Origin of the sequence: Paenibacillus sp. FSL P4-0081, assembly GCF_000758565.1 — a bacterium.
Taxonomy (GTDB): domain Bacteria; phylum Bacillota; class Bacilli; order Paenibacillales; family Paenibacillaceae; genus Paenibacillus_AQ; species Paenibacillus_AQ phytohabitans.
Map to the genome: position 1 here is coordinate 2,306,859 of NZ_CP009280.1, position 230,686 is coordinate 2,537,544.

At 51.4% G+C, this 230,686-nt stretch carries 179 protein-coding genes, 2 pseudogenes and 2 riboswitches (2 of these 183 only partly in view); of the genes and pseudogenes, 134 read left to right on the plus strand and 47 right to left on the minus strand.

Annotated elements, in window-relative coordinates; translation table 11 throughout:
• The 5 genes from P40081_RS36280 to P40081_RS09790 form a co-directional block, all read left to right on the plus strand.
• Window positions 1-1,106: the 3' end of a response regulator gene (locus tag P40081_RS36280; RefSeq protein ID WP_081969896.1), read on the plus strand. The gene continues 2,116 nt to the left of window position 1, outside the view; 1,106 of the gene's 3,222 nt are visible here — the last part of the coding sequence; its start codon lies beyond the left edge, outside the window; its stop codon occupies window positions 1,104-1,106.
• Window positions 1,103-1,831 (plus strand): response regulator transcription factor, encoded by a 729-nt coding sequence (locus tag P40081_RS09775; protein ID WP_042135104.1) that lies wholly within the window; start codon window positions 1,103-1,105, stop codon window positions 1,829-1,831. Before P40081_RS36280 ends, P40081_RS09775 begins: the two co-directional genes overlap by 4 nt.
• An 85-nt stretch (window positions 1,832-1,916) precedes the next feature.
• On the plus strand, window positions 1,917-3,629 hold the full coding sequence (locus P40081_RS09780; protein ID WP_052421745.1) for a methyl-accepting chemotaxis protein: 1,713 nt from the start codon (window positions 1,917-1,919) through the stop codon (window positions 3,627-3,629).
• Window positions 3,630-3,639: 10 nt separating this feature from the next.
• Window positions 3,640-4,566, plus strand: coding sequence for a putative bifunctional diguanylate cyclase/phosphodiesterase (locus tag P40081_RS09785; protein WP_052421746.1), 927 nt, complete (start codon window positions 3,640-3,642; stop codon window positions 4,564-4,566).
• Window positions 4,567-4,696: 130 nt separating this feature from the next.
• Window positions 4,697-5,638: a 5'-3' exonuclease gene (locus P40081_RS09790; protein ID WP_042135106.1), complete on the plus strand. Its 942-nt coding sequence runs from the start codon at window positions 4,697-4,699 to the stop codon at window positions 5,636-5,638.
• A 124-nt stretch (window positions 5,639-5,762) separates the two neighbouring features.
• Here the strand turns inward: P40081_RS09790 and P40081_RS09795 are convergent, their stop codons facing one another.
• A complete protein-coding gene (locus tag P40081_RS09795) occupies window positions 5,763-6,173 on the minus strand; it encodes a peptide deformylase (protein WP_042135108.1) in 411 nt (136 codons plus the stop codon).
• 243 nt (window positions 6,174-6,416) lie between these two features.
• Here P40081_RS09795 and P40081_RS09800 point away from each other — a divergent pair, with 243 nt between their 5' ends.
• Together P40081_RS09800 and P40081_RS09805 are read left to right on the plus strand one after the other, a co-directional pair.
• Complete coding sequence (locus P40081_RS09800; protein ID WP_042135110.1) at window positions 6,417-7,913, plus strand: alpha-N-arabinofuranosidase; 1,497 nt, start codon at window positions 6,417-6,419, stop codon at window positions 7,911-7,913.
• A 16-nt stretch (window positions 7,914-7,929) separates the two neighbouring features.
• Window positions 7,930-8,205 carry a DUF6171 family protein gene (locus P40081_RS09805; RefSeq protein ID WP_042135112.1) on the plus strand — a complete coding sequence of 92 codons (276 nt, stop codon included), beginning with the start codon at window positions 7,930-7,932 and terminating at the stop codon, window positions 8,203-8,205.
• 105 nt (window positions 8,206-8,310) lie between these two features.
• On the opposite strand, the gene P40081_RS09810 is transcribed toward P40081_RS09805, so the two are convergent.
• On the minus strand, window positions 8,311-9,252 hold the full coding sequence (locus tag P40081_RS09810) for an ArsR/SmtB family transcription factor (protein ID WP_042135114.1): 942 nt from the start codon (window positions 9,250-9,252) through the stop codon (window positions 8,311-8,313).
• A gap of 162 nt (window positions 9,253-9,414) precedes the next feature.
• Window positions 9,415-9,610, plus strand: a riboswitch (cobalamin riboswitch).
• Window positions 9,611-9,884: 274 nt separating this feature from the next.
• Here P40081_RS09810 and P40081_RS09815 point away from each other — a divergent pair.
• The 14 genes and pseudogenes from P40081_RS09815 to P40081_RS09875 all read left to right on the plus strand — a co-directional run bounded on the left by P40081_RS09815 (window position 9,885) and on the right by P40081_RS09875 (window position 25,089).
• Window positions 9,885-10,649, plus strand: coding sequence for an energy-coupling factor ABC transporter permease (locus P40081_RS09815; protein ID WP_042135116.1), 765 nt, complete (start codon window positions 9,885-9,887; stop codon window positions 10,647-10,649).
• On the plus strand, window positions 10,649-10,945 hold the full coding sequence (locus P40081_RS09820; RefSeq protein ID WP_042135118.1) for an energy-coupling factor ABC transporter substrate-binding protein: 297 nt from the start codon (window positions 10,649-10,651) through the stop codon (window positions 10,943-10,945). The genes P40081_RS09815 and P40081_RS09820 overlap by 1 nt, the downstream gene beginning before the upstream one ends.
• Window positions 10,942-11,730, plus strand: a complete 789-nt coding sequence (cbiQ, locus tag P40081_RS09825; RefSeq protein WP_052421747.1) for a cobalt ECF transporter T component CbiQ — start codon at window positions 10,942-10,944, stop codon at window positions 11,728-11,730. The genes P40081_RS09820 and cbiQ overlap by 4 nt, the downstream gene beginning before the upstream one ends.
• Before the next feature lie 260 nt (window positions 11,731-11,990).
• Entirely contained in the window at window positions 11,991-12,836 is an 846-nt protein-coding gene (locus tag P40081_RS09830) for an energy-coupling factor ABC transporter ATP-binding protein (protein WP_144025968.1), read from the plus strand.
• A gap of 29 nt (window positions 12,837-12,865) precedes the next feature.
• Window positions 12,866-14,545, plus strand: a pseudogene (cobJ, locus tag P40081_RS40015) (precorrin-3B C(17)-methyltransferase); the annotation flags it as partial.
• Window positions 14,546-14,608: 63 nt separating this feature from the next.
• Window positions 14,609-15,802 (plus strand): sirohydrochlorin chelatase, encoded by a 1,194-nt coding sequence (locus tag P40081_RS40020; protein WP_081970444.1) that lies wholly within the window; start codon window positions 14,609-14,611, stop codon window positions 15,800-15,802.
• Window positions 15,799-16,590: a precorrin-6A reductase gene (gene cobK / locus P40081_RS09840; protein WP_042135121.1), complete on the plus strand. Its 792-nt coding sequence runs from the start codon at window positions 15,799-15,801 to the stop codon at window positions 16,588-16,590. The genes P40081_RS40020 and cobK overlap by 4 nt, the downstream gene beginning before the upstream one ends.
• 2 nt (window positions 16,591-16,592) lie before the next feature.
• Entirely contained in the window at window positions 16,593-17,258 is a 666-nt protein-coding gene (locus tag P40081_RS09845) for a precorrin-8X methylmutase (protein ID WP_042135123.1), read from the plus strand.
• Between the two features lie 934 nt (window positions 17,259-18,192).
• Entirely contained in the window at window positions 18,193-19,317 is a 1,125-nt protein-coding gene (locus P40081_RS09850) for a cobalt-precorrin-5B (C(1))-methyltransferase (protein WP_042140912.1), read from the plus strand.
• Window positions 19,310-20,533 (plus strand): bifunctional cobalt-precorrin-7 (C(5))-methyltransferase/cobalt-precorrin-6B (C(15))-methyltransferase, encoded by a 1,224-nt coding sequence (locus P40081_RS09855; RefSeq protein WP_042135125.1) that lies wholly within the window; start codon window positions 19,310-19,312, stop codon window positions 20,531-20,533. The genes P40081_RS09850 and P40081_RS09855 overlap by 8 nt, the downstream gene beginning before the upstream one ends.
• A gap of 239 nt (window positions 20,534-20,772) precedes the next feature.
• The gene (gene cobI, locus P40081_RS09860; protein WP_042140913.1) at window positions 20,773-21,522 is read left to right on the plus strand and encodes a precorrin-2 C(20)-methyltransferase; all 750 of its coding nucleotides are present in this window, start codon (window positions 20,773-20,775) and stop codon (window positions 21,520-21,522) included.
• 5 nt (window positions 21,523-21,527) lie between these two features.
• The gene (cobM, locus tag P40081_RS09865) at window positions 21,528-22,322 is read left to right on the plus strand and encodes a precorrin-4 C(11)-methyltransferase (RefSeq protein WP_042140914.1); all 795 of its coding nucleotides are present in this window, start codon (window positions 21,528-21,530) and stop codon (window positions 22,320-22,322) included.
• Entirely contained in the window at window positions 22,288-23,424 is a 1,137-nt protein-coding gene (locus P40081_RS09870; RefSeq protein ID WP_042135127.1) for a cobalt-precorrin 5A hydrolase, read from the plus strand. Before cobM ends, P40081_RS09870 begins: the two co-directional genes overlap by 35 nt.
• Window positions 23,425-23,460: 36 nt before the next feature.
• Window positions 23,461-25,089: a cobyrinic acid a,c-diamide synthase CobB gene (locus P40081_RS09875; protein WP_052422178.1), complete on the plus strand. Its 1,629-nt coding sequence runs from the start codon at window positions 23,461-23,463 to the stop codon at window positions 25,087-25,089.
• A 495-nt stretch (window positions 25,090-25,584) separates the two neighbouring features.
• On the opposite strand, the gene P40081_RS09880 is transcribed toward P40081_RS09875, so the two are convergent.
• On the minus strand, window positions 25,585-26,778 hold the full coding sequence (locus P40081_RS09880; protein WP_042133759.1) for an IS256 family transposase: 1,194 nt from the start codon (window positions 26,776-26,778) through the stop codon (window positions 25,585-25,587).
• A 569-nt stretch (window positions 26,779-27,347) separates the two neighbouring features.
• Here P40081_RS09880 and P40081_RS09885 point away from each other — a divergent pair.
• The 3 genes from P40081_RS09885 (at window position 27,348) to P40081_RS09895 (ending at window position 30,609) form a co-directional block, all read left to right on the plus strand.
• Entirely contained in the window at window positions 27,348-28,229 is an 882-nt protein-coding gene (locus P40081_RS09885) for an ROK family protein (protein WP_042135130.1), read from the plus strand.
• Window positions 28,230-28,485: 256 nt separating this feature from the next.
• Window positions 28,486-29,502 carry an HRDC domain-containing protein gene (locus P40081_RS09890; protein ID WP_042135132.1) on the plus strand — a complete coding sequence of 339 codons (1,017 nt, stop codon included), beginning with the start codon at window positions 28,486-28,488 and terminating at the stop codon, window positions 29,500-29,502.
• A gap of 165 nt (window positions 29,503-29,667) precedes the next feature.
• Window positions 29,668-30,609 (plus strand): 1-phosphofructokinase family hexose kinase, encoded by a 942-nt coding sequence (locus P40081_RS09895; protein WP_042135134.1) that lies wholly within the window; start codon window positions 29,668-29,670, stop codon window positions 30,607-30,609.
• Window positions 30,610-30,699: 90 nt separating this feature from the next.
• Here the strand turns inward: P40081_RS09895 and corA are convergent, their stop codons facing one another.
• On the minus strand, window positions 30,700-31,635 hold the full coding sequence (gene corA / locus P40081_RS09900) for a magnesium/cobalt transporter CorA (protein ID WP_042135136.1): 936 nt from the start codon (window positions 31,633-31,635) through the stop codon (window positions 30,700-30,702).
• A gap of 424 nt (window positions 31,636-32,059) precedes the next feature.
• A riboswitch (SAM riboswitch) is annotated at window positions 32,060-32,191 on the plus strand.
• Window positions 32,192-32,310: 119 nt separating this feature from the next.
• Here corA and metA point away from each other — a divergent pair.
• From metA to P40081_RS09920, 4 genes are all read left to right on the plus strand, one after another.
• Window positions 32,311-33,228 (plus strand): homoserine O-acetyltransferase MetA, encoded by a 918-nt coding sequence (metA, locus tag P40081_RS09905; RefSeq protein WP_042135138.1) that lies wholly within the window; start codon window positions 32,311-32,313, stop codon window positions 33,226-33,228.
• A gap of 61 nt (window positions 33,229-33,289) precedes the next feature.
• Window positions 33,290-34,456 (plus strand): aminotransferase class I/II-fold pyridoxal phosphate-dependent enzyme, encoded by a 1,167-nt coding sequence (locus P40081_RS09910; protein ID WP_042135140.1) that lies wholly within the window; start codon window positions 33,290-33,292, stop codon window positions 34,454-34,456.
• A gap of 194 nt (window positions 34,457-34,650) precedes the next feature.
• A complete protein-coding gene (gene mqnC / locus P40081_RS09915; protein ID WP_042135145.1) occupies window positions 34,651-35,787 on the plus strand; it encodes a cyclic dehypoxanthinyl futalosine synthase in 1,137 nt (378 codons plus the stop codon).
• A 228-nt stretch (window positions 35,788-36,015) separates the two neighbouring features.
• Complete coding sequence (locus P40081_RS09920; RefSeq protein ID WP_042135146.1) at window positions 36,016-36,615, plus strand: hypothetical protein; 600 nt, start codon at window positions 36,016-36,018, stop codon at window positions 36,613-36,615.
• 356 nt (window positions 36,616-36,971) lie between these two features.
• Here P40081_RS09920 and P40081_RS09925 read toward each other — a convergent pair whose 3' ends face one another.
• Window positions 36,972-37,298, minus strand: coding sequence for a hypothetical protein (locus P40081_RS09925; protein ID WP_081969898.1), 327 nt, complete (start codon window positions 37,296-37,298; stop codon window positions 36,972-36,974).
• A 161-nt stretch (window positions 37,299-37,459) separates the two neighbouring features.
• On the opposite strand from P40081_RS09925, the gene P40081_RS09930 reads away from it, so the two are divergent.
• Window positions 37,460-41,881 (plus strand): bifunctional 2',3'-cyclic-nucleotide 2'-phosphodiesterase/3'-nucleotidase, encoded by a 4,422-nt coding sequence (locus P40081_RS09930; protein WP_042135148.1) that lies wholly within the window; start codon window positions 37,460-37,462, stop codon window positions 41,879-41,881.
• Between the two features lie 111 nt (window positions 41,882-41,992).
• Here the strand turns inward: P40081_RS09930 and P40081_RS09935 are convergent, their stop codons facing one another.
• Window positions 41,993-42,175: a hypothetical protein gene (locus P40081_RS09935; protein WP_039303325.1), complete on the minus strand. Its 183-nt coding sequence runs from the start codon at window positions 42,173-42,175 to the stop codon at window positions 41,993-41,995.
• Between the two features lie 184 nt (window positions 42,176-42,359).
• Here P40081_RS09935 and P40081_RS09940 point away from each other — a divergent pair, with 184 nt between their 5' ends.
• The 19 genes from P40081_RS09940 (at window position 42,360) to P40081_RS10030 (ending at window position 65,446) form a co-directional block, all read left to right on the plus strand.
• Entirely contained in the window at window positions 42,360-43,202 is an 843-nt protein-coding gene (locus P40081_RS09940) for an SPFH domain-containing protein (protein ID WP_042135152.1), read from the plus strand.
• A gap of 12 nt (window positions 43,203-43,214) precedes the next feature.
• The gene (locus P40081_RS37385; protein WP_039303331.1) at window positions 43,215-43,388 is read left to right on the plus strand and encodes a type II toxin-antitoxin system antitoxin; all 174 of its coding nucleotides are present in this window, start codon (window positions 43,215-43,217) and stop codon (window positions 43,386-43,388) included.
• Window positions 43,389-43,828: 440 nt separating this feature from the next.
• Entirely contained in the window at window positions 43,829-45,766 is a 1,938-nt protein-coding gene (thrS, locus tag P40081_RS09955; protein WP_042135157.1) for a threonine--tRNA ligase, read from the plus strand.
• 338 nt (window positions 45,767-46,104) lie between these two features.
• Entirely contained in the window at window positions 46,105-46,668 is a 564-nt protein-coding gene (locus P40081_RS39755; protein ID WP_418793975.1) for a 3D domain-containing protein, read from the plus strand.
• Window positions 46,669-46,835: 167 nt separating this feature from the next.
• Window positions 46,836-46,979 (plus strand): hypothetical protein, encoded by a 144-nt coding sequence (locus P40081_RS38345; RefSeq protein WP_156118574.1) that lies wholly within the window; start codon window positions 46,836-46,838, stop codon window positions 46,977-46,979.
• Window positions 46,980-47,222: 243 nt separating this feature from the next.
• Window positions 47,223-48,308 carry a cell wall-active antibiotics response protein LiaF gene (gene liaF / locus P40081_RS09965; RefSeq protein WP_042135161.1) on the plus strand — a complete coding sequence of 362 codons (1,086 nt, stop codon included), beginning with the start codon at window positions 47,223-47,225 and terminating at the stop codon, window positions 48,306-48,308.
• Window positions 48,309-49,379 (plus strand): HAMP domain-containing sensor histidine kinase, encoded by a 1,071-nt coding sequence (locus tag P40081_RS09970; protein WP_039303347.1) that lies wholly within the window; start codon window positions 48,309-48,311, stop codon window positions 49,377-49,379.
• The gene (locus P40081_RS09975; RefSeq protein ID WP_039303350.1) at window positions 49,376-50,029 is read left to right on the plus strand and encodes a response regulator; all 654 of its coding nucleotides are present in this window, start codon (window positions 49,376-49,378) and stop codon (window positions 50,027-50,029) included. The genes P40081_RS09970 and P40081_RS09975 overlap by 4 nt, the downstream gene beginning before the upstream one ends.
• A gap of 469 nt (window positions 50,030-50,498) precedes the next feature.
• Window positions 50,499-52,190, plus strand: a complete 1,692-nt coding sequence (locus tag P40081_RS09980; RefSeq protein WP_042135163.1) for a S1C family serine protease — start codon at window positions 50,499-50,501, stop codon at window positions 52,188-52,190.
• A gap of 122 nt (window positions 52,191-52,312) precedes the next feature.
• Entirely contained in the window at window positions 52,313-52,999 is a 687-nt protein-coding gene (locus tag P40081_RS09985) for a response regulator transcription factor (protein WP_042135165.1), read from the plus strand.
• A 1-nt stretch (window position 53,000) separates the two neighbouring features.
• Window positions 53,001-54,446, plus strand: coding sequence for a sensor histidine kinase (locus P40081_RS09990; RefSeq protein WP_042135166.1), 1,446 nt, complete (start codon window positions 53,001-53,003; stop codon window positions 54,444-54,446).
• A 56-nt stretch (window positions 54,447-54,502) separates the two neighbouring features.
• Window positions 54,503-55,459, plus strand: a complete 957-nt coding sequence (locus P40081_RS09995; protein WP_042135168.1) for a 4-hydroxy-3-methylbut-2-enyl diphosphate reductase — start codon at window positions 54,503-54,505, stop codon at window positions 55,457-55,459.
• 247 nt (window positions 55,460-55,706) lie between these two features.
• A complete protein-coding gene (aroF, locus tag P40081_RS10000; protein WP_039303367.1) occupies window positions 55,707-56,753 on the plus strand; it encodes a 3-deoxy-7-phosphoheptulonate synthase in 1,047 nt (348 codons plus the stop codon).
• 283 nt (window positions 56,754-57,036) lie between these two features.
• Window positions 57,037-58,461 carry a type I glutamate--ammonia ligase gene (gene glnA / locus P40081_RS10005; RefSeq protein ID WP_042135170.1) on the plus strand — a complete coding sequence of 475 codons (1,425 nt, stop codon included), beginning with the start codon at window positions 57,037-57,039 and terminating at the stop codon, window positions 58,459-58,461.
• Between the two features lie 863 nt (window positions 58,462-59,324).
• Window positions 59,325-62,069, plus strand: a complete 2,745-nt coding sequence (locus tag P40081_RS10010) for a GH36-type glycosyl hydrolase domain-containing protein (RefSeq protein ID WP_042135172.1) — start codon at window positions 59,325-59,327, stop codon at window positions 62,067-62,069.
• 241 nt (window positions 62,070-62,310) lie between these two features.
• Complete coding sequence (locus P40081_RS10015) at window positions 62,311-63,195, plus strand: hypothetical protein (protein WP_042135173.1); 885 nt, start codon at window positions 62,311-62,313, stop codon at window positions 63,193-63,195.
• A gap of 106 nt (window positions 63,196-63,301) precedes the next feature.
• Entirely contained in the window at window positions 63,302-64,393 is a 1,092-nt protein-coding gene (serC, locus tag P40081_RS10020) for a 3-phosphoserine/phosphohydroxythreonine transaminase (protein ID WP_042140917.1), read from the plus strand.
• Between the two features lie 159 nt (window positions 64,394-64,552).
• Window positions 64,553-65,017: a tRNA (uridine(34)/cytosine(34)/5-carboxymethylaminomethyluridine(34)-2'-O)-methyltransferase TrmL gene (trmL, locus tag P40081_RS10025; protein WP_039303379.1), complete on the plus strand. Its 465-nt coding sequence runs from the start codon at window positions 64,553-64,555 to the stop codon at window positions 65,015-65,017.
• 174 nt (window positions 65,018-65,191) lie between these two features.
• Window positions 65,192-65,446 carry an AbrB/MazE/SpoVT family DNA-binding domain-containing protein gene (locus P40081_RS10030; RefSeq protein WP_039303382.1) on the plus strand — a complete coding sequence of 85 codons (255 nt, stop codon included), beginning with the start codon at window positions 65,192-65,194 and terminating at the stop codon, window positions 65,444-65,446.
• A gap of 358 nt (window positions 65,447-65,804) precedes the next feature.
• Here P40081_RS10030 and P40081_RS10035 read toward each other — a convergent pair whose 3' ends face one another.
• A complete protein-coding gene (locus P40081_RS10035) occupies window positions 65,805-66,872 on the minus strand; it encodes a phosphodiester glycosidase family protein (protein WP_042135176.1) in 1,068 nt (355 codons plus the stop codon).
• Complete coding sequence (locus P40081_RS10040) at window positions 66,869-67,276, minus strand: hypothetical protein (protein ID WP_039303387.1); 408 nt, start codon at window positions 67,274-67,276, stop codon at window positions 66,869-66,871. The genes P40081_RS10035 and P40081_RS10040 overlap by 4 nt, the downstream gene beginning before the upstream one ends.
• A gap of 277 nt (window positions 67,277-67,553) precedes the next feature.
• Here P40081_RS10040 and P40081_RS10045 point away from each other — a divergent pair, with 277 nt between their 5' ends.
• The 5 genes from P40081_RS10045 (at window position 67,554) to P40081_RS10060 (ending at window position 71,391) form a co-directional block, all read left to right on the plus strand.
• Complete coding sequence (locus tag P40081_RS10045; RefSeq protein WP_042135178.1) at window positions 67,554-68,210, plus strand: response regulator transcription factor; 657 nt, start codon at window positions 67,554-67,556, stop codon at window positions 68,208-68,210.
• Window positions 68,211-68,277: 67 nt separating this feature from the next.
• Window positions 68,278-69,495, plus strand: a complete 1,218-nt coding sequence (locus P40081_RS10050; RefSeq protein ID WP_042135181.1) for an aminotransferase-like domain-containing protein — start codon at window positions 68,278-68,280, stop codon at window positions 69,493-69,495.
• A 259-nt stretch (window positions 69,496-69,754) separates the two neighbouring features.
• The gene (locus P40081_RS10055; RefSeq protein WP_042135182.1) at window positions 69,755-70,291 is read left to right on the plus strand and encodes a hypothetical protein; all 537 of its coding nucleotides are present in this window, start codon (window positions 69,755-69,757) and stop codon (window positions 70,289-70,291) included.
• Window positions 70,292-70,327: 36 nt separating this feature from the next.
• A complete protein-coding gene (locus P40081_RS38350; RefSeq protein WP_156118576.1) occupies window positions 70,328-70,474 on the plus strand; it encodes a P-loop NTPase family protein in 147 nt (48 codons plus the stop codon).
• 83 nt (window positions 70,475-70,557) lie between these two features.
• A complete protein-coding gene (locus P40081_RS10060) occupies window positions 70,558-71,391 on the plus strand; it encodes a glucose PTS transporter subunit IIA (protein ID WP_231575318.1) in 834 nt (277 codons plus the stop codon).
• Between the two features lie 745 nt (window positions 71,392-72,136).
• On the opposite strand, the gene P40081_RS10070 is transcribed toward P40081_RS10060, so the two are convergent.
• Window positions 72,137-72,928: a DUF2161 family putative PD-(D/E)XK-type phosphodiesterase gene (locus P40081_RS10070; RefSeq protein WP_042135187.1), complete on the minus strand. Its 792-nt coding sequence runs from the start codon at window positions 72,926-72,928 to the stop codon at window positions 72,137-72,139.
• 170 nt (window positions 72,929-73,098) lie between these two features.
• On the opposite strand from P40081_RS10070, the gene P40081_RS10075 reads away from it, so the two are divergent.
• Window positions 73,099-74,994 carry a PrkA family serine protein kinase gene (locus P40081_RS10075; protein WP_039304496.1) on the plus strand — a complete coding sequence of 632 codons (1,896 nt, stop codon included), beginning with the start codon at window positions 73,099-73,101 and terminating at the stop codon, window positions 74,992-74,994.
• A 153-nt stretch (window positions 74,995-75,147) separates the two neighbouring features.
• Here P40081_RS10075 and P40081_RS36285 read toward each other — a convergent pair whose 3' ends face one another.
• On the minus strand, window positions 75,148-75,876 hold the full coding sequence (locus tag P40081_RS36285; RefSeq protein WP_052421748.1) for a hypothetical protein: 729 nt from the start codon (window positions 75,874-75,876) through the stop codon (window positions 75,148-75,150).
• A 159-nt stretch (window positions 75,877-76,035) separates the two neighbouring features.
• Here P40081_RS36285 and P40081_RS10085 point away from each other — a divergent pair, with 159 nt between their 5' ends.
• From P40081_RS10085 to P40081_RS10100, 4 genes are all read left to right on the plus strand, one after another.
• Window positions 76,036-76,623, plus strand: coding sequence for a TetR/AcrR family transcriptional regulator (locus tag P40081_RS10085; RefSeq protein ID WP_042140920.1), 588 nt, complete (start codon window positions 76,036-76,038; stop codon window positions 76,621-76,623).
• A 530-nt stretch (window positions 76,624-77,153) separates the two neighbouring features.
• Complete coding sequence (gene ltrA, locus P40081_RS10090; protein WP_081969899.1) at window positions 77,154-78,545, plus strand: group II intron reverse transcriptase/maturase; 1,392 nt, start codon at window positions 77,154-77,156, stop codon at window positions 78,543-78,545.
• A gap of 103 nt (window positions 78,546-78,648) precedes the next feature.
• On the plus strand, window positions 78,649-79,101 hold the full coding sequence (locus P40081_RS10095) for a flavodoxin domain-containing protein (protein WP_042135190.1): 453 nt from the start codon (window positions 78,649-78,651) through the stop codon (window positions 79,099-79,101).
• Between the two features lie 79 nt (window positions 79,102-79,180).
• The gene (locus P40081_RS10100; RefSeq protein ID WP_231575319.1) at window positions 79,181-80,083 is read left to right on the plus strand and encodes an AraC family transcriptional regulator; all 903 of its coding nucleotides are present in this window, start codon (window positions 79,181-79,183) and stop codon (window positions 80,081-80,083) included.
• A gap of 799 nt (window positions 80,084-80,882) precedes the next feature.
• On the opposite strand, the gene P40081_RS10105 is transcribed toward P40081_RS10100, so the two are convergent.
• From P40081_RS10105 to P40081_RS10115, 3 genes are all read right to left on the minus strand, one after another.
• Window positions 80,883-82,277, minus strand: a complete 1,395-nt coding sequence (locus P40081_RS10105) for a SpoVR family protein (protein ID WP_042135191.1) — start codon at window positions 82,275-82,277, stop codon at window positions 80,883-80,885.
• Between the two features lie 155 nt (window positions 82,278-82,432).
• Complete coding sequence (locus P40081_RS38960) at window positions 82,433-82,852, minus strand: hypothetical protein (RefSeq protein WP_197074346.1); 420 nt, start codon at window positions 82,850-82,852, stop codon at window positions 82,433-82,435.
• A gap of 353 nt (window positions 82,853-83,205) precedes the next feature.
• A complete protein-coding gene (locus P40081_RS10115; protein WP_042135193.1) occupies window positions 83,206-84,123 on the minus strand; it encodes an ArsR/SmtB family transcription factor in 918 nt (305 codons plus the stop codon).
• A gap of 318 nt (window positions 84,124-84,441) precedes the next feature.
• Between P40081_RS10115 and P40081_RS10120 the strand changes: the two genes are divergently transcribed.
• The 5 genes from P40081_RS10120 to P40081_RS10140 all read left to right on the plus strand — a co-directional run bounded on the left by P40081_RS10120 (window position 84,442) and on the right by P40081_RS10140 (window position 90,625).
• Window positions 84,442-85,758 (plus strand): ABC transporter substrate-binding protein, encoded by a 1,317-nt coding sequence (locus P40081_RS10120; protein ID WP_042135195.1) that lies wholly within the window; start codon window positions 84,442-84,444, stop codon window positions 85,756-85,758.
• 95 nt (window positions 85,759-85,853) lie between these two features.
• Window positions 85,854-86,732 (plus strand): carbohydrate ABC transporter permease, encoded by an 879-nt coding sequence (locus P40081_RS10125; protein WP_042135197.1) that lies wholly within the window; start codon window positions 85,854-85,856, stop codon window positions 86,730-86,732.
• Between the two features lies 1 nt (window position 86,733).
• Window positions 86,734-87,615 (plus strand): carbohydrate ABC transporter permease, encoded by an 882-nt coding sequence (locus P40081_RS10130; RefSeq protein WP_052421749.1) that lies wholly within the window; start codon window positions 86,734-86,736, stop codon window positions 87,613-87,615.
• A 58-nt stretch (window positions 87,616-87,673) separates the two neighbouring features.
• Window positions 87,674-89,473, plus strand: a complete 1,800-nt coding sequence (locus tag P40081_RS10135) for a glycoside hydrolase family 2 protein (RefSeq protein ID WP_042135199.1) — start codon at window positions 87,674-87,676, stop codon at window positions 89,471-89,473.
• Window positions 89,474-89,509: 36 nt separating this feature from the next.
• The gene (locus P40081_RS10140; protein ID WP_042135201.1) at window positions 89,510-90,625 is read left to right on the plus strand and encodes a glycoside hydrolase family 88/105 protein; all 1,116 of its coding nucleotides are present in this window, start codon (window positions 89,510-89,512) and stop codon (window positions 90,623-90,625) included.
• 101 nt (window positions 90,626-90,726) lie between these two features.
• Here P40081_RS10140 and P40081_RS10145 read toward each other — a convergent pair whose 3' ends face one another.
• Window positions 90,727-92,976, minus strand: a complete 2,250-nt coding sequence (locus tag P40081_RS10145) for an FAD-dependent oxidoreductase (protein ID WP_042135203.1) — start codon at window positions 92,974-92,976, stop codon at window positions 90,727-90,729.
• 139 nt (window positions 92,977-93,115) lie between these two features.
• Here P40081_RS10145 and P40081_RS38355 point away from each other — a divergent pair, with 139 nt between their 5' ends.
• The gene (locus P40081_RS38355; protein WP_052421750.1) at window positions 93,116-93,328 is read left to right on the plus strand and encodes a hypothetical protein; all 213 of its coding nucleotides are present in this window, start codon (window positions 93,116-93,118) and stop codon (window positions 93,326-93,328) included.
• A complete protein-coding gene (locus P40081_RS10150; protein ID WP_081969902.1) occupies window positions 93,274-93,915 on the plus strand; it encodes a helix-turn-helix domain-containing protein in 642 nt (213 codons plus the stop codon). Before P40081_RS38355 ends, P40081_RS10150 begins: the two co-directional genes overlap by 55 nt.
• Window positions 93,916-94,040: 125 nt before the next feature.
• Here the strand turns inward: P40081_RS10150 and P40081_RS10155 are convergent, their stop codons facing one another.
• From P40081_RS10155 to P40081_RS10165, 3 genes are all read right to left on the minus strand, one after another.
• The gene (locus P40081_RS10155) at window positions 94,041-95,585 is read right to left on the minus strand and encodes an ABC transporter substrate-binding protein (protein WP_042135204.1); all 1,545 of its coding nucleotides are present in this window, start codon (window positions 95,583-95,585) and stop codon (window positions 94,041-94,043) included.
• Between the two features lie 141 nt (window positions 95,586-95,726).
• Window positions 95,727-96,611 (minus strand): carbohydrate ABC transporter permease, encoded by an 885-nt coding sequence (locus P40081_RS10160; protein ID WP_039304534.1) that lies wholly within the window; start codon window positions 96,609-96,611, stop codon window positions 95,727-95,729.
• A gap of 12 nt (window positions 96,612-96,623) precedes the next feature.
• A complete protein-coding gene (locus tag P40081_RS10165; RefSeq protein WP_052421752.1) occupies window positions 96,624-97,604 on the minus strand; it encodes an ABC transporter permease in 981 nt (326 codons plus the stop codon).
• 1,079 nt (window positions 97,605-98,683) lie between these two features.
• Between P40081_RS10165 and P40081_RS10170 the strand changes: the two genes are divergently transcribed.
• Together P40081_RS10170 and P40081_RS36295 are read left to right on the plus strand one after the other, a co-directional pair.
• On the plus strand, window positions 98,684-98,944 hold the full coding sequence (locus P40081_RS10170) for a hypothetical protein (RefSeq protein WP_042135206.1): 261 nt from the start codon (window positions 98,684-98,686) through the stop codon (window positions 98,942-98,944).
• Window positions 98,945-99,450: 506 nt separating this feature from the next.
• Window positions 99,451-99,891: a hypothetical protein gene (locus P40081_RS36295; RefSeq protein WP_052421753.1), complete on the plus strand. Its 441-nt coding sequence runs from the start codon at window positions 99,451-99,453 to the stop codon at window positions 99,889-99,891.
• Window positions 99,892-100,006: 115 nt separating this feature from the next.
• Here P40081_RS36295 and P40081_RS10180 read toward each other — a convergent pair whose 3' ends face one another.
• Window positions 100,007-102,241 carry an AraC family transcriptional regulator gene (locus P40081_RS10180; RefSeq protein WP_042135208.1) on the minus strand — a complete coding sequence of 745 codons (2,235 nt, stop codon included), beginning with the start codon at window positions 102,239-102,241 and terminating at the stop codon, window positions 100,007-100,009.
• Window positions 102,242-102,441: 200 nt separating this feature from the next.
• Here P40081_RS10180 and P40081_RS10185 point away from each other — a divergent pair, with 200 nt between their 5' ends.
• Window positions 102,442-104,007, plus strand: a complete 1,566-nt coding sequence (locus P40081_RS10185) for a glycoside hydrolase family 43 protein (RefSeq protein ID WP_042135210.1) — start codon at window positions 102,442-102,444, stop codon at window positions 104,005-104,007.
• A gap of 18 nt (window positions 104,008-104,025) precedes the next feature.
• Window positions 104,026-105,483, plus strand: a complete 1,458-nt coding sequence (locus P40081_RS10190; protein ID WP_042135213.1) for a glycoside hydrolase family 28 protein — start codon at window positions 104,026-104,028, stop codon at window positions 105,481-105,483.
• Between the two features lie 32 nt (window positions 105,484-105,515).
• On the opposite strand, the gene P40081_RS10195 is transcribed toward P40081_RS10190, so the two are convergent.
• Entirely contained in the window at window positions 105,516-106,382 is an 867-nt protein-coding gene (locus tag P40081_RS10195) for a helix-turn-helix transcriptional regulator (protein ID WP_042135215.1), read from the minus strand.
• A 73-nt stretch (window positions 106,383-106,455) separates the two neighbouring features.
• Between P40081_RS10195 and P40081_RS10200 the strand changes: the two genes are divergently transcribed.
• The 5 genes from P40081_RS10200 (at window position 106,456) to P40081_RS39760 (ending at window position 113,700) form a co-directional block, all read left to right on the plus strand.
• Window positions 106,456-107,346, plus strand: coding sequence for a pectinesterase family protein (locus P40081_RS10200; protein WP_042135216.1), 891 nt, complete (start codon window positions 106,456-106,458; stop codon window positions 107,344-107,346).
• A gap of 18 nt (window positions 107,347-107,364) precedes the next feature.
• Window positions 107,365-108,393 (plus strand): dienelactone hydrolase family protein, encoded by a 1,029-nt coding sequence (locus tag P40081_RS10205; RefSeq protein WP_042135218.1) that lies wholly within the window; start codon window positions 107,365-107,367, stop codon window positions 108,391-108,393.
• 40 nt (window positions 108,394-108,433) lie between these two features.
• Window positions 108,434-109,564 carry a glycoside hydrolase family 88/105 protein gene (locus P40081_RS10210; RefSeq protein ID WP_231575320.1) on the plus strand — a complete coding sequence of 377 codons (1,131 nt, stop codon included), beginning with the start codon at window positions 108,434-108,436 and terminating at the stop codon, window positions 109,562-109,564.
• A gap of 140 nt (window positions 109,565-109,704) precedes the next feature.
• Window positions 109,705-110,316 (plus strand): uridine kinase family protein, encoded by a 612-nt coding sequence (locus P40081_RS10215; RefSeq protein ID WP_042135222.1) that lies wholly within the window; start codon window positions 109,705-109,707, stop codon window positions 110,314-110,316.
• A 237-nt stretch (window positions 110,317-110,553) separates the two neighbouring features.
• Window positions 110,554-113,700, plus strand: coding sequence for an S-layer homology domain-containing protein (locus tag P40081_RS39760; RefSeq protein ID WP_052421754.1), 3,147 nt, complete (start codon window positions 110,554-110,556; stop codon window positions 113,698-113,700).
• A gap of 84 nt (window positions 113,701-113,784) precedes the next feature.
• On the opposite strand, the gene P40081_RS10230 is transcribed toward P40081_RS39760, so the two are convergent.
• Window positions 113,785-114,795: a bifunctional glycosyltransferase family 2/GtrA family protein gene (locus P40081_RS10230; RefSeq protein ID WP_042135223.1), complete on the minus strand. Its 1,011-nt coding sequence runs from the start codon at window positions 114,793-114,795 to the stop codon at window positions 113,785-113,787.
• A gap of 6 nt (window positions 114,796-114,801) precedes the next feature.
• On the minus strand, window positions 114,802-115,800 hold the full coding sequence (locus tag P40081_RS10235) for a phosphodiester glycosidase family protein (protein WP_081969903.1): 999 nt from the start codon (window positions 115,798-115,800) through the stop codon (window positions 114,802-114,804).
• 429 nt (window positions 115,801-116,229) lie between these two features.
• Here P40081_RS10235 and P40081_RS36305 point away from each other — a divergent pair, with 429 nt between their 5' ends.
• The 6 genes from P40081_RS36305 (at window position 116,230) to P40081_RS10265 (ending at window position 122,479) form a co-directional block, all read left to right on the plus strand.
• Window positions 116,230-117,129, plus strand: a complete 900-nt coding sequence (locus tag P40081_RS36305) for a DUF4362 domain-containing protein (protein ID WP_052421755.1) — start codon at window positions 116,230-116,232, stop codon at window positions 117,127-117,129.
• A gap of 21 nt (window positions 117,130-117,150) precedes the next feature.
• Entirely contained in the window at window positions 117,151-117,894 is a 744-nt protein-coding gene (locus tag P40081_RS10245; RefSeq protein WP_042140931.1) for a response regulator transcription factor, read from the plus strand.
• Window positions 117,891-118,826: a sensor histidine kinase gene (locus P40081_RS10250; protein WP_042135226.1), complete on the plus strand. Its 936-nt coding sequence runs from the start codon at window positions 117,891-117,893 to the stop codon at window positions 118,824-118,826. The genes P40081_RS10245 and P40081_RS10250 overlap by 4 nt, the downstream gene beginning before the upstream one ends.
• 142 nt (window positions 118,827-118,968) lie before the next feature.
• Window positions 118,969-119,886, plus strand: a complete 918-nt coding sequence (locus P40081_RS10255) for an ABC transporter ATP-binding protein (protein ID WP_042135228.1) — start codon at window positions 118,969-118,971, stop codon at window positions 119,884-119,886.
• Entirely contained in the window at window positions 119,879-120,571 is a 693-nt protein-coding gene (locus tag P40081_RS10260; RefSeq protein ID WP_042135230.1) for an ABC transporter permease, read from the plus strand. The genes P40081_RS10255 and P40081_RS10260 overlap by 8 nt, the downstream gene beginning before the upstream one ends.
• Before the next feature lie 228 nt (window positions 120,572-120,799).
• Window positions 120,800-122,479 carry an ATP-binding protein gene (locus P40081_RS10265; protein ID WP_052421756.1) on the plus strand — a complete coding sequence of 560 codons (1,680 nt, stop codon included), beginning with the start codon at window positions 120,800-120,802 and terminating at the stop codon, window positions 122,477-122,479.
• A 58-nt stretch (window positions 122,480-122,537) separates the two neighbouring features.
• On the opposite strand, the gene P40081_RS10270 is transcribed toward P40081_RS10265, so the two are convergent.
• From P40081_RS10270 to P40081_RS10300, 7 genes are all read right to left on the minus strand, one after another.
• Entirely contained in the window at window positions 122,538-123,338 is an 801-nt protein-coding gene (locus tag P40081_RS10270) for a class I SAM-dependent methyltransferase (protein ID WP_042135231.1), read from the minus strand.
• A 137-nt stretch (window positions 123,339-123,475) separates the two neighbouring features.
• Window positions 123,476-124,321 (minus strand): DegV family protein, encoded by an 846-nt coding sequence (locus P40081_RS10275; RefSeq protein WP_042135233.1) that lies wholly within the window; start codon window positions 124,319-124,321, stop codon window positions 123,476-123,478.
• 228 nt (window positions 124,322-124,549) lie between these two features.
• Window positions 124,550-125,410, minus strand: a complete 861-nt coding sequence (locus P40081_RS10280) for an AraC family transcriptional regulator (protein ID WP_179093424.1) — start codon at window positions 125,408-125,410, stop codon at window positions 124,550-124,552.
• 150 nt (window positions 125,411-125,560) lie between these two features.
• Window positions 125,561-127,246, minus strand: coding sequence for a glycoside hydrolase family 13 protein (locus tag P40081_RS10285; RefSeq protein WP_042135236.1), 1,686 nt, complete (start codon window positions 127,244-127,246; stop codon window positions 125,561-125,563).
• A 326-nt stretch (window positions 127,247-127,572) separates the two neighbouring features.
• A complete protein-coding gene (locus P40081_RS10290) occupies window positions 127,573-129,891 on the minus strand; it encodes a glycoside hydrolase family 65 protein (RefSeq protein WP_042135238.1) in 2,319 nt (772 codons plus the stop codon).
• 315 nt (window positions 129,892-130,206) lie between these two features.
• The gene (pgmB, locus tag P40081_RS10295) at window positions 130,207-130,869 is read right to left on the minus strand and encodes a beta-phosphoglucomutase (RefSeq protein ID WP_042135240.1); all 663 of its coding nucleotides are present in this window, start codon (window positions 130,867-130,869) and stop codon (window positions 130,207-130,209) included.
• A gap of 914 nt (window positions 130,870-131,783) precedes the next feature.
• Complete coding sequence (locus P40081_RS10300) at window positions 131,784-132,821, minus strand: LacI family DNA-binding transcriptional regulator (RefSeq protein ID WP_039307469.1); 1,038 nt, start codon at window positions 132,819-132,821, stop codon at window positions 131,784-131,786.
• 761 nt (window positions 132,822-133,582) lie between these two features.
• Here P40081_RS10300 and P40081_RS10305 point away from each other — a divergent pair.
• The gene (locus tag P40081_RS10305; RefSeq protein WP_042140933.1) at window positions 133,583-141,283 is read left to right on the plus strand and encodes a pullulanase; all 7,701 of its coding nucleotides are present in this window, start codon (window positions 133,583-133,585) and stop codon (window positions 141,281-141,283) included.
• A 125-nt stretch (window positions 141,284-141,408) separates the two neighbouring features.
• On the opposite strand, the gene P40081_RS10310 is transcribed toward P40081_RS10305, so the two are convergent.
• Window positions 141,409-143,157, minus strand: a complete 1,749-nt coding sequence (locus P40081_RS10310; RefSeq protein WP_042135243.1) for an alpha-glycosidase — start codon at window positions 143,155-143,157, stop codon at window positions 141,409-141,411.
• Window positions 143,158-143,894: 737 nt separating this feature from the next.
• Here P40081_RS10310 and P40081_RS10315 point away from each other — a divergent pair.
• The 7 genes from P40081_RS10315 (at window position 143,895) to P40081_RS10345 (ending at window position 153,518) form a co-directional block, all read left to right on the plus strand.
• Window positions 143,895-145,229, plus strand: a complete 1,335-nt coding sequence (locus tag P40081_RS10315; RefSeq protein WP_042135245.1) for a sugar ABC transporter substrate-binding protein — start codon at window positions 143,895-143,897, stop codon at window positions 145,227-145,229.
• 142 nt (window positions 145,230-145,371) lie between these two features.
• Window positions 145,372-146,685 (plus strand): carbohydrate ABC transporter permease, encoded by a 1,314-nt coding sequence (locus P40081_RS10320; protein WP_042135247.1) that lies wholly within the window; start codon window positions 145,372-145,374, stop codon window positions 146,683-146,685.
• The gene (locus tag P40081_RS10325) at window positions 146,682-147,530 is read left to right on the plus strand and encodes a sugar ABC transporter permease (RefSeq protein ID WP_042135249.1); all 849 of its coding nucleotides are present in this window, start codon (window positions 146,682-146,684) and stop codon (window positions 147,528-147,530) included. The genes P40081_RS10320 and P40081_RS10325 overlap by 4 nt, the downstream gene beginning before the upstream one ends.
• 122 nt (window positions 147,531-147,652) lie before the next feature.
• On the plus strand, window positions 147,653-149,707 hold the full coding sequence (locus P40081_RS10330; RefSeq protein ID WP_042135250.1) for a methyl-accepting chemotaxis protein: 2,055 nt from the start codon (window positions 147,653-147,655) through the stop codon (window positions 149,705-149,707).
• A gap of 87 nt (window positions 149,708-149,794) precedes the next feature.
• Window positions 149,795-150,457, plus strand: a complete 663-nt coding sequence (locus tag P40081_RS10335) for a Type 1 glutamine amidotransferase-like domain-containing protein (protein ID WP_042135252.1) — start codon at window positions 149,795-149,797, stop codon at window positions 150,455-150,457.
• Window positions 150,458-150,981: 524 nt separating this feature from the next.
• Window positions 150,982-151,878: an AraC family transcriptional regulator gene (locus P40081_RS10340; protein ID WP_042140934.1), complete on the plus strand. Its 897-nt coding sequence runs from the start codon at window positions 150,982-150,984 to the stop codon at window positions 151,876-151,878.
• Window positions 151,879-152,012: 134 nt separating this feature from the next.
• Entirely contained in the window at window positions 152,013-153,518 is a 1,506-nt protein-coding gene (locus P40081_RS10345; protein WP_042135253.1) for an alpha-glucosidase/alpha-galactosidase, read from the plus strand.
• Window positions 153,519-154,089: 571 nt separating this feature from the next.
• On the opposite strand, the gene P40081_RS10350 is transcribed toward P40081_RS10345, so the two are convergent.
• From P40081_RS10350 to P40081_RS10375, 6 genes are all read right to left on the minus strand, one after another.
• A complete protein-coding gene (locus P40081_RS10350; protein WP_042135255.1) occupies window positions 154,090-154,671 on the minus strand; it encodes a DUF2812 domain-containing protein in 582 nt (193 codons plus the stop codon).
• Window positions 154,668-154,997, minus strand: a complete 330-nt coding sequence (locus P40081_RS10355; RefSeq protein ID WP_039307488.1) for a PadR family transcriptional regulator — start codon at window positions 154,995-154,997, stop codon at window positions 154,668-154,670. Before P40081_RS10355 ends, P40081_RS10350 begins: the two co-directional genes overlap by 4 nt.
• A gap of 318 nt (window positions 154,998-155,315) precedes the next feature.
• Entirely contained in the window at window positions 155,316-156,476 is a 1,161-nt protein-coding gene (gene yhbH, locus P40081_RS10360) for a sporulation protein YhbH (RefSeq protein ID WP_042135257.1), read from the minus strand.
• A gap of 110 nt (window positions 156,477-156,586) precedes the next feature.
• Entirely contained in the window at window positions 156,587-158,272 is a 1,686-nt protein-coding gene (locus P40081_RS10365) for a COG1361 family protein (protein ID WP_081969906.1), read from the minus strand.
• Entirely contained in the window at window positions 158,269-164,988 is a 6,720-nt protein-coding gene (locus tag P40081_RS10370; RefSeq protein ID WP_081969907.1) for a DUF7507 domain-containing protein, read from the minus strand. The genes P40081_RS10365 and P40081_RS10370 overlap by 4 nt, the downstream gene beginning before the upstream one ends.
• Window positions 164,989-165,138: 150 nt before the next feature.
• Window positions 165,139-165,702 (minus strand): class I SAM-dependent methyltransferase, encoded by a 564-nt coding sequence (locus tag P40081_RS10375; protein WP_231575321.1) that lies wholly within the window; start codon window positions 165,700-165,702, stop codon window positions 165,139-165,141.
• 259 nt (window positions 165,703-165,961) lie between these two features.
• On the opposite strand from P40081_RS10375, the gene P40081_RS10380 reads away from it, so the two are divergent.
• On the plus strand, window positions 165,962-166,873 hold the full coding sequence (locus P40081_RS10380) for a DUF8580 domain-containing lipoprotein (protein ID WP_042135264.1): 912 nt from the start codon (window positions 165,962-165,964) through the stop codon (window positions 166,871-166,873).
• Window positions 166,874-167,133: 260 nt separating this feature from the next.
• A complete protein-coding gene (locus P40081_RS10385) occupies window positions 167,134-169,791 on the plus strand; it encodes a copper amine oxidase N-terminal domain-containing protein (protein ID WP_052421757.1) in 2,658 nt (885 codons plus the stop codon).
• A gap of 102 nt (window positions 169,792-169,893) precedes the next feature.
• Here P40081_RS10385 and P40081_RS10390 read toward each other — a convergent pair whose 3' ends face one another.
• A complete protein-coding gene (locus P40081_RS10390) occupies window positions 169,894-170,355 on the minus strand; it encodes a hypothetical protein (protein ID WP_052421758.1) in 462 nt (153 codons plus the stop codon).
• Between the two features lie 164 nt (window positions 170,356-170,519).
• Here P40081_RS10390 and P40081_RS10395 point away from each other — a divergent pair, with 164 nt between their 5' ends.
• Complete coding sequence (locus P40081_RS10395) at window positions 170,520-170,897, plus strand: DUF423 domain-containing protein (protein WP_039307497.1); 378 nt, start codon at window positions 170,520-170,522, stop codon at window positions 170,895-170,897.
• 51 nt (window positions 170,898-170,948) lie between these two features.
• On the opposite strand, the gene P40081_RS10400 is transcribed toward P40081_RS10395, so the two are convergent.
• Window positions 170,949-171,473, minus strand: a complete 525-nt coding sequence (locus tag P40081_RS10400) for a hypothetical protein (RefSeq protein ID WP_042135266.1) — start codon at window positions 171,471-171,473, stop codon at window positions 170,949-170,951.
• Window positions 171,474-171,688: 215 nt separating this feature from the next.
• Between P40081_RS10400 and P40081_RS10405 the strand changes: the two genes are divergently transcribed.
• Both P40081_RS10405 and P40081_RS10410 read left to right on the plus strand, forming a co-directional pair.
• Window positions 171,689-171,991 (plus strand): YunC family protein, encoded by a 303-nt coding sequence (locus P40081_RS10405; RefSeq protein WP_039307501.1) that lies wholly within the window; start codon window positions 171,689-171,691, stop codon window positions 171,989-171,991.
• A 296-nt stretch (window positions 171,992-172,287) separates the two neighbouring features.
• Complete coding sequence (locus P40081_RS10410) at window positions 172,288-172,749, plus strand: Dps family protein (RefSeq protein WP_039307503.1); 462 nt, start codon at window positions 172,288-172,290, stop codon at window positions 172,747-172,749.
• A gap of 519 nt (window positions 172,750-173,268) precedes the next feature.
• Here P40081_RS10410 and P40081_RS10415 read toward each other — a convergent pair.
• Window positions 173,269-173,772, minus strand: a complete 504-nt coding sequence (locus P40081_RS10415) for a MarR family transcriptional regulator (protein WP_042135268.1) — start codon at window positions 173,770-173,772, stop codon at window positions 173,269-173,271.
• Window positions 173,773-173,982: 210 nt separating this feature from the next.
• Between P40081_RS10415 and P40081_RS10420 the strand changes: the two genes are divergently transcribed.
• From P40081_RS10420 to P40081_RS10460, 9 genes are all read left to right on the plus strand, one after another.
• Window positions 173,983-175,023: a nitroreductase family protein gene (locus tag P40081_RS10420; RefSeq protein ID WP_042135270.1), complete on the plus strand. Its 1,041-nt coding sequence runs from the start codon at window positions 173,983-173,985 to the stop codon at window positions 175,021-175,023.
• 228 nt (window positions 175,024-175,251) lie between these two features.
• Window positions 175,252-176,034 (plus strand): Fe-S cluster assembly ATPase SufC, encoded by a 783-nt coding sequence (sufC, locus tag P40081_RS10425; RefSeq protein ID WP_042135273.1) that lies wholly within the window; start codon window positions 175,252-175,254, stop codon window positions 176,032-176,034.
• A gap of 25 nt (window positions 176,035-176,059) precedes the next feature.
• On the plus strand, window positions 176,060-177,361 hold the full coding sequence (sufD, locus tag P40081_RS10430; RefSeq protein ID WP_042135275.1) for a Fe-S cluster assembly protein SufD: 1,302 nt from the start codon (window positions 176,060-176,062) through the stop codon (window positions 177,359-177,361).
• A complete protein-coding gene (locus tag P40081_RS10435) occupies window positions 177,358-178,584 on the plus strand; it encodes a cysteine desulfurase (protein ID WP_042135277.1) in 1,227 nt (408 codons plus the stop codon). Before sufD ends, P40081_RS10435 begins: the two co-directional genes overlap by 4 nt.
• Complete coding sequence (gene sufU / locus P40081_RS10440; protein WP_042135279.1) at window positions 178,571-179,008, plus strand: Fe-S cluster assembly sulfur transfer protein SufU; 438 nt, start codon at window positions 178,571-178,573, stop codon at window positions 179,006-179,008. Before P40081_RS10435 ends, sufU begins: the two co-directional genes overlap by 14 nt.
• Before the next feature lie 19 nt (window positions 179,009-179,027).
• A complete protein-coding gene (sufB, locus tag P40081_RS10445; protein ID WP_042135281.1) occupies window positions 179,028-180,425 on the plus strand; it encodes a Fe-S cluster assembly protein SufB in 1,398 nt (465 codons plus the stop codon).
• 185 nt (window positions 180,426-180,610) lie between these two features.
• On the plus strand, window positions 180,611-181,159 hold the full coding sequence (locus tag P40081_RS10450; protein WP_042135283.1) for a dihydrofolate reductase family protein: 549 nt from the start codon (window positions 180,611-180,613) through the stop codon (window positions 181,157-181,159).
• A gap of 762 nt (window positions 181,160-181,921) precedes the next feature.
• Window positions 181,922-183,691, plus strand: a complete 1,770-nt coding sequence (locus P40081_RS10455; protein ID WP_039300219.1) for an ABC transporter ATP-binding protein — start codon at window positions 181,922-181,924, stop codon at window positions 183,689-183,691.
• On the plus strand, window positions 183,688-185,556 hold the full coding sequence (locus P40081_RS10460; protein ID WP_081969908.1) for an ABC transporter ATP-binding protein: 1,869 nt from the start codon (window positions 183,688-183,690) through the stop codon (window positions 185,554-185,556). The genes P40081_RS10455 and P40081_RS10460 overlap by 4 nt, the downstream gene beginning before the upstream one ends.
• A 73-nt stretch (window positions 185,557-185,629) precedes the next feature.
• On the opposite strand, the gene P40081_RS10465 is transcribed toward P40081_RS10460, so the two are convergent.
• Window positions 185,630-185,878: a DUF7667 family protein gene (locus P40081_RS10465; RefSeq protein WP_039300213.1), complete on the minus strand. Its 249-nt coding sequence runs from the start codon at window positions 185,876-185,878 to the stop codon at window positions 185,630-185,632.
• Window positions 185,879-186,114: 236 nt separating this feature from the next.
• Between P40081_RS10465 and licT the strand changes: the two genes are divergently transcribed.
• From licT to P40081_RS10480, 3 genes are all read left to right on the plus strand, one after another.
• Entirely contained in the window at window positions 186,115-186,963 is an 849-nt protein-coding gene (licT, locus tag P40081_RS10470) for a BglG family transcription antiterminator LicT (protein ID WP_042135285.1), read from the plus strand.
• Window positions 186,964-187,188: 225 nt separating this feature from the next.
• On the plus strand, window positions 187,189-189,051 hold the full coding sequence (locus P40081_RS10475; protein ID WP_042135287.1) for a beta-glucoside-specific PTS transporter subunit IIABC: 1,863 nt from the start codon (window positions 187,189-187,191) through the stop codon (window positions 189,049-189,051).
• A gap of 51 nt (window positions 189,052-189,102) precedes the next feature.
• Window positions 189,103-190,560 carry a glycoside hydrolase family 1 protein gene (locus P40081_RS10480; RefSeq protein WP_039300205.1) on the plus strand — a complete coding sequence of 486 codons (1,458 nt, stop codon included), beginning with the start codon at window positions 189,103-189,105 and terminating at the stop codon, window positions 190,558-190,560.
• Window positions 190,561-190,643: 83 nt separating this feature from the next.
• Here the strand turns inward: P40081_RS10480 and P40081_RS10485 are convergent, their stop codons facing one another.
• Window positions 190,644-191,684 (minus strand): HD-GYP domain-containing protein, encoded by a 1,041-nt coding sequence (locus tag P40081_RS10485; RefSeq protein WP_042135288.1) that lies wholly within the window; start codon window positions 191,682-191,684, stop codon window positions 190,644-190,646.
• A gap of 66 nt (window positions 191,685-191,750) precedes the next feature.
• Window positions 191,751-192,476 carry a molybdenum cofactor biosynthesis protein gene (locus P40081_RS10490; protein ID WP_042135290.1) on the minus strand — a complete coding sequence of 242 codons (726 nt, stop codon included), beginning with the start codon at window positions 192,474-192,476 and terminating at the stop codon, window positions 191,751-191,753.
• Window positions 192,477-192,628: 152 nt separating this feature from the next.
• Here P40081_RS10490 and P40081_RS10495 point away from each other — a divergent pair, with 152 nt between their 5' ends.
• The 12 genes and pseudogenes from P40081_RS10495 (at window position 192,629) to P40081_RS10550 (ending at window position 204,229) form a co-directional block, all read left to right on the plus strand.
• Window positions 192,629-194,068, plus strand: a complete 1,440-nt coding sequence (locus P40081_RS10495) for a bifunctional metallophosphatase/5'-nucleotidase (RefSeq protein WP_042135292.1) — start codon at window positions 192,629-192,631, stop codon at window positions 194,066-194,068.
• A 74-nt stretch (window positions 194,069-194,142) separates the two neighbouring features.
• Entirely contained in the window at window positions 194,143-194,970 is an 828-nt protein-coding gene (locus P40081_RS10500; RefSeq protein WP_042135294.1) for an undecaprenyl-diphosphate phosphatase, read from the plus strand.
• Between the two features lie 151 nt (window positions 194,971-195,121).
• On the plus strand, window positions 195,122-196,225 hold the full coding sequence (locus P40081_RS10505; RefSeq protein WP_042135295.1) for an HD-GYP domain-containing protein: 1,104 nt from the start codon (window positions 195,122-195,124) through the stop codon (window positions 196,223-196,225).
• Window positions 196,226-196,434: 209 nt separating this feature from the next.
• Entirely contained in the window at window positions 196,435-197,577 is a 1,143-nt protein-coding gene (gene yfkAB, locus P40081_RS10510) for a radical SAM/CxCxxxxC motif protein YfkAB (RefSeq protein WP_042135297.1), read from the plus strand.
• 18 nt (window positions 197,578-197,595) lie between these two features.
• Window positions 197,596-198,954 (plus strand): hemolysin family protein, encoded by a 1,359-nt coding sequence (locus P40081_RS10515; protein ID WP_042135299.1) that lies wholly within the window; start codon window positions 197,596-197,598, stop codon window positions 198,952-198,954.
• Between the two features lie 69 nt (window positions 198,955-199,023).
• A pseudogene (locus P40081_RS10520) lies at window positions 199,024-199,284 on the plus strand (DUF1989 domain-containing protein); the annotation flags it as partial.
• A 451-nt stretch (window positions 199,285-199,735) separates the two neighbouring features.
• A complete protein-coding gene (locus P40081_RS10525; RefSeq protein WP_042135303.1) occupies window positions 199,736-200,020 on the plus strand; it encodes an ArsR/SmtB family transcription factor in 285 nt (94 codons plus the stop codon).
• Between the two features lie 99 nt (window positions 200,021-200,119).
• Window positions 200,120-201,538, plus strand: a complete 1,419-nt coding sequence (locus P40081_RS10530; protein WP_042135304.1) for a hypothetical protein — start codon at window positions 200,120-200,122, stop codon at window positions 201,536-201,538.
• Window positions 201,539-201,930: 392 nt separating this feature from the next.
• A complete protein-coding gene (locus P40081_RS10535; RefSeq protein WP_042135306.1) occupies window positions 201,931-202,146 on the plus strand; it encodes a spore coat associated protein CotJA in 216 nt (71 codons plus the stop codon).
• Window positions 202,147-202,149: 3 nt separating this feature from the next.
• Window positions 202,150-202,416, plus strand: a complete 267-nt coding sequence (locus P40081_RS10540) for a spore coat protein CotJB (protein ID WP_042135308.1) — start codon at window positions 202,150-202,152, stop codon at window positions 202,414-202,416.
• A 47-nt stretch (window positions 202,417-202,463) separates the two neighbouring features.
• Entirely contained in the window at window positions 202,464-203,033 is a 570-nt protein-coding gene (locus P40081_RS10545) for a manganese catalase family protein (RefSeq protein WP_039306375.1), read from the plus strand.
• 377 nt (window positions 203,034-203,410) lie between these two features.
• Window positions 203,411-204,229 carry a serine/threonine protein kinase gene (locus P40081_RS10550; RefSeq protein WP_042135311.1) on the plus strand — a complete coding sequence of 273 codons (819 nt, stop codon included), beginning with the start codon at window positions 203,411-203,413 and terminating at the stop codon, window positions 204,227-204,229.
• A gap of 78 nt (window positions 204,230-204,307) precedes the next feature.
• On the opposite strand, the gene P40081_RS10555 is transcribed toward P40081_RS10550, so the two are convergent.
• The 3 genes from P40081_RS10555 to P40081_RS10565 form a co-directional block, all read right to left on the minus strand.
• Window positions 204,308-204,520 (minus strand): hypothetical protein, encoded by a 213-nt coding sequence (locus tag P40081_RS10555; protein ID WP_042135313.1) that lies wholly within the window; start codon window positions 204,518-204,520, stop codon window positions 204,308-204,310.
• A 163-nt stretch (window positions 204,521-204,683) separates the two neighbouring features.
• Complete coding sequence (locus tag P40081_RS10560) at window positions 204,684-205,445, minus strand: SDR family oxidoreductase (protein ID WP_042135315.1); 762 nt, start codon at window positions 205,443-205,445, stop codon at window positions 204,684-204,686.
• A gap of 17 nt (window positions 205,446-205,462) precedes the next feature.
• Window positions 205,463-205,828 (minus strand): MerR family transcriptional regulator, encoded by a 366-nt coding sequence (locus tag P40081_RS10565; RefSeq protein WP_042135317.1) that lies wholly within the window; start codon window positions 205,826-205,828, stop codon window positions 205,463-205,465.
• A 186-nt stretch (window positions 205,829-206,014) separates the two neighbouring features.
• Between P40081_RS10565 and P40081_RS10570 the strand changes: the two genes are divergently transcribed.
• The gene (locus P40081_RS10570) at window positions 206,015-206,620 is read left to right on the plus strand and encodes a DUF1349 domain-containing protein (protein WP_042135319.1); all 606 of its coding nucleotides are present in this window, start codon (window positions 206,015-206,017) and stop codon (window positions 206,618-206,620) included.
• Window positions 206,621-206,657: 37 nt separating this feature from the next.
• Here the strand turns inward: P40081_RS10570 and P40081_RS10575 are convergent, their stop codons facing one another.
• Entirely contained in the window at window positions 206,658-207,206 is a 549-nt protein-coding gene (locus P40081_RS10575) for a hypothetical protein (RefSeq protein WP_042135321.1), read from the minus strand.
• Between the two features lie 118 nt (window positions 207,207-207,324).
• On the opposite strand from P40081_RS10575, the gene P40081_RS10580 reads away from it, so the two are divergent.
• The 4 genes from P40081_RS10580 to P40081_RS10595 all read left to right on the plus strand — a co-directional run bounded on the left by P40081_RS10580 (window position 207,325) and on the right by P40081_RS10595 (window position 211,539).
• On the plus strand, window positions 207,325-207,924 hold the full coding sequence (locus tag P40081_RS10580) for a TetR/AcrR family transcriptional regulator (protein ID WP_042140940.1): 600 nt from the start codon (window positions 207,325-207,327) through the stop codon (window positions 207,922-207,924).
• A gap of 168 nt (window positions 207,925-208,092) precedes the next feature.
• The gene (locus P40081_RS10585; protein ID WP_042135323.1) at window positions 208,093-208,368 is read left to right on the plus strand and encodes an HPr family phosphocarrier protein; all 276 of its coding nucleotides are present in this window, start codon (window positions 208,093-208,095) and stop codon (window positions 208,366-208,368) included.
• Window positions 208,361-210,073: a phosphoenolpyruvate--protein phosphotransferase gene (gene ptsP, locus P40081_RS10590; protein WP_042135325.1), complete on the plus strand. Its 1,713-nt coding sequence runs from the start codon at window positions 208,361-208,363 to the stop codon at window positions 210,071-210,073. The genes P40081_RS10585 and ptsP overlap by 8 nt, the downstream gene beginning before the upstream one ends.
• A gap of 338 nt (window positions 210,074-210,411) precedes the next feature.
• Window positions 210,412-211,539, plus strand: a complete 1,128-nt coding sequence (locus tag P40081_RS10595) for a response regulator (RefSeq protein WP_042135327.1) — start codon at window positions 210,412-210,414, stop codon at window positions 211,537-211,539.
• 13 nt (window positions 211,540-211,552) lie between these two features.
• On the opposite strand, the gene P40081_RS10600 is transcribed toward P40081_RS10595, so the two are convergent.
• Window positions 211,553-211,897, minus strand: a complete 345-nt coding sequence (locus P40081_RS10600; protein WP_042135329.1) for a winged helix-turn-helix transcriptional regulator — start codon at window positions 211,895-211,897, stop codon at window positions 211,553-211,555.
• A gap of 168 nt (window positions 211,898-212,065) precedes the next feature.
• On the opposite strand from P40081_RS10600, the gene P40081_RS10605 reads away from it, so the two are divergent.
• The 12 genes from P40081_RS10605 (at window position 212,066) to P40081_RS10660 (ending at window position 228,723) form a co-directional block, all read left to right on the plus strand.
• Complete coding sequence (locus P40081_RS10605) at window positions 212,066-213,004, plus strand: aldo/keto reductase family protein (RefSeq protein WP_042140941.1); 939 nt, start codon at window positions 212,066-212,068, stop codon at window positions 213,002-213,004.
• 29 nt (window positions 213,005-213,033) lie between these two features.
• Window positions 213,034-214,056 (plus strand): SDR family oxidoreductase, encoded by a 1,023-nt coding sequence (locus P40081_RS10610; RefSeq protein ID WP_042135331.1) that lies wholly within the window; start codon window positions 213,034-213,036, stop codon window positions 214,054-214,056.
• 177 nt (window positions 214,057-214,233) lie between these two features.
• Window positions 214,234-214,893, plus strand: coding sequence for a class I SAM-dependent methyltransferase (locus P40081_RS10615; protein ID WP_042135333.1), 660 nt, complete (start codon window positions 214,234-214,236; stop codon window positions 214,891-214,893).
• 100 nt (window positions 214,894-214,993) lie between these two features.
• Window positions 214,994-215,461: a YfbM family protein gene (locus tag P40081_RS10620; protein ID WP_042135335.1), complete on the plus strand. Its 468-nt coding sequence runs from the start codon at window positions 214,994-214,996 to the stop codon at window positions 215,459-215,461.
• 58 nt (window positions 215,462-215,519) lie between these two features.
• Complete coding sequence (locus P40081_RS10625; RefSeq protein WP_042140942.1) at window positions 215,520-216,524, plus strand: CapA family protein; 1,005 nt, start codon at window positions 215,520-215,522, stop codon at window positions 216,522-216,524.
• A 183-nt stretch (window positions 216,525-216,707) separates the two neighbouring features.
• The gene (galA, locus tag P40081_RS10630) at window positions 216,708-219,086 is read left to right on the plus strand and encodes a beta-galactosidase GalA (RefSeq protein WP_042135336.1); all 2,379 of its coding nucleotides are present in this window, start codon (window positions 216,708-216,710) and stop codon (window positions 219,084-219,086) included.
• A gap of 99 nt (window positions 219,087-219,185) precedes the next feature.
• The gene (locus P40081_RS10635; RefSeq protein WP_042135338.1) at window positions 219,186-220,907 is read left to right on the plus strand and encodes a sensor histidine kinase; all 1,722 of its coding nucleotides are present in this window, start codon (window positions 219,186-219,188) and stop codon (window positions 220,905-220,907) included.
• Window positions 220,908-220,970: 63 nt separating this feature from the next.
• Entirely contained in the window at window positions 220,971-222,530 is a 1,560-nt protein-coding gene (locus P40081_RS10640; protein ID WP_042135340.1) for a response regulator, read from the plus strand.
• A 187-nt stretch (window positions 222,531-222,717) separates the two neighbouring features.
• Window positions 222,718-223,644, plus strand: a complete 927-nt coding sequence (locus tag P40081_RS10645) for an ABC transporter permease (RefSeq protein ID WP_042135342.1) — start codon at window positions 222,718-222,720, stop codon at window positions 223,642-223,644.
• Between the two features lie 85 nt (window positions 223,645-223,729).
• Complete coding sequence (locus tag P40081_RS10650) at window positions 223,730-224,593, plus strand: carbohydrate ABC transporter permease (protein ID WP_371916259.1); 864 nt, start codon at window positions 223,730-223,732, stop codon at window positions 224,591-224,593.
• Window positions 224,594-224,660: 67 nt separating this feature from the next.
• On the plus strand, window positions 224,661-226,241 hold the full coding sequence (locus P40081_RS10655; protein WP_042140943.1) for an ABC transporter substrate-binding protein: 1,581 nt from the start codon (window positions 224,661-224,663) through the stop codon (window positions 226,239-226,241).
• A gap of 118 nt (window positions 226,242-226,359) precedes the next feature.
• Window positions 226,360-228,723 carry a beta-galactosidase gene (locus tag P40081_RS10660; protein WP_042135344.1) on the plus strand — a complete coding sequence of 788 codons (2,364 nt, stop codon included), beginning with the start codon at window positions 226,360-226,362 and terminating at the stop codon, window positions 228,721-228,723.
• Window positions 228,724-230,373: 1,650 nt separating this feature from the next.
• On the opposite strand, the gene P40081_RS10675 is transcribed toward P40081_RS10660, so the two are convergent.
• Window positions 230,374-230,686: the final stretch of a carbohydrate ABC transporter permease gene (locus P40081_RS10675; protein WP_042135350.1), read on the minus strand. Its footprint extends 524 nt past the window's final position; only the last 313 of its 837 coding nucleotides appear in the window; the start codon falls outside the window, past its right edge; the stop codon is at window positions 230,374-230,376.

Genomic DNA, 230,686 nt, shown 5'->3' on the forward strand with positions numbered 1-230,686 from the left:
GGTTATGCTCTATGCTGGAATCAATGAACTTTGATGTTGCGGCATGTGAACAATCGGATCTTGTTTATTCTCATCTGCCTGTTGAAGTGATTGTGGTTGATTTAAGTATGAATGAGCGGGAAGGGTTGAACGACTGGCTGCAGCTTCAGAAAATACATCATACACATCCCGTTCGCTATGTTGCAATTTCAACGGCAGAGGTACGTGATGGGATTTCGAAATTGCCTGCGAGTCTGCAGCCGGATGCTCTAATTCTAATGCCCGTTAGCCGTAACGGCCTGTACCAGGCCATGTACACCTTGTTCAAGAATGAACCGGATTCACCGCATGAGATTAAGGGTAGCGGGAAGCTTTCCTTACCCGGGATTCAGCGGAAAATTCTGTTAGCAGAAGATAACGAAATTAATCAGCTTGTTGTCACAGAGCTTCTGACTTCATACGGCTTTGAGGTAACCGCAGCAAATGATGGTAAGGAGGCTCTGGCTTTACTGGAACATGGGGGATGGGACTTGCTTTTACTGGACATTCATATGCCTGAACTTAGTGGAATTGAGGTGACGAAGAAGATACGGCAGAACCGCGAGTATGACCACCTGCCCGTCATAGCCCTGACCGCAAATACTGTAAAGGAAGAGCATGAAATGTATTACCGCATTGGGATGAACGGTGTATTGACCAAGCCGCTTCAGGTCGATGCACTAATTGCGTTACTGAACAGACGTGTCAAAGGAATAGATTATCAATTGCTTTTGCAAAGAGTTAGCGGAAAAGAATATATTGTACGTTATATGTTCACTGTGTTTATTCGTGACTATAAGCTTTTTGTTGAACAACTGCGGGATGCCCTGAACAATGACGATTTAACTGGATATCATCGGATGCTTCATACCTTTAAGGGTGTGGCAGGGAATCTGTGTGCCGACCGGCTGCTGACAGCTGCAATGAGGCTTGAATTAGAACTAGAGCAGGATGCTGATCTCCAGAATGGATTGGACAATTTGGAGGATGAGCTTCTGGGGATCATCTCTTCTATACAGCACTATTTAGATAATGCATATCCTGGTGACAGCAAGGATGTACTTGATCATGAGAGGGTTTTATTATGAAAGTAATACTTATTGAGGATGACATGATTATCGGTGACATGATAAAGATGTATCTTGCAGAAGAAGGCAATATTGTTTACAGAGTAGATACAGGAACCGGAGGACTTGCTCTTATTGAGGAAAAGCAACCCGATCTTGTGATCATTGATTTAGTGCTGCCTGACTTAAACGGCATTGAGGTTTGCAGAGAGATTCGTAAAGAATCTGTGGTGCCCATCGTAATTATTTCTATGAATACCGAAGTCATGAGCCGTGTCGAAGCCTTAAACGCCGGGGCGGATGATTATTTATGCAAGCCCTTCAGCATGAAGGAGCTGTTAGCCAGAATGAATGCCATTTTACGGAGAGCGTATCAGAGATCAAATTATAAAGAGGCTGATGGAAGTCATTCAATTTCCAGACCGGAAGATAAAAGCATTGTTATTGAACATGAATACCGGTCTATTAAAGTTCAAGGGAAAATAGTAGAGACAACCTTTACCGAATTTGAAATTATGAAACTCCTTTATAACCATCCGGAGCGGGTGTTCTCGCGGGAGGAACTGATCATTTATCTGCGTGGAATCCATACATTAGTGAATGAACGCTCAATTGATGTGCATGTTATGAAGCTCAGAAATAAAATTGAACTAGATCCAAAAAATCCGAAATATATTAAAACAGTTTGGGGAATAGGCTATAAATTTTCGCTGAATAAATTCAATGAATATGAAGAAAAGACATAGATTCCTAATACTTTTACAAGAAATGTTTTAATACCTCTGCTCTATCATGAAAGGGAGATGTAAGTGATAGGAAGGGGATAGAACTGTGCGTAATCTAAAAGTAGCAACAAAACTGTTTCTGTTGATCGGAGTCTTTATTGTAGCCATGGTTGCACAATCTGCTCTTGGATATGTATCGTTGACAAAAATTGTTGATAATTCTAACGCGATGTATTTCGATCAGATGGTGCCGGAAGCAGATTTTCTAAATTACCGTACCGGCAACCGGGCGATGGAAAGCATTCTGTTCCAATCCATGCAGACTAGTACAAATCAAGAGGCGAACGAATTAAAAATAAAATTCGATAGCCTAGTGAATGCGAATTCAAATATTCTGGATAGAATGCTTGTGAATGGGATCACCGAAGAGGAGAAAAAGCTTGTAAAAGATATTAAAACTGAATTTATTGTATACATCCGTTCCATGCAGGAAGCCTTTGCTTTGGGGGCTGTTAATCGCAATGTGGAAGCCTATGAATATTACAAAAATAATGTTGTACCCACAATGAATGTAATGCTAACTTTAGGTGACACATTGGAAAACAAACTTAAGGATAGTGCCGCTGCCATTAACACTTTGGTCCGCGAACAAGGGGAGCAAAGCATTCTGTTATCAAACATCCTGTCCATCGCTTTTTGTCTGCTCTGCACTGTTGTCGGAATTATCATCATAAGGATGATTGTAAAACCGGTGCAGGCTGTACAGAAGCTTATGAAAGAAGCGGAGAACAGAGATTTCACCGGAGAAGCAAGTTATCGTTCCAGAGATGAACTCGGGCAACTGACGCATTCTCTCAATACTATGCTCGAGGTATTAAGAAACCTGTTCGGGCAGATTACAGAGACTTCGCAGCAGGTTGCGGCGTTCTCTGTGCAGCTTACGGCAAATGCAGAACAGACCAGCACAGCCAGTGAAAATATTGCGGCAAACGTTCAAGAAGTAGCGGGAGGTGCAGATCAACAGGTTCATGCGGTTGAAGTAACGGCCAGAACAATGGAACATATGAAGGACAGTATTCAGCTTATTGAACGGAATGCTCAGAACATGTCTGAAACAGCCTCACAGACTTCAGATCTATCATTGGAGGGAAATGAAGCGGTCCATACAGCTGTGAGTCAAATGAGTTCAATCTATACGGCGATTGAAGAGCTGAACAGCATTATTCATGGTTTAGAACAGCAGTCAGAAGAGATAGGTCAGATTGTAGACACTATATCAGGGATTTCAGCACAAACCAATTTGCTCGCGCTGAACGCAACAATCGAAGCGGCCAGGGCTGGAGAACATGGCCGGGGATTTGCGGTTGTCGCGAATGAGGTCCGCAAGCTGGCTGAGCAATCAGCAGGATCGGCCCAAAAAATATCTGTCCTGATCAGTACGATTCAGTCGGAAACAGGCAAAGCTGTCCGATCCATGGAACGCACGTCTAAAGAGGTTGAGAGCGGGATCGAGATTGTGAATTCGGCAGGGCAAGCATTTGCACAGATTGAAGAGTCTGTGGATAACGTCGCCGCCCAGATCAGGGAAGTCACAAATGAAGTTCAGGATCTGGCAGCAGGAACAGAAATAGTGTTTCGTTCGGTGGAAGAGATCAATACTTCTGCCAAAACTTCTGCCTCCGGCACGCAGAATATTGCAGCAGCAACAGAAGAACAGCTAGCATCAATGGAAGAAATATCAGCATCCTCAGCTTCCTTAGCCCAAATGGCCGAGGATTTGTACGACAATTTAAACGGTTTCAAGATTTATAGGAATTAAGGTAAAGAATATGCTGATAATAATTCTGAAATTCATTGTATCCGCCGGTATTTGTATTTATCTTTTTTTACGAGTAACTGCTTACAGGAAGTCATCTCGGAAACTTATCAGCAATGTCCCAAAAGCAGAGGAGCCTCTTTATCGGCAGCAGCTTGAGAAAGATTTACACCATGCGCTCGAAAATGAAGAATTTTTTCTCGTATATCAACCACAGGTCGATGTTCCCAGACAGAAAATTGTGGGCGCTGAAGCATTGCTCCGTTGGGAGCATCCCACATTCGGAATGATCTCCCCCGAGATTTTCATTCCTATCCTTGAAGAGACGGGGCTCATCTGTCCGATTGGTGAATGGGTGCTCCTCTCTGCCTGCAGACAGTTGAACAAATGGGAGGAGCATTTAACGTCAGCAATTCGTATTTCAGTAAACCTGTCCGTCAGGCAACTGATGATGGATGATATTCCAAGTATCCTCTCTGGAATTATACGTGAAACCAACGTAGATCCTCGCAGGCTGGAACTTGAAATTACAGAAAGCGGATTTCTGACACATACGGAGAGCATGATAGCAACTGTAGAAAGTATCAAAGCAACCGGTGTGAATATCGCGATAGATGATTTTGGAAGCGGACAATCTTCTTTAAGTTATTTTAAGTATTTTCCAATAGATACACTCAAAGTTGACCGGATCTTCATTCGTGAAATGATAAGCAGCAATTGTGATCAGGCGATTGTATCATCTTTAATCTTCCTGGCACACAATCTGGGTATGAAGGTCATAGCTGAAGGGGTGGAACGAATGGAAGAACTAGAGCTTCTGTCTGATTATAAATGCGATGAGATTCAAGGATTTCTGTACAGTAAGCCCTTAGCGGTGAGAGACTTTGAAGATTTACTGGCGTCCGAAGGGATTTTTAACTATGATTTGGTGCTACAGTAGTTAATTCCGGCCGGGCCTCCCAATGATTGGAGCTGTGGGAATCTGGATGCACTCTTATAAGATTACTAGTTTTCTGATAGAATACTCCTAGAGGCGCAATGCAAATTGTATGCACAAGGAGAGGTTACACATGAGCACAGTAACAGAAACTAAGGGCCGGGTAATGATCGTGGATGGAATGGCTCTGCTGTTCCGGGCTTTTTATGCTACCTCTTATGGAGGATATATCCGCAAGACCAGCGCCGGGCTTCCGACGAATGCGGTGTATGGATTTTTGCAGTATTTTTTCGACGCGGTGAGTACGTTTGAGCCTTCACATGTGGTCTGCTGCTGGGATATGGGCAAGGGTACGTTCCGTACGGAGAAGTATGACGGCTACAAATCGAACCGCATTGATGCGCCGCTGGAGCTGATTCCGCAGTTTGACCTCGTGAAAGAGGTAGTGGCCGAGCTGGGCGTGCCGAATATCGGTCTGGTTGGTTATGAGGCAGATGACTGCATTGGTACATTGGCTTCGTGCTACAGCGGGGAGTCAGAGGTCTATATTCTCACAGGTGACCACGATATGCTGCAGCTGGTGAATGACAGCGTCAAGGTCGTGATTATGAAAAAAGGCCGCTCCAACTATAAAGTGTATGATCCGGCGGAGCTCCTTGCTGAACGTGGCCTCACCCCTGCACAGGTGATTGACCTGAAGGGCTTCATGGGAGACACCAGCGACAATTATCCCGGCGTTAAGGGCATCGGTGAGAAAACAGCCACCAAGCTGCTGACCGAATACGGCACCGTGGAAGGTGTCATTGAGAACCTGCATCTGCTGCCCAAAGGCGTGCGGGCCAAAATCGAGGCTGACCTCGATATGCTGCATCTCTCGCGGGAGCTGGCGGAAATCCGCTGCGATGTGCCGGTGGTCTGCGAACTGGCGGACTGTCTGTGGGCACTGCAGCGGGATACTGCGGCACGCAAGTTCAATGAGCTGGAGTTCGGCAGCCTGATGCATCTGATCGGCGGGATCGCCGAGGTCCGGGATGACCGGGGAATCGTACAGATTGAACTCGGAGATTTGGGCTGAGAAGAGCTTAGTTATAGGCTTAGGCAGGCCAGAGCCTCCTGAATAAGCAGAAGACCCCTCGCGAAAGTCTCGCGATAGGGGTCTTTTTGTGTTATCCCTGACAACTGAATACCATATGCCGGGCTCAGATTACAATTCCGTCGCAGTGATCGATCTCATGCTGAATGATCTGCGCCGCAAATCCGGTGAAGGTCTGCTTCTGCGGTTTGAAATTACGGTCGAGGAACTCTACCTCAATGGAATCATAGCGCATAGTTCTGCGTACGCCATCATGTGAGAGACAGCCCTCCTCAGCCTCATAAGGACTGTTACGCCCCGTGATGACCGGATTAATCATGGGGACATTCACTGGTCCGATACTGAACGCGATGATGCGCTTATTGACACCGATCATATCAGCCGCCATGCCGACACACCGGTCTGCATTCGCGCGCAATGTATCCAGAAGGTCATCTAACACCGGCAGATCCTCTTTAGTTGCCGGAGTGGACCGCTGGCTCAAAATCATCATATCTTTGCAAATAGGTCGGATCATTATACTCTCCATGTGTTTTATTTTGGTGCCACTGTCATAATATCATCTTTTGTATCGACAGTGAAATGAATCTGGCTTCATCCTCGTATGCAGGCTCGAATTTCCTTTTCTGCAGTCTATAAATACATAAATGTTGTACGTTTTATTTAAAGATTGACGAACCGGCGGAAGCCTGACTATAATATTAATATAAGTGTTAAATGATTAACAAATATATTAACTTAAAGAGGAGCGTTAACCGAAATGGCAGAACGCATTGTATTGAACACTGACATCCGCAAAGGCACAATTAACCGCAACATCTATGGACATTTCGCTGAGCATCTGGGACGCTGTATCTATGAAGGCATCTGGGTAGGGGAAGATTCGCCGATTCCGAACACGAAGGGTATCCGCAACGATGTGGTGGAAGCGCTTAAGGAAATGAAGATTCCCGTATTGCGCTGGCCGGGCGGCTGCTTCGCCGATGAATATCACTGGAAGGACGGCATTGGCCCAAGTGAAGAACGCAAGCGCATGATCAATACCCATTGGGGCGGTGCGGTTGAGAACAATCATTTTGGTACACATGAATTCATGCGGCTCTGCGCCATGCTGGAATGTGAGCCGTACATCAACGGCAATGTAGGGAGCGGAACGGTACAGGAGATGTCCGAGTGGGTTGAGTATCTGACCTTTAACGGTGTATCGCCGATGGCTGAGCTGCGCCAGAAGAATGGACAGGAAGAGGCCTGGAGTGTAGCTTACTTCGGCGTGGGCAATGAGAACTGGGGCTGCGGCGGCAATATGCGTCCTGAGTATTATGCTGACCTGTACCGCCAATATCAGACTTATGTGCGCAACTATGGGGATAACAAGATTCACCGGATCGCCTGCGGTGCGAACTCGGATGACTATAACTGGACCGAAGTACTGATGCGCGAAGCCACCCGCTTCATGGATTCGCTTACCCTGCATTACTACACCCTGCCGACTTCGGATTGGGCTAATAAAGGTGCGGCTACCGGCTATGGAACGGATGAATATTTCAACACATTGAAGAAGGCGCTGTTCATGGATGAGCTGGTTACCCGCCACAGTGTCATTATGGACAAATACGATCCGGACAAAAGAGTGGGCCTGATCGTTGATGAATGGGGCACCTGGTATGATGTGGAACCCGGTACGAACCCTGGATTCCTCTACCAGCAGAACACGATCCGTGATGCGCTGGTTGCCGGTCTGACCCTGAATATCTTCCACAAGCACAGCGACCGTGTACGGATGGCGAACATTGCCCAGACTGTAAACGTGCTGCAGGCTGTAATTCTGACCGAAGGCGAGAAAATGCTTCTGACTCCAACCTACCATGTATTCAATATGTATAAAGTACATCAGGATGCGGAGCTGCTGGATCTGACGATCGACAGCCCGGTTTACAGCTATGAGGGCGTGGAGATTCCTGAAGTATCTGCTTCAGCTTCCGTAACAGCAGAGGGCGTCATTCACGTCAGCCTGTGCAACCTGAATCACGCTGCACCGGCAGTATTGCCGCTGGAGCTGCGCGGACTGGCTGGACAGTCAGCAGCCGTAAGCGGCACTACACTTGCAGGGTCTTCCATCGAAGCCCACAATACCTTCGGGCAGCCGGAAGCGGTAGTACCGCAGCCGTTCACCGCCTTCCAGCTTGAAGGCGACACGCTTACGGTTGAACTGCCGCCAATGTCGGTGACAGTACTGGCAATTACTCCGGGAGCTTAACGGGAGGGAGCGCAGCATGACTACAACCTCAGCATGCAAGGGATGCCGGGAAGAGTACAAGGTGACGGAAGCGCAGATTGCCCGGATTCTCGCCTCCTCCATGTTCAATCCGGAGAATACAGCCCCGGACGAAGTATACGCCGAGCGGGTTGCCCTATGCGGAGCTTGTCCCAAGCTGCAGGATGGCGTAACCTGCATTGCCTGCGGCTGTATTATACCGGTTGTAGCCCGGCTGAAGGCACGCGGCTGTCCGCTGCCGGGCGGCGGCCTGTGGCAGCCGGTGACTGGTTAAACTGCAAAGCTGTCCTGCAATACACCCGTAACCACAACAGCGGCAGCGGGGGACCTGAGCTTAAGGTCTCCCGCTGCCGCTGTTTGCTGCACCATCCTGTTTGGGTCATTCCGCCAGACTGGCACTTGCCGAAGCATCAACTGCATCTGTATAAAAGAGCTCAAACACAAGATCCTCGTTATAGTTGCCGAACCCCTTGCCGAATAAGGTAAGGCCGCCGATATGCTCCGCATCCTCTTCCACAGAGACCTTGAACGTCCACTGCTTATCACGGATACCGACCTGCTCCAGTGTAACCTCTGACAGCTTCTGACCGTCCATGAACGTGCCCGCCGGAGTAATCCTCAGCTGCTTAAGCAGTCCATATTGGTTGGTGAGCGCAGGCCACCAGGCAGGAGTGTATTTGCCCGGGCTGTCCCCGTAGTCGCCGGGGCTGGTCCAGAAACCGAGCCGCTGTCCGTTCAGTGTGAAGGTGATGTCGGAAGGCCAGTTATTATTGATGGACGGGGCTTCGGAGGCAATCTCCATCGTGATGACCAGCTCCTCAGGCTTCTGGCTGGACAGCAGGAAGTTCGGGATTTTATATTCCACGAATCCTTTGCCGAACCACAGGATGCCTGCATTCACCCGCTCCTGATCCCAGAAATACCGCGGATCGTCAAAGTTGCCGATTACCCGCTCGGTTGTAGATAATCCGCAGGTCGGTTCAATCTGGAAATCAGAGTAGTGGCCCACGGGTATTTCCTTACGGTAGCCTCTGCGCTGTGTTCTGGCTTGTCCAGGGAAAATAATCTCAGCACTCTCGGCGGCCAGTGTACAAATCTTCTGTAGTCCGCTGCGCCCGGGAGCCATGTGGCTGCGGATCAGTCCGGCAGCTTCCAGCTTGCGCACATGCATCGTCATAATGGCACTGCTGAGCTTCAGCGCCCCGGCCAGTTCCTTGACGTTCATAGGCTGTTCGGACAGGAGCCGCAGCATCTGCAGGCGCACAGCACTGGATAACGCTTCGTACACGGGTAAAGATTGGTCGGTTAGATCAAGTTTCATGCGCTGCCTCCACGTTCAGGTTATATAGTTAATAATTATATTACTCAAATGACATTCTTACAAGCAAATGAACGCTGCCTTACAAGCAAATGAATACTGCGCCTCGCAGCCGCTCCAATTTTATCACAGACATGCAGAGCCTGTTCCGCTATGATGTAGGATGGATTAGCGATGTAACAAGGTGCTCTTGCCGGATCAGGCAAGGGATAACAGGGAATCGGGTGCAAGTCCCGAGCGGTCCCGCCACTGTAAGGAAGAGCTGAACTTCATGATGTCACTCGGGGAGAACCCCGGGGAAGACGAAGGATATAGCGCCCGTATTCCAAGCCAGGAGACCTACCTTGATTACGCACACCACGACTCTACGCGGATAGGAGCGGTGTACGGATAGGTTAATGAGATGAAGCGATGTGCCTGCAGGACCGGAGGGAATCTTGAAGATCAAGATCAGAGCCGGTTCAATGTTATGCAGACACAGCGTTGAGCGGCCCATGCGGAGCGACCGGGTGCAGAACCCCTTGTTGGCGCACGGCAGTGCTCTCTATCGAATCATACCTGCGTACATACACTCCCACCCTGAAGGGCGGGAGTTTTTTGGGTTTGCTATATTAAAGAAACTTGGAGGCTGACAAATGAAGAAACGCGGATTTTGGAGTTTTGCGGCGCTGATTGCCGGATTTACAGTGTACTTTATGCTGAATGAACCGGGAACGGCCCAGGCTATGCACATTATGGAAGGGTTTCTGCCGGTAGGCTGGGCCGTGTTCTGGTGGGTGGCGTTCTTACCGTTCTTCATACTCGGGATTATCAGGCTTAGATCGATGACCAGGGAGAATCCGGAGCTGAAGCTGCTGCTCGGTCTGGCAGGGGCGTTCACCTTCGTCTTATCGGCGCTCAAAATGCCTTCCGTTACCGGAAGCAGCTCGCATCCTACAGGTACCGGACTTGGCGCAGTTATGCTGGGACCGTTGCCGATGGGCGTGATCGGCTCGATCGTGCTGTTGTTTCAGGCGCTGCTTCTGGCGCACGGGGGGATCACTACGCTGGGGGCGAATGCGTTCTCGATGGCGGTCGCGGGGCCTTTTGCCGGATATGCAGTCTATAAGCTGATGATGAAGCTGCCGGACCGCGAGAAGCTGGCCTTATTCTGTGCAGCGGCGGTTGCCGATCTGATGACTTATGTAGTGACTTCCTTCCAGCTTGCGGTGGCTTTTCCGGCTGCGGATGGCGGAGTCCTGGCGTCTTTTCTCAAATTCGGGGGGATCTTTGCCGTGACGCAGATTCCGCTGGCCATCAGCGAAGGGCTGCTGACCGTATTATTGTGGAACTGGCTGAAATCGTACAGTCCGAATGAAATGTCGCTCCTGAAACGTAAGGTCAAAGGGGGAAATGCATAATGAGCAATAAATGGAAAAATGGATTGATGCTGCTGGCTGTTGTCCTGCTGTGTGTCTTGCCGCTGCTGTTCGTGAGTGGTGATTTCGGCGGGGCCGATGATGCTGCCGAGGGTGTGATCACAGAGATTAACCCCGAATATGAACCCTGGTTCAAGCCGCTGACCGAGCTTCCGGGTGAGACGGAGAGTATGCTGTTCGCATTGCAGGCGGCGATTGGCGCCGGGGTGATCGGATATTCACTGGGGCTGCTGAAAGGGAAACAAGGCCAGGCGAAGCAGAACAGCATCAGCAAGTGATCAGACGAATTGATGTCCTTTCTTATAATAATGCCTTGAGGCAGCTGTCTCCCATGTGGAAAAGCTCGTTCGCGGCACTGATGTTCCTGCTCTCCTATACCGTGCATCCGGTGCTGCAGCTTGTGATTACGCTGTGGATGATGTCCTGGTGCATCCTGCATGCCAAAATTCCCTATCGCGCCTACGGGCTGTTGTTTGGCACGGCGCTGCTGTTCTATTGCCTTAGTGTACCGGCGCTGCTCGTGGAATTCGGCCACCCGGCTGCCGGGGAAGCTGGCATATTCCGGATTTCGGGGCCGCCTCTTCCGGTATATATCACGGCAGCAGGGCTGGAGCGGGCCGGTGAACTGCTGGCCAGAGTCTCGGCCTGCATGAGCTGCTTCTTCTTCCTAATGTTCACCACCCCGTTCAGCGAGCTTCTGCAGGTGCTGCGCAGGCTGCGTATGCCGCAGATTGTGCTGGAGCTGATGCTGATCATGTACCGCTTCCTGTTCCTGCTGAATGATGCGGCGCACGGGCTGATGCTGGCCCGGAGGCTGCGCGGCGGCCGCAGAGGGTATAAGGCCAGGCTGCGGGAGACTGCGGCCATGACCGCGGCCCTCTTCGGCAATACGATGCACCGTTATTACGGATTGTCGCAGGGGCTGCTGACCCGCGGGTTCACGGGGGAGATCATTCTGCCGCCGTATACCGCGCGGCCTGTGCCGCGGCGTTATGCGGTCCGGGCGTATGCCGGGATCGCTGTGCTGGCGCTGGCGCAGCTTTGGCTGTGGCTGCGGGGTTGAATTTAAGATTTTAGTGCAGGAAATCTGCTGGCTTTGTTGAAATCATGCCCAAAGTACAACAATTTCCCCGGAATATCGGATGTATTCCAAGATTGTTGTACAAAAGGCAGCATTTCACTTCATTTAGTTGGCTCTGAGGGAAGATTGTTGTATTCCATACAACAATCCCCCAGAAGGCCGGAGTATCCAGGATTCAAAGCTGTAAAACGTACAACATTTATCCGATACCGCTTTGCCAAATCACATTAGAGGAGTACGTCATGGACATGGAATATAGTCTGGCTTTTGACGGGGTGGTGTTTCATTACCCGGATACGAAGGAAGCCGCGCTGCGTGAACTAACCATCTCCATTCCCAAAGGCCGCAAAACGGCGGTGCTCGGCCACAATGGTTCGGGCAAATCGACCCTGTTCCTGCATGCTGTCGGCATTCTGCGTCCACAGAAGGGTACGGTTCAGCAGGGAGGCAGGACATTGTCCTATGCCAAAAAAGAGCTGGCCGCGCTGCGGCGCAGTGTGGGTCTTGTTTTTCAGGACCCGGAGCAGCAGCTCATATTGAGCACACCTCTGGAGGATGTGTCCTTCGGGCTGCGGGGAACGGGGATGGACGAAGCCGCAATAGCTGAGCGCTGCCGCAGTGTCATGGAACTGCTGAACCTGACGGAGCTGAGTGACAAACCGGTTCACCAGCTTAGCCTGGGGCAGAAAAAACGCACCGCACTCGCCGGAGTAATGGCGATGGAGCCGGAGCTGATCCTGCTGGATGAGCCGACCTCGTATCTGGACCCGTTATCCGAGACACAGATGCTCCAGGGTCTTGATCTTATACATGAAAAAGGCACAACCGTAGTTATGGCTACGCATGATATGAACTTGGCGTACCGCTGGGCGGACTGGATTATCGTACTGGATCAGGGGAGGTGCCGGGCTGAGGGGACGCCGGAGGAGATTTTTGCCGGGGCGGAAGAATTGCAGGCCATCGGCCTCGGTCTGCCGCTGCTGGCCGACTTGTGGTACAGCCTGCCTGCACGGCACACCGCCGGCCAGCCAGCCCCCCGCACGGCGGGAGATTTCAAAGCTGTACTAAACAGGCTGCTGAATAGTTAATACAGGTATTCATGAACGGGGGAAGAAGGATGAAGAAACAAGGCAAGCTGCTGATTATCGGCTTCGGTCCCGGAGCGCTGGAGCATATTACCGGCCGGGCGCTGTCTGCTCTCGAAGAGAGTGAGGCTGTAATCGGCTATAACACTTATGTGGATCTGATCAAACCGCTGCTGCGGCATCAGGAGATTGTCGGCACCGGCATGACCGAAGAGGTCAGCCGGGCGCAGGAGGCCGTCCGCCGAGCCGAGGACGGCCAGACCATTGCCGTAATATCCAGCGGCGATGCCGGTGTATACGGCATGGCGGGTCTCGTCTACGAGGTGCTGATTGAACGGGGCTGGAACCGGGCTGACGGAGTAGAGGTCGAGGTGATCCCCGGAATATCGGCGATCCAGTCCTGTTCTTCCCTGCTGGGAGCGCCGATCATGCATGATTCCTGCACAATCAGCCTCAGCGATCATCTTACCCCGTGGGAGAGCATTGCCGCGCGTGTAGAAGCGGCGGGCGCTGCGGATTTCGTGATCGCCTTCTATAACCCTCGCAGCGGCAAGCGGACGCGCCAGATTGAAGAAGCACGCAATATCCTGCTGCGTTACCGTGATCCTTCCACGCCGGTCGGCATTGTCAAAAGCGCCTACCGTGACCGTCAGCAGACGATCGTCACTACGCTGCAGGAGATGCTGGAGCATGAGATCGGCATGCTCTCTACGGTTGTCGTCGGCAACTCCGCGACGGTGGTCTACGAGGGTCTAATGGTTACGCCGCGCGGATACGAGCGCAAGTACAATCTAGGTGCACAGACGCAGGCGCTGAAGCCGCATGAGCGGCTGCGCACTGCGGCCGAACCTTGGTCGCTGGCTGCGGCGGAGAGTGTGGCGGCTGAGGCGGGACGGTCTGAAGGGACAGCGGTGGAGAGTGTGGCTGCTGAGGCGGAGCGGATAGATGGAGCAGTGGCACCGGGTGCAGCTGCCGGTGAAACCGGACAGGTAGAGCGATTGGTGTCAGAGAGAATGGCTCCAACTGACGGGGGACGGACGGAGGAGGCTGCGGTGCTAAGCCTGGCAGCGTCTGCGCGCGTGGAGCGTCCACGTATTCCTGCAGTTCAGCTGGCGGAACACGCTGATGAAACCTTCGAGCTGGAGGTTTCTCCTGTCATCGGCAGCCGCAGATTCAGCGGTATCCAGATGAAACTGCTGGCGGAGCTGGCAGGCGATGAGGGGCAGCTGATCTATACGAAGGACGGACATTTTCTGCTGCGGAGCCATCCGGGTCACCGTGCTGAGGTGGCGGCGAAGCTTACAGAGGCAGGACTGAGCGTTAGTATACCCGGTGATTATGTGAAAGTAAAAACCTGCGGGTTCTGTGAATTGCGGAGAAGCGGCGCTTTAAGCGCGGCGGTCTGCCTGCATACCCTGCTGCACGGGCTCGCTGTACCCAAAGAGCTGCATATCAGCGTGGCGGGCTGCGGAATGGCCTGCAGCTCGGCTGTTCTGGATGACATCGGGCTGGTCCTTTCGCGGGGCAGCTATGAGCTCTATCTGGGCGGCAAGAAGTCGGGCCGGGGAGCGCATGCCGGCACTCTGGTCCGGGAAGGTATGGATGAAGATGAAGCCGTGGCTGCTGTAGCAGCGGCAGTAGAGCATTATACTGCGCAAGGCCGGGAGAAGGAGCGGTTTCATGCTTTTTATGAACGGATGGGCAGTATTGAAGAACAGGTGAACAGCACTGCAGGAAGTATAGATAATAATGACAGCATAGAGGGAGTACGCATGATGAGAACCGTATTACTGGTTGGACACGGCAGCCGGATTCAAGCGGGAAATGATGAGCTGCTGCAATTCACCAGCCAGCTAGCCGCCCGCAAGCCGGAGCTTAAGTTTGAGACCTGCTTCATAGAGCTAGCCTCACCTTCAATCGCGGGCGGAATTGCCAAATGCGTGGAGGGCGGTGCGACGCAAATTTATATTGTGCCGATTATATTGTTCGCGGCGGGCCATTCCAAGCTGGATATTCCTATGGCGATCGATGAAGCCAAGCTGAAATATCCGGGGGTGGAGTTTGTATACGGGCGTCCGCTGGGTGTTCAGGAGCGGGCTGTCGATATTGTGCTGGACCGGATACGGGAAGCTGAACCGCTTTCTGCTTCTGTGAAAGACAGTAATGAAGCCGGAGCTGCAGACTTGAGTTTGCAGGAAGCCCAAGCCTGTACAACATCTGCAGCAGAGGATAAGGATACCATCGTGCTGCTTATGGGGCGCGGGGGCAGTGATCCGGATGCCAACAGTGATTTCTATAAGCTGGGCCGGCTGCTATGGGAAAGAACGTCTTACCAAAGCGTTGAAAGCTGCTTCATCGCCATCACGAAGCCGTCGCTTCCGGATGGGCTTGAACGCTGCCTGGCACTGGGTGCGCGTAAGATTATAGTTGTGCCGTATCTGCTGTTCACCGGAGTGCTGATGAAGCAGTTCGCAGAAATGGTTTCTCATTTCGCCGCAGAGCATCCGGAAATTGAAGTGCAGCTCGGCCGCCAGCTCGGCACGCACCCGCTGCTTGTGGATATGCTTACAGAGCGCATTGAGGAGACGATGGAGGGACAGTCTTTCAGCAATTGCGATAACTGCAAGTACCGTGATGAAGCGGCATTGCACCACCACCATCATCATCACCATGGTGAGGAGGGGCATGGACATGGGGATCATGGGCACGGGCATCACGGGCATGAACATCATGGGCATGAGCACGGGGAACATGATCATGGACACCACGATCATCAGGAACACGATCACGGGGATCACGCACATGGAGGACATGGGCATGAGCATCACGGACACGGGCATCACGGTCATGGGCATCATAGGCATGGGCATCACGATCGCGCGGATCATGACCATGGGCATCAAGACCGGCATGATGTAACCGGAACAGCGGCTCCGGCAGACAACCGGGATCTGCGCCAGCCGCGATGATCTTCATGCTGTGCGGCACCAGCGATGCCCGGGAGCTGGCCCTGAACCTGTCGCGACAAGGCCTGCCGCTGCAGGCCTCTGTCGTAACGCCCAGTGCGGCTGAACGGCTGGAAGCCGCAGCAATCCGCTCCCGGGTCGGCAGGCTGGATAAGCCGGCCATGATCTCGCTGCTGCAGGAGGGCGGCTATCGTGCAGTAGTGGACGGCAGCCATCCTTTTGCGCTGGAGGCACACGCCAATGCTATGGGCGCGGCTGCAGCGCTGGGCCTGCCCTATTTTCGCTACGAGCGGCAAAGTCTTATCTATGACAGCCACCCCCGGCTGATCGTTGTGCATTCCTATGAAGAGGCTGCGCGCAAGGCCAGGGAACTCAAGGGTTCCGTTATGCTGACGACCGGCGGCAAGACACTTGAGGTGTTTGCGGAAGCGCTGCTGGGAGATCCGGATATCCGGCTGACGGTCAGACTGCTGCCCTGCCTGGAGAATATGGAGAAATGCCTGTCCCTTGGCATTGAGCAGCGGAATATTATTGCGCTTCAGGGCCCTTTTAGCAGAGAGATGAACGAGGCACTTTACCGGCAATATGGCACACAGGTGATGATTACCAAAGAGAGCGGGGCGGAAGGCTCGGTGGATGAGAAGCTGCATGCCGCGCTGGATATGGGGCTTTACGTCATTTTAATTATGCGGCCGGAGCTGAGCTTTGGAGAGAGCGGGAAGGTGTTTGACTCTTTTGACGAGATTACGGAGGCCGTGAGAACTGCGCTGCAAATGAACAAGGAGGGGTAACTGTGGATTTTGGTACGGATTTCAAGCCGGTGACAGTACAGCCGCAGGAAATAGAAGGTCTGAGTTTTCAGATGATTACTGAAGAGATTGGTGAACATTCCTTTAGCAGGCTGGAGTACAAAATAGTACAGCGGATCATTCATGCTTCTGCCGATTTTGAGCTGGGGCGCAGTCTTGTTTTTCACCCGCGGGCGATTGAGGCGGGGATCAGCGCCATTCTGCAGGGCAAGCCGATTATTGCCGATGTGCGGATGGTGGAGGCGGGCATTGCCAAGGAGCGGATTCAGCGGTACGGCGGGGAAGTCAGGGTTCATATTTCTGATCCGGATGTGATGGAAGAAGCGAAGGCGCTCGGGACTACACGGGCCATTATGGCTACGCGCAAAGCTTGTGCACAGGCTCCGGGAGGGATCTATGTGATCGGCAACGCGCCGACTGCCCTGCTGGAACTGATTCGTCTGGTAAAAGAAGGCACAGCGCAGCCGGGTCTTGTCATCGGCATGCCGGTCGGATTCGTCTCGGCAGCGGAATCCAAGGATGAGCTGCGCAAGCTCGACATTCCTTACATCACGAATATCGGCCGCAAAGGCGGAAGCACAATCGTCGTTGCAGCGGTCAACGCACTGAGTCTGCTGGCGGTCCGCCGGGCTGCGGGCGAATTAAATTAGGTCTGCGTCAGGTATAAGCGGGATCTGCGTTAGCGCTGGGCCAAAACTCTATAAGGTTGGGTCTGAGCGGGTTTTGAACAGGATATGAACAAGTTCTAATCCATATGTCTAGGCTTATGAGGTATGCTTAACTGCACTTTGTACAACTAAAACGTCTGATTTACAACCAATTATCCGTTTAGCTGTATTTCGTACAATTAAACTACTGTTTTTTGCTTGTTCTCACCCATTTGGGCAGATTTAGTTGTACAGAGTACAGTTATAAGATGCTAGCCTACCTTTTCGCTGATTTTAATTGCACATTATACAACTATTATGGAATTTTCACTTGGAACTGAATACATCAATGACTGCATTGTTGATTGAACTCGCTTATTTAATTGTTGGCGTGTCTAAATATATCTACGATGCTCCAAATAGGTTGCATATCATCACAAAGAGGGATTGCCATGAGCGAGGAAACAGCAGACAACCGGGCAGATCAGAATAGGAGGAAACGGAGGTGAAGCATGATAATGAGTCCGCGGCAGAGTACACTGCAAAGCGGGCGTCTGAGAAGAATGCGGAGTACGCAGCGAATCGCGAGCCTGAGCATGATGCGGAGTACGCAGCGAATCGCGGGCATGAGCATGATGCAGAGTCCGCAGCGAATCGCGGGCATGAGCATGATGCAAAGTATGCAGAAAAACGAGAATCGGAAAATATTGAAGAATACTGCCGTACCCTTGCAGGAGCTGAACCGCAACCCCAGCTGCAATCGCAACCTCAGCTGCAATCGCAACTGCAACTGCAACTGCAACTGCAACCGCAATTGCAACCGCAACCTCAGCAGCGACCGCAAGCACAGCCAACATCTCCTGCCCTATCCCGGCTGGCAGGGACGGACACAGCTGCGGAGTCCGGCGGTGACTCAGGAGGTGCGGAACCAGGCGGTCTGTCATCGTCACCTTCCGCTGCTCCTGCCTCCTCAACTCCTGCTGCCCCTCTGCGCAGGGGCTACACCACAGGTGCTTGTGCCGCCGCCGCAGCCAAGGGTGCGGCACTGCTGCTGATTACAGGCGACAGGCTTCCCGCTGTGGATATTGATCTCCCGGCGGGCTTCCGGCATTCCTTTGAACTTACAGGCTGGCAGTGCGAAGGAGCGGACTCGGCAATCTGTGCCACGGTCAAGGATGCCGGAGATGATCCGGATGCGACGCATCAGGCCTGGATTGAAGCAGCGGTGAGCTGGCTGGATCACCCCGGTGTGGAGATCGACGGCGGCCGTGGCGTCGGCCGGGTGACGAAGCCTGGGCTGCCGGTGCCCGTCGGAGCAGCGGCGATTAATCCGGTGCCGCGGCGGATGATACTGGAGGCGGTGTCCGGTGTGCTGGAGGAGCATGGCGCGGCGCGGGGGATGCGGGTGGTCATCAGCGTGCCGGAAGGCGAAGCGATTGCCCTAAGAACGCTGAACCCGCGGCTCGGCATCATCGGCGGCATTTCTATCCTCGGCACGCGGGGCGTGGTTACCCCGTTCTCCACCGAAGCCTACAAGGCGAGTGTGGTCCAGGCGATTTCGGTTGCGGCCGCGACGGGGAACGGGCAGATTATTCTGACCACCGGCGGCAGCAGTGAGAAATATGCGATGGCGATGTTTGCCGGGCTTCCGGAGGAAGCTTTTATCCAAATGGGGGAGTATGTAGGCTTCTCTTTGGAGCATGCCAAGGCCTATGGGATCAAGAAAGTTACCTTTGTGGGCATGGCCGGTAAATTCTCCAAGGTCGCTCAAGGTGCCATGCTGATCCACTCGAAGAACGCACCTGTTGACTTCGGATTTCTGGCAGCCGTGGCGGCGGAGGCCGGGGCAGATGACAAGCAGGTGCAGGAGATTGCCGCCGCCAATACTGCCTCGCAGGTGGTGGATATGATGACCGAGGCGGGGAATTCCGCTTTTTTTGAGAGCCTGTGCCGGCATGCCTGTGAACAAAGTCTGAAAGCTATGAACGGGGGCATGGCTGTGGAAATGGTATTAATGACGATGAAGGGCCGAGTGCTAGGAAGGGCGGAAATCTGTGGGTAACCTGATCTATGTTATCGGTATCGGTGAGGATGGCGCCGGCGGCCTGACACCGGATAGCTTAAGCAAAGTGAATAACAGTGAGGTGCTGCTCGGCGGAGAACGGCAATTGAATTTTTTTGGCGGATATACCGGTGAGAAAATCATTCTGCAAGGCGGGCTGAAGCCCTTTACAGATAAGCTGGAGGGATTGTGGAGGGAGCGGCGGACCGTGGTTCTGGCCTCGGGGGACCCGCTCTTTTTTGGCATCGCGGGGTATCTTGTCCGCAAGTTCGGGCCGGAGCATGTTGAGGTTATTCCGCACTATAGCAGTGTGCAACTCGCGTTTGCCCGGCTGGGGGACAGCTGGCAGGATGCCGAGCTGATCAGTCTGCACGGGCGCCCCATCCAGGGACTGGCCCAGCGCATAGACGGCAAGCACAAGGTGGCTCTGCTAACGGACGAGAGTAATACGCCTGCGGTGATTGCCGCTTATTTGCGTGAGTTCGGGATGATGGAATATGAAGCGTTTGTGTGCGAACGGCTGGGGGGAGCGGAAGAAATCTGCCGCTTCTGGACGCTGGATGAGATGGAGACCAGTGAATTTGCGGCGCTGAATGTAGTTATCCTGCGCAGAAAGCCGGGAACCGGCTCAACTTTGCGGCGCGGCTTCGCTTATCCGGATGAGCAGTTCCAGCAGCGGAAGCCGGAGAAAGGCCTCATCACGAAACGTGAGGTCCGGGCTCTCGTCCTGTCGGAGCTCAATCTGTCCGAGGATGCGGTGGTATGGGATATCGGCTCCGGCTCCGGTGCGGTTGCGGCGGAATGTGCGCGGATTGCCCGGCTCGGCAAGGTCTATGCCCTGGAAAAGGGAGCGGAAAATCTGCCGAACATGGAAGCGAACCGCCGGAGGTTCCGCGCCGATTTCCAGATCATACATCAAAAAGCGCCGCAGGGCCTGGAGAGTCTGCCGGATCCGGATGGAGTGTTCATCGGCGGCAGCGGCGGGGAGCTGGCGGATATTATCGCGCTCTGCGCCGCGAGACTCCGGCCGGAAGGGCGGATTGTCGTTGGAGCGATCACCATTGAGACGCTATATGGAAGCATGGAGGCGTTGAAGCAGGCAGGCCTGGATTGCGGGGTAACTATGCTTCAGGCATCACGCGGTAAGCCGATTCTCGGCATGACCCGGTTCGAGGGTATGAATCCCGTGTATGTGGTTAGTGGACGGAAGAGCTGAGGCTGATCAGAACAGAACAGATTAGATCAGATTAGATTAGATTAGATATTCAGATATAAGGAAGCAAGAAGCGAGCAGAAATAAAGGAGGAATACGCGATGAAGACCCATGTAACGGAGGCGAGTCAGCAGGCAGTACAGGCTGTGGACGGGCAGGAAGCACCTGAGGGAGAAGGAATTGCCGCTGAAACGCAGCTGGCAGAAGCGGCGATGCAGGCCGCAAGTGCGCTCTATGATGCTATGGATGAGGAAGAGCTGAAGCTGGAGGAAAGGCTGACTCCCCGGGCGATCGGGACGTTGTACGGTGTCGGTGTCGGCCCCGGTGATCCGGAGCTGATTACACTCAAGGCCTGCCGGCTGCTGCGGGAATGTCCGGTGATTGCCTACCCGGCAACCAAAAAAGGCGGCAAATCCTACGCCCACGAAATCATCGAGATGCATGTGAAGCCGGATGAGAAAATCATGCTCGGACTGATCTTCCCGATGACGAAAGATCCGGTGCTGCTGGCAGGCGGCTGGAACCGCACTGTGGAGCTGTGCTGGAGTGAGCTGAAGCAGGGCCGGGATGTGGCTTTTGTGACGGAGGGTGACCCTAATCTGTTCAGCACCTTTATTCACCTGGCCCGGTTAATGCAGGAGCTGCATCCCGGTGTACCGATCGTCTCCATACCGGGGATTTCCTCGGTGCTGGGTGCGGCTGCTGCCCTGGAGCAGCCCTTGGCGGACGGAGATCAGCGGGTGGGAATCATCCCGGCGACAGATGACCGTGAGGCACTGAAGGAAGCGCTGCTGCATCACGAGACGGTGGTATTCCTCAAGGTGGCCAAGGTGCTGGATCTGGTGCTGGATGTGCTGGATGAGCTGGGACTGTCCGGCAAAGCATCCGTCGTTACCAAGGTAACCTCGCCTTATGAAACGGTATGGCGCGATGCGCGGGATCTGCGGGGCAAGGAGCTGGAGTACTTAAGTCTGATGGTGGTGAGCAAATGACAGATATCGTGCTCGAACCTAAAGTATACATTGTGGGTGCCGGACCCGGCGATCCTGAGCTGATTACGGTAAAAGGCAGCCGGATTCTGCGCTCAGCGGACCTGGTGCTCTATGCCGATTCTCTGGTCAGTGAGGAGCTGATCCACAGTGCGAAGCCCGGTGCAGAGGTACTGCGAAGCTCGGGGCTGGATCTGGAGCAGCAGGTGGAGCTGATGGCGGCAGCAGTACAGTCTGGTAAAAGCGTAGCCCGCGTCCACACGGGCGACCCGTCCATGTACGGCGCGATTCTGGAGCAGATGTCACTGCTGAAGCTATGCGGCGTCCGCTATGAAATCGTGCCGGGTGTAAGCTCGGTCTTTGCATCCGCTGCGGCGCTTGGTGCAGAGCTGACCGTGCCTGATCTGACACAGACGGTAATTCTGACCCGTGCGGAAGGACGCACACCGGTGCCGGAGCGCGAGCAGCTGCGCAAGCTGGCTGAGCATCACTGTACAGTGGCGCTGTTTCTTAGTGCCTCCCTGGCCGGGCATGTGACCGGGGAATTCCTGGCTGCCGGCTGGAGCCCGGATACACCGGTAGCTGTAGTGAAGCGGGCGACTTGGCCGGATCAGCAGATTCTGCGGACAACGGTGCAGAATCTGGAAGCAGATCTGCGTGGAGCGGGCATCACCATGCATGCCATGATCCTGGCCGGCTGGGCGCTGGACCCCGGGCTGACAGACCGCGATCAGCACCGCTCCAAGCTCTATGACAAGGCATTTACCCATGGCTGCCGGGAAGGAATTGGCTCTGGTGAGTAAGCGGCGGTATGCAGCGGTCGCGATCACGCGAAACGGCATCGGGCTGGCGCTGAAGCTGGGAGCGATGCTCGGGGAGACGGAGGTCTTTTGTTATGCCAAGTATAGCGGCGGGCTGGAGATGCGGGCTGGGGAGATATCGCTTTTTGAGGGGCCGGTAAAAGATTTACTCCCCCGGATCTTCCGGGATTATGAGGGGGTTATTCTGTTCTTCTCACTGGGCGCCGCGGTCCGGCTGATTGCTCCGCTGCTGCAGGACAAAAGAACCGATCCTGCCGTCATCGTCATTGATGAGCGCGGGGAGCATGTCATCAGCATGCTGTCCGGCCACCTCGGGGGGGCCAACAGACTGACGCTGCAGATCGCCGGGCTGCTCGGCAGTCATCCGGTAATTACAACGGCTTCCGATGTGCAGGGCACCTTCGCTGTGGATCTGCTTGGCCGGGAATACGGCTGGCGCGCAGACAGCTTTACCGGTATGAAAAGTGTCAGTGCTGCGCTCGTCAACGGGGACTCGGTAGCCTTTGTCCAGGAGAGCGGAGAGCCGGACTGGCTGCCGCCGGGGGCAGTGCTGCCGGAGCATGTACGCGTATTTGCCAGCAGGGATGAGCTGCGAAGCAGCGGCTTCCGCTTCTGTGCAGCGATCCTGGTGAGTGACCGGCTGCCGGATGAAGATGAGCCGGAGGAGGCCGTGCTTGCTGAATGCGCTGTAGTCTATCGTCCGCGCAGTCTGGTGCTCGGTTTGGGCTGTAACCGCGGAACCTCTGCGGAGGAGCTTGAAGCTGTAGTGCTGCATTCGCTGGCAGAGCTCAGGCTATCGCTCTACAGTGTGCGGAATGTGGCGACAGCCGGAATAAAGGGAGATGAGGCTGGACTGCTGGCTCTGTGTGCCAAATACGGCTGGGAGCTGGCGTTGTACTCACCGGACCAGCTGAACACCGTCACTCTGGACAATCCTTCGGAGGTAGTGTTCAGAGCAACCGGAGCGTACGGGGTCTGTGAGCCTGCCGCACTGCTGTCTTCAGGTGCGCAGGCGCTGCTGCAGCACAAACATAAAAGCGGAAATGTGACAATCGCCGTGGCGCGGGTTGTCTATGCCGGTTAGAGCGGGGGAGAAGCGGTGAGAGAGACATGGAATGAAATGAAGGACCGGGAGCCGTTCTTGCAGACACGCCCGCGCTTTGTAGTAGCAGGCACGGGCAGCGGCTCCGGCAAAACAACGGTCACGCTGGGACTGATGCGGGCGTTTGCCCGGCGCGGCCTGAAGGTACAGGGCTTCAAATGCGGGCCTGACTATATCGATCCTGCGTATCATACTGCAGTCACTGGCCGTTCTTCCCGCAACCTGGACTCCTGGATGACTTCAAGCAGCTATCTGCAGGAATATTTCCTGCGCGTATCGGAGGATGTGGATCTGTCAGTCATCGAAGGTGTGATGGGGCTGTATGACGGCAAAGAGGACACAGCACTCACCGGATCAACGGCAGAAATCGCCATCCTGACGGACAGTCCGGTGCTGCTTGTAGTCGATGTCCGCAGCATGGGACGCAGTGCTGCGGCCATTGTGCTCGGCTTTCAGCAGCTGGAGCCGGAGCTGCGGATTGCTGCGGTTATAGTGAACCGCTGCGGCAGTGAGGGCCATTACCGGATGGTCCGGGCAGCGATTGAAGCGGCCTGCGGCATTCCGGTCATCGGCTGGCTGCCGCGCGACGGTGGTCTCGATATCCCGGAGCGGCATCTGGGTCTGCTTCCCGCTGTGGAGCGCGGAGAGCTGGAGCCTTTGTTCGAGCATGCCGCCGACCTGCTGGCGGAAGGCACCGATCTGGAGCGGCTGCTGGAGCTTGCCGCTGCTGCGCCTGCATTGCAGTATCCGCCGGAACCGGTTGCGGCGCTGCAGGCGCAAGGGCCCTCGCAGGGCTGCCCGGGTATACTGGAGCCGGGAATGCCGGGGTTTACGGCGACTGAGACTCCGGGTTTGGGCAGCACGCCGGCAATGGAGCCTGCATCACAGGAGCGGCCTGTGTCAGCAGGGCCAACCTTGTCTTCACCGGCAGCACGGATAATGCCGGCGGATACGAACAGGCCGGCACACCGTCCTGTCCAGCCGGTTATAGCCATAGCCCGGGATGCGGCGTTCAATTTCTATTACGCCGACAATCTGGAGCTGCTCGAGCGCGCAGGTGCGCGGCTGGTTATGTTCAGCCCGATGAGCGGAGAGGGAATCCCGCCGGAAGCCGATGGAATCTATATCGGCGGCGGGTTTCCGGAAGAATTCGCTGCTGTGATTGCAGCGAATTCGCTCTTCCTGGACGGCGTAAGAGCTGCAGCTGCAGACGGAATGCCGCTGTATGCGGAATGCGGCGGCTACATGGTGCTGGCCCGCAGCCTGACCGACCGCTCCGGCGCTGTGCATGAGATGGCCGGGATCATTCCGGCGCACACCGTAATGCAGGAACGCCGCGCCGCGCTCGGGTACCGTGAGGTGACAGCCCTTCACGATTGCCTGCTGCTGAAGCAGGGCGGGCGACTGCGCGGCCATGAATTCCATTATTCCGGCATGAGCTACATTCCCGGGGAAGCCAGAATTTATGCCTATGAGAGCAAAGGCAGAGGGGGGAGTCAGCCGGAAGGGTATATCAGCGGCAACATTATGGCTGCTTATGCGCATATTCATTTGGCTTCCCATTTCCCGGCCGCCGGGCGGCTGGTGGAAGCCTGCCGCACTTATCGGGAACAGAAGAAGCAAGCGGAGCAGCGGCTCAAACTTTAGCCCCATCTCTTCTACTCTAATAGATATAGATGGCTGGGGATTACCTCTTTTCTTTCTCGGATGTTGGTTTTTCAAGCTATATCTTTGGGGATTTTGGGAAGTTCTTCTTTTTATATGCTAAAAAACCAGTATAAGCAAGGCATACATTCCACCCGGTTGGCTTTACGATGGCGCAATGTACTTAGTTTTTTCGCATACATTCCCCCCGTTTGGCTTACGATGGCACAATGTACTCGGTTTTTCGCATACATTTTACCCGTTTGGCTTTACGATGGCGCAATGTACTCGGTTTTTCACATACATTCCCCCCGTTTGGCTTACGATGGCACAATGTACTCGGTTTTTCGCATACATTTCCCCCGTTTGGCTTGACGATGAGGTAGCGTCAAGAAGTTTGTGTAAGAGAGTAGAAGTACCTCCCCGGGTTACGGGTTGGGGGTGCAGGTGTTTCTGGGGGTCGGGGGAACCCCGACCCCCAGAAACTGGATTCATCCGCTATTCTTCTTCGGGTGTGGGCAAGGAAGGGTAGCGTGCTTCAAATAACTCGTTTAGCTTCTTTTTGACGGGTTCCATCCCAAAGCCAGGAACGACCCGCTGCCCATGACGTTCATTGTAGTCAAGCATTTCGAGATACACGATTTTCTCTGCTGCATCCATATTCGTCAAACTGTTCATCGGTTTAAGGCGTTTGCGGATTTCCTTGTTCATTCGCTCAATCGGATTCGACGTATAGATCGCTTTGCGAATGGGCTCCGGGTACTTGTAGAACGTCAGGAGTGTGCACAACTGCTCCTCCCAGGACTTCATTTCTTTCGAATACAGCTTGTTCCACTTGGCTTTGACCGTATCAAAGTTAGCCCGGGCCACGACCTCATCCGGTGCGGTATACACGGTCTTCAGGTCTTCAAGGACATCGGTTTTGTGCTCGATCCGGATTTTGGGGAACGTGGCCCGCACCTTGTGCACCACACAGTGCTGCACATCCGCCTGCGGGTACGTCTCTTTAAAGGCCGCATCCAGCCCGGGAAGCCCGTCAAACACACCGAGCAACACCTCCTGCGCTCCACGGTCGTACAGGTCTTTCAGCACCTCGCGCCAGCCGTTCGAACTCTCTTGACCGCCGACGTAGAACCCGAGGATTTGACGTTGTCCCTCTTCGTCAATCCCCATCGCAAAATAAACCACCTCGCCACGGACCGTACCCCGTTTGAGCTTCACGTACAGCCCATCCAGGTAGATCACGCTGTAGCGCTTGCTCAGCGGCCGTTTCTGCCACTGGTGGATGTCGTCCAGGACGGTAGCCGTAATGTTGCTAACGGTCGTTGGAGAGTAATGGCTTCCAAACATACTTTCAATAAACCGGGCCACATCCCGCGTCCCCATGCCGCTTTTATACATCTGGATGACCGCTTCCTCCAGCCACCCGTCCCGCCGCTGGTACGGCTCAAACATCTGAGTTTGAAACAATCCTTGGCGGTCGCGGGGGACCTCCAGGTCCTCTAGATTGCCGTATTTCGTGTGCAGGTTTCGGGTGTAGTATCCGTTACGGCTATTGCGTGTACCTGCTTCCTCGCTCGCCATGAACGCCTGCATTTCTGCACGCATGATGGACTCCAAGTGGTCTTTCACAAAATCGTTAACAAGTTTTTCAAATAGATTATTCAGTGAGCTTTCGGGTAAAATAGTCATTGGTAGGGTTCCTCCTTGGTGGTTTCGCAATCCTGAGGATACCCTACTTTTTTGTTGCCTGACTAGGCTCCAAATACTGGTACACAACTTATTTTACGCCATCGACGATGACGCAATGTACTCGGTTTTTCGCATACATTCCATCCGTTTGGCTTTACGATGGCGCAATGTACTCGGTTTTTCGCATACATTTCTCCCGTTTGGCTTGACGATGACGCAATGTATTCGGTTTTTCGCATACATTCGGCTCCTCTGTCTATTGTTTCCCTTCAATCCACTAATCGGGGGGATGGATCAGAATAAATTCTGGCCACAGCCGTCTTTGATTGGTTATGCAGTGACCACAAAGGGCTCAAATTGTATAATCTTTTTTAACGGCATACAGTGTGTCAACCGCTTGTCATACATCTGTAAGCCTCGTATAATAGGATCAAGAGAGCGCTTTATTACCCTGCTGGCAGGTTACCGGCTTATTTTTTATCAGGGGATAGATTGGATTATATGCTGCTGAATTTCAAAGTCTGGAAGCAATCACTTAATGATGGTAATGGAGAAGGGAGCACGCTGCAGTGAAATTGTTGGGAGCGATTGAAGCAGGAGGAACAAAGTTTGTATGCGGAATCGGGAATGAGGACGGGACGATTATCGACCGGGTGAGCTTTCCGACCACAACCCCTCAAGAAACGATGGGGCTGGTATTAGATTACTTCTCCGCTAAAGAGGTGGAGTCCATTGGCATCGGTTCATTCGGACCGATTGACCCGGTGATCGGCAGCCCTACTTACGGATATATTACAACCACACCGAAACCCCACTGGGGTGGATATAATCTCGTTGGAGCCGTGACGGAGCAGCTTGATGTTCCGGTAGGTTTCGATACAGATGTGAACGGAGCCGCCCTGGGCGAGTACACTTGGGGAGCAGCCCAAGGGCTGGATAGCTGCCTCTATATCACAGTAGGCACCGGCATCGGCGCCGGTGCAGTGGTCGGCGGGAAGCTGATCCATGGGCTGTCCCACCCTGAGATGGGACATATTCTGGTCCGCCGCCATCCGGAAGATCACTATGAAGGCTTCTGCCCTTATCATGGCGATTGCCTGGAAGGCCTGGCGGCAGGTCCGGCTATCGGCAAGCGCTGGGGCAAGCCTGCGGGCGAGCTGCCATCGGATCATCCGGCCTGGGCGATGGAGGCCCACTATCTGGCCCACGCCCTGATGAACTATGTGCTGATCCTATCGCCGCAGAGAATCGTGATGGGCGGCGGCGTGATGAAGCAGAGCCAGCTCTTCCCGCTGGTCCATACCAAGCTGCAGGAATTGCTTGGCGGATATGTGCAGCATCCGGCGCTGAATGAAGCCATCGGCAGCTATATTGTCCCTCCTCAGCTCGGGGATAATGCTGGACTCTCCGGTGCGCTTGGCCTTGCGAAGCTGGCGCTTGACGGACAGTAGAATATCCTATAAAAAGGCATTGACTGTTTCGCAATATGTGGTATCCTAGGTTTTAACAGTATAGCATTTAAGAGGAAGCACCTCTTTCACGGATTTTCGTGGGAGAGGTGCTTTTTTTTGTGCAAAGATAAGAATTTATAGGCTCCGTGCAATAAATGTTCCTTATCTTTCCCGCTGAAACGGTATCGGCGGGGGCAGGTAATCCGGTCCGCACAAAGCTCATGCATACTGTAAGACGATGAAGGTAGGGATTCATATGCAGATCGTATTTATGAACCGTTTGTCCAGAATGTCAGGTGTGGATCAGGAGGTATTTGCCCAATTGTGGATTGGAGAGGAGGAGGGGGTGTGGCGCCTGGGCTGGCGCGACTTCTCAGGAGAACAGGAAATGGGTGACAGCTTATGGTATGAAGGCGGTTCATGGAATGAAATGCTGTGTGTGTACCGGCATGAGCTTGCAATGAAGATGGGAGACGGTTACCGCCCCCTGATTGATGGTGTATTTCATGAAGATGAGCATCTTAACAGCCGAGGTCAGGAGCAGCTTAAGCTGCAGTATTACAGTGAGCAGTACGCCAATGAAACCGTATATGAGGAGCTGTGCTCCTGGCGCAGGGGGAAGGCTTCCAGCGAACGCAAGGCACCTTACATCCTGGCCAGCAACCGTCTGCTGCGGATGATCAGTGCATTTCTGCCCCATACGGCGGAAGAGCTGCTGCAGATTCCCGGCGTAGGTGAAGGTAAAGCCTCGCAATATGGCGCCGACTGGCTCAGTATTACCTCCGGTGTGCAGCGTGAGCATCAATATCCGCTGGGCTGGGTAAGTGATTCGATCGACGAAGAGAGCTTTGTTTCCTGGCTGTACAAACAGAAGGAACTGAAATACAAGAAGCAGCTGGAGCGGCTGAGACTGCGGCGTGTACTGCTTCAGGGGATTGAAGAAGGGCAGGGAATGGAGCAGCTTAAGGGGCTCAGCGGGGTCTCCCGCCGTGAAGTTCTTGAAGCTGTGGAGGAACTGGAGAAGGACGGTTATTCCGTCGAGAAGCTCATTGCTCTTGAACTCAGTGAAGTTACTTCCCAGGAACAGAACAATATATGGACAGCCTATGAGCTGATCGGTGATACCTTCCTGAAGCCCGTCCTCTATAAGGCCTATGGCGAGGATTTCTCCCCCGCAGAAGGCCTCGATATGTACTATGAGCGTCTGCGGCTGATCCGTATCCGCTTCCGCCGGGAGCAGCCGGCCGGTCTGGGGCTGGCGACGAACCTGTAGGAAGCAGCCTTCTTCCCGGAGCTTACCCTGAAGCGCGCTTCCCCCCTTCCCGTGAGGAAGTGCGCTTTAGGGTTTTATCTGCGGCCGGCAGTGCCTGCAAATTATTAGGAGAAAGGGGCGATTAGCGGTACTATACTTGTATGCAGTTAAAAAGGAGTGGGACATATGATAGTAACGTTGACGGTTAATCCTAGCGTTGATGCCAGTACGGGTATAAGTAAGGTTGTTCCCGATCATAAGCTGCGCTGCCGTGAAGCCTCGTATAAACCGGGAGGCGGCGGTGTGAATGTATCGCGGGCGATCCATAGATTGGGAGGGGATTCGCTGGCACTGTATGCCTCAGGCGGACTTCATGGTCAACTGCTGCACCATATGCTGGAACAGGAGGGCGTAAGGCATCAGGAGATTCCGATCAGCGGGCAGACCCGGGAGAATCTGATTGTCGTGGAGGAATCCACCGGGCAGCAGTTCCGGTTCGACATGCCGGGCCCGCGGTTCATCGAAGGCGACTGGAAGGAGTGTCTTGAGCAATTAACGGCGCTGCCGGATAAACCTGCTTATCTTGTAGCCAGCGGCAGTCTGCCCCCGGGCTGTCCCGCTGATTTCTATGCGCGTGTCATTGAAGCTGCGAAGCCCTGGAAGGCCAGGGTTATTATCGATACTTCCGGCGAAGCGCTGCAGCTTGCGGCTGATGCCGGTGTATATCTGCTGAAGCCGAACGCGCGTGAGCTGGAAGAATTGGTAGGGCATGCAATAACCGGTGATGAGGAAGTGAAGGCAGCCGCACTGCAGCTGATTGAAGAAGGCCGGACGGAAGTAGTGGTAGTCTCACTGGGCGGGGACGGGGCGCTGCTGATTACCAAAGACGGCTGCGAGCATCTGCTGGCACCTGAAGTTCCTGTACTCAGTGTAGTAGGCGCTGGCGACAGTCTGGTTGCGGGACTCGTGTACAGTCTGGAACGGGGCTGGCCGCTGCGCAGAGCCGTTCAGTTCGGCATCGCCTCCGGAGCTGCAGCTGTCATGAATCCGGAGCGTCAGCTCTGCAAGCGCGAGGATACGGAGCGGTTGTTTGCCGGCATGGATACCGGCGCAGCCGGACACATGTAGTTTTGTGGCCGCCATATACCAAAAAGACGAAGGCTTCCCTATACCAAGAGGTATCCGGTGCCTTCGTCCTGCGTATTCGTCCGTTTAGTTTCATAGCCAATCCTTCTTGCGGAAGATCACCAGCATTCCGCAGCCGAGCGTCACCATGACGGCGATGACTCCATAATAGCCGTACTGGGAATGGGTCTCGGGAATATTGTCAAAGTTCATACCGTAGATACCGGTAATAACGGTCAGCGGCATGAATATCGTAGTAATTGCCGTAAATACTCTCATGATTTCATTGGCGCGGTTAGCAATACTGGACTGATAAGCTTCACGTAAGTTGCCCATGAGATCGCGGTACGTTTCAAAGGTTTCAGAGATCTTGACCGCATTTTCATAAATATCGCTGAAATACTTCTGCAGCTGATCGTCGATCAGGCGGAGGTCTTTTTTGTTGAGCGTGTTGATAACTTCCTTCTGCGGGCCGAGCATCTTCTTCAGCCAGAGAATCTCACTGCGCAGACCGATGATCTCGCTGAGATGTGATTTCTTGGTGTGCATGAGGATATCCTCTTCCAGCTTCTCGATCCGCGCTTCAATCCGGTCACCGACCGAGAAGAAGTTGTCAACCACAAGGTCGATTAACAGGTACAGGAAACGGTCCGGTTCACTGACCTCCTGCTCCCACAGGACGGGCTTCAGGACGCGCAGCTCATGGATCTTCTGCTTCGTAACGGTAATGATGAAGTGTCTGCCCAGGAATACGTTGAGCGCGCGGAGGAAGATTTCCTCGTCATCAAACCGGATGCTGTTGACTACGATGAAATAATGGCTCTCATAGATCTCCAGCTTCGGGCGCTGATCCTCTTCACTGAGACAGTCCTCGACAGCCAGATCATGCAGATTGTACAAAGGCTGAAGCTCAACAAGATCCTGGGCATCTGCATCAATCCAGTAGAAACCCTCAGCGGGTGCGGTAAGTGTATCCTCAATATTGTCAATAGTCGTAAAAACCCCTGCGTTCACCAGCCGGATTTTCATCTGATTCACTCCTTCTGTCCCTGGTCTTCTCCAGGGATATGCTAATTAAAGCACAGAGAAAAAATCAGCTTGGCCGGTGGTACAATCATGGATGAAGGCCAAAAGACGGTCCGAGAGCATGAAGAAGAACTGCCCCCGCCGCCGGCAAGCTGATGTTAATCCTGTGTGGTTGTTCTTTCTGCACGCTTATTCGCGAGCCCGGGTCGCCTTCCATTCTTCTCTCACCTCTTCTTTTCGCCGTTTATGGTTGAAACACTTGTCTAGTATAACGCCGGGGTATGGCTCTTTCAAGAGAAATTCTTTTCATTCTCCAGGCCCCTTAAGCATTGTATGGACTTGACGAAAAGGAGGTTCATGATTTAAAGTGAATTTTAAGAAAAGTATCCGCGGATGCTTTGGAATAACCCCAACTGAATACAGCTAAATCTTATCAAGAGCAGGTGGAGGGACTAGCCCGATGAAACCCGGCAACCGGCGTGTGAACGCACGGTGCTAATTCTTGCGGAAGCTTTGCAGGACGTTATTCGTCCGGCGGAAGTTCTCTGGCAGATGAGAGAGGCGCATATGACTGCAGATATATGACCTTTCTCGCCCGAGAAAGGTCTTTTTTCGTTGTTTTACATCAGATTTAACCGCCAAGCGGAACCTAATTTCAGTTAAGGAGTGGAAACAGCAATGCCTATTAAAATTCCCGACAGTCTTCCGGCCAAAGAAGTATTATCCGGTGAGAATATTTTTGTAATGGATGAAAGCCATGCCTTTCATCAGGATATCCGTCCTTTGCGGATCGCCATCCTGAATCTGATGCCGACCAAAGAAACCACGGAAACGCAGCTGCTGCGCCTTATCGGGAACTCACCGCTTCAGGTGGACGTTGTTCTGCTGCATCCCAGCTCCCATACCTCGAAGAATACTTCGGCAGAGCACTTAAAGAGCTTTTACAAAACCTTTGATGAAATCAGTGACCGCCGCTTTGACGGCTTGATCATCACCGGGGCTCCGGTGGAACAAATGGAGTTCGAGGATGTCAACTACTGGGAAGAGCTGAAAGTGATTTTTGAATGGAGCAAGCAGAACGTAACCTCGACCATGCATATCTGTTGGGCCGCGCAGGCAGGACTGTACCACCACTTCGGCGTGCGTAAGGTGAGTCTGCCGGATAAATGCTTTGGAGTGTTTCCGCATACGCTGAGCCATAATAATGTGAAACTGCTGCGGGGCTTCGACGAAGTATTCCATGTGCCGCATTCCCGTCACACCGACGTCTCCCGTGAAGATATAGAGAATAATCCGGATCTGCAGATTCTGGCGGAATCAGAGGAAGCCGGTGTGTACCTGGTTTCTGCGCATGACGGCAAGCAGATTTTTGTAACCGGACATTCAGAATATGATCCGTTCTCCCTGAAATGGGAGTATGACCGCGATATCGCCAAGGGCATGGATATTGAGATTCCGAAGCACTATTATCCAAAAGATGATCCCACCCGTACACCGCCGGCCGTCTGGCGCGCCCATGCTAACTTATTATTCGCTAATTGGCTCAATTACTATGTATACCAGGAGACACCCTACGATATCGGAGCGTTTATTTAAAAAAATTATTTATATATAGAAGCAATGGTTACACGCACAAAACTTTTAGGAGGCAATGGAAATGGACGAGAAACTGAAAATTGAGAGCAGACTGGCACAGATTGGTTCGATGGAGGACCCCGCGACAGGGGCGATTAATTATCCGGTGTACAACGCGACGGCATTCCGTCACCCGAGACTCGGACAGAGCACGGGCTTTGATTACATCCGCACCAAAAATCCTACCCGCTCTGTGCTCGAAGATGCGGCAGCGGTACTGGAGTCTGGAGATGCCGGCTTCGCCTGCGCCTCGGGTATGGCTGCACTGACTACTGTGTTTGCTTTGTTTGGACAAGGTGATCATCTCGTTGTCTCGCTCGACCTGTACGGCGGAACGTACCGTCTGCTGGAACGGATTCTGTCCAAATACGGCATCAGCGCCTCCTATGTGGATACGAATGATCTGGATGCTCTGGAAGCTGCGCGCCAGCCGGGCACCAAGGGTGTATTCATTGAGACACCAACCAATCCGCTGATGATGATTACGGATATCGAAGCGGTATGTACATGGGCCCGCCGCCACGGGCTGCTCACGATTGTCGACAATACGCTGCTGACCCCGTTCTTCCAGCGCCCTATTGAGCTTGGAGCAGATATCATCGTTCACAGCGCGACCAAATATCTGGGCGGACATAACGATGTCCTTGCCGGACTTATTGTGACCAAAGGCGCTGAATTGTCTGCAGAAATGGCGATTCTGCATAATTCACTGGGCGCTGTCCTTGCACCAAACGACAGCTACCAGCTGATGAAGGGGATGAAAACACTTGCCTTGCGCATGGAGAGGCATGAGAGTAATGCGCTGGCTATCGCCCGTTATCTGCTGGAGCATCCGGCCATAGCCGAAGTCTTCCATCCGGGTCTGCCGGATCATCCGGGATACGAAATCCAGAAGCGCCAGTCCTCCGGCAACACCGGGATTTTCTCCTTCAAGGTGAAGGATGCCAGATACGTGGAGCCGCTGCTCCGCCATATCCGCCTGATTGCATTCGCTGAGAGTCTTGGCGGTGTGGAATCGCTCATGACCTATCCGGCGGTACAGACTCACGCCGATATTCCGGCGGAAATCCGGGATGCGGTTGGCGTAGATGACCGGCTGCTGCGTTTCTCGGTCGGCATCGAGCATGTGGACGATCTGATCGCTGATCTTACGCAGGCACTGGAGGCCGCGCGCACCGAGCTGGAATAGGCATCTTGGAACCTTAGCAGCCAGATAGAATCACTGTATACATTGAACAGCAGCGCCAACGGGTGCTGCTGTTTTATTTGGCGAAAGATTTTTCAAGCTCATCCGATTGTGATACGATGGGGGAACGAGTTTGTTTATTTTTTAAATTAAATTCATCTACTATACTTCATAGGATTAAGAGGAGGCTGCGAACGTTGAGTGCAATTGATCTTATTCTGGATAAGACACTTAAAGGTGAACGTCTTCAATTAGAAGACACAATCACGCTGTTCGAAAGCAATGAAATTGAGAAAATGGGCGCGGCTGCGGATATTATTATGAAGCGCTGGCACCCGGACCCGCTGGCTACATTTGTAATCGGCCGTAATATTAACTACACCAATGTATGTGATGTCTATTGCCGCTTCTGCGCCTTCTACCGCAGACCGGGTTCGGAGGAAGGTTATGTGCTTCCCGATGAAACTATCTATCAGAAGATTGCCGAGACGATCAGCGTGAACGGGACTGAAATTCTGATGCAGGGCGGAACGAACCCGAATCTGCCGTTCAGCTATTACACGGACATCCTGCGCGGAATTAAGCAGCGGTTCCCGGAGATCACCATGCATTCCTTCTCACCGGCAGAGATCATGAAGATGGTCGAGGTCTCCGGACTGCCGCTGGAGCAGGTCATGCGTGAGATTCATGCCGCAGGCCTGGATTCCCTGCCCGGCGGGGGAGCGGAGATTCTCGATGACCGCACGCGCCGCAAGATCAGCCGGCTCAAAGGCTCCTGGCGGGAGTGGATGGATGTCATGCAGACCGCGCACCGGATCGGCATGAACACGACAGCCACGATGGTGATCGGTCTGGGTGAGAGTATGGAAGAGCGGGCGCTGCATCTGCTGCGTGTCCGTGAAGCCCAGGACGAGTGCATAGCGAACAAATATGACTCCGAAGGATTCCTGGCCTTCATCTCCTGGACCTTCCAGCCGGATAATACGAACCTCAAGCTGGACCGGCAGACACCGGAAGAATACCTCAAGACCGTGGCAATCAGCCGTCTGGTGTTGGATAATATCAAGAACTTCCAGTCCTCCTGGGTCACGATGGGCCCTGAGGTCGGTAAGCTTTCCCTGCAATACGGCTGTAATGACTTCGGCAGTACGATGATCGAGGAGAACGTAGTTTCCTCGGCGGGCGCAACCTACAAGGTCAACATCGAGTCCATTACCCAGCTGATCCGCGAAGCAGGCAAGATTCCGGCGCAGCGCAACACGCGTTATGACATCCTGCGGACGTTCGAGGACGCCAATGCTAAGATTGACAATGACTTCATCATGCAAAACTAGAGGGTAGAACAACACCTGATGTGTTGTTACCCTACTAAGGTGAGAAAACGGGTAAAAACTACACTTTATGTAGTTTTTACCCGTTTATTTTTATTATTTTAACTACAACATTTGTTCAATTGAATATGCGTTCTTTGTCGTCTGGAAAAGGTTCGATTATCCATACAATCAATTATATGTTAATATTTGAATGTGAAATCACTTAAATAAGCTCATGGGAGGCTGAAGATGAAACGGATATCATTTGAACGCCCAACAGATCACTATGATGAAGGAATTACCGATATCGATAAAGAAATTTGTTCTTTGATAAAGCGAAGGAAGGAAATCTCTGGTAATAATCCAGGTTATCCTCCGTTTGAGTATATTTCTAAATGGTCAGAGACTTATGGACTCTATGAGGATTTCTTAAAGTCGTTATTTGGAAGTATGATGAATGAAAAACAATATAAACCATTAATTGAACCAGCGGGATTTAGACAACACATTGCAATCCTGAAGTCAGTCGTGATAGGGGAGCGGTTCTATACTCTAACTTCTATACGGCAATACACAAATGCAAGTGTACTAACACTTAGTATAGATTGGGACAATGAGCCGGAGATTGAATCCAAATCTCATCAACATAGCCACTATGAGCTATACATTAGCGAACAATATGACTCCCGGATGATTAGTGGGGGGAGCAGATCTGATCATGCTGCCTATAAATACGTTGTCTCCCCGCCATTACCTGACGATGCTTCAGGATTGCAATTGAGGTTCACACAATACATCAACCCTTTCAAGAAGAGCGAGACAGGCGACGAGATAGTATTTGAGATTTAGTAAAAGCGAAAGATAGCCCTTCAGCACATTTTAGATGTGTAAGAGGGCTGTTTATCAATGTCTTTTTTCCATCTATTCCACCGGCACCGCTAGCATCAGCTACGGGCGAGCCAATTGTATTCGAATTTTCGCATACATTCTGCTCATTTAGCTACGTGGAAGCCAATTGTATTCGGTTTTTCGCATACATTCTGCTCATTGAGCTACGTGAGAGCCCATTGTATTCGGTTTTACGCATACATCAGGCTCATTTAGCTACGTGGAAGCCAATTGTATTCGAAATTTCGCATACATTATGCTCATTGAGCCACGTGCGAGCCTTCGCTCAGCTTTTCCGGTAGTGGCACCAGCCCCCATCAACTCACCCAGACCTTAAATATAGTTTGACCTTCCCGGTTCTCTTCATCAGCATAGATATCATTAAAAGAAGCGTGGCCCAGAGTCTTCAGGCGTGTCAGGTTATAGACCAGCGCAAACGCCAGCTTAGGATCACCAGTCCAATAGCCGTCAAACTGGTCTCCGCCAATTTTATTATAGGCATCACTCATAACCCATTCTTCCGCTTCCCGTAAAGTATCAAAGGTGAGCATTTCCTCAAACCAGCGGATATCTTTCCGGTTAGTGCTCCGGTTCTCGTCTTTGATCCAGAATAATTCTTCATGTGTGTTCTTTCCCTCGTCCATAGTCAACCCTCTCCTTATAAAAATATGAATGCAACATATCCTTTTTTACATTTTACACAATTCACAATTCTAGTTAACCCAGTTTGATAGATAGGAATAAGTTGATATGTTACGCTTTGACGGTCAATTTAAAGAGATTAACTGGGAGGGTATAAGATTCTATGGTACAAAAACGTTGGAATAAGCCTATTGCTTCAATATTGGCTACCGCTGTGATTACAGCGCAGGTGCTGGGCGGAGTCGTTGCCGGTTCAGTACTGGGAGCCGGGAAGGCAGCAGCTGAACCTGCGTCAGGCGCAATCAACCTGCGGCTGATGAGTACTACAGATGTGCATACCAATGTGATGGGCTGGGATTACTTTAAGAACCAACCGTCTCTGACGGTTGGACTGGACCGGACGGCTACGCTGGTGAAGCAGGCCAGAGCCGAGGAGAAGGGTGTTAATAACCTTTTGCTCGACAACGGAGATTTGATTCAGGGTACACCGCTGGGTACGTACGCTTCGAAGCAGGTTGATGCAGACGGCAGGACTACACAGATCAATCCGATGATTGCAGCTTTGAATACCATGAACTATGATGCTGCGACACTCGGCAACCACGAATTCAATTATGGACTTCCTTATCTGGAGAGCATTACATCTGCGACTTCAGCCACATATGAGTATACAGATATTCCTTTTATTAATGCGAATGTGTATGCCGTAGACGGGGACGAGGATGATTCCAATAACCCGAACTATTTCACTCCTTATAAAATAATCGACAAGGCAGTTACCGACAGCAACGGAGCTACACAACATGTTAAGGTGGGCCTGATTGGTCTCGTTACTCCGCAGATTATGGATTGGGACAAGGTCAACCTCGATGGTAAAGTCATTACTAAGGACATCGCCGAAACGGCTGCTAAATTCATTCCTCAGATGAAGGAAGACGGTGCGGATATTATCGTTGCGATGGCGCATACCGGATATGATAATAATGCAGTACCCGGAACCAAATCTGAAAATGACATCAAATCACTAAGTCTCGTGCCGGGGATTGATGCGATTACGTTCTCGCATACCCATAAGGTATTCCCGGCTGCGACTGTGGAAGCGCTGGACGCATCCTTCAAGGATTCTACGGGTAAAGCTGTACTGCCCGGCATCGATAATGCCAAAGGCCAGATCAACAATGTTCCAGCCGTTCAGGCGGGATTCGGCGGCGCCAATCTGGGTCTGATCGACCTGGCAATCGTTCCGGACCCACAGCGGAGCGGACACTTTATGGTGGACAAGAGCGCTTCGGTTTCATCCACCCGTTCAATCTACAGAACGGAGAACAAGGTTAATATTGCAAACGTAGAGCCGGATGCTGAGCTGGATGCAGTGGTTGCCGCTGATCACCAGGCTACGATTGCTTATGTCAATCAACCCCTTGGACGCACGGATGTACCGATGAACAGCTTTTTCGCTATGGTGCAGGATGATCCGACGGTTCAGATCGTAACCTATGCCCAGAAAAACTATGTCGAGAAGCTGATCAACAGTGATCCTAACCTGGCAGCTTACCAGGGAATGCCCATCCTGAGCGTTGGCGCACCCTTCAAGGCCGGACGCAATAACCCGGATGAGTATACAGAAATCGAAGCGGGAGATCTGACCATCCGCAGCGCAAGCGACCTGTATCTCTATGACAACACGCTTAAGGCCATTAAGGTCAAGGGTGAGACTGTAAAAGAATGGGTTGAAATGAGCGCTGGTGCCTATAACCGTATTGACCCAGCAGTGACTACGGAGCAGCCGCTGCTGAACTCCGCATTCTCCGTATTTAATTTCGATGTTATCGACGGGATTAAATACACGATTGATGTCACCAAAAATGCAAGATACAAGCCTGACGGCACGGTGAATGACCTCACTTCTGAGCGGGTTACCTCCATTACCTACGATGACAAGCCGCTGGATATGAATCAGGACTTCATCGTAGTGACTAACAATTACCGGGCAAGCGGCGGCGGGAATTTCCCGGGTGTCAAAACCGGTGCTGCCGGTCTTACGATGGTGCTGGATACCCTGGAAGAGAATCGTCAGATTCTGATGGATTACATCAAGGAAGCAGGAAACGTTAACCAGCCGGCCGATAATAACTGGTCGATCGCTCCGGTCAAAGGCGATGTTAAGGTTACCTTTACTTCTTCACCTAAGGCTAAGAATGCACTTCCTAAACATGATAATATTACCGATACCGGAACCCAGAATCTCCGGGGTGACGAGATTTACAATCTCGACCTGAGCGGAAGCGTCAAAGTCCATCTGCTCGGCATCAATGACCTTCATGGACAATTGGATACGACATCCTTTGTAACTGTGGGTACTGAGAGCAAGCCTGTAGGAACTGCGGCGATTCTGGCAACCTACCTGAAGAATGCCCGTGCCAAATACGATAACACCCTGCTAGTCCACAACGGGGACTCCGTCGGTGCTTCGGCTCCGGTATCTTCCATGGAGCGTGACAAGCCGACCCTTGAATGGATGAACATGATGAAAATCGATGTGGGAACCTTGGGTAACCACGAATTCGACCAGGGTGTTGAAGCATTGAAGGCACAAATTTTCGGCGGTGCGGACCCGGTTAACCCGAGCATTGTCCATGCACCTGTGAATTTCGATTACATTAATGCCAATGCGATCGACATGAAGACTGGAGAGCCGTTGATCAAGCCTTACACGATTAAAGAAATCGGTGGTGTAAAAATCGGGTTTATCGGCGTAGTAACCAAGGCAACACCAAGTAAGGTATCCCCAGCCGGTACAGCCGGTGTGAAATTCCTGAGTGCTGAGGAAGAAGTAGCTGCCATCGAAAAGTATGCTGCAGAGCTCAAAGGTAAAGGGGTCAACACGATTATCGTGCTTGCCCATGATCCGGCAACCACGAAGGTTGATGCTGCAACGAAGAAAAATGTATCCACAGGTGAGGCTGTAGATTTGGCGAATGCCCTCCCGGCTAATTCTCCGGTAGATGTTATTGTGGCTGGTGACAATCATGCCTACGCTAATGATATGGTGAACGGCAAACTGGTTGTTCAGGCCTACTCTTACGGTACTGCCTATGAAGACATCCGCCTGGCTATCGATCCGGAGACCGGAGAGGTTAAGAGCAAATCTGCTGAAGTAATTACTACCTTCCAGGAGAATGTGACGCCGGATGCTGAAACCAAAGCACTGGTTGATCATTATCTGGCTCTGCATCCTGAGCTGGCTAAGCCTGTAGGGACTACAGATGGCACAGTTACCCGTACAGATGTATATCTGAAGGAAGCTCCCCTGGGCAACCTGATTGCGGATGCTATGCGTCAGGCTGATTTCAAAGACGGTGCTGCTGGTCCTGCTGACTTTGCATTTATGAATCCGGGCGGTATCCGTGCCGATCTTCCTAAGGGGAATGTTCTTTTCGGTGATCTGGCCAAAATCCAGCCCTTCGGCAATACGCTGGTGAAGCTGACGCTTACCGGTGAACAGATCAAAACCTTGCTGCAGCAGCAATGGGCAGTTAAGGCTGATGGAACAGCAGACATCAAGACACTGCAAATTTCCGGCCTGAAATATACGGCCAATATGTATCTGCCGGTTGCCAGCCGTGTGGCTAACCTGACCAAAATTGATGGAACACCGATTGAAATGTCCAAGAGCTACACAGCTGTCGTCAATAACTTCATGGCTGCAGGCGGAGACAACTATAAGGTATTGACCCAGGCAAGTAAATCGCTGGCCGGACCAATCGATCTGGATGTATTCTATGATTATATTGTGAAGAAATTCAATGGCGGAGCTATTACTGCTGCAATTGAAGGACGGATTACCAACAAAGCTGCTCCAGAAACAGATCCAGGCACTAACCCGGGTACTAATCCTGGTACTGGCACAGGGCCTGTAGCAACGGCGACACCTAAACCGACTGCTTCACCATCAGCTTCTCCTAGTCCAGCCGCATCAGCTACTCCGGCTCCGGCTGCAACCACAGCTCCAACACAGAGCCCGGCCGTTCCTGTTACTGCATTCAAGGATTTGGGTAAGGTAGCGTGGGCTGCAGAAGCTATTAATGCACTGGCGGCTAAAGGTATTGTAAAAGGCATCGACGGCACGAACTTCGCACCCGTGAAGAGTGTAACCCGTGCTGAATTCGTAACTATGCTCGTTCGTTCACTTAACTTGAGCAATACTGCATCAGCAACTACTTTCACTGATGTGAAACAAGGTGTCTGGTATACAGATACGATCGCTGCTGCCGTAAACGCCGGTTTGGTGAGAGGTTCAGGCAACGGTAAATTCGAGCCGGGCCGTGAGATCACCCGTGAGGAAATGGCGATTATGATCGCTAATGCCCTCAAGGATCAGCTGCAGCCGGTTGATCCTGCTGCTCTGAATAAGTTTGCTGACAAGGCCAAGATTGCAGCTTATGCGCAGCAGCCTGTAGCACAGCTGACCCAGCTGGGGATTGTCAACGGTGTAGACGCGCAGAAATTCGCGCCTAAGAGTATCGCGAACCGCGCCCAGGCAGCGGTCATTATCTACCGGATGCTGGAGAACAAAGCTTCCTGATTTCTATATGAATACAATTGAATAAGGCAAAAGGCCCGTGCACATTGTGCGCGGGCCTTTCCGTTTGCGAGGATGCTCAGGCTTGTCCAGCCCAGACCATAATACGTCCCGTTATTTCACTGCAGCTTCCCATTTGCAGCGGATAGGGGAGACGATCGCATTTTCTTTTTTGAGCTCGGTGAAGGCCTTGTCGACCGCTTTGCGTTCCAGTCCCGACAGCTTTTCAACTTCACCTGCAGTTACAGGAGCTGCTGAAGCTTTAATGATTTCCAGTACTTGATCCTTAACACTCATGAGTTACACTTCCTTTGTTCATTGTGATTTGGTCCATTCTTATCTTCGTAACATTCGTAATGTCAGACAAATTATAAAAGAATAACGGTAAAGAGGCAGTGATTTTTTTACAATATCAGTTTACAGTTGTATCCAAAAGTGATATCATAATTATATCAAATACATATCTAATGGAGGCATCTTTATGAAAGAGAAAACATTGCATCCTGTCAGCGGATTCTGGGTTGTGGCTCTAATTGCCATTTGTATCGGGGGCGGGATTTACGGTGCCGTGCAGGAATACGTGGCATTGCCTGTCATCCTGTTTGTTGCAGCCGGTATTCTATGTACGAGTATTACCGTCGTTCAGCCGAACAAGTCAGTGGTCGTGACCTTCTTTGGCCAATATGTCGGTACGATTGCAACCAGCGGGTTGTTCGCTGTCATTCCGTTCAGCATCCGCAAGACCGTATCGCTGCGGGTCCGCAACTTCAACAGCGTGAAGCTGAAGGTCAATGATGTGGAAGGTAATCCGATTGAGATTGCTGCGGTGATTGTATTCAAGGTCATTAATTCGGCCAAAGCGCTGTTTGATGTAGATAAGTATATGGCGTTTGTGGAAATTCAGAGTGAAACGGCGCTGCGTCATGTGGCAAGCAAATACCCTTACGATAACTTCAATGAGACCGGCATGTCCCTGCGGGCCAATGCCGATGAGATTGCCAAAGAACTGGCGGTGGAGCTGCAGGAGCGTCTGTCCTTATCCGGTGTAGAAGTGATTGAAGCCCGCCTGACCCATCTGGCCTATTCCACAGAGATTGCCAGTACGATGCTGCAGCGCCAGCAGGCTTCGGCCATTCTGTCTGCACGCCAGATCATCGTGGAAGGTGCTGTCGGCATGGTGGATCTGGCGATCCGCCAACTCAAAGAGAGCGGTGTAGTTGAACTGGACGAAGAACGCAAGGCGGCGATGATCAACAATCTGATGGTGGCGATTGTGTCGGAGCGCGGTGCGAGCCCGGTCATTAACGCCGGCTCGTTGTACTAAGGCGGTAATATTATGGCGGCCAAAAAAAGCTTTCCGCTGCGGATCGATCCCGAACTGCACGAAGCGCTGGAACGTTGGGCGGGAGAAGAATTTCGCAGCGTAAACGGACATATCGAATACTTGCTGCGTGAGTCTTTGAAGCGCGCAGGCCGCTTGCCGGGTAAGAAACGCCGGGAAGAAGAATGAACAGCCTGGGGCGGCGGCGCTTCAGACTTGTATGACATGCCGGTTCCACTTGACGGAAGATAAGCTGAGATTTATAATTACCCTAATTCACGTTATCAGCTTCGACAAAGATATGAATCGATGTTCAGGACCGCTTCAGAGAGAGGAAACCCCAGGCTGCAATTTCCTCCGGTACCGGCTTTTGATTTACCCCTTTGTAGCTGCGGTTATGAATTCCTGGGATGTCCGTTTGCGGACATCATTACGCAGGATAGTAAGAACCGCCGGTTCATGGCCGTTATCTCCATGCTGACGAAGGATTCTATTCTGCAATGCCGCTGCTCTGCAGCAGCTTTTGCATAATGGTATCGAATTTGGGTGGAACCACGGGTGCAATCACTCGTCCCTTTGCGGGACGGGTGTTTTTTGTGTGCAGAAGCTAACTTTTAGGAGGAAGAAAAATGTCAGTAAATATCAAACTTCCGGACGGTTCGGTCCGGGAATATGCCGATGGCAGCAGCATTGATGATGTAGCAGCCTCGATCAGCAGCGGACTGCGCAAGAATGCCGCAGCAGGTAAAATCAACGGAATCGTCGTGGATCTGTCCACTCAGCTGCAGGAAGGCGATCTTGTAGAAATCGTTACCCTGGATTCCCCGGAAGGCCTGGAAGTGATGCGTCACAGTACAGCTCACCTTATGGCCCAGGCGGTAAGACGTCTGTTCGGGACTATGGAAGTTAAGCTCGGAGTAGGTCCGGTCATTGAAGACGGCTTCTATTATGATATGGATCTGGAGCATCCGCTTAATCCGGAGGATCTGCTGAAGATTGAGAAGGAAATGGAACGTATCGTTTCAGAGAACCTGCCGATTGTCCGCCATGAGGTAAGCCGTCAGGAAGCACTGGACAGATTCGGTGAGCTGGCTGATCCTTACAAGCTGGAGCTGATCCAGGCGCTGCCGGAAGACAGTGTGATTACAATCTATGAACAGGGCGAATTCTTCGACCTCTGCCGTGGTCCGCATTTGCCGTCCACTGCGAAGATCAAAGTGTTCAAGCTGATGAACGTAGCCGGTGCCTACTGGCGCGGAGACAGCAAGAACAAGATGCTGCAGCGCGTATACGGAACAGCCTGGATCAAGAAGGCTCAGCTTGACGAGCATCTGCGCCTGCTGGAGGAAGCGAAGAAACGCGATCACCGTAAACTGGGCAAGGAACTGGAAATCTTCACCTTCAACCAGCTGGTTGGACAAGGCCTGCCGATCTGGCTGCCTAAGGGCGCCAAGCTGCGCAGCATTCTGGAGCGTTATATTGTAGATCTGGAAGCCAGCCTTGGTTACCAGCATGTCTACACTCCTGTACTGGGTAATGTAGAGCTGTACAAGACTTCTGGACACTGGGAACACTACCAGGAAGACATGTTCCCTAAGATGACGATCGATAATGAGGAGTTCGTGCTCCGTCCAATGAACTGCCCGCATCACATGATGATCTATAAGAGCTCGATGCACAGCTACCGCGATCTGCCGATCCGTATTGCCGAGCTGGGTATCCAGCACCGATATGAAATGTCGGGAGCCCTGACAGGCCTGCACCGTGTCCGTTCGATGACGCTGAATGACTCCCATATCTTCTGCCGTCTGGACCAGATCAAAGGCGAGTTCATCCGCGTGCTGGAGCTGATCAAGCAGGTATATAGCGACTTTGGGATTGAAGATTACCGCTTCCGCCTCTCTTACCGGGACCCTAAGGATACAGAGAAGTATTATGCCAATGATGAAATGTGGGAGACTGCACAGCGCATGCTGCGTGAGGTTGTCGAAGAAGCCGGCCTGCCGTTCTACGAAGCCGAAGGCGAAGCTGCCTTCTATGGTCCGAAGCTGGATGTTCAGATCAAAACAGTATTGGGCAAGGAAGAAACACTGTCGACTGTACAGATCGACTTCCTGCTGCCTGAACGCTTTGAGCTGGAATATGTCGGTGATGACGGACAGAAGCACCGTCCGGTTGTCCTTCACCGCGGGATTCTAGGAACAATGGAACGTTTCGTAGCGTTCCTGCTGGAGAACTTTGCCGGATCACTGCCGCTGTGGCTGTCGCCGCAGCAGGTGAAGATTATTCCGGTATCCTCGGCCTTTGATGAATATGCGAAGGAAGTGGCTGCCAAGCTGCTGCGCAGCGGCATCCGCGCCGAAGTCGATTTGCGCAATGAGAAAATGGGTTACAAAATCCGTGAAGCACAGCTGGAGAAACTTCCATATATGTTCGTGGTAGGCGAGAATGAAATGAATGCCGGCAGCGTGTCGATCCGCAAACGCGGAGAAGGCGACATCGGCGCCAAACCGCTGCAGGAAGTCATCGATTCGCTTGGACAGGAAATTGCGGGACGCGTAATCTAAAGCATACACAAGCTGTTAATAGTACGTATAATTACCAATAAATAACCTCTGTTATAAGCCGCATGGGACCGCTATTATCCGGTTTCAGGTATAAAATTTTGTGAAACGGGAAACCTTCGCTATATGGGGAGGTTTAACTAATGAACAAAATGGGCTTATACCAGAGGTTTTGGTGTCTTTTCGTCACCATCGTGCTTCTGCTGACAGCAGCCGGGATCTACCCGGATTATTCGCGCAAATCGGCACAGGCAAGAGGGACGGAAGACACTGCAGGACAACTGAGTGCAGTCACCACGAATTCTCAGGTTCAGCGTCAAGAAGCAGGTTCGGCATCCCGTCTGGGAGGCTCTTCGCGGTTAAGACAGCCGGTTACCGTCCAGGCTCCTAAGCCAGCACAGGTGCCGGAAAGTAAGCCGAAGGCGAAGGCAGCCGCCAAGCAGCCGGATTCGGTACCGGTAGCTGCACCTGCGCCGGAGCAGATCATCACTTCAATGAAAGTAACAGCGACCGGCTATACGGCCGGATACGAATCCACAGGCAAGACCGCGAAGCATCCGCAGTACGGAATTACGTATTCGGGTGTCAAGGTACGCCGGGACAAGAATGCCGTATCCACCATTGCTGCGGACCCGAAAGTTCTGCCTTTGGGAAGTATTTTATATATACCGGGTTACGGATATGCTATAGTGGCCGACACCGGTTCGGCGATTAAAGGGCGGAAGATTGACCTGTACTTCAGCACCACCAAGCAGGTGTATAAGGAATGGGGCAAGAAGACTGTTGTCGTCCAGCTCATCAAACGAGGCAACGGAAAATGTACGGAGAGTATGCTGAAAAGTCTTGGACATGCAATCCAGACCTATAACGCAGTGCCGCAATATTTGCTGGAAGAGGTTATTTAAGGGTTGGGCTGGCCTCACTGAGTTTGAATTATTTTTCACGTAAGCATGCATAATACGGTGTCACATTTCCCATAATATCGACTGGGGCAAAGCGACTTGCCTCTTCCGATATAATCTTTTTCGTCAGCTCTGACGGGCTGTACTGAAGGAAAAGGGAGGTGATTTCCGTGGCTAATTCCAAGAAACCAAAGGTACAAGAGAACTACAAAACACCGAATGAAAAATACAATGCTGAGTTTGCCGTTGAGAACGACGGTGCAACTACTAAGAGCAACACGTTCTCCAAACCGGTACAAAAACCGCAGCAGTAATGCTGGGGTTGCCGGTATGAGCATTTGAAGCGTCAAGGCTGTCCTCTCAAGTCCGGATTATGGGCTGGAAGGGCAGCTTTTTTATGGGCATCATACAATTAACGGAATATTCCAGCCGTCTCGGTCTGGAGACTGAGGCCTGTTTCCTTCTCACGCCGCTGTTCCCCGCAGCTTTCTTCCTGTAGACTAGGACTATAAGCGTGAAGAAGCAAGAGTTACACTAACTACTGGGGGGAATGACATATGAAACGACGGTTCACCAGCCAGGTTCTCGGCGGACTGATCCTTATCGGTCTCGGAGGCCTGTTCCTGCTAAGACAGATGGGCTACACTGATTTCAGCCTGGGTTCACTGATATCTACGTATTGGCCGGTTATTCTGATTATATTAGGGGTTAAACGCTTTTTGTCCCCGGACGATGAGCATTCGAGATTCTCTGCAACACTTGGCGGATTTTTCTTTCTGGCCATCGGCGTGTTTTTTCTGGGACGGAATTTAGAATGGTTTGACTTCTCGGCAGGCGATTTCTTCAAAATGCTGATCCCGGTTATGCTGATCGGCGGCGGTTTAGCTGTTATTTTCAAGCCGCGGGGTACAACGCCGCCAGTTCCTCCTGCACCGCCTGCACCACCGAATTTCTATCCGCCCGGACCGGGCAAAAGCCCGCTGGATACGAAGCCTCCCGCACCGCTGGAATCGACGCTCGATGAGCAGTTTGAGCAGAAGTTCGGCAAATCTGCCGGTGCCGGCGGGCGGGACTGGAATGATTATCTGCACAAAGACACTGAGGATGAAGCCGGAGAACAGGGAGTACCCTCCTCTTCTGCGGATGCCCGGTGGCAGGAGAAGCAGGAACGCCATGAACGCAGACGCCAGGAGCGCCAGGAACGCCATGCCCGCCGCCACGGCGAATGGCATGAGGAGTTTCAGGATTCCGGGCAGGACAAAGAAACGACGAACCGCTCGGCTTTTATCGGAGATGTCCATATGGGACGTGAGCATTTCCAGCTAAAGCAAACCAATATTTCGCAGTTTATCGGGGATACAGTGCTGGATCTGACCAATGCGCAAATTCCTTACGGTGAGACCAAGATCAACATTTCCGCTTTTGTCGGTGATATTAAGGTTTATATTCCGGATGATATGAATCTTGGTGTATCGGTTATCGGCAGCTCGTTCATTGGTGATATGCAGGTGCTTGAGCAATCGCGCAGCGGGTTCATGAGCAATGTACAGTGCAAGACGCCTTATTATAAGGAAGCAGGTAAAAAAGTCCGTATTAACGTCAGTTGCTTCATCGGTGACATTAAAGTCAAAACGGTGGGCTAAATGGGGACGATCTTCAGCAATACCAAGTGGATGCTGCTGGTGTATTTCCTGCTTAGCGGCGGAGTAACTGCCGGACTGATGTATGCCGGGACATGCCTGGGCTATATCCGGGTGGTGGATACCAGCATGTGGCTGTACCTGTGTCTGGGCATTGTGCTCTTCACCGTGACTATCGGCTATATTGCCGGACAGCGGATTCAGCGGCGGATCGACCATCTGGACCTGAATATGCTGCAGGTAGCCAAAGGTAATCTGTCCGTACGGATGCCGGAGAGCGAAGACCAGTCTTTTGCCCGGGTATATCACGAATTCAATATCATGATGGATACTGTGGAGAAGAAGATGAAACTTCTGCAACAGCTGGGTGAACAGGAAGTCATCGAGAAGGAAAAGGCGGCGGAGAGCGCGGTACTGGAAGAGCGGAGGCGTATGGCCCGGGATCTGCATGATACGGTGAGCCAGCAGCTTTTTGCGATTCACATGTCCGCTTCTTCGCTGCCTAAAGTGCTTGAACGGAGCGCAGAGCATGGGCAGACGGTCATGGACCAGCTGATCAGCATGTCCCAGATGGCGCAGAAGCAAATGAGGGCATTGATCGCGCAGCTGCGTCCGGTGGAGCTGGAGGGGCGCAATCTGTTCGAGGCGCTGGAGAAATGGTTCCCGGATTACTGTCGCCAGAACGGGCTCAAGGGAGTAAAGGAGCTTGAACTGCAGGGTGAGCTGTCCGAGGCGATTGAACATCAGCTGTTCCTGATTATTCAGGAGTCGATGGCGAACATCGTGAAGCATGCCGGAGCACGGGTAGTCAGCCTGTCGCTGCGCGAGGTGCCGCGCCAGGTTGTGCTGAGCATCAGCGATGACGGTCAGGGCTTCGAGCAGGTGCAGCATAAACAGGGCTCCTATGGACTTACCACCATGCGCGAGCGTGCCGAGAAGCTCGGCGGCCAGGTAGAGATTATCAGCCGCAAGGGGGCGGGAACTACGATCCGCGTACATATACCAAAGTTTGTGCAGGGCATCCCGGAGCCGGTTGATGCCGAATCTGAGCCTGATAGGGGGAGTACAGAATGAGTCTCATTAAAGTGCTGCTGGTGGATGATCATGATATGGTGCGGATGGGTCTCAAAACATATCTGATGCTTGATCCGATGTTTGAAGTTATAGGTGAGGCAGAGAACGGGCATAAGGCGCTTGGCATGCTGCGTGAACTGGGGCATGAGGCCCTGCCGGATCTGGTGCTGATGGATTTGATGATGCCGGTCATGAACGGGGCGGAGACAACGCGCGCAGTGCTGGCCGAATTCCCGGGTCTCAAAATTGTCATCCTCACCAGCTTCCTGGAGGATGATCTTGTTGTAGACGCGATCGAGGCGGGGGCAGTCAGCTATGTGCTCAAAACCGTCTCGGCAGAAGAGCTGATCTACGCGCTGCAAGGCGCGTACCGCGGCATGCCGGTGATGACCGGCGATGTCTCGCAGGCACTGACCCGGGGCATCCGCCAGCGTACCGTACAGGGCGACTCTTCCGGCTTGACCGAGCGGGAGAAGGAAGTGCTGCTGCTGATCGCTGAGGGCAAAACCAATAAAGATATCGGCGAGGAGCTGCATATCAGCATCAAGACGGTGAAGACGCATGTCAGCAACCTGCTGATGAAGTGTGAGCTGGATGACCGCACCCAGCTGGCTATCTACGCCCACCGTAAGGGCTGGGCGCAGAGTTAGCTCCTTCAGTTCAGTGAATCCTGCACAAAATACAACATTTTCCTCTATATATCATCTATAATCGAAAATTGTTGTACGAAAGGCAGCATTCCACCTCTTTCGAGCGGCTAAACGGGGCAATTCTTGTATTTCGTACAACAATTCTCCCTAACACCCCTGTTATCTAGAAGCAAAGTTGCAATATGTACAACATTCATGCCTATTGTACGTATGCGTGAAGCGGTAACCTGCAATACCCCGGCGCTATAGCGCCGGGGTATTTATTTGTCCTCTACGTTCACCAATTGCCTCAACGGCCTCAACAACCGGATTTCCTGCGGTTCTCCCTCATATTCTCTTTTAATTGTTCATATCTTTTATCTCCGCTTAAATTGTTTTTAATGTGACCTTAAGGTTTAAAGTACAAAATAAGAACAAGAAAACAAATAACACTTTGCCGGATGCGGCAAGGCGCGGGAGGAAAGAAAACATGGACGATAACAAAAACAACTACAATCGTGAGAACAACTTTAATCGTGATAATGAACCGGGACCGCAGCGGGAATGGGACAGTAATGATAGCAGTAACTTTAACAACAATGGCAGTAACAACAGTAACAGTAACTCATCAACCGAAGCAGGATCTTCATACTACTATTCCTATGGGCCGTTCAAATCCTTGAACAATGATGAGATGAATGGTGAAGATCCGCAGCATTACAACCGCCGGGAGCCGGAACGTGTAGAGATTTCACCTCCGCAGCCGGTCAAGCCTTTACCATACAGCACTTCGCTCCGCACAACCGGATATGACGGAAATGGCGGAAATGGCGGACGCGGCGGTAACCCTCCTGAGGGAAGTAATGGCTGGCAGTATAACCGTAAGCCGAAGAAGCCGGTCAAGGCGGTACTTATCTCTTTTCTTGCCGGAATGATTGTATTATCGGGTTCGATGTTCATGGCGGACCGGGGCAACTGGTTCACAGGCGATCAGGCAGTTACAGCAGCCGTTACGAATACAGCAGCTAAGACAGCGAACGGAAGTGCTACCATTACGCCTTCCACTTCCACAGCAGCACTGGTTACCGGATCGGGTGATGTATCCAGCGTAGTGGATGGGGTGGGACCGGCAGTTGTCAAAATTGAGACGCTGGTTAAATCAAGCAGCAGAAGCAGCAGTAATCCGAATATGAGCGATCCGTTCTCCCAGTTCTTCTTCGGTGATCAGTTCGGCGGCAGCGGATCTTCCGGCTCCAATTCAGAATCCCAGCCGGAATCAAACAATTCGGATTCATCCCAGCTTACTCCTTATGGAATCGGCACAGGCTTCATTTATAATTCAGACGGTTATATTCTGACCAACCAGCATGTGGTGGATAATGCAGATGTCATTCAGGTTACGGTTGACGGCAATACCAAACCTTATGAAGCGAAATTGCTCGGCTCCAGCAAAGATCTGGACTTGGCAGTGCTCAAAATTGAAGGAACGGACTTCCCTACAGTGGCGCTCGGTGATTCCGACAGCATTAAGGTAGGTTCAGAAGTCGTAGCGATTGGTAACCCGCAGGGCTTTGATCACACCGTTACAGCAGGTGTACTGAGTGCTAAGGGCCGCAGCATTGATATTAATGAAGAAGACGGAAGCGGCACACGCAATTACAAGAACCTGCTGCAGACGGATGCTTCGATTAATCCCGGGAACTCGGGCGGGCCGCTGCTTAACATGAACGGTCAGGTCATCGGGATGAATGTGGCGGTTAGCACAGACTCCCAGGGTATCGGTTTTGCTATCGCGGTCAATACCATTAAAGAAGTTGTAGAGAAACTGGAAGCCAATCAGGAAATTCCGAAAGAACCGGTACCATTCATCGGCGCTTCGCTGATGACCATTACCGATGAAGTCGCTAAGCAAATGGGCACTGACCTTAAAGAAGGCTCCGTAGTCGCCGAGATTGTCTTCAAATCTCCAGCGTATACCGCCGACCTCCGCCCTTACGATATCATCACAGGTGTGAACGGTACGAACTATGCCACCAGCCAGGATCTGATTACTTACATCCAGACGCTCAAAGTTGGCGATCAGGTGACACTGAATGTGGTTCGTGACGGTAAGAAGCTGGATCTTCCGGTAACAATCGGCAACAAAAATGATTTTGATACGACTCAAACTCAGAAGCAATAAACACACCGGACGGTGAGCAGCGCAGCGGAAGGGGAGACCCTTCCGTTTTTGCTGCATAGGCTGCGGATAAACGGATTCATGATACAATATAGATATATGAACTGAACAATGGGGGCTGCTTGATGCGACCGAATATTTTAATTATTGATGACGATGAGAAAATTATATCCATGCTGCGCCGCGGGCTTGCCTTTGAAGGGTATGATGTCAAAACAGCCGCTAACGGGGCAGATGGGCTGCGTGCTGTTCTGAACAGTGATCCGGATGTGGTTATCCTGGATGTAATGATGCCGCAAGTGGACGGGTTCGAGGTCTGCCGCCGTCTGCGTGAGGGCGGAAGCAGTGTTCCGGTACTTATGCTGACGGCCAAGGATGAGATTGAACACCGGGTCAAAGGGCTCGATCTGGGTGCGGACGATTACCTGGTGAAGCCGTTTGCTCTGGAGGAGCTGCTTGCCCGGGTACGGGCACTGCTCCGGCGCAAAAGTGAGCAGGGCGGAGGCTCGGATCAGGCGGTTTCCTATGAGGATATCACACTGGATGTAGATTCGCGTGAAGTGACGCGTGCAGGCAAACGTCTGGAGCTGACGGCGAAGGAATTTGAACTGCTGCATCTTTTCATGCAGAACCCGAAGCGGGTGCTGTCCCGTGATCTGATTATGGATAAGATCTGGGGTTACGATTACAGCGGTGAATCCAACGTGCTGGAGGTATACATCGCAATGCTGCGCCAGAAGACGGAAGAGCATGGCGGCAAAAGGCTGATTCAAACGATCCGGGGAGCCGGCTACATCCTAAGAGGTGACTAATATGTCTATACGTTTGCGGCTGACTGCCTGGTATTCAGGGATTCTGGCCATTATGCTGCTGGCTTTGTCTGCTGCAATTTACGGGTTTGTATATTTTTACAGCTATGGTGACATCAAAGACCGGCTTAAAGAGCAGTCAAACAAAGTTGTTCTGGGACAGGCGTGGAGCGACGGAAAGCTGAAGCTTGTGATTGGCGGTCCGGAAGGGCAGAATCTGTTCGCACAAATGTATATATACGACTTGGAACGATTATTTACCAATGACAATATGGAGAATATCGAGCTTAAGTTTAAAATCCCCGACCAGACTGCAGTTAAGAATCAGCAAGGGTTTATAAAAGCGAGCTATGAGGGCAATCCCTTTCTGATCTATCAGATATCAACTGATGTGAGTACGACCGATGGAATGCTTCCTGCTGTACTTCAAGTTGCTGTATATACGGGAGAACAGGACCGGCTGCTGCTGACACTGAAGAATATCCTGCTGGTAGGCTCCTTTGCCACATTGTTTGCAGCCTTTACGTTCGGCTTATTCCTGGCCCGCAAAGCAATGAGTCCGATCGGCAAGGTCATTGAAGCTGCGAACGGGATACAGACGGGAACTGACCTCAGCTCGCGGATCGTATATGACGGTCCGCAGGATGAGATCGGGCGGCTGATTGAGACGGTGAACAGTATGCTCGGGCGGATGGAAGGCTTCTATACGGGGCTGGAGGAGGCCTATGCCACGCAGCGCCGCTTCGTCTCGGATGCTTCGCATGAGCTGCGGACACCGCTTACAACGATTCGCGGAAATATTGATCTGCTGGAGAAGATATGGGAGATGGAACCGGATGACAGCCGGATGACCGAGGCGGAAATCCGCCAGCTCTCCATTGAATCGGTGAAGGATATTGCCGATGAATCCAAGCGTATGAGCCGGCTGGTGGCGGATATGCTCTCTCTGGCCAGAGCGGATACAGGCCGGACCTTTGATATAGAGCCGGTAGCGCTGGAGCCGATGATGACCGAAGTAGCACGCCGTGCTTCCTTCCTGCCGCGTCAGGCGGAGTGGTCTGTGGGCGAAATGGGCCAGTTGAACGGCAAATATATTCTTGGCAACAAGGACTATCTGCAGCAGATGCTGTTCATCTTCATTGATAATGCTTTTAAATACACGCCTGCGGGTGAGGTTACGCTGGATGCCGTCTTTTATCAGAACCAGGTGGGAATCCGTATCTCGGATACCGGAATCGGGATGGACAAAGACGAAGTGCCGCATATCTTTGACCGTTTCTACCGTGCGGATGAATCCAGAGGAATTACCGAAGGGATCGGTCTGGGACTGTCCATCGCCAAATGGATAATTGATGAGCACGGCGGTTCTGTAGAGGTGGTCACACGGCAGGGGGAAGGGACGACTTTTGTGATCTGGATGCCGCTTCTCTTTGCCCCGCCGCTGGAATAGGGTATAATTAAACGGTTCCTATTACAGCAGTCATTGACAGCAGAAAGCGGTGAATCATGGAAGTCATCAAAATTTCTCCCCGGGGCTATTGCTACGGCGTCGTCGATGCTATGGTAATGGCACGGCAGGCCGCACAAAATCTTGATTTGCCACGGCCGATTTATATATTGGGCATGATTGTGCATAACAGCCATGTCACGAACTCCTTTGAGGATGACGGAATCATTACGCTGGACGGGCATAACCGTCTGGATATTTTGGATAAAATAGAAAGCGGGACGGTTATTTTCACTGCTCATGGTGTGTCGCCCGAGGTACGCAAGATAGCACGGGCCAAAGGGTTAACCACAGTCGATGCCACTTGTCCCGATGTAACAAAGACTCATGACCTCATCAAGGAAAAGGTTGAAGAGGGCTACGAGGTTATCTACATCGGCAAGAAAGGTCATCCTGAGCCGGAAGGTGCGGTGGGGATTGCCCCTGAACATGTCCATCTGATTGAGAAGGAAGATGAAATTGCCGGTCTCTCGGTCCCTTCCTCGCGTATTGTAATTACGAATCAGACCACCATGAGCCAGTGGGATATTAAGCATATTATGAAAAAACTGCTGGAGACCTTCCCGGGAGCCGAGGTCCATAATGAGATCTGTATGGCGACCCAGGTCCGCCAGGAAGCGGTAGCGGAGCAGGCAGGCCAGTGTGAGCTGGTCATTGTTGTCGGTGATCCGCGCAGTAATAACTCTAACCGTCTGGCACAGGTGTCGGAGGAAATTGCCGGCGTACCGGCTCACCGGATCTCAGATGTATCTGAGCTGAATAGGGATTGGCTGAAGGGGATTACCAAGGTGGGAGTAACCTCAGGTGCGTCTACGCCAACACCGATTACCAAGGAAGTTATCAATTATCTGGAGCAGTATGACGAAGCAAATCCTGCGACCTGGGAGATCATACGCACCGTGAATATGGCGAAGCTTCTACCGCCTGTGAAGAACAAGAGTGCGAGTGCTACCTGACTTGATAGCAAAAATGAACTTATAGAATAGGTATAGCGGCAGTGCGGCCTGTATTCAGGTGTGCTGCCGTTTTTTTCGTCCCAAAGCGGTTTTGTTATATATAGCCTATTGGGGTTGACTGGAACAGAAACTTGCGGTAAAATCACTTTAGTGCTTAAAAGCGTACACGCGTCGTAGCGAGATAGTATTAAATTTGATTGATTATACCCGTTTATAAGAATAAGTGTCCAAAAAGGGGAGCTATAATATGATCGTTATTACATCCAACCAAACACCGCAGGATCAGGTAAATGATATTATTGCCGTAATTGAAAAAGAAGGCTTGCAGGTACATCTCTCAAGGGGAGCAGATCATACCGTAATCGGTCTTGTCGGCGGCGTGACCCCGAAGCTGGCCGAGCATCTGCGCCAGATGAAGGGCGTCGAGAACGTCGTGAAGATTACCAAGTCTTATAAGCTGGCAAGCCGTGATTTCCATCCGGAGGATACGGTTATCGATATCCGCGGGGTGAAGATCGGCGGAGAGAATCTCGTCATTATGGGCGGCCCTTGTGCCGTGGAATCCCCGGAGCAGATTGATGAAATCGCACGGCTGGTTAAAGCTTCCGGCGGCCAGGTGCTGCGCGGCGGTGCTTTCAAGCCGCGTACCGGACCTTACAGCTTCCAGGGTGTAGGCGTGGAAGGTCTTACGATGATGGCCGAAGCCGGCAAGCGCCACGGCCTGCTGACCATCACGGAAGTGATGACGCCGGAGTATGTGGATATCTGTGCGGAGCATGCGGATATTCTGCAGGTAGGCACACGTAACATGCAGAACTTTGACCTGCTGCGCAAGCTGGGAACCTGCGGGCGTCCCGTCCTGCTGAAACGCGGTTTCAGTGCGACTTACGATGAGCTGCTGAACGCAGCGGAATACATTCTCGCCGGGGGCAACCGTGATGTTATGTTATGTGAGCGCGGAATCCGGACTTTTGAGACCTACACACGCAATACGCTGGATCTCTCAGCTATTCCTGTGCTGCAGAACCTCAGCCATCTGCCGGTGATTTCCGATCCAAGCCATGGCACCGGACGCCGTGAGCTGGTTGCGCCTATGGCCAAGGCTTCGGTTGCTGCGGGAGCCAATGGTCTGATCATCGAGATGCATACCGACCCTGATAATTCCATGACAGGTGACGGTGTGCAGTCTCTGTTCCCGGAACAGTTCGACAGCCTGCTTAGAGATCTTGAGAAGCTGGCGCCGCTTGTCGGACGCAAGTTCTCTCCTTCACTGGAAGCAGCCCCGGTAGTTTAAATTTCTGAGTGCGAAATTAGCTTCTTACAGGCTCTCTTCTCCCGCTTTGGGCGGAGGAAGGGGGCTATTTTTATTGAATATAGGACAAAGGTGACATGGGAATCGGATGAAGGGAGTTTTTTCACCAAAGCGTCAGAATATCTTACATTGTCGTAAGAAATACCTGACATAAGCATTGACGATGTTAGGTTTGAGATTTATAATGACGACAGCAAAAAAATAAAAACAAGAACATTTGATACTGTGAGCGGCCTAATGTTCGGAACTTGGGGAGGAATAAAGCATGTCGGTTGAAAAAGTATTGCAGACGATCAAGGAGAACAATATCGAATGGGTGGATTTCCGGTTTGTAGATTTGGGTGGACGTGCTCACCACATCTCACTGCCAGCATCCGCAGTTGAAGAAGAAACATTTGAGAATGGTGTAGCATTTGATGGTTCTTCCATTACAGGGTTCCGGGGTATTGAAGAGTCGGACATGGTAATGATGCCTGATCCAAGCACTACATACATCGATCCTTTTACAGCTCACCCAACGCTTAACATCATGTGTGATATTTTCACACCGGATGGCGAACGTTACGAGCGTGACCCGCGCGGTATCGCTGTGAAGGCTGAAGAGTTCCTGCAATCCAGCGGTGTAGGTACAGCGGCATTCTTCGCACCTGAGTCTGAATTCTTCATCTTCGACGATGTTCGTTATGAGAGCGGAATGAACAGCTCTTCCTACTTCGTTGATTCCGAAGAAGCAGCTTGGAACACTGGCCGTAAAGACGAAGGCGGCAACCTGGCATTCAAAGTTGGCGTTAAAGGCGGATACGTGCCTGTAGCTCCAGTGGATTCCCAACAGGATATCCGCAGTGAAATGTGCCGTTTGCTTGCTGAAGCAGGCCTGGAAATCGAACGCCATCACCATGAAGTGGCGACTGCAGGGCAGGCGGAAATCAACTTCCGTTTTGACACCCTCAAGAAAACAGCTGATAATCTCCTGACTTACAAATACATTGTGCAGAACACTGCACGCCAATACGGCAAGGTAGCAACCTTCATGCCAAAACCGCTGTTCGGTGATAACGGTAGCGGTATGCACGTTCACCAGTCGATCTTCAACGGCAGCGAGCCATTGTTCTACGAAAAAGGCTCTTATGCTAACCTGAGTGAATTGGCTCTGCACTACATCGGCGGTATCCTGTATCATGCTCCTGCATTGATCGCGCTGACTAACCCAAGCACCAATTCGTTCAAACGTCTGGTTCCTGGTTATGAAGCACCAGTTAACCTGGTTTACTCCAAGGGTAACCGTTCCGCTGCTGTCCGTATCCCGGTAGCTGCTGTAACACCTAAGGGCTGTCGTATCGAATTCCGTACACCTGACTCCACGGCTAACCCTTACCTGGCATTCTCCGCAATGCTGATGGCGGGTCTGGACGGAATCAAGAAGAAGATCAACCCTGAAGAAATGGGTTACGGTCCACTGGACAAGAACATCTACGAATTGTCTGATGCTGACAAAGAGAAGATCCGCAGCGTACCAGGTACACTGGACGAAGCACTTGACGCTCTGGAAGCTGACTACGAATTCCTTACAGAAGGCGGCGTATTCACTAAGGACTTCATCGATAACTACATCGCTCTGAAGCGTTCCGAAGCTCAAGCCGTTGCGATTCGTGTTCATCCGCATGAATACTCCCTGTACTTTGATGTATAAGATAAGTTAACTTGAATAGAGCTTGATGAAGAAGCCTCCGGGATCATTGGATTCCGGGGGCTTTTTCTGTTGTGTTCTGGATACCAAAGCTGTACCTGTCCCGCCTACCATTTGTGCCGAGCTATTCTGTATCTATACGGGGAAGTAACTGGTATGGCCACAAATGATTGTAGGATAGCGGCATTGCGGAAACAGGGCGGTTGCAAAGGCGGGTTGCTGCAAAAACTGGGTTGCTGATCGGGCCGGGGCGGAGGATCATCAATGAACTAACGCGGACTGAGAGGACGCTATTTCGTCAAAAAGCCACCTAACGGGGCCCAAACGGACAGAGATTCCGTTATGTTGTTCATTCGTGACTGAAAGGAGGAGGAGATGCTAATTTAAGCGAATCTGAGTCCGTTTGACCGTGAATCCCCCGGATTTGTTCAAATAACGGATTCTCATTCCAGCTCACTAACTTAGGGAGCGTGGAGATCCCAGTCCGGCATGGTCTTATGAGTGGTCGTGATTTCGTGATTTTTCGTGTTATTTAATAGAATATATCCTATAAAATCTCAACTAGATTATATATAGCGCTTACATTTTGTATGTATTTTAGATGTGTAAAATTTCAGGCGTGTTTGTACTATGTTTAAGTCAGATTTATATAATATATAAGACCGATAACGAAAGTGGTTTCGTGAATAGTGGGATTCAAATAAAGGCTGTAATATCAGCTTTTATGGTAACAATTTTGCACATCAAAGAACATGAAAAAAACCTTTACAAAGATTTATAACGATGCAATAATGAAAAACGAAACCGATTTCGGAAAGTTCCATTAAAATGCAATCTATCTTTGTAGTAGAGAGAGGATGAATACAGTGAATCACGATCACAAGATAAAATCAGGCTGGAGCTTCACCGGCAATAATGGGGATTTCAGACTGGAGCAGCCGGACCGGAGCAGTTTTTTATATTTTCCGCTGGTGAATGAGGGGGGCATGATGTCCTCGGTCAGCCCGAAGCTGCATGGTCAGGTGACTTCAGGTCATAATACATTCCTTACTCCGCCGCTCTCTGTGGAGGATCTGCATAATTCCCGCGCTTCCCGCAATTTCTGGGTATATATCGAAGGACAAGGCGCATGGTCAGCTACGGGAGACTCCGCCCGGCAGAATGCCGCAGTATATGGCGAGGGTGCTGATGAATCTCTGCTGGAAGCCGGACTGTTATGGCATAAAGTGACCCGGGGCAATAAGGAGCTGGGGGTAGGAGCACAGATCACGAGCTTCGTACCCTGCGGCAATGACAAAGTAGAGCTGATGAAGGTTGTGCTGACAAACAGCGGCACGAAGGAGCTCACGCTGACTCCAACGGCTGCCATTCCGCTGTATGCGCGTTCTGCAGATGATCTGCGGGATCACCGTCATGTTACTTCGCTGCTGAACCGGACTTATACTTCCGCTTACGGAGTGGAGGTACAGCCGGCACTTTCCTTCGACGAACGCGGACACCGGGTGAATCATACCTCTTACGGGGTATTTGGTGCTGCGGAAGGCGGAGCACAGCCGGTTGGCTTCTTCCCGGTGCAGGAGGAGTTCATCGGTGAAGGCGGAAGCCTGGACTGGCCGGAAGCGGTGGTGCGCAATCTGGCTCCGGAGATTGGTGAAGGGGGCGGAATACACAAGGAAGGGTATGAAGCGCTTGGCGGACTGCGTTTTGCCGAGATTACACTAGCTCCAGGACAGAGCCATTCCTATGTAGTTGTACTTGCGATTGAGAATGACAGAATCGGCGTGCCGGCTTTGATGGCCAAGTATGGCTCAATCGCTGCTTTTGATGCGCTACTGGAGGAGAATAAGACCTTCTGGGCAGAAAAAGTGAATACGGTAGAGTTCCATACGGGAGATCATGCTGCTGATGAATGGATGAAATGGGTTACTCTGCAGCCCGTGCTGCGCAGACTGTACGGCAACTCCTTCCTGCCTTATCATGACTATGGAAGGGGCGGCCGCGGCTGGCGTGATCTCTGGCAGGACTGTCTCGCTCTGCTGATCATGGAGCCTGCTGATGTGCGCAGCCTGCTGCTGAACAATTATGCCGGTGTCAGAATCGACGGCAGTAATGCAACGATCATCGGGCAGCAGCCTGGTGAATTCATAGCGGACCGTAATAATATTCCCCGCGTCTGGATGGATCACGGCGCATGGCCGTTCCTTACTACGATGCTGTACCTCGATCAGAGCGGTGATCTCGACTTCCTGCTGCAGGAGCAGTCCTATTTCCGGGATTCCTTCATGAGCCGCTGCAAGGAACGCGATACGTCCTGGGAGCCCGGAGCCGGCAGCAGCCTGCGGACTGCAGCAGGTGAAGTGTATACAGGCACCATTCTGGAACATATCCTGCTGCAGAACCTGGTTCCATTCTTCAATGTGGGTGAGCATAACAATATTCTGCTTGAAGGCGCAGACTGGAATGACGGCCTGGATATGGCCGCCCAGCGGGGTGAGAGTGTAACCTTCACCGCCTTCTATGCCAGCAATCTGCTGGATCTCTCCCGGCTGCTGATCACGCTTAAGGAACGTACCGGGGGAGACACCCTGGAACTCGCGGAAGAAATGAAGCTGCTGCTGGATTCGCTTGGCGAATCTATTGATTATGAATCTATCCCTGCCAAACACGGGCTGCTGGACCGCTACTATGCCGCAGCACCGAATAAGGTTAGCGGAATCCGTGCCCAGCTGAAGCTGGAGCAGGTTGCAGCGGATCTGGCCCGCAAAGCGGAATGGATCTTCGATCACCTGCGCCGCAATGAATGGGTAGAAAGCGGTCATGGCGACGGCTGGTTCAACGGCTATTACAATAATGACGGGGAACGTGTGGAGGGTGAGTTCGCTGAAGGTACCCGTATGACGCTGACCGGGCAGGTCTTCCCGCTGCTGGGTCATGCTGCTGCACCGGAGCAGATTGCAAGCATTGTCTCGGCGGTAGAGCGCAATCTGTTCGATGACAAAATCGGCTACCGGCTGAACAGCAACTTCGGCGGTATTCAGCAGAATCTGGGCCGTGCGTTCGGCTTCGCCTTTGGCCACAAAGAGAATGGAGCCATGTTCAGCCATATGACTGTAATGTACGGCAACGCACTGTATAAACGCGGATTTGTTAAAGAAGGCCGTAAAGTACTCGATTCGCTGTACAGCCTGAGCGCGGACTTTGAAGTCAGCCGGATGTACCCCGGTATCCCGGAATATATCAACGAGCAGGGCAGAGGGATGTATACGTATCTGACCGGTTCGGCAAGCTGGATGCTGCTGACGATGGTCACGGAAGTATTTGGTGTCAAAGGCAAGCTGGGCGATCTGCTGCTGCAGCCGAAGCTGGTTAAAGAACAGTTTGATGCCGAAGGCCGTGCTTCTATCAAAACTATCTTTGCCGGACGCGAGCTGAAAGTCGTCTATACGGCTTCAGGAAGCGCTGAATACGGAGAGTACCAAATACATGCTGTGAAGCTGAACGGGGCTGAGGTAACGCTTCAGCGCGTCTCAGAAGGAGTTGTGATCTCGCGTAGCCTGCTGAGCGCCCTGCCTGAAGGCCAAGTCCATCTGCTGGAGGTTGAACTGGCGTAACGCCGGACGATAGGAATTTAAGACGCCTGCTCTGCCGGTCCGCCGGGAGCGGGCATTTTCATATGAGATGCCCTATAAACGGTGCAGTAGCTGCGGACAAGAGCGTAATTTCAGGAAACCTGCAGGAAATTGCAGCCGGAAGCTTGTGTATTCCCCGTAGTAACGGGTAAGCTTAGAATCCATAGGTTAAGCATAGGTCGATCATAGGCCAAACATAGAAAGTAGAAAGGAAGGGCATTAAGTGGCACATATTCTATCAAACGGAATACTTACAGTGGAGATAGCAGAGCCGGGAGCATATAGCGGCACCCGGTTTGATTGGAGCGGTTTTATTACAGGAGTGACTCTGGAGCAGGGGGGGCATACCTTTTGTGTGCCGGAGAGTCTGGTTCCGGGACAGGGCAGCGGAGGCATAGGCCTGTGCAATGAGTTCGCCATTTCCCGGGCAATCGGCTATGAGGATGCCGCTGGCGGTGAGTGGTTCCCGAAGCCCGGGGTCGGGCTGCTGCAGAAGCAGAGCGATGAAGCATACGATTTTTTCGGGAAGTATCCGCTTATTCCCTTCACCATAAATCAAGAGCTCAGCAGGCATTCGGTCACTTACACCGTCCAGCCGATGGAATGCCGGGGCTACAGTATGCGGCTGACCAAGACGATTACGCTGAATGAGGACCGGCTGGATATTGCCTACGGGATTGAGAATGTAGGGGACAAGCCGCTGCGCATAGAGGAATATATTCATAACTTTGTCGGAATCAACGGCGCGGCTGTCGGGGGGGAATATGAGCTGAGGCTGCCGGGAACACTCCGGATTGCAGCGCCTGAATCCTCATATACTGACAATTTGCTGAGCCTGTCCGGTAACAGTCTTACATGGAAGGAGGCGCCGGACCGTCCCTTCTATTGCCGGCTGGAGGGCTGGGAGAACGCGGCGGCTGATCATTATTGGGAGCTCATCCATAAGCCAAGCGGCGCCGGAATCCGGGAGAGCGGGGATTTCACGGCGGAACGGATCATTCTATGGGGGGAGAAACATGTAATTTCTCCCGAGGTTTTTATTGACATCACCATTTTACCGCGTCACAGCAAGGGTTGGAAGCGCAGCTATCAATTTTTTGCCTCCTGAAGCCTGTCTAGCTTACCTCCTATGTGAATAATTATACTTGCTGCTGTTTAATGTTATCTGCTATCATAGCGATATCCATATTCATAGGAGAGAAAGGGTGGGAGTAATTTTGAGCAAGAGAGCATACAATTTTAATGCCGGGCCGGCGGCACTGCCGCTTACAGTATTGGAACGTGCACAAGCGGAGTTTGTTGAATTCCGGGAGAGCGGAATGTCTATTATGGAGATGTCGCACCGCGGAGCTATATACGAATCCGTGCATAATGAAGCTCAGGAACGCCTGCTTTCACTCCTCGGCAATCCGCAAGGCTACAAGGTATTGTTCATTCAAGGCGGAGCAAGCACACAGTTCGCTATGGTTCCGATGAACTTCATCTCTGCAGGCCAGGTCGGCAGCTATGTCATGACAGGAAGCTGGGCTGACAAGGCCCTGAAGGAAGCCAAGCTGACAGGCGGCGGGCATGTTGCCGCATCCTCAGAGGATAAGAAGTTCCTGGCGATTCCGGAGCTTAGCAGCATCAAAGCTGCTGACAATGCCGCATATCTGCATGTTACCTCGAATGAAACGATTGAAGGGACACAATACGCAGAGTATCCGGATGCCGGTTCTATTCCGCTAATCGCAGATATGTCCAGTGACATTCTGAGCCGTTCCTTCGACATCAACAAATTCGGTCTGATCTATGCAGGTGCGCAAAAGAATCTGGGACCTTCAGGCGTCACTGTAGTGATCGCCAAGGAAGAGCTGATTTCCAGTTCTCCTGCGAATATTCCGACGATTCTGCGGTATGATACACATTATAAGAACAACTCTCTCTACAATACGCCGCCATCCTTCTCTGTATATATGGTTAATGAAGTGTTAAAATGGATTGAGGAACAGGGCGGGCTTGCCGGTACCGAAGCCAAAAACCGTGATAAAGCAGGTCTCCTCTATGACTATATCGACGGCAGTGACGGCTTCTACCGCGGAGTTGCGGAAGAAGGCAGCCGTTCCATTATGAATGTAACGTTCCGGATGCAATCGGAGGAGCTGGAGAAGCAGTTCATCAAAGCTTCCGAAGCGGAAGGATTCGTTGGCCTCAAAGGCCACCGCAGCGTTGGCGGCTTGCGTGCCTCCATCTATAATGCGGTTCCTCATGAGAGTGTTAAGGCACTTGCCGATTTCATGAAGCATTTCCAGCAAACTCAAGGTTAATGAAAGAACGCTCCTGACCTTCCGCCTGGCGGTGGAGGGTCTTCTTCTTGCCCGCAGCTCAGGATTTCCGGGCTGCGCCTGTGCCTGGAACCATCATCAAGAATTCATTACAGGGCCAAGTACGTCTTTAGGACCCTACAGAGAGGAAGCATCCGAATTATGGCATTACACATTGTGCTCGTAGAACCGGAAATTCCGGCGAACACAGGCAACATTGCCCGCACCTGTGCGGCTACGGGAACCCACCTCCATCTCGTGCGTCCCCTCGGTTTCCGTACAGATGATGCAACACTGAAACGTGCCGGACTCGATTATTGGCATGCGGTAACCATTGAGTATCATGATTCCTTCAGTGAAGTACTTGAGAAGTATAAGGAGGGCCGTTTCTTCTACGCCACCACAAAGGCGGAGAAGCGTTATACGGATTTCACCTTTCAGGATGGTGACTTCTTTGTGTTCGGCAAGGAAACCAAGGGACTGCCGGCAGATATTCTGGAAGCCGGCAAGGAAACCAGAATGCGCATGCCGATGAGCGAAGCAGTAAGATCGCTTAATTTATCTAATTCTGCAGCGATTATTGTTTATGAAGCACTCCGGCAGATGGATTTCCCGCAACTTTTCTAAAAGTTGACATCAATTTTTATTTTTTTCAGCAGGATTCGACATTTTAGTAACGAAATAGTTAATTAGTGCCGAAATAAGTAGTATAGAAAGTGAACTTAAGAATGAAAGTTCTCATTCTTAAGTTTATCTTAGCAGCTACTAATTATCAGTTGAACAGGAGAGTGTAAGTTAGATATGAAACCTGCTGGCGTTGTACGTAAAGTAGATCAGCTGGGTAGAATTGTTCTGCCTAAGTCCCTGCGTAAAAGGTATTCAATGAATGAAGGCGACCCTGTAGAAATTCTGGTTCAGGGCGATCATATCATTCTGGAGCGTTATCGTCCGAAGTGTGTCTTTTGCGGAGGTATGGAAGGCGTAAGCGAATATAAAGACCGTTATATTTGTGCAAGCTGCCTTTCGGAAATGACTCAATTGCCAAGACACGCGTAAGTGCAAAACAGCATTACTATCTACATAGGAGAAGCGCTGAACGGCGTCCTGTAACAGGCTGCTGATTGGGTAAGGCTTTTCTTCACACCAAAAAGAGCGCCGCACATCAGTGCGGTGCTCCTTTTTTTGTAAACGCTCAGCGGACTCTTATAAGCCCTTGGTCTTGTCGTCGTTGTAGGAAGAAGTAAGGATGCCGGCCAGAAACAGCAGAAAAACCAGGGTCACGATCCAAAAAGTCAGGGAGAACGACATGCTGTGCACCTCCGTTAGTGACTGTTATTCGTTAATCTGATTATACGCTTTCATTCCGCAAAAATAAATGAAAATGTGATTTATGGCATTGACGAACTCCAGCTACTTACTTGAAGAACAGGAAGTTCGTCGGTACACGCCGCAAATTGCCGTCAGAAGGGTTATTGATGACCTTCCCCCGGAAGATCAGCGAGGAAGATCCGCCTCCATCGAGATTGTAGGCATCAATGACGCCAAGGTTATACAGCTTGTCCTGAAGCTCTGCCAGAGTAGCCCCGGAATTGCCGTTCTCGTCATAACCGTCGGCCACCAGAATGAGCAGCTGATCATCCTTGAAGTTGCCGATCACGGTGCGCGGTGCACGCTTAGGAGTGAGTTGCCATTTCTGCGGAATCACAGTCTTGGTGTGATTCTTCAGCAGAACCGGGACGAAGGTGGCGCCAAAAACGGGCTCCAGCTGATCCAGCTGTGCCCGGCTGCTGAACTTGCCGCCGATCAGCTGCCCGGACTTATTCAGGCCGACGAAGCTGAGATCCTTGTAGCTGGGTTCGAAGCCATACAAATACTGGCCGCCGACAATGGTTGTAGACAGCGGATAACGCTTGCCGTTCTGATCGGCGAACCCGCCGGCGTTGATGCCTGCGGATGCACCATAGCGGTTCACGGCCTGCATGGTGGTCTCGGATGCGCCAGTGCCGTCACCGGCCAGACTCATCTTCATGGCGGCAGGATCCTTCAGCCTGATCTTTAACGCGTATGCTTTATAGTTTCCGGGGTTCAGCCGGTACAATTCAATAGTAATCCGGTCACTGGTAATTACATCGGCAGGTATGCCCAGCCGGGAGGTAATCCTGTTATTGTAGATCCGCTCCGGGCGGGAGGTCTGGGCTGCGGCCGTACTGACCAGCGCATTCATGGCGTTCGTGGTCTGCTTGTACAGCAGGGCACTGGCGCTGATCGAATCGATGGTGTAAGACGCATACCTCTTGGCTACGGCCAGATCCTGCTTAAGCTTAGCGGTCTCACTAACAGGGCCGGAGACAGCAGTAAAGGGTCCGGTATCGAGCTTGAGGTCGAGCGGCGGCTGATACAGCCACAGGCAGAGCAGCAGTCCGAAGAGCGGCGCGGTCAGGAGCATGAAGAAGCGGTTTACTCTTTTGACAGGAGTCATCATTTGAGCAGATCCATCTCTTTCTTAAGCGCATCCAGCTGTTTCTTGACCTCGCTTAATTGTGTATACAGTTTGTTGCTGTTGTCCGTCTTGTTGCTGGCGTTATCTTTGGTGAAGGTCAATAATTCATTAAAGGTCTGCACCGTGCTCTGCAGTTCCTTCACCTGTTCGGTCAGGACGGCGATCTTGGATTCGTAATCGGTCTTCAAAACGGTAAGCTGCTGCTGGCTTTGTGATCCAAGCTCGCTCAGCACCTGATCTTTCAGATGGTTCGTGTAGCTGTACACGGCATAAACGCCGAGTGCAATCATCAAAATCCAGAACAGTAGAAACCATTTTACGGAAGGTCCGCTTCTCTCTGCGCTCCGGCGCGAGTGTACCCGGGTCGATTCCGCTAGCGGTTGCATTTCATCACCTCAAGCCATTTTTTTTCAAGTCCCCATTCTATCAGACTTTTACTATTTTCGCAAAAGTGAAAGAGCTTGTGAAAACAAGAAAAAGTAATTGCATCCTGTTAAACTACTGCGATACAATTTCTATAGATTGGAATATCTGAGGGGCGTATTCAAGGTAAAAGTAGGAAGAACAGACAAGACATCATAGTTCCTTGCTTGCGTGTTAACCGGAAACGCTTATCGCGCTTTCCATTCTGGTAAATTATATAGATAGCAGGAGGTCTGGGCATTGATGAAAGTCTGGCGGGTGGTCATCGTGGGATGTCATCCCACAAGTATGTTGGGAACAAAATTGATTCTGGAAGAAGGGGGAGAGCTGGAGGTTGCAGGTATGTATTCCACCTGGAGCGAATGCGTTTCCATGGTGCGCGATACCGGGCCGGACCTGGTACTCAGCGATTATCAAATGCCGGAAGGAACGGTAGAGGATGTTCTGCCAGAGATGAAGAAGAGCTCACAGAGCTCCCATTTTATAATTATGACCGAAGAGAATGATAAAGATATGTTTCAGCCGCTGATTGAGCTTGGGGCCAGCGGAGTGCTGTCCAAAGGGGCGACTCCGAATCAGCTGCTGCAGATGATTAGCGGAATCCGTGAAGGCTTCCTCTCCATTCCGCTCGAATGGATTGAGAAGGGGTTACGTCCGGTGACCTCTTCCAGAGGACTGGATGCTGTAATGCAGCTGACACAGACAGAGATGTTTATTATGGAACGCATTGTGCAAGGAATTACATACGATAAGATCGCCCTGGAGATTGAAGTCAGCCGCCGCTCGATCGATAACTATCTGCGCAAGATTTATGTTAAGCTGGAAGTATCTACGAGGGCACAGGCGATTGAGAAATTCGCCCTATTCTCAAGACAGAACAAGCAAATCTACGCCTGATCCCCGTATAACGACATAATGCCGTCCGGGCTGGAATATTCTTAAACCAGAGTAAAGGGGGGAGCGTATGAAGTATGAATTCTCTGCGCGCGCACATACGTTGTTGTCATCACCACTGCTGAGCATCCGTAAACAGACGCGGCGCGGCACGCTGATCTCGCTGGCGGAAGAGCTGCCGGCGGAGGAGTTATTCCCGTTGCCGCTGCTGTCTGAAGCGGCGTCGACGGTGATATCGGCAGATGCCGGAGCTCTGCAGTACGGCGATCCCGAGGGCTATGGCCCGCTGCGGGAGTGGCTTACCGGAGATTGGCTGGGAGGCAAAGGGGTAAATGTGGCCGAAGGCGGAGTTCTTCTGACAACGGGAAGCCAACAGGCCATCGATTTGCTGGCCAGAGTCTATATAGATCCCGGTGACCGGGTGCTGGTCGAGAATCCGACCTCTCCGGGCATTCTGCAGGCGCTGCGGATGCAGGGTGCCGTGATCATTCCGGTGCAGGGGGATAAGGACGGCCTGCTGCCCGATCATCTGCGCAGCGGAATCCGCCAGCACCGGCCCAAAATGCTGTTTGCCACGCCGAGCTTTACCAATCCGAGCGGTGTGCTGTGGAGCCTTGCACGGCGCAAGGAAATTCTTGAGCTGTGCACCTCGCATAACGTGCTGATTATAGAGGATGATTCTTACGGTGATCTGCATTTCCAGCGATATGATGAGCATCCTTCCCTGAGATACCCTTCCCTCTACGCGCTGGAGAATGTCAGCGAGGGCGGGCATGTGCTGTATATCGGTTCATTCAGCAAAACGGTTGCGCCGGCGCTGCGGACGGGCTGGGCGGCGGGAAGCCGCGAGCTGATCGGGATGATGACCGCTGCGAAGCAGATGGCGGACTGGCAGTCCAGCTCGCTGAACCAGCGGCTGCTGCATCATCTGCTTAGTGTAAGCGCCTTTGATCTGCGGGAGCATATCACCCTGCTGAACCGGGAATACAATACCCGCCTGAAGCTGATGGCCGAGCTTCTGAAACGCCCGGCCTGGAAAAGCAGCGTGTATGATATGCCGGTTGGCGGGATGTTCCTCTGGGTGACGCTGCCGGAGGGGCTGGATGCCATGGCACTGCTGCGTGCCTCATTGGCTAAAGGCGTAGCCTTTCTGCCCGGACCGCTCTGCAGTGTAAGCGGAGGCTCGGACCGGATCCGGCTTAACTTCAGCCACCCCGGCCGGGATGAGCTGCTGCTGGGCATGAATCTGATGAGTGAAGCGGTATCGGAGTTTACGGCGCGGAGCTGAGAGTGACGGGAATAACCGGAGCATGATATAGAAGAAGGATGACTGCTTGCCATGGAATGGCGGGCGGTTGTCCTTCTTTTTTTGAACTGAATTTACAAAGATGTCTTTAGAATCGGAAAAATATGAAACTTATCGTGTTGTAGAAGGAACTATACTTGGGCTGAGTGTCAAATTTATTCCAAACCCAAGGAACCGGAGCTGAAAGAGAATGAAAATAAACAAAACATATAGGTTGGCAGCTTGCATTGCAGTATTGCTAATGGGAGGATGCAGCAGTAATCCGGAACCACCGGATGCGGCTGTACCCACCGAAACCGCTGAAGCCGCAGGACCTGCTGCTGGCAAAGGGGCAACGGGCCTTACGGCTTTAGATACTCCTGTATGTGAGGAACCGGTCAACAAGCTGCACTACAGCCGGAATCAGCTCCAGGAGATCCGGGAAGCGGCGCAAAAAGCAGGCTTGGCGAACGTATATATTCCTGAGATTGGCGGCGGTCCGGATGATTATTTTGAAGAGGCCAAGGTGGACGGAAACCGGTTGACCCTTCATTTCATCCGGATGGCGATTACTGAATCTATGGAGGAGCTGGAGCCTGGGGGCGGAAATAGAATGGTTACCAAGGTGCAGCTGTCCCCGCAATTGGAAGGAAAGTGGATTAGCGAGGAGGAAAGTACGGTGGAATATTTGTATGGTGAAATAGATAACACCCATTTTGAAATCTTCTCAGCCAGAATGTTTGACCGGAAGGATTTTGAGGATGCAGCGAAATCAATGATTCTGCTCCAGCAGAAATAACACACCTGTAAGTTTCCGATGAGCAGGAGTGATGTAATGGAGAACATACTGGAGTGCAGCAATTTGGCCAAAGGATACAGAAGGAAGGTTGCACTGGACGGCCTCAGCCTGGCCCTTCCCAAGGGGAGAATCGTAGGGCTGTGGGGACCGGATGGGGCGGGCTGCCCGCAAGCTAGGCAGTGATATGTACATTGCTGCAGCAATAGGGGCTGCGATTCTGCATCCAACGGTACTACGCTGCTGGGGTCTGGGGGGACGTTCTATCCATGTCCACAAGTATTACGGCCTTTATGGGGATTAGAGAGCCTGCTATGTATGGCGTAAATAGGCGTCTTAAGAAATCGTTTATCTCTGCCCTGATCGGCGGAGCTGTCGGCGGTGCGTTCCTCAGCTTGTTCAAAGTCAAAGCTTATGTCATCGGCGGACTTGCCGGGCTCTCCCGGATTCCGATGGTTATTGGAGCGACCTTCGTCTATTCGGTCATCAGCTTTGCAATTGGTGCTGCGGTTGCGGCTGTCGTCACTTATATTTTGGGCTTTGAAGATGAGCCTGAAGCTGCTGCAGCGCCGGTTGTGGAAGCAGCACCTCGGGCAGCAGCAAGCGTGACGGCTACGTCTGCTGTAACGCGGGTTGAACCGACGATGGTTAATGAAGAAGTGTTCAGTCCGATTGCAGGTGAAGTGAAGCCGCTGAGTGAAGTGAATGATCCGGCGTTCTCCGAAGAAATTATGGGTCAGGGTTTTGCCATTCAGCCCTCCGAAGGCCGCGTGGTATCGCCGGTCAACGGAACGGTGTTCTCGCTGTCGAAGAGCGGCCATGCGATTGGTCTGGTCAGTGACAGCGGAGCCGAAATGCTGACCCACATCGGGATCGACACCGTGAAGCTGAAGGGACTATATTTCTCGCCTAAGGTTACCGCTGGAACCAAGGTGTCTGTCGGCGATCTGCTGATGGAATTCGATCATGTTGAGATCGAGAAGGCAGGCTACAGCACAATTACGCCGGTCATTATCACGAACATCCAGCAGTATAACTCAATCCTGCCTTCCGGCCGCTCCTCCGTTAAGGAGAAGGAGCTGCTGTATACGGTGCTTGCTTAGGCACGGTAGCTGGAAAGCTGAAAAGTTAGATAGCCGAAAAGCCAAAAGCATAAGGCGGGTGTGACTGCAAGGTGTGGGAGGATGTAGGGCTGAGACTTGTAAGTCTGGCGCGAAAGTAATGGAAGAACGACTGGAAGAACGACTAGAAAAACGATTACAAGAACAAGTGAAAGAACTAGGTTGGAAAAAAGGAGTTGTCTCGCCACGCAGGGGGTCTGCGTACGGGATGACTCCTTTTGTATCTGTATCTGTATGCGTATGCGTGCCTTTTTGCTCTGCCCAATTCTGCTCTGCCCTTCCTCACGGAATAGGTGGAAAAAGAGCATTTAATTCTTCTGAAACTGGAGATTTCAGGAATTTAAATGGAAATAATACATCTATTGATTCGGAATCGGCCATTCGATTCGAAATCAGATCAATTAGATGCTTTTTATCCAACTAAACCGTTCTGACGGGATAAAGTCATGAAGTTAAGTGCTATTATTCCACTTGTTGGGTGGCTGTAGAATAGGAATGAGCCTTCCTGCGTGAATTCTAGGCGCAGAAGCGCTGGAATAAAGCCGCAGCGTTAGGACGAAGACATACAAGCGCGAGCTTGGCGCTCCGTCCGGGATTGTTCAAGATGCTAAGGACGGCATCGCTGCTGCGGCGGGGCCGGAGGGTGGAGCGGTAATCATGGATTCGCGACTCCCCAGCCGAGGGTGAGCTGCGAATCCATAGTCCCCGCTCCAGCGGGGCAAGCCGCCTACAGCTTGCCTGCGCTGATCTCCGCGATCGCGGCGTATTCGATCAGCGCTGCAGTGCCGGCGGCCGTGAGCGTGTAGCGGCCGCGCCCGACCCGGAAGAACCACGCATAGTAGTTCTTCTGCAGGTAGGCGGCGGCGCCCGGCACGCCGCTTCGCTTGCGCAGCGCGGCGGGGGTCACGCCGCGCGGAGCCTCAGGCGCGCCGCCCAGCGGGGCGCGCCCGTCTGCGAGGCCGGCCGCGCCAGCAGCGGCTTCGGCCTCGAGGGCCTGCAGCGCGGCGGCCACGCGCAGCGCCTTCTCGCGGTAGGCCGTCACGAGCTTGACGCGCGTGCTGCCGCCGGTGTTGTAGTCCCCGCTGCGCTCGCGGAACTCGTAGAGCAAGCGCTCGCGGCGGCGTACAGCGCTGCGGGCCCGCGGCGGCGCCTCGCCCGGCTCCGCGAGCACCTCGACGAGCGGGGCCTTCGTCTTATAGAAGACGACGGTGATCAGCCCGAGTCCGAGCCGGCGGCACAGCCCGCTGAGCTCGCCCCAGCGCTGGTTCACCGCGCCCTTCTTATCCCGCACGCGTTCCACGGCGAGATAGACGTTAGGGCTAAGGCGCAGCCGTTCCACCCCCTGCAGCAGCAGGGCGAGGTTGAACGATTTTTTCATCTCCACGATCAGCGGCTGATCCTCGTCTTCCCGGATGCCCACCAGGTCGCAGGTCCGTACCTCACCCTTGATGTCATAGCCCTGCCGCTCAAAAAAACTCTTCAAAGGAGCATACAGCTCCGTTTCCTGTTTGATCGCCATTGTACTCACTCCTGCGCTCTTAATGCAGCATAATTATTTAAGGGAAATCATGATTCTCTATTATAGCACAGCAAAAAAGAGGTCAACTATTCCGGGCTCGCCGCATAGGTATGTAATACACTTTCTAAGCTTGGTGGAGCAAGTAGGAGCGCAAGAGGAGGCAGCGAGCCATGGATATTTTTGAGCGTATAGCTTCGTATCGGGCTGAGAACGACCGTTTGGCGTGGAGCGGCACTTTCAAGGACTATATAGAACTGCTGAGACTAGATCCCTCTCCCGCAAAAACGGCTCATTCCCGCGTATACGACATGATCAAGTCACACGGCGTCGAGGACATCAACGGACGTAAACGGTATAAGTTTTTTGAACAGGAAATCTTTGGGCTGGACCGTGCGGTGGAGAAGCTGGTGGAGGAATATTTCCATTCCGCCGCCCGGAGGCTGGATGTGCGCAAACGGATCCTGCTGCTGATGGGACCGGTCAGTGGAGGCAAGTCAACACTCGTCACCCTGCTCAAACGCGGACTGGAGCAATATTCGCGTACGGATGCAGGTGCGGTATATGCCATCGCGGGCTGCCCGATGCACGAGGATCCACTGCATCTGATTCCGCTGGAGCTGCGTCCGGAGATCGAGCGGGAGCTGGGTGTACGCATCGAAGGCAACCTCTGCCCATCCTGCCAGATGCGGCTGAAGAATGAATACCAGAGTGATATCGAACAGGTTGGAGTTGTCCGGGTGCTGTTGTCGGAGGAAGAACGGGTAGGTATCGGGACCTTCAGCCCGTCCGATCCGAAGTCGCAGGATATTGCCGACCTGACGGGCAGTATCGACTTCTCGACCATCACGGAATTCGGCTCGGAATCCGATCCGCGCGCCTACCGCTTCGACGGGGAGCTGAACAAGGCTAACCGCGGGGTAATGGAGTTCCAGGAAATGCTGAAATGCGATGAGAAATTCCTGTGGAATCTGCTGTCGCTGACCCAGGAGGGTAATTTCAAGGCCGGGCGCTTCGCGTTAATCTCGGCGGATGAGATGATCATTGCCCATACCAATGAGACCGAGTATAAATCCTTCATTTCCAATAAAAAGAATGAGGCTCTCCAGTCGCGCATGATCGTCATGCCGGTGCCTTATAATCTGCGGGTCTCGGAAGAGGAGAAAATCTACGCCAAGCTCATCGGCCAGAGTGATATGAAGCATGTGCATATTGCCCCGCATGCGCTGCGGGCGGCGGCGATCTTCTCAATCCTGACCCGGCTCAAGGAGAGCAAGAAGCAGGGCATGGACCTGATCAAGAAGCTGCGCATGTACGACGGCGAAGAGGTAGAGGGCTACAAGGAAGCCGATCTCAAGGAAATGCAGACCGAGTACCTGGACGAAGGCATGTCCGGCATCGACCCGCGTTATGTCATCAACCGCATCTCCAGCGCTTTGATCAAAGGCGACCTGCAGTGCATGAACGCATTGGATGTGCTGCGGGCGATCAAGGACGGCCTGGACCAGCATCCTTCGATTACGAAGGAGGAACGCGAGCGTTACCTGAACTTCATTTCCATTGCCCGCAAGGAATACGATATTCTCGCCAAAAGCGAAGTGCAGAAGGCATTTGTGTATTCTTTTGAAGAATCCGCCAAAACACTGTTCGAGAACTATCTCGACAATATTGAAGCCTTCTGCAACTGGTCCAAAATCCGCGACCCGCTCACGGATGAGGAGATGGAGCCGGATGAGCGGCTAATGCGCTCCATTGAAGAGCAGATCGGCATTTCCGAGAATGCCAAGAAGGCATTCCGCGAGGAGATCCTGATCCGCATTTCCGCTTATTCCCGCAAAGGCAAGAAGTTCGAGTACAACAACCATGACCGGCTGCGGGAAGCGATCGAGAAGAAGCTGTTCACCGACCTGAAGGATATTGTCAAAATCACCACCTCCTCCAAAACGCCGGATGAGAGCCAGCTGAAACGCATCAACGAAGTCAGCCGCCGCCTGATTGATGAGCACAACTACTGCCCGATCTGCGCCAATGAGCTGCTGAAATATGTCGGAAGCCTGCTGAACCGCTGACGGGGACGCAGCTTGACGGAACTTGGGGACTGCCGGAAGGTAGTCCTTTTTCCTGTCACGGCTAAATATGTGCTGTTCGTATAGAAGGGAATACCCGGCCATAATCATGACTTCGCTCGGATATTCCCCTTATAAAGATAGACTGGGCCCGGCTTACTCCTGAAGCTCCTTGGCCTCCTGATTCTTGCCGCCAATAGTAAAGCCTAATTGTCCGTTATATTTGCCTACCTGTCCGGTAACGCCTAAGCCTGCGCCCTGACCGCCGCCGAGCTGCGCCTTGGCCTGGGCACCGAGCCCATTGTCACCGCCGAGCTGCAATTGGGTCTGGAGTCCGGCACCTTGACTTAAGCCCAGATGGCCGCCGGCCTCTGCACTCAGACCATGTTCACCTCCGGCTTGCGCCCCCGTATGAAAGTTGGCTCCCTGGCCGCCGCCCAGCTGGGTAGCTGCCTGGGCAGCCAGCCCGTACTTGCCGAAGGCCTGGGCATCTGCATTAAGTCCAAGACCCTGGCCGCTGTCCAGATGGGTGTTACCTTGCGCCTGGATTCCATAAGAAGTGTTGCCGATGTGGCCGTCTGCATGCATACCAGCACCGGTGTATTTAACATTGCCGCCGGCATTTACACCGATGCCGTGTTTACCGCCTACTTCACCTCCGGCATCTACATGAATCCCTTGCCCGCTGCCGACATCTGCGTTCATATGCCCTTTTACGAATTCATTTTTTACACTTTGGTTTTCTGTTGCCGGAAGGGTGTGACCGGGTTCTGAGCGGACCAGATGGTGGTAGTAATGCGAGTAAGGGAAGGAAGTGTTACGCGGAGAATAAGGATAGGCGGATGGATAAGCTTGACTGTTCGGATATTCGTTATCAAAGGTCATAAGGGTACCTCCATTATTCAATTAATTACAACAGCCTATTCATCTCACCCTTGAAGTGATACGATTCAGGGGACTTAAAAGTGTGTTGTAATGACAGCAGCGCTGTGCTACATTATGAATGAATTTAATATTATTCACTCAGGCGCGGAGGGCTTACAGATGGAAGATAAGAAGGCTGAGATTTTCAGATGCGGCAAAGAGCTGTTCAGCTCCAAGGGCTTCAAGGACACCAATATTTCCGACATTACCAAAATGTGCGGGTTCGCCGTAGGCACGTTCTACAATTATTACGCCTCGAAGGAGAAGCTGTTCATCGATATTTATCTGCAGGAGAACGAGAAGCTGAAGCGGAGCATCCTGCAGTCTTCGGTCAATCTGGATGACGAGCCTGCCAAAGTGCTCAAAGAAATCATGGCGCTTAATTACAGCGGGATCCATACGAATCCAATCCTGAAGGAATGGTACAACAAAGCTCTTTTCAGCAAGCTGGAGAAGGAATTCTATGAGCATGGCGGTATAGAGGGCATTCATGAAATGATGAACAGCGGCACGCTGGAATTAATCCGGCACTGGAAGACCAAGGGGAAGATCAGAGAGGATCTGGAGGACGGCATGATTCTTGCCTTGTTCAACTCCGTGCCGTATATTGACATCCACAAGGAAGAGATCGGGGTTAGCTATTTCCCGCAGATTCTGGATTATTTAGTCGAGTTTATCATGAAAGGCTTGACGGATACACAGCATTGACAAAGGTCTCCGGCTTCGTTTGGCCGGCGGCAGAATACACTATTAAATGTTCAGTGGATGTACTGGGCATTTTATTCCGGTTTGAAATGAATGAATATAATTATGTTCATTCATATTTTAGTACGCCCAGCATGGGCGTCATCTTTAGGGTGAAAGTCCCGAACGGGGGCTGGCGAGCGCCTACCGTTAGCCAAGGGCAAGGGTGTCCACCGTGAGGTGGAATCTGAAGGAAGCCGGAGGCAAAAGCACGGGCCAAGGTACACGAACTGGATTTGAGGCTGTGTCAGTCGGATGAGTCACCTAAACATGACGAAATCCAAAGCCGCCAAGGGCTGGCGCGGTATACTCCAGTGGTCGCGGGCAGACAGATGACGTTCTTATCTGGGGAGACCTGTCAGATAAGCAAGAAAAAAAACTTGTAACCGTAGCTGAGAGGCTGCGCTGAACTGGCAGGAGTCAGCAGAAGCCATAGTACGTAAGCTGTTGCAACAATTTACGGAAGGGCTGAACCGAAAGGAGAGAGGAAAGCGATGCGTTCGCATGAAGAGCAACGACAGCAGAATATCTCGCAAGGGAGCTTGCGGCAAAGAGAAGCGGTGAAGCCGTCAGGGTATGCCGGAGCGCCGAGTTCTTCGTCGGCACAAGTCGTCCCTTCCTCTCGCGAAGACCAGAACAACTTGCTGGAGCAAATGCTCAAAGGAGATAACCTTCGACTCGCTTACAAACGAGTGGTGCAAAATGGAGGAGCGCCCGGTGTGGACGGTGTAACGGTAGCGAATCTACAAGTTTACCTGAATACGCACTGGGCATCGGTGAAAACTGAACTTCTGACGGGAACTTACAGACCTGCGCCAGTCAAACGGGTGGAAATCCCCAAACCTGGAGGCGGTGTACGGCAGCTAGGCATCCCGACTGTGATGGACCGTTTCCTCCAGCAAGCACTTTTACAAGTCATGAACCCGATCTTTGACGCACAATTCTCGTGGTACAGCTACGGCTTTCGGCCGGGGAAGAGCGCGCATGACGCCGTTAAACAAGCCCAAAGATATATCCAAGGCGGCCTCAGATGGGTCGTGGATTTGGATCTGGAGAAATTCTTTGACAAGGTAAACCACGACATGCTAATGGCAAGAGTGGCGCGGAAAGTGGAGGACAAAAGAGTGCTGACGCTAATCCGTGCTTACTTAAACGCCGGAGTTATGGTGGATGGAAAATGGGAGCGTAGCCGGGAGGGAACGCCACAAGGCGGTCCGCTTAGTCCGCTTCTAGCAAACATTCTATTGGATGATCTGGACAAGGAACTGACCGGGCGAGGTTTGCGATTCGTACGCTACGCGGACGACTGTAATATCTTTGTGGCGAGTAAACGAGCAGGCGAGCGTGTCATGGAATCGGTAAGTCGGTTTGTAGAAGGAAAGCTAAAACTGAAAGTAAACGGGGAGAAAAGTGCGGTAGCGAGACCTTGGCACCGAAAGTTCTTAGGATTCAGTTTCCTGAGCCAGAAACAGGCAACGATTCGGATTGCTCCGAAGAGTCTCGCAGCTTTTAAAGGGAGAATTCGAGAGCTAACGAAACGTACCTGGTCCATTTCCATGGAAGAAAGGATTTACCGACTGAACCGCTATCTGATGGGTTGGCTCGGTTATTTCCGTCTAGCCTCGGCGAAGACACACTTCCAAACACTGGACCAGTGGATTCGGAGGAGACTTCGAATGTGTCTGTGGAAACAGTGGAAACGAGTACGTACACGAATCCGCGAGCTTCGAGCACTCGGGGTTCCAAAGTGGGCTTGTTTTAAGATGGCCAACTCGCGGCGAGGCGCGTGGGAAATGTCCCGGAACACGAATAACGCCCTTTCGACTTCCTATTGGGAAGCAAAAGGGCTGAAGAGTTTACTTTCACGCTATCTGGAACTTTGTTAACCTTTTGGAACCGCCGTATGCGGACCCGCATGTACGGTGGTGTGAGAGGACGGGGGCTTGCCGCCCCCTCCTACTCGATAATATAACGAATTGAGGCGTCATTATGAAGACTATCATTATTTACAGATCAGGCCGCAGCATGAACACTCAGAAGATTGCAGCCGCTATGGCTGAAGTGCTGGGTGCAGATTTGGCCAAAGTGGAGGACGTTAAGCCGGAGATGCTGTCCGGATATGACCTGATTGGCTTGGGTTCAGGCATTTACGCCTCCAAAATCCACCGCAGGATGTTCAAATTCATCAAAAAGATGCCGCTCCGGGACAAGAATGTCTTTATTTTCTGCACATCCGGATCTGGGGTATTCAAGAATCAAGCGCTGGTTGAGGCAAAGCTGGCGGCTAAAGGCTGCAACGTCATCGCTGAGTTCCACTGTCCCGGGGAATTCAGTCCGCTGGGCTTCAATCTGGACAAAAAAGGGCATCCCAATGTGCAGGATTTCGCGGCTGCCCACAAGTTTGCAGCTGGATTATTAGATAAAGCTTCCTTAATCAGCTAGAGTAATGCAGCAAATCTGGAACAGACCGGCTGGCTGCCGGTTGTTATAATGGAATCAGCTTTGTGTTAGGGAAAGGCTGGTGGAGCACCTGAATTACAGCAGGGAGATCGAGCGGAGTATTGATTATATTGAGGAGCATCTGCGGGAGAACCTGACGGCAGAGGAGATTGCCGCACAGGCGGGGTATTCGCTGTATCATTTTTGCCGGATGTTCAGCCAGTGCCGGGAGATGCCGGTCATGGAATATGTGCGCAGCAGGAGGCTGTCCCTGGCAGCAGTAGAGCTGTTTGGCGGGCGGCGGATTACGGATATTGCGCTGGAGTATGGTTTTGAGACCCCCGGCGGCTTCGCCAAAGCCTTCCGCAAGGCCTTCGGCTATAGTCCCTCGCAGTATGCGGCACGGATGGACGGGTATCTCCGGGACAGAACAGTGTACCAAATCGGGGATTATATCAGGGAGCCCGTGATGGTGAGCAAACCGGCGTTTAGGGTGGCTGGTTATGGCATCGAAACGAACGTGGAGGCCGGAAGCTATACGCAGGACGTCGCTTCTTTCTGGTATTACTATGACGGAGACAATCTGGAGGATAAAATGTACGCCAAGCTGAACCCGCTGAAGCACGGGGAGGTTGGCTTATGTATTCCGGCAGACGATGGCGGCAACGCCGTCTACCTGCTGGGGGTTATAGTGGAGGACTTCAGCCTTGTGGCTGAGGAAATGCTAACCGCTGTTGTGCCTGCTGCGCAGTATGCGGTATTCACGACACCGCCGGTGGATCTCAGCGATGAGGAGAACCCGGATACTTTTGCCCAAGTGGTGAAGTCTACGTGGCAATATATCTTCGAGGAATGGTTCCCGGAAAGCGGTTATGTACATGACGAGGACAAGCTGAACTTTGAGTACTACGACGAGCGGTGCCATGCGCGGGTAGATACGGTGATGGAGATCTATGTTCCGGTGATTGAGCGGCGGGGAAAATAGGAGCTAAATACGGCGGAGGCAAAGGCTGTGCGGTGAAGGCGTAACTGCGGGGATTTTGGACTTCCGGTCGCTGCTAAGATTGGATTTAAACCGCTGGGCAGCGGTTTAAATCCAATCTTAGCTTATGCTTCCGAAGCGAGCTTTCCTATGGAAAGCTTTCAGGCGAACGCTATCGCTCCTACAGTTCCAAAATCCCCTCCGTTACTCCCACCGCCCAGTCTTTGCCTGCTTATTAGTCCTGTTGTTCCGGCCGCTTGGTGGTGGCGGCCGCAAGGAAGGCCCGCAGCGCACATTCCAATGTGCAGGCGGGCCTGGATTTTGTAAACCGGTAAACCGCGGCTACACCCGCTGGCACTTCGTACAGGGCGGGTGTGACCACAGCCACAACCAAAACTACAACCAAAACTACAACCAAAACTACAACCAAAACACCAACCACTAACCACTTTATCATGGGAAATTAGCCGGAACTGACTGAATGCCAGCAGTTATGTGTTAGCACAGGTCATCACGCGAGCAAATTCCCCGCTGGGATTCCACTTTTACAAGCTGGTTGTACTTTGTACATTAGAAACCCCTATATTTGTTACTGAACTGCATTCTGTTGTATTTCGTGCATTAGATTTCTGCGTTTAGAGTAAAAAACAGCCTATTCTCTAAATTCAATTGTACAAAGTACAATAGATGCTGTTTTTCAGAGGAATTAGCATTATTCTACTGCACAAAGTACAATTGCTAGTATTGTAATACATCATAGAGTACTCTCCGGACTCAGGTTGAGCTGTGCTAAGAGGACACGCTACATAAACTTCCGCTGCACCTTTTTGCCGTCATAGGTAAAAAGGGCTTTTTTGTCTTCCACAACAGTTTGCAGATGCACGGTGCGGCCCCACAATGAGTAGATATGCGGGAGGGTGCGTTCCAGGTACTTGAGATCCAGCTCGATGCTCTCGTAGCGGTGGGCGATCAGCAATTCGCCGTTACGCTCATAGTCGGCATCCTGGACAACAAGGTACGGTGAACCGCCGTTAACCCGGGCCAGCACAAGCTGGTCACGCACATTTTCCCAGGCTTTGTCGGTGATCTTCCATTCCGGGCCTTTTTTCTCGAAGACATAGAGGTCAAGGTCGTTAACCAATTGCTTCGACAGGTAGCTGCGGATAAAAGAAATGTCGGAATCCAGCTCGCGCACCTCGAACATTTTGTCCCGGTCCCAGCGGCGTTCGATATCCTCGAAGATCTTCAGCCCCAGGTAATAAGGGTTCAGGCTCTGGCGCGAAGGCTGGACTACGGATGAGTTGAGCTTGGCGTATTCCACCGTTTCCTCGGCCGTCAGATCCAGCTCCCGCATGATCCGCTGATGCCAGTACGAAGCCCAGCCCTCGTTCATGATCTTGGTCTCCATCTGCGGCCAGAAATAGAGCATTTCGTCATGAAGCATGGTCATGATATCGCGCTGCCAGTCCTCGAGGGCGGTGGAATATTGCTGGATGAACCAGACGATGTCCTTTTCCGGCTCCGGAGGGAAGGTTCGTTTGCCTGCAGTTTCCGGCGTTGGCGGGGCCACATCGCTCTTCTCCAGATCCCACAGCTCACTGTAGGCATTCGCAGGACCGGGACCGCCGGGAGGGGAGTCCTTGCGCTCTTTCATTTTGGCTTCGAGCAGGTGGGTCTTGCCCAGCTTGCGCGGCTGGATCAGGCTGGGATCAATATGCTCCTGAATCGCCAGCACAGAATCGATGAAGTTCTCCACCGTATCGGTTCCATAGGTAACCGAATAATCGGCGATCCGGTCAGCGGTGGCCGACATGCTCTCGACCATATCCCGGTTGGACATCGAGAAGCGCATATTGTTCTTGAAGAAGTCGCAGTGCGCCAGCACGTGGGCGACAATCAGCTTATTCTGCACCAGGGAGTTGCCGTCGAGAAGGAAGGCGTAGCACGGATTTGAGTTGATCACCAGCTCATAAATTTTGCTCAGGCCGAAATCGTATTGCGACTTCATTTTATGAAAAGTCTTACCGAAGCTCCAGTGTCCGAACCGGGTGGGCATCCCGTAGGCACCGAAGGTATAAATGATATCCGCAGGACATATCTCATAACGCATCGGATAAAAATCGAGGCCGAACCCGGTAGCAATCTCCGTAATCTCGGCAATCGCCCGTTCCAGCGCTTTAATCTCATCACCGGGCATGCATCCATCTCTCCTTCCAGCTTGTGAACCGTTCTTCTTATGTATATGGGCGGAGGGGAGGGAGTATGATGGGAAGAGTGCGGCATGAGAGGGCAGATGAGTTATTGTACAAAAATAGCCTAACCCACAGCGAATATGCTAAGAGGTTAGGCTATTTATTCGTTCTGGGTCTTGTTCAGTAACTGGGCAAACTCCTCTTCGCTGTCACTGTAAGTGGAAATTCCATCTCTACGATCCTTTTGAGCTTGTTGAAGTTGAGAGAGGACACCTTCATCTTTGAAGATAACCGAAGTCATTTGCTTCTTTTGTTCATCTGTAAGTATTCTGGTCATTGGAGCCACTCTTGGTCTACTAGAAGCACGAATCTCAACCTTCAAATCATCATTTCCGGTATGTGACACAATCACGCCATCCTTAGATTGTAGCTGCTCCTTAGTCGCTTCTTGGGGGTCTTGAATAGCACGGATCAGTGCGACTTCATCCACAAACTTAGTGTTGCCTTCGGTATGTGATGCAAGGATTTGCAGCTTAACGTATTGATTGGGATAAATCTTCCGAACCTCTTCCCATTGCATGGGCTGGCACCTCCAATTTGGTTTGTCCTTATATTGTATCAGAATATGATCCATAAAAAAGTTCTCCAAAACGATGTATATCGTTCATGGAGAGCCTTTTTGTGTAAGCACCTTAGAGATTCGAAGCCTATATAAGAAGCACTAAAGAAACTAACAAAAGCAAAAGAAGCGGAGTGGAAATTTGGAACTGCAGGAGCGGTAGCGACCGCCTTCGTCACCGGATATCCACCGCGAAGAGCGGTATTAATCAAGAAATCTGGGGACAACAGCGCCGGAAGTCCAAATGTTCACCGCAGTGACGATGAAGCTTCAAGTTCAAGTCTTAAGTGCGTCTTATATAGCCTAAACATTCATTATTCTGCTTCGGTATAGAATATTTTAAGTAGAATATTCTGCGAATAATTTCCAAAGTGCTCCCCGAAAATAGTAAGTCCACCTTTGTTTTTAGAATGATCATCAATACTAATCTTCAACTTGATGAAGGGGGAATCTTCGATCTTTAAATTGGCAAGTGTAACCGATGATATTTTTTGACCGTCTATTCCGGTATCATTCTTGGTGACTCTTAAATGTTTTAAAAGGCCGTACTGGCTAAGTTTGTTATCCCACCAGGTTGGTGTTAATTTTCCGCGTACATCTGAAAAATTTCCTGGAGCCGTCCAGGTGCCTAAAAAAACATCGTTTATATAAAACGCGATATCACTTGGCCAATTATTGTTGGATTCAGGAAACTCTGAAGAAAGCTCCAGGGATAACTCTAATAATTCTGCAGTAAAATTTTTGTTAAAATCATTCGGAATAATATATTCAACGAAGCCCTCCGCAAACCAAAGTAATGAAGCATCGATCCGGTCATTGGATACGAATGCCCGTTGATCATCTAACTTTCCGATTACTTTAGTTGGGCTAGCTAATCCACATGTAGGGGTGACTGAAAAATTAGAATAGTATCCAAGCTTGATTTCATTAGTAATCACATTAAAAGGAAGATGAAGTTTTTCTGGTAAGTTGATGGAAATATGATCAACAGCAAGAATAAAATTCTTCTTTCTGCTATCGGTAACCTCTAAGTTTTCCTGGAGCTTGATTATCTTGGCGTCCTCTAGTAATCGGATATGGCGTGAAACGATAGCTTTGCTTAATTTTAGTTTTTTGGCGAGCTCACTAACATTAAGAGGCGTATGTAACAATAATTTGAGAATTGAAGCTCTTGTGTCAGATGCCAGTGCTTTCAAAACAGAAATACCATTCTCATCGAGTTCTAAGAACATATGTACCTCCTCACTCGGATTTACTAGCGGAATCAATTCTCATAAATCTAGCTTCTAGCGGCTGTTGAACATTATAACTCACATTTCGTACCCCGCCAATACTTTCCGTATCTGAAAAATCAAGTGTATAACATATTGTTAACTTTTTTGTTTACAATAAAAGGTCTAGTTAAGCGGTGACTTTTTTTTGTATACCACAAAGTTGAAAATCAGAAATAACGTTGATACAAGCTTGAAAGAACGTTTTCATCATGATAGTATTTGCTTGCTTGGACAAGTAAAACAAAGAAAAATAAGTTATTTGGAGGAGGGTTTACTGTGAAACACACAAAAAAGTTAACTATTATTGTTGCGGGACTATTAGTAGTTTCACTTCTTTCAGGGTGTGGGAAAACCAGTGATTCAGCTAGTAATGGTGGAAAAGAAAGTGGCAAAAAAGAAGAGCTTCGCATCAGTTGGTGGGGAGGCGATTCGCGTAATAAAGCTGTGCAAGAAGCTATAAGTAAATTTGAAGAAGAAAATCCTAATATTAAAGTTAAGGCGGAATTCGCCGGATATGCTGGTTATCAAGAAAAAATGACTACCCAATTGTCTGGAGGGACTGCTCCTGATGTTATTCGTTTAGATTCCATGTGGGTGGATCAATATGTAAATCAATTATCAGATTTGAAAGAGTTGGGCGAAGAACTGGGTCTTTCTAATTTTTCACAAAATGTGCTTGCGCCCTTAGAAAAGGACGGTAAACTGTTAGGGCTTCCCCTTTCAACTGTCTATAGACCGTTACTATATAACAAAACGGTGACTGATAAATATGGAATTGAAGCACCCCAATCTTGGGATGATCTTTTTGCAATGAGAGATAAGTTGCCAGAGGATCATTATCCGATGGCGAATTTGGTAGGGTCAAAATATGCGTCCCCGATCGTATTTTTCTCAATTTTAGCACAGCAAACCGGACTTCCGCTTTCTGATGATAATGGAAATTTAAATTACAAAGAATCTGATTTTGAGAACATGCTATCTTTCTATCGCGAATTGGTAGAGAAAAGAATTATGCCATCCAAAAAAGAAGTGGATAACTCAGGGTCAATAGAAGGTGCGACAGCAACAGAAATAATGGAAGGAAAGTGGGTTAGCTTATTCGAGTTTACATCGAATACGAATACCATACAAAATCAGCTAAAAGAACAAGGCTTTGATTTAGAGGTGGCTGGCTTTCTTTCAATGAAAGAAGAAAAATCTACGGGTGTCTGGACGAAGCCTGCCATGGTATATTCCATTCCTGAAAAAACAAAACACAAAGAAAGTGCTGCGAAGCTAATTAACTTTTTAATGAATAGTGAAGAAGCAAATAAGATTCAAATGCTTGAAAATGGTGTTCCCGACAGCAAAGCGGGAAAAGAGGTGCTTGAAAAAAACAATCTGATTACTCCGTTAACAGCTGAAATCACAAAATTAGGCGATGAAAAAAATGATAGCAAGCTTTCTACTATGTTCAAATGGGATACAGCAAAGTTGAATGATGTGTCACTGGATGTAATCACTAAGCTGGATTATGGTGAGGTCGATACGAAAGAAGCTGCAAAGGAACTGTATGCGGCTTACAAGGAACAAGAACAAAGCTTTAAAAAGTAAACATAAATGAACACAATCATTTAATGCCCAAAATTATTTACATAAGTTTATTCCAATTTTGGGCGTTGAATGTCACGAGAGGAATGCGAATAGCCATGAATAAAAATAGGTATACAGGCTTATTCTATTTAACACCATGGTTAATAGGGATTTGTTTCTTTGTAATCTACCCATTTATCATGTCACTGTATTACAGTTTTACAGACTACTCCCTGCTGGATAAGCCTGCTTTTATTGGACTGGATAATTATTCACGGATGTTTACAAGTGACCCCACCTTCTGGACCTCGGTGAAAGCCACGATCAAATTTGTATTCTTTACCGTGCCATTTAAATTAGCATTTGCACTGCTTATTGCCTATATTATGAATGCTAAATTAAAGGGAATCGGATTTTTTAGAACCGCCTATTATATTCCATCTATTTTAGGTGCAAATGTAGCTATTGCAGTATTATGGCAGTTCTTATTTAAAAGTGATGGGTTAATCAATATGGCGTTAAATATGACCGGTCTGGAAAGCATCGGGTGGTTCTCTAGCACAAGTGGAGCAATGTTTACTATTGTTTTATTACGTATTTGGCAGTTTGGTTCTGCGATGGTGATTTTTTTGAATGCGTTGTCGGAAATCCCGCAAGATTTATATGAAGCAGCTTCCATTGATGGAGCTTCAAAGTTTAGACAGTTTTTTTCAGTGACAATACCCCAGCTAACCCCAATTATATTCTTTAATTTAATCTTGCAGCTTGTGCAAGCCTTCCAGGAATTTGAGGGGCCATTCTTAGTTACGGGTGGAGGTCCAATGAAGAGCACCTACCTATTACCAATGTATATATACGATAGTGCTTTTAAAAACTTTGACATGGGATATTCCGGTGCTTTGTCCTGGGTGTTATTTATTATGATTATGATATTCACGGCCATCCTGTTCAAAACGTCAAGTAAATGGGTGTTTTATGCTGACGGAGGGAAATAACATGGAGCAAGCAATGAGAAACAAAAATAACAGAAGTGAGTACCATAAAAGAAAAATCGCTTTATATTTCAAATATTTCTTTTTGATTATAGGGACCTTAATTATGCTTTATCCGATTCTCTGGTTATTTGGGGCATCTTTTAAGAGTAATACAGAGATTTTTAAATCAATATGGTTTATGCCTAAGTCTTTTGATTTCACACCTTATATCGAAGGATGGAAGACTTCTAGCCAGTATACATTTGGAACCTACTTTTTAAACTCTTTTTTGATTGTAATTCCAAAAGTGTTATTAACCTTGATTTCTTGTATTCTGACTGCATATGGATTTGCAAGATTTAACTTTCCTATGAAAAAAGTGCTGTTTCCGGTTATGATCGCTACTCTTTTTCTTCCAGGAATCGTTACTAGAGTACCGATGTATATTTTTTGGAAGAATGTAGATCTTTTGGACACTTATATCCCTCTAATTGCCAATTCTGCATTTGCTTGTGATACATTTTTTGTATATATGTTGGTTCAATTTTTAAGAACGATTCCCGGGGAGCTGGACGAGGCAGCAACAATAGATGGGTGTAACTCTTTTAATATTTTAATTAAAGTATTGCTCCCTATTCTAAAACCTACCCTTATTACAGTAGCTTTATTCCAGTTCATGTGGACATTTACTGAGTTTCAGGGTCCTTTAATTTATATTTCTTCAGTCGAGAAGTATCCTGTTTCAATTGCGCTTCGAATGGCGATGGATACGACATCTGTTGATTTTAGCTGGAATAAAAATATTGCTATGTCAATTATAGGGTTAATACCTTCGATTATTGTATATTTCTCTGCTCAAAAGCACTTTATTGGCGGTTCTACAGCAGGCGGAATTAAGGGATGATAACAGATAAAGAACTGACCAATGCAACAACATATAAATGGATAGGAGATGAAGCTAGATGTCACATCGGATGGAATATCCGCGTCCACAGTTAGTTAGAGACGCATGGCTTAACTTAAATGGAGCATGGCAATTTGAATTTGATGACAGGAATGTTGGAGCTGCACAGCGATGGTTTGATCCAAGTGAAAATTTTAGTCAGACCATTCAAGTTCCTTTTGCTTTTCAAACCCCTGCAAGTGGAATACACGATACCTCTTTTCATGACTATGTCTGGTATAAGCGTAATTTTACACTTGATCCAGGTTGGTATAAGAAGCGTGTTGTTGTATTACATTTTGGAGCGGTAGATTATAGAGCTTGGGTGTATGTGAATGGTCATTATATCGGCATGCACGAGGGAGGACACACTCCATTTTCTTTTGATATTACGCATGCATTAACCGGGCAGGAGGAACAGGTGACTGTACATGTTGAAGATCCTTCACAGGATGAAACTATACCCCGGGGCAAACAGTTCTGGTTAGAGAAGCCAGAAAGCATCTGGTATACCCGCACGACAGGGATTTGGCAGACCGTGTGGCTGGAGGCGGTAAACCCTGTTTATATTCATCAGGTGAAGTTTGAGCCCGATTTAGATCAAGGGAGCATTGGAATAGAAGTTAAATCTGAGGGATATGGATCAGAGGAATTAGATTTGGATATTCGTATTTCTTTTCGGGGAGTACCTGTTATTCAGGATCAAGTACGATTGTTGCAGCCAATAACACGTAGAACAGTAGAGCTATTTGGTTTGAAAACATTCCGGACAAACTTTCATCATGCCGGCTGGACATGGACTCCGGAAACTCCTAATTTGTTTGATGTTGAAATGAAGCTGTACGATCATGGGGTTGAGGTGGATTGTATACAATCGTATTTCGGCATGCGGAAAGTTCATACAGAGAATGGTATGGTCTATCTGAATAACAAACCTTATTATCAAAAGCTTGTACTCGACCAAGGTTATTGGCAGGAAGGATTACTTACTGCGCCAACGGATGAACACCTGAAGAAAGATATTGAATTAGCTAAAGAATTAGGGTTCAACGGTTGCCGTAAGCATCAAAAGGTAGAGGATCCGCGGTTTTTATATTGGGCAGATCGAATAGGGTTCCTTGTGTGGGGAGAATGTGCTGCGAGCGCCTCTTTTAATAGTGATGCTGTGGCCCGGTTAACCAAAGAATGGATTGAAATTATTGACCGTGATTTCAATCATCCATCTATTGTTGCATGGGTTCCGCTTAACGAAAGCTGGGGAATTCCGATGGTGAAATCGAATAAGCAGCAGCAGTACCACAGCTTAGCCATGTATAGTCTTATTCATTCATTGGATGATACCCGATTAGTGATATCGAACGATGGATGGGAAATGACACGAACTGACATTTGTGCGGTACACAATTATCAGCATGGCAGAGCAGATGAGCCCGATAAGTATGAAGAATTTAAGCGGATTCTGTCCACGAAGGAAACGATGCTTGCTTCAAAGCCATCAGCCCGCAGTGTATATGCAGATGGTTATGAGCATCGGGGAGAGCCAATTTTGTTAACTGAATTTGGTGGTATAAGCTATAAGGCTGGCGCTGACGATGGTTGGGGATATACCAGTGCACAATCTTCAGAGGATCTTGTTCTAGAATATGAAAGAATTATGAAGGCTGTATACGCTTCTAAGATTATTTATGGTTATTGTTATACGCAGTTAACAGATGTTGAGCAAGAAATTAACGGTCTATTGGCATATGATCGAACACCCAAATGCGATATGTCGTTAATTAAAGAAATTAATAGTCAATGGCATCTACGGACAATTTAATCGGAATAAATTTAATGATAAGGAGTTTATGAATCCATGACAAATGAAAAACTGCTTCAAAAAATTGGACTGGTAGTAGACAAGCTTATGAATCTGGGCGGTAGCGACTATGAAAAGGATAAAACCGTGGTTCAGGCCGATACGAAATTAGGGATTGTACAACGGGATTTCGGAATTGAAGAATGGGACTGGCCGCAGGGCGTCGGTCTTTATGGTCTTTACAAGCTGCAGAATTATTACGGCGATCACCGCTATAAGGAATTTTTTCAGAATTGGTATACCCGTAATCTGGAGGTTGGGCTGCCTTCAAAAAACATTAATACAACAGCTCCTTATCTGGGTCTGGTTCTGCTCCTGGATCAACTTGAGCCTTCCAGCCAACTGGAACAGCTATGCCGGGAACATGCGGATTGGCTCCTTCATGAGTTGCCCAAAACTAAAGAAGGAGGCTTTCAGCATACGGTCACTGCCATTGGCAATCGGGATGGAATTCACTTGCACAATGGACAGTTATGGATTGATACGCTCTTTATGGCGGTTCTGTTTCTGAACCAGGCCGGGCGCAAGTTTAACCGGCCGGAGTGGCAGCATGAAGCTGAACACCAGATTCTGCTCCATATCAAGTATTTGTTCGACAAACATACCGGCCTGTTCTTCCACGGCTGGAGCTTCGAACGCAATGATAATTTCGGCAGTATCTTCTGGTGCCGCGGCAATTCCTGGTTCACCTATGGCATCGTCGATTACCTGGAAACTTGCCAGGATACGATTAGCCCGGGCATCCGGAAATTTCTGGTGGATACGTATAAAGCTCAGGTCAATGCCTTGGTTTCACTTCAGGCAGCTTCCGGTCTTTGGCATACAGTCCTGCAGGACCGGGCCAGCTATGAAGAGGTATCCGGGTCGGCCGCAATTGCCGCAGGTATCCTAAAAGGCATTAAAGCCGGTATTCTGGATTCCTCATATCAGGCTGCGGCAGACAAGGCCATTCAGTCGGTATGTCAAAATATTAGCGGAGATGGAACCGTACTGAATGTGTCGGCCGGAACCGGGATGGGAATGGATAAGGATCATTACAAGAACATTACCCTCATGCCGATGGCATACGGACAGTCCTTGGCTCTTATTGCCTTGTATGAAGCTTTAAAATAAACCCTGCGTAAACTCATTTATTCATCTTTTCTTGGATACAAATAGCCTAATCCTTGAGCATTTACGCCAAAGGATTAGGCTGTTTTATCTTCTTTACCCAGTTACTCGTAAACCCGCACCTCAATAATCTCTGCATACTGGCTTCCGTTAGTCGCCCCGATCACAACGCGCAGGCGATCAGTTGTTACAGCTTCGGCAAGTGTGTGCACATGCTTGCGCTTGTGATTGTCACTTCCTGCGGCGACTGCCGTCCAGTTGCCGTCCATGTAAGCTTCAATACGATAATCCTTGACGAGCGTTGGCAGGATTTCGTAAGGCGTGATGTGATGATGCAGATTGATCAGGTCCTCATTCACATCGTCATTGAAGGTGACTTGCACCTGGCGGATGGAGGCAGGTGCGCTCCAAGAAAGCTCAAGCCATTCCGGGCGGCCGGAGTTCATTTGGTCAGAGGACCACAGGTGCGGACCGCCGTAAGGACGGAGGTATCCGTCCGTTGCTTTGACCGCAGCGAAGGCTTGTGATGGCGCAGACAGGCGGATGCATGGTGCGGTGTGATCGAATTTCTTTTTGTCCCACAGCACTACAGGCTGTGCGGGCTGATTCTGGAAATCCAAGGATACTACAGGTGTGTTGCTATGCCCATAAGCGAGCATCCCTGAAGTCGGCTGATCTGCCATATGCAGGGTGATTGCCGCATTAGCCTTGATGATCAGAAAAGCATTGCGCGGCGTCTCCGGCTGCCAGCGCAGGTCAAGCTTCACCCATTGCTGCGTCCCGGAGTTGACAGAAGCCGATGCGGATTGCAGATGCGCATACGGAACATAATTCTCGGGCCGGCCGGTCTCCCATAGCTGGACGGTCAGCTCCGCTGCTTCGCTCGCATCGATCAGCAGCTCAATTCCGTCAAGCAGAGGATCAACCGGAAGGGTGATGCCGATGTCAGTCGTAAGAGGGACACTGAATGCCGGATGCTCTACTGCGAACCGGCTCCGTTCGCTGGAGGCACTGACGGCTGCCTGGAGCGCCAGGTCGGATTCGTCTTCATTGCGCAGGCCGAGAACGGATGCATCCTGGCGCAGCATGGTCTGCTGCAGGTCTTGCAGGTGGTTCGCATGCAGTTCACGCGGCGTAATTCCCCTGGCCGCGCAAAGTGCAGCGCCGGTGCCTGCAGCTTCGCCGATGACCGCGCAGGTAGCCATAACGCGTGTCGTCCCGAACGCGACATGCGATGCGCTGATGTCGCGGCCGGCCATCAGCAGATTGTTCACATTCACTGAATACAGTGAACGGAACGGAATGTGGTAGCTGCCGTCGGAATACATATGCTTCGAGCCTGATTCGGTAGCATACACACCCTGCGGCGGGTGCAGATCGATCGACCAGCCGCCGAAGCCAATCCGGTCCGCGAATTCACGCTGCGCAAGGATATCGTTCTGGTTCAAGATATAATCGCCTACGAAGCGGCGGTATTCCCGTTTGCCCGGAAGCGAACCGACCCATTCCAGCGTCATATTCCCGGCATCGAATTTACCGGAATTCTTAATATAGTCCCAAATCCCGTAAATGATGGACCATAGCTCGTCGCGGATGGCCTCGTTATCATGAACGGTATCCTGTTCGCCGCCGAACTCAATCCACCAGTATGCGCAGCCATTGTCGCCGCTGCGGATGATGCGGTTCTCGGTGATTGACGTTTGTGTAATATCGATGGCCATAGCCGGAGCTATATATTTGACCGGATGACCGGCATCCTTGGTATAGAAGAGCAGGGTGCTGCCGAGAGTGATATCATCTGCAACCAGCGGTGCCCATTCTTCGCCCAATTCATCGCGCGCTTCGCGGCCCATCCGGAATTCTGCACCAGCCAGGAAGCCGACCAGCCCGTCTCCGGTGCAGTCCAGATATACCGGGCTCTCAAAACGGATGCTCCGCTCTGATCCCATCATCCATCCGGTAACCGACCGGATCTGCCGCCCGCCGTCCGCTTCCTCACCGGCCTCGGCTTCATGCACATCCGTGTTCAGAAACAGCTGGATATTCGGTTCAGCCTGCACGGCCTCAAGCACAACCATATCCCATAAATATGGATTGCCGTCTTTGTTGCGGTACTGGTTCTCTACAAACAGCTCCCCCATTATCCCCGTCTCCCGGGCATACCGGTGAATGCCGTGTGAGGTAGCGCCGCACACCCATACCCGCACCTCACTGCTGGAGTTGCCGCCAAGCACTGGACGGTTGTTGACCAGTGCGACCGTCTGCCCCAGACGTGCCGCTGCAATCGCCGCACATACTCCTGCCAGACCGCCGCCTACAACGGTTACATCCGTTTTTACCGTTTCTTTCCGCATGGTTGAATCTCTCCCCTGAGTTATGATAATATATCCGTAATTTCATAATAAATCACCTGTATATCAAATAACATGCATATAATTTCTTTTGATATATACTTTATTTCATTTCATTTACTGGTTGGAGGGAGAGCAGTGCATGCGAATTAATTGGTCAGTTCATCCAGTAGCCTATACGTATTGGGAGAAGAAGGAACAGTTCCTGCTGGAGTATGACACGTATCCTGTGTGGACGATATTTGCGGTGGAACAAGGGCAATTCGCCTACCGGTTCGGAGATCATGAGGGAGAAGCCGGATGGGGGATATCATCGTATGTCCGCCGGGTACGGCCTTTTACCGGAGAACGGTGACAACTTTAACCTTTCATTTCATCCAGTTCGAATGGGAGGAGAAGCCGGGGCTTGAAGAAGCAGCTGCAACGCTAGGCGGAAGGTGGACGGTCAGGGATGTGGAGCGTCTGCTGTCGACTTACCGTTATATGAGGAACATCGGAAGAAGCATTCAGGAGGAGCCGGGCTTTGGACGAATGAAGCATATGCTGGAGGATTTGTGGAGACTCCTTGATATCGAGCGCAGCTTTGCGGCGGAGGAAGAGCAATCCGAAGGGGAGAGTTCCGATCAGGATATGCAGAAGGCAAGGCAATGGTTGCTTGAGCATGCCTGCACCCCTATGACGATGCAGGAGCTGGCGGCCGCGCTTAGTATCACACCGGTGCAGTTAACACGGCGGTTCCGGGCAGCTTATCAGGCGACACCTTCAGAATTTGTGACCGGAATCAGGCTCCAAAAAGCCTGCCTGCTGCTTGAAGATTCCACACAGTCCATTGAAATCATCGCCCAGCAGTGCGGTTATGAGAATGGCTTCTACCTGAGCCGCGTGTTCAGCGCGAAGCTTGGTTTAACCCCCTCGAAGTACCGCAAGCTGCACCGGCTATAAGAATTCACCAAACAAACGCGACAAACGCGCCTCTCCGAATAAGGAGGGCGCGCTGCCGGTAGTTCATATTAAGGTTGTCCTAATCAGACAGCAGTAGAGCACAACTATACAACTCGAGCCGTATTCTATTGCTGCTTCGCATACCATTCAGAGAACTGCTTCTGGTATTCGGCGATGTATTTGTCGATACCGGCCGCTTTTAACCGCTCAAGGGCCTTAGGGAAAGCAGAATCATAATCACTGAAGCCGCTGCCGATCGGGGCCAGGTATTCGGTGAATACGCCGTTCAGCTTGGTTTCTTCATTCTTGACCGGAGTATTGTCGAAGTTGAAGCCTGCGCCCTTGGAGATAATTGCTCCATCATCCCATGCTTTGTAATCGGCAATGAAATCATCCGGTACGGTGTTGTCAAAGCGCATGAAGTTTTTGTTCATCAGCAGCCAATCGGGAATCAGTGAATCGGTATTGATTTTGGTCAGACGGCCGTTAGCATCCAGCGTATAATCGGTGCCTTCAATACCATAGGCGAACAGGTCGTACAGCTCCTGTTTTTTTTGCAGCAGGTTGAAGAACATGACATAACGCTCAGGGTCCTTGGCTGCGGCAGAGACGAAGAAGGCGGTGCTGTAGGTGCCTCTGCTGATTTTTGGACGGCCGGTGCCCAGGAAATAATTGACCAGCTTGGCTTCAGGCACTGCCTGCGAGATGGTAGCTGCGCCTTCGAACGGACGTGCTGCGGTTCCTGCCCAGAACATTGCTTTGCCGGAGTTCCAGTCAGACTGCAGCTGAGGCACATTCGTTGCGGCGTATTTCGGAATGATCCCTTTCTCGTACCACCCGTGCATCAGACCGGCATAGGTCTTGAATTCTGGGGATTCGAACCAGTTGATAATCTGATCATCCTTGGCCGACTCATCGAGGGCGATGAAATCATTTTGCCAGTACAGATTCTTGTCGGTGAAGTCATATTGCAGCATTCTGCGGGCGTCCGTGTTGGCGTATCCGATCAGCTCGGGATGTAGCGCATGGACTTTATCATAAAATTGCTCAAGCTCCGCAAGGGAGGAGACCTGTGTCATTCCTGCTTCCTCCAGCAGATCCTGCCGGACCAGCACACTATAAAATTCAGCGGAATTCGGTTTGTTGCCTACAGGTACCGCATATTGTTTCCCCTCTAGCTGGAAGGCCCGGAAGGAAGCCTCGTCCACTGCCGCACTCAAATCCGCTGCTGCTGCAGAGATATAGGGAGTGAGGTCCGTGTAGAGCCCTTTGGCGACAGATTTCACCATATAGTTGGCATCCGTATAGGTCGCGAAATCTTCGCCGGTCGACAGCATCAGGTCCGTTTTGCCGCCGCCGTATTCCGTCCAGGGCAGGAACTGAAATTCAACCTCGGCATTGATTTCTTTTTTGATCACATCATAGAACTCCGTCTTGGCCAGCTCCTTCATCCGGTTCGACTCGTCCCCGTACAGTACGATCTTCAGCTTGGCCGGCGCCAGAGCCGTGCCTTCAGTCCCGCTGCCCGCCGCCGTTGCCGGTGCTGAGCCTCCATTGCTGTTGCTGTCCGTATTACCAGGGTTAGCGCTTTCATTATTGCCCTGCGAACAGCCGCTTACCAGGAATACAGTTGCCAGGAGCAAACTTAACCAGCCTTTTTTCTTTGTCATGATGAACACCCTCCTGAATTAGAATTAATCTGTGAGGCTTATATTGCCAAGGCGGTACTCCCGTAAGCTTATTGTACAACATGTCGGAGCATGGGAGCACACACCTGATGCAACCAATATTAGGTCAATGTGTCCGGAGGATCAGCCTTTCACCGAACCCACGATAATACCTTTAACGAAGAATCCCTGGAGAAAAGGATACAAAATAGCGATCGGCAGAACGGTCAGACAGGTCATCGCCATCTTCGCAGTCTCCAGCGGCGGGGCAATAATAGCGCCTCCCACCTGTGCGGCATTGCCGGAGGCCAGGAACTGAATGTTCGCCATCATGTTGTACATCAGGTATTGGATCGTATAGAGATCCTGATTGTTAACCAGCATCAGCGGCAGATAGAAGTCATTCCAGAACTGGAGCGCATAAAAGAGTGAAATCGTCACCAGTCCGACCCGGCCGAGCGGAATCATAATACTGAAGAAAATCCGCAGATGGCCTGCCCCGTCGATCTGTGCCGACTCGACAATCTCATGCGGGATGCTGCGGAAGTAGTTGGCCATCAGGAACATCAGGAACACACTTAGCACATAGGGAATGAACAGGCCGAGCAGCGTATCGCCAAGGTGATAGTATTTGGTGCTCAGCAGATACCACGGCAGTGTGCCGCCGCTGAACAGCATCGTGAAGTAGGCAAAGAAGGCGAAAAAGTTCTTCAGCCGGAAATTCCGGACGGAGATGACGTAGGCATAAGCAGTTGTCACCAGTACAGCGGTCAGCGTGCCCAGTACTGTTACGACCAGCGACATGGAGTAGGCCCGCAGAATCTGCTCTGCTTTTGAGCCAAACAAGAATTGATAGGTTTCGAACGTGAACCCCCGGGGCCAGAAGGAATAGCCCTCCGCAGCAATTCTCGACTCTGTAGATAGAGAACCGGATACCGCCAGTACGAACGGCACCAGACAAATGACCGAGAATACCGCAATACAGACATAGAAGAAAATAACCAGCCCTTTGTTTTCAGTAGTTTGCATCGTATCGGTCTCCTAGAATAGTTTGCTGTCTTTGTCATACCAGCCGGCCAGCTTGTTGGCTACCAGCACCAGAATGAATCCAAAGACGGATTGATAGAGCGTAATGGCGGAAGCGAAGCCGAATTCACCGGAACGGATGGCCGTGCGGTATACATAGACGTCGATAATATCGGTAGTGGGCAGCAGCAGCGGATTGAGGAACGTTACGCCCATGATCATACTCAGATCGCCCTTCAGCATGCCTCCGATTCCGAGCAGCGTCATCAGGATGATTGAAGGAATCAGCATGGGTATCGTGATTTTGGTGATAATCTGCCAGCGGGAGGCACCGTCGATCCGGGCCGCTTCATAATAGGAGGTATCTACTCCCTGCAGCACCGCATAGTAGATGATCGCGCCGTAGCCGGCACTTTTCCAGATATTCGCGAGCACCAGGATCACTACGAACAGCCACGGGCTCGAATACCAGTCCATTTGCGACAGGCCAAGCGATTGCAGCAGCTGGTTGAGAATCCCTTTGTCATAGTCGAGCAGGGAGAACAGGATGGCTCCGATAATGATCCAGGAGATGAAATACGGGAAGAACATGACACTCTGGGTGATTTTGATAAACCACTTGCTGCGCAGCTCGTTCAATATAATGGCGATAGCCACCGAGAAAAAAGTGCCGGTCAGCATGTACAGCGCATTCAGCATAACTGTGTTGCGGGTCGCCCTCAGGGCATCCTCCATACTGGAGAAGAAAAACTCGAAGTTGGAGAAGCCCGCCCACGGGCTGCCGAAAATTCCGTCGTTAAAGTTGTAGTTTTTGAAGACGAGAATCAGTCCGCTCATCGGCAGGTACGCAAATAAAATAAGAATGATGATGCCCGGCAAGGCGAGCAGATACAGCGAGCTGTCCTTCCTCAGGGATTTGCGGAAGCGCCGGGCGCTGACAGTCCGCGTAGCCGGGACAAGCTGTCCCGGTGTGCCGGGTGTTGCCTCTTGCGTCATATACAGTCCACTCCTTTATGCTAGCGTTATCATTTCATCCCGTGATTCAGGAGAACGCTTTACAAGGCAAATCATAATCCGGCGCAGAATGTAAACGCTATCATAATAAACGGGAAAAAGTTAAAAAATGCGGAATGAGCGGGCTTAAAAAAACAGAAAAAGCAGAAGTTTTCTGAATTGGGATGGTTAAATGCCTGATAAAAGCGGGGGAATAGGGATGTGAAAGGGGGGAAGTGCCTTGTATGGAGATAAATACAACATCAGAGCTAAAGAGGTGAGTTCGTTCAATGCAGCAATTTATGTATTCAGCGTTCCAACTGAAAATTCGGAGATAGTTGTATTCTGTACAATTAAAACCAGCGAAAAGGTAGGCTTGCATCGTATAACTGTATTCTGTACAACTAAATCAGCCCGAACGGGAGAAACTATCAACAAGTGCCAGTTTTAATTGTACGAAATACAACTAAACGGAGATTTGGCGGGGAATCAGACGATTTAGTTGTACAAAGTGCAGTTAAGTCTAATGCATACAGGTAGCTGGTTACTTTAAACCGCAAACCGCAAACCGCAAACCGCAAACCGCAAACCGCAAACCACAAACCCTCACTAGGCAATTTGCCAATGTGGTTTTCATTAATTTATTTCTGACGTTATATTAGAGGCGAAGCTGTGGAGAATGAAATGGTGGATTGAAAAGTTAAATGATAGACTTGAGGAAGAAAGCATGGGGCTGGCGCGAAAATCCTGCATAAAATACAACATTTTCCTTAAAATCTCGGCTGTAAATCAAAATTGTTGTATAAAATGCAGCATTTCTCCTCCTCCGGGCGGTTTAGCAGGACAATTGTTGTATTTCATACAACGATCTGCCCAAACACCCGGGTATATAGGTCGCCGAGTTGTAATATGTACAACATTTAAGTCTTTACAGACCTGTACCGTGTAAAAGGTATGAGAGTTAGTTAGGATAAGCCGACAGATTTGGGCAAAATCCACAATCGTTCATAGGGAAATAATCCTTTTACGCATAGAAAAAGATAAATAATTTCAATTGTTTTAATTTGAAGGGAGATAAAATAATGAGAGGTCGTGTGCATACAGAGTATCGGCGTTTAGGGATTTTTGCTGTAGAGACTGAAGACCATGATTTCTCCATAATAGAGGTTCGGAGCGGGCTCCCATCCTTAGGTGACGAACTGGTTGGCGAGCTTAATTCACTTGGTGAAAAGCAGCTGTACAATGATACAACTCTAGAAAAATTGGATGTGTCTATTAAATCTATACATTTAATCCGTGATGATGTGAAGAGAGCAATTATAGATGCTGTAAGAGGGAAGTAGGAAGAAGACTCACATAACTGAAGTGTTTGTAATAGAAATTTGATCAAGAACGCAGCTTTGGATCTGGCTAAGAATGATTGGAGTTTGGATAAGAAGATTATGTTGCAAACGGAGAATTTCCAATAGGTGATGAATATATGAAGAGGATGACCCAATCTCAGGAAGTCCTCTGCTAGTTGGTGCTCACTTAAAGAAGACGGCCTCGGATGATATTGAAGATTTTAACTTAAATTACCCGGGAGTAGTGAAGCAGTTTATAGTGTATGGTCTGGAAAATGGGTGGAGTGGATCAAACAGAATTGAGTTCAGTGATGGGTTAGAAATACTCGAGAATATGGGATATGACGTGTTATGGCTTAAAGCTGGACCTAGTCCGTAATAATTAATGGGTACTCTTATGCAGGAGGGCACTAGGATCATCGGATATGCAGAGGTAACACAAATTTTCAATGAACTGTTGATAAAATCAGATTGATTCGTTGAGCAATTATCATAAAGAGGTGAGGATGATTAAAAAATCGGAAATTGAATTTAAAATGCGTATAAGGGATGGTTACCCGAGACCCATACGTTTTGCGGACTTTATAGTTGACGGACATTCCTTATATGATAGGTATGCTAAGCATTATGACTTTGTATCATGTTTAGGGTGGGGCAGTGAGGATTTTCAGCAAAAACACATTTCAAGGTTGATATTATTGAGTCAGCCAGATTTCCCCAATGGAAAGAATTCAATATATATATGCCCTGCATGTGCTGATCTGGGGTGTGGGGCAGTATATTCATTTATTGAAATGAATAAAGACATTGTAACTTGGACTTTCATTGACGGCAGAGAACAATTAATGAATAACTCAAAAACGTTTCACTTTGATAAACAAGATTATATTAAACAAATTAATAGTACATATGGATTAGGCGGGTTTAAATTCCCTTGGGGAGAGTAGACCTTATTCACAAGGAGTAAAAAACTTAGCTCAACAACCAGCGGCAGTCCAGGACCTCATCCGTCCTTGGCTGCCGCTGTTTCATTTCCCCCTATCCATCCCTCTTTAGCCCCCGCTACTCCTGCTGCTGCAAAATATGATTCATTCTCCATTTGGACGGTGTGACGCCATAACGTTTTTTGAACTGGGTTGTAAAATAAGTGCTGCTGTTATATCCGACCCGGCCGGCAATCTCGCGGATATCGAGCGCAAGCTCGGTGACCAGCAGCAGCTCTGCCTGCTCCAGCCGCAGCTGGTTGACGAAATCCGGGAAGCTGCTGTCCACCTCTTCGGCAATCAGCCTGCTGAGGTAGGCAGGGCTGACTGACAGCTTCTCGGCCAGCGCATTAAGCGACAGGGCGGGGTCGTTATAATGCTCCCTAATATAAGCGGCAGCCTCAGCGGCAATGCTCCGGGTCTGCACCGCACTCATGCTGGCAATCCGGCCCACGGCTGCGCCGCAGCTGTATTCAATCCACTCGCGCAGCTTGTCATAGCTCTGAATCTGCCAGACCTGCTGATAATCATCCAGAAAGCCGGAATGGCGGTTGCCCCCGCTGCTCAGATCTGCCGTACGGTTCAGCTCAAAGGCAAGCCTTGATACAGCAACGGTAGCAGACTCTGCACGGTAGCTGCAGGCTACCGCCAGCAGTCTTTCCACAGCCTGCGGGATGTGGCTGGCCAGCTCCGGCTGTTTTACCGCCTGCAGTACCGGCTCAAGCGCACTGTCTGGAACCGGGCTGCTGTTCAGATGGACGGTATCGTCGGCGAATATGATATTCTGCTGTGCATGGAATTTAAGATACTGCATGCAGTCTGCCGCTTCAGCGTATTTGGACTTCAGCAGGCCCAGATCACTTTCCAGCCCGCTGATGCCGAACGCGCAGCGGCCGCCGGACTTAAGGCATAGTGCAGCGAGCTCCTCCCATGTACTGCGGTAATGGGCATAATCCCCGAAGCTTCCGCTATAGAGCTCACTCAGAATAAGGACGGCCGACCCTTGATGGGGGCGGAAGATTTGAACCTCGGCCAGCTCCGAGAATGCAGTTTGAATCCGGTGAATGACTTCCTGGACAGGTTCCGGGGCATTCCCGGTCTGTCCCGGTTCCAGCACGGCCAGTACACAGATACAATAAGCACCTTCCGTTGCGCCGATGCCCATCATCGGGAGGACGCCGGAAGGGTCTGCCGCACCGCGCGGGGAGAGCAGCCAGCGCATCAGGGCACTGCCGTCGCTCTCCTTCTTGAGCTGTGCCAGCTTCACACCTATAGATTCCAGCTCCAGATTCACGGTATCCAGGTCACTGCCGGCCTTCAAGGCTTCTTCATTGCCGGAGATATTAGCGATGCTGCCAAACAGCCTGCCGATCGGTTTATAGATCTGCCGGGAAATCAGGTTGGCAGTTAGAGCAGCAGCCAGTATTAGAGCCAGGCAGAGGCCAATCATCAGATTGCGGGCATTTGCAAGCTCACGGATGCTGTCTTTATAGTACATCTCTGATACAAACCACAGCTTATCCTGCGCGGAATACACATAAGTAATCAGCTGCTTGTCTCCGTTGCCCTTATAGACGAAGGAGCCACTTTCAGAGGTGGAGGCAGCGACCTGCTTCAGCATCTCCGGATGTAAGGTGCTGCCGGAGAGTGTGCTGTGCATGAGAATTTCGCCATTCCGGTCAATGACGGCATAACGTGTAGTTCCGCCTTCTTTTTGAGTGAACAGATTGTTCTGGAGCTTGGCGAGATTGACGGTCAGCGCAACTGCGCCGTAATATTCGCTGTCTGCAAAGGCCCGGTCGTTATAAAAGACGGTCAGCAGAGTGACAGGCGTGCCGTTGTTCTGGGTGGTTTGCCACACAAAGGGAGATTCAATAATACGGCTGCTCCGCATCCTCCGGGCCAGCTCCAGCTTGGCTTCCGGGCTTAGCGGCATGTTCTCATAGATGACAGAAGGTTCCTTCTCCCCGAAGATATAGGCGTTCTCCAGATACTGGTTAACGACCAGCGCACCGCGAATCTGGCTTAAGACACTGTAGAGCTGGTCACTCCAGTCCGTCTCTCCGCTCCGCATCAGGGCACTGATGTTCGGGTTGGCATAGAAGTCCATCGTATAGTTCTGAACAATTTCCTTATAGTTCGTGAATACGGTTTCAGTATTTAACAGCACATTCTGGTTAGCCTTGTCGACATTATCAATCGAAATATTCCGGTACCAGTAGAATATCGCCATAGCCAGTACCAGAATACAGCAGACAGAGATCAGGGTCAGGCTCATAAAAAAGCGGGTATACAGTTTCTTTCTCTTTCCCAAGATGATCGCCCCTTTATGTAAATCCTACTACACCTATTCTAGTGGGACAAGCTATTCATTGACAAGAAGGGAGATAGACCCAAATAGCATGAAAGTATAAAAAACGGGAAAAAGAGCATAGAAAGAGCAAGAAAGTTAAACTTATACGAACTATAATTGGTTATGCTTACATTTTGCTCGTTTGAAGGAGGATTTCTGTATTGAGAACTTTCCGCAATCCGGTGCTGCCGGGCTTTTACCCTGACCCTTCCGCTATCCGCGTAGGTGAGGACTATTATCTTGTCACGTCGAGTTTTGAATTTTTCCCCGGTGTTCCTATCTTCCACAGCAAGGACCTGGTGAACTGGCGCCAGCTTGGCCATGTGCTTGACCGTCCGTCCCAGCTTAATCTGGACCACACGATTCCGTCGATGGGCATTTGGGCCCCTACCATCCGTTATCATCAAGGTCTCTTCTATATGATTACAACCTACGTGGACAATAATAAGGATCAGCATAATTTCTATGTGACTGCCGCCGATCCGGCCGGAGACTGGTCAGATCCGGTCTGGCTGGAGGATGCACCGGGTATCGATTCCTCCCTGTTCTTCGATGAAGACGGCAAGGTATATTACACCGGCAACCGTGTTCCTCCCGAAGGCCAGGATTATCCGAAGCATATGGACATTTGGCTGCAGGAGATTGACCTGGAGCAAGGCAAGCTGACAGGTCCGAAGCTCAGCATCTGGCAAGGTGCCCTTAAGGTGGGGCATGCGCAGGAGGGACCCCATGTCTACAAAATCGGCGGCTGGTATTATGTGCTGATTGCCGAAGGCGGCACCGGCCATACCCACGCTATCACGATTGCCAGAAGCCGGAACGTGACCGGCCCTTATGAAGGCCATAAAGCGAATCCTATTCTGACCCACCGCCATCTCGGCAGAGAATATCCAATCGTGAATGTCGGCCATGGAGAACTGGTGGAGACGCAGCATGGAGACTGGTGGATGTTCTGTCTTGCTTCCCGGACCTGCGGCGGCTATTACCGCAACCTCGGGCGTGAAACGTTCCTGACCCCGGTGAAATGGGAGAATGAATGGCCTGTAGTGAATCCGGGCAAAGGCGTGCTGGAGCTGGAAGCGGCAGCGCCTGATCTGCCGGAAACGAAGTGGCCGCAGCTGCCTGCGCGTGATGATTTCGATGCAGCCGGACTCAGTCTCATCTGGAACTTCCTGCGGACACCGCGCGGGGAATTCTGGAGCCTCACTGAACGTCCGGGACATCTGCGGCTGCAGCTCAAGCCGGAGCAGCTGACAGAGATCAGCAATCCGTCTTTCATTGGAAGACGCCAGCAGCACTTAAGCTTCAGAGCAGAAGCTGAAATGGTCTTCAAACCGGGGGCACCAGGTGAAACCGCCGGACTTGCCCTGATCCAGAATGCGGACAACCACTTCCGCTATGAATTGAAGCTGGAGGACGGGAAGCAGGTGCTGCAGCTGATTGTGCGCAGCAGAGGGGACGAGCGGCTGCTGGCATCGGCGCCTTATCCGCAGGACAAGGTGCAGCTTAAGGCAGAGGCCAGAGGACAGGACTACAGCTTCTATTATAGAGCCGACGAATTCGGCTCATGGACGGCATTACATGAACGGGCTGACGGAAGAGTGCTCAGCACGGACCTGGCCGGAGGATTCACAGGGGCGTACATTGGCATGTATGCCAGTTCCCAAGGGGCGCCAAGCACCAATTATGCCGATTTCGACTGGTTCAGCTATGAAGAAATTGAATAGACGGGAAGGAAGAAGCCTATGAACAGCCTGCAGGATTCCAATCCTTATCCTGTACCTGAACTGCCGCGGATTCCGGAGCGGACGTTCAGGATTACAGATTATGGCGCAGCAGGCGGAGAGCTGCTGCGCACTGCTGCCATACAGGATACGCTTGATGCCTGCGCTGCTGCAGGAGGCGGAACGGTCATCATCCCGCCGGGAATATGGCGTACGGGACCGCTGACGCTGCACAGCCGGATTAATCTGCATGCCGAGCGCGGGGCACTCGTATGTTTCGAACCGGACTTCGCGCTGTATCCGCTGCTCTTCTCCCATTATGAGGGGAATGCCGGCTGGCGCTGTCAGGCTCCGCTGGATGGGGAAGCTCTCAGTGATGTAGCCATTACCGGCGAAGGGATATTCGATGGAAGCGGCGAGGCCTGGCGCCCGGTGAAACGCTTCAAGATGACGGAACTCCAGTGGCAGAGCCTGATTGCCTCCGGGGGAGTACTGGATGAGCAGAATGAGATGTGGTGGCCTTCTGGAGAAGCATTGGTGGGAGAGGCCTACTACCGGCGGCTGCTGGAGGAAGGGCAGACTGAAATGGAAGCTTATCTGCCTGCCCGGGCCTATCTGCGTCCTGCACTGCTAAGCCTGCGGAACTGCAAGCGGGTGCTGCTGGAGGGAGCCACCTTCCAGAATTCACCTGCCTGGTGCCTTCATCCTATGGGCTGTGAGCAGGTTACCGTCAGGCACATCCAGGTGCGTAATCCATGGTACTCACAGAATGGGGACGGCTTGGATCTGGAGTCCTGCAAACATGCCCTTGTGGAGCATTGCCGGTTCGATGTAGGGGATGATGCCATCTGCCTGAAGTCGGGCAAAGACGAGGAAGGCCGCAGAGCAGGGATGCCCTGCCGGTATATTACGATCCGGCATTGTACGGTATATCACGGACATGGCGGAGTGGTGATCGGCAGTGAAATGTCGGGCGGAGTGCATGCGGTCAGAGTCAGCGATTGCCTGTTCATCGGCACGGACATCGGGCTGCGCTTCAAAAGCGCCCGGGGAAGAGGCGGCGTAGTAGAGGATATCCGGATGGAGAATATCCGGATGACAGGCATTATCCATGAGGCGGTTTCTTTCCATATGTTCTATGCGGGAGTTGAGGGCTCTGAAGGCTACGATGAGCAGTCCTTCCCCGTTACGGAGGAGACTCCGCAGTTCCGGAATATCACACTCCGGAATATCACCTGCCATGGTGCGGCAACTGCGCTGCTGGTGAACGGATTGCCGGAGATGCCGCTTGCTGAGCTGACGGTGGAGAATTTCAGCGCCATAAGCAAGCGGGGAATGGTTCTGCGGTACGCCAGCAATCTGAAGCTGGACCGGATCCGGCTAAGGACAGAGGAAGCACAGCCCGTGAAGATGCATAAATGCAGCCATGTAGAGCTCATCCGGTCCGGAGAACTCGTGATCACGGAGAGCCCAGGCTAATGTCCGGGAGAGGCGCGCTATTCTTCTATCCTTCATTCAGACTTGGACGACGCCCGCGACCTGGATGCCTTGCGGTATTGGAGCGGAGTCAGCCCGGTTGATCTTTTGAAAGTTTTATTGAAGTGGGACAGATGCTCGAAGCCGACTGTGGAGGCGATCTCCTGAATCTTGGCGGAGGTTCCGGCCAGCAGGTGCTGGGCCTCACGGACTCTGACATGAACAATGTATTCACGGAAATGAAACCCGGTCAGGCGGTGAAAGACGCGACTCAGGTAAGACGGGCTGATGAAGAAGTGTCCGGCAGTCTCTTCCAGCGTAAGCGCTTCGCGGTGATGGCCCCGGATGTAAGTGGCGACATCGGTTACCAGATGATGCAGCGGGTGCTTCGTTCCGCCGGCCTGTGTCGTACTCTCCGAGCGCTGGAGCAGAATCATCAGCTCGGTGAACAAAGTTACGATGATGGCTTCATACAATGGCCGCTGAACACGTGCTTCCTCCAAAATACGGTTCAGCAGTGTCTCCGCCTCATTCTGTTCGCGCAGGGTCAGCCTGAACAGACGGTAGCGGTGGTTCTGAAACCACAAGGCTTCACCTTGCAGCACAAGGGGCAGCAGATCAGGGTCGTAATTGATCAGAATCCGTTCGAATTCGGCCATTTCGGAGCTTGCAGTAGCATGCAGCTCCCGGCCGGGAATCAGAATCAGCTCGCCCTTGTGAACCGTAACGACCCGGTCATCCACAAAGTATACGCGCTCACCCTCTGTCAGATAGTACAGCTCGGTGAGTTCATGGCTGTGGGGGCGCGGCATCGCAGTGATGCCTTTGCGCTTCATATGCTGAATGCTGAACCGTCCTTCTTCTATATGATATTTCGGATTAGGGCTAGTCACGCTGGTCATAAATCTCCTCTTCTCATATGAACCGTTACGGTTATTATAGAATAAATAGAGGTCGCCATGAAAGGAGCCGCACATGTTAATTACAGTATCGAAGAGTCCGGGGGAAGGATACAGCAGTCTGCAGGAGGCGCTGGATTCCATTCCGCCGCAGCAGAAGCAGGCCGTAACCATCCGGATCAAGCCCGGCATTTATGAGGAAAAGATTACAATCGTCCGTGAAGCCCCGCCCATTCTGCTGCTGGGGGAGGACCCGCATTCCACCGTGATTACCTGGAATGATAATGCCCACACTCTGGGAGCGGACGGTGAACCGCTCGGTACCTTCCGCAGCGGCACCCTGAATGTGTTCGCGGAAGGCTTCACAGCCGAGAATCTGACCATCCGGAACGCTTCCGGTCCGGGAACCGGACAGGCGGTGGCCGCCTTTGTTGATGCCGGACAGGCGGTGTTCCGGCGTGTTCGTCTGCTGGGTGACCAGGATACACTCTATACAGGGCAGGGCAAGCAATACTACAACGACTGCTATATTGAAGGCGATGTTGATTATATTTTCGGTGCCGCCACGGCGTTGTTTGAGGGCTGCCATCTGCACAATAAGCGGTCCAGAGGTTATATTACAGCCGCTTCAACACCGGAGGGAGCTGCATTCGGCTATGTATTCCTGAATTGCCGGATTACCGGCGGCGAAGGGGTCAGTGAGGTGTATCTCGGACGGCCCTGGCGGCCTTATGCACATGTAGCCTTCATCCGTACGGTTATGGACGAATCGGTTACCGGCGAAGGCTGGCATAACTGGGGGCAGCCGGACAGGGAGCAGACCAGCCGTTATGAAGAATACGGCAGCAGCGGGCCAGGGGCCTGTCCCGAGAGCCGCGCTGCATGGTCGCGCCAGTTAACTGCAGAGGAAGCTGCGGAGTACCGGGTTCTGACCGTTCTGGACGGCTGGCATCCTGAAGGCTATTAAGAACCAGGAGGAACCCTGATGGAATCATTGGAACAATATATGAAGCAATTGACCGCTTCCGCAGCGCAGGACGCTGCCTTCCGTGAGGACATTCCACACGGGGAGTGGCGGGCAAAGCTTACTGCAAGCTTTACCGGACGGCTTGGCGGCTTTCCGGAGGAACGGGCAGCGCTTGCACCTGTGCTGCTTGAGCGGGTAGCCTGTAACGGATATATACGTGAGCGTGTGGAGATTACCACGTATGAAGGACTTAGAATGGCTATGTATCTTCTGATTCCGGGGCAGCCGTTATCCTCTCCCTGCCCGGCTGTTCTGGCTATTCATGGGCATGGCTACGGCAGCCGTGAGATTACCGGCCTCAATCCGGACGGCTCGCAGCGGCAGGGTGACCCGGGGCTGCATAAGGATTTTGCCGTCTCGCTGGTGAAGCAGGGCTTCGTGGTCGCAGCGCCCGAGGTGCTCGGCTTCGGAGACAGACGGCTGGCAGAGGATCTGGAGAGCGGTGAGCCCGGGCGCAATTCCTGCTTCCGCCTATCCTCTGCGCTATTGATGGCGGGACAGACGATGGCAGGCTACCGGATCTATGAAAGTATGCGGGCGCTCGACTATCTGCTGACGCGGGAAGAGGTTAACGGTGAACGAGTAGGCATTATGGGCATATCCGGCGGCGGGCTGGTCGCAGGCTTCACGGCTGCAGTGGATCAGAGGCTCACCTGTGCGGTCGTCAGCGGGTATGCCAATACGTTTGCGGACAGTATACTGACGCGGAATCATTGTCTGGATAATTATATTCCGGGCATTTTGCTGGAAGCGGAAATGCCTGATCTGCTTGGGTTAATTGCACCTCGCGGCCTGTTCCTGGAGTCGGGAGATGCCGACCCTTTGTTTGGTCCGGCTGGCGCGAAGCAAGCCCTGGACCGGCTGGAGGCGATCTATAACGCAGCGGGGCATGGCGGACAGGTGGAGGCGGATTTTTTTGTTGGAGGGCATGAAATACACGGGGAGCCGGCGTATGCCTGGCTGCGGAAGCAGCTTGCCGGTGCCTGAGCTCAGACTTAGGCTTGGAACATAAGCGACAGGAGGAATAATGATGTCTATCACAGAAACAACAACGTCAGGTTTGTCCCGCAGAATCGCGGATACCTTCATCAGTCAATGCAATGAACACGGGGAACATGAGTATGTCCTGGAGCGCTGGGCCTATGTGCCCGGTATGCTGCTGATGGCAGTGGCCCGCGCCGGTGTGCAGCATGGGGAGTCCGAATATCTCTCCTTCATGCAGCGGCATATGGATAGCTTCATCGGGGAGGACGGCTCGATCCGCTCCTATTCGCTGGAGGAATATAACCTGGATCAGATCAACCAGGGCAAGAATCTCTTCTACCTGTACAGGCAGACCGGGGAAGCGCGTTACGCTGAAGCGGCTCATCTGCTGGCGGCGCAGCTTATTGGGCAACCCCGAACTTCAGAAGGGGGATTCTGGCATAAGAAGGTGTATCCTTTCCAGATGTGGCTGGACGGACTATATATGGCTTCGCCGTTCCTTGCCGAATACGGGGCTGTATTCCAGCGTCCTGAGCTGATTGATGAAGCTGCTCATCAGCTGCTATTGATTGAGCGCCGGACCCGTGATCCGCGGACCGGCCTGCTCTATCACGGCTGGGATGAATCCAAAGAGCAGGAATGGGCGGACTCGTCCACCGGCCTCTCTTCCCACTTCTGGAGCCGGGCGATGGGCTGGTACGCCATGGCCGCCGTGGACTGCCTGGAGCATTTCCCGGTCACCCATCCGCAGCGGGGAACGATCATCGGGATTTTCCAGCGGATGTGCGGTGCACTGCTTGAGGTTCAGGACCAGGAGACCGGCCTGTGGTATCAGGTGCTTGATCAGGCAGGGCGCAAAGGCAATTACCCCGAGGCCACCGGCTCCTGCATGTTCGTCTATGCGATGGCCAAAGCCCTGCGGCTGCGTTACCTGGAGCCTTCCTTCAAGGAAGCGATGCTGAAAGGCTACGGGGGCATCCTCGCGCATCTGGTTACCGAAGACGAACAAGGTGTTCATCTGCATCAGATCTGCCACGGGGCAGGCCTCAGCAAGGACCGGAACGGTTCCTATGATTACTACATTTCTGAGGCGGTAGTCTCTGATGCGCCGATGGGTGTTGCGCCATTATTGCTGGCTTCCCTTGAGGTGGAGAAGTACCTTGACGGGCAATAGGCTACTGCTGTCGGAGCAGACGAATACTTGAATACCGGTGAATTGAGCGTCAACATCGTTATAATCGCAGCCGATCCCGGTCCGCCTTTTGTGATAGTATAGGATATTGGATACTTCTAACAAGGATAGCGGAGGAAATTATGGATCAGGAATTACACAGAATAGCCAAGTGGATTGGCGGTCAGGCTGCGAGGGTCATCGTGGGGATTTCGGGTCATGGGGCATCGGGAAAGACGACGTTTGTTCATCATCTGATTAGTCTTTTGGGGCAAGAGAATGTGAATGTTCTGAATACTGACTCCTACATTATCGGATCTGCTCTTAGGCGGTACGCAAGGATTGACTACGAATATAACAATGAACAATATCGTGACAAAATGACCGCCTGTCACCCTGCCGCCCATAACGTGGCTGCTTTGGAACGAGACATCCGTATGCTGCGGGACGGCTTGGACCTGTATACCATCGGCACGCATTATAGCAAGAGTACGCTGTTATCTTCTGACAACAAGATTAATATTGTAGAAGGCATGAGCGTGGCTTTTACGGACCCCAGTCTGTATGATCTCAAAGTCTACTTATATACGGATGGGGAGACCGAGCTTAGGCGAAGGGGAATCCGTGATGTGGCTGAGCGGGGGACGGATATTCAGTATTTAATGAAGTCCCATGAACAGCGCAGAATTCAGTATGAATTATTCATGCATCCGCATCATGAGAAGTTCGATATTGTAATCAGGAATCAAGATTAAGCTTAGTTTCGGCGAAAAGAAAGTCATACACAGCTACGGCCCCAGCCTTCCGGTGAAATGGAGAGTTGGGGCCATTTTTTGCTTCTTGGAATGGAAAAAATAAAATCCGAAAATATTACCAATCATTGACCGGAATCATGCTATAATTTTAACGGATTAATAGGTCTTAAGTAATAGATGAGGGAAGGTAACTTATAATTTGTGCGCTTTTATAACTACATAGTCGGGGGTATTAGCTTGTTCATTCAAAAAAGGGTAAGGAAAAAAGTAATCGCAGGAGTACTAGCTGTATGTCTATCCATACTGCCGGCCGGCGCAGCTTTTGCGGGTAATGAATCGGATCTCAGCGGAAACTGGGCGAAGGAGCACATCAGTAAGTGGATGGATCAAGGTCTGATCTCCGGCTACCCGGATGGTGAATTTAAGCCGGATCATCCGGTCACGCGGGCTGAATTAACGGTTTTGATTAATAGGGCTTTTGGATTCACTGAGACTAAGAAAGTTAATTTCAGCGATATCTCCAGCAGTAAGTGGTATTATTCAAGTATTTTGCAGGCCAATGCCGCGGGTTACGTTCAGGGCTATGCGGATGGGACCTTTAAGCCGGACCAGAAGATTAACCGTCAAGAAATGGCTGTTATCATCAGCAAGTTGCTCAAGCTGACAGCATCGGCTGCGGCTCCTGAGTTTAAGGATATTGCCGGAAGTCCTGATTGGAGCAAAAGTGCTATCCGGGCTGTAAGCGAGCAGGGGATCATGACAGGCTCCGGCGATGGGAATTTTCGCCCGCTTGCTTATGCAACCCGTGCGGAAACGGTAGTCATCCTGGATAGAGCTTTATCCTTGCCCGATGCAGATTCCGGGGAATATGTAATCATCTATGATTCGCCGGGTACATACGGTCCGATGTCGGGAATGTCCGAAGTAGACAGTGATGTAGTAATTAATGTGCCAGGTATCACACTCCGTAATATGAACATTACTGGAGATCTGCTGCTGGGAGAAGGCATAGCTGAAGGCGATGTGCATCTCCTGAATGTAACGGTAGGAGGTAACACCGCGATTGAAGGCGGCGGGGCGAATAGTATTCATCTTGCGGATTCGACACTGGGTTCTGTGCGTATTGACAAGAAGGATGGCAGTGTAAGACTGGTTGCTGAAGGAAAGACCCAAATCAATGATATTCAGATCAAGTCCGCTGCAGCCGTAGAAACACTCACCGGAGCTGCAATCACCACCCTCACGTTATCCCGTGAAATTCCAGCGGATGCCCGTATCCTTTTGACAGGTAACTTCAAGGCTGTGAATATTCTTGCATCACGTCTTAACATTGACATCAGCGGGGGCACTGTGGAGTCAGTCAATGTTGATAAAACAGCGGGCAGTAATAAATTGAGCAATAGCAGCAGTATCAAGTCTATGATAATGAACGCCGGTATACAAATTTCAGGTAAAGGCAACATCGGGAATGCAGTCGTCAACGCTTCGGGCATTACAATAGAGAATGCGCCAGGGAAAATTACCGTGGGCAGCGACGTTCCGGCAGATGTGAAAATCAATATAGCCGGTTCTGATAAAACGGCTGCTGCGTCTTCTGTAACTCCAACGGCGGCCGTATTAGTTGGCGGCGGGGGTGGAGGCGGAGGCGGAGGCAGTGCGGCAGAAATGCCGGCGCCAACAGCAGCACCAACGCCTGAACCAACGGCGGAACCAACCGAAGAGCCAACGCCGGTACCAACGGTGAAGCCAACGCCGATAGCGACAGTGAAGCCAACGCTGGTACCAACAGCAAAGCCAACGCCGATAGCGACAGCGGCAGCAACGCCGGTAGCGACAGCGGCAGCAACGCCGGTAGCAACGGCGGCAGCAACGCCGGTAGCAACAGCGGCAGCAACGCCGGTAGCAACAGCGGCAGCAACGCCGGTAGCAACAGCGGCAGCAACGCCGGTTTCATCAGCTACACCAACAGCAGCGACTTCGCCGTCATCGTCACCATCGCCGTGGCCGATAGTTACACCGATATCCACACCGTGGTCAACGGTGGCACCCACACCGCCCATTGTAGATCATGGGGTTGTACAAGGGGTCATTGAGCGTGCAGACGGGAAGGCTGCCGATTCCGGTACCTTGTATTTGGAACGGGACAGCGATCATATGATTTACAGCACTGTACTAACGAATGGTGAATTCTCTATAGATTTGCCGGACGGGCCCTACAAGATTTACTCCATGCGTTCCACAACTACACAGGAGATTATTTCACTCTACTATATGTTTTACGTTATGAATGGCAAGGCAGATAGAGAGGTGCATATCCTCATTCCTGAGCAGCAGGCGGGCACGATGCAGTATTCGGACGGGACCGCGGTGGAGAATGGAGAAATTATTGTAAAGCGCTTAGACAGCGGACCGCTTGCCTGGTATAGTGCCGAAATCCAAGCAGGTAAGTTTAACTTATATTTGCCGGACGGTCATTATAATGTAGAAGTCTTAATCTATGGCGAAACTAACAAACAATTAACCATTAATCATTCATTTGAGGTCATTGACGGGAAAAGCAATTTGAATATAACATTGCCACCCAAAATTGAAGGAAGTATTAGCTTCGTGGATGGTTCCCCGATGCACGATGGCTGGCTGGAAATAAGTAATATGGGTGCAGTGAATACCGGGCTTTATAAGGTTGATGTTACTGCTGGTAAGTTCAATCTTTATTTGCCTGATGGCGACTATAGCATACAGACGCTGAACACTAAGGATTCAGAAAGTATACCTTTACGTACACAGATAAAGATTGTTAATGGTGAACCTGCCTCAGGGCCTATTGATATCAAAGTACCTTTAGCAATATCAGGCAAGATCTATAATGAGGACGGAACTCCATATGTTAATGGTATATTAGTGATCACAGAGGTTGGCACTGCTTCACCGCTTCTGTATGCAGCAACGATTAAGAATGGCCTGTATGATTTCTATTTGCCTGATGGCTCATACCGGGTACTTATTTTAGCGGAAAAAATGTACTCCATCTACAATGCCAAATTCCCGTATTATAGTTTCTCGGTGCTGGACGGGCAGTCTGATCCGCAAGAGCTTGTAATTCATTTGCCATCTAATAATGTTACCGGCACTTTGAAATATGATGATGGGACCCCGCTGCCGGACGGCTATATTGAATTAGGCAGTGGTCTTGGCGGTAAGGATTATCTCAAAACAGTTGAGCTGAAAAATGGGGTTTTCGGTGCTGATTTTCCGGATGGGGAATACGATGTATTCATCTATTGGGATGCCGAGCATCCTAATAGAATCGAAATAAATTGTAAATTTAAAGTTGAAGAGGGCCTGCTTGTTGATCCCCTGGACGTTACTTTGGCTAAGGAATAATAAACGAATACAGCAGTCTATGAAAAAACAGAGCAGCGCTTCCCGTCACAGGAGAGCCGCTGCTCTGTTGCGTGTAGCATTAATTCAGTATACAAACTTCCGCTGCGCCCAATAGCTGAATACGAAGACCGAGATTTCTGTCAGAATCTTGGCTGCAACCAGCGGGATAATCAGCTTCTCATTATAGAAGTAGAGCAGCCCGTAATTGAACAGCAGCACAAGGACTACGAGGGAGAAGTACTTGGGCAGTGACTGGAGGCGCGATTGTTGGCTGCCGCTGAATACATACTTCCGGTTTACCGAGTAGTTGAAGACTGAGCTGCATAATCTTGCGGCCGCGACAGCCAGGAACAGGTTATGGGTCAGGCTCTGGAACAGGAACAGCAGTACGAAGTCCAGCAGGCCTGAGATCAGCGAGGAGGTGCTGAACATCAGAATCGGCAGATAGATCCGGAAGGAGTCGATCAGCGGCCGGAAGTGGGAGGATTTATTATCCTCCAGATAGACGGTATCGATATACTCCTCAGTAATAGTATAACCCTCTTTGTGGGCGCTCAGCAGCATGTTCATCTCATATTCGAACCGTTCGCCGGGAATCCGGCACAGCCAGTCCAGCATCTGGAACGGGAAGCCGCGCAGGCCGGTCTGGGTATCATAGATTTTGGTGCCGGTAGTTAGTGCGAAGACTGAGCGTGTCACGGTGTTTCCGAACCGGCTGCGCAGCGGAATGGTTCCGCTGAACCGGCGGCTCCCGAGAACAATGCCGGGTTTGCTCTGGAGCAGCAGCTTTTCGGCAATCCGTTTGATGTCATGGGGCAGATGCTGTCCGTCACTATCAGCGCAGATCACATTACCGTGCAGTCCGGTTTCCTGGATATGACGGAAGCCTGTTTTGAGGGCGGCACCTTTGCCGAGGTTGGTCCTATGGGTCAGGAGGGTGCAGCCGAATGCCGCAGCCCGCTCGAAGATTCCCCGGTAAGCCGGGCCGCTGCCGTCATCGACCAGTATAATGGGTCCTAGCGGATATTCGTTCAGCTGCACAATTAAATCCAGCAGCCGTTCATCTGGTTCATAGGCGGGGATTAGTACAGTCATCCGGGTTCACTCCTTAATATAAAGTATGTCGCTGACGCCGCGTTCCTGGTTTTTGCCCAGCGGATTATTCACGACCCGGCCCATGAAGTACATGGTGGAGGAACCGCCGCCGTCCAGATTGTAGGCTTCTGCAGCTCCGAGGCCTTCCATCACATCAGCAAGCTCGGCAAGGGTCATCCCGCGGCTGTAGCCTTCCTTGCGTCCGTCAACTACAACGAACACGTAGTGGTTCGGGGCGATCATGCCAATGGCGGTCCGGGGATTCGCATCCTGAATCGAACGGTTGCCGAAATTGTTATCGATTTTGACACTGCTGAAATCACTGACGATCTTGCCGTCCTGAATCAGAATCGGTCCGAAGGACAAGGTGTTCGTAACCCCTTCAGCCAGCAGCTCAGACGAAGAGACTTCCTCCTCATCATAGGTCTGCATCGTTCCGTCTCCGAACAGAGCCATCGCATCCCGCACCGGATCATCCCGGTACACGGTTCCATTGCGGATAATCACGCCGTCTTCACGGAAGCCGTAGTAATCTCCGTTAATGGCGAAGATCGCATTATTAGCGGAGGCAATCACCGAGGTGTCCTCCGTAATATTCGTACCGAAGCTGTTATCGGCAAAAGCGGACCGCAGGCTGCCGGCATCCTTCAGGACCACATCTGCGACAAAATAAGTGATCTGGTCTGACCCGCTTCCCGTCTGGACCTGATCAATCTTTACCTGGATATCGTCACTGCTGTAGCTCCAGTCATCCGATGTTGCATTCACGTCAGCTGTTGTTGCTGCTGCTGTTGTTGTGCCTGTGCTGCCGGTACCAGCGGTTCCGGCGGTATCGTCTGTGACGACGACCTCAACATGCTCAATCAGATAACGGTCTGCCAGACGATATACCACTGCGCCAAGGCACAGGAGGATGACGAGGATCATAATCAATAATTTTCGTTTGCCGGTACGGATTGCAGTGTTGCCTGTATTGCCTGTATTGCGTGTGTTGCGTGACTTCATACCGAAGCACCACCTCTTCAATTAAGTTCTTAAGGCTCATGATAAGTGCCATTCCTTAAATGAATCTTAACTGGCGGTATCTGCGGGGAACGGAATGTGCGAGTAACCAAGGGTTGATCTGTTGATGATGTGTTAATCTGTTGAGCTGTATTTGCATTAATGTTGTACGTACTACAACTTGGCATTGCAAATAGCTGGTGTTCGGGAGGATTGTTGCAGGAAATACAACAATTGTCAGGATAAACCGCTTAGAGGAGGGGAAAAGCTGCATTCCATACAACAATTCCGGATTACGGCCGCTTTTATAAGCAAAATGTTGTATTATGGGCATGATTTTATAAAAAAGTAATGTAGTAGAATCGCGCCCGCAGCATTGGTATACTTTAACAAAAGCTCCATCCGATCATGATTTCAGGGAGGTCATCAGCCGTGAAAGTAAAGCCTGTCTCAAAACTGCTGTGCAAGCTGAGAATAATGGTTGTACTGTTCAAAAGGTTGTCCAGGGCAGCTCTTCCGGCGCTACTTCTGCTGGTTCTGGTTACAGGCTGCTCGTTATTTGATGGTGGCGGCTCATCCGCCATCAGTCACAAGATTGACCAGCAGGAGGATGTCATATCCTCTAACGGCGGCGTAATCAGCAATTTGGACAAGCTGGACAGTTTCATGGAACGGGGAAGCGGCAGCCAGCGGATAGTGCAGTATACGATTGAAGGCGATCCGATCTTTATTGAAACGCGGTATAAAGGCGGACGGCTGGAGCTGAGTTATGATACCACTGAGGATGCCTTCGGACCCCGTGAAGTGAAGACTTACAGCTGTGATGAGCTTGTACGGACGGAGGAGAAGCATCAGTTGAAGTACTCCCTGAAGGGCTGCGAGGGAGAGGCCGTGAATCAGGATTTACTCACTGTTGACTTCGATCTGGGCCGGCAGGATAAGTTTGAATTTATCCTCAAATACGGGTTTAATCACAGGAATGAGATCAATACGGTGAAGCAGTCCCTGGTAAAAGATATGTTGAACGGTACTGCCATCGAAATCAGCGATTTCTCCCTGCCGCAGGCAGACCGGCAGAGCATCTACCGGAAGCTGGTGCTGGCCAATTATCTTGGGGAGAAGGAGCTTAGTACAAGCTGCAACCTCAAGCCGTATGAGAGCTATGATCTGACGGTGCTGATCAATAGTGCCGAGCGGCATTATGCCTGGAGCGAATGTGATACCGGCAGGGATGGCAAGACCATGACGGAGGCCGCAGATTACATTATCGGGCTTGTAGAAGCCGGGGATAGTTACTTACAGCTGCCTGCTGCTACAGGCGGCGTCAAATAGGATTACAGGAGGTTCAATATGCTGCAGCGGGTGCTGCTGATTGAGGACGATGAGGCAATCAGCGAAATGGTAGGTTCATATTTGACTAAAGAGGGCTATGAGGTGGAGACAGCATTTGACGGGGAGGCGGCGGTGAAGAAGTTTGTGGGCGGTCCGTCATATGATCTGGTACTGCTGGATCTGATGCTGCCGAAGCGCAGCGGTACGGATGTGCTGCAGATGATCCGCAGCGGGAGCCTTGTGCCGGTGCTGATTATGTCAGCGAAGGACAGTGATGTAGATAAGGCGCTGGGGCTTGGCTTCGGCGCTGATGATTATATCACCAAGCCGTTCTCGATGATTGAGCTGGCAGCGCGGGTGAAGGCGGCGATCCGCCGGGCCGGGTACGCAGCGCAAGGGAGCCAGGCTGCCGCCGGCAGTCAGGCGTCTGCCGGGGAGGAGCCGCAGCCGGCATCGAAGGTGATTAAGCTGCGTGGACTAACGGTCGATCTGGATAACTTCTCGGCGCAGAAGAACGGGGAAGAAGTGAAGCTGACCGCCAAGGAATTCCATATCCTGAAGCTGTTTGTCAGCAGCCCCGGGCGGGTATTCACCAAGGCGCAGATTTACAATCTGGTCTGGGAGGATGACTACTTCGGGGATGAGAATGTAATTAATGTACATATGCGCAGACTGCGCGAGAAGATTGAGGACGATCCCTCTCATCCGGAATATATCAAAACGCTGTGGGGCATCGGCTATAAGCTCGGAGATATGCAGCAATGACAGCCTTGTTCATTATCATCATTGCGCTGCTACTGCTGGTCCTTGTCCTGCAAGTAATGCATTCGCGGCAGCATGCACGCCAGTTGAAATATATTCATACCAAGCTGGAGAGTATTGTGGAGCGCGGCTCGCATGAACGGCTGCTTCTGATGAGCAGCAGTCCGGAGCTGCAAATCCTGCTGACCGATCTGAACCGGCTGCTGGATGTCAATCATAAGGGAGCTGTAGAACGGGCCAGGCTGGAGAAGTCTATGCGCAGTATGCTGGCTAACATCTCCCATGACCTGAAGACCCCGCTGACGGTGGTGCTGGGGTATATTGAGACCCTGCTGCATGATAAAGACATGCCAGCGGAAGAGCAGGAACGTATTCTGCGCACCATTCATGCCAAAGCGGGGGAAGTCATTACGCTGATGAACCGTTTCTTTGATTTGGCCAAGCTGGAGTCAGGGGACCGGGATATCCCGCTGTCACGTGTGGAGCTGGGCGAGGTCTGCCGCAGGAATATTCTTGCTTTCTACGATATTCTCAGTGCCAAAGGTGCTGATGTGCAGATCGAGATACCGGATGAGCCGCTCTATATGATGGGCAACGATGATGCGCTGGACCGGGTGTTGTCCAATCTGTTGTCGAATGCTATTGCCTACGGTGATGCCGGAGGGGCCCTGGGGCTGAAGCTGTACAGCGATGCCGGTCAGGTGTGTATAGAAGTGTGGGACCGGGGTAAAGGCATTGCCGAAGGCCATGAGGACAAGGTGTTCGAGCGGCTCTATACCTTGGAGGATTCGCGCAACCGCGACTACCAGGGCAGCGGCCTGGGGCTGACCATCACCAAGCGGCTCACCGAGCAGATGAACGGCCGTATTTCCTTAAGCAGCAAGCCGTACGTCCGGACGGCATTTACGCTTTCTTTTCAGCGGCTGACCTTCTGAAATAATTCCGGTTCTGGCGGGGCGGTCTGCGTATCCTTACGCAGCTTAAGAATTTCGTAAGATTCAAGTAATAAAAAAGCAAACTCCGCCCTGTAGAATAAATACCAGGAAGACAAAGAAGAAGTCAAAGGGGATAACGGACATGACAACGATACTCCGGACATGGGATTTAACCAAAGTCTATGAGGATAAGGAAATTGTACGCAGCGTGAATATGGAGATTAAGCAGGGTGAAATTTACGGGTTCCTGGGACCCAACGGCGCCGGCAAAACGACGGTGATGAAAATGATTACGAATCTGGTGAAGCCGACGGCGGGCGAGATTGAATTTTTCGGAGACAAAATGACCCCCCGCTCTTATGAAATGCTAAAGCGCATGGGCAGCATCATTGAATATCCGGTCTTCTACGACAAGCTGAGTGCCCGCGAGAACCTGGCGCTGCATGGTGAATACATGGGATATTATGATGTTCAAGCGATGGAGGAAGCGCTGGAGCTGGTGAAGCTGAGTGCAGTGGACAAGAAACCGGTGAAGCAATTCTCCCTGGGGATGAAGCAGCGGCTGGGCATTGCCAGAGCGGTGATGACCAAGCCGGAGCTGCTCATTCTGGATGAACCGATCAACGGGCTGGACCCGCTCGGCATCAAGGAGCTGCGCGAGGTGTTCCGGATGCTGAGCCGGGAATACGGCATGACCCTGCTGATCTCCAGTCATATTCTGGGCGAGATCGAACAGATTGCCGACACGATCGGCGTGATCCGCGAAGGCGTGCTGGTGGAGCAATTGGCGATGGATACGATCCGTAACCAGAATACACAGTACATTGAGCTGATTACAGGCGAGTGCACCAAGGCCGTCTACATCCTGGAGCATAAGCTGGGCTTAACCAATTATAAAGTGCTCGACCCGCGCACCATCCGGATCTATGATGATATTCCGCAGCTGGAGCTGAGCAAGGCGCTGGCCGAAGCAGATGTGGAGCTGGAAAGTATGAGCAAGAAACATCATTCGCTGGAAGATCATTTTGTAGAACTGATGGGAGGTGCCCACAATGCTTAAGCTAATTCGTTTGGAGCTGCGTAAGAACAAATTCAATTTTCTCAAAAGTGTGCTGATTGCCGATCTCGCCATTCTGGGCTTCATGGTCCTTATCGCCTTTACATCGCTTAACGAAGGGGAATTCAGCACGTATCCTGATTTGTTTGATGGTGTGTTCGTTTTTGTAAAAGCAACATTTATCATCTTCGCCTCCGTATTGATAAGCAAGCTGGTAATCGACGAGTACAAGAATAATACGATCACTGTGCTGTTCATGTACCCGGTTCCCCGCAAGATGCTGCTGGCTGCGAAGCTGATTATCGTCTTTCTGTTTACGTTCCTGAGCATTTTCCTGTCTGATATTGCAATCAGCAGTATCCTCACCGGCATTGATTATTTCATGTCTGACGTGATTCAGGGTACTGTATCACAGGATCTGATCACCGCAAACCTGCTGAAGGCCGGAACGGATGCGCTCTACGCGGCAGGCATTGCACTGATTCCGTTATACTTCGGGATGCGCCGCAAATCCGTACCGGCTACCATTGTCTCCGCCGTCCTGATTGTCATGCTGATCTCATCCGGCTTCGGAAACGGGAGCTTCCGGATGGGCAATCTGATCTGGATTTCACTCTCGCTGGCGCTGGTCGGTGGGGGAATCGCGTATCTGTCGATCCGGAATATCGAGCATCAGGATGTTGCCTGACGGGCAAGGCTGAGCCGCTGTGATTGTATGAGATGAATGCCGTCCCTTCAGGGGCGGCATTGTTTCTGTTTAGTTGAACAAGCGCTCCAATCCGGCGTTTTTGTGGCGACCTATAGCGGTTTTTTTGTTATAATAGTAAATAATTCAGAGATTTCTACATAATCAGAGTTTCTCCGCAATCTACGGTCCTATAATATAGCAGGAATGAAGCAGCAGAGGAGGTGGGCCATGCATAAAGATTGGGCTTCTATCCTGGGCCGGGCACTTTCTGAAGAAAGTGCTTATAGAGCGTTGTTCGATCATCATCCGGATCTCATTATCGTGCTGGACAGACAGGGGCGTTATGCCGACAGCAACCGGACCTTAAGTGCAGAGGATGCAGCCAGGCTGATCGAATGCCGGATGCATCCTCCCGGCGAGGGCTATTTCGCATCTGCTCTGGCCGGTATTACATCCAGCTTCGGGTTAATGGTGGAAGCGGATGAAGAAAGCGGAGTAAAAGCAGGGAATTCCGGGGGTAATGCAGTTTCTGTAAGGTATGTGCCGCTTCATACAGATGAAGGCATTGCCGGTGTATTTGCCATCATTCATGATACCGGGAACCGGCCGCTCTCTCTGCTGCTGCAAAGCTGGGAACGCATGAGCAGACAGGAATCTGCCGGTGCTGAACGCATTGGACTTGAGTGCGCGGACTTCCCTCCCCTGACGGACGAGGAATTGCTGACAGAGGAGGAACTGCCGGTTTCAGAGTTTATTTTTGAGATGGCGGAGGATAGACGGCTTAGTCTGATTCTCAATTCCGTCTCGGCGGGAATCTTCGGACTGGACACGCTGGGCCGGACGATCTTCATCAACCGTGAAGGGGCCGAAATGCTGGGCTATGAGCCTTCAGAGCTGGCCGGACTGCCGATGATGGAAATGATTCACTATATCCGCGGGAGTGCAGCCCGGCATTCACCGCTGGAATGTCCCATCCGGCTCACCATTCAAGATGGCGTTACCCGCAGCAAGGCGGATGAAATCTTCTGGCGCAAGGACGGGACCAGCTTCTTCGTGAACTACCGGATTGCCCCGCTGCTGGATAAAGGCATGATCTGCGGTGTGGTCGTCTCCTTCAGTGATATTACGAACGAACGGGAGATTCTCCGGGCCAAGGAATCAGCTGAGCAGGCTGCACAGGCCAAGTCTGATTTCCTGGCGATGATGAGCCATGAGATCCGCACCCCGATGAACGGCATGATCGGGATGGCTGATCTTCTGCTGGAAACCAACCTGGAGGAAGAGCAGCGCAGCTATGCCGAGATTCTGCGCAGCAGCAGCTACAGTCTGCTGCAGATCCTCAATGATATTCTCGATTTCAGCAAGATGGAAGCCGGCAAAATGCCGCTGCAATCGGAGAGATTTGATCTGCGTGAGATGCTGGAGGGCATCATTGATCTGTTCACTCCCAAGGCGGAGGAGAAGAAGCTCGCCCTGCGCTGGTGGGCGGATACCAGCGTGCCGGATATTGTCACGACCGATCCCAGCCGCTTGCGGCAGATTATCGTCAATCTGGTCGGCAACGCGCTGAAATTCACCGATCAGGGCAGCGTGACTCTGTCGGTGAAGAATATTCCGCTGCCGGCCTCGCCGGAATACCTGCTGGAGTTCTCTGTCCGTGATACAGGGGTAGGTATTGCTGACAGCAAGCTGAACCTGCTGTTCCAGTCCTTCTCCCAGCTGCATCCGTCCATTAACCGTAAATATGGCGGCACCGGACTAGGGCTTGCGATCTGCAAGCAGCTGGTAGAGCTGATGGGCGGAACGATCTTCGTGGAGAGCGAAGAGAACCGGGGATCGATCTTCCGGTTCATGCTTCCTTTTGTGAAGGAAGAGGTTGAAGCGGAAGCGGGAGTTGAACAGGCTTAACCTAACAAACAGCAAGCCTCCGGGAGGAGACTTGCTGTTTGTTTTTGCGGCCGGCTTGCTAGCCTGATGTTCCAGGATATAGCGGGTTCAGCTGCCCCTCAATATGATCCGCAATCAGCGTGTAGAATTCAGGGAATCTCGGGTCCCCTGGACTCCTGATTTCTTCAAAGGTACGGATATATAGCCCCTGAGAGGCTACTGAAGTGATAATATCGCCCACAGTCCAGCCCCGCGTCACCACTTGTGCTAATCCGGACCGTTCCTCTTCGGGAAGCAGCTTGGCAAAGGCAACCTCACCTTCCTTGAGTGTATCGTCAAAATAATTACCCGTAGGATGCTGAAGATTCCGGGTTGTCATCCATGCCCTGGCGAACGGGTGGAAATCCGTCAGCATGAGCCGGCCGTTTGCCGTTAACCTTCTGCTGACCACAGAAAAAATAGCATTTAAATCCGTAAAGTAATGCAAAATCCCGAACTCCATCAGGACAACGTCGAAGCTTCCCAGAGCTTCCTCACCGGGGATATTTAAGACATCTGCACAGATGTAGTTCAGCTTAACACCCGCCGCTGCCGCTACTTCTCTGGCATACAGCCGGTTCTCTTCGGATATATCCACGACAGTCACCTCAGCACCCAGCAAAGCGAAACAAATCGCCTTCATTCCGTGAGAACCGAGCAGGTTCAGTACCTTCAATCCTGCCGGGTTGCCTATGTACTTCAGCCAATGCCGCAACGGGTGCCTTGGATCCTGCTTCAACCGCCCGGCAAGCTCCTCAGGTGATCCATGGTGCTGTATCCAGGCCTGATATGCTTTCGTTTCCCAAGCCGTCTTATTCGCACGTGCCATCTGCTCCTGCATATAATGCCTCCTTGATAAAAATGGAAATTGCTGCTTTCTGATTTTACTATACTTTTTTTACTATGCAACAACTAAAAACGAATCCTTATCTGCATTAGCTGCAGATAAAGATTCGTCTAAGGTAGAGCTTAATTATTCTAGTGCATATACATGAGACCCACTGTAGCAGGCCCGCAGTGGCTGCCGATCACGCAGCCGGCATGGATTACGGCAATTTCATCCACACCTGTCTGCTCTCGCAGTGCCTTCTCCAGATACCGGGCATCCTCTTCAGCAAGGGTATGGGCAACAATGAGCAGCTCCTTGTCCATGCCGGCTGCATTCGCAAGTGCGTGCTGAAGCATCTGTTCTACAGCCTTTTCCTTCTTGCCGCGGATTCTGGCAACGGGTACAATCGCCCCGTCCACCAGCCGCAGTACAGGCCGGATCTTCAGCAGGCTGCCGATAAAGTTCTGCATGCCTGAGCAGCGTCCGCCCATATATAAGTAATCCAGCGTATCGACGACAAACTCGGATTCCACCCGTTCACGGGAGGCTTCGATCATAGCGGCGATGTCGGCCGCACTGTGGCCTTTGGCTGCGGCGCGGGCGGCTTTCATGACCAGCAAGGCGATCCCGCCGCATAACGTCCGGGAATCCACAACATGTACCCGGCCTTCAGGGAACTCGCCTGCGGCCAGCAGGGCATTCTGATATGTAGAGGATAAAGAAGAAGAAAGACTGATATAGACGATATCTCCGCCAGCGCTCACGACCGGCTGAAAAGCGGCAATGAAATCAGCCGGGGAAGGGGCTGCCGTCTTGGGCAATGCACCATTTGCGGCGACACGGCGGTACACTTCTTCGGGTGTAATCTCTACACCATCCTTGAAGGTGCCGTCTTCAAAAACTACATATAACGGGACAATGCCGATATCATACGTTTCCTTCCAGCCTTGCGGCAAATCGGAAGTGCTGTCTGAAAAGATTTTTACGATAGACATGAATATCTCCTTCACCAATCTTGGATGACAATACACTATATTAAGACCCTATAATCTGTTTATTATACCAAGCCTACCTGGAATCTCAAAATAAAAAATGCTAGCTTGTGAGGTTTGCGGGGATACCGCTTCTTCAGTAGCCGATCTCAACTAAGCCTCCGCACATGCAAAAACGGCCTCATCGTCCTTGTAGGGACAACGAAGCCGTTTCCGGTACAGCCTGAACAATTATTTCTTCATTACAGGAATCCATATTTCGCAGACATAATCCTCTGCTGATGTATCGCCTGGCGGATACAGCTCAAATTCGGGTCCGCCTGTATGCTCGTAGCCCGTTCCCGGGAACCATTCCTGGAAAATGCGCTGCCAGACCCCTTGAATTGCATCAGGCATAGCTCCTACGGATTTGAATACCGCCCAGGTCGCAGCCGGAACCACTGTAGTCTCATACGCCTGCGGGTCAGTGGACGCGTCTGCTTCAACTCCGATCCAATAAGACAGCATTTCCGTCTCCATATTCATATTCATACAGATGCCGAGCCATTCTTCGCGTAAGCCGAACTCAATCAGCTTATCTGATGTGCCGTCTTCATTGCATTCATTCCAGAACTGCGGAATTCTGCGGAAATTCTCCCCGTCCTTGCAGGTAACCTCCATTGATTTGCCGATAACGGTAAAAGCTTCTTTATTCACGATTTTGTAATCCATTTCCTGATCTCCCTTCAATGACAGATGGAAAGAGAGGCGCGGGAAGGCTTTGAGCTGTACCCCGGGTTCGCGCGCGGCAGAGGGGGTAAGCCCATGCGCTTTGCGGAACGCTTTGGCGAATGACTCCGGGGAGTCATATCCGTATTTCAGTGCGACATCCAGCACCCGGATGTTTGAAATGGCCAGCTCTTGAGCGGCCAGAGTCAATCTGCGTTTGCGGATATAGTCTGCTACGGTGACGCCGGTCAGCATGCTGAACATGCGCTGGAAGTGGAAAGGGGAGACATATGCCACTGCGGCAATCTCTTCGATCCGCAGCGGTCCGGTCATTCTGCTCTCCATATAATCCAGCGCATTCTTCATTCGGATCAGCCATTCCAAGTTTGCCATCTCCCTTTAAGTTCATATTATCACGCGGCCTACGGGCTGGTCCTGTTATTCTCTGCTCATCTGAGACAGGTACAGTCAACGGCCTACAGTCTATGATCCTATGATGTCATATTTCAAGGGGTTTGTCAGCTTCCGGCAAAACTAGCCTAACCGGCAGACTCTCGCTTCATACGGACGCAGCGTACTGCGGTCCATGGGCGCCGGCTCCTCCGGATAGTTACCAATAATCGTTTCGGTTACGGCGTTCAGCTCGTCAGGCAGCTCTACAGTCTGCGGTGTGTCACAGAAGTTCAGCAGCACCAGCCATTTCTCACCGCCCAGTGTCCGGGTGTACGCGTAGATATATTCATGCTCCGGCAAAAGCAGCTCATATTCACCATACACCATGATCAGATGCTGCTTGCGCAGGCTAATCAGCCGCTGATAATAGTAGAATACCGAGTCAGGATCGGCCAGCGCCTGTTCCACATTGATCTCTGTGTAGCGCGGATTGAGCTTGAGCCAAGGTGTGCCAGCGGTGAAACCGGCATTCGTTGAGGCGTCCCATTGCATGGGGGTACGGGCATTATCGCGGCCTTTGGTGTGAATCGACTGAAGAACCGTCTCATGATCTCCGCCGCCTTCCGTAACCTTTTCCCGGTACATATTGAGAATCTCTATATCCTTGTAGTCCTCCAGCACAGGGAATTTCACGTTGGTCATGCCGATTTCCTCACCCTGGTAGATATAAGGTGTACCTTTGAGCGTGTGCAGCAGGGTAGCGAGCATTTTGGCCGAAATCACACGGTATTTGCCGTCATCCCCGAACCGGGAGACCATCCGCGGCTGATCGTGGTTATTGAGATAGAGGCTGTTCCAGCCTTTGTCCGCCAAGCCTACCTGCCATTTGTGCAAAATATCGCGCAGCCCCTTCAGTGTCCACGGAACCACATTCCACTTGCCGCCCGGGCCGGAGTCGACATCCATATGCTCGAACTGGAACACCATCTGCAGCTCATGCCGATCTTCGTCAGTATAGAGAATGGCGTCTTCTACAGTTGCTCCCGGCGTCTCGCCGACGGTCATTACATTATATTTGGAGAGAACTTCACGATTCATTTCCTGGAGATACTCATGAACCCGCGGTCCATTCATATAATACTCTCCGCCACCGGCCAGCTCACCGGGAGCCAGGCCCTCATGGTGTGCGGAAGGGAGCCCTTCTACTTTGGAGATCATGTTGATGACATCCATCCGCAGCCCGTCTACACCTTTGTCCAGCCAAAAAGCAATCATTTTATAGAGCGCTTCCCGCAGCTCCGGATTCTCCCAGTTCAGATCCGGCTGCTTGCGCGAGAACAGATGCAGATAATATTCGCCCGTCGCCTCATCCTTCTCCCAGGCCGGTCCGCTGAAGATGGAGCTCCAGTTGTTCGGCAGCGCGCCATCCGGTCCGGCGGGACGCCAGATATAATAATCGCGGCAGGGGTTATCCTTGGAGGCGCGGGATTCCGCGAACCAGGCATGCTCGTCCGAGGAGTGGTTAATCACAAGATCCATCATCAGCTTGATGCCGCGTGCATGCAGTCCGGCCAGCAGCTCCTCCCAGTCCTGCAGCGTACCGAATTCATCCATAATATCCTCGTAGTTGCTGATATCATAACCATTGTCATCGTTCGGTGATTTGTAGACCGGCGACAGCCAGACGACATCGACGCCCAGCTTCTGGAGATAATCCAGCCGGGAGATGATCCCCTGCAGGTCCCCGATTCCGTCTCCATTGCTGTCCTGGAAGCTGCGGGGATAGATCTGATAGACTACGGCTTCTTTCCAAAAGGCTCTATTCATTTGGGTGGGCTCCTTTGAGATTTTATTTAGAATTTGACCTAGAGATACTCCAATGCTGATGTTGGCCGTTACTGCGGTGATTTTCGGACTTCCGGCCGCTGTTGTCCCCAGATTTCCTGATTAAACCGCTGATCGCGGTAGAAATCCGGTGACAGCACATGCTTCCGAAGCGAGCTTTCCTACGGAAAGCTTTCAGGCGGACGCTACCGCTCCTACAGTTCCGAAATTCCCCTCCGTTACTTTCATCTTTTTATTGTCTTCACAAGTTCAACTTATAAAAAAAGCCCCGAAGAAGCTTAATGCCTCCGGGGCTGGGGAGACAGAGACTACACAGTTACCGAAGAGCCGTCAGCAGTCACACTGCTCAGTCCGTTCACCGTATACTCCTTGCCATGAATCGTGAGGGATGCCGGAACATCGGTTTCATTACTAACCGTAACCTGTACATCGGTAACTGTGACCTTCAGACGGGAACCGCGGAACATGATTTTGAACGAATAAGAGGTCCAGTGTCCCGGGTTGGAAGGGTTCAGGGTCAGCCGGTCGCCCAGCACCCGGAGTCCTCCGAAGCCGTGTACGATTGACATCCATGTACCCGCCATGCTGGTCGTATGGCAGCCGTCTTCCGTATCATTATTGTAATTATCGAGATCCAGCCGCGAAGTGCGCAGATACATCTCATAAGCCTTCTCTTTGTAGCCCAGCTCGCAGGCCAGAATGGCATGGATACAAGGGGAGAGGGAGGACTCGTGCACGGTGATCGGCTCATAGAAGTCGAAGTTGCGCTTTTTGGTATCCAGATCATAGCGGTCTCCCAGGAAGTAGAGCCCTTGCAGCACATCCGCCTGTTTAATGAAGCAGGAGCGCAGGATGCGGTCCCAGGACCATTTCTGGTTCAGCGGCAGGTTTTCCGGCAGCACATCCTTCACCTGGATAATCTCCTTGTCGAGGAAGCCATCCTGTTGCAGGAAGATGCCGCGTTCTTCATCAGCCGGGTAGTACATTTTGGCGATAATCTCGTTCCACTGCGCCGTTTCGCTCTCCAGCAGCTCCAGCTTGTCGGCCAGCTCTGCATAACGTGTGCCTTCATTCTCTTGCAGGTACGCCAACGCTTCCAGGGTATATTCCATGGTCCAGGCGGCAATCCGGTTCGTATACCAGTTATTGTTGACATTGTTCTCGTATTCATTCGGGCCGGTTACACCGAGCATTACATATTTGTCCTTATGCGGCACATAGTGCACGCGTTCTTCCCAGAAGCGGGAGATCTCTACCAGCACCTCAAGCCCGTATTGGCCGAGATAAGCCTTGTCGCCGGTATAGTTCACATAGTTGTAAATTGCGTAAGCAATCGCGCCGTTGCGGTGAATTTCTTCAAACGTAATCTCCCACTCGTTATGGCACTCCTCACCATTCATCGTCACCATCGGGTAGAGTGCGCCTTTTTTGTAACCGAGCTTTAGGGCATTCTCTTTGGCTTTCTCCAGATGCTTGTAACGGTAGATCAGCAGATTGCGGGCAATCGAGGAGTCGGCGGTACTGAGATAGAAAGGCACACAATAAGCTTCCGTATCCCAGTAAGTGCTGCCGCCGTATTTTTCCCCGGTGAAGCCCTTCGGTCCGATATTGAGACGGTCATCTTCGCCCGTATAGGTCTGATTCAGCTGGAAAATATTAAACCGGATTGCCTGCTGCGCCGACACGTCACCCTCAATAATAATGTCGCTTTCCTTCCACTTATCGCCCCAAGCCGCAGCCTGTTCGGTCAAAAGCGCTACAAATCCGGCTTCACGCGCACTCTGCAAGGCGGTCCGTGCGGCGTCTACCAGCTGGCCCAGCCCGTAATTGCGGGAGGTGACATTGGCGGCATACTTATAAATAACCACCTGATCGCCGGACTGTACCGGAATCGTTACTTTGCTGCCTACATATTTCTCCTGCTCGATAGATTCTGCTTCTGCGGCTGTTGGTTCGCCGTTGACCAGAATGTCATAGACATAGGCTGAGGTTACGTGAAAATCAAGCTTTTTGGTCTTCAGGGTGAGGTGTCCGCCCGCCGGTTCCGCTTTCTTCTCGACCTCGTTCCAGAACTTCTCGTCGTAGTTGGAATCCTTGTTCTTGATATCGCCATCCAGATAAGGAGTCACGGTAATCTCACCGGAGAAATTGAGCGGCTGGATGGAGTAGCGGATCGCGCCAATCTCATGGCGGACCATGCTGACGATGCGGATGCTCTCCACTTTCACTTCTTTGCCGTCTGCGGTCGTGGCTGTGAAGCTGCGGGAGAGAGTGCCTTCCTTCATATTAAGTACACGGCGGAATTCGCTGACTGTGCAGGCTGCCAAATCGAGCGGAATGCCGTCAACTTCAACGTTGATGCCGATCCAGTTGGTGCTGTTGAGGACTTTGGCAAAATACTCCGGATAGCCGTTTTTCCACCAGCCGACCCGTGTCTTGTCAGGGTAGTATACACCAGCCATGTAGCTGCCTTGCAGGCTGTGCCCGCTGTATTGTTCTTCGAAGTTGGCTCTGCCGCCCATGTACCCGTTCCCGATGCTAAATACGCTTTCGGAAATTTCCTGGGTCTGCGGATCAAAGGATTCTTCGATGATGGACCATTCATCAATTTTGAGGTATTGTTTCATTGTTATTGGCTCCTTTTAGATGGGGGAATGAGGTATATAAAATGAACTAAACCTGTTGTACTAAAATTACGGTGCCTCCGTCGCCACTGCGCGGAATGTTTGGACTTCCGGCCGCTGTTATAATCAGATTTCTCTATTAGTAAGCGATATTCAGCTGATGAAATCTGATTATAAAGGCGGACGCTAACGCTCCTACAGTTCCAAACTTCCGCTCCGCGGCTTCATCCCCATAATTTTAATGACCATTTTCAGTTCTTTTATAAAGAGTAGGGCAGAAGACAAGGAATCATATTACGCAGCAGCTGTTAATATTCGTCAAACAGAGGCAAAAGATTCCCTTAGTGCGGCAACGCTGATCTGCTGCAACGAAGGGACCACCAGATTCGCTGCGCCCAGCGTCTCGGGCGAACCGATGCCGACGCTGCGCATGCCGGCACGGGTGGCGGCCAGGATGCCGGCTTCAGCATCCTCGAAGACTACGCAGTGTTCAGGAGCGATATTGACTGCCTGTGCTCCCAGCAGGAAGACCTCCGGATCAGGTTTGGCTGCGCTGGTGTGCGTGCCGTCAATGATCGCATCGAAGTAGGGGGTAAGGCCGGTATTGTTCAGGATGGTCATCGCATTCTTGCTGGCGGAGCCCAGGGCTACCTTGATGCCGTGTTCCCGGCATTCCTTCAGGAAGTCCAGCGCGCCGGGCAGAATCTCTGAGCTGTCCATCTTGGCGATGTATTCGACATAGCGGTTGTTCTTCTGCTCGGCTAGTCTTGCTTTCTCATCTTCTCCAGGCTCGATACCGCCGATCTCCAGCAGGATATTCAGGGAAGCGGCCCGGCTGACGCCTTTGAGCCGCTCATTATCGTGTTCGGTGAAGACGAATCCGAGCTCCTCCGCCAGCTCTCTCCAGGCAATATAGTGGTATCTGGCGGTGTCGACGAGTACACCGTCCAGATCGAACAGGCAAGCTTTGATTTCTGACATAATGAACCTCCTAAAATGTAAGTGGATATAATCTATTTTGAGAATCGCGCCGAATGGGCGCGTCACAATAAATGGGTGGGAATGCTGCACTACGTACAACAATCATCGGTGGAGCGCCTACGGCTGGCAGAATTGTTGTACCACGTACAACAATTCAAAAGAAAAGTTGGTTAAATTGCGGAAATGCTGCACCAGATACAACAATTCGTCAGCGAAACGCTCCAGTTGGGCGGAAGTGTTGCATAAAGTACAACAATCCTCGGCTGAGCGCCTACGGCTGGCAGAATTGTTGTACCACGTACAACAATTCAAAAGAAAAGTTGGTTAAATTGCGGAAATGCTGCACCAGATACAACAATTCGTCAGCGAAACGCTCCAGTTGGGCGGAAGTGTTGCATAAAGTACAACAATCCTCGGCTGAGCGCCTACGGCTGGCAGAATTGTTGTACCACGTACAACAATCCAAAAGAAAAGTTGGTTAAATAGCGGAAATGTTGCACCAGATACAACAATTCGTCAGCGAAACACTCCAGTTGGGCGGAAATGTTGCATAAAGTACAACAATTCGTCAGCGAAACGCCCCTGGTGGGCGGAAATGTTGCACTACGTACAACAATCCTCGGCCGAGCGCCTCCGGCTGGCAGAAATGTTGTACTACGTACAACAACCCAAAAGAAAAGTTGGTTAAATTGCGGAAATGTTGTACCACGTACAACAATCCATCTGCGAAACACCCTCAGCGCTCCCGGCGTGGGCTAAAGCTTGGCTAGGGCGGAAAATCCTATCCAAATGTGGTGCGATTCTATTTAGCGCAAACGTTTGTACAAAGCTCCAAAAAATAAATGAAGCGTAATTAGCTTCATTTATCTGCATGTAAAATCATTGCTGCTTGTGCATCATTGCTGCGTGTGAAATCACTGCTTACCCGGAGTATACATCGATGACTCCCGTACGATTAAACGGTGGGGAATGACAAAACGGTTAGTATATCCGTCATGATTATCCGGCTTCTGAATACTCTGAATCAGCACCTGTGAGGCCGTATAGCCCAGATGATAGATTCCGATATCAATACTGCTGATTGGCGGGCTGGACAATTCCGAGAGCGGAATATTGTTAAAGCTGACAATCGCCAGATCCTCAGGGACCTTGTATTTCAGCTCATTCAGTCCGCGCAATACCCCGAAAGAGACCATATCATCCACCGCAACAAGTGCCGTCGGACGGTTCGGGAGATTCATGAAGAAGGACATCGCCCGGTAGCCGCTGTCCTGCAGAAACTCGCCTTCGACAATCCATTCCGCCTTCATTTCAAGACCTTTATTCTGCATTGCCTTACGGTAGCCTTCCAGACGGTCGCGCGAAACGATAAGATTCGGCGGGCCGCTGACGAAGCCAATGCGTTCATGACCCATGGAAATAAGGTGGTTCGTTGCATCATAAGCAGCCATGATATTATCATTGTCGACTGACAATATATCCTCATAGCGGTCGCTTCGTCCAACCAGCACGAAGGGATAGCCGCCTGATTCCAGAAAATCGATCACCGCATCATCTTTACGGGAATACAGCAGAATAACGCCGTCCACGCGGCGTCCTTTGAGCAAGCGTGAGACGGCTTCAAGCTCTTCCTTCTCATTTGCCCCGGAGCTGATCAGCACATCATAGCCGGAACGGCTGGACTGGGTGACGATCCCGCGGATTAATTCCATAAAAAACAAATTGGAGAACAGCTCTTCAGCCGGTTTCGGAAGAATGATGCAAATACTGTTGGTTGTCTTGGAAACGAGACTTTTGGCCATCATGTTCGGGGTGTAGCCCATTTCCTCCATAATCACTTTAACCTTACGGGAAGTTTCTAGGCTGATTCTGGGATGGCCTGACAACACCCGGGAGACCGTGGAGGGAGAAACTCCCGCTTTCTTGGCCACGTCCTTAATGGTAACTGTCATAGAAACCTCCTTATGGAACCGTTTGCTTTACACAGTAATATTAATCGAAGTGCTGATGATTGTAAATAGATAAACCCGGTGTGTTGCACAATACTGGCATAGAAAGTGATGAAATGAACATTTTTTCTGCGCAGGCCACAAGCTTTCCACAGGGATTCACTGGATGTTTATGAATGGAGTGGTTTCCGTGGGGGGAGGCAGTTTGGAGGCATCCCGGACATTGCACCAAAACTGTGCAAACGTTGTTAGATTGATGCAGATGATGATATATCTAATTTATTTTCAATATTCCTTTATAAAATAAGGATTTATTTAGACTTTCTCAGCCTTTTTGTTATTAACGAAAGCATGTGGATGAATATGAAGTGTGCAAATTAATGCAATTAATGACTTAATTATTGTGCAACTATAAGCAAATATTTGAGAATATTCTGGAAAATTACTAGTTGACAATAACTTTACCGGCGGATTAGTATGAAATCGAAATGAAGCAAGCGTTTACAAAGTCCGGGTTTATGCAGAATATTTATGTCGCTGCCCTGAGTCAATGGATAAAGGTTTGTGCACAAATGATTGCAAACGTTTGCACAATGGGAAGGGCGAATTGAGGGCGTGATGGCACGATTTTGGAATTTGACAAGGAGGATCGGGGTCGGTTGGGCCTGACAAGCCATCTTTACAGCAGACATCCTGCAACCGGAGATTGGGATTCTGCCGTTCATGCGGTTGAAGTTCATAACATTCATGGGGGGATTGACGGAATGGAATTTGCTTTACGGATAAAAAAGGCTTTTGCAATCTTGATGGTTATCGCTCTTGTATGCTCGGGCTTTGGCATAAACCTGCCCAGAGTCAGCGCAGAAACGACAAAGGTTGTGCTGGTTGGTGACCTGCAGAGTAAGTTCACAGGGCTGGACCCTGCTGAAACGGCGGACTGGAACGAGAAATCGACCGTAACCCAAATGACTTACAGGGGGGAGGGTCTGTACACCTTCACCGGCATGCTGCCGCAGGGGACCTATCAATATAAAGTGGCTCTTAACGGTGCGTGGACGGAAAACTACGGATATGGCAGCTACACTAATCCCGCCGGGACAGATGCTGACGGCAACATTCAGATTACATTAAGTGAGGAGACAAGTGTAACCTTTTATTATAATGACATTACCAAAGCGATTGCAGATTCCACGTATTATTCACCGGTGCCTGCGGACCGTTTACCCCGGGTGACCGGCAGTCTGCAGACTGCGCTTGGAGATGAGCACAATGATTCCCCGGCAGATGCCCGTACACTGTTAACCGATCCTGACTTCGACGGGGTCTATGAGCAGATGGCCTTACTTCCTGCCGGCAGTTATACGTACCAGATTTATCTTCCGGGCGCTGACCCATCGGGTGGAGTCTCCTATCCGGATACGGCGCAGGAGCTTAAGCTTCCCTCCGCATTACCTGTAACATTCAAGTATAAAACGCAGGACAACAGTGTGTCTGCCCATTACACGGTTCCTTCTGAACCGGGTACGGCCGTGCCTGTTCCTGCCGGACATATAAGAGTTCATTACCACCGTGCTGCCGGTGATTATGCCGGTCAGGCTTTATGGACATGGGGCGATGTTGTATCGCCGTCCGTGAATTGGCCTAAGGATGCCGTTCCTTTCCCTGATGGACAAACCGATGCCTACGGCGCTTATGTCGATCTGCCTGTGAAGGATGGGGCGAAGACGATCTCGTTCCTCGTGGTAAACCGGACTACCGGGGTTAAGGAAATGGAGGACGGGGACAAGACCAGCATCATCAGTACTCCGCAGACCAATGAAGTCTGGATCACGGAAGGCTCGAATAAAGTAACCCCTTATGAACCGGTGGAGCTTCCGGCGAATACAGTGCGGATTCATTACATGCGTTCCGACAACAATCAGAGCCAATACGGCCTGTGGCTGTGGGATGATGTTGTGACGCCGTCTAATGTGTGGCCCAAAGACGCAACTCCTTTTGCGCCCGAACACAGGGATTCCTTCGGAGCCTATGCGGATATTCCGCTGAAGGAGAATGCCAAGGCTATCAGTTTCATCGTTATGAAGCCTGCAAACGGAGACAAAGACGGTCCGGCGGGCAATGAGAACAAAAGCTTCGCTTTTCTGGACCGTTACAATCAGCTGTGGGTGAAGGAGAATGACCCGAACGTCTATACTTCACCTTTTGGCGAGACACCGGTTGGGCTGTTATCCGCAGATATATTGTCCGCAAGCAAACTATGGCTCGAGTTTACGTTAACGGACGGGCTCACGGCGGATGCTTTAAAAACAGCCATTTCTATAAAGGACTCGGAAGGAGCCTCTGTTCCTGTTACAGGTGTGGCGGTTACTGGCGCAACTTCGGTTGAAGTGACTACCGGTGCATTTGATCTGAAGAAAATCCCGCTGAGTGTAACGTATGCAGGCAAAACTGTATCCGCTTCCGCCGGCTGGAGAATGATGGATGAGCTATATAATTACACAGGTGACGATCTCGGGGCCACGTACCATAAGGCCGGCAAGTCGGCAACCCTGAAGCTTTGGGCACCGAAAGCGAGCTCAGTAACTGCGGTGGTCTACGATAAAGCTGACGCTAATCTCACCGTAGGCCGCGCCGGACTGACTCTGGGTGACAAAGGAGTCTGGACGGCGGAGCTGACTCCTGCTGATCTGACCGGTGCACCCGGCGCAGAGGATGTCAGAGACTTCTATTACCAGTATGAAGTGACCAATGAGGGAGTAACTAAGCAGGTGCTTGATCCCTATGCCAAATCCATGGCTGTATTCACCGTGAATACGGCGGGAGAGGCAGGTGCAGGCGGTGATACGGTGGGCAAGGCAGCCATTGTGGATTTAAGCGCTACGGATCCCGAGGGCTTCCAGGCTGCAGACATTGCCGGCTATGAGGATCGTGAGGACGCCATTATCTATGAGGCGCATATCAGGGATTTCACCTCCGATCCGGCTATCCAGTCGAGTCTCGGCGGGGAACGCTGGGGGTCTTATGCGGCTTTTGAGTCGAAGCTGGATTATATCAAATCCCTGGGTGTCACCCACATTCAGCTGCTTCCGGTGATGGCCTGGTATTACGGGGACGAGACCGGGATGGAAGACAGGGAGCTGGACTATTCCGCTCAAGGCAATGAATATAACTGGGGTTATGATCCGCACAGCTATTTCTCTCCGGACGGGGCGTATTCCCGCAATCCGGCAGATCCGGAAGAGCGGATCAAAGAGCTGAAAGGCTTGATCGATGCGGTGCATGAAGCCGGGATGGGCGTCATTCTTGATGTTGTGTACACCCATATGGCCAAAAAAGAATTACTGAATGACATCGTGCCTAATTATTATGCCTTCCAGGACCCGGCGGGCAACTTCATCGGCGGCTTCGGCAACAATCTGGCAACCAGCCATAAGATGGCCGAGAAGCTGATGGTCGATTCCGTAAAATACTGGTTCCAGGAGTACAAAATCGACGGGATGCGGTGGGACATGATGGGCGATGCCACAGCAGATGCGGTACAGGCTGCTTATGACGCAGCGGCTGCCATTAATCCTAAGGCGCTGTTCATCGGGGAGGGCTGGATTACCTTCGGGGGCGAGGCTTCGGATCCATCCCTCAAAGGCAAGGCTGCTGATCAGAAATGGATGGATAAGACGGACAGTGTCGGCGTATTCTCCGATGAATTCCGCAATGAGCTGAAATCCGGGTACGGCTCCGAAGGAGATCCGCGGTTCATTACGGGCGGAGCGCGCCCCTTGACGACGATCTTGAACAATATCAAAGCGCAGCCTTCCAATATTCCGGCAGATGATCCGGGAGATATCGTGCAATACATTGAAGCGCATGATAATCTGACGCTCCATGATGTCATTGCCCTGGCCCTTCACAAGAATCCGCAGAACGCGGCGAATGAGCTGGAGATCCAGAAGCGGATCAGGCTCGGGAATATGCTGCTGCTGACTTCGCAGGGTACCGCATTCCTGCAAGCGGGTCAGGAGTACGGGCGTACCAAGCAATGGTTGGCTACGGGGATTCCCGAGCAGAAATATACCGAAGTCCGCGATGCGGCTGATCAATCGGTCAGTTATTTCATCAACGATTCCTACGATTCGTCGGATGCGGTCAATGCTTTCGACTGGGCCGCAGCAACGGATGAAGTGAACTTTCCGGTGCAGAATGCGACCAGAGAATACACGGCCGGGCTGATTAAGCTCAGAAAGTCTACCAACGCTTTCCGGCTGGGCGACATCAGTCTCGTGAATTCCAATGTCAAGCTTATCGAGTCACCTGAAATGCAGAAGGATGATCTGGTGATCGGTTATACAAGCAAGGCAACGGATGGAACCGGGATCTATTATGTCTTCATGAACGGTGACAGCAAGACAAGAACACTTTCTTTGCCGGAGAATTTGAGTGACGGTACTGTGCTTGCCGACAATGACGAAGCCGGGACCGATGCGATTTCTGCTGCGGACCAGAGCGGATTCAGCCTGACGGCGGATTCCATCACCCTCGACCCGCTCACATCTGTAATTATCCGCAAGGATGCAGCCGCAGCAGTAGTGTCTCTGCTGGAGACTGACCAGGCCAGCTATTCGCTGAAGGAAGGGGCCGCGCATCAGACTGTGGTCACGGCCAAATATGCGGATGGCACTTCAAGCAAAGTGACCGCCAAAGCGCTGTATGTATCCGATAAACCGGAAGTAGCCACAGTGACAAGCAAAGGGCTGGTGAAGGGGATTAAGGCTGGAACAGCGATCCTTACCATTACCTATGGCGGCGTGTCCGCGAATGTGACTGTAGAAGTAACCAGCCCGCCAGTAGAAACCAAACGGTATGTGCAGTTCACTTACACCCGGGAAGACAGGATTTATAAGGATTGGAGTGTATGGCTGTGGTATACCGGGGCAACAGACGGTGAGGTGAAGCTCCCCGAGCCCGCAGGAGATTCAGCAAGCTCGATGGTTCTGATTGAAGTAGGCAAAGACGCAACCCAGGTAGGCTTTGTTCTCATAAAAGGTCTGGAGTGGCCTGACAATAAGCAGGATATTTCAGATGACCGCTATATTGCTCTGACTCCCGGAGAGGCCTTTACCAAAGTCCATGTAACCAGCATGGTCAAAGAGCTGGAAATCACTCCGGGCATCAGCGGTCCGCTGATGCAGGATGAAGCCATAACCTTCCTGTACCGTGATGACGAGCTGTTCCGCGGCGGCGATGTGTCTGCGATAACAGACATTAAAGTGAAGGTGAACGGCAAAGAATATCCGATGGAGTATGATCCGGCCAAGGAATGGTTCAGCTACCGGCTGAGCGGTCTGGAGGAAGGCATTTATAAGTATACCTTCATCGTAACTAAGGACGGAGTGACCCGCGAGTTCAGCGACCCGCACAACACGGTGGGCGGAGAATCCTCCCTGTACTATCACAAACCGGAGGTTAACATTACGGCAACGGTGAATCCGACGGCTGTAACCTCCAATGAGAATGCTGTAGTAACGGTGAAGGCTGTCTCCACAGAGGAAGTGTCCTATAAAGACGCTTATCTGGATCTTACCGCTCTGGGAGGACCAGCCAAGGTCAAATTCGATACAGAGCTTATGCAGCAGACCGTAGCAGTGAAGGATAACGTGCCGGCGGGTATCAAAAGCATTCCAATCGTGCTTGTAGACCAGTATGGCAATCTGCACAGACAGTCTGCTGAAATCGAGGTGAAAGCCAGAACCTACAGCGGTTCCAAGCTTGATTTCGACTGGGATGAGGCGCGGATCTATTTCGCACTGACCGACCGCTTCAAGGACGGTGACCCTGACAACAATGAGAATGTGGACAAGGCACATCTTGAAGCCTATCATGGCGGCGATTTCAGGGGGATGATCGGCAAGCTTGATTATCTGCAGGAGCTGGGCATCAACACGCTCTGGATCACGCCGGTTGTAGACAATATTGATTTCAACCAGGGGTTAAGCTTTGGCGGCAAACAATATGCTTATCACGGGTATTGGGCCAAGGATTTCACTAAGCTTGATGAGCATCTTGGGGACATGGAGACCTTCAAGGAGCTGATCGAGAAGGCGCATGACAAGGGCATCAAGATTATGGTCGATGTAGTGCTTAATCATACAGGCTACGGGTTGAAGGAGGATGACGTCAATCCGCAGGTGGCTGCAGAGGACAAAGCGCGTTTTGCGGGAATGCTGCGTACGGACGGCGTTCAAGCCGATACGGATGTCATCAAAGGCGAGCTCAGCGGATTGCCGGACTTCAAGACGGAGGATCCTGCGGTACGCAAGCAGATCATTGCCTGGCAGACAGGCTGGCTGGATAATGCCCGGACAGAGCGGGGAGATACAATCGACTATTTCCGCGTTGATACGGTCAAACATGTGGAGAGCGCAACCTGGAAAGCATTTAAAAATGCGCTGACGGCTATAGATCCGGGCTTCAAAATGGTCGGCGAATACTTCGGCGGAACCGCCGATAATGACGGCGGCATGCTGCAGAGCGGGCAAATGGACGGTTTGCTTGATTTTAGCTTTAATGATCAGGCCAAGCTGTTCGCAGACGGCACCATTAATGCTGTGGATGCTTATCTGCAGGAGCGCGAAGCGAAGATCAGCAATACCGGGGTGATGGCACAATTCCTCAGCAGCCACGATGAGGATGGTTTCCTTACAGACTACGTGGACGGGGACAAGGGTAAGCTCAAGATCGCTGCCGCGCTGCAGATCACGGCCAAGGGCCAGCCGGTGATTTACTATGGGGAAGAGCTGGGCCGGTCCGGTAAAAATGCCGGGGATATGGCAAGCGGCGAGTTCAGCGAAAACCGGGGCGATATGCCTTGGGATCAGCTTACTGCAGAGCAGGGACTTCATGATCATTATCAGAAGCTGCTGAACATTAGGGCGGAATATTCGCAGCTATATGCCAAAGGTATCCGCACCAAGCTTGCGGGCTCCGATGATCTGGGATATCTGGCCTTCAACAAGCAATACGGGAACGATAACGTGGTTACGGTAATCAACACGAAGAAGGAAGGTCTGAGTGCAGAGATTCCCGTGCCTTTTGCGGCCTTGTCTTCTGTGAGAGATGAGTACAGCGGTAAGCTGTATAAGGTATCGGTTGACCGGAAGATTAGGATTGATCTGCCGGGCAGAGATGACGGGGGGACGGTGATTCTGGCGGCGGAGACAGTTGTAGTACCGCCAACACCAACACCAACACCAACACCAACACCAACACCAACGCCAACACCAGCGGCAGAATCCGAAACTAGTTCCGTTGTAAAGCCAACGGTAAAGCCAACACCAACGCCAGGGCCAACGGCAGTTCCGGCAGGTACACAGATTATAAGTGACCAGGATCTTCGAAATGGCAAGGATGGCAGAGTAGAACTCAGTCTGGATCAGGGCAAGACTTCCGTGCTGCTGCCGGTCCAGGCAGCTAAGCTGCTGGGGAATAACGGGCTGGTTATTCACTCGGAGGGGCTGTCCGTTACAATCCCGAATGCTGTGCTGGCTGATATTCAGGCCATGGTTACAGGTGCGGATGCGGACAGTTCACATATCCTGCTGGAGCTGACTCCGCTTAGCGAAGCTGCAGCGCAGGATGCAGTCAAGAGATTCAGTAAGGAGAACACGGCTGCTACTGCTGCATCCGGGGTATACGACCTTAAACTGCAGATTATCAAAAAAGACGGGACCAGCCTGCCTGTTACAACGTTCAAGCAGCCGGTTACTTTGACGCTTAAGCTTCAGGGCAACCCGGTTAAGGGTTGGACAGGTGTGTTCTATCTGGGAGATAACGGTGAGCTGAAGTATATTGGGGGCGCAGCACCAGCGGATGGTTCACTTACTGCTGCAGTTACACATTTCAGCAAGTATGCAGCACTTCAGATAAATACAGTGTTCAAGGATGTGCCTGATACCCACTGGGCTTCTGCTGCCATTAAATCACTTGCAGCCAAACAGGTGGCAACAGGAGTATCGGCTGCTGAATTTGAACCTGCAAGAAACGTGACGCGTGCAGAGTTTACAGCATTGCTGATGCGTGCACTCGGACTGTCAGGGGAAGGGAGAGTGTTATTCGCTGATGTCCGGGCGGATGCCTGGTACTCCTCTTATGTAGCCGCTGCCGTCAAATCAGGCATTGTTAACGGGCGCAGCAGCACTGCCTTTGCCCCGGATGCTACAATCAGCCGTGAGGAAATGGCGGTGATGATTATCCGTGCTCTGGAGTTCAAACAGGGCAAGGTTCTGGCATCCTCAACAGGCCAGGTCTTATTCGCGGATGCCTCCAGTATCAGTGAATGGGCACATGCTTATGTGAATGCTGCCGTAGAGCTTAAACTTGTGCAAGGCAGAGACCATCATCTCTTTGCGCCGCAAGGACAGTTAACCCGTGCAGAGAGTGCGCAGGTGATTTACAAGCTGCTCGGCAAATAGCACGCGCAACGAATCAGATCAGAACATAAACAGGGTATTCCGCAAGCCATAACGGCTGCGGAATACCCTGTTTGCTTTGCCTGGAATATAACTCAATCCAATGAATGGAGCTCCTGAGACGGAGGCTAGGCCATATTAGCCTGCAGTACTGCATAACCGTAAGCCGGAAGCTTGAGCGACAGCTTGCCGCGTTCCGCACGGAGCGGTTCGCCGGTGAACAGGTTCTTCCAGGAGCGTTCCTGTACGTCTGCCCGGAAGGTCTGCGCGGTCTCCTCAGTATTGATCAGCACGAGAATAAGATCATCGCCCAGGCTGCGTTCATAAGCCAGCTTGGTGCCCCCGGGTCCGGCTTCCAGGAACGTGAAGCTTCCTGTGCGCAGTGCCGGATGGCTGCTGCGGATCTCGATCAGCTTGCGGTAATAATTGAACAGGCTGCGGTCCTGCATCGCCGGATTCCACTCCATGCACTTGCGGCAGTCCGGATCGCCTTCACCATCCATGCCGATCTCATCCCCGTAATAAATGCAGGGAGTTCCCATGAAGGTGAACTGGAACAGCGCAGCCAGCTTCAGCTTATTCTTGTCCCCATCCGCGAGCGTCAGCAAACGGGGGGTGTCGTGGCTGTCCAGCAGGTTGAAGGCAACCTCGCTGGCCTGCAGCGGGTAGCGCGACAGCTGTTTGCCGATGGAGTTGGCGAAGCCCTCCGCATCGAGCTTGCCATACACGAAGAAGTCGAGCACCGCATCCGTGAACGGGTAGTTCATCACTGCATCGAACTTGTCTCCTTCCAGCCATGGCGCGGATTCATGCCAGATCTCACCTAGAATATAAGCCTCGGGATTCGCACGCTTCACCACCTTGCGGAAGTCGCGCCAGAATTCATGATCGACCTCGTTGGCCACATCCAGGCGCCAGCCGTCGATGCCGACCTCCCGGATCCAATACTCAGCGACTTTCAGCAAATATTCCTTAACCTCAGGATTCTCCGTATTCAGCTTCGGCATCAGCGGCTCAAAGGCAAAAGCGTCATAATTCGGAATGTTATCCACTACCTGAAGCGGGAACTCGCGGACATGGAACCAGTCTTTATAAGCGGAGGCTTCCCCTTTCTCCAGCACATCCACGAACGGGGCGAAGGTACGTCCGGCATGATTGAATACAGCGTCAAGCAGCACACGGATACCGCGTTCATGGCAGGCGTCGACCAGCCTTTTCAGCGTCTTCACATCCCCGAAATGCGGATCAACCTGCATGTAGTCTTCCGTGTCATATTTATGGTTGGTGGTAGCTGTGAAGATTGGTGTGAAATAGATGCCCGTGATACCCAGCTCAGTAAGATGATCCAGATGGTCAATGACCCCCTGCAGATCACCGCCGAAGAAGTTGTCAGGCTTAGGAGTGCCGCCCCATGGCTGTACATTGTCCGGATTCAGACTGGAATCGCCGTTCGCGAAACGTTCAGGGAAGATCTGATAGAAGACAGCATCCTTCACCCACGCAGGAGGAATGAACACGTCACCGCGGTTGATATAAGGGAACTCAAACAGCCGGTTTGGATTGGCGGGACGTTCGGTTTGGAAATCGCTTTCGGTCATCCAGATGCGCTCATGGCCCTTTTGCAGCAGGAAGCCGTACTTCAACCGGCGGTAAAGGGGGACGGACTCGCACTCCCAGTAATCGAACATCGCATCCGAAGTGAAAAGAGTCATAGGAATCAACTCCTTGGTGTTGTCCCAGGCGTACTTGTCCCCGGCCCAGGCGAATACCTCGGTTAAATCCCCTTTCTTGGCACGCAGACGCAGGTGGATCGTTTCATGATCGTAGGCATAAGACCAATTGAGGCGCGGACGATGATACACAGCTTCTAACAACATACTAATTCCTCCTAAGGTTTAGTGAACCAAACACCCCTGAATAACACCGGGCAAACCAGCGCTGGCTCCGGAAGCAAGCATTTTACAAACACAGTCCTATATCTGGCAAGTGCATGATTAGCACAGCAGCTGTGCCACAATCGCACTAATCATTCAGATTCTGCGCATACCAAACAGGCACAACCGGCGCCGGGTAGCTTGTCCGAGGTTGTACCCAATTGAAGTAACATTGCCTTTGGATTATGTGAAGAACAGGGGCGTTCTTAATGTTTTGGATTATAGCATGGAATAAATTGAGGTTCAATATGTTTGTACAAACATTTGCACAAATACCGACAGGCAGGAAACCGATTTCCAAAGCCTGGAAAATGAGATTATATGGAAATTAAATTACATAATTCGCTAAAATACAGCAAAAAATGCGGTTTGTAAATTTTATTAATAAGATATACAGAGATATTTGAAGAAATCCTGTGAAATTAGAAGGAAATAACAAATCATATACATAAAATCATTGAATTTGCTTAAATACACTCTGTGCAAACGTTTTAACAATCTTGCCCGCTGATGTATTATGAATTCAGGAATGAAGCGCTTTCTAAAACTTGGCGGAGCACATAAGGAAGGGTCAATCTGCAAAACTTGAATTTTTTTTGAGTCTTCTGAAATCGTTTGCGCAAAGTCGGAGGCATCATGTTCAAATCAAGTGATATACAAATCGGGAGGGGTTAAAAGCAATGAATTTGAAAAAACTCATGGTTCTCACCGCATCGTTCTCTATGGCAATGTCGATTACGGCGTGCGGCTCAAACAACAATAACGGGGGAAATGCAGCAGCAACCAATGCTCCTGCGAATAATGCAGCAGCAACAGACAACGCTGGTACAAACGGCGGGAATGCTCCGGCAACAGATGAGATTGTACCTGAAGACGGCGCATCACTGGTGATCTGGGAGAGTAAAGAAGAAAGAGCATTTGCTGAAGAAATCGCCAAGCAGTTCACCGCGCAGTACAACGTTCCCATCAAAATTGAAGAGGTAGCACCGCCCGATCAGGTCGGCAAGCTGACACAAGATGGCCCGTCAGGTCTGGCTGCAGACGTTGTCCTCATTCCTCACGATAATCTGGGTAAGGCTGCAAGCGCGAGCCTGCTGCTTCCAAACGATATTTTCGGTGAGCAGACCAAAGCTGAGAACACAGAAGCATCCATCGTAGGCTCGTCCTATGAGGGTGAACTGTATGGTTATCCGAGAGCGGCAGAAACCTATGCCCTGTTCTACAACAAATCCCTGGTCAAAGAAGCACCTAAATCCTTCGATGACGTGATTGCCTTCAGTAAAACGTTCACTGATAAAGCCAAGAACAGATACGGAATTATGTGGGAAGTCGGCAACATGTACTTCAACTATCCGTTCATCGCTACAACCGGCGGTTACCTGTTCGGCAAAGACGGTACGGATAAAGACGATATCGGTCTGAACAATGAAGGCGCGATCAAAGGTCTGAGTGAATTTGTAAAGCTGAAAGAAATATTGCCGATTAAGAGCGGCGACATTAACCCGGACATCAAGCGCAGCTTGTTCAACACTGGCGATGTGGCCATGGATATCACTGGACCTTGGGAGCTTGCCGGTTATAAAGAAGCTCTGGGCGACAACCTCGGAATTGCTCCGATTCCTACCATCGACGGCAAAACGGCAATTACTTTCTCCGGGATTAAAATTTTCGGAGTCAACGCTTATAGTCAGTATCCGAATGCGGCTAAATTGTATGCCCGCTTTGCTTCCGGCAAAGACGCTCAGCTGACATTGAACAAATTGGTCGGTTCCGTGCCTACGAACAACGAAGCGCTGCAGGATGCGCAAATCACCGGCGACCCGTTCATATCCGCTTTTGCTGAACAGGCCAAGAACTCCCAGCCAATGCCTTCGATTCCTGAAATGGGTAACGTATGGAGCCCGGTAAATGCGGCACTTCCTGAAATTTGGGATAACAACGCAGATCCTAAGGCAGCTATGGACAAAGCAGTAGAACAAATTAAGGATTTGAATAACGGGGCATCTGCCCAGTAAAATCAGCTCTCCGGCAGTGTAATCATCAGCTGCCCTTGAGGCAACAAACAACCATCAGCACACAGTGGAATCAAATCGCCCGCCGCATAGCTCGCGGCGGGCAGTTTCCTGAATTCCGCGCGGAGAGGAGAACGGAAGGGAAATGCAGCGATACAAAGCTAGAGCCGCAGTACTGTCGGCCATTTTTATGGGATTGGGACAAATATATAACCGCCAATTCATCAAAGGACTTATTTTCATAGCTGTAGAAGCAGCCGCACTATTCTATTTCATTACCAATTTGGGCAGGGCCTTCTGGGGCATCACCACACTCGGGGAATCTCCAAGCCGCCTTGAGAAGGTTAAGGGCATCGCAAAAATGGTTCCCGGTGATCATTCCATCGTCATTCTGATTGAAAGTCTGATTACCCTGCTGTTCTTGGTTTTATTCCTGATTGTCTGGTACATGAATATTAGGGATGCCCTTAAAATCGGAGCAGAACGCGAAACCGGTCGTCCATCGAATACATTCAAGCAATCCGTACGCTATATTCTGGATTACAAATTTGCCCAGAGCTTTTTGCTGCTTCCGGGTATCGGTATTTTGTTCTTTACCATCATGCCGATTATTTTTATGATCATGCTGGCCTTCACTAACTACGCCGCACCCGATCACATCCCGCCGGCCAGGCTGGTGGACTGGGTAGGCTTTGAAACCTTCCGTAACCTGCTGGTGCTGAAATCCTGGAGCCAGACCTTTTATGGAGTACTTACCTGGACAATTATCTGGGCGGTTCTATCGACTGTAACTACTTACTTCGGCGGGATGCTCGTTGCCCTGCTGATCAATCAAAAGGGGATCCGCTTCAAGGGACTGTGGAGAATGATTCTGATCGTCCCTTACGCCGTCCCGCAGATGATCTCCCTCCTGCTGATGCGCAACCTGTTCAACGGGCAGTTCGGCCCGATTAACCAATATCTCAAATACTTCGGACTTGGCGGACTACCGTGGCTGACTGATCCGTTCTGGGCGAAGGTCACGGTTATCATCGTCAACATGTGGGTCGGTATTCCGGTATCTATGCTGCTCATCATGGGCGTGCTGACCACAATCCCGCGGGATATGTATGAAGCAGCCGAAGTGGACGGGGCTACGAATTATCAGAAGTTCCGGATTGTCACCCTGCCGATGATTCTGTTCTCTACCGCGCCAACGCTGATTATGCAATTTGCCGGAAATATCAACAATTTCAACGCGATCTACCTGCTGACCGGAGGCAGTCCGGTGAAAGGTGACTATCAGTATGCCGGGTCAACGGACCTGCTGGTAACGTGGCTGTATAAGCTGACGCTGGATCAGAATAAGAATAATATGGCTTCTGCAATAGGCATTATACTCTTCATCATTGTTGCCGGGTTCTCCCTGTATAATTACCGCCGGACCAAATCATTCAAAGAGGAGGATATGATTCAATGATCATCGGACGCAAGCTTACGGGCTTTATTCGTTTGGGCCTCAGCTACATCATTCTGGTTATCCTGGCGATTGCTGCGATCTATCCGGCACTCTGGATTCTTCTGGCATCCTTCCGTCCGGGCAAATCCCTATACAGCAAAACGCTGATTCCCGACCATTTTACACTGGCTCATTACAAAGAGTTGTTCACTTCACCGGTCTATATGTTCGGAACCTGGTACGCAAATACGCTCAAGATTGCCGTGTTCTCCATGCTGATCGGCGTGGTGCTGACGCTTTTGACCAGTTACGCCTTATCCCGGTTCCGGTTCAAAAGCCGCAAGACGACCATGTCAACCCTGCTGATCCTCGGGATGTTCCCGGGCTTCATGAGTATGATTGCAATCTATCTGCTGCTGAAGGAGTTCAATCTGCTGGATACCCATCTGGCATTGATTATCGTGTACGCTGCCGGAGCACCGCTCGGAGGGACCTTGATTGCCAAAGGCTTCCTGGATACGATTCCGCGTTCGCTGGATGAAGCCGCGCGGATTGACGGGGCGAGTAACTTCGGGATTTTCACACGGATTATCCTGCCGCTGTCCCGCCCGATGATCACTTATATGGCACTGACCCAGTTTGTCGGCCCATGGGTGGACTTCATCTTCGCCAAGCTGATTCTGCGGACCAAGGAGAACTGGACCGTCGCGGTCGGAATGTGGGATATGGTCAATACGATGCAGAATTCCAACTTCACGCTGTTCGCAGCGGGTGCAGTATTGATCTCTGTACCGATAATGATTCTGTTCGGCTTCCTGCAGCGCCTGCTTGTTGATGGTCTGACCGCAGGGGCGAGCAAGGGGTAAGCCTTTATGGAATTAGGATAATAAGAAATGCTGATCTCATTATGAATAACAGGTGCGGCCTTTATGCAGTCAACGAAGGGCTGCACCTGTATTTTTTATCGAACAAATAAGGGGAGAGCGGAATGAACCGGCAGCGGAAATTAAACTTCAGATCGGTTGGCGTCAAATTATTTGTGATTCTGTTCTGTACAATTGTGCTATTGTCCTCTGTGCTGGGCTTAACCTCCTATTATGCTGCTAAAAGAATCATTACCAACGAGGTAGCAGCGGCATCCTCACAGTCTATTGTGCAGGCGGCGGACAAGCTGGACTTCCTGTTTGCTGAATATGAAGCGCTTTCAAGACAATTCGCAGTAGACTCTGCACTAAAATCAGATATGGAGACCATCCATAATCCCGGTGCCGGAACGGTAGCCAAGGTGGCAGCTGAAGACCGGATCCGCCGTAAGCTGGATTCCGTCCGGGGCTCCGATGAGCGCCTGCTGGGCGTCCGGCTGGTCGCAAGAAGCATGGTGGATGCTGAATCCTACAAATCAACAGGCATCAGTGGTGTGCGCAGTGATGAAGGCGTTCTTGCCCGCATGAAGGCGATCGATAACGGCAAAGGCAACCCCGTCTGGTTCCCCGCACGGGCCAAAGGCTTCTTCGATGCTTACAGTGAGTCCTCTATGACAATGGGCCGTCTGCTGCGGAATATCCAGAACCCGGCAGCGGAGTATTATATGCTGATTGAGCTGAAGGGTAAAGCTCTGACCGACGTATTATCCAATCTGCATATCGGACTTGCCGGGGAGATCCGCATCCTTGACAGGGCCGGCAATATTGTGTACGGGGCGGATAACGGGCTGCTCGGACAGCCTTCTTACATACAGGCAGCGGATACCGGGGTTGAAGGGCAGAAGCAATCCTTCACTGCGGCTGATGAGCAGGGCAGCTCACAGCTTGTGGTCTATCAGCCGCTGGTGACAGCTGACTGGACACTGCTGGGTTATGCGCCGGTGAGTGATTTCACTAAATCGGCAGACCGGCTGCTCTATATTACACTGCTGGTTGTGCTGGCTGCGGCTGTGATTGCGCTGGTGATTGGTTATGTGCTGGTGCGGCTGATCGGCCGCCCGCTCGGCAAGCTGGCCCGGCTGATGGAGGAAGGCGAACAGGGGAATCTGCAGGTGCGGACGAGCTTCAAGGGCCAGGATGAGATCGGGCGGCTGGGACACAGCTTCAACCGGATGATGGAGCAGATCTCCCGGCTGGCCGGCCAGAGCAGCAGTTCGGCGGCGGCGGTGCTGGCCACGTCCGAGCAATTGGTGCTTGCTTCGGGTGCGACCCGTACTCATGCCAGGGAAGTGGCTGCCGCAACCGGCGAGATCGCCGGCGGGGCAGCCAGCCTGGCGGCAGAAGCGGAGAGCAGCAACCGCAAGGTGGAGCTGATGGGAGACAAGACGGACGAAGTAGCGGGGACGAATGCAGTCATGGCTGATTCCGCAGGAAAGGTCATGGCGGTAAGCGATCAGGGAGCGGAGCTGATGAAGAAGCTGGTGGATCAAAGCGAATCTGCCCTGAAGATGATGAATCTGATTCAGGAGAACTCGGCCATGCTGCGTGACAGCATGGTGCTGATCCGCAGCATTCTCTCCCCGATGATTGCCATGAACAAGCAGACGAATATTCTGGCTCTTAATGCTTCTATTGAAGCTGTACGTGCGGGGGCTGCGGGGAGGGGCTTTAATGTCATTGCCGATGAGATCAGGGGACTGGCTAACCAATCCAGCCAGTCAATTGCGTCTGTCTCCAGAATTACGGAGGAGATCAGCGGCCATATCGAGAACACGGTTAAGGTAGTGAGTGAAGCAGCACCGCTGTTCAGCGGGCAGATAACCTCGGTCCGGGAATCTTCGCTTATCTTTGAAAGTGTGCGGGCGGAGATGGAAGTGTTCAGCGGTTATCTAAGCCAGTCTTCGGCGGCGGTTAAGGAGCTGACCGGTTACCGGCAGCAGCTGGGGCAATCCATGGCGAGCGTAATCTCGGTCGTGCAGCAGACCAGTGCCTCAACGGAGGAGGTGGCCTCGATGTCTTCACAGCAATTCATAGTGAGCGAGGAGCTGGTGGCTCTGTCAGGCAAGCTGGAGGTGTTAGCGGAGAAGCTGAAGCAGTCGATGGTTTCTTTTCAGGGATAAGCCGGTGTGTAGTTGATAAAGTGAAGTACTATTGCCAGAACTTACACTTGTCGTTATAGTTGTCTGTAAAAAACTGAAGGTGATGTCATGGATAAGCACTTATTTCTGAATGGCGGGGGCCCGCCGTTTACGCCGGATCTGGCAAGAAAGTTTAAAGATATAGTGGGTGAAGGCGCAGGTCCTGTTGTTGTATTATTCGTGGAGCGTGGGGAGAGCTGGGAAGATTACGTGCCGGTCTATACGCGTCCGCTGGCTGATGCAGGGTTAACAGAGTTCCGTTATCTGCCGCTGCCCGCTACACCTGCGGATGTTGTTGTTCAGAGCATAGAGACCTGCTCGGGCATTATCATCGGAGGCGGGGATACGGACCTGTATGCCGATTATATTGTAGATACCGCGATCGGCGGCGCTATTAAACGGAGGTATGAGTCTGGCGTTCCGGTTGCGGGGTTCTCGGCGGGAGCTTTAATCAGCCCTGAACTATGTATTATTTCCGCTAAGGATAATGAGAGCAGGTTGTTTGATCACCGCAAGGGCTTGAATCTGATCCCTGAGCTGCTGCTGTCCGTACATTTTACCCAGTGGGATGACGAAGATCATTTAAGAACCGCCGTCCGTACGTTCGGTGAGCTTCCGAATTACGGGATCGATGAAGAAACAGGGATCTACCTGTTGAACGGAGCGCTGGAAATGGCGGAGGGCGGCGGAGTGTATAGCGTGGTGAATGATGTTCTGACTAAACTTCATTGATGATCGAAAACAAGGGTAGGGATAGACACTTAGATAGGATTATTGAAAACAAGAGTGGAGCGCTTCGTGCCTTTGTTCTTGTTTATTCTGCGTTCTTCTCTCTGCTGCACATAAAAAATAAGCGAAAATCCTGCACGAAATACAACAATCTCCTCATCAAATTAGCCTGAATGGAAAAATATTGTATTAAATACAGCATTTTATCTAATCCAATCGAATTAATGAACCAATTCTTGTATTTCATACAACAATACTCCGGACAACTCCCGGCTATATGAACTAAAGTTGTAATACTTACAACATTAACGCGAATAGAGAGTACTGAAAAAATTTGATTATCTGCGAGGCGGGAGCTCTGAATCTATGTGATCCTCACCTGAAATTCTAATTTACATACAAGAATGATTAACTTATAAAGATATTTATTCCAGTATTGGACTTCGGCCAGCTTCTTGTCCTGGCGGAGCTCAAGGGATACACTTGTGCTATGAATACTGGCGAAGGAGGCATGCGGGATGCCGGAGTTGAACGGAAGTCTTTTTCAGCAGGCCTTGCTTGACGGGGATTACAGCCCGCGATTCCTGGCCTACTATTACAAGCAGTGGAGCAACTACACAATGGCCTACCATCAGCATAATTCCACCGAAATTATGTATCTCATCTCAGGCAGCTGTGTGGTCGAGGTGCGGGATGAATCGGGAGGCCATACCCCCTTCCGGCTGAAGCGGGGAGAAATGATTCTCCTGGATGCGGGCGTTCCGCACAGGCTGATCGTCGAAGACGGGTCCTCCTGCCGGATGCTGAATGTGGAGTTCGCATTCACAGAGTACGTCGGTGTAGCCCCCTCGGTAGGCAGGCTGGCCCGGGAGGAGGAGACGCTGGCGGATTTGCTGCAGAGTCCCTTCGATAGTCTGGTGCTGTCAGACCAGGAAGAGGTGTTTCATGTACTAAAGGCATTGGTGCTGGAGCTGGATCAGCAGGGCAAGAGCGGAAACAGTATGGTTCAGCTGCTGTTCTCGGAATTGCTGCTGCGTCTGTCCAGACTGCGGCGGGAATCGCTGCCGGCCAGCCAGCAGCCCTCACAGCTCTATGTACGGCGCGCGGTAGAGTTCCTGCACCAGAACTATGACCGGAGTATTCAAGTCAAGGAAGTTGCGCTCACTGTGAATGTCCACCCGGGTTATCTGCAGCGGATCTTCAGGACAAATACCGGCCAGACCTTAACCGATTACTTGAACAGGCTGCGAATGGAGAAGGCCCGGATGCTGCTTGGGCAGAGTGAGATTCCAGTCGCGGAGATTGCCGATTATGTGGGCATTAGCAGCAGGCAGTATTTTCATCTCCTGTTCAAAAAGTATACCGGCTGTACTCCGGTCGAATACCGCAACTCGCTGGACCGCCATTCCTGGAGTGAGGAATAGATGGGTTTCTGGATCTAAAGGTGAGAATTGTTGACACAATAACGGCAAAGTGGTCATGATATTGGTTACGCTTCCCGCAGCCTCCTTGCTACAATGGACAGGAACCCACTATTCTTTGCCGGAGGATGATAACGATGTCTTTTAAAGTAACCTTTATCGGGGCGGGCAGTATCGGATTTACACGCGGGCTGCTGCGCGACCTGCTTACAGTACCGGAATTCCGGAATATTGAAGTCTCATTCATGGATATAAACAGCCATAATCTGCAGATGGTCACCGAGCTGTGCCAGCGGGATATTAAGGAGAACGGCCTGGATATTGTGATCGCTCCCACTACGGACCGGAGAGAAGCGCTGAAGGATGCCAGGTACGTATTTTGCACTATCCGCATGGGCGGCCTTGAGGCGTTCGCCACCGATGTGGACATTCCGCTGAAATACGGCGTGGACCAATGCGTAGGTGATACGCTGTGTGCGGGAGGGATCATGTACGGACAGCGCGGCATGGCCGAGATGCTGGAGATCTGCCGGGATATCCGGGAGACGGCTGCGCCGGATGTGCTGCTCCTGAATTACTCGAATCCCATGGCCATGCTCACCTGGGCCTGCAATAAATATGGCGGTGTGCGGACCATCGGACTCTGCCATGGCGTACAGCACGGACATCATCAGATCGCCGAAGTCTACGGGCTGGAGAAGTCGCAGGTGGATATTATCTGCGCCGGAATCAATCACCAGACCTGGTACATCTCTGCGAAGCATGAGGGCAAGGATCTGACGGCCGGACTGCTGGAGGCCTTCGAGCAGCATCCGGAATTCAGCCGGACCGAGAAGGTGCGGATCGATATGCTCCGCCGCTTCGGCTACTACAGCACGGAGTCGAACGGACATCTGAGCGAATATGTTCCCTGGTACCGCAAACGCAGCGGCGAGATTATGGACTGGATTGATCTGGGCAGCTGGATCAACGGAGAGACAGGCGGATACCTGCGGGTCTGCACAGAAGGCCGCAACTGGTTCGAAACGGACTTCCCGAACTGGATGAAGGAACCGGCTCTGGAGTATACCCGGGAGAACCGTGGCGAGGAGCATGGCTCCTATATAATAGAAGGACTTGAGACGGGCCGCGTGTACAGAGGTCATTTCAATATGGTGAATAACGGGGTCATCTCCAATTTGCCGGACGATGCCATTATTGAAGCTCCGGGGTATGTAGACCGCAACGGTATCTCGATGCCGCTGGTCGGCGACCTGCCGCTGGGCCCGGCGGCTGTCTGCAATGTAAGCATCTCCGTGCAGCGGCTAGCCGTGGAAGCAGCCGTGCATGGCGATGACAAGCTGCTGCGCCAGGCCTTCATGATGGACCCGCTGGTCGGTGCGGTCTGTAATCCGAAGGAGATCTGGCAGATGGTGGATGAGATGCTGGTTGCCGGGGAGCCTTGGCTGCCGCAGTACAGCGCGGCTATCGCTGAAGCGAAGGAACGCCTAGCTTCCGGTAATCTGATCCCGACGAATGCCGGCAACGAAGGCGCTGCCCGGCTGAAGGTGAAGACCGTGGATGAAATGATGCAGGACCGTGAGGCCGCGAACAAAAACGCCGGGGAGTCCGATAAGGGCAAGGATAGAGAGAAGGTGCGTTAAATAAGTTAATTCGGCCGGAAGCAGCGCGTTTGCTTCCGGCTTTTTGTTGATGTTCGGGGACGTGAAGGTCACACAATTTAGATTGAAGCCGGAAATGAAAAAATTGGGGGGAGAGGCGGAAGAAGCGGTAGTGTAGGGAGAGGCGTGAGAGGCGGGAAAAATCGGAAGAAGCAGAAGATGCGGATGTGGCGGGAGGGCGGGAAAAAGAGAAAGAGGCGGGAGAGGTGGTAGTGGCGCAAGTGGGGGAGTTACTGGTGCAGATGGCGTAGTCGGAATGAAGCGGACTGAGAAGACGCTATTTTGGTCAAAAGCCTCATATTGCCGCTGATTCGGACTGAGATTCCGTTATCTTGTTCAAATGAGCCACAAATGAAGCCTGATCGGTCAATTAACGGAATCTCAGTCCTTTTCACAAGCTGAATGGAGCCGGAGTGGGGAACGCGCTGTTGGAACGCCCCGCCAACACCCGGATCATCACCGCAGAACGCCCCGCAACGGTCGAATCGTCACCGCAGAACACTCCGCCAACGCCCGGATCATCACCGCAGAACGCTCTGCGGAGTATTAAGGCTCACTCCCGGACCAGCTTGTCATTTTGCAGCTTGGTAATCTTGCGGCGGATAGGCATACTTAATGAAATGAAGAACAGGGCCAGAACGATGAGCAGCAGGCCCATAATAAGGTTGATTCTGTTGAGGGCGGTGGGATTGTTCACAAACATCAGGGATATATTAAAGACGCCAATGATCAGCTCCGCCACCGCGAGCGAAATCCATAACCGGAATATTCTCTGATAATGCTTGATTTTGGATTCGGTATCCGAATAAATGGTGAAGGCACCCTCCGCTGCTTTTCTTCGAAAGATTACCCAGCGCGGGTTGACATATACAGTCTTGCCCGACGGCTTTTTGCCGGCTGGCACACGCTCGGCTCCGGTCTCCTCCATGAACTGCAGGTATTCGGCAGACTTGGCTTTCTTCGGATCTTCCTCCAGCAGCTCAAGCCTGTAGATGTATTCCCCCGGGGCGCTCTCTTCAAATACATAACGGGCCCAGGAGTATTCGACAAGCGCAAGACCTTTGGCAGACATGTCATTCAGCCACTGCTCTTCCTTCTCAAAATCCGCGAAATATTTGCGTACCACATGACTCATTCCGGTTCGCCTCCTATTAGCTTTCTTCCATTAGACAACAGCTCATCGAGCCTGGTCATTTCGCTCAGCAGTGCAGATCTGCCTGACTCCGTAATCCGGTATTCCTTCTTGCGGGAATCCTGCCCGCCCGCCAGCGGCTCAATCCAGCCCCGCTCCACCAGCGTGCCAAGCGCGCCATACAGCGTGCCGGCGCCAAGCTCCACGCGCCCGTTACTCAGCAGCTTCACATTCTGCATAATTCCGTAGCCGTGCATCGGGGTGAACAGTGACAGAAGAATATAATATACGCCCTCTGTCAGCGCCCCGTATTCATTGCTTCCTGACAAATGCCTCACCTGCCTTAGTCTAGTATTAACGATTCGTTACATCAACTGACGTTATAGCAATCACCGTTACATCGCCTGACGCTATATCGTCAACCGATATACATATTATATCGGTCGCCGATATAGCAGTCAAGAGTATTTTGCGGAAAATACAAGCAAGCAAAAAGCAAAAAGCATCCCCTTGCGATGGATGAAAAGCTCGCAAGGGGACGCTTTTTGGCCTGGATAGCAGATGGAAGGGGGAAACAATGCCGGAATAAGCGTGCTGCATGACGTTGACAACTTCTTGTTGCTGTAAGCCATGGGAAACATCTTAGCTTATGCCCCGGTAGTTTTTTTACCGAAAAACGTCTTCAGCGCCTGATAGACTTCCTTCTTATCCTTAATGACATAATGCATGAACTGCTCCTGCTTCAGGTGGCGGTAGGCGGACATCAGTGTGCTGCTGCGGTTGTACTGGTTCACTTCACCATAGCCGAACATGTTGCTGCGCTTCAGTAGTTCACCGATCAGCTTGACGCAGCGTTCATTGTCGGAGGTCAGGTTGTCGCCATCCGAGAAATGGAAGGGATAAATGTTGTATTTGGCCGGCGGATAGCGGCTGTCGATAATCTCCAGCGCCTTCTGGTAAGCCGAGGAGCAGATGGTGCCGCCGCTCTCGCCGCGCGTGAAGAAGTCATGCTCGCTGACCTCTTTGGCCTCGGTATGATGAGCCAGGAATACAATATCCACCTTCTCATACTGGCGGCGCAGAAAGCGGGTCATCCAGAAGAAGAAGCTGCGTGCGCAGTATTTTTCAAAAGTACCCATGGAGCCTGAGGTGTCCATCATCGCAATAATTACGGCATTGGAATGGGGGACGGTAATGTCATCCCATGTTTTGTAGCGCAGATCGTCCGGGCTGATGCTGTGAATTCCCGGATTCCCGCTGCTGGCGTTGCGCCGGAGATTCTCCATCAGTGTGCGTTTTTTGTCGATGTTGGACATCATGCCTTTTTTGCGGATATCGTTGAAGACAATGGATTTGACCTCGATTTCTTCCTTGTCCTTCGGCTTCAGGTGGGGAAGCTCCATATCCTGGAACAGAATATCCTCCAGATCCTCAATATCCACTTCGGCTTCGACAGTATCCTGCCCGGGCTGATCCCCCGCCTTGTCACCTTTGCCCGGCTGGGCGGACTGCGAATCGCGGCCGAGCACATCGCCTACCTGACTCTCCCCGTCCCCCTGGCCGACATGCTTCTGCTTGCGGAAATTATAGATAATCCGGTATTCATCCAGACTGCGGATCGGCACCTTCACAATCTGCTTGCCGCCCGACAAAATAATGTTCTCCTCAGTAACGAGATCCGGCAGATTGTCCTTAATGGCTTCTCTGACCTTTTGCTGGTGACGCTCCTGATCCTGATGGCCTTTGCGGTGAAGGGACCAGTCTTCTTTAGACACAACAAAGGCGTATGGACCGGTTGGCTGGGGCAAGGATGACCACCTCCCATGATTCTCTGAAATTGGTACAGGCTACGCTTGTGACGGGTGCGGCTGGTTGTAACTAAAGTATATTCATGGGGATGGGGGATATGTGAGCTGTATTATTCACTGATTTCCTCAATGAGCAGTTTATAGCTGTTCGAGCGGGCTTCGCCGGAGTATCTTCGTCCGTCTATCGTGAATAAGTATAGGGCGGTCGAGGATCCCTGAAGCGATGTGCCCATATAATCAAGGTTGATTTTCACAAAATAAGTGAGGGTGACGGTCTGCCCGGGCTGTAGTGTTCCCAGAGCCACAGTTCCGCTGTACGGGGTTTCGGGTACAGTGATGGCGCTGATGGTAACGATATTCGGATCAATTACTGCTCCTTGCGGCACAATCCGGACCACAGAGACCTCTGCGGGATAATTCCCGCTGTTGGTGACAAGAATCCGGAATTCGGCAATGCTTCCAGGCTCGACAACCGGCGGCTCTCCTTGTATTTGAATGGAGACGATTGGCGAGAACAGCAGCGTAGTCACAGCATTGGTCCGGGTGATCTGCCGGACATTGCGTCCATCCGGAAGGGTGAATGTGTATTGGACACTGCCCTGGTTCTGAATGGCCGGAGTCTGGCGGATATCGGTGGCGCCCGGAATGGATACGAGACAATCAACCCTTACCGCCGAGCCTGCTCTTACCGTTCCGAGCGGAATGCCGTCCGCAGGCCGTATTCCCTTCTGGGGAACACCGTCAATATGAATGCTGTCCCAGATGAATAGAACACCTGCCGGAATGAAGTCGGTCAACAGAGCCTCTACAGCCAGATTTCCGTTGTTGCGCACGGTGAACTCATACCGCAGATTATCGCCGGGAGCGGCGCTGTAGAGATCTACCTTCAAGCTGGCGGATACTCCCGGCTGGACGATCGTTATGAGGACTGTATTGCTCTCAGCGGTATTCCTGTTGTCATTGACCTCATAGGTGACCAACGCCTTCGCCGGCAATACCGGGTCCGGAGGGATTGCGGCCACCCGCACACGGAAGGAAATCTCGGCAGCCGAGCCTGTACTCAAGGAACCCAGCCTGATGCCAAGGGCCGGATCGGCCTCGGGCTGGTAGACCCCGCCTGCAATGACGCTGCCGGGGATGAATATAGCACCTTCCGGAACCGGAATGGTGGCGATAATCACGGCCAGCGGCCGGGTGCCTTCATTTCTGAGCTGCAGTGTATACGTCACGGCATCGCCGACAAAGGTAGTGGGTGTGCTGGCAGAGAGAAGCGTGGACAACTGATAAGACAGCAGGGAGACAATCACCGGGTTGGAGCGGACTTCCCCGCGTACCGTTCGTCCTTCGGGTGTGGAGAAGGAATAGGTGCCGACTGCCCTGTTATGCAAGGCCAGAGAAGGCGGGAGCGATACAACAATGACCTGGAAGGCGATCGTAACTCCGGAATGCGGAGAGAGAGTGCCTACCGGTATGCCGGAAGACGGAGTGACCCCCGGAAGGGGGACTCCGTCTCTAAGCACGCTGTTGGCAATAAAGGATACACCCGCAGGAAGGACATCAACGATGGTGACCAGTGCGGACGTATTGCCGCTGTTCTTGGCGAATACGGTGTAGACGAGCGTCTCCCCCAGGGAGGCGCTCGTGTGATCCGTAAGCTTGAGAAGGGATAGAACAGGGCCCACGACGGGAGTATTGACGGTATTGGAATAGGTGATGGCGTTAATACCCTCTGCCGAGCTGAATAGGACCATAGACTGGTTGCTTACGACAGGTTGAAGCCGTGAGCCTTCTGTCATATTACAATGACCTGAACCTGGAAGGTTACTGTAGTGGACGCCCCGGCGGCAATCGTGCCGATGACTATACCGGCAGCCGGGTTCGCACCAGGGCGGAAGACTCCGTCTACGGCAACACTGCCAACGACAAATTGGCTGCCTGCCGGAATCGGGTCAACCAGTACAACATTGTTGACGGGAACGATACCGTTATTGGTCACAACAATGGTATAGGTAATAATGTCGCCTACTACCGCATCGATTGCAGGAGTGCTCTTGACTGCTGTTACGTCCGGTGAAGAGACAGGGATAATCAGCGTATTCGACAGTGCAGAACCTGAGAGCAGACGGCCATCCGGCGGTGTGAAGGTGAAGGTGGCGGCGGCCTGGTTCACGAGCTGCTGCGGAGAAGGCAGGGAAGCTACCGTGACCTGCAGGGTGACTGTCACGAGGACTGTAGCTCCGGCTGCAACGGTGCCGAGATTAATGCCGGTAGTCGGGTCTGCACCCGGAACAGGCTGGCCGTTGACCAGTACGCTGTTCGGAATGAATACAGCTCCCGGCGGGATAGAGTCTGTTAAGGTTACGACAGCTGGCAGATTGCCTGAATTGGTAACGCTGAAGGAATAGGTCACGGTATCCCCAACCGTCGCATTGGCCGTATCCGCAGCTTTTACAATGCCGATGATCGGCTGGAATACCGGAGTAATGAGATTGTTGGAATAAGATGCGCCAGAGAATGCACCGGAAGTGAAGCTTACCGAAGCCTGGTTGTTCAGGATGGCCGGATTAGGCAAGGAGTTGACCAGAATATTGAATGTAACCAGGACCGTCGCGCCCGGGGCCACTGTTGCCAGTGAAATCCCGTTAGCCGGATTCGCTCCCGGCAGCGGAGTACCGTCCACAACTACGCTTCCGGCAACAAAGGAAGAGCCGGCCGGAATCGGGTCACTCAGTACAACATTATTGATCGGCGCTATGCCGCTGTTGGTAACGCTGATGCTGTATGGAACGGTATCTCCCGGAACTGCATCGGTTACAGTAGTGCTTTTGACAACGAGTACATTTGGCGATGATACCGAAATCTGATTGATGTTCGAGCTGGCCGACTGGTTGAAGGTCCGTCCGTCAGGAAGCGTATAGCTGAAGGCGATGATGGCCTGGTTGCTGAGCTGCTGGCTGGCTGGCAGTGTGGCAATGACGACAGAGAATGTTACCGCCAGCGATGCACCTGCAGCAACCGTACCCAGAGGGATTCCGGTGGCGGGATCTGCACCCGGTGCTGGGAAGCCGTTGATCAGCACGCTGTTAGGAACAAGCGTTGTACCTGCAGGAATCGTATCGGTCAGAGTGGCAGCAGCCGCATAGTTACCCGAATTGCTGACATTGACAGTATAAATAATGGTGTCTCCAACGGTTGCATTTACAGAGTTAGAGCTTTTGGCTGCCGCAATAATCGGCTGGAAGACCGGAGTGGTCACAATGTTCGAGAAGGCAACACTGGACAGTGCCCCGGAAGTGAAGCTGACCGATGACTGATTGTTAAGCACTCCCGAGACAGGGAGGGACGTTACAGTCACACTGAAAACTACAGTTACTGAAGCGCCTGGCGCGACGCTGCCAATGGTTACCCCGGTAGAAGGTGAAGCAGCCGGACGAGGGACGCCGTCTACCACTACACTGCCGGGAACGAAGGCCGTTCCTGCAGGTAAGGCATCTGTAAATACGACATTGTTAACGGTAGCGATCCCGTTATTGGTCAGACTGACCGAATACGTAATCGTATCGCCAACATTGGTAGCGGTGGTTGTGGTCGATTTGACGACCGCCAGATTCGGATTCGAGACAGGGATGGTCAGTGTGTTGGTGAGCACCGATCCGCCAAGGGTTCTTCCGTCAGGTAAGGTGAAGCTGTAGGCTGCCGTCCCCTGATTTACCAGTGTTTGCGGTGTAGGCAGTGAAGTGATCACCACCGAGAATGAGACAGCAACGGTTGCGCCCGGAGCGATGCTTCCGGCAGCGATGCCGGTGGTGGGATTGGCCTGCGGCAGAGGCAGCCCGTTGATCAGAACACTGTTTTCCTCAAAAGTAGTCCCGGCTGGGATGTTGTCCGTTACTGTCAGGCTTGCTGCGTAGTTGCCTGTATTGCTGACAGTTATAGTGTAGGTTACTGTATCACCCACCGTTGCGTTCGCGGTATTGGCGGTTTTGACAGCGGCGATATTCGGCTGGAAGACGGGAACCGCCACGGGGTTCGAGAAGGTGGAGCCTGTAAAGACACCGGAGGTGTAAGTTACAGTCGCCTGATTATCAATCGAAGTATCTGCTGGTACCGATGTTACCGTAACACTGTAGGAGACAATTGCGGAAGCACCGGATGCCAGTGTGCCAATGGGAATTCCTGTAGAAGGATGGGCATTTGGAAATGGCACGCCATTTACAGATACGCTGCCCGGCACGAAGGCTGCCCCATCTGGCGTTGGATCGCTGAGCACTACATTATTAACCGGGTCTATTCCGTTGTTCGTGATGCTTACCGAATAGGCGATAGTATCGCCCAGTGCCACCGAGGTTGAAGTCGTGCTCTTAACAACCGCCAGATTAGGAGCGGAGACAGCGATCGTTACAGTGTTGGAGACGGCGCTTCCGTTCAGCAGCCGCCCGTCCGGCGGTGTGAAGGTGTAGGTGGAAGCCGCCTGATTCACCAGCTGCTGCGGTGATGGCAGGGAGACAATGAAGACGGTGAAGCTGACAGAGACGCTGGCGCCGGGAGCGACAACCCCGACAGCAATGCCTGTATCCGGTGCCGCACCCGGCTGAGGGAAGCCGCCGACAATGACACTGTTTGGATCAAAGACGGTGCCGGCTGGAATATTATCGGTTAACGTTACATTGGCTGCAACGTTGCCGGCATTGCTGACAAGAATGGTATAGATGACCGTGTCGCCGACAGTGGCGTTCAGGTCGTTGGCGCTTTTGACCAGAGAAATTTGCGGCTGCGTTACCGGTGTGGTAGTGACGTTGGAAGATGAAGAGCCGGAGAAGACCCCGGAGGTGAAGCTGACGGTTGACTGGTTATTGACCTGTGAAGGAATCGGCATTGTTATCCTCACCTCGAATGTTACGGCAATTGAAGCCCCAGGGCCCAGACTGCCGATTGGAATGCCGGCGGACGGAACTGCCAGCGGCTGGGAGACGCCGCCTACAATTACGGTTCCGGGAATGAAAGCCGCATTCTCAGGCAGAGGATCGCTGAGAATGATATTGCTGACAGATGTAATACTGTTGTTGGTCAGCGCGGAGGTGAACGTAAGAATGTCGCCGGTTACGGCATCGATGGCATTCACGCTTTTGACCACACTGACATTGGGGGCAGAGACGGGAACAGTCAAAGCGTTCGATACGGTATTTCCGCCGAGCTGCCGTCCGTCCGGCAGCGTGAAGGTATAGGAGGCGGCCGCTGAATTGACCACCTGCTGGTTCGGCGGCAGTGACGTAACGGTAACCAGAAAACTGACGGTGACGCTGTCTCCGGGAGCAAGCGGGCCTACCGGAATTCCGGTCAGCGGGCTGAAGCCGGGCAGCGGCGTTCCGCCTACGCTTACACTGTTGGTCTCGAAGACCGTTTGCGGCGGCAGAATGTCGGTCAGATTCAGGGTTGCGGCAATATTGCCGGTATTGCTGGCGAATATGGAGAAGGATAGCAGACTGCCCACCGAGGCTTGTGCAGGGCTGGAGCTTTTGACTAGCCCAATCACCGGGGTGAAGACTGGAGTAAGTATAGTGTTCGAAAGAGCTGTTCCGCTGAATGCACCCGCTGTGAAAGAAGCACTCGCCCGGTTGTTCAGCTGAGGCGGGCTTGGAACAGAAGTGGCGTTGACCTGGAAGACTACAATACTCGTTGCTCCGGCAGCAAGCGTACCCAGAGCGATCCCGGCATTCGGATTCGCAGACGGTACAGCAGCCCCGTTCACCGTGACGGTTCCCGCTACAAAGGCGCTCCCGGCAGGGGCGGGATCGGACAGAACGACATTGTTAACCGCCACACCGCTGGGGTTGGATACCGATACGGTGTAGGTGAGATATTCCCCTACTGCTATAGCGGTGACATTGGCGCTCTTGAGGAGCGTGATGTTAGGTGCAGATACCGGAATGGTAACCGTGTTCGACACACTTCCGCCGGACAGGGCACGTCCGCTGGGCAGCTGGTACGTATAGCTGCTGCTTCCCTGGTCGGTCAAGGTTGCCGGAGACGGCAGAGATTGAACCGAAGTCAGAAAAGTCACCGTAAAGCTTGCTCCGGGTGCTACTGACCCCAGCGGGATTCCGCTAACGGGTGAGTCTGCCGGGCGGACAACGCCATTCACCGTAACACTTCCGGCAACGAAGACGGACCCGGCCGGAATCGTGTCGGTCAAGCTCACCGTTGCGGCGATATTGCCTGTGTTCCTCACTACCAGCGTATACTGCACATTGCCCCCGACCGTCGCGCTGCCCGGACTCGCGCTTTTGACGATACCGATTACGGGTTGAAATACAGGGGTTAGGGTTGTATTCGATTGGGTGATTGCATTAAATGCTCCTGAGCTGTACGAAGCAGACGACTGGTTGGAGAGCTGGCCGCTTCCCGGCACGGAAGTGACATTCACCTGGAACGTAACGGTTACACTGGCTCCGGGAGCGATGGTTCCGATGGTAATCCCGGAAGCCGGATCAGCAGTCGGCCGTGCACTACCTGCTACAGTGACACTTCCCGCCACAAAGGTGCTGCCGGGGGGGATCGGATCAGAGAGTACGGTATTCGTGACTGCGACAATTCCGTTGTTAGTGACCACCGATGTATACACCAGGGTGTCACCTACGGCCACATCCGGGAAGCTGGCGCTTTTGACAATAGCAACACTCGGCAGCCTGACCGGTATGGTCAACGTATTGGAGGCTGCCGTTCCGGGAACGGTCCGGCCGTCGGGAACGATAAAGGTATAGGCTGCCGTGGCCTGATCGACCAGCTGCGGAGGCGAGGGCAGACTGTTTACCAGAACACGAAATTGTACAGTTGAGGTTCCTCCGGCAGCAATGGTGCCAATAGGGATGCCGGCGGCGGGATTGCCTGCAACCGGAGTGCCGTTGACCGTAAAGCTTCCCGGAACAAAGGTGCTGCCCGCAGGAATATTGTCAGTGAGTGTTGTTGTGGCGCCGATATTACCGGTGTTTGCAATCTGGAGCGTATAGATAATCTGATCACCGACGGTAGCGTTGGTCGTATTTGCGCTTTTGACGATGCCAAGAACCGGAGAATAGACCGGCAGCGAGCTTGTATTGGAGGGAATAACCCCGCTCACAATCGGGCCGCCCGCTACGCTCTGGAACGTAAATGCGGCATTGGCTGTGTTGGCGACAATTTGTGTGCTTGGCAAGGATGTAACCCTGGCTTGATATGTAATCGTGATTGAAGTACCCAGGGCCAGAGATCCGAGAGGGATGCCGGATGTTATGTCAAAAGCCGGCCGGGAAACCCCGGCTACCACAACGCTTCCGGCCACAAAGGTCAGGCCTGGCGGCAGCGTGTCTGACAGTACAACACTGGCTGCGCTTGCCGTGCCGGTATTGCTGACGGTAACGGTGTACGTGACCAGATCACCAACGATTGTACCGGCGACATTGGAGGCCTTGGTTAATGAGATTCTGGGTGCATTGATATCAATCTGCAGCCCGTTAGCATTAACGACGTATGCATCGCCAGACGTAGTCAGTGTCAGCAAAGCCGAGGACTGATTGTTAACCAGGCGCGCGCCAACATCCACGTTCGTGATATCCCAGCCCTGCCGGCCGCCGACAATGTTGGAGCCGGGACTGCCGTTGGTCTGGTTGCGGTTTCCGAACGTACCGGTGGTATTCAGGTTGCCGGTATCATTATTGATCTGTGAAGCGAAGAAGTTGTTGGCAAAGTTGTTCGGGCCTGACAAAGCGACCTGGGTCGCGGAGGTGGGCCCGAAGAGCGCCTGATCTCCTGAACGGTTGGCATCTCCTTCCTGGGCACTGAACATGATGCGGCCGCCGAGTGCTCCTGTGACAGGTGTGGCAAATCCGGTAATCGTTGTGACAACCGGGGCAGAGGTGGACTGGACAAGTACGGCCCCCGCCCGCAGAGACATGTTGCGGAAAGGGAGTGACGGATTCTGGTAGATGACAGCAAGCGTCCACCCCGCATGATTAGCAGTAGCGTCACCGTTGATAACGATGGTGCCGACTACGCCTCCGGTGATATAGGTTCCGGCTCCAGAGGCTTGAATAATGCTGGTCACATTGGCGGAACGGACATAGGCGAGCGCTCCGCCTCCCAGATCTACGGAATTGGCAGTGGCTGCGTCGGGGGACACGCTGACCGTGTTACCGAGCGGTGTTATGAAAGAAACGGGATTGTTGATCGCCGCAGTGAGGTTGACGTTCCCGTTAACATAGGAACCGCCCCAGATCAGTTCTGCATACAGGACCGTGCTCCCCGCCGGAAGCACCAGGACCGCTGCTGAACTGTTGCTCTGGTACAGATTTGTAGTGCCAGCAGGATAAGTGCCGAATATGGAGGCTGTATTCACCGTGGAGAAGGCCCCGATACTATCCTGGGTACCCGGAACCCCAAGCGTATCGGACCGGCTTAACCCCAATGTATTGCCTGTAAAAGTAATGGCACCTGTTGCATTAACCGTAGACCGAACGACTAGAGGAATGATTTTCACCTCCTTTTGGGAGTGCTGAATTCAAATCGGAAGACAACGAAAAAAAGCAGACCGACTCCTGCTTGAGGTCGATGTGCCATCTTTCTTGTGTGGTATTAGCCTATGTGCGGTGCAAGGCATTATTGTATGTCCATTTGCGATTCTTTTTCATTAATTATGTCTGTTCTGCGACTGGAGCCGGCGTTCGAACAGCGCGCGCGGTTCCGGATAGACTTTTCTGCTCATGGCTTCCAGCTCTTCCCGGCTGATCTCCCGCTTAATTACGGCAAAATGATACATGATTTCATGGACGACATTGGACTGCAGCGTCTTGAGCACCTCCAGCTCCTCCGTCTCATAGAGCGAGTCGTCAAAAGGATACTGATAGAACAGCTCCATCCGCAGCAGTCTGAAATCAAACGGCGGCGCAGGAGCCGGATAGTCCGGAATCTCCGGGGAGATTGGGCTGAGAGAAGGCTGAAAAAAGCTGCCGGTCAGATAACGGGGTGTATATTCGTCAAACTTCTGTTTGAACATAGGGTTGGAGATATGCGGAAAACTATGGGCATAGGGTGAGAGAATGCAGATGACCGCTTTATGCGTGCTGATTCTGTGAATCTCGGACAATGCTGCAAACAAGTCGTTTACATAGGGCATTACCCGGCTGGCCATCACGAATTCGGCGGTATTATCAGGCAGGGGAATGCCCTCGCAAATATCGCAGACAATATCCACACCGGGGTATAACTTGCGGTCGATTCCCAGATAACCGGATTCTTTGCCGGGACCGCAGCCGATATCGATTCTCAGGGGAAATCACTCCTTCAAGGTGCTGAATAAGGCTCTCCATCATTGTATTAAATCTGCGGTTCTGTGCGTACGGCGGATGCCCAGCCCCGTCCGGCAAGTTTATGCCCCCCGGCCTTTGGGGTAATCGTTAATAAGGTAAGCAGCACACTCAGGGCTTACCGCGAGATATGGAGGAGGTAAGGCTATGAGATCACAACGTTCGCTGCCTGCTATCGCAGCAGTCGCTGTACTAATGCTGGCCTTAACCGCCTGCGGCGGGAATCATCCGGCTGAAGCGCCGGGGCTACCCTCAGCAGGCCCGTCATCTGCACCTGTAGAGAGCGCAGCTGCGCCGAGCCCCAGCCCTGCTCTCCCGCCAAGTCCTACCGGAGCTGCAGAGGCACAGGTTATTCAGGGATCCGGCGTATATATCGGACAGATTGATAATCATTCCGTAGAGATTGAGACTGAAGAAGGACCCACAGCCTTTGAGCTGGGTGCCGGCACGGAGGATGCGCCGGAGCTGCTCGAAATGGATGATGCCGTTGTTTTTGCGTATGTGGAAAAAGTGGTCGGAAGCGATGGGACCGCGGTCCAGCGTGTGTTGTCCAGCCTGTCCAAGGCAGAGGGCGGAGGGGCCGCACCGGCGGCCAGTGCGCTCCCGGATACTCAGACCTTCAGGCTGACACTGGAAGGGATGGAGGAAGAGAAGACGGCGGCACTTGCCGAAGGAGAAGGGTACTCCCTGTATGTATTCGATATCTTCAGCTTTGACGCGGCCAGCGGCAAGCTGGCGATGAAGGTAGACCCGGGGTATTACGCCGAAATTATCAAGCTTCCTGCCGATTTCGATCTGGATGCCATAGAGCAGGAGGGGAAGGCTGAACTTGCGGCTACAGGCAAGGTTACGGCGCTTACCCGGGAAGAGCGGGACCGGCGGATGTCCGGCATCCGCTTGTATCTTACCGCAATGGGCTCTGGCCTGACCCGCCAGGTTGCCGTGAAGGAAGTTGATGGCCAAGGCTATCTCATCAGGCTGAACATTCCGCAGCGGGAAGCTTCGGAAGGCTTCGGGCCGCATGTGTATGCTTCACTGGATTCACTGGTTAATCAGTGAAGCACGGAGCAGCGAAGCGGCAACGCCAGCTTACAAGATAAGAATGCATAGGCTTCGCGCCATCCATTATCCTAATCTTTACCATGGAAACGGTAGTGTCCTTATTAAAGGGGCGCTACCGTTTTCACTTGCCTGCGGCATGATTCAACCTCCAAAAGATTATTTTATTGTAACCGGTTTGCGAGAAACTTTTACCCGTGATCTTACGTCAAAGAGATAGAAATAGATGAGATTTTTTTCCTATCTGGGAGGATGAGTTTGTGAAGAAGTTATGGATTTCTATTGTAGTGGGGTTGCTGATAGTTCCGTTACTATTTCAAGCCCCGGCCAAGGCGGCAGTCACACCGATCCGCATCATTATTGACGGAGTCCAGTTGTCTACGGATCAGCCTCCGGTAATGGTGAACGGACGGACGATGGTGCCGCTGCGTGCAATCTTCGAAGCCTTCAATGCCGCTATCAAGTGGGATCAGAAGACGCAGACTGTAACGGCGGTGCAGGAGGATACAACGGTTATATTGAAGATCGGCTCTAAGACAGCTACGATTAATAATCGGTCTGTAAGCCTGGATGTGCCCGGTCAGAATTTGAAGGGCAGAACTATGGTTCCGACGCGGTTCGTAAGTGAAGCGCTGGGCCGGGAAGTGGGCTGGAATCAGACCACCAAGGTTGTGACGGTAACCACTCCGGTACCGGCCGGTGTTAATACTGCTCCGGTATCCGGCGTAACCACGCAGGATATCGGTGATTTCGGTGACGGACGCGACCTGCAGATCAGCTTCAACCGGGTGGCCGATGAGTCCCTGGTGGACCATTACCGCGTTCTGATCGTCAAAGCGGGAAATTCGCTTGATCTGTCGTCAGCACTGGCTATACCCGCATCTAATTACTCCTCAGTTATGGTAACAGGCGCCAATCCTGTGGTTAAACTGACAGCTGCTTCGAGAACGGCAGATGGAGAAGTAATTAAAAGCAGTCAAGGGTATAAAGCTTATGTCCTTACGGTAGGCAAAGGAAGTAACCTCAGCGCGCTTTCCGGCAGTTCTTCCACCATTACTCTGACCAATAATATTGCACCGGTAATAAGCAATGTACAAGTGACCGATAATGGCGATTACGGTGACGGGCGCGATCTGTCCGTCAGCTTCAACAAGCTGGCAGATGAGACCAAGATAAGCTCTTACCGGATATTTGTGGTTAAAGCGGCGAACTATTCAGCCTTTAATCTGGCCAAAGCCAATTCTGTCGTCAGTGCCTATTACACACAAGTCACCAAGACAGGTGCTAATCTTACCCAGATTCTTTCCTCAGGAGCCAGGGATACAGACGGAGCACTGATTCAGACAGGGGTAAGCTACCGGGTATTCGCCATGGCTGTTGACAGCAGCAATACCGCCAATAATGTGTTATCCGCTGCTTCGTCTCCGGTTACCCTATCCAGCATCGGGATCTCGAGCCTGTATGTCACTGACGTTAACGACTATAATGACGGCCGTGACCTCAAGGTGTCCTTTACCCATGCCGCTGACGAAACGTATATCAGCCAGTACCGGATTCTGGTGGTGCCTACATCATACTACAGCAGCTACAGCCTGTCTGAGGCGAATAATGTATCGGGAGCCAACTATACTGCTGTGAGCACTTCCGGTTCTTCTACCAGTCTAGTGCTGACCTCGTCCACCAGAGATGTGCGCGGGACGCTGCTGAAGAACGGAATCAATTATAAAGTGTATATTTTATCTGTCAGAAGCGGGGGGAATGCAGGGTCCAATATTCTTTCTCCTGCCTCTGCCGAAATTACGCTATGGAATGATTTCAGCATGAGTGCTGTGACTAACCTGAGTGTGACTGACGTTAACGATAATGGGGATGGCCGCGATCTGAGGGTGTCATTCACCCATGCCTCAGATGAGACTTATGTCAGCCAGTACCGGATTCTGGTGGTGCCTACATCCTATTACAGCAGCTTCAGCTTGTCTGACGCGAATAATGTATCAAGTGCAAATTATTCCTCAGTAGGTACATCGGGCTCCACGACCAGCCAGGTATTAACTTCCTCCGCCAGAGATGTGCGCGGGAATCTGCTTAAGAATGAGATCAGTTACCGGGTGTATGTATTATCTATTGGAAGCGGAAGTTACGCGGGGTCTGGTGTACTTTCGTCAGGTTCATCGGTAATTACGTTATTGAATTCCTCAAGTGTGAGCGCAGTTTCCGGCCTAGCTGTCAGCGATGTTACCGATTTCGGTGACGGCCGTGATCTGAAGGTGTCCTTTACTCATGCTTCGGATGAAACCTACATCAGAGAGTACCGGATTCTGGTGGTGCCTACTTCCTATTACAGCAGCTTCAGCTTGTCTGATGCGAATAATGTCTCCACGTACACTTCAGCGGGTACATCCGGCAATAGCACCAGCATAATTTTAGACGCCTCAGCCAGAGATGTGCGCGGTACTACAATCAAAGATGGAATCAGCTATAAAGTGTATGTGTTGTCCGTCGGAATTGCGAATTATGCAGGCCCGAACGTTTTGTCTGGAGAATCGTCAGTAATTACCCTGGCCGGCAAAACCCCGCTCACCTCTGTTACGAATGTAACTTATAGTGTAGACAAAGGTAACCTTCTGATCGGTTTCACCAAATCATCGAACGAGGCTAATATCCTGGAATACCGGGTATACGTAGTCCCTTCCAAGCAAGGGTTTGGTGCAGCGGATGCGCTCGGAGTGCCGGCTTCACAGTATAAGGCGGTGGCTCCAAACGGATCGAATCCGACAGTTGCAGCTGCAGCCAGAGATGTGAACGGAAATGCAGTTGCGAGCGGGATTAAGTACAAGGTGTACGTTCTTGCCGTAGCCAATAATTATGGTGTGCAGAATGGCGGTCTTTCAGATTCAAGCGAGGAATTTGAGCTATAACTGCCCGGTTCTAAGCTGTAAATAAAGCTGAAAAACACAAACACAGCACGTCTCCAGTAAATGGGGAGGTGCTGTGTTTTTTGAGTAATTCATTACGCCTGCCTAGGCAGCGCCTGCATTCACCAGAACCATGGAAATCAGCAGCATGAACACCAGCAGGATAACGGCGTTAATGATGGTCCCGAGGACTGCGAATACCTTACGGCGTCTGCGGAGTGTAAGCCCGACAATGCCGGTGACAGCTCCAATCACATTAACAGCAGCCAGGATGAGCACGGATAAGCCCAAATACATAATCGCTTCCGCTGAATCGGCAATCAGCTTATTATTCTCATTCATGATGGAGGAAGCCTGTGCACCGACATACACAAACGCAATTGCATAACATACCAGAGTAAACAGAGCGATGACAAAAGAAGCGATGCCGGGACCTGAGTGCTTGAAGTCGCGTTTGTTCTCCTGATACACGTATGCTGGATCAGCATGTATTGGCTGTTCTGATGAGCCCCATTCTGCGGGCCGGGATGGTACGGTTTCCGGTTTGGGTGGAGGATTATGGTCCATGGGCTGCACTCCTTGGGATAAAAGATTGATAGTACCACTTTTCCATAAGATGGCTCTAAAAGCAAGTATTACGGCAGAATTATCCGTAAATCCTGCTGCTGGAAATCAGCCATGCGGATACGTTAAGATAGGAGGAGTTCAAGAGACAAAGGAGCTGTATATCCATGCAACGAAGATTGGTAGCCTGGGGAGCTGTGCTGGCTATGCTGTCCGTGGGAATCGGAGCGTTCGGCGCACATATGCTGAAGGCTGTGATCAGTGAAGAGTACCTGAAAGTGTACGAGACCGGTGTCCAGTATCATATGGTTCACGCACTGGCTCTGATTCTTATCGGCCTGGCAGCAGGCCAGTGGGGAGAGAGTGCCCGGCTTGCCTGGGCAGGCCGGCTGATTGGGGCGGGAATTATTCTGTTCTCCGGCAGCCTGTATATCCTCAGCACCTCCGGGATCAAAATTCTTGGAGCCATTACACCCATCGGCGGCGTATGCTTCCTTGCCGGCTGGATATGCTTTGCCGTGGAGGCTTTCTCGCGTAAGGACTAACAAACAAGCACCCGTTCCCGGGATCCCGGGCGGGTGCTTGTTTGGGCTTGCTTACAGGAATTCGTCGATTTCATTGAGATTGAAAGTGTACACCTGCTTCTCGTCAACATGGTACACGCTTAGCGAGTTAGCGCCTTCATCAAAGTTCAGAATACGGCAGGGCATTGATACCTGCTTCCCGTGCCGGTTCGCTCTCAGCCGGACCAGCTGGTTATTCTGAATATATTGCCTGATCTTGCCGAACACGTCTGCCGGCGTTTCCGCCGGTGTCACAACAGGCGGTTTCTTGACGGGAGGTCTTTCGGCGGGCTTGTCCGCAGGCTTCTCTGGCAATTTCACTGAAACCGGCGTTGGAGTGTAAGATTCGTTTTTTAGAGCCAGCTTTGCCGAGCGCAGCAGAGTGTCTATAGTTCTTCCAAGCTCCAGACCGGAGTTAATGTTGAAATCTGTGATTTTATCGCTGTTGTTCAACATTTCAAGTAAGTATTGCAGTGCAAGCGGGTTAGTACGGGCATTAATCAGGATGTCAACATTGAAGAGATAGTTGCCGTCGGTGTGTTGTAGTTTCTTGTCCATTAATCCCCCAGCTTTATCGTTTAACACGATTCATTAAGTATTTATAAAGTATATAAACTATACCATTAAACAAGCAAAATTTATATACCCTCCGGCAGAGAATTAAGGACTTATGACCCCTCTAATTTATAAAGGAACTAGGACCATCGTCCACACGCCGTTGTAGCAGGACGCATAACTTAGATCGTGGAACGTGATAATAGGAGGTGCTGCAAATGGTAACATTGGAGCCTGTACAGGTGGGCGATTATGTCCTGGTCGGGGTTGAAGTGAAGCTGCCCAAAACTACGCTGCTCAGCATCAGCACAAGCCGGGGATATATCATGTGCGGGGCGCTGGATATAGGACTGCTCAATAATACGCTGAGTGACCGGCAGATTATTGCTGCACGGGCAGTAGGGGTGCGCACATTGCCGCAGCTGCTGGCTGCCCCGCTGGAATCCGTTACAATAGAGGCGGAGAAGCTTGGCATCGTTCCGGGAATGACTGGGGCGGAAGCCCTGCTTCTGATGGTGTAGGACAGCAGACTGGATTAGTGTTCAGCAGGGGGGCCGGCGGCCCTCCTTTTGTCTGAGGATAAGAATAATAATAATTCCGGTTGTTTCACATGTCCCGGAGCATAAGGCAAGGACTCTTGGCTCATCCTACGGGTTAGGACCGGAAGCGGCAGGACGCGGCGGGGAAAAAGCTGCTTGTCCCGTGTCCTCCTTTGTTTCGCCCTGCGGGCAGAAGGGTAAATGGAGAATAGACTACTGCATAGCCGGATGATGGACAAGCAGCCGGCAAAATATATGGATAAGGAAGGGATCAACTCATGGCTAAAGCATCAAACAAAGTAAATACCGCTTCATTGGAACAAGTACTTAACCGTCAGGTAGCTAACCTCAACGTTCTATATGTGAAAGTGCATAACTATCACTGGTATGTGAAAGGTGAGCAGTTCTTTGCCCTGCATGTGAAGTTTGAAGAACTGTACGATGATATCACGCTCAAAATGGACGAGGTTGCCGAGCGCCTTCTGAGTATCAAAGGCAGTCCTGCAGCGACGATGAAAGAATATTTGGAAATTGCCACTATTCAGGAAGCAACCGGCAAGGAAGATGCACGGGGAATGGTACAGGCACTCATCGAAGATTTCGCTACAGTAGCGGAAGAATTGACTGAAGGCATCGAACTGGCGGAAGAAGTCAGCGATCAGCCGACTGCCGACCTGTTCATCAAGATCCGCACTGATCTTGAGAAGAACCAATGGATGCTGCGCTCTTTCCTGGGCTGAGTGATAGCTGGTTAATCCTTGCTGTGTAAGTTTGAGACAAAAGTATAAACAAAGCCTCCCCTGGGATAATACCATGCGGGAGGCTTTGTTTATGCTACGAACTAAAGAAGAGAGTTCATTTAATATTGCAGCAATGAATGTATTCAGTTCCAAGTGGAAATTCAGTAATAGTTGTATATTGTGCTATTAAAAACAGCGAAAAGGGCTGCCCGTATCTTATAACTGTATTCTGTACAACTAAATCTGCCCGAATGGGTGAGAACCAAGGTCCAAAGGCAGTTTAATTGTACGAAATACAACTAAACGGATAATTGGCTGGAAATCAGACGTTTTAGTTGTACAAAGTACAACTAAGCATACGCATATACCGGAATAGGGTCACTGCAAGCAAACCATCAGCAAGCGATTTACAAAATTAGTTATTATTAGTTTAGATCAGATGCTGTTTAAGGAGCTCCAAATGTTCACCGCAGTGACGGCTAAGCTTCAAGCTCAAATCTTAAGCAAGCCTTATACTGACTAGGAGCTCTCGTCATTATTAATCATTGTGTCACTATGACTAATCACCGTTTGGATAAATTTCAGTGAAGCCTGCAGTTCCGCCTCCGAGAAGGTGTTCAAACCCTGAATAAAGCTCTGCTCAAGGCTTTCATGCATCTCGGCGTGAACGATGAAGAGCTGCCTGCCTTTGGGCGTAAGGCTGAAATAAACTTCTTTCTTGTTGTCATTCATCCGGCTGCGCTTAATACAGCCTTCCTGTAGAAGCTTGCCGCTGATTTTTGTAATGCTTGCCTTGGACAATTTCATTTTTTCCGCAATCGAGGTGCTGTTTATGGGCTCGTGGTTGCCGATGCAATCAATGACATGAATGCTCGTCAAAGAGTTTGAAGTGAAAGTCAGCCCGTACTGGCGGGTAAGATCAGCGAAAGCATCGAGCTCGGATGCAAAAAGCTGTTCGTTTAGATGCGTTAAGTGGAGTAATCGGCCATACAGCAGCCGCTTAAGTCCTTCGGATGAGTTCATAAGGCTGGGCATCTCCCTGTTATGCAAAATTATCTTTATCCTACCCCGAAATTATTCACTTGTAAACTAACGTGTGATTTCGCTGTTTAGCTATTAAAGCTCAGTCTATTTTCTAATAATTAGATTGACAGCTCTAATATTGCGAAATATAGTTTACTGGTAAACAATTTAAAATTGTTGAATGTTAACAATTTTCCGGGGAGGATAAGGATGGAGAATTTGTCTCAAGCGATAAGAGAACGGCGGACGATCCGGAAATTCAGCGCAAGGCCGGTCGAACAAGAAGTGATCGTTGCTTTGCTGAATGAGGCGGCAAGCCTGTACGAAGCTGAGGGGACGCCGCATTGGCGCTGTCTTTATTTCGGCACACCGGAGTCACGTGAAGAGCTGGCTGAGAGCATGATTGCCAAGGTGAAGGATAGTCATCTGGGAAAACTCCTTCCTGCCAGGATGACCGGATTTCTAAAAAAACAAATCACTGCTACTCCCGCCCACATCATTTTCATCGCTGAATCCGCCGAAACGCAGCGGCAGCGCGACGAAAATTACGCCGCCGTCTGCAGCATTATGCAGAATGTTCAGCTGCTGGGCTGGGAACAAGGGCTAGGAATGCTGTGGTACACGGATTCCATGTTTTGCAGCGGGTCATTTTTTGAGAAAATGGGCTTGAAGGAAGGAGAACGGTTCGCCGGGATGCTGGAAATCGGATACTTTGATAAGACGCCGAGGGCCCGGAAAAGAACCCCGGCAGAGGAGAGTTGGAGTATAATAGGTGAGGAAGACAGATTCCATCCGGATATCAACCCTGTTTCTCCGCAAGACGTCCTGAAACTGCTCAACGAGGCCGTATGGGCGCCTAATGACGGAATGAGAGAACCCTGGCGTTTTATCTTTGTAACGGGTGGTCAAGCTGCCCGGAAACTGCGATCCTCTGGAGAGGAAGCTTCAACACCATTCCTTATGGTCGTGGCCACGGAGGAATCGGATCTTCACCGGCAGGAAGAGGATTATGCGGCGGTGTGCTGTCTGATCCAGAACTTTCAGCTGCTGGCCAAGTCCGAACCATGGAACCTGCGTCGCCTGATTCCGGAATGGATTTATGACACGGAGCAGTGCAGGTCATTCGGAATTCGCCACCGGGAACGGATTGTTGCTGTGCTTGAACTGGGGGGAGACAAGAGAGTCTCTAATTCCGTGTCTGCTCCAGTGGTTGTCGAACAGTACAGCAGGGGGAGCGGTCCCGGGCAATAATCACTATTATTAGCTGTAGATACAGGCGACAGAGTAATAAAATTATAAGTCGGTATTTGTAAAAATCGGACCTTTGTAATAAAATTAGTGAGAATCATTGATAATCAACCTGATTCAATTTATAATAATTACAATGTGATATAAAATCTAATTGCTTGTAATCAGGGAAATCCTGTGACAATACAACTTTCTGATTTCGCAAATCGATCAATGGAGGGAATAATAATTATGGCAGCAGATTTTGTCATTGAGGGACTGAAAGCGACGATTGAAGGAAAAGAAATTCTGAAGGGGATCAACCTTCAAATGAAAGGCGGAGAAATTCACGCCATCATGGGACCGAACGGTACTGGTAAAAGTACTTTGGCCTCAGCCCTGATGGGTCATCCGAAGTATGTGGTTACAGAAGGCACAGCTGTGCTTGAAGGTGAAGATCTGCTGGAGATGGCGGTTGATGAACGCGCCCGTGCGGGCCTGTTCCTGGCTATGCAGTATCCGAGCGAGATCAGCGGGGTAACCAATTCCGACTTCCTGCGCAGTGCAATTAATTCCCGTCGTGAAGAGGGCAGTGAGATTTCCCTGATCCGTTTCATCCGGCTGATGGAAGCTAAGATGAAGGAACTGGATATGAATCCTGAATTCCTGCACCGCTACCTGAACGAAGGCTTCTCCGGCGGTGAGAAGAAACGTAATGAAATTCTCCAAATGATGATGCTGGACCCTAAGATCGTCATTCTTGACGAAATCGACTCCGGCCTTGATATTGATGCACTCAAAATTGTTGCCGATGGTGTGAACTCCATGCGCAGTCCGGAACGCGGATTCCTGGTTATCACTCACTATCAGCGTTTGCTTAACTACATCAAACCTGATTATGTACATGTCATGATGCAGGGACGGATTGTGAAATCCGGCGGCCCTGAGCTTGCAGAACGTCTGGAAGCAGAAGGTTATGAATGGGTTAAGGAAGAGCTCGGCATTGAAGATGAAACTGTAGGACAAGAAGCTTAGAAACGCTGGAAGGAGGAAACCACTTATGACGACGCAAACCATTCTTCCCGTGGATGCCCTGAAGCTCAGCGAATTATCGCAGAGCAGCGGCGAACCGGGCTGGCTGAAGGACAGCCGCTTGAAGGCACTGGAGCTTGCCGCTGAGCTTGCCCTGCCGAAGCTGGAGAAGACACGGATTGACCGCTGGAACATTAACAACTACGGAGAGTACAAGGCAAGCCAAACTTTCACATCTCTTGGCGAAGCACCTGCTTCAATTGCCGCTCTGATTAAGGATCAGGAGGAAGGCAGCCTGATCATTCAGCGCAATTCGGGAGCCGTATATGCCCGTCTGGCTCCTGAGCTGGCTGCGCAAGGCGTGATATTCACCGATCTGCAGACAGCAGTCAGAGAGCATGGAGATCTGGTGCAGCGTTATCTGCATAAGGCAGTATTGCCTGAAGAGCATTCCATCGCCGCACTGCATGCAGCGCTGTGGAACGGCGGGGTATTCCTCTATGTTCCGAAGAATGTCATCATCGAAACCCCGCTGCAGGCGGTGCTGTTAACGGATGATGCCGAGGCTGCATTTGTTCCGCATATTCTGATTGTTGCCGATAGTAATAGTTCATTAACCTACGTGGATAACTATGTATCAGATAAGTCCGAAGCGGGTCTGCATAATGGGGCCGTTGAGGTATTTGTAGGCGCAGGTGCCACAGTACGCTATGCCACGGTGCATCAGCTTGGGCAGGACACCACGGATGTTACCTACCGCCGTGCGGTAGTGGAGAATGACGGAACGATCGAATGGATCATCGGTGAGATGAACTATGGCGATACCGCCAGCGACACCAAGTCTGTGCTGAAGGGTAACGGCTCAAGCTCGGATGCCAAAGTAATTGCTGTAGGTACCGGTTCGCAGAAGCTGAGCTACACTACGCAGGCTCAGCATTTTGGCAGAAACACTCCGAGTGATATGGTTACCCGCGCAGTGATGCGGGATTCGGCCACTTCCATTATTAACGGAATTACGAAAATCGAGAAAGGTGCGACAAGAGCGGACGGACAGCAGACCGAGAAGGTTCTGATGCTGAGTCCCAAAGCACGCGGCGACGCCAACCCGATCCTCCTTATAGATGAAGATGATGTAACTGCAGGCCATGCCGCTTCCGTAGGACAGGTCAATTACGAGCAAGTCTATTACCTGATGTCCCGGGGAATTACGCGGCATGACGCAGAAACACTGATCATATACGGCTTCCTGGCTCCTGTTGTGTCGCAAATTCCACTGGAGGGACTGCGCAATCAGCTCCAATCTCTTGTGGAAAGGAAGTTAGGCCAATGATTAGCAGCGGAGTTCGGGAGCAATTTCCCATCTTAAATCAGAATATTAACGGACACCCGCTGGTGTATCTGGACAGCGCGGCAACTTCACAGAAGCCGCGCCAGGTCATTGAGGCGGTCAAGTCTTATTATGAATGGGATAACGCCAATGTTCACCGCGGGGTGCACACACTGGGCAGCCGGGCAACCGATGCTTACGAAGGCGCCCGCGAGAAGCTGGCTAAGTTCATTAATGCCCGCAGCACCAAGGAAATTATTTTCACACGCGGTACTACAAGTGCACTTAATATTGTAGCTTCATCTTATGGACCTTCCGTCCTGCAAGAGGGCGATGAGATCGTAATTACCCAGATGGAGCATCACAGCAATTTCATTCCCTGGCAGCAGCTGGCCAAGAAGACAGGGGCAACCCTGAAATTCCTTCCTTTGCAGAAGGATGGTACAGTGACACTGGAGGATGCCGAGAAGACGATTACGGCTCAGACCAAGATCGTAGCTATCGCGTATGTATCCAATGTTATGGGGATTACCCATCCTATCAAAGAGCTTGCAGCAATTGCTCACCGCAACGGTGCTGTAATCGTGGTGGACGGAGCACAGAGCACACCGCATATGAAGGTGGATATGCAGGATCTGGACTGTGACTTCTATGCACTGTCCGGTCACAAGATGCTCGCCCCTACCGGAATTGGCGCTTTGTACGGTAAGAAGGCACTGCTGGAGGCCATGGAGCCTGTCGAGTTCGGCGGCGAGATGATTGATGATGTAGGCCTGTACGAATCGACCTGGAAAGAGCTGCCCTGGAAGTTCGAAGGCGGGACACCGATTATTGCGGGTGCCGTTGGACTGGGAGCAGCAATTGATTTCCTGCAGGAGGTTGGACTGGATAATATTCACCGCCATGAGATGCAGCTTGCGGCGTATGCGGAGGAGCGGCTGTCAGAGATCAGTGATCTGACGATCTACGGCCCACGGAACCGCCAGGTAGGAGTAGTAACCTTCAATCTTGGCGATGTCCATCCGCATGACGTAGCTACGGTGCTGGATGCAGAGGGCATTGCTGTCCGCGCCGGACATCATTGCTGCCAGCCGCTGATGCGCTGGCTGGAGGTCAGCTCTACAGCCCGGGCCAGCTTCTACCTGTATAATACGGAACAGGATGTAGATTCGCTGGTTCAAGGCTTAATCAAGGCAAAGGAGTATTTCGCCTATGAACTTGGATGACTTATATAGACGCGTAATTATGGATCATTACAAAAATCCCCGGAACCGTGGTTCATTCGAAGATGATGCACTCAAGATTGAGCTGAACAACCCTACCTGCGGCGACCGCATTACGCTTCAGCTTAAGGTAGAGGACGGCGTCGTCAAGGACGCCCGTTATAGCGGCGAAGGCTGTTCAATCAGCATGTCGTCGGCTTCGATGATGACGGAAGCGGTCAAAGGTCAGACTGTAGCGCATGCGCTTGAACTGGCGGACAGCTTCTCCTCTCTGATGAAGGGTGAAGAAGCAGATTTCGGAGACTACGAAGATATTGAAGCCCTGTCCGGTGTTAATAAATTTCCGGCGCGGATCAAATGTGCCACACTGGCCTGGAACGCGCTACGCAAAGGCATAGATACGGAAGAGAATCACCCACAACATTAGAAACAAGGAGGCTGACACCATGGCTAAGAAAGCGCCTGATATGGAAGAGTACCAGTATGGATTCCGTGATGAGCACAAATCGATATTTCAGTCTGGTAAAGGACTCACGGAAGAAATTGTCCGGGAAATCTCCGCAATTAAGAATGAACCGGAATGGATGCTTAATTTCCGTCTGAAATCCCTGGAGCAGTTCCGCAAGATGCCGATGCCTAAGTGGGGCGGCAATCTGGACGATCTGGATTTCGAGGACATTCAATATTATGTAAGACCTTCGGAGAAGCAGGGTAAGACGTGGGAAGAAGTGCCTTCCGAGATCAAGGAAACCTTCGATAAGCTGGGTATTCCCGAAGCGGAGCAGAAATTCCTTGCCGGTGTCTCGGCACAGTATGAATCTGAGGTTGTATACCACAGCATGCAGAAGAACCTTGAGGATCAAGGTGTAATCTTCACAGATACGGATTCTGCACTTCGTGATCACCCTGAGCTGTTCAAGAAGTTCTTCGGTACCATCATTCCTCCGGCAGATAACAAGTTCGCCGCACTTAACAGTGCAGTGTGGTCCGGCGGCAGCTTCATCTATGTTCCGAAGGGTGTGAAATGTGAAGTGCCTTTGCAGGCGTACTTCCGTATCAACTCCGAGAACATGGGACAATTCGAGCGGACCCTGATTCTCGCAGATGAAGACAGCTTCGTGCATTATGTTGAGGGCTGTACGGCTCCGATCTATAGCACCAACTCCCTGCATAGTGCAGTCGTTGAAATCCTGTGCATGAAGAATGCGCGTGTGCGTTACACAACCATTCAGAACTGGGCACCGAATATCTACAACCTGGTAACCAAACGTGCGGTTGCTGAAGAGAATGCGACAATGGAATGGGTTGACGGCAACATCGGTTCCAAGCTGACGATGAAATATCCGGCAGTCGTGCTTAAGGGCCGTGGAGCCAAAGGTTCCGTATTGTCCATTGCGGTTGCGGGTAAGAACCAGCATCAGGATGCCGGCGCCAAGATGATTCATCTGGCACCTGATACCACGTCCACGATCGTCTCCAAGTCGATCAGCAAGCACGGCGGCAAGGTGACTTACCGCGGACTCGCTTCCTTCGGCCGTCAGGCAGAAGGCGCGAAATCCAATATCAAATGTGATACGCTTATTCTGGATAACGAGTCCACCTCGGACACGATTCCTTACAATGAGATCATGAATGATAACATTGTGCTTGAGCATGAAGCTACAGTATCCAAGGTCTCTGAAGAGCAGCTGTTCTATCTCCAGAGCCGCGGCCTGACTGAAGCTGAAGCTACGCAAATGATCGTTATGGGCTTCATCGAACCGTTCACCAAAGAGCTGCCGATGGAATACGCGGTAGAGATGAACAGATTGATTAAATTCGAGATGGAAGGCTCCATCGGTTAACAGGAGCTTCGATCTTCGATTATAACCACGCAATATCCAGTACGTGCCCACAGATTCTTGACGCAATATTGTCTAAGATCTGTGGGCATTTTTATGTGGTATGGGGAATTATACAATGTGAAATAATGTAGTGGACACAGGAGCAACCGTGTAAGTTATATCTTTCCGGTCTTAAGGAGGCCCCGATGAGAAAATTGGTCGTATCAGAGTTTATGACGCTGGATGGAGTAATGGAGAATCCGCAGTGGACTTTCGCCTATGGTGGTGAAGAACAGGAGAAATACAAGTTCGGTGAATTGAAGGATGCCGATGCTCTGCTGCTGGGCCGTGTGACGTATGAGGCATTTGCTGCTGCCTGGCCCAATATGCTGGAGCAGACCGGGGAATACGGCGAGATGATGAACGGTTATGCCAAACATGTCGTCTCCACAACGCTCTCCGAAGTCACCTGGAACAATTCAAGTCTCATTAAGGACAACCTGCTGGAGGAGATTAATAAGCTTAAGCAGCAGCCGGGCCGAGATATTCTGGTATTCGGCAGCTGTACGCTGGTCCAGAGCCTGATCAGCCTGGGTCTTGTGGATGAATTCCGCCTGATGGTATTCCCGGTGCTGCTTGGCAGCGGCAAACGGCTATTCGGTGAAGGACTTAAGGAGCAGGGACTGCACTTGACAGATACCCTGAGATTCTCCCCGGGTGTGGTTGTTGCCAGCTACAAGCCGGTTAAGGATTAGGATTAATGTTCAGGCAAATGGCGTAAAGAGATTTTGAATAAGTTTTACTAATAGGGTTAGCGGATAGACTTAGCGAATTAGCGCAAGCACCGGAGCATAGCTGTTATGCTCTGCTGCTTGTGTTTTTTTGTGTGTAGACACGATGATTCTGTGTGTAGTCACGATGAAGTGGACAGAGAAGCGCTTATTTGTTCAAAATGACCCATATTGTCGCTGAAACGGACTGAGATTCCGTTATATTGTATTTTCGCGCCTGAAAGGAGGGGCGCGCGATCAAATAAAGGAATGTGAGTCCGGGTGACAGGCGAATTCTCCTGATTTGCCCGATTAGCGGAATGTCAGTCCGCCTCAGGCAGGAAGGGGGCCGTTAAAGGCTTACAGCGACGCCTTTGAAATATTAATACATAATATTCCTTTTAACGGACGGCCAAAAAGCAGTTTCGCAGGGTTGAATCTTGCTATATCTTAATTGAGCAGTATTTACGAGGAAATAGGAGGAATTAAAGCTATGGGAGGTCTTTTCTACCTGCTTAAGCCCTGTTTTTTCCGAAAAAACAAGGAAAATGCTCATTTCTCCCCTTTGCCGCATTAAATCATGGGTGATAAACTGCTTAAAGTCCCTAAATTGAAAGCGCATAAAAAGGTGGCTTAAGATGTGAGGTTTGGGACTAAGACCATGCTTACGAAGCGGGTTATACTTCGTAAAGCTAAGACCATGCTTACGAAGTAGCTTTACTTCGTAAAGCTTTAAGGAGGAGAGATATGGATGTTCTCAGGCAACTGCGGGGCTTTTATCGGGAGAAACTGCACTATTTGATTCTGTCGATTATATGTTTGGCGGCCGCAACTGCAGTGGGGCTTATTACCCCCAATTTGTTAAGGAGATTGATTGATGATGTTATTGTTCCCCTAAAGTTTACTGAGGTGCCCGTACTCGCTCTTAGTGTGCTTGCTGTAATTATTGTTAAGGCCTGCCTGCAATTTGCCCATGGCTTCTTCGGTGGACGGCTGGGGAATTTTCTGGCCTACCGGCTGCGCAATGCCTGCTATGAGAAGCTGCAATTCCTGTCCTTCCGTTACTATGATACGGCGAAGACAGGTGACCTGATGTCCCGGCTGACCGGGGATTTGGAAGCGATCCGGATGTTCATCGGCTTCGGATTTGCCCAATTGCTGAATGTGTTTTTCATGGTTTTGTTCGGTTCCATCATGATGTTCACAATCAACTGGCAGCTTACGCTGGTTACTCTGATCACTATGCCGTTCCTGGCTGTAGTTGCACTCAGATTCGAATCCAAGATTCACCCGGCCTTTCAGGAGATGCGTCTGGCGTTAAGCTCCCTGACAACGGCTGTACAGGAGAATGTCACCGGGGTGAGAACAGTCAAATCGTTTGCCAGAGAGGCTTACGAAGTTGAGAAGTTCTCACACCGTAATGAACGTTATAAGGATAATCAGATTTTTGCCGCCGAACTATGGAGTAAATTCTTCCCTGTGATGGAGCTGCTCGCTTCGGTCAGTGTAGCGATATTGCTGGGGGTTGGCGGTACACTGGTCATTAACAAGCATATGTCGCTCGGAGAACTCGTCGCTTTCTTCAGCCTGATCTGGTATATTATCGGCCCGGTATGGGGCCTTGGCTTCCAAATCAACAACTATACCCAGTCCAAGGCATCGGGAGAACGCGTGCTTCAAGTCCTTAATCAGCAGATTGATGTGAAGGATAAAGAGAATGCAAGTGAGCTTGTACCGTCCGAAGTGAAAGGCGAAGTGGATTTCGATCATGTTACTTTTGCTTACGGGAACAAGATGCCGGCAGTCAAGGATATTCACTTCCATGCTGAGCCAGGTGCGGTCATCGGATTCCTGGGAGGAACCGGCTCCGGGAAATCCACCATTACCCAATTGATGATGCGCGCTTATGATGTGAATCAAGGAAGTATCAAGCTCGATGGGGTGGATATCCGTGAATTCCAGGTCCGCAGTCTGCGGGCACAGATCTCGACGGTGTTCCAGGAGACGTTCCTGTTCTCCTCCTCGATCCGCAATAATATCTCCTATGGACTCAAAAATGTCAGCATGGATGAAATCATCCGTGCCGCCGAGCTGGCGAAGGCGCATGAGTTCATTATGGAGATGCCGGAGGGCTATGATACTGTGGTAGGTGAACGCGGGATGGGCCTCTCCGGCGGACAAAAGCAGCGGATTGCCATTGCCCGTGCGCTGCTGAAGAACCCGCGGATTCTCATTCTGGATGATGCGACCAGCGCGGTCGACATGGAGACGGAGCATGAGATTCAGGCAGGATTCCAGGAGGTTATGCGCGGACGTACAACCTTGATCATTGCCCACCGGATCTCCTCACTGCGCCATGCCGACCAGATTATAGTTATGAATGAAGGGAAGATGGTGCAGCAAGGAACGCATAAGGAACTGATTGAGGTTCCGGGACCTTACCAGGATGTATACCGGATTCAATATGCCGATTATTTGGCCAGGGATAATGAACTAGGGGCAGGTGATCCGGCATGAATCTTGAGACATCCAAGCAGACCGCAAGTGCGGCATTAGAGAAGGATAACAGCAAGGCAGAGGAACAGACTTTGGAGGAGCGTTTCGTCTACAAGGATGATGACGTGATTGACAAGGCTTTTGACTGGAAGCAGTTCACCCGCCTGTTCGGCTATATGAAGCCGTATGCCAGGCAGATGCTGCCGCTCGTCGCGGTAATGATGATTCTGGGTACAGTGACGAAGCTGACGGTTCCGTTCCTGACGAGTATGGCGATCGATAAGGCGATTGCTCCCGAGGACGGCAACTCAAGTCTTACGCTGCTATACACGCTGACAGCCAGTGTTATTGTGCTATATCTGATTCAATGGATCGCCGGTGTGTACCGGATTAAGTATACGAATGTGATCGGGCAACGGGTCATCTATGATCTGCGCTCGGATCTGTTCCGCCATATTCAGAAGCTCTCCTTCAACTTCTTCGACAAAAGACCGGCCGGATCAGTACTGGTGCGGGTGACGAATGATATCAACTCGCTGCAGGATTTGTTCACGAACGGGGTCGTCAACCTGATGATCGACTGCGTCCAGCTGGTCGGCATTATGGTCATTCTGCTGCTGATCAACTGGAAGCTGGGACTTGCGGTAATGATTACTGTACCGGTTATGTTCCTGATCTCCACCAAGCTGCGGCAGCGGATCCGGATCGCCTGGCAGGATGTGCGGATGAAGAATTCCCGGATCAACTCCCATCTGAATGAGTCGATTCAGGGGATTCGCGTGACCCAGGCCTACACTCAGGAAGAAGAAAATATGCATTATTTCGATGCCATGAACATGGACAGCCGGAAATCCTGGAACAAGGCTTCGGCAATGAACCAGGCGTTCGGTCCGATTATTGAAGTCACCGGCGGCTTCGGAACGATGATCCTCTTCTGGTTCGGGGCTTATCTGATCCAGTCCGGTGAGCTTACCGTTGGTTTCCTGGTGGCCTTCAGTACGTATGTCAGTAACTTCTGGGACCCGATTAACCGCCTCGGCCAGATGTACAATCAGCTGCTGGTGGCCATGGCTTCCTCGGAGCGGATCTTCGAGTATCTCGATGAGCAGCCTGCGGTTCAGGATAAGCCGGGTGCAACGCCGCTGTCCAAGATTCAGGGGGACATTCACTTTAACAAGGTCGTATTTGAATATGAAAAAGGCCGCGCCGCGCTCAAAGGCATTGATCTCGATGTGAAAGCCGGCCAATCGATTGCCCTTGTCGGCCATACCGGCTCCGGTAAAAGCACGATCATCAACCTCATCGGCCGGTTCTATGATATCAAGAGCGGCGACATCACGATCGACGGCAGAGATATCCGTGATGTAACCCTGCAGAGTCTGCGGGAACAGATCGGGATCGTGCTCCAGGATACCTTCATCTTCTCAGGAACGATAAGGGACAATATCCGGTTTGGACGGCTGGATGCTACAAATGAGGAGATTGAAGAAGTTGCCAAGGCAGTGGACGCGCATGACTTCATTATGAAGCTGCCGGGCGGCTATGAGACCGAAGTTGAAGAGCGCGGCAGCGCACTGTCCATGGGCCAGCGCCAGCTGCTGTCCTTCGCCCGGGCGCTGCTCGCCGATCCGCGGATTCTGATTCTGGATGAAGCGACAGCCAGTATCGATACGGAGACGGAGATCAAGATCCAGGAAGCGCTGAAGCTGCTGCTTCAGGGCCGGACCTCCTTCATCGTAGCCCACCGGCTCTCCACCATCCGCCATGCGGATAAGATTGTGGTGCTGGATCATGGCGAGATCAAGGAAGAAGGCAATCACGCCGAGCTTACCGAGCGTGACGGCATTTATAACGGTTTAATTGAAGCGCAGTTCCGCTTCTTATAGCAGAATGACAGACAGAAGCCCTCCCCGGCACACTTTAATTAGCAGGGAGGGCTACTGTTATTTTTATAGAAATTCACCCTTGCCGCTTGGCGGCTCTGCCGGTTACCCGGACCTCCAGCATCTGTGCACTGATCTCCTGCTGCCACTGAGAGTCTTTCGTATGTGCCGCCAGCATGGCTTCATTATTCAGCCGGGCCATTTCCCAGCAGTACACCGTGTTGACATGAAGGCAGTGCTGCTGCTCGTCACGTTCCGCTGCGGCCAGCGGCCGCTTCAGACTAAGAGTATACAGCTCCGCAAGGCGCTGATGAACTGCAAGCATAGGTTATCTCCTCCAAATGATCTTTTGCTATCAGCCTAGCCTTGGAGGCCGGGATTCAAACCGGGGAAAATAAAGTTCTTGAAATCGCTTTTTTTTATGCTACAATAACAGTAATACAGGATTGTGACCGGTAACGCGGGCAATGCCTAAGCTGATGCGAGTATCATTTTCTTAATGATATTGGGATCAACTTAGGCTTTTTTTGTACAAACTATATGGCGGGAGGTGAGATAGAGATGATTATCGAGAAGGTACTGAACAACAATGTACTTCTGACCAAGAATCAGAAAGGCAAGGAAGTCATTGTCATGGGCAGAGGGATTTCCTTCAACAAGGTGGCAGGGGATTATGTGGATCCGGCTAAGGTGGACAAGATTTTCCTGCTCAATGAGAACGAATTCACGGCACGGCTGACGGAGCTGCTGAATGATATTCCAGTGGTGCATCTGGAGCTGGCCAATGAGATCGTGATGTATGCGAACGGGGTGCTGGGCACAGAGCTGAGTGATAACCTGTACCTGACGCTGACGGACCACATTCATTTTGCGCTGCAGCGTTTCGATAAGGGAATCATGCTGAAGAACGCGATGCTGTTCGAAATCAAACGCTTTTATAAGAAGGAATATGAAATCGGGCTGGATGCCCTTAAGATTATCGAGCAGGCAACGGGCCTAGCGCTTGGTGAAGATGAAGCCGGTTTTATTGCCTTGCATCTGGTGAATGCCAGAATGGATGGCGGCAATGAGATGAGATCAACCGTCAAGATGACGGAAATCGTGCAGAATATTCTGAATATTGTTACCTATCACTACAAGCTGGTGCTTGATGAGACTTCGCTGAATTACTCGCGGTTCCTGACGCATCTGCAGTATTTCTCCATGCGGATCCTGAAGAAGGAGACCAATAACAGCGGCGAGGAGTTTCTGTATAACCAGGTGAGGCAGACTTATGTCAAGGCCTTCGAATGTGCAAGCAAGATCAATGAGTATCTGGAGAAATCCCATGGCCAGAGCTTAAGCAAGGATGAATATGTCTATCTGACCATTCACATCCAGCGGGTGACGGACCGTAACAGTCTGGAATAACACATTCCCTAAGCGAACCCTCTAACTTCATATTTTCCATCTTACAGGGTGTAACTGGTAATGCAGGCAAAACCTGAACTGACGGCAAAACTAGCGTTTTTTGACGCCCTTTTGCCCTGAGTTCAGGTTTTTCTTGTTTGCAGGGGGGGATATTAGAACTTGCTGGCACAACCCGCCTCTGCAGCGATGTTTAATCAATCGAGAAATATAAAGGAGCATACCCAAGTGAGCAATAAAGACTTATCCAAACAGATTATTACACTCGTTGGCGGAGAAGGTAATGTGAATTCCGTATTCCATTGTGCAACGCGCCTGAGATTCAAATTGAAGGATAACAGCAAGGCCAATAAAGCAGCGCTTGAAAAAACGCCGGGAGTCATTACCGTGGTGGAGAACAGCGGCCAGTTCCAGGTCGTCATCGGCAATAATGTCAGCCAGGTGTTTGAACAGATTATGAAGGAAACCTCTTTACAGGATGCAGAGAAAAGCGGTAATGACGACAGCTCCGAAAGTACCAGTGTACTCGGCAAAGCGGTTGATATTATTTCAAGCATCTTCTCTCCGATTCTCGGGGCGCTCGCCGGCGCAGGGATTCTCAAGGGCCTGCTGGCTCTGATTCTCTCGCTGGAATGGATCAGCGGTACCAGCGGTACGTATCTGATTCTCAATGCAGCGTCGGACAGCGTGTTCTACTTCCTGCCTGTGTTCCTGGCAGTTACAGCGGCGCGTAAATTCAAAGCCAATCAATTTGTCTCCATAGCAGTAGCCGGGGCGCTGATATACCCTTCGGTAATTGCTGCTGTGGGTTCGCCGGACCCGCTGAACTTCCTGGGGATCAAGATTGTGCTGATTAACTATTCCTCCAGTGTAATTCCGATCATTCTGGCGGTATGGGTACAATCCTATGTGGAGAAATGGTTCCGTTCGTTCATTCATGAATCGGTCCGAAATATTCTGGTTCCCATGTTCGCGCTCCTAATTGTAATTCCGCTTACGTTCCTGGCCTTCGGACCTGTAGGCTCACTGATCAGTGACGGTTTGGCATCCGGTTATACCTGGTTGTACAATCTTAGTCCTTTGGTTGCCGGAGCTATTGCCGGGGCATTCTGGCAGGTATTCGTGATCTTCGGCGTGCATTGGGGCTTTGTGCCGATCATGCTCAGCAACATTGCTACGCTGGGGTATGATACGATGCTGCCAATACTCTGCGCAGCAGTTCTGTCTCAGGCCGGTGCAGTATTCGGCGTATTCCTGAAATCCAGGAACCCGCAGCTCAAAGCTCTGGCCGGTTCTTCCACACTGGCAGCCATCTTCGGGATTACTGAACCGACAATCTACGGGGTTACCCTGAAGCTCAAGAAACCGTTCATCTATGCCTGTATCTCCGGTGCGATCGGCGGGGCGATTATTGCACAAGGCGGCGCAAGAGCACTGTCCTTCTCCTTGCCGGGACTGCTGGCCTTGCCGACTTATTTCGGAACCGGATTCATCTGGGTAATCATCGGCATACTTGTAGCCTTCGTACTCGCTGCTATTCTGGTATTTGTGCTTGGGTTTGATGACCCGGCAGCCGATACAGCAGCTTCTGTTAACTCAAGCGGACCGGTTAACCCAACTACGCCAACTATGATTGACAAGGAAATGGTGGTAAGTCCTCTGGCAGGAGCACTGCAGCCGCTCGAAAGTCTGCCCGATGAAGCTTTTGCTTCCGGCGCAATGGGTAAAGGCATTGTCATCGAGCCGTCCTCCGGAAAGCTGACTTCCCCGGTGAACGGAACGGTAACCACGGTATTCCCGACAGGGCATGCGATTGGCATTACTTCGGATGGCGGCGCAGAGCTGTTGATCCATGTAGGAGTCAACACGGTGAAGCTGAAAGGGAAACATTTTGACAAAAAGGTACAAGAGGGAGATAAGGTCGTGCAGGGTCAGCTCATACTGGAATTTGACCTGGAAGCTATCCGTGCGGCAGGCTTTGTAACATCAACCCCGGTCATTGTCACCAACTCGGCAGAATACCTCGATATTCTGAAGAATACCGGAAGCGAAGTAACAAACGGCGAAGCTTTGCTAACCCTAATACACTAGAGCCCGTGCTTCAATGAGCAGGTACTTACGACTTATAAAAAGGAGATACACATGACTAATTTCAAACAGAAATTTCCGGATAACTTCCTGTGGGGCGGGGCTACGGCCGCGAACCAGCTGGAAGGCGCTTTTGATCAGGGCGGCAAAGGCCTGTCCAGTGCGGATATGGTAGCCTACGTGCCCAAAGCGGAGCGCAGCAATGATCATGCCATCGAAATCAGCTCCGAGCGGATCGCGCAAATTCTGTCCGGCGAATTCAACGCACGTTTCCCGAAACGAGAAGGGGTCGACTTCTACCACCGCTACAAAGAGGACATCGCTTTATTTGCGGAAATGGGCTTCAAGGTGTTCCGTCTGTCGATCAACTGGGCCCGAATCTATCCGAATGGCGATGATGCCCAGCCGAATGAGGCCGGTCTTAAATTCTACGACGATGTATTCGATGAGCTGCATAAATACGGGATAGAGCCGCTGGTTACCCTGGCGCATTACGAAACCCCGCTCGGTCTGACGCAGAAATACAACGGCTGGGCCTCCCGCGAACTTGTGGGCTGCTTCACCCGCTATGCCGAAACGGTGTTCCGGCGTTATAAGGATAAAGTGAAATACTGGATCACCTTCAATGAGATCAACATGATGACCCTTAGCCCGTTCACCGGCGGCGGTGTTGTCATTGACCGTGCCGGGAATAAGCTGCAGACGATATACCAGGCCCTGCATCACCAGTTCATTGCGAGCTCGCTGGCTACCAAGCTGGTGCATGAGATTATCCCCGGTTCCCGGATGGGCTGTATGCTGGCGCGGATGGAGAGCTATGCGGCTACCTGTAATCCCGAGGATGTGCGGCTGAACCAGCATGAGAATCAGCTGAACCTGTACTTTACCGATGTCCATGCACGCGGCGAATATCCGAAATATATGGACCGTTATTTTGCAGAGCACAATATTGAACTTCACAAAGAGCCGGGCGATGATGAGCTTCTGAAGCAGTACACGGTGGATTATGTGGCATTCAGCTACTATATGACCCTCACGCTGTCAGTTAGTCCTGAAGGAGAGCGGGCGCAGGGTAATCTGTTCGGCGGGATAAGAAATCCTTATCTCAAAGCCTCGGAATGGGGCTGGCAGATCGACCCGACCGGGCTGCGGATTATGCTGAACACGATGTATGACCGTTACCAGAAACCGCTGTTTATCGTTGAAAATGGGCTTGGGGCGTATGACAAGGTTGAGCCGGACGGCTCCATCCATGACAGCTACCGCATCGATTATCTAAGACAGCATATTGCCCAGATGAAGGAAGCCATTATGGACGGTGTGGAACTGATCGGCTATACAAGCTGGGGACCGATTGACCTGGTGAGTATGTCTACTTCGGAAATGTCGAAGCGCTACGGCTTCATCTACGTGGATCTGGACGATGACGGTAACGGGACGTTGGACCGTTCGAAGAAAGACTCTTTCTATTGGTACAAAAAGGTCATCGCCAGCAATGGTGAAGAGCTATAGCCTGCGTTAAAAGAAAAGGAGATTCGCTGACCCGTATCCGGGTTCAGGAATCTCCTTTTTGCATGAATGTATATGTAGCCGGCCTATTCCATATAGATCTCTATGACCGCAATTTTGCGTTCGCGCGACAGATCAAGGAATTTGCCTTCGCTCTGCACGAGCGGCCGGAAGACATCCAGCGGGTTGTTCATAATAATTACCCCCATATCTCCGGTGCTGAGCAATACGCGTTTGCCGATAAAATTAGGCATTAGATGCTGAATGAAGGCTTGTACCGGTTTGCCGTTCAGCTTGCCGAAGCTGAGCGAGTTGATCTCGCGCAGTACGGAAATCAGCTCCTGCTTGGACTGGTAGACCCGGTGGGAGGTCATGGCGCTGTATATATCGGCGACCGCTGCAATCTGGGCATAAGGATGAATATCGTTCTTGGTAAGCTGGTGCGGATACCCGGAGCCGTCTTCACGTTCATGATGCTGCAAGGCGACTAAAGCTGTGAAAGGATCATTCATGGAATTCTGAATGATTTCGTGCCCGTAAACCGTATGTAGTTTGATTTCGTCGAATTCGGCAGCGGTCAGCTTGCCGGGTTTGTTCAGAATATCAGGGGAGATCCGGCATTTGCCGATATCGATCAGGTATCCTGCACGGCCGATCTCATAACACTCCGCCTTGGAATATCCCAGCCAGGAGGCAATATAATAAGATAGCATCCCTACCTGCAGGGAATGGTTGTAGGTATAATTGTCTTCCCGGTCAAGCAGCAGAAGGAGTGAGACGACATCTTTGTGTTTGTCGAGCGTGGATAACGTCGGCTGGAGAATATCGTCTACAACGGACTGATTGAAGCTTCCCTTAGTGAGTGCTTCCATATATAGAGATTCAAAACCATCGATCATGATGTCGAAGCTGCCGGAAGCAGCCTGGATGATTGAGGATCTGCTTGAGGGTGCGGGTTCTTCCTGCACCGTTTCAATATCTACATAATCTACGCCATGCTGTATCAGCTTGGCGATCTCCTCCAACTGGAGCCGTGATCCTTTGGGGAGTACATGCAGCCCGCGTGAGCTGAAGGTATCCATCCGCAGATGATCACCCGGTTTTAGATCCATGACGTGTACTCTCAATGAATATGCCACCTTACTATAGCGATTTTTTCCAGCATAGCAACAAAGCCGGGAATATTCAATGGTTTAGGAGTACTGTTTATAGCTGGAGGATTCTTCAGCCTGGGGATCTTTCCCGAGCCACTGTGAGCCTGAATCCCGGATATCCTTTTTCCATACGGGGACTGAGGCTTTAAGCGCCTCAATGGCGTAACGGCTGGCCTCATAACAGGTATCGCGATGCGGTGCGGACACGGCAATGACAACACTGGCTTCTTTGATCCCTACTAGCCCGATCCGGTGTGCAATTGCGCAGTGAGCCTGCCAGCGTTCTTGAATCTCGAGGCCTATCTCCTGCAGCTTCTTCAGTGCCATCGGCACGTAAGCTTCATAATGAAGGGCGTTTGTCTGCTGATCTCCAGTCATCTCCCTGGTCGTGCCGACAAAGAGGAGTGAGGCTCCGTGGTTAACATCCTGTACCTTCTCCAGGAGCAGCTCAGCCTTCAAGGGCTGATCCGTAATGCTGTAAAGGCCGTCTGCTGTCTCGTCAGCGGCAGCCTCAGGTTCTCCGCCGGACACGGGCGGGATCAATGCCACCTCGGAGCTTTCGGAAATTTCTGTATCATCTGGGGCATATTCCCGGTCAACGGCAACCAGGGATACATTGATCTGCGGAGCAGCATCGGGATACGAAGCGGAGAGCAGTTCTTTCAGTTTGCCGGCTGTCAAAGGCGACTCATGGGCATGAAATGTCAGAGTAGAGGAGCCGATGACTTCGGCCAGACCCGCAAACAGTCGAATGGACACATGCATGATTAAATCACCTCGTAATTACATAAGTTAGGACAGCTTATAATGATTACAATATACCATAATGAGCCTGAAAATGTTATGCTAACTCTAGAAGAGCACAAGCCTGCCGCTTACACTATAAACGGCTGTACAAGTGGGAGGGAAGCAAGCTTATGAAGCCTGAGCCGCAAAGATTAACCATTCTTCATACCAATGACATACATAGCCATTTTGAAATGATGAGTCCTGTCGCGGCAGAGATTTCTGCAATGAAGGCTGCTGCAGGCGAAGGTCCGGTGCTGCTGCTGGATATCGGGGACCATATGGACAGGGCTGCCGTAGAGACGGAAGGCACGATGGGGCAGGCTAACATCGATATTATGAATCTGACCGGATATGATGCCGTAACTATCGGCAACAACGAAGGCCTTACCTTCTCACAGGAGATGCTCTCGGCTATATTTACCGGCATCCAGTGTCCTGTGGTGTGCTGCAACTTCCTGGAGTCTGCAACCGGAGAGCCTCCGCATTGGATGCAGCGCCATGCCATCCTGGAGAAGGACGGGATCAAGATCGGGCTGACCGGTGCCACGGCAGCGTTCACTTCTTTCTACTCCCTGCTGGGCTGGGATGTGCTGGACCCTGAAGAAGCGCTGCGTGAGCAGTGTGAACTGCTGGCACCGCAAGTGGATATCCTAATTATTCTGTCTCATCTGGGGCTGCCCGCAGACCAGAAGCTGGCAGAGAATCTGGAAGGTGTACATGCCATTCTGGGCGGACATACCCACCACATGCTTGAGAAGCCGCAGATGATAGGCGGCACGGCTGTATGCGGCGCCGGCAAATTCGGCCGGTACCTCGGACGGCTGGTATTTAAGCGGGATCAGCCTGACGGAGCCTTCCGGCTGGCTGAAGGGGAATGTACCGCAGTCAATGGCGCGCTGACTGAAGAGATCATCGCTCCGGCGGCAGCAATTCACCTGCAGCGCGGCCGTGAGGTGCTGCTGGAGACCGTTGCCATCAGCGACCGCGGGCTGCCGCTCGACCTGCAGGGCGAATCACCGTTTGGCAACCTGCTGGCACAGGCTGTCCGCCGCTTCACGGGCAGCTCCTTCTCGCTTGTCAATTCCGGGCAGCTGCTCGGCTCCCTGCCGGAGGGCAATATTACGGCAGGCATGCTGCATGCCCTATGCCCTTCCCCGATTAATCCGTGCATTGTACAGCTCACCGGCAAGGATATCCGCACTGCGCTGGAACAGAGTCTAATGGAGGAATACCGCAACAAGGTAATCTACGGCTACGGATTCCGGGGGAATATGCTGGGCAGTCTGGCTGTCGACGGATTAAAAATCTTGTACGATCCAAGGGTCATGCCGTATGATAACGGTATTGCGATTTTTGTCGGCGGAGAGAAGCTGGAAGACGAACGGGAGTATAGCGTCGGCACGCTGGATATGTTTACATTCCGCACAGGGTATGAGAGTATAGCGAATGGCCGGGAGCCTGTCTATTTGCTGCCCCATTTTCTGCGCGATCTGCTGCGGATGGAGCTCCAGCGCCCGGGGAGCCTCGATGAGAGCGAAGTTGCCCGCTGGGTGAGCCTGGCCACCTGATACATCCCGCAATTCATTCAAACATTAGAAGTCATAGCTGCACCAGGTTTCATTGACTAGATCAGGAGGATTATATGGATACAATTACAGCAATAATTCTGGCAATTGTTGAAGGAATAACCGAGTTTATTCCGGTATCATCAACGGGACACATGATTCTTACCACGAAGCTGCTGGGGTTTGACGAGCAGGATTCCATTATGAAGACGTATGAGATTGTCATTCAGCTTGGGGCCATTCTGGCCATTGCCATTGTCTACCGCCAGCGGATTCTGAATCTCCTGGGGATCGGCCGCAGCGGCAGAAGCAGAGGCGGAGTCATGCCGGCATCACGCCTGAACCTGATTCATGTGCTGCTGGGTATAGTGCCTGCGCTCGCCGTAGCTTTTTTCGCCCGTGATTTCATCAAAAGCCTGTTCGGCGCATCTACGGTTCTCTGGGCACTGGTGGCCGGCGGGATTCTGATGATCATCGCGGAATGGGTCAACAAACGCAAGATTCGCGTGACCGCGCATGAGCTGGATGATCTGTCCTACGGGCAGGCGCTGGCGATCGGGCTCTATCAGATCATTTCCGTACTCTGGCCAGGGTTCTCCCGTTCCGGTTCGACCATCTCCGGGGGGATGCTCAGCGGGGTCAGCTACAAGGCTTCGGCGGATTTCTCCTTCCTCATCGCGATTCCGATTATGTGTGCAGCCTCGGGCTATGAACTGCTGGATTCCTACCGCAATTTCACGAATGATACGATCTGGTATTTCGCTATTGGCTTCGTGATTTCTTTCGTGGTGTCCTATGTGGTAGTTGTTCTGTTCATGAGGATGATCCAGAAGATCAGACCGACCCATTTCGCGATTTACCGGTTCATACTTGCGGCTGTCTTCTGGCTGTTCATTATGCGTTAAGCTCACCCGGCTTAGCATCACCGGGCAAGAGAGGCAGTCTTACATACATCCGCTTGTCCGGTCGCTCAAGGTAACGGTATAGGCACAGCGTTTGACCCAAGGATTCCGAAACAGAATAGCAATTTACCGTTAAAGGCAGGAGTGAGCCAAGGTGCGTTTAGTATCCGTGAATCGGCTTCAGGCGGGAATGAAGCTGGGTAAAAAAATTTATAATGATGAAGGACTGGTTCTGCTCGCTGATGGAGTAGAGCTTACTGATGCCCTGATCAAGCGGCTCGCTAGGATCGATATCGGCTATATCTATATAGAGGATTCCGTCACGGAAGATGTCGTGATTCCCGGAATGCTGCAGGATGAGACGCGAAATCAGGCGCTCAAGGTAATCAGAAATCAATTTCAGCAAATGTCCGGCGCTTCGGGAATTACCAAGGGCTTCTACCACCTGGATAAGAAATTCTCCAAAGTGATGGATTCCATACTGGACGATATGTCGGCTCAGGAAGATCCGATGATTATGCTGCTGGATATGCACACCGCAGACAACTATCTGTATGTGCATTCCCTGAACGTATGCCTCTACACACTGGTGCTTGGCATTGCCCATGGCTACAGCAAGGAAGAACTGCGGGTCATCGGACTCGGTTCGCTGCTGCATGACATCGGCAAGACACAGATTCCGGTCAAAATTGTTCAGAAGCCCGGGATGCTTAGTGAAGATGAATTCAAGCATATGCAGGCGCATACCGAGATCGGTTACCGGATTCTTAAGGAAGAGCCGAATATCCCGCTGCTCGCGGCCCATTGTGCACTGCAGCATCATGAGCGGATCGACGGTTCCGGCTATCCGCGCGGTCTGACTGGTCCGCAGATTCATGAATATGCGAAGTGGCTGGGTGTGGCGGATTCCTATGATGCGATGACCTCCAACCGGATATACAAAAAAGCCATGCTGCCGCATCAGGCGGTCGAGGCGCTGTACGTCGGCTCCGGCACGCTGTATGAGCAGAAGCAGCTGGAGATTTTCAGAGACCGTGTGGCGATCTATCCTCTGGGGCTTACCGTCAAGCTTAGCACCGGCGAGAGCGGTGTTGTGGTCAAGATTGATCCCAGCATACCGCACAGACCCGTTGTACGTGTGCTTAACGGCCCGGAAGGGGAACCGGTCACCCCTTATGAGCATGATCTTGGCAAAGCCCTCTCTGTGGTCATTGTTGATGTGACTGACGGGGGAGAGCTTATAGTGAAGAGCACTTGATTAGCGTTGTTAGCAGCGAGGAAAGAATACAGGTGTCCGCTTGGCTGCGGAGCTGTATTCTCAGCCTTGCTGTTTTTTTGAAATTAAAGCAAATAAGCGGCAGATGCGCAGTTTTTCGCTTGTCGTGGTATGATATAGCGTAAGTTATCGTTCTTTTTCAATTGTTTTGGGTTAATAATAAGGAATAAGCATTAAAGGAGCATTAAGAAATGAGTATATTAGAGCCATCATCATCATCAATACCTGTACAAGAGCTGTCGCCGGAGTACGATCCCTGGGATCCGATTACCTCTCTTCGCCAGCACGGGCGGCATGTGCTGACCAGCGTAGAGATGACGGTGACCAATCTGTGCAACATGCGCTGTGAGCACTGCGCAGTTGGAGACAGCCTGACTATGAAAGAAGGGGAGCTGCTGCCACTCACCAATATGCTGCGCCGTCTGGAAGAGGTAGAGCATCTGCAGACCATCAGCATCACCGGCGGGGAGCCGATGTTCCGTGCCGGAACGGTGGAGAATACCATCGTGCCGCTGCTGAAATATGCACGTGAGCGGGGGATCCGTTCTCAGATCAACTCGAATCTTACCATGCCGTATTCCCGTTATGAGCAGCTGCTTCCATACCTGGATGTCATGCATATCTCTTTCAACTATGTTAACGGGGATGACTTCCATGAGGTGGGCTTCGCGAACAGCGGGCATCCGGTCTCGAAGGATGCCGCCTACCGTCTGTATGACACCATGCTGGAGAATTCCCGCCGGCTTAGCAATGACGGTATGCTTATCTCGGCGGAGTCGATGATTAATTACCGTACGCATACCAAGCTCCCGCAGATCCACAAGCTGATCGGGGAGATGGGGGCAAGACGCCATGAGGTGCATCCGATGTATGCCTCCAGCTTCGCTTCGAAGCTGCCCGTATTGTCACTCCAAGAGATGAATGCAGCCATTCATTCCCTGCTGGATGCCCGGGACCCTGAGATGTGGATGCTGTTCGGCACGCTGCCGTTCTTCGCCTGCAGCTTCCTCGAGGAAGACCAGCAGCTGCTGCGCAGACTGCGCAGTGAGAAGAATGTTACTCTGCGCAATGACCCGGACGGAAGAAACCGGGTGAACGTAAATTTATTTACGGGCGATGTATTCGTAACAGATTTCGCCGATATTTCCGCATTTGGCAATATCAGCAGCACCAGGCTGGATGACATTTTCACCGAGTGGCAGACTAAGCATCCGCTGAATCAGAAAGTGAATTGCTACTGCGATGCCGCCGGCTGCTGCGGGCCCAACCTTCTGGTAGCCGATATGTATTATCCTGAGGTTGATTTCAAGACAAGAAAAGCGATCACTCTGTAGAAATGGGGCGTTATTATAGTGCATACGGAATTCGACATAGGAAGCTTAGTGCTTAATCTTTTGCTCGTTCTGGTGCTCGTATTATTGAATGGGATCTTCGTTGCGGCGGAGTTCTCGCTGGTAAAGGTCAGACAGTCACGTCTGACCCAGCTGGTCAGCGAAGGCAACAAAATGGCCGGGTATGCGCTGAAGGTCAATAAAAGACTGGATTCGTATCTGTCTGCCACCCAGTTCGGGATTACGCTCGCCTCGCTGGGACTCGGCTGGGTCGGAGAACCGGCGATCTCTGAGCTGCTGGTGGAACCGCTGATGTATCAGCTTGGCGTATCGGATCAGACCCTGATCTCTACGGTATCTGTGATTATCGGGTTCTCGATTATTACCTTCTTACATATTGTGCTGGGTGAGCTTGCACCGAAGTCCCTGGCGATTCAAAAAACTGAAGGCTCAGCGCTGCTGCTGTCCGCTCCGCTGATGTTCTTCTATAATGTGTTCCTGCCCTTCATCTGGGTGCTGAATGCGTCAGCTAATGCGCTGCTGAGGCTGGTTGGTGTTGAACCGGCCAGTGAAGCCGAAGCTGCCCACTCTGAAGAGGAGATCCGTATCCTGATGAATCAGAGTGCGAAAAGCGGGGTTATCGACAAGGATGAGATGAAGCTGATGGACAACATCTTCGAATTCTCCGATCTGCTGGCCCGTGAAGTGATGCTCCCGCGTACGGATATGGATGTACTGTACAGCAATCTCCCGCTGGAGGAGAATATGCGGATCATTACGGAAACGAAGCATTCCCGGTATCCGGTAGCCTTCGAGGATAAGGACCGGATTATCGGCTTCATCCATATTACAGATCTTCTCTTCGCACCGCTGGAGCAGCAGAATGACCTGGCTTCACTGGTCCGGCCGATTCTGAATGTGCCGGAATCGATGGAGATCAGCCATGCGCTCCGTCTGATGCAGAAGAACAAAGCCCAGCTGACCCTGGTCGTAGACGAATATGGTGGGACGGCGGGGCTGCTGACCGCCGAAGAGATTCTGGAAGAGATCGTCGGCGATCTGCATGACGAATTCGAGGATGAACGCCCGAGTGTGGAGTATAGTGGAGAATATATTTCCGTTGAAGGCCGCATGCTGATTGAAGACGTGAATGATCTTACTGGCGTCATCATCGAGGATGAAGAAGTGGATTCGATTGGCGGCTGGCTGTTCAAGGAGCTGGAGGGGAATCCGTCCAAAGGCAAACAGGTGGTGGTCGGCGACGTCACCTTTGAGGTAGAGGAGTCCACCCGGCTGCGGATTACCCGGATTAATATTCACCGGGCGAATCCGCCGGAGTCCGCAGAGGATGCAGAAGATACGGAAGAAGATAAAGAGTAAGCAGGGCAATTGCTGAAATGAAGCAGTTAAAATGTAACAGGGTACACTTGCGAACCCCGCTATTACGAAATGCTGGAGCTTGCCAAACATCCGGAAGGCCACCGTTATGCAAAAAGAGACCTGTCTCCGAACATTAACTTTTTCATGAATGTACCTGTAACGCCTGAGGGCGGGTTAACGTTTGAGGATGGCGTATCCGGACCAGGATGTTATGTGGAGCTCCAATCCAGCTGCCATTCCATGGTGCTGATCAGCAATTGCCCTCAATTGAACAATCCATGCAACGCCTATAATCCTACGCCGGTCCAAGTGCTTATTTGGAACGAATAGAGCAGCTGGATTATATTGCATAAGTTAACGAATACATTTGGCAGCCAGTCTAAGGACGGGCTGCTTTTTGGCGTGACCGGTAAAGAACTTCAATTTCAAAAAATTATTACATCAGGGCTGTCTACATTTTCTAGAGAGTGCCCTTCACCTTTCGCACCGCTATCCACATAGACAGGAAGGATCTGTTTCAAGTGAATAATGTTAGCGTTGGCGAGCAGGACAAGCAGGACCATGATCATAATAATCGGTCCTAGGAATTCGCTGCAGCGGACAATCCCTTCGATCGATCCCGCATAAGTAACTTATGTAATTAACAGGACCATCAGCAGAATGATTGATTTTATAGGCGTTTCTGGAAGGGGATAAATATAGAGACCTTGACATTTGTTACATGCATCGTTAATATATCGATATATATAAATGTATTAATATATGGAAAGGGGGGCCTGCTATGAAGCTTGACGACAACACGCTAAAAAATGCGGTAAAAATATATAAAGCCCTCGGGGAGCCTACGCGATTGAAAATAGTTGCTCTGCTCAGCAAGCATGAGGAACTCAGCTGTTCCGGGATCGGGGAGCATTTGAACTTTCCGGGTTCAACTCTTTCCCATCATTTGAAGCAACTGCAGGAGTGCGGCCTGCTTGAACTGGTAAGAAAAGAAGGAACCTATCATATCTATAAGCTAAACCAAGCAACACTTAAAAATTATATTTCAGCAGAGTTTGAAATGTAATTTTTTTTGCTCAATAGATCGATATATTTAAATGTATTAAAGGAGGGATATCCGAGTAACCGTCCGCTTCATCTTATATCACTTTGGAGGTGTTCAAATATGTCAAGCTATACCTTAACAGCAGACAATAAGAAAATTACGTGGGGAACTTCTGTTGAGATTGCTCCGTTACTCCGTGCCAAGCCTTCTATTCTTACAGTGCAGGAGGATGGGAGCGTAGATTGGCGTCTTGCCGAGGGAGTATATGTAGCCAAGGATATTGTAAGAGAACTGGATATTTTATTGGAAGCTGTGCTGCTTAGACTTGGTGAAGCGGCGGATCACAGGCTGCTGCTGGATAATCTGCAGGCTAATCTGGCGATTGAGGGCAGAGAAGCGGATTTGCCGCTGGGTCAGCTGGAACTTACAGGAAAAGCCGGAGTTGAAGTGACCCGCCAAGCCAGACAGATTGGGGAAAAGCTGTCCCTTTGGGCCCGCGAATATAATGTGGAGAAGTCAGCTGCCAGACAGCATGACCCTCAAACGCTGGGAAATGTGTATTTCCGAAGCCATTGCGAGAACCATCTTTGGACGCACAGAGTAGCGGATTTATTGATGGGTCCGGCTGGAGGACCTGTTGTTATGCAGATGTTCAATGAATATTTGCACCAGTTCATTCTCCTAAGAGATGCGCTGCTTCCTTTCGAGAATTGGGAAGAGGTTCCGATTGAGATCAGGCAGGGGGCAGGCAGCGACAGAGGAGTAAGATTTATTGAACAACCGCGTGCCAAGTTCCTCACGGCAATTATGAGCAAGAAAATCACGCACAAAGCGTTGGTTGAATACGCACAAGGCTGGTTAAGTCCTGAATTATCCGCTGTGGGATACGGGTTCCAATACCGGCTGGGGACGATTCTTCCGGCGAGTCTGAACGGACATCCGGGAACTGCCCCGGGCTATCTTCTTCAGTGGTATCCCGTATGGACGGTTTTGGCGGATGCTGCAGGTGCAGCTGTGCCTGTTGCTTTCCGCTACGGGGAAGAGGAGTATTTTGCGGCACCGCGAAGCCAGGTCCTTGCGGGGGAAGCATGGAATCTGGCTCAGCCTGATCCACAGCAATTGCAGCATGTTACCGAAGCACGTATCGTCCCGGTTACGGTTCAAGATCGTGTACTCCTTAACTATGATTTGGAGCTGGATGGGGTTACCTATCGGGTGGACCTGGGTCAAATCTTCAGAGGGCATCGCTTTATGTACCGGCCGAACGGTCAGGTTGAACCCGGGCTGCCAGCAAGCCCCGCAGAATATGCGGATATTACCGGACACCGTCCAGCAGATATTCTCGGCTTGCCGGGGCTGGTCACGGATAAGGAAGGCATCCATGTGATCTCCGCCGGAGGAAATCCGCTTGTGCTGTGGGCCTTGCTCGGGAAAATATACCCAGAGAATGTTGTTGTGTTAGACAGCCTTTCCGATCACGGGCTCCGGTCTGCCCAAAGTGCGGGAAAAGGATTTGGACCTAAATTTTTTGTCTTTTAGGAAATTCTGGACAGTGAAAAGTTCTTGTCGGCGGCTGCAGAAAGCGTAAGGTCAGATTTATCGAAAATGAACAAGACAATTTTGTTATGCCGTCAGACGGGGCTTTGAGTTGAGGGATTCACCTAACTACGAATTATCCGTATTCTATTACCAAGCTCTGTCCATGACTAAAACAGACGCAGAGGAAAAGAGGAAAATAAAGATAAGCGCGAGAGAATCGTCAATATAGCGGCTATATTTTAACGGGAACATAAAGAAGCCATTCAGGGCTGCTTTATGTTCCCTTTTTTGCGAAGGGGTTCTATTCCTCTCTGGAGCCGTCATAAATTAGTTAGGAAGGTGAGAGCTGGAATAATAAAGGTATACCATTAATCTATAAGGAGGAATGATCATTGAACTCCCAGGAGCGTGTATGGACGCCGTACAGGGGACCGTTTGATCCTTGTCCGCCGGTGCCGTTCAAGACGTATGTAGTACCGCCGAACCAATTCATTAATTTTCAGCCCCCGAATCTGCCGCAGTTCTCCCTGCCGGAAGCGCTGAAGTACGGAACGCTGTGGCCCGCGCTGTTCAGCCCGTATGAGTCCAAGTCCAAAGGAGGGAAGTAGGCGATGGAAGCTAATCCTTGCGAACCCCGTTATTATGAAATGCTGGAACAACTGCAGGTGCTCGATTTCGCACTTGTTGAGCTGAACCTGTACCTGGACACCCACCCGGAGGATCTGAAGGCCATAGAGCAGTTCAATCAGTTGACCTTCGAACGCACCAAGCTGGCGAACCAGTTTCAGGAGCTTTACGGACCCCTGCAGAATTTCGGGCGCGCCTACTCCAAGTGTCCATGGGAATGGAGCCAGAGCCCTTGGCCGTGGCAAGTCTGAACCGTAGGACGGAGAACATAAAAGTCTGAGGAGGGGGAAGCACACGAATGTGGATCTACGAGAAGAAGCTACAATACCCGGTGCGTGTAGGCAAATGCGATGTGCGGATGGCGCGTTACCTGATGGAGCAATACGGCGGTGCGGACGGGGAACTGGCGGCGGCCCTACGTTACATGAATCAGCGCTATGCAATACCGGATAAGGTTATCGGTGTATTGACCGATATTTCGACCGAGGAATTTGCACACCTGGAAATGATTGCTACAATGATATATAAATTGACAAAAGATGCATCGATCAGTGAACTCGAAGCTGCCGGGCTTGGCCCGAACTATGCACAGCGTGACCACGCGCTGTTCTACCAGAATTCAGCAGGGGTCCCCTGGACAGCTGCGTATATCCAGGCCAAAGGTGATCCGCTGGCTGACCTCTACGAGGACATTGCCGCCGAAGAAAAGGCCAGAGCTACATACCAGTGGCTGATCGACATGACGGATGATGTGGATCTGCAGGACAGTCTCAAGTTCCTGCGGGAGCGGGAAATCGTGCATGCGCTAAGATTTAAGGAATCTGTGCAGATTCTGATTGAGGAACGGGATAAGAAGAAGGTGTTCTGAGGAGCTTAATCCTGCCCAAAATACAACATTTCGCTCATGAATTCGAGCCTAACCGGAAATTGTTGTACAAAAGGCAGGATTTCTGCTTGTCTAAGCGGCTTGCCCGTGATAATTGTTGTAGTTCATACAGGAATCCTCGCGAACAGCCGGTTATTCTTGATCTAAAGCTGCAAAACGTACAACATTGTTGATACATAACTAAGGGGCTGTTCCAAAAGCCATGAAATGGCTGGTTGGATAGCCTCTTTTTTCTGTAGCTAATTCCCTGCCTTTATGCTGACCTGCCGTGCCTCCGGTGCCAGCAACGGTCATCTGTGAGATAATACTGCTACTGATACTCTATTTGTCGTAGGAAGCGGAAGGGGAGCATAACGGTTATGGCATTTGAACGGTGGCGCGGATTCATCCGGGCCTGGCGGGATTATCCCTTCCCGGAAGGGGCTGTGATTGGCGGGCATTATACAATAGAGGCTTTGCTGGGAGAAGGCAGCTACGGGCTGACGTACCTTACCCGGAGTCCTGAAGACGGGACGCCTCTGGCACTCAAACAGTCCAGGCCCAGCAAGATGGCGGTTGGGCGGGCGCTGCTTGCCAGGGAGAGTGCTATTTTACGGGTAATGGAGCATCCTAACATTCCGGGTTGCCGTGATTATTTTGAATATAAAGGCTCGAATTGGCTGGTTACCGATTATATTGCGGGGAAGACGCTGGAGGATCTGATCTTTGATGAGCAGATCGTCTACGGTGAGCGGGAATGTCTGGCCACGACACTGAAGCTGATGGAGCGGGTTGCCCATGTCCATTCGCGCGGATACGTTCACCTGGATCTGCGGATTCCCAATGTGATTCTCCAGAATGAAGACCTGTACTTAATTGATTTCGGATTGGCAGCAAAGATTGGAGAGGCGGATACCGTGCCTGGGCGGCTGAAGCCGAGGGAGAAAGGGCTGCCGGAACATAGGCCACCAGAGATCACCTCGGATTTGTACGATGTAGGACAACTGATGCTGTTCATGCTGTATTCCGGTTATAAGCCAGTACGGGGAGGGGCGGAGCGGAGCTGGCGGGAAGAGCTGGAGCTGTCGCCGGGAATGCTGCAGATGCTGTCCCGTCTGCTTGGAGAGCAGGAGGCCTATACGGACACGGCTGTGTTTATTCGTGAGGCTGAAGAATTGTATAAGAGTCTGCTGCGTTGATATATGTTCAAAAAAAGGCGCCCTCAGCCAAATGCTGGGAGGCGCCTTATGAATGTGTAGGAAGTAATCAAGCTGACATCAGCTTGAACTGCCGTAACGGTTCTTATAGTATTTATGTCCGGTTCCTCCGCGGCGGGCGTCTGATGAGGAATGCTGTTTGTATCCGTGGCTGCTGCTTGAATGCCTTCTGGAGATTGGCCTCCCTTTATGACTGCTCGAATGCCTGCGGTGACCGCCATGTTTGGACTGCTCTACGGAGTGCAGGACTTTACCAAGAATTTTCTTAAACATCTTGTTTCCTCCTCTTAGGTTGTAGTAGCCATTGCAGTGCGGCTTTAATCGTTAGTTACCCTTAACTACGGCCTCCGTACCCGGCAGGTTTCAATAAAAATAAACCCCGTCCATTTGCGGCGGGGTTGTTTGTATACCAAGCGTAATGAGCGCGATGATTATGTTATTCAATATAACTCTTCATTGCCTGATACATATTGACCGCGTATTCATCGATCTTATCCCGCGACATGCGCAGCCGGTCCACTGAAGTGCCATAGCCGATTTCCTGCAGTCCCTCCGCTAATCCCTGGAAGATTCCATCCGTGAACGCATCTAACGGTTCGCCGTGCACATGCAGCCCGCTTCCGCCGAGATCCGTATTTACTGCCGGAGGTGCAATCTCGATCACTTCTACAGAGGTATCAGAGAGCTGGAGTCTCAGGCTCATCGTGAAGGAATGGAGCGCCGCCTTCGTCGCTGAATAGATCGGGCCAATGGCAAACGGTGTGAAGGCCAGGCCGGAGGTGACGTTGAGGATAGCCGCCGCTTCCCGTGCTGCGAATAATGGAGCGAATAGCATAGCCAGATGAAGAGGGGCTTCAAGGTTAGTTGTGATTTCTTGATTGAAATAAGCCCAGTTGTTTCTCGCATCTGCTTTGAGTACATTGAAGCGCTGCTGGGTCCCGGCATTGTTCACTAACACATTCACTTCCGGATAGTTCGCAGTTACCCAGTCGAACAAGGCGATACGCTCGGATTCGATATTCAAATCACTTACACGAGTAATCAGGCCGGGGAACTTGTCCTTGGCATCCTGCAGGACCTGTTCACGCCGTCCGGTAATGATGACTGTATTTCCGCCGCTGATGAAGCGTTCGGCAAAAGCGAGACCGATTCCCGAGCCTCCGCCAGTAATAAGGATTGTGTTTCCTGTAAGTTTCATTTTAGAACCTCTTCTCATTATTTTGATAAATAATTCGTATACCGTGCGATTTTCTTGTCGATGCCCTGCAAGGATTCTGTCATGAGTGCAATTTCCGCCAGCACAGCCTGCTTGTGCTCCTGAAACATTTTAAGCCGGAGTTCAGTCGTGCTGTCCCCTTCTAACATCCAGTCCACATATTGCCTGATGCTGCTGATGGGCATATGCGTATTTTTCAGATAAATAATGATCTTAAGGAAAGCAATACGATTCTCCGAGAATATCCGCCTCCCGGCTTCATCACGCTCCATCTGTGGCAATAAACCCTTTTTCTCATAATAACGGATCGTTGATTCCGGAATCCCTAACTGGGCTGCAGCTTCGCTAATGGAAACATATTTCATCTGGAGACCTCCATGGGGTTGTTTACTTGTCGACAGGAATAGGATACGACTTAAACCATGGTTTAAGTCAACACAATTATTTTCATACTGCCGAAATATAGTTTTGAGATGAATTACCATTTTTGCTATAGTAAGAGAATGCGTTTGCAATAAATAAGAATTATCCAAAAATGGGAGGAATAATGAATGACATTAGCGGATTTCAATACTTACAAGTGGATGAATGAGGGGAACATCAGGTTTGAGGATGATGCTATTATATTAGAAGCCACTGCTAACAGCGACTTTTTCTGCAACAACGGTGCTATTGCCGAGGAAGGGCTTACCCCTGAGAGTCTGACCAATGCACCATTCTTCTATACAGAAGTGTCTGGTGATTTCGTGCTGCGGGTGAAGGTTAGCCATGACTTCCGGGATACCTACGATTCTTCTTCCATCATGGTGATGCAGGACCTGACGGTCTGGGCCAAAGCCTGCTTTGAGCTGACAGATTTCGATACCCACGCTGTAGTCAGTGTGGTAACGAACCAGACCTCGGATGACGCGAATGGCTGTAATATCAATGGCAATGAGGTATGGCTGCAGGCCGCCAGATCCGGTAATGCCTTCGCTTTTCATTATTCGACAGATGGTGTAAGGTTTGATATGATGCGCTTCTTTAACCTACCGGTGGGAGAAACGATCAAAGTAGGATTATTGGCACAAGCCCCTACAGGCGAAGGCGGAGAGCGAATCTACCGGAATTTCACACTGGAGAACCGGACGGTCAAAAATATAAGAGCGGGTGAATAAGCCGTGAATAAGCTGTAACGAAGGTCTGGAAAATGTTTTAGCGTGCGCTGCCCTTTATCTGTCTCGGCCAGATGAAATAGGTAACGGTGATGATCAAGTCAATGCCGACTACAACGGACCATACCGTAAGGATGCTTAACAGCGCTTCCGTGCGGGCGGGATCGTCAATCCAGACGATGAGTCCATATAGAATGCCTGCGGCGAGCGCAAAAGAGAGCAGATGCTTCACCCAGCCCTTGAAATAATGCCGGGCGTGCTCCATACCGTACCGTTTGACCGGCTGCGCCCCTTGCCTGGTGACATAGTAGCGGAAGCGTTCGTCGGCCCAGGCGATCATGCTTTTGCCGAACACGATGGATACTGAGATATACACAGCCGCAAGCGCATGCGCTGTCGTAGCGGAAGCTCCCCCGGCCAGATCAACACCGGAGATGATTAACAGAATAATATCCAGCACCGGAGTCAGCGCCAGAAAAATCAGGCCCAGCGTGTTGCGCTTGAAAATATAACGTGCCGTGAAACCGGCAAGAATGACCACCCAGAATAATACTTCGCACGTAACAATTGCCCATGCTACCAGATTCATAAAGCACCTCTTGTCAGGATTATTTGTGGTAATAACGGAAGTATAGCAGCGAAATTTAAACAATACAACCGTATTGTTTAAATTGTGTTTCGTATTCTGCTTATGCTACAATATGGGCATGCCAAAAATAGTAGATCATTCAGAGCGAAAATCGAATATTGCAGAAGCGACCTGGCGTGTCATTATCCATCAGGGAATCAAAGGGGCAACTGTGCGTAATATTGCTGCTGAGGCGGGTGTGTCTCTGGGAGCGCTGCGCCATTATTTCTCCACCCAGCATGAATTGCTGGTGTTTGCCATGAATCTGGTGAAGGAACGGGTCACTGCACGGATCGTGGACATCATGCAGACAGACCTTCCACCCAGGGAACAGGTTGCCAGGGTGCTGCTGGAGCTGCTTCCCACGGACGACGGCAGCATGGCGGAAATGGAGGTATGGTTCGCGTTTATCTTCCATCTCAAGTCCGCCGGGGAACATAACGATGAGCGTCATGACGCTATCTATCCCCTGGTCATCCAGCTGATTGATTATCTGGACCAGCATGAGCTGCTCCGGCAGGAGCTGGATAAGGACAGTGAAGCTGAGCGGCTGTATGCCGTGGTCGACGGACTGGCCCTGCACGCCATGCTGGAGCCTGAACGGCTGAATTCACAGCGGATGATCCGGGTGCTGAACGTTCATCTGGATTCGATCTGCAGCAGCGGGCAGCCTCAGTAATTTGCTATATTGCTAGAGTTATGTTATAAAAAGTAGTGTATATTTTTCGGGTTGTTACTGTTAAATCAGGCAAAACCGCTACCTTATCAAAGGTGTGGTTTTGCCTTTTCTTGTTTATTCTGCAGTAATAGCTGAAACCAAAAACTATAAAGAGAGTTGGAGAGAAGCATGCAAACAACATTCAGAATTATCGACGAAGACGGAATTCACGCGCGTCCGGCCACAGCGCTGGTCAATACAGCAACCAAGTTTAAGGACACCGATACTTTTGCTGAAGCAAAGGGTAAGAAAGTTACTTTGAAATCCATTCTCGGTGTATTGTCACTCGGACTGGAAAGCGGCGATACCCTGACCCTGATCACTGAAGGCGGCCAGGAAGCAGAAGCCCTTGGCGCACTTCAGGATGTAATGATCAAAGAGGGCTTGGGCGAGCTCAATGATTAAGATTTCAGGCATCGCGGCTTCCGCAGGTATTGCTGTTGCTAAAGCGTTTATCCTGAAGCATCCGGACTACACGATCACGAAGACCGCCGTAAGCGATGTGGAGCTTGAGATTGTCAAGCTGGAGAGCGCCCTGGAGATTTCGAAGGGTGAACTGGCGCGGATTAAGTCGCGTACACTGGCAGAGCTGGGAGAGAAGAAAGCAGAGATTTTCGAATCCCATCTGCTGATTCTGAAAGATCCGGAGCTGATCAGCCCGGTGATGGACAAAATCCGTGAGGAAGCTGTTAACGCGGATTATGCGCTGCAGGAGGTCGCTAACCAGTTCATCGAAATGTTCGAGAATATGAAAAGCACCTATCTGCAGGAACGTGCTGCCGACATGCGTGATGTAACCAAGCGTGTGCTGAACCATCTGCTGGGAATTTCCTATGTCAGCCCGGCGGAAATCAGCGAAGAGGTTATTGTAATTGCTGAGGATCTGACGCCTTCAGATACAGCACAGCTTAACCGTAAATATGTAAAAGGCTTCACTACCAATATCGGCGGACGTACCTCGCACTCGGCAATTATGGCCCGTTCCTTGGAAATACCGGCAGTCGTTGGAACAAAGCATGTAATGTCTGAGGTGAAAGCCGGAGACCTTATCATTGTAGACGGGTTAAGCGGAGATGTGCTGGTGAATCCCGGCGAAGCTGAAGTAGCCTTGTACATAGCCAAGCAGAAGGAGTACGACCTGCAGATCGCAGAATGGAAAAAGCTCCGCGAAGAGCCTACGGTATCCGCAGACGGCAAGCATGTAGAGCTGGCAGCCAATATCGGTACGCCGAATGATGTTGCAGGCGTCATTGACAATGGTGGCGAAGGTGTAGGCTTATACCGCACAGAGTTCCTATACATGGGCCGCGACAAGCTGCCTTCCGAGGAAATTCAGTATAATGCCTACCGCACCGTGCTTGAGAATATGCAAGGCAAGCCGGTTGTTGTCCGTACACTGGATATCGGCGGCGACAAGGAGCTGCCATACCTGGAGCTTCCGAAGGAAATGAATCCCTTCCTCGGGTTCCGCGCGATCCGGCTCTGTCTGGACCGCCAGGATATCTTCCGTACCCAGCTGCGTGCTTTGCTGAGAGCCAGTGTGCATGGCGATCTGCGCATCATGTTCCCGATGATTGCCACTCTGGGTGAATTCCGTGCAGCCCGTGATCTGCTGCTGGAAGAGAAGGCTAAGCTGCGTGAAGAAGGCAAGGCAGTATCGGATCAGATTCAGCTGGGTATCATGGTTGAGATTCCTTCTACTGCGGTACTCGCAGACCAGTTCGCGAAGGAAGTGGATTTCTTCAGTATTGGGACGAACGATCTGATTCAATATACTATGGCTGCTGACCGGATGAATGAACGGGTCTCCTACCTGTACCAGCCGTACAATCCGGCCATCCTGCGTCTGATCAAGAATGTAATTGATGCTGCTCATGCAGAGGGCAAATGGACGGGAATGTGCGGCGAAATGGCCGGAGATGCCACAGCTATTCCGCTGCTGCTGGGTCTGGGCCTCGATGAATTCAGTATGAGTGCAACCTCCATCCTGCCGGCACGCAGCCAGATTGCCAAGCTGTCCGCGGCGGAGATGAAGGAGCTGGCTGCCAAGGCACTGCAGCTGGGTACTGCGGAAGAAGTCGCTGCACTGGTGCAGGCTATTAAGTATTAAGTATTTTCTCCGGATGATGCTGTTCGTTTTTGAATCCACTTTTTCCAGTTCATTGTTGCCGGCATTCTCTTAGTGGAATGCCGGTTTTTTTCTGTTCAGACAGGATATGAAATCAATGATTTACAGCCTTATTTGCGCATGATAAAATGTTTATAAATCACAAAATATTCAAATTCGCAATGAAATACATCATATAGATTGGCTGTTCATTAACCGGGTGTCCTCTAAGTGCCGTTTGCTGAGGGCACCCTTTTTCTTGGATTTCTTAGCTGTCTGCCAGACATCACAGCTCATTTCATTGGGCTATCCGTATTCGTGAAGCACACTGGAGGATTAGGATGATAAGAGCGGTAATTATCGATGATGAAAAACCGGCACTGGATGTGCTCCATTACCTGCTGCAAAAGGATGGACGGGTAGAGGTTGTCGGGGCATTTCAAAGGCCTAAGGAGGCACTGGCGCAAATACGGGTGCTGCAGCCGGATATTGTGTTCCTGGATATGGAGATGCCGGTGATGAATGGTGTGGATCTCGCGGGAATACTGCTGGAGAGCTTCAGGGATCTGGAGGTTATTTTTGTGACTGCACATGATTCGTATGCCGTGGAAGCCTTTCGGATTGAAGCCTTGGATTATTTGCTTAAGCCGCCGACACCTGTGCAGCTTGACCGGGCAGTAACACGCTATCAGAAGAAACGGCGGCTGTACGGAGAACAGATGATGCCGCTTAAGCAGGCAAGGATTGTCAGCTTCGGGGGGTTCGATGTGCTGAATGCGGGCGGCCGGGAGGATACGGTCAAATGGAGAACCTATAAGTCCAAGGAACTGATGTCCTTCCTGTTTCTGAAAGGGCCGGCTTACGTTCCCAAAGGCCAGATTATTCAGGCGCTATGGCCGGAGTGCAGTGACGTGCAGGCTAACTCCAATCTGCATACCACAATCTACAAAATGAAGACTGCACTCAAAAAAGCGGGAATCCATGTGGAAATTCATTTCAAGGGCGGGAGCTACCGGATGGAGATTGCCGGTGCTGCCGGGGATTTATGGGAATTTGAGGATTTTGCCAGGTCGAATCCTCCCTTGACCCCGCTTAGGGTACCCAGATATGAATATATCTTGGAGCTGTATCAAGGTGAGCTGTTCGCGGATGATGATTATTTATGGAGCAGCTCGAAGAGAGCGGAGATGCTCGGATTCTACGTGATGCTGTCGAAGAGGCTGTGCAGATACTTTATCGCAGAGGGACGGCTGGAGGAGGCTATGCACCGGGTTCATCTGCTGCTGGATAAATCACCGCTTGATGAAGAGGCGCATGAGCTGCTGATGGGAATTTATTTCCGCCAAAAAGACCGGATCAGCCTGATCCGGCATTATCATGCGATGAAGGAACTGCTAAACTATGAGCTGGGGCTTGAGCCGAAAGAATCTGTAAGGCAGCTGTACAGTGAAATGCTCTCTAAACAATAGCTATGGGCTGGGCTCAGGTCCATTTGGCGGACCACAGCTTCATTTCATGAAGGATCTGATGCAGATCCGCACCTTTGGGGGTCAGTGTATATTCCACAGTAACCGGAACGGTCGGGTAGACGCAGCGTTCCAGTACACCATGATCTTCAAGATGTCTCAGGGTGCTGGTCAGCGCGCGCGGGCTGATGCCTTCGATATTGCGCTGCAGCTCGCCGAAGCGTTTCGTGCCGCCCTGCAGCTCTCTCAGCACCAGGAAAGCCCATTTTCCGGCTAGTACCTCCAATGTTTTTTCTATGTTGCATTCAATAGAGACGGGATTCTTAGGGATGTAATTACTGGCAGAATTGGCTGCTTTCAAGGGATTTCCTCCTGTTCCAAGGCACTATACCAGAGTATAGCAACTATACTGGATGACATATAATAAACTATTTTTCACTTCTTTCTATTATATACAATCTGTTCTAGAATGAACATGTGTATGGAGCAACCGGTTAACAGGGCCGGATTCAGAGAGGAGCAAGGATTCATGAAATACCGCAGATTAGGTGGAACCGGACTTAAAGTCAGTGAGATCAGCCTGGGAAGCTGGTTGACCTACGGAGGATATGTAGAACAGGACAATGCCGTTAGAGCCATTGAAACCGCTTACTCCCTGGGTGTTAATTTTTTTGATACGGCTAATGTGTATGAGAAAGGGGCAGCGGAAAAAGTGCTGGGTGCTACCTTGAGCAGCTATCCGCGTGAATCCTATGTGCTGGCGACCAAAGTATACGGCGTAATGGGTGACGGTCCCAATGACCGCGGCCTGTCCCGTAAGCATATTACCGAGCAATGTCATGCCAGCCTGAAACGGCTGGGTGCTGAATATGTGGATCTGCTGTATTGCCACCGGTATGATCCGGAAACGCCCATTGAAGAGACGCTGCGGGCGCTGGATGATCTGGTCCGGCAGGGCAAGGTACTCTATGTAGGCGTAAGTGAATGGACTGCGGCGCAGATGGCCGAGGCCCTTGCGGTTGCCGACCGGTATCTGCTGGATCATATCGTGGTCAACCAGCCGATCTACAATATGTTCGAACGTTATATCGAGAAAGAGATTATTCCGCTGGGCCTGCGCAAAGGGATCGGACAAGTCGTATTCTCGCCGCTGGCCCAGGGGCTGCTGACCGGCAAATACAGCTCGGTCTCCGATATTCCGGAGGATAGCCGGGCCGCTAAGCTCGACTGGATGCGTAAAGGAATCACGGAGGAAAAAATCGCCAAGGTTCAGGAGCTGGGCACGATTGCCGCTGAGCTGGATATTTCTGTAGGTAATCTGGCGCTGGCCTGGATTCTGCGTCAGCCTAATGTAGCCAGTGCCCTGGTTGGCGCCAGCCGTCCGGAGCAGGTGGAAGAGAACGTGAAGGCTTCGGGTATCGAGCTCACCGGGGATGTATTAACACGGATTGAAGAAATTATCGGCTAAATTACCGGCTAAGAGAGGAAGGATGCAGGATGAAGGTTCTATTTATCGGAGGTACAGGACTCATCAGCCAGGCCGTATCCCGGCTGGCAGTGGAACGGGGAATAGAACTTTATCTGTTCAACCGTGGAGAGCGGAGCAGCTTCGTGCCGCAAGGCGCGCAGGTGATTCAGGGTGATATCCGCGATAAGGAGAAGTCGGCCGAGGCGCTGAAGGATTACGAATTCGATGTGGTGGTGGACTGGATTGCCTTCACACCGGAGCATGTACAGACGGATATTGCCTTATTTACCGGAAAAACAAAGCAATACATCTATATCAGCTCCGCTTCCGCTTATCAAAAGCCGCAGCGTAATTATCTCATTACTGAGGAAACGCCGCTGGTGAATCCGTACTGGCAGTACTCCAGGGATAAGATTGCCTCTGAACAGCTGCTGCTGGAGGCGTATCAGAACAGCGGCTTCCCGGTTACGATTGTCCGTCCATCCCATACTTATGGAGACACGGCCATTCCGGCGGCACTGACCAGCTGGAGTAATCCATGGTCGCTGGTGGAACGCATCCGCAAAGGCCAGCCGCTTGTTATTCACGGCGACGGCACCTCCCTATGGACGCTGACGCATAATTCCGATTTTGCCAAAGGGTTCGTCGGGCTGCTGGGTCACCCGGAGGCGATCGGGGAAGCGATTCATATTACCTCTGACGAAGTGCTGAACTGGAATCAGATCTATGCTGCTATCGGCGAGGCCGCAGGCAGAGAACCGAAGGTTGTGCATATCTCTACCGACTTCATCGCTGCGAACACACCGCCGGGGACGGCGGATGGGCTGATTGGGGATCAGGCAGTGAGCAGCGTGTTCGACAACAGCAAGATCAAACGCCTTGTTCCTGATTTCGAAGCAACCGTCCCCTTCGCCGGAGGGGTGAAGCGCTCGGTCGCTTGGTTCGAAGCTCATCCTGAATGTTGCACGGTGGATCAGGATTGGTCCAAGATGCTGGACGGACTGATTGCGAGGCATGGAGTGGATGCGAAGCTGATCACGTATTACGTTTAATGAGGGAAGAATAGTATCAGCTATGATTTAATAGTAGAAACAGGTGCCGTCCTTAAAGGGAGGGTGCCTGTTTTTTTGTGCAGGAGCGGCGGGTCCGTTATTCCGGGTATAGCATGAAATACGGATTCGTGAATATACTCTCACTACCGATATCCCCTCATAAAAGGAGTCCTGGTCATGCCGACACATCCATATGTCTCCCGTTTTTTTGTGAATACCGATGTACGCCGTGAGAAGCTGATTTATGATTTGCCGGAATCCTGGTGGAGCCGTCCCTATGAATACGAATGGTGCACCAACTTTATTTCACCGCATGATGTGGTGCTGGATGCCGCCTGCGGAATATCCCACCCGCTTAAATTCTACCTTGCCGGCTATAGCGCAGAGGTCTTCGCCTGTGATATTGATGCCCGGATTCTGTCACGGGAAGCGATTATGCAGGGTATTGCCGATGATATCGGAGAATTGGCAGCCCAGCAGGTGCAGGCCAGAAGAACGAACCGGCTGCATCTGACCCAGGCGGATATTACCGCACTGCCGTATGAAGATGAGAGCTTCGATACGATTTTTTGCATCTCGGTACTGGAGCATCTGTCCGTGCAGGATTCTGTGCTTGCGGTGCGGGAATTTCACAGGACTCTTAATGGAGAAGGTCTGCTCGTGCTGACCTTTGATTATCCGACCGTGAACCTGCCGCGGATGAATGAGATTCTGCTCCAGGCCGGATTTCAGTATTGGGGCGAGACAGATTTCAATCTTCCTGCAGATGCGGTGCATACCGATCAGTGGGGTGGCCTGAACTGCTTCCGGGCGGTGCTCAAGAAGGCGCAGGGTTAGTCCCAGCGTAGAACGGTAGAGGTATAATCCCCATCATTTGGTTGTTTCCTTCCGGTATAGTAGAATAGGCACAAGACGGAAGAGAGAAGGAGACAACTTCATGGGGATGATTGGTAACTACATCACTGTAACTGCGGAGCTGCTTCAGGCCATCCGGGATGAAGAGATCAGTCTGCACGGAATCGAACCGAAGCTGGATATCGATAAGGCCTGGCAGGCGCTGCACTATACACTAAGAGGCGGGGGTACAGAGGAAGATTCAGCCCTTGGAGCAGTTGTGCCAATGAATGGCCAGCATTATGCCGGCCACTATTCCGATGCCGAGGTATTTGTGATGGAGCCGGAACAGGTGAAAGAAACCGCTGCCGCCCTGGAGGGAATAGAAGAGTCGTATATGCGGGAACGGTATCAATTCCGGCAGATGCTGGACGAAGGGGTTTATCCGCTGGTGGATGATGATGAACCGGAAGAGTTTTTTGACTATATGTATACGTATTTCACGGCTATGAAAGAGTTCTACCGGACCGCAAGCGCTGATCAAGCGTATGTAGTATTCTATATCTCATAACCCATTTGAATTTGTGGAAAAGGAGCCAGACAACTTGCGCAGATACGCCATTATAATTATGATTCTGCTCCTATTAGTACCGGCTGCGGGTCTCAGTGCCGAAGGGGCTGCTCCGCAGGACAAGATTCAGCTTGCTTTTGCCGGAGATATTCTGCTGGACGGTTTTGTCGGCGAGCAGATTGCCAAATACGGGGTCAATTTCCCGTTCGTCAAAGTGGCGCCAGTGCTGAAGAAGGCCGATCTGGCTTTTGCCAATCTGGAGACACCGGTCTCGGTGCGGGGAGACGCCGCCGAGAAAATGTTTGCCTTCCGCTCCAAGCCGGCAGCATTGGCCGGACTGAGCTACGCCGGAATTGACGGAGTATCGCTGGCGAATAATCATATTCTGGATTATGGACAAACCGCCATGCTCGACACGCTGATCCATCTGGACAGAAATAAGATCGGACACACCGGGGCAGGCGCGAATATACAAGAGGCTTTTAAACCTTACATTAAGACGGTCAAAGGCAAGCGGATCGCCATGCTGGGCGTAAGCCGGGTATTGTCTGACCCTTCCTGGTATGCAGGCAAGAACAGTCCGGGTGCAGCTTCCGCCTATACAGCGGAGCCTCTGCTGAGTGCGATTAAGCAATCAGCCAAGGACAACGATTATACCATTGTCTATATTCACTGGAATCAGGAGTTCAAGGACTACCCTGAACAGTATGCCCGGACTCTGGCGAAACAGATGATCGACAGCGGGGCAGATATTATCCTCGGAGCGCACAGCCATTGTCTGATGGGGATCGAATATTACAAGCATAAGCCGATCTACTATTCGCTGGGCAATTTCGTGTTCAACCGCTCTACACGGGGCGGGGACAAGACGCTGCATTCGATGCTGGTCAACTTCACGGTCAGCAATTCCGGGGTGACGAGCAGTATTACTCCGGTCAAAATCATTGGCGGACAGCCCAATTTCATGGGTGAAGCCTATAACAAAGAGACCTACAAGCTGCTGAATGAGCTCTCCTTCAATGCGAAGATCACAGCGGGCGGAGCGGTCAGCGAGAAGCTCTGAAGCAACAGGGAGAGCTGAGGATATACTTCAAAAGCCCGGAGAAGCAGACTCTTCTTCGGGCTATTTGCATTGGAGCCAAGTCATATTCATTTTGTGCTATTCATTATTAGCATTGTACTAACGGCGTAAAGCTAATCTACTCTACAATATGAATATTAGTTCATCAAGGAGGTTTTTGCAGAAGTGAGAACGGGAACCGTTAGAACCAAAGTCAAGTTTGATGAGAACTGGGGCTTTTATAAAGGGGAGCTCCAGATTCCTTATGCAGTCAAGGGTGGAATGACAGGCGGTATTACAGATACGGGTGCTCTCCGGGAGGGGGAGTGGCTGGATATTGCTTTTAATGATAAAGGAATGGGTGAGCAGCAGCTGGAATGGACCGCACTCAGCCTGCCGCATGACTGGTGTGTGGAGCAGCAGTATGTTCCGGATGAGATGCTTGGCGCAAGGGACGGCAGTCATGGTTATCTGCCGGGCGGTACAGGCTTCTACCGCAAAACCTTCGAGCTTCCTGCAGACGCTGCAGGCAGTAAATGGACGGTACGCTTTGACGGAGTATCGGGCACCAGCACGGTATGGGTTAACGGGCATCTGATCGGCTCGCATCATGGCGGATATATAGGGTTCAGTTACGATCTGTCGGATGTTCTCCGCTATGGCGGGGAAGGCAGTAATGTCATTCTGGTCAAAGTAGATGCTAGCGAATGTGAAGGCTGGTGGTATGAGGGCTGCGGCATTTACCGTCATGTCTGGCTGGAGAATACGGACCGCCTGCATGTAGCCGAGTATGGAACCTATATAACGACACCGGAAGTGGCCAAAGAGCAGGCCGTAGTCAACATCCGCACACGCCTCCGCAATGATTATACTGAGTGCCTGCCGGTATCGCTGCGCACGGTGATTTATGATGCTGATGGAATGCAGATCTGCGCGCATTCGGCGGATGCCTTTGCGGACTGGCATGCTGAGACGGAGATTGAGCAGAGCTTTGAGGTGAAGCAGCCCATGCTCTGGGATACGGAATCGCCGTATTTATATAAGGCGGAATCGACTGTTATATATGAAGGGAAAGAGCTAGACCGGTATGATACGGTGTTCGGCGTCCGCAGCATCCGCTTCGATGCGGAGGAAGGCTTCTTCCTGAACGGAGAGCCGCTGCTCATCAAAGGGACATGCAACCATCAGGACTTCGCCGGGGTCGGCGTAGCGCTGCCGGACAGCCTGATCGAATACAAGCTTAGATTGCTGCAGGAGATGGGCTCCAACGCCTACCGCAGTGCCCATCATCCGCCGACTCCCGAGCTGCTGGATATGTGTGACCGGATGGGGATACTGGTGATGGATGAGAACCGCAAGCTCGACAGTAGCCCGGATGGCCTGAGCCAGCTGGAGCGGATGCTCTACCGGGACCGGAATCACCCCTGTGTAATCATCTGGAACCTGGAGAATGAGGAGGTTCTTGAAGGTACCGTGACTGGGGCCCGGATACTGAAGACGCTCGCGGATCGGACCCGCAGAATCGATCCAACCCGCCCGACCTCTGCGGCGATGAACCATGGCTGGAACGAGAATGGATATAACGATGTGGTAGAGATTACCGGCTACAATTATGGACACCGGGACACCCATAATATCGACATCCGTGACCACGGGCTATATCCGGAGCGGCTGATGATCGGCAGTGAATGTGCCAGTTACACGGCAACCCGGGGAATCTACGAAGATGATCCGATCAAGGGCTACTGTTCCGAATACGGCACGAACATTCCTTCCTGGGGCTGCACTCCGCAGCAGGCGTGGAGCGATCTGGTGAATCACCGTTTTCTGACCGGCGTCTTCATGTGGACCGGATTCGATTACCGGGGGGAGCCGACCCCTTATCTGTGGCCGTGCATTAACTCGCATTTCGGGCTGATGGACACCTGCGGGTTCCCCAAAGACAGCTATTACTATATGCAGGCGGTGTGGAAGGACGAGCCGATGGTTCATGTGCTGCCGCACTGGAATTGGCCGGGCTCGGAGGGGAAGCCGGTTGAGGTGCGCGTATTCTCCAACACCGAGACGGTGGAGCTGAGTCTGAACGGCAGAAGTCTGGGCGAACAGCAGGCAGACAGAACCGGGTATTTATCGTGGGAGGTCATCTATAAGCCGGGTGAGTTAAAAGCTACCGGCAAACGCGGCGGCCTGGCCATTGCCGAGAAGGCTGTAGTCACAGCAGGCCAGCCGTACCAGATCGCGTTGTTCCCTGACCGGCTGGAGGGCCGGGCGGATGGCTGTGATACGATCCCGGTCCGCGTGGCTGTTCTGGATAAGCAGGGGTATGTCGTTCCTGCGGCCGACAACGAGATCCGGTTTGAAGTGTCGGGAGCCGGAGGGCTGCTCGGCGTCGGCAACGGCAATCCAAGCAGCCATGAGCCGGATAAGTCTCCGCTGCGGCGTGCTTTTAACGGCTGGTGCCTGGCCTTGATTCAGGCTTCAGCGGAAGCGGGCTCCATCCAGGTACGGGCGGTGTCCACGGGACTGGCCTCTGCGGAAGTGGTGCTGCAGGTGACTGCGGAATAATCATAAGGCGCAAAGTGAACTTGTGGAGCGGCTATTTATTTCCGGCGGGTGGAACGATAATATATAAATAACGAATTCCATGCAGAGGATGTCCCGCGAATGATGCCTAAACTGAAGAAATACATGCCCTTCACTTATAAAATGATGATACCCTACCTGCTGCTGGTCCTGCTGACCGATGTGTTCATCGGCTACATTTCTTATTCCATGCTGACCGATTCGAGAACGGAAATGGCCGAGTCCAATATCAAGACGGGAATGGAGCAGGCAAGGAACAATATCCGCTATCAGATGGATGAAATTCAGCGGATGTCGGACAACCTGTTCGGCAGCCAGCCGTTTCAGCGTGCGCTTGAGCAAAAGGGGACACCGTTTGAGATCTATCTGACTATGATCGATGAGATTGTTCCCCAGATCACCGCACCGCTGCAGCTGTTCGGGAACAAGATCCGCTTCATGCTCTATACCCCGAACAGTGATCTTAATATTGTATCGGGCGATAATCTGGATGAGCCGATCTATGACAGCGATTATTATATTCTGCCCTTTGAGGATATTACGGACAGCGAATGGTACCTGTCGCTTAAGGATTCGAAGCGCGATAATCTATGGCTGCAGATTGATACCGACCAGAAGCTGGGTAATCTCTCCCACGTCCGCAGGCTGGTCAACTTCAGTGATTACAAAACGGTGATCGGCTATGTGCGTATTACAGTCTCCCTGGAGGATCTGTTCGGCGGCTTCGATACCTTCCCTGTGGAAGAGGGGATTACCCTGCGGCTGGTTGAACAGACTACAGGTTCGATTCTGTTCCAGCGCGGAACCGCCAATTATGACGATGGCCGGCAGAACTTCCTCAGTCTGCATGAGCAGATCCCGGGCAGTAATTTCGTTATTGAGGCGCTTGTCCCGCAAAAGTATCTGACCCAGGATGCCGGCCGTCTGCGCAAAGTCATTATTGCTGCCTGCTCGCTCAGCTTCCTGGTCATGACCCTGATCGGGTACGTGGTGGCGCGTATTTCCGGGCGCAAGATGAGCCGGATCGTAGGTTTGGTCCGTTCCTTCCAGGAAGGGAACTTCCAGAAGCGGATCCGATTCTCCGGCAATGATGAATTTGTGCAGATTGCCGACTCCTTCAATGATATGGCCGCCAATATCCAGGGGCTGATCAACAGCGTATATGTGCAGGGCATTCAGAAGAAGCAGGCGGAGCTGGAGGCGTTGCAGGCGCAGATCAATCCGCATTTTCTCTACAATACGCTCTCGACGATAAGCAGCCTGGCCAATCTGGGTGAAATCGGCAAGGTCACGGAGATGGTCCAGGGCCTGTCACGTTTCTACCGGCTGACGCTGAATCAGGGCAATGTGTACATTGAACTGGAGAAGGAGCTGGAGCAGGTGGCGACTTATCTGGAAATCCAGCGGGTCAAATATGCGGATGCCTTCACTCTGTATGTTGATGTGGACGAGGAGATTATGCAGATGCAGGTCATTAAGCTGCTGCTGCAGCCTTTTGTAGAGAATATATTCAAGCATGCCTGGTTTGGCGAGTCCATTGCCATCCGTCTGACAGGCCGGAGGGTCGGTAATAGTATTGAGCTGAAGATTATCGACAATGGAATCGGCATGCGTCCGGAGGTCGTTAAGAAAATGATGCAGGGCAAGGGACAGTCCGGCGGGTACGGGGTGAAGAACGTCAATGAGCGGATCAAGCTCAGATACGGTGACGCCTACGGTGTGACAATTGCCAGCTTCTACGGAGGAGGGACAACGGTCCAGCTGCTTCTCCCTGCCGGGGTTCAGGATCACGAGGACCTGTGAGGAATTTCGCTGACCGGTTACGGGGCAGAGCATCTTGTACAAACACAGGAGGAAATGATTGCGATGAGTATCAATGTATTGCTGGTAGACGATGAAGCTGTCGATCTGGAGTGGCTGCGGCGCAGGGTGCTGGCAAGCCCGCTCGATATTGCAGTAGTAGGAACGGCGAACAGCGGCTTTAACGCGCTTAAGATCATGGAGCAGGAACGGGTTGATATTATCCTGTCAGACATACGGATGCCCATTATGACCGGAACGGAATTTGCACGCAGGGCTAAGGTCATCCATCCCAAGGTCAAAATCGTCTTCATCAGCGGCCATGAGGATTTCAGCTATGCCAAGGAGGCTATTGAGATCAATGCCTCCGGCTACTTGCTGAAGCCTGTTGAAGATAAGGATTTGTACGAAATGCTGGACTCCTTGTGCGCAGCTATGGAGCAGGAGAGGGAGCAGAACCGTTCCTTCAGCGAAGCCTTGTCCCTTGTGAACAAGGAGCTTATCCTGCGCTGGTTCGAAGAACCTTCGCCTGAACCCGCTGAGCCGCATCTGCGCAGTGCCCTTACCCCGCTTTTGGTGAAAGGGGCGGCGGCTGCATTTGTCGAGATCGATGATCTGGAATGGAAAATGCGTGATCTGTCCGAGGAGGATGCACGCGTGAAGACGCGGCAAATGGCGGGCTTGATCAAATCCTTCGTAGAGGATGGGAAGCTTGGCACGCTGATTCCTGTTCATCATCACCGGTTTGTCATTCTCTGCAGCCTCCCGCAGGACAGCTTCATGAACCTGCTGGACGAGCTAATCCGCAAGATGGCAGAGTCTTCACCCTGTACGCTAACCGTTGGTGTCGGACGTTATGCCCAGGACGAAGCGGGACTCCACGAATCCTACCAGCAGGCACAGGCTGCCCTCAGCGCGAAGTGGCTGCTCGGGAAGAACCGGCTGATCCGTGATAACATGGAATCTTCGCCGCGCGGGACGCCGGGAGCCCGGATGGAACAGACTGTGGTGAAGCTGCTGGAGGCAATCATTCAATATGATCTTGTGGCCATCGACGACCAGCTGCTGGAGCTGTTCACGAGTGCAGGCAAGAAGGATGTCTATGAGCTGATCATCCGCATCACCTCCAAGCTGCATGCGGATCTGCAGCAGCAGAACGAGAATCTGTATGAGCTGCTGCAGTGGGAGTCGCATCAGCCGGATATTCTGTTCCAGTTCGAGACCATTCACGATATCCTGTCCTGGATGCGGCGCAGATTCTTCGAGCTGTCGGAGCTGCTGTACGTGAAGCGGCAGCGGCAGAAGCGTAAGCTGATCGATGAGATTATGAACTATGTGGAGGAGAATCTGGAGAAGAAGATTACCCTGAAGGAGGTAGCCGCCCATTTCGACTTCACACCGAACTATCTGGGTTATCTGTTCAAGGAAGAGTACGGGCTTCCTTTCAGTGAATTCGTGAATGAGCGCAAGACCGGCCGGGTCTTCGAGCTGCTGGGAGATCCGACACTCAAAATCTATGAGATTGCCGAGCGCATGGGCTACAAGAACATTATCTATTTCAACCGGCAGTTTAAGCAGATCACAGGCATGACGCCGGGAGAATACCGCAAGAAACAGAAAATATAGCCTGCCAAACGTTGCCAGTCCGGTTATTACAACCGGGGGCAACGTTTTTTTGTTTTTGGGGAATGGTATATATTAACCGATCGTTGAAAAAGTATTACTTTTAGTTGCTAGGCCTAATCCACACCAGGAAAGCGCTTCTTTATAATAAAGCTATAGAGAAAAGGGATTGATGGAAAGGGGATTCAAGATGAAACAGAAACAACATGGATTCTGGGATGATGTGAAGAAGTACAGATCCTTGCTCCTCATGCTTGTACCGGCGGTATTGTTCTTCCTGCTCTTTGCTTATATACCCATGTCAGGCATTATACTGGCGTTTAAGCAATACGACTACACCGGCGGGGTCTTCGGCAGCCCATGGAACGGATGGGATAACTTCAAATTCTTCTTCAATTCCGGTGACGCCTGGCGCGTAACACGAAACACGGCGCTGTACAATATTGCTTTTATCGTTGTGAATAACGTGGTTCAGATCTTTGCGGCGATCCTGCTGTTCGAGGTTGCCGGCAAATGGTTCCGGAAAATTACTCAAACGGTATTGTTCCTGCCTTACTTCATTTCCTGGGTTGTGGTTGGTGCCATTGCCTACAACCTGTTCAACTTCGACGTTGGTACCATTAACGTATTGCTCAAGGGACTCGGCATGCAGCCGGTGGACATTTATAATACCGCTGCCTACTGGCCGGTAATCCTGGTGGTCGTATCCGCGTGGAAGACGCTGGGCTATGGTACAATCATGTATCTGGCGGCGATCACCAGCATTGATACCGAGATGTATGAAGCGGCTGAGATTGACGGGGCGAATATTTTCCAGCGGATTATGAAGATTACGGTTCCGAACCTGATGCCTACAGTGATCATTCTGGTGCTGCTGGCTATCGGTAACGTCTTCCGCGGGGATTTCGGGATGTTCTACAATATGGTCGGCAACAACGGCCTGCTGTTCTCGTCAACCGACGTCATCGACACCTTCGTGTTCCGCTCACTGACCACTTCCAATGAGATCGGAATGTCCGCTGCGGCCGGCTTCTATCAGTCCCTGCTTGGTTTCGTAACCATCATGCTGGCTAACTATGCCGTACGTAAATACGATAAGGATCGTGCTCTATTCTAGGAAAAGGAGGTCAACCGAAATGAGTTCAACTACTGCAAACATGAAAACTCCGGAGGTTATCCGGAAGCGCGGCAATAAAGACAAGATGATATTGTCCATTATCGGCTACGTAACGCTTACTGTGCTCGCTATATTCTGTATCTTCCCCTTCATTCTGGTCGTGTCCTCCTCTTTGAGTGAGGAGAGCACGATTATCGAAAAAGGGTTCCAGATCTTCCCGTCCGCTTTCTCAACAGAGGCCTACAGCCTGCTGTTCAAGTACCCGGAGGAAATGCTCAGAGCTTACGGCATAACCATATCGGTAACCGCCATTGGTACATTGTTCGGACTGTTCCTGACTTCAATGACGGCCTATGTGCTGTCCCGGAGAGATTTCAAATGGCGCGGCCGCTTCTCCTTCTTCTTCTTCTTCACTACACTGTTCAGCGGCGGTCTGGTCCCTTGGTACCTGATGATTGTCAACTATCTGCATCTTAAAGATACTTTGCTGGTGCTGATCCTGCCTTTGCTGATGAACGTGTTCTACATTATCGTCATGAAATCGTTCATGAGCAGCATCCCGGATGCCATTACAGAATCCGCCAAGATTGACGGCGCAGGAGATTTCCGGATTTTCATGCAGCTGATTGTGCCTTTGTCCAAGCCTGCCCTGGCTACCATCGGCCTGTTCATTGCTCTGGCTTACTGGAATGACTGGTACAACGCACTCTTGTTCATCTCCAAATCAGAGCTGATGCCGCTGCAGTATTATCTCTACAAAATGCTCGGCAATATGGATGGCATGCGCAAGGCGATGATGGCCTCCGGCGCCGTTGTAAATACGGATCTGCCTACGGAGAGTCTGAAGATGGCCATGACCATTGTGGCTACAGGACCGATCCTGCTTGCTTATCCGTTCATCCAGAAATATTTTGTAACCGGACTTACAATTGGTGCAGTCAAAGGATGATCACAGGGCAACCTGGTTATCAATATAAACCCAATACTATTTTGAATTAGGGGGAACATCGGTCATGATGAAAAATAAGACAAAGAAACTTACAGTTACGCTGGCAACAATGATGGCACTGGGTACCATTCTCAGTGCATGCGGCGGCAATAACAACGCCAATACAGGTGCGGAGGCTACGAAGGCTCCGGCAACGGCTACAGAAGGGGCAGCTGCGAATCCCGGCGCTCCGGACACTTCCAAAGAAGTGAAGCTGAAGATGCTGCTGATCGGCGGCCAGCCGGGGGACTACGATAAGGTGTTCGGAGAGCTGAACACGAAATTGAAAGAAAAAATCAATGCCACCGTGGAGACAGAATTCCTCGACTGGTCGGATTGGACACAGAAGTACCCGCTGAAATTTGCGGCTAATGAAGATTTTGACCTTGTGTATACTGCCAACTGGGCACTCTATAACGATCAGGCGCTCAAAGGCGGTTTCCTGGAGCTGACGGATGATCTGCTGTCGACTTACATGCCGCAGACTTGGGAAGCGATGCCTAAAGTGAATTGGGAGCAAGCTAAAGTGGACGGCAAGCTCTTCATGGTTCCGAACAACAACGTTGAGGTTACCGATAAAGTGGTTCTGTACCGTGAGGATCTGCGCAAGAAATACAATCTTCCTGAAATCAACAGCCTTGAATCCTATGCCACTTACTTGAAAACGGTTGCCAAAGAAGAAACTGGAATTACTGCATACGGTGCCAAACCTGCCGACGGCTGGAAATGGCATGAGCTTGACCAGGCTACGCTGGAGCAGAACAATGACTGGAACCTTGTAGATGCTAACCTGCTGCCGCTGGCTTACAAGCTGGATGATGCAACCGGCAAAATTTTCAACATCTATGACACACCTGAATTCAGAGAACTGCTTACCTACTACAAGGATCTTGCAGACAACGGCGTATGGTCCAAAAACGTAGTCAGCAACAAAAATGACGTATGGCAGGATATCAAAGCTGAAAAAGTTTCCTCCTACGCTCAGAACCTGGGTACTGTAGCAGCGAACGTATCTGAAATGCGCCGTGACAAACCGGATGTGGAGCTGGCGATTGCCGACCTTACACCGGGCAAGAAGAAAATTGCAGCAATTTCGACTCAGAACGGTATGGCGATCCATGCTACTTCCAAGAACGTGGAACGTTCCCTGATGCTGATCGACCTGCTGCAGAATGACAAGGAAATTCATGACTTGACGATGTACGGCATTGCCGGAACCAACTATATTCCTGATGGCGACAAGAAATACAGTGCAGGGCCAGCAGCTGCCAACTACACGGGCTTCTCGAACTGGGGCTGGAACTCCCCGCTGAACCGTCAAGATTCGGCGTATCCGGTAGAAGCAGACAACATGTTCAACAGCTGGCAGTCCAGCATCTATCACTTCCCGCTTGAAACCTTCGTCTTCGACTCCACACCGGTGAAGAACGAAGTAGCCAACATCGGCAACGTGATGCTGCGTTATGCCATTCCGCTGGAATACGGCTTGATTGATGATCTGGATAAAGGTCAGGCAGATCTGATCAAACAGCTGAAATCCGCTGGTATTGACAAGGTGCAGACAGAGCTGCAGAGCCAGATTGACGCTTTCCTGGCAGCGCAGAAATAATAGCTTAATAAGGTGAAGCTAATGTAACGGCTTCCGGGCCACTCCAGAGCATAGCTTTGGGGTGGTTTTTTATAGACATTAACGAAGAAAACAAGCTAATTGCAGAGGAGCCGATCACATGAAGCATACGATACAAGCCCATATTTCCCCGAAGGAAATCTATCCATCCACCCTGCGACTCGGGGGAAGCAACCCGGAGGGTGACCAGATCAGCTTCACCAATTACTACATGGAGCTGAACGGCAAGCCTTATTTCGCCATCTGCGGGGAGTTCCATTATTCGCGTTATCCGGAAGCGGACTGGGAGACAGAACTCCGGCAGATGAAGATGTCAGGAATCAATGTGATCGCCACCTATATCTTCTGGAATCATCATGAAGAAATAGAAGGGGAATTCGATTGGAGCGGCAACCGCAATCTCCGGAAGTTTGTGGAGCTGTGCCACGATAACGGGCTCTATGTTATCCTGCGTGTCGGTCCGTTCTGTCATGGCGAGGTCCGTAACGGGGGACTCCCGGACTGGCTGTTCGGGCGGGAATTCGATGTCCGCTCCAATGATGAAGGGTACCTGAGTTATGTAAGACGATTGTTTGCAGAGATTGGCCGGGAGGCTGATGCGCTGATGTATAAGGATGGCGGGCCGGTGATCGGCATTCAGCTGGAGAATGAATTCAATGCAGCCGCTGCGCTCTGGGAACAGACGGCGAAGCAGGGGGACGAATATCTTAGCGGCGGATTAGGCGGCGAGGAAGGTGCAGCACATATGCGCCTGCTCAAGGAGTATGCGGTGGATTCGGGCCTGATTGCCCCGATCTATACCAGCACCGGCTGGGGCGAGGCGCCGTTCCTGGAAGATGAAGTCCTGCCGCTGTATGGCGGATATGCCTATACCCCATGGAGCATCAGTGACCCGGGTCAAACACAGACACCGACACCTGAATATGTATTTGTGAATTTCCATGATGATCAGGCGCCGGGGGGAGAGTTCAATCCGCCGTATCCCCGGACAAAATATCCCTTTGCCTGCTGCGAGATGGGCGGCGGCATGCAGACCTGGTATCTGTCCCGGTTCCAGGTAGAACCGGAAAGTGTACTGGCCATGACCCTGATGAAGCTTGCCGGCGGCTGCAACTTCATCGGTTATTATATGTTCCATGGCGGCACGAATCCGGTGGGCAGAACAGGTTACCTGAACGAGAGCACAACGCCTAAGCTGACGTACGATTTCCAGGCACCGATTGGCGAGTTCGGACAGATCCGTGAGTCTAACGGCCTGCTGCGCCCGCTGCATTATTTCCTCCACCAATTCGCAGACCGGCTTGCCCCTATGGCAACCGTGCTTCCGGAAGGTGCAGAGGCTGTTACTCCTGATGATGCGCATACGCTGCGTTATGCCGTCCGCACGGATGGCACGTCCGGCTTCCTGTTTGTTAACAATTATCAGGATCATGTTGAGATGGATGGGCATGAGGAGGTTGTATTTGAAGTTAAGCTTGGGGAGGAGATGATCAGCTTCCCGCAGCGGAGTTCGCTGACCATCAAGCCCAAGGCTGCATTCCTGCTGCCATTCAACTTCGCACTGGATGGGCTGAATCTTAAGTATGCAACGGCCCAGCCAGTCACCGCAGTGGAATCTGCTGAAGCTGTCACCTATTTTTTCGCGATGCCGGAGGGTGTGGATGGGGAGTTCCTGCTGGATGCGCAGGATGGTATTCTCAGTGTATCTACAGATGCCGGAACGATTGAAGGAAGCGGGAGCAGCTACAACGTGCTTATTCCCCATCAAGTGTCCTCGATGATCGTAATCAAGCGTGACGTAGCCCGGGAAGTCCGGATTTACGCGATGAGTGCCAAGGATGCTGCAAAGCTGTGGGAGCTGGAGGACGGCGGTCAGAGCCGGATTGTGTTCTCGGAGGTTCCGCTTGTTCAGACCCCCGAGGGCATTGAATTCCTTAGCAGCGGGCAAAATGCCTTCACGTTCCGTGAATATGCCGGTGGAGCAGTGGTGCCAGCCGCGCAGTGGAGCACGGTGCAGGCTGAAGCAGCTATCAGCGGACGGACGGAAGGCTGGTTCCGGATCTATGATGTGCAGGTTCCTCTGAAGGAGATCGCGCTTACCACGCGGCGGCTTCATGACCATAAGCTTGCGCTCGGGCTGCCGGAGGATGTTCTTCAAGGAACCGGGGAAGTGCTGCTGAGTATCGACTATACAGGGAATGTGGGCTATGCCTTTGCTGGCGGGCAATTATTCCATGATCATTTCTACAACGGCCGGCCTTGGGAGATCGGCTTGTCCCGGTTCCGCAATGTCCTCCGCAGAGGCGAGATCATCCTGGAAACCACACCGCGCCGCACAGGAGCTGTAACCTTGGCTGCCGATGCCGCCATGGCGGTAGAGAAGGTATTCGAGGGTGAAGCCATTGCCGTGTTCCACAGTGTTACGGCTACACCGGTGTACCGGGTTGCGCTGAAGCTGCAGTAGTCGGCAGACGGGAGAACTAAGGGGTAAGGCCAAAACCGATATACGATATAGAGAAATGTGGATAAGAGCAGGACAGAGAAATGAACGGTGAAGTATTGCACAACAGAGAGAGAATGCTGGACGGAGTAAGGAAGGTAGAGGAGTAGAAAGAGCGGTTGGTTGTAGACTGTATATGAGGTGGATTAGCAAAGGTATGTAAAGTAGCAGGAATATCCGGCTGGTTGTCTGGAGTGGACGAAGCATGTGGACGGCGGTAAAAGATTTATGAGTAACATACGAACTATGGCTTCTATTGGGAAGCAACGATGGGGCGCACCATTCTTTTATACGTCCTTACTTAGAAGGCAAACGATGGGAGTGCTTGAAAGGGGAGGGAGTGGCGGAGGTCGTGCGGACTGTAGGGACGTTATTATACTCGAAAAGCTGCATTATTCGCCCATGCGGACAGAGAGCCGTTAAGTTCCTGATTCCCGCCGTTTCGGACCCGAAACAGCAGTATGAGTGCATCTGAGCCGCAACGAGAAAAAGAGGCCATTATTGGCGAAATAAAGTAAAGTCATCTGAGCGACTAGAATAAAGTCCGTTACGCCTTGCCGGCGGGCGGGCTTTTTTATGTATAGGGAATTATGATCTTCGTCTGTTGTGGATAGGATTCTTTGGAATTTCGAGCAGCACAGTTTGAAGGACGAGTGTGTGCCTGATCCGGCACAGAAGTCGGCAGCATGGGCAAATCAAAGGGATAAATCCCTCTATTTCCGCCGAAAGTGGGCGGAATGGGGAAATTAAAGGGATAAATCCCTCTAATTCCGCCGAAAGTAGGCGGAATGGGGAAATTAAAGGGATAAATACCTCTAATTCCGCCGAAAGTGGGCGGAATGGGGAAATTAAAGGGATAAATCCCTCTAATTCCGCCGAAAGTGGGCGGAATGGGGAAATCGAAGGGATAAATACCTCTAATTCCGCCGAAAGTGGGCGGAATGGGGAAATCGAAGGGATAAATCCCTCTGATTTCCCTGAATACGCGCCAAAGGAGGAATGAGGGGCATTAGTGCCCTTGAATTCCCCGAATGAGAGCCAAAGGAGCAAATGAGGGGCATTAGTGCCCTTGAACTCCCCGAATGAGAGCCAAAGGAGCAAATGAGGGGCATTAGTGCCCTTGAATTCCCCGAATGAGAGCCAAAGGAGCAAATGAGGGGCATTAGTGCCCTTGAACTCCCCGAATGAGAGCCAAAGGAGCAAATGAGGGGCACTAGTGCCCTTGAATTTACATAAGCTGCACAGGCCACATAAGCCGCATAAGCTCAGCTCGATTCACACATTAGAGTGACTTTTTTGTTTGAGATTTGCAGAAACTTTTCCAACTTTAAACAGCGGAGAGGACGGAACGATTGTGTACAAGCGGGAGCGGCCGCCTGTAAGCTTTCCGCAGGAAAGCTTCCTTCGGAAGCAGCAGCAGTGTCCAGATTTTCACAACTAAGAAGAATAAATAAAATCTGGACACAAGAGCGATGGGAACAACGGTCCGTTCACGCAGCGTCCTCACAAAACGCATAGGTAGATCCTGCACAACAGCAAAAGGCACGGCCCAAGCGAAATCCGCTTAGCCGTGCCTTATTTGTCTCCGGCGAGGGGGAGGAGCAGGATCAGGGATCAGCCCTTAACAGCTCCGGCAACTACGCCTTTGACGATGTACTTTTGCAGGAAGATGAAGACAACGATGGATGGCAATACGGCCATTACCATGGCGGTCATGGCATACTGCCAGTCCGAGGTATATTGACCGACGAAGGTGTAAGCGGCCAGTGTCAATGTCTTCGTATCCGGCGAGCCGTTAACCATCAGCAGCGGGAGCAGGAAGTCATTCCAGATCCACATCACATCGATGATGACGATGGTGGTGGTTACCGATTTCAGCAGCGGGAAGATGACGCTGAAGAACAGGCGGAAGCCGGATGCGCCGTCG

Coding starts and splice junctions, on each gene's coding strand:
- ltrA (WP_081969899.1), top strand. CDS start 77,154: ATGCGTTCGCATGAAGAGCAACGACAGCAGAATATCTCGCAAGGGAGC.
- P40081_RS38355 (WP_052421750.1), top strand. CDS start 93,116: ATGCGAATTAATTGGTCAGTTCATCCAGTAGCCTATACGTATTGGGAG.
- P40081_RS10410 (WP_039307503.1), top strand. CDS start 172,288: ATGGCTAAAGCATCAAACAAAGTAAATACCGCTTCATTGGAACAAGTA.
- P40081_RS10465 (WP_039300213.1), bottom strand. CDS start 185,878: ATGCTTGCAGTTCATCAGCGCCTTGCGGAGCTGTATACTCTTAGTCTG.
- glnA (WP_042135170.1), top strand. CDS start 57,037: ATGTCGGTTGAAAAAGTATTGCAGACGATCAAGGAGAACAATATCGAA.
- P40081_RS10350 (WP_042135255.1), bottom strand. CDS start 154,671: ATGAGTCATGTGGTACGCAAATATTTCGCGGATTTTGAGAAGGAAGAG.
- P40081_RS10390 (WP_052421758.1), bottom strand. CDS start 170,355: ATGGACCATAATCCTCCACCCAAACCGGAAACCGTACCATCCCGGCCC.
- P40081_RS10330 (WP_042135250.1), top strand. CDS start 147,653: ATGAACCGGCAGCGGAAATTAAACTTCAGATCGGTTGGCGTCAAATTA.
- P40081_RS10640 (WP_042135340.1), top strand. CDS start 220,971: ATGAGTATCAATGTATTGCTGGTAGACGATGAAGCTGTCGATCTGGAG.
- P40081_RS10285 (WP_042135236.1), bottom strand. CDS start 127,246: ATGAATAGAGCCTTTTGGAAAGAAGCCGTAGTCTATCAGATCTATCCC.
- P40081_RS10155 (WP_042135204.1), bottom strand. CDS start 95,585: ATGACAAAGAAAAAAGGCTGGTTAAGTTTGCTCCTGGCAACTGTATTC.
- P40081_RS10050 (WP_042135181.1), top strand. CDS start 68,278: ATGAAGTATGAATTCTCTGCGCGCGCACATACGTTGTTGTCATCACCA.
- P40081_RS09790 (WP_042135106.1), top strand. CDS start 4,697: ATGAGCACAGTAACAGAAACTAAGGGCCGGGTAATGATCGTGGATGGA.
- P40081_RS10075 (WP_039304496.1), top strand. CDS start 73,099: ATGGATATTTTTGAGCGTATAGCTTCGTATCGGGCTGAGAACGACCGT.
- P40081_RS10210 (WP_231575320.1), top strand. CDS start 108,434: ATGATGTCTATCACAGAAACAACAACGTCAGGTTTGTCCCGCAGAATC.
- P40081_RS10150 (WP_081969902.1), top strand. CDS start 93,274: ATGGGGGATATCATCGTATGTCCGCCGGGTACGGCCTTTTACCGGAGA.
- P40081_RS10570 (WP_042135319.1), top strand. CDS start 206,015: ATGACATTAGCGGATTTCAATACTTACAAGTGGATGAATGAGGGGAAC.
- P40081_RS10165 (WP_052421752.1), bottom strand. CDS start 97,604: ATGACGCAAGAGGCAACACCCGGCACACCGGGACAGCTTGTCCCGGCT.
- P40081_RS10205 (WP_042135218.1), top strand. CDS start 107,365: ATGGAATCATTGGAACAATATATGAAGCAATTGACCGCTTCCGCAGCG.
- P40081_RS10290 (WP_042135238.1), bottom strand. CDS start 129,891: ATGAAACAATACCTCAAAATTGATGAATGGTCCATCATCGAAGAATCC.
- licT (WP_042135285.1), top strand. CDS start 186,115: ATGATTATCGAGAAGGTACTGAACAACAATGTACTTCTGACCAAGAAT.
- P40081_RS10595 (WP_042135327.1), top strand. CDS start 210,412: ATGATAAGAGCGGTAATTATCGATGATGAAAAACCGGCACTGGATGTG.
- P40081_RS10555 (WP_042135313.1), bottom strand. CDS start 204,520: ATGTTTAAGAAAATTCTTGGTAAAGTCCTGCACTCCGTAGAGCAGTCC.
- aroF (WP_039303367.1), top strand. CDS start 55,707: ATGATCGTTATTACATCCAACCAAACACCGCAGGATCAGGTAAATGAT.
- P40081_RS10130 (WP_052421749.1), top strand. CDS start 86,734: ATGGAGCAAGCAATGAGAAACAAAAATAACAGAAGTGAGTACCATAAA.
- P40081_RS10650 (WP_371916259.1), top strand. CDS start 223,730: ATGATATTGTCCATTATCGGCTACGTAACGCTTACTGTGCTCGCTATA.
- P40081_RS10500 (WP_042135294.1), top strand. CDS start 194,143: ATGGATACAATTACAGCAATAATTCTGGCAATTGTTGAAGGAATAACC.
- P40081_RS10435 (WP_042135277.1), top strand. CDS start 177,358: ATGATTAGCAGCGGAGTTCGGGAGCAATTTCCCATCTTAAATCAGAAT.
- P40081_RS10135 (WP_042135199.1), top strand. CDS start 87,674: ATGTCACATCGGATGGAATATCCGCGTCCACAGTTAGTTAGAGACGCA.
- P40081_RS09800 (WP_042135110.1), top strand. CDS start 6,417: ATGGCAGAACGCATTGTATTGAACACTGACATCCGCAAAGGCACAATT.
- P40081_RS09810 (WP_042135114.1), bottom strand. CDS start 9,252: ATGAAACTTGATCTAACCGACCAATCTTTACCCGTGTACGAAGCGTTA.
- P40081_RS09830 (WP_144025968.1), top strand. CDS start 11,991: ATGGACATGGAATATAGTCTGGCTTTTGACGGGGTGGTGTTTCATTAC.
- P40081_RS10260 (WP_042135230.1), top strand. CDS start 119,879: ATGCTTAAGCTAATTCGTTTGGAGCTGCGTAAGAACAAATTCAATTTT.
- P40081_RS10255 (WP_042135228.1), top strand. CDS start 118,969: ATGACAACGATACTCCGGACATGGGATTTAACCAAAGTCTATGAGGAT.
- P40081_RS09880 (WP_042133759.1), bottom strand. CDS start 26,778: ATGACTATTTTACCCGAAAGCTCACTGAATAATCTATTTGAAAAACTT.
- P40081_RS10055 (WP_042135182.1), top strand. CDS start 69,755: ATGGGAGGATGCAGCAGTAATCCGGAACCACCGGATGCGGCTGTACCC.
- P40081_RS10580 (WP_042140940.1), top strand. CDS start 207,325: ATGCCAAAAATAGTAGATCATTCAGAGCGAAAATCGAATATTGCAGAA.
- P40081_RS10490 (WP_042135290.1), bottom strand. CDS start 192,476: ATGCATGTGTCCATTCGACTGTTTGCGGGTCTGGCCGAAGTCATCGGC.
- P40081_RS09975 (WP_039303350.1), top strand. CDS start 49,376: ATGAGTCTCATTAAAGTGCTGCTGGTGGATGATCATGATATGGTGCGG.
- liaF (WP_042135161.1), top strand. CDS start 47,223: ATGAAACGACGGTTCACCAGCCAGGTTCTCGGCGGACTGATCCTTATC.
- P40081_RS10585 (WP_042135323.1), top strand. CDS start 208,093: ATGCAAACAACATTCAGAATTATCGACGAAGACGGAATTCACGCGCGT.
- corA (WP_042135136.1), bottom strand. CDS start 31,635: ATGAAAATCCGGCTGGTGAACGCAGGGGTTTTTACGACTATTGACAAT.
- P40081_RS10265 (WP_052421756.1), top strand. CDS start 120,800: ATGCATAAAGATTGGGCTTCTATCCTGGGCCGGGCACTTTCTGAAGAA.
- P40081_RS09985 (WP_042135165.1), top strand. CDS start 52,313: ATGCGACCGAATATTTTAATTATTGATGACGATGAGAAAATTATATCC.
- P40081_RS09875 (WP_052422178.1), top strand. CDS start 23,461: ATGAAGGACCGGGAGCCGTTCTTGCAGACACGCCCGCGCTTTGTAGTA.
- P40081_RS10305 (WP_042140933.1), top strand. CDS start 133,583: ATGGAATTTGCTTTACGGATAAAAAAGGCTTTTGCAATCTTGATGGTT.
- P40081_RS09925 (WP_081969898.1), bottom strand. CDS start 37,298: ATGGACGAGGGAAAGAACACACATGAAGAATTATTCTGGATCAAAGAC.
- P40081_RS10545 (WP_039306375.1), top strand. CDS start 202,464: ATGTGGATCTACGAGAAGAAGCTACAATACCCGGTGCGTGTAGGCAAA.
- P40081_RS10495 (WP_042135292.1), top strand. CDS start 192,629: ATGAAGCCTGAGCCGCAAAGATTAACCATTCTTCATACCAATGACATA.
- P40081_RS09910 (WP_042135140.1), top strand. CDS start 33,290: ATGGACGAGAAACTGAAAATTGAGAGCAGACTGGCACAGATTGGTTCG.
- P40081_RS10085 (WP_042140920.1), top strand. CDS start 76,036: ATGGAAGATAAGAAGGCTGAGATTTTCAGATGCGGCAAAGAGCTGTTC.
- sufC (WP_042135273.1), top strand. CDS start 175,252: ATGGCAGCAGATTTTGTCATTGAGGGACTGAAAGCGACGATTGAAGGA.
- P40081_RS10610 (WP_042135331.1), top strand. CDS start 213,034: ATGAAGGTTCTATTTATCGGAGGTACAGGACTCATCAGCCAGGCCGTA.
- P40081_RS10530 (WP_042135304.1), top strand. CDS start 200,120: ATGTCAAGCTATACCTTAACAGCAGACAATAAGAAAATTACGTGGGGA.
- P40081_RS10315 (WP_042135245.1), top strand. CDS start 143,895: ATGAATTTGAAAAAACTCATGGTTCTCACCGCATCGTTCTCTATGGCA.
- P40081_RS10270 (WP_042135231.1), bottom strand. CDS start 123,338: ATGCAGGAGCAGATGGCACGTGCGAATAAGACGGCTTGGGAAACGAAA.
- P40081_RS10230 (WP_042135223.1), bottom strand. CDS start 114,795: ATGACTGTACTAATCCCCGCCTATGAACCAGATGAACGGCTGCTGGAT.
- P40081_RS10250 (WP_042135226.1), top strand. CDS start 117,891: ATGACAGCCTTGTTCATTATCATCATTGCGCTGCTACTGCTGGTCCTT.
- P40081_RS10140 (WP_042135201.1), top strand. CDS start 89,510: ATGACAAATGAAAAACTGCTTCAAAAAATTGGACTGGTAGTAGACAAG.
- P40081_RS10605 (WP_042140941.1), top strand. CDS start 212,066: ATGAAATACCGCAGATTAGGTGGAACCGGACTTAAAGTCAGTGAGATC.
- P40081_RS10115 (WP_042135193.1), bottom strand. CDS start 84,123: ATGTTCTTAGAACTCGATGAGAATGGTATTTCTGTTTTGAAAGCACTG.
- P40081_RS10655 (WP_042140943.1), top strand. CDS start 224,661: ATGAAAAATAAGACAAAGAAACTTACAGTTACGCTGGCAACAATGATG.
- P40081_RS36295 (WP_052421753.1), top strand. CDS start 99,451: ATGATTAAAAAATCGGAAATTGAATTTAAAATGCGTATAAGGGATGGT.
- P40081_RS10195 (WP_042135215.1), bottom strand. CDS start 106,382: ATGACCAGCGTGACTAGCCCTAATCCGAAATATCATATAGAAGAAGGA.
- P40081_RS10575 (WP_042135321.1), bottom strand. CDS start 207,206: ATGAATCTGGTAGCATGGGCAATTGTTACGTGCGAAGTATTATTCTGG.
- P40081_RS10035 (WP_042135176.1), bottom strand. CDS start 66,872: ATGATGACTCCTGTCAAAAGAGTAAACCGCTTCTTCATGCTCCTGACC.
- P40081_RS10455 (WP_039300219.1), top strand. CDS start 181,922: ATGGATGTTCTCAGGCAACTGCGGGGCTTTTATCGGGAGAAACTGCAC.
- P40081_RS09815 (WP_042135116.1), top strand. CDS start 9,885: ATGAAGAAACGCGGATTTTGGAGTTTTGCGGCGCTGATTGCCGGATTT.
- P40081_RS10565 (WP_042135317.1), bottom strand. CDS start 205,828: ATGAAATATGTTTCCATTAGCGAAGCTGCAGCCCAGTTAGGGATTCCG.
- P40081_RS10625 (WP_042140942.1), top strand. CDS start 215,520: ATGATTCTGCTCCTATTAGTACCGGCTGCGGGTCTCAGTGCCGAAGGG.
- P40081_RS09995 (WP_042135168.1), top strand. CDS start 54,503: ATGGAAGTCATCAAAATTTCTCCCCGGGGCTATTGCTACGGCGTCGTC.
- P40081_RS10615 (WP_042135333.1), top strand. CDS start 214,234: ATGCCGACACATCCATATGTCTCCCGTTTTTTTGTGAATACCGATGTA.
- P40081_RS09940 (WP_042135152.1), top strand. CDS start 42,360: ATGAAAGAGAAAACATTGCATCCTGTCAGCGGATTCTGGGTTGTGGCT.
- P40081_RS10620 (WP_042135335.1), top strand. CDS start 214,994: ATGGGGATGATTGGTAACTACATCACTGTAACTGCGGAGCTGCTTCAG.
- P40081_RS09920 (WP_042135146.1), top strand. CDS start 36,016: ATGAAACGGATATCATTTGAACGCCCAACAGATCACTATGATGAAGGA.
- P40081_RS10320 (WP_042135247.1), top strand. CDS start 145,372: ATGCAGCGATACAAAGCTAGAGCCGCAGTACTGTCGGCCATTTTTATG.
- P40081_RS10060 (WP_231575318.1), top strand. CDS start 70,558: ATGTCCACAAGTATTACGGCCTTTATGGGGATTAGAGAGCCTGCTATG.
- P40081_RS10125 (WP_042135197.1), top strand. CDS start 85,854: ATGAATAAAAATAGGTATACAGGCTTATTCTATTTAACACCATGGTTA.
- P40081_RS10420 (WP_042135270.1), top strand. CDS start 173,983: ATGGAGAATTTGTCTCAAGCGATAAGAGAACGGCGGACGATCCGGAAA.
- P40081_RS10480 (WP_039300205.1), top strand. CDS start 189,103: ATGACTAATTTCAAACAGAAATTTCCGGATAACTTCCTGTGGGGCGGG.
- sufB (WP_042135281.1), top strand. CDS start 179,028: ATGGCTAAGAAAGCGCCTGATATGGAAGAGTACCAGTATGGATTCCGT.
- P40081_RS37385 (WP_039303331.1), top strand. CDS start 43,215: ATGGCGGCCAAAAAAAGCTTTCCGCTGCGGATCGATCCCGAACTGCAC.
- P40081_RS10525 (WP_042135303.1), top strand. CDS start 199,736: ATGAAGCTTGACGACAACACGCTAAAAAATGCGGTAAAAATATATAAA.
- P40081_RS10635 (WP_042135338.1), top strand. CDS start 219,186: ATGATGCCTAAACTGAAGAAATACATGCCCTTCACTTATAAAATGATG.
- P40081_RS10160 (WP_039304534.1), bottom strand. CDS start 96,611: ATGCAAACTACTGAAAACAAAGGGCTGGTTATTTTCTTCTATGTCTGT.
- P40081_RS10400 (WP_042135266.1), bottom strand. CDS start 171,473: ATGGACAAGAAACTACAACACACCGACGGCAACTATCTCTTCAATGTT.
- P40081_RS09820 (WP_042135118.1), top strand. CDS start 10,649: ATGAGCAATAAATGGAAAAATGGATTGATGCTGCTGGCTGTTGTCCTG.
- P40081_RS10540 (WP_042135308.1), top strand. CDS start 202,150: ATGGAAGCTAATCCTTGCGAACCCCGTTATTATGAAATGCTGGAACAA.
- P40081_RS10345 (WP_042135253.1), top strand. CDS start 152,013: ATGTCTTTTAAAGTAACCTTTATCGGGGCGGGCAGTATCGGATTTACA.
- P40081_RS09935 (WP_039303325.1), bottom strand. CDS start 42,175: ATGAGTGTTAAGGATCAAGTACTGGAAATCATTAAAGCTTCAGCAGCT.
- P40081_RS10415 (WP_042135268.1), bottom strand. CDS start 173,772: ATGAACTCATCCGAAGGACTTAAGCGGCTGCTGTATGGCCGATTACTC.
- cobK (WP_042135121.1), top strand. CDS start 15,799: ATGATCTTCATGCTGTGCGGCACCAGCGATGCCCGGGAGCTGGCCCTG.
- P40081_RS10660 (WP_042135344.1), top strand. CDS start 226,360: ATGAAGCATACGATACAAGCCCATATTTCCCCGAAGGAAATCTATCCA.
- cobI (WP_042140913.1), top strand. CDS start 20,773: ATGGATGAGGAAGAGCTGAAGCTGGAGGAAAGGCTGACTCCCCGGGCG.
- P40081_RS10145 (WP_042135203.1), bottom strand. CDS start 92,976: ATGCGGAAAGAAACGGTAAAAACGGATGTAACCGTTGTAGGCGGCGGT.
- P40081_RS10335 (WP_042135252.1), top strand. CDS start 149,795: ATGGATAAGCACTTATTTCTGAATGGCGGGGGCCCGCCGTTTACGCCG.
- P40081_RS10310 (WP_042135243.1), bottom strand. CDS start 143,157: ATGTTGTTAGAAGCTGTGTATCATCGTCCGCGCCTCAATTGGTCTTAT.
- sufD (WP_042135275.1), top strand. CDS start 176,060: ATGACGACGCAAACCATTCTTCCCGTGGATGCCCTGAAGCTCAGCGAA.
- P40081_RS09775 (WP_042135104.1), top strand. CDS start 1,103: ATGAAAGTAATACTTATTGAGGATGACATGATTATCGGTGACATGATA.
- P40081_RS40020 (WP_081970444.1), top strand. CDS start 14,609: ATGAGAACCGTATTACTGGTTGGACACGGCAGCCGGATTCAAGCGGGA.
- pgmB (WP_042135240.1), bottom strand. CDS start 130,869: ATGTCAGAAATCAAAGCTTGCCTGTTCGATCTGGACGGTGTACTCGTC.
- P40081_RS09890 (WP_042135132.1), top strand. CDS start 28,486: ATGCAGATCGTATTTATGAACCGTTTGTCCAGAATGTCAGGTGTGGAT.
- thrS (WP_042135157.1), top strand. CDS start 43,829: ATGTCAGTAAATATCAAACTTCCGGACGGTTCGGTCCGGGAATATGCC.
- P40081_RS10170 (WP_042135206.1), top strand. CDS start 98,684: ATGAGAGGTCGTGTGCATACAGAGTATCGGCGTTTAGGGATTTTTGCT.
- P40081_RS09870 (WP_042135127.1), top strand. CDS start 22,288: ATGGCTGCCGGGAAGGAATTGGCTCTGGTGAGTAAGCGGCGGTATGCA.
- P40081_RS10460 (WP_081969908.1), top strand. CDS start 183,688: ATGAATCTTGAGACATCCAAGCAGACCGCAAGTGCGGCATTAGAGAAG.
- P40081_RS09895 (WP_042135134.1), top strand. CDS start 29,668: ATGATAGTAACGTTGACGGTTAATCCTAGCGTTGATGCCAGTACGGGT.
- P40081_RS10300 (WP_039307469.1), bottom strand. CDS start 132,821: ATGACAGTTACCATTAAGGACGTGGCCAAGAAAGCGGGAGTTTCTCCC.
- P40081_RS10040 (WP_039303387.1), bottom strand. CDS start 67,276: ATGCAACCGCTAGCGGAATCGACCCGGGTACACTCGCGCCGGAGCGCA.
- P40081_RS10030 (WP_039303382.1), top strand. CDS start 65,192: ATGAAACCTGCTGGCGTTGTACGTAAAGTAGATCAGCTGGGTAGAATT.
- P40081_RS38960 (WP_197074346.1), bottom strand. CDS start 82,852: ATGCAATGGGAAGAGGTTCGGAAGATTTATCCCAATCAATACGTTAAG.
- P40081_RS10190 (WP_042135213.1), top strand. CDS start 104,026: ATGAACAGCCTGCAGGATTCCAATCCTTATCCTGTACCTGAACTGCCG.
- P40081_RS10645 (WP_042135342.1), top strand. CDS start 222,718: ATGAAACAGAAACAACATGGATTCTGGGATGATGTGAAGAAGTACAGA.
- P40081_RS09970 (WP_039303347.1), top strand. CDS start 48,309: ATGGGGACGATCTTCAGCAATACCAAGTGGATGCTGCTGGTGTATTTC.
- P40081_RS09795 (WP_042135108.1), bottom strand. CDS start 6,173: ATGATCCGACCTATTTGCAAAGATATGATGATTTTGAGCCAGCGGTCC.
- P40081_RS10550 (WP_042135311.1), top strand. CDS start 203,411: ATGGCATTTGAACGGTGGCGCGGATTCATCCGGGCCTGGCGGGATTAT.
- P40081_RS09785 (WP_052421746.1), top strand. CDS start 3,640: ATGCTGATAATAATTCTGAAATTCATTGTATCCGCCGGTATTTGTATT.
- P40081_RS10560 (WP_042135315.1), bottom strand. CDS start 205,445: ATGAAACTTACAGGAAACACAATCCTTATTACTGGCGGAGGCTCGGGA.
- sufU (WP_042135279.1), top strand. CDS start 178,571: ATGAACTTGGATGACTTATATAGACGCGTAATTATGGATCATTACAAA.
- yfkAB (WP_042135297.1), top strand. CDS start 196,435: ATGAGTATATTAGAGCCATCATCATCATCAATACCTGTACAAGAGCTG.
- P40081_RS10105 (WP_042135191.1), bottom strand. CDS start 82,277: ATGCCCGGTGATGAGATTAAAGCGCTGGAACGGGCGATTGCCGAGATT.
- P40081_RS10395 (WP_039307497.1), top strand. CDS start 170,520: ATGCAACGAAGATTGGTAGCCTGGGGAGCTGTGCTGGCTATGCTGTCC.
- P40081_RS09980 (WP_042135163.1), top strand. CDS start 50,499: ATGGACGATAACAAAAACAACTACAATCGTGAGAACAACTTTAATCGT.
- P40081_RS10095 (WP_042135190.1), top strand. CDS start 78,649: ATGAAGACTATCATTATTTACAGATCAGGCCGCAGCATGAACACTCAG.
- P40081_RS09805 (WP_042135112.1), top strand. CDS start 7,930: ATGACTACAACCTCAGCATGCAAGGGATGCCGGGAAGAGTACAAGGTG.
- P40081_RS10235 (WP_081969903.1), bottom strand. CDS start 115,800: ATGAAGTCACGCAACACACGCAATACAGGCAATACAGGCAACACTGCA.
- P40081_RS10200 (WP_042135216.1), top strand. CDS start 106,456: ATGTTAATTACAGTATCGAAGAGTCCGGGGGAAGGATACAGCAGTCTG.
- P40081_RS10405 (WP_039307501.1), top strand. CDS start 171,689: ATGGTAACATTGGAGCCTGTACAGGTGGGCGATTATGTCCTGGTCGGG.
- P40081_RS10325 (WP_042135249.1), top strand. CDS start 146,682: ATGATCATCGGACGCAAGCTTACGGGCTTTATTCGTTTGGGCCTCAGC.
- P40081_RS36285 (WP_052421748.1), bottom strand. CDS start 75,876: ATGACCTTTGATAACGAATATCCGAACAGTCAAGCTTATCCATCCGCC.
- P40081_RS09930 (WP_042135148.1), top strand. CDS start 37,460: ATGGTACAAAAACGTTGGAATAAGCCTATTGCTTCAATATTGGCTACC.
- trmL (WP_039303379.1), top strand. CDS start 64,553: ATGGCATTACACATTGTGCTCGTAGAACCGGAAATTCCGGCGAACACA.
- P40081_RS10380 (WP_042135264.1), top strand. CDS start 165,962: ATGAGATCACAACGTTCGCTGCCTGCTATCGCAGCAGTCGCTGTACTA.
- P40081_RS10450 (WP_042135283.1), top strand. CDS start 180,611: ATGAGAAAATTGGTCGTATCAGAGTTTATGACGCTGGATGGAGTAATG.
- P40081_RS10275 (WP_042135233.1), bottom strand. CDS start 124,321: ATGTCTATCGTAAAAATCTTTTCAGACAGCACTTCCGATTTGCCGCAA.
- P40081_RS38350 (WP_156118576.1), top strand. CDS start 70,328: ATGGAGAACATACTGGAGTGCAGCAATTTGGCCAAAGGATACAGAAGG.
- P40081_RS10215 (WP_042135222.1), top strand. CDS start 109,705: ATGGATCAGGAATTACACAGAATAGCCAAGTGGATTGGCGGTCAGGCT.
- metA (WP_042135138.1), top strand. CDS start 32,311: ATGCCTATTAAAATTCCCGACAGTCTTCCGGCCAAAGAAGTATTATCC.
- P40081_RS09990 (WP_042135166.1), top strand. CDS start 53,001: ATGTCTATACGTTTGCGGCTGACTGCCTGGTATTCAGGGATTCTGGCC.
- ptsP (WP_042135325.1), top strand. CDS start 208,361: ATGATTAAGATTTCAGGCATCGCGGCTTCCGCAGGTATTGCTGTTGCT.
- P40081_RS10070 (WP_042135187.1), bottom strand. CDS start 72,928: ATGGCGATCAAACAGGAAACGGAGCTGTATGCTCCTTTGAAGAGTTTT.
- P40081_RS10365 (WP_081969906.1), bottom strand. CDS start 158,272: ATGACAGAAGGCTCACGGCTTCAACCTGTCGTAAGCAACCAGTCTATG.